The organism is Flavobacterium frigidarium DSM 17623 (assembly GCF_000425505.1).
In the GTDB taxonomy this organism is placed as follows: Bacteria; Bacteroidota; Bacteroidia; order Flavobacteriales; family Flavobacteriaceae; genus Flavobacterium; species Flavobacterium frigidarium.
This window is the reverse complement of the sequence record NZ_AUDO01000004.1, coordinates 1-230686: the sequence shown is the minus strand read 5'-3', so window position 1 is coordinate 230686 and position 230686 is coordinate 1. Positions and strand designations below refer to the sequence as shown.

At 33.9% G+C, this 230686-nt stretch carries 188 protein-coding genes, 1 tRNA gene and 2 pseudogenes (1 of these 191 cut by a window edge); 90 read left to right on the top strand and 101 right to left on the bottom strand.

All coding sequences use genetic code 11. The features are described from left to right. A protein-coding gene (locus tag H603_RS0103305) for an SbcC/MukB-like Walker B domain-containing protein (RefSeq protein WP_026707239.1) crosses the window boundary here: on the top strand, nucleotides 1-779 show its final stretch. It extends 2239 nt beyond the left edge of the window; 779 of the gene's 3018 nt are visible here — the last part of the coding sequence; its start codon lies beyond the left edge, outside the window; its stop codon occupies nucleotides 777-779. A gap of 106 nt (nucleotides 780-885) precedes the next feature. Here H603_RS0103305 and H603_RS17050 read toward each other — a convergent pair whose 3' ends face one another. The 12 genes from H603_RS17050 to H603_RS0103240 form a co-directional block, all read right to left on the bottom strand. Next, nucleotides 886-1413 carry a hypothetical protein gene (locus H603_RS17050; protein ID WP_157510389.1) on the bottom strand — a complete coding sequence of 176 codons (528 nt, stop codon included), beginning with the start codon at nucleotides 1411-1413 and terminating at the stop codon, nucleotides 886-888. A gap of 22 nt (nucleotides 1414-1435) precedes the next feature. Then, entirely contained in the window at nucleotides 1436-2497 is a 1062-nt protein-coding gene (locus H603_RS0103295; protein WP_084157708.1) for an AI-2E family transporter, read from the bottom strand. 212 nt (nucleotides 2498-2709) lie between these two features. After that, complete coding sequence (locus H603_RS16385) at nucleotides 2710-3639, bottom strand: mechanosensitive ion channel family protein (RefSeq protein ID WP_084157707.1); 930 nt, start codon at nucleotides 3637-3639, stop codon at nucleotides 2710-2712. Between the two features lie 295 nt (nucleotides 3640-3934). After that, nucleotides 3935-4846, bottom strand: coding sequence for a mechanosensitive ion channel family protein (locus H603_RS0103285; RefSeq protein ID WP_026707237.1), 912 nt, complete (start codon nucleotides 4844-4846; stop codon nucleotides 3935-3937). A 241-nt stretch (nucleotides 4847-5087) separates the two neighbouring features. Next, a complete protein-coding gene (locus H603_RS0103280) occupies nucleotides 5088-5489 on the bottom strand; it encodes a DoxX family protein (protein WP_026707236.1) in 402 nt (133 codons plus the stop codon). 404 nt (nucleotides 5490-5893) lie between these two features. Then, nucleotides 5894-7321, bottom strand: a complete 1428-nt coding sequence (locus H603_RS0103275; RefSeq protein WP_026707235.1) for an L-serine ammonia-lyase — start codon at nucleotides 7319-7321, stop codon at nucleotides 5894-5896. A 176-nt stretch (nucleotides 7322-7497) separates the two neighbouring features. Continuing rightward, nucleotides 7498-9801 (bottom strand): translocation and assembly module lipoprotein TamL, encoded by a 2304-nt coding sequence (gene tamL, locus H603_RS0103270; RefSeq protein ID WP_026707234.1) that lies wholly within the window; start codon nucleotides 9799-9801, stop codon nucleotides 7498-7500. A gap of 9 nt (nucleotides 9802-9810) precedes the next feature. Further along, entirely contained in the window at nucleotides 9811-14796 is a 4986-nt protein-coding gene (locus tag H603_RS16380) for a translocation/assembly module TamB domain-containing protein (RefSeq protein ID WP_035675269.1), read from the bottom strand. A gap of 273 nt (nucleotides 14797-15069) precedes the next feature. Then, the gene (locus H603_RS0103260; RefSeq protein ID WP_026707233.1) at nucleotides 15070-15507 is read right to left on the bottom strand and encodes an acyl-CoA thioesterase; all 438 of its coding nucleotides are present in this window, start codon (nucleotides 15505-15507) and stop codon (nucleotides 15070-15072) included. A gap of 153 nt (nucleotides 15508-15660) precedes the next feature. Further along, nucleotides 15661-17262 carry a hypothetical protein gene (locus H603_RS16375; RefSeq protein ID WP_245576079.1) on the bottom strand — a complete coding sequence of 534 codons (1602 nt, stop codon included), beginning with the start codon at nucleotides 17260-17262 and terminating at the stop codon, nucleotides 15661-15663. Nucleotides 17263-17870: 608 nt separating this feature from the next. Beyond that, nucleotides 17871-18608 (bottom strand): hypothetical protein, encoded by a 738-nt coding sequence (locus H603_RS0103245; protein ID WP_026707232.1) that lies wholly within the window; start codon nucleotides 18606-18608, stop codon nucleotides 17871-17873. Nucleotides 18609-18818: 210 nt separating this feature from the next. Then, complete coding sequence (locus tag H603_RS0103240; protein ID WP_026707231.1) at nucleotides 18819-19742, bottom strand: hydrogen peroxide-inducible genes activator; 924 nt, start codon at nucleotides 19740-19742, stop codon at nucleotides 18819-18821. Between the two features lie 95 nt (nucleotides 19743-19837). Between H603_RS0103240 and H603_RS0103235 the strand changes: the two genes are divergently transcribed. From H603_RS0103235 to H603_RS0103220, 4 genes are all read left to right on the top strand, one after another. Then, on the top strand, nucleotides 19838-21361 hold the full coding sequence (locus H603_RS0103235; protein WP_026707230.1) for a catalase: 1524 nt from the start codon (nucleotides 19838-19840) through the stop codon (nucleotides 21359-21361). Between the two features lie 58 nt (nucleotides 21362-21419). After that, nucleotides 21420-21938: an ankyrin repeat domain-containing protein gene (locus H603_RS0103230; RefSeq protein ID WP_026707229.1), complete on the top strand. Its 519-nt coding sequence runs from the start codon at nucleotides 21420-21422 to the stop codon at nucleotides 21936-21938. Between the two features lie 84 nt (nucleotides 21939-22022). Continuing rightward, nucleotides 22023-22868, top strand: coding sequence for a zinc metalloprotease (locus H603_RS0103225; RefSeq protein ID WP_316930248.1), 846 nt, complete (start codon nucleotides 22023-22025; stop codon nucleotides 22866-22868). A 104-nt stretch (nucleotides 22869-22972) separates the two neighbouring features. Beyond that, complete coding sequence (locus H603_RS0103220) at nucleotides 22973-24460, top strand: aminotransferase class V-fold PLP-dependent enzyme (protein ID WP_026707227.1); 1488 nt, start codon at nucleotides 22973-22975, stop codon at nucleotides 24458-24460. Between the two features lie 67 nt (nucleotides 24461-24527). Here H603_RS0103220 and H603_RS0103215 read toward each other — a convergent pair whose 3' ends face one another. Then, nucleotides 24528-26096, bottom strand: coding sequence for a protein adenylyltransferase SelO (locus tag H603_RS0103215; RefSeq protein ID WP_157510387.1), 1569 nt, complete (start codon nucleotides 26094-26096; stop codon nucleotides 24528-24530). A 55-nt stretch (nucleotides 26097-26151) separates the two neighbouring features. Next, a complete protein-coding gene (locus tag H603_RS0103210; RefSeq protein WP_026707225.1) occupies nucleotides 26152-27021 on the bottom strand; it encodes a lysophospholipid acyltransferase family protein in 870 nt (289 codons plus the stop codon). Between the two features lie 115 nt (nucleotides 27022-27136). Between H603_RS0103210 and H603_RS0103205 the strand changes: the two genes are divergently transcribed. The 4 genes from H603_RS0103205 to H603_RS0103190 all read left to right on the top strand — a co-directional run bounded on the left by H603_RS0103205 (nucleotide 27137) and on the right by H603_RS0103190 (nucleotide 30350). Further along, nucleotides 27137-27775: a rhomboid family intramembrane serine protease gene (locus H603_RS0103205; RefSeq protein ID WP_026707224.1), complete on the top strand. Its 639-nt coding sequence runs from the start codon at nucleotides 27137-27139 to the stop codon at nucleotides 27773-27775. Nucleotides 27776-27833: 58 nt separating this feature from the next. Then, entirely contained in the window at nucleotides 27834-28523 is a 690-nt protein-coding gene (locus tag H603_RS0103200; protein WP_026707223.1) for an SIMPL domain-containing protein, read from the top strand. Between the two features lie 538 nt (nucleotides 28524-29061). Beyond that, nucleotides 29062-29739 carry a guanitoxin biosynthesis heme-dependent pre-guanitoxin N-hydroxylase GntA gene (gene gntA, locus H603_RS0103195; RefSeq protein ID WP_026707222.1) on the top strand — a complete coding sequence of 226 codons (678 nt, stop codon included), beginning with the start codon at nucleotides 29062-29064 and terminating at the stop codon, nucleotides 29737-29739. Between the two features lie 2 nt (nucleotides 29740-29741). After that, nucleotides 29742-30350, top strand: coding sequence for a DUF1989 domain-containing protein (locus H603_RS0103190; protein WP_035675266.1), 609 nt, complete (start codon nucleotides 29742-29744; stop codon nucleotides 30348-30350). A 104-nt stretch (nucleotides 30351-30454) separates the two neighbouring features. Here H603_RS0103190 and H603_RS0103185 read toward each other — a convergent pair whose 3' ends face one another. From H603_RS0103185 to H603_RS0103155, 7 genes are all read right to left on the bottom strand, one after another. Beyond that, nucleotides 30455-31873, bottom strand: a complete 1419-nt coding sequence (locus tag H603_RS0103185) for an efflux transporter outer membrane subunit (protein WP_026707220.1) — start codon at nucleotides 31871-31873, stop codon at nucleotides 30455-30457. A gap of 128 nt (nucleotides 31874-32001) precedes the next feature. Further along, nucleotides 32002-35160, bottom strand: a complete 3159-nt coding sequence (locus H603_RS0103180; protein WP_026707219.1) for an efflux RND transporter permease subunit — start codon at nucleotides 35158-35160, stop codon at nucleotides 32002-32004. A gap of 11 nt (nucleotides 35161-35171) precedes the next feature. Beyond that, on the bottom strand, nucleotides 35172-36317 hold the full coding sequence (locus tag H603_RS16370) for an efflux RND transporter periplasmic adaptor subunit (protein ID WP_035675263.1): 1146 nt from the start codon (nucleotides 36315-36317) through the stop codon (nucleotides 35172-35174). A 265-nt stretch (nucleotides 36318-36582) separates the two neighbouring features. Further along, a complete protein-coding gene (locus H603_RS0103170) occupies nucleotides 36583-37176 on the bottom strand; it encodes a TetR/AcrR family transcriptional regulator (RefSeq protein ID WP_026707218.1) in 594 nt (197 codons plus the stop codon). Between the two features lie 322 nt (nucleotides 37177-37498). After that, on the bottom strand, nucleotides 37499-38041 hold the full coding sequence (locus tag H603_RS0103165; protein WP_026707217.1) for a hypothetical protein: 543 nt from the start codon (nucleotides 38039-38041) through the stop codon (nucleotides 37499-37501). Between the two features lie 123 nt (nucleotides 38042-38164). Then, nucleotides 38165-39685, bottom strand: a complete 1521-nt coding sequence (locus H603_RS0103160; RefSeq protein WP_026707216.1) for a DEAD/DEAH box helicase — start codon at nucleotides 39683-39685, stop codon at nucleotides 38165-38167. Between the two features lie 444 nt (nucleotides 39686-40129). Then, nucleotides 40130-41113, bottom strand: coding sequence for a bile acid:sodium symporter family protein (locus tag H603_RS0103155; RefSeq protein ID WP_026707215.1), 984 nt, complete (start codon nucleotides 41111-41113; stop codon nucleotides 40130-40132). Between the two features lie 312 nt (nucleotides 41114-41425). Here H603_RS0103155 and H603_RS0103150 point away from each other — a divergent pair, with 312 nt between their 5' ends. Beyond that, a complete protein-coding gene (locus tag H603_RS0103150) occupies nucleotides 41426-41899 on the top strand; it encodes a hypothetical protein (protein ID WP_026707214.1) in 474 nt (157 codons plus the stop codon). A gap of 287 nt (nucleotides 41900-42186) precedes the next feature. Then, entirely contained in the window at nucleotides 42187-44136 is a 1950-nt protein-coding gene (locus H603_RS0103145; RefSeq protein WP_051219126.1) for a metallophosphoesterase family protein, read from the top strand. Between the two features lie 63 nt (nucleotides 44137-44199). Here H603_RS0103145 and H603_RS0103140 read toward each other — a convergent pair whose 3' ends face one another. Next, nucleotides 44200-45264, bottom strand: a complete 1065-nt coding sequence (locus H603_RS0103140; protein ID WP_026707212.1) for a phosphatidylinositol-specific phospholipase C1-like protein — start codon at nucleotides 45262-45264, stop codon at nucleotides 44200-44202. A gap of 239 nt (nucleotides 45265-45503) precedes the next feature. Here H603_RS0103140 and H603_RS0103135 point away from each other — a divergent pair, with 239 nt between their 5' ends. From H603_RS0103135 to H603_RS0103110, 6 genes are all read left to right on the top strand, one after another. Next, complete coding sequence (locus H603_RS0103135; RefSeq protein WP_026707211.1) at nucleotides 45504-46034, top strand: RNA polymerase sigma-70 factor; 531 nt, start codon at nucleotides 45504-45506, stop codon at nucleotides 46032-46034. A gap of 78 nt (nucleotides 46035-46112) precedes the next feature. Then, nucleotides 46113-47036 (top strand): FecR family protein, encoded by a 924-nt coding sequence (locus H603_RS0103130; RefSeq protein ID WP_026707210.1) that lies wholly within the window; start codon nucleotides 46113-46115, stop codon nucleotides 47034-47036. A 68-nt stretch (nucleotides 47037-47104) separates the two neighbouring features. Then, complete coding sequence (locus H603_RS0103125; protein WP_026707209.1) at nucleotides 47105-50377, top strand: SusC/RagA family TonB-linked outer membrane protein; 3273 nt, start codon at nucleotides 47105-47107, stop codon at nucleotides 50375-50377. A gap of 3 nt (nucleotides 50378-50380) precedes the next feature. Then, nucleotides 50381-52153, top strand: a complete 1773-nt coding sequence (locus H603_RS0103120; RefSeq protein WP_026707208.1) for a RagB/SusD family nutrient uptake outer membrane protein — start codon at nucleotides 50381-50383, stop codon at nucleotides 52151-52153. Between the two features lie 210 nt (nucleotides 52154-52363). Next, entirely contained in the window at nucleotides 52364-53053 is a 690-nt protein-coding gene (locus tag H603_RS0103115; RefSeq protein ID WP_026707207.1) for a hypothetical protein, read from the top strand. Nucleotides 53054-53075: 22 nt separating this feature from the next. Further along, nucleotides 53076-53474, top strand: a complete 399-nt coding sequence (locus H603_RS0103110) for a hypothetical protein (RefSeq protein ID WP_026707206.1) — start codon at nucleotides 53076-53078, stop codon at nucleotides 53472-53474. 140 nt (nucleotides 53475-53614) lie between these two features. Here H603_RS0103110 and H603_RS0103105 read toward each other — a convergent pair whose 3' ends face one another. Further along, entirely contained in the window at nucleotides 53615-54010 is a 396-nt protein-coding gene (locus tag H603_RS0103105; RefSeq protein ID WP_026707205.1) for a hypothetical protein, read from the bottom strand. Between the two features lie 149 nt (nucleotides 54011-54159). On the opposite strand from H603_RS0103105, the gene H603_RS0103100 reads away from it, so the two are divergent. Then, complete coding sequence (locus H603_RS0103100; RefSeq protein ID WP_026707204.1) at nucleotides 54160-55152, top strand: hypothetical protein; 993 nt, start codon at nucleotides 54160-54162, stop codon at nucleotides 55150-55152. Between the two features lie 13 nt (nucleotides 55153-55165). On the opposite strand, the gene H603_RS0103095 is transcribed toward H603_RS0103100, so the two are convergent. The 8 genes from H603_RS0103095 to H603_RS0103060 all read right to left on the bottom strand — a co-directional run bounded on the left by H603_RS0103095 (nucleotide 55166) and on the right by H603_RS0103060 (nucleotide 65606). Then, the gene (locus H603_RS0103095) at nucleotides 55166-55801 is read right to left on the bottom strand and encodes a response regulator transcription factor (protein WP_026707203.1); all 636 of its coding nucleotides are present in this window, start codon (nucleotides 55799-55801) and stop codon (nucleotides 55166-55168) included. 5 nt (nucleotides 55802-55806) lie between these two features. After that, nucleotides 55807-57768, bottom strand: a complete 1962-nt coding sequence (locus H603_RS0103090; protein ID WP_245576078.1) for a tetratricopeptide repeat-containing sensor histidine kinase — start codon at nucleotides 57766-57768, stop codon at nucleotides 55807-55809. A gap of 36 nt (nucleotides 57769-57804) precedes the next feature. Next, nucleotides 57805-60054 (bottom strand): hypothetical protein, encoded by a 2250-nt coding sequence (locus tag H603_RS0103085; RefSeq protein ID WP_157510386.1) that lies wholly within the window; start codon nucleotides 60052-60054, stop codon nucleotides 57805-57807. Continuing rightward, nucleotides 60051-60710, bottom strand: a complete 660-nt coding sequence (locus H603_RS0103080) for a DUF1266 domain-containing protein (RefSeq protein ID WP_026707200.1) — start codon at nucleotides 60708-60710, stop codon at nucleotides 60051-60053. The genes H603_RS0103085 and H603_RS0103080 overlap by 4 nt, the downstream gene beginning before the upstream one ends. 3 nt (nucleotides 60711-60713) lie before the next feature. Next, complete coding sequence (locus H603_RS0103075) at nucleotides 60714-63197, bottom strand: hypothetical protein (protein WP_026707199.1); 2484 nt, start codon at nucleotides 63195-63197, stop codon at nucleotides 60714-60716. Between the two features lie 61 nt (nucleotides 63198-63258). Further along, nucleotides 63259-64386, bottom strand: coding sequence for an adenylosuccinate synthetase (locus H603_RS0103070; RefSeq protein ID WP_026707198.1), 1128 nt, complete (start codon nucleotides 64384-64386; stop codon nucleotides 63259-63261). Then, the gene (locus tag H603_RS0103065; protein WP_026707197.1) at nucleotides 64387-65253 is read right to left on the bottom strand and encodes a hypothetical protein; all 867 of its coding nucleotides are present in this window, start codon (nucleotides 65251-65253) and stop codon (nucleotides 64387-64389) included. Between the two features lie 2 nt (nucleotides 65254-65255). Continuing rightward, complete coding sequence (locus H603_RS0103060; protein ID WP_026707196.1) at nucleotides 65256-65606, bottom strand: hypothetical protein; 351 nt, start codon at nucleotides 65604-65606, stop codon at nucleotides 65256-65258. 194 nt (nucleotides 65607-65800) lie between these two features. Here H603_RS0103060 and H603_RS0103055 point away from each other — a divergent pair, with 194 nt between their 5' ends. From H603_RS0103055 to H603_RS0103040, 4 genes are all read left to right on the top strand, one after another. After that, a complete protein-coding gene (locus H603_RS0103055) occupies nucleotides 65801-66706 on the top strand; it encodes a DUF6892 domain-containing protein (protein WP_026707195.1) in 906 nt (301 codons plus the stop codon). 91 nt (nucleotides 66707-66797) lie between these two features. Beyond that, a complete protein-coding gene (locus H603_RS0103050; RefSeq protein ID WP_026707194.1) occupies nucleotides 66798-67439 on the top strand; it encodes a hypothetical protein in 642 nt (213 codons plus the stop codon). Nucleotides 67440-67532: 93 nt separating this feature from the next. Beyond that, nucleotides 67533-68789 carry a hypothetical protein gene (locus H603_RS0103045; RefSeq protein ID WP_026707193.1) on the top strand — a complete coding sequence of 419 codons (1257 nt, stop codon included), beginning with the start codon at nucleotides 67533-67535 and terminating at the stop codon, nucleotides 68787-68789. Nucleotides 68790-68819: 30 nt separating this feature from the next. Beyond that, entirely contained in the window at nucleotides 68820-69254 is a 435-nt protein-coding gene (locus tag H603_RS0103040) for a hypothetical protein (RefSeq protein ID WP_026707192.1), read from the top strand. Between the two features lie 83 nt (nucleotides 69255-69337). Here H603_RS0103040 and H603_RS0103035 read toward each other — a convergent pair whose 3' ends face one another. The 5 genes from H603_RS0103035 to H603_RS0103015 all read right to left on the bottom strand — a co-directional run bounded on the left by H603_RS0103035 (nucleotide 69338) and on the right by H603_RS0103015 (nucleotide 78971). Further along, a complete protein-coding gene (locus H603_RS0103035; RefSeq protein ID WP_026707191.1) occupies nucleotides 69338-71713 on the bottom strand; it encodes a leucine-rich repeat domain-containing protein in 2376 nt (791 codons plus the stop codon). 107 nt (nucleotides 71714-71820) lie between these two features. Further along, complete coding sequence (locus H603_RS0103030; RefSeq protein ID WP_026707190.1) at nucleotides 71821-72447, bottom strand: DUF1444 family protein; 627 nt, start codon at nucleotides 72445-72447, stop codon at nucleotides 71821-71823. Nucleotides 72448-72629: 182 nt separating this feature from the next. Then, nucleotides 72630-73361 (bottom strand): SIMPL domain-containing protein, encoded by a 732-nt coding sequence (locus tag H603_RS0103025; RefSeq protein WP_026707189.1) that lies wholly within the window; start codon nucleotides 73359-73361, stop codon nucleotides 72630-72632. 73 nt (nucleotides 73362-73434) lie between these two features. Further along, the gene (locus tag H603_RS0103020) at nucleotides 73435-73848 is read right to left on the bottom strand and encodes a hypothetical protein (protein WP_026707188.1); all 414 of its coding nucleotides are present in this window, start codon (nucleotides 73846-73848) and stop codon (nucleotides 73435-73437) included. A 122-nt stretch (nucleotides 73849-73970) separates the two neighbouring features. Next, nucleotides 73971-78971, bottom strand: a complete 5001-nt coding sequence (locus H603_RS0103015) for a DUF4132 domain-containing protein (protein WP_026707187.1) — start codon at nucleotides 78969-78971, stop codon at nucleotides 73971-73973. A 508-nt stretch (nucleotides 78972-79479) separates the two neighbouring features. Here H603_RS0103015 and H603_RS0103010 point away from each other — a divergent pair. The 26 genes from H603_RS0103010 (at nucleotide 79480) to H603_RS0102875 (ending at nucleotide 105803) form a co-directional block, all read left to right on the top strand. Beyond that, nucleotides 79480-80163, top strand: a complete 684-nt coding sequence (locus H603_RS0103010) for a BON domain-containing protein (protein ID WP_026707186.1) — start codon at nucleotides 79480-79482, stop codon at nucleotides 80161-80163. Nucleotides 80164-80480: 317 nt separating this feature from the next. Then, complete coding sequence (locus tag H603_RS0103000; protein ID WP_026707185.1) at nucleotides 80481-81527, top strand: glycoside hydrolase family 130 protein; 1047 nt, start codon at nucleotides 80481-80483, stop codon at nucleotides 81525-81527. Further along, a complete protein-coding gene (locus H603_RS16365; RefSeq protein WP_051219125.1) occupies nucleotides 81517-83880 on the top strand; it encodes a glycosyltransferase in 2364 nt (787 codons plus the stop codon). Before H603_RS0103000 ends, H603_RS16365 begins: the two co-directional genes overlap by 11 nt. A gap of 69 nt (nucleotides 83881-83949) precedes the next feature. Then, nucleotides 83950-84279 (top strand): hypothetical protein, encoded by a 330-nt coding sequence (locus H603_RS0102990; RefSeq protein ID WP_026707184.1) that lies wholly within the window; start codon nucleotides 83950-83952, stop codon nucleotides 84277-84279. Between the two features lie 304 nt (nucleotides 84280-84583). Beyond that, a complete protein-coding gene (locus tag H603_RS0102985; RefSeq protein WP_026707183.1) occupies nucleotides 84584-85342 on the top strand; it encodes an MlaE family ABC transporter permease in 759 nt (252 codons plus the stop codon). A gap of 4 nt (nucleotides 85343-85346) precedes the next feature. Continuing rightward, nucleotides 85347-86087: an ABC transporter ATP-binding protein gene (locus H603_RS0102980; RefSeq protein ID WP_051219124.1), complete on the top strand. Its 741-nt coding sequence runs from the start codon at nucleotides 85347-85349 to the stop codon at nucleotides 86085-86087. 39 nt (nucleotides 86088-86126) lie between these two features. Then, nucleotides 86127-87074: an MlaD family protein gene (locus H603_RS17045; protein ID WP_051219123.1), complete on the top strand. Its 948-nt coding sequence runs from the start codon at nucleotides 86127-86129 to the stop codon at nucleotides 87072-87074. A gap of 348 nt (nucleotides 87075-87422) precedes the next feature. After that, nucleotides 87423-87899: a Dps family protein gene (locus H603_RS0102970; protein ID WP_026707181.1), complete on the top strand. Its 477-nt coding sequence runs from the start codon at nucleotides 87423-87425 to the stop codon at nucleotides 87897-87899. 3 nt (nucleotides 87900-87902) lie between these two features. Further along, the gene (locus H603_RS0102965) at nucleotides 87903-88121 is read left to right on the top strand and encodes an SHOCT domain-containing protein (protein ID WP_316930247.1); all 219 of its coding nucleotides are present in this window, start codon (nucleotides 87903-87905) and stop codon (nucleotides 88119-88121) included. A gap of 20 nt (nucleotides 88122-88141) precedes the next feature. Beyond that, nucleotides 88142-88360: a YgaP family membrane protein gene (locus H603_RS0102960; RefSeq protein WP_394359119.1), complete on the top strand. Its 219-nt coding sequence runs from the start codon at nucleotides 88142-88144 to the stop codon at nucleotides 88358-88360. 159 nt (nucleotides 88361-88519) lie between these two features. Next, entirely contained in the window at nucleotides 88520-88897 is a 378-nt protein-coding gene (locus H603_RS0102955; protein ID WP_026707178.1) for a hypothetical protein, read from the top strand. A 63-nt stretch (nucleotides 88898-88960) separates the two neighbouring features. Next, nucleotides 88961-89272 carry a hypothetical protein gene (locus H603_RS0102950; protein ID WP_035675255.1) on the top strand — a complete coding sequence of 104 codons (312 nt, stop codon included), beginning with the start codon at nucleotides 88961-88963 and terminating at the stop codon, nucleotides 89270-89272. 134 nt (nucleotides 89273-89406) lie between these two features. After that, nucleotides 89407-91911 carry a cation-translocating P-type ATPase gene (locus H603_RS0102945; RefSeq protein WP_026707176.1) on the top strand — a complete coding sequence of 835 codons (2505 nt, stop codon included), beginning with the start codon at nucleotides 89407-89409 and terminating at the stop codon, nucleotides 91909-91911. 544 nt (nucleotides 91912-92455) lie between these two features. Continuing rightward, complete coding sequence (locus H603_RS0102940; protein ID WP_026707175.1) at nucleotides 92456-92842, top strand: hypothetical protein; 387 nt, start codon at nucleotides 92456-92458, stop codon at nucleotides 92840-92842. A gap of 468 nt (nucleotides 92843-93310) precedes the next feature. Then, complete coding sequence (locus H603_RS0102935) at nucleotides 93311-94909, top strand: oleate hydratase (RefSeq protein WP_026707174.1); 1599 nt, start codon at nucleotides 93311-93313, stop codon at nucleotides 94907-94909. Between the two features lie 67 nt (nucleotides 94910-94976). Further along, complete coding sequence (locus tag H603_RS0102930; protein WP_026707173.1) at nucleotides 94977-96677, top strand: alpha-keto acid decarboxylase family protein; 1701 nt, start codon at nucleotides 94977-94979, stop codon at nucleotides 96675-96677. A 72-nt stretch (nucleotides 96678-96749) separates the two neighbouring features. Next, nucleotides 96750-98057: an MFS transporter gene (locus H603_RS16355; protein WP_084157706.1), complete on the top strand. Its 1308-nt coding sequence runs from the start codon at nucleotides 96750-96752 to the stop codon at nucleotides 98055-98057. Between the two features lie 149 nt (nucleotides 98058-98206). Beyond that, nucleotides 98207-99025, top strand: a complete 819-nt coding sequence (locus H603_RS0102920) for a DUF1269 domain-containing protein (protein WP_026707172.1) — start codon at nucleotides 98207-98209, stop codon at nucleotides 99023-99025. Between the two features lie 24 nt (nucleotides 99026-99049). Next, nucleotides 99050-99754, top strand: a complete 705-nt coding sequence (locus H603_RS0102915; RefSeq protein WP_026707171.1) for a 2,3-bisphosphoglycerate-dependent phosphoglycerate mutase — start codon at nucleotides 99050-99052, stop codon at nucleotides 99752-99754. An 11-nt stretch (nucleotides 99755-99765) separates the two neighbouring features. Then, entirely contained in the window at nucleotides 99766-100266 is a 501-nt protein-coding gene (locus H603_RS0102910) for a hypothetical protein (protein ID WP_026707170.1), read from the top strand. A 70-nt stretch (nucleotides 100267-100336) separates the two neighbouring features. Then, a complete protein-coding gene (locus H603_RS0102905) occupies nucleotides 100337-101929 on the top strand; it encodes an oleate hydratase (RefSeq protein WP_026707169.1) in 1593 nt (530 codons plus the stop codon). Nucleotides 101930-102205: 276 nt separating this feature from the next. After that, entirely contained in the window at nucleotides 102206-102664 is a 459-nt protein-coding gene (locus H603_RS0102900; protein WP_026707168.1) for a redoxin domain-containing protein, read from the top strand. A gap of 11 nt (nucleotides 102665-102675) precedes the next feature. Continuing rightward, nucleotides 102676-103191, top strand: a complete 516-nt coding sequence (locus tag H603_RS0102895; RefSeq protein WP_026707167.1) for a DsbA family protein — start codon at nucleotides 102676-102678, stop codon at nucleotides 103189-103191. 100 nt (nucleotides 103192-103291) lie between these two features. Beyond that, the gene (locus H603_RS0102890; protein WP_026707166.1) at nucleotides 103292-103768 is read left to right on the top strand and encodes a Dps family protein; all 477 of its coding nucleotides are present in this window, start codon (nucleotides 103292-103294) and stop codon (nucleotides 103766-103768) included. A 218-nt stretch (nucleotides 103769-103986) separates the two neighbouring features. Further along, nucleotides 103987-104637, top strand: a complete 651-nt coding sequence (locus H603_RS0102885) for a BON domain-containing protein (protein ID WP_026707165.1) — start codon at nucleotides 103987-103989, stop codon at nucleotides 104635-104637. A gap of 269 nt (nucleotides 104638-104906) precedes the next feature. Continuing rightward, nucleotides 104907-105803, top strand: a complete 897-nt coding sequence (locus H603_RS0102875; protein ID WP_026707164.1) for a 3-hydroxyacyl-CoA dehydrogenase — start codon at nucleotides 104907-104909, stop codon at nucleotides 105801-105803. An 87-nt stretch (nucleotides 105804-105890) separates the two neighbouring features. On the opposite strand, the gene H603_RS0102870 is transcribed toward H603_RS0102875, so the two are convergent. The 13 genes from H603_RS0102870 to H603_RS17035 all read right to left on the bottom strand — a co-directional run bounded on the left by H603_RS0102870 (nucleotide 105891) and on the right by H603_RS17035 (nucleotide 120812). Then, nucleotides 105891-106250 (bottom strand): hypothetical protein, encoded by a 360-nt coding sequence (locus H603_RS0102870; protein WP_026707163.1) that lies wholly within the window; start codon nucleotides 106248-106250, stop codon nucleotides 105891-105893. A gap of 83 nt (nucleotides 106251-106333) precedes the next feature. Next, on the bottom strand, nucleotides 106334-107089 hold the full coding sequence (locus tag H603_RS0102865) for a sigma-70 RNA polymerase sigma factor region 4 domain-containing protein (protein ID WP_026707162.1): 756 nt from the start codon (nucleotides 107087-107089) through the stop codon (nucleotides 106334-106336). Nucleotides 107090-107604: 515 nt separating this feature from the next. Beyond that, nucleotides 107605-108675 carry a response regulator gene (locus H603_RS0102860; protein WP_026707161.1) on the bottom strand — a complete coding sequence of 357 codons (1071 nt, stop codon included), beginning with the start codon at nucleotides 108673-108675 and terminating at the stop codon, nucleotides 107605-107607. Beyond that, nucleotides 108668-111931, bottom strand: a complete 3264-nt coding sequence (locus H603_RS17040) for a PAS domain S-box protein (protein WP_051219122.1) — start codon at nucleotides 111929-111931, stop codon at nucleotides 108668-108670. Before H603_RS17040 ends, H603_RS0102860 begins: the two co-directional genes overlap by 8 nt. Further along, complete coding sequence (locus H603_RS0102850; protein WP_169628282.1) at nucleotides 111924-112796, bottom strand: mechanosensitive ion channel family protein; 873 nt, start codon at nucleotides 112794-112796, stop codon at nucleotides 111924-111926. Before H603_RS0102850 ends, H603_RS17040 begins: the two co-directional genes overlap by 8 nt. A 528-nt stretch (nucleotides 112797-113324) precedes the next feature. Continuing rightward, nucleotides 113325-113813, bottom strand: coding sequence for a hypothetical protein (locus H603_RS0102845; protein ID WP_026707159.1), 489 nt, complete (start codon nucleotides 113811-113813; stop codon nucleotides 113325-113327). Nucleotides 113814-113884: 71 nt separating this feature from the next. Continuing rightward, complete coding sequence (locus H603_RS0102840; RefSeq protein WP_026707158.1) at nucleotides 113885-114631, bottom strand: succinate dehydrogenase/fumarate reductase iron-sulfur subunit; 747 nt, start codon at nucleotides 114629-114631, stop codon at nucleotides 113885-113887. Nucleotides 114632-114648: 17 nt separating this feature from the next. Further along, nucleotides 114649-116562 carry a fumarate reductase/succinate dehydrogenase flavoprotein subunit gene (locus H603_RS0102835; protein WP_026707157.1) on the bottom strand — a complete coding sequence of 638 codons (1914 nt, stop codon included), beginning with the start codon at nucleotides 116560-116562 and terminating at the stop codon, nucleotides 114649-114651. Nucleotides 116563-116564: 2 nt separating this feature from the next. Next, nucleotides 116565-117224: a succinate dehydrogenase cytochrome b subunit gene (locus H603_RS0102830; RefSeq protein WP_026707156.1), complete on the bottom strand. Its 660-nt coding sequence runs from the start codon at nucleotides 117222-117224 to the stop codon at nucleotides 116565-116567. A 40-nt stretch (nucleotides 117225-117264) separates the two neighbouring features. After that, nucleotides 117265-118695 (bottom strand): anion permease, encoded by a 1431-nt coding sequence (locus tag H603_RS0102825; RefSeq protein WP_026707155.1) that lies wholly within the window; start codon nucleotides 118693-118695, stop codon nucleotides 117265-117267. Nucleotides 118696-118709: 14 nt separating this feature from the next. After that, nucleotides 118710-119879 carry a porin gene (locus tag H603_RS0102820; protein ID WP_051219120.1) on the bottom strand — a complete coding sequence of 390 codons (1170 nt, stop codon included), beginning with the start codon at nucleotides 119877-119879 and terminating at the stop codon, nucleotides 118710-118712. 33 nt (nucleotides 119880-119912) lie between these two features. After that, a complete protein-coding gene (locus H603_RS0102815; RefSeq protein WP_051219118.1) occupies nucleotides 119913-120224 on the bottom strand; it encodes a hypothetical protein in 312 nt (103 codons plus the stop codon). Nucleotides 120225-120383: 159 nt separating this feature from the next. Next, nucleotides 120384-120812 carry a hypothetical protein gene (locus tag H603_RS17035; protein WP_157510385.1) on the bottom strand — a complete coding sequence of 143 codons (429 nt, stop codon included), beginning with the start codon at nucleotides 120810-120812 and terminating at the stop codon, nucleotides 120384-120386. 284 nt (nucleotides 120813-121096) lie between these two features. Between H603_RS17035 and H603_RS0102805 the strand changes: the two genes are divergently transcribed. Further along, nucleotides 121097-122284, top strand: coding sequence for a PAS domain-containing sensor histidine kinase (locus H603_RS0102805; protein ID WP_026707152.1), 1188 nt, complete (start codon nucleotides 121097-121099; stop codon nucleotides 122282-122284). Further along, a complete protein-coding gene (locus H603_RS0102800; RefSeq protein ID WP_026707151.1) occupies nucleotides 122281-123333 on the top strand; it encodes a response regulator in 1053 nt (350 codons plus the stop codon). The genes H603_RS0102805 and H603_RS0102800 overlap by 4 nt, the downstream gene beginning before the upstream one ends. Nucleotides 123334-123506: 173 nt before the next feature. Here the strand turns inward: H603_RS0102800 and H603_RS17515 are convergent, their stop codons facing one another. The 4 genes from H603_RS17515 to H603_RS0102770 all read right to left on the bottom strand — a co-directional run bounded on the left by H603_RS17515 (nucleotide 123507) and on the right by H603_RS0102770 (nucleotide 126183). Further along, the gene (locus H603_RS17515) at nucleotides 123507-123842 is read right to left on the bottom strand and encodes an Arm DNA-binding domain-containing protein (protein ID WP_026707150.1); all 336 of its coding nucleotides are present in this window, start codon (nucleotides 123840-123842) and stop codon (nucleotides 123507-123509) included. Nucleotides 123843-124653: 811 nt separating this feature from the next. Beyond that, nucleotides 124654-124845, bottom strand: a complete 192-nt coding sequence (locus H603_RS0102785) for a hypothetical protein (protein ID WP_026707149.1) — start codon at nucleotides 124843-124845, stop codon at nucleotides 124654-124656. 371 nt (nucleotides 124846-125216) lie between these two features. Further along, the gene (locus tag H603_RS0102775) at nucleotides 125217-125555 is read right to left on the bottom strand and encodes a hypothetical protein (protein WP_026707147.1); all 339 of its coding nucleotides are present in this window, start codon (nucleotides 125553-125555) and stop codon (nucleotides 125217-125219) included. A gap of 1 nt (nucleotide 125556) precedes the next feature. Further along, nucleotides 125557-126183, bottom strand: coding sequence for an SOS response-associated peptidase (locus H603_RS0102770; RefSeq protein WP_026707146.1), 627 nt, complete (start codon nucleotides 126181-126183; stop codon nucleotides 125557-125559). A 382-nt stretch (nucleotides 126184-126565) separates the two neighbouring features. On the opposite strand from H603_RS0102770, the gene H603_RS17415 reads away from it, so the two are divergent. Then, nucleotides 126566-126712 (top strand): hypothetical protein, encoded by a 147-nt coding sequence (locus H603_RS17415; RefSeq protein ID WP_157510384.1) that lies wholly within the window; start codon nucleotides 126566-126568, stop codon nucleotides 126710-126712. An 848-nt stretch (nucleotides 126713-127560) separates the two neighbouring features. Here the strand turns inward: H603_RS17415 and H603_RS0102760 are convergent. The 19 genes from H603_RS0102760 to H603_RS0102675 form a co-directional block, all read right to left on the bottom strand. Beyond that, nucleotides 127561-128451 (bottom strand): SDR family oxidoreductase, encoded by an 891-nt coding sequence (locus tag H603_RS0102760; protein ID WP_026707145.1) that lies wholly within the window; start codon nucleotides 128449-128451, stop codon nucleotides 127561-127563. A gap of 81 nt (nucleotides 128452-128532) precedes the next feature. Further along, on the bottom strand, nucleotides 128533-128949 hold the full coding sequence (locus H603_RS0102755) for a response regulator (RefSeq protein WP_026707144.1): 417 nt from the start codon (nucleotides 128947-128949) through the stop codon (nucleotides 128533-128535). Beyond that, nucleotides 128946-131786, bottom strand: coding sequence for a PAS domain S-box protein (locus tag H603_RS17030; protein WP_051219115.1), 2841 nt, complete (start codon nucleotides 131784-131786; stop codon nucleotides 128946-128948). The genes H603_RS0102755 and H603_RS17030 overlap by 4 nt, the downstream gene beginning before the upstream one ends. Nucleotides 131787-132055: 269 nt before the next feature. Continuing rightward, nucleotides 132056-132817, bottom strand: coding sequence for a LytR/AlgR family response regulator transcription factor (locus H603_RS0102745; RefSeq protein ID WP_026707143.1), 762 nt, complete (start codon nucleotides 132815-132817; stop codon nucleotides 132056-132058). Nucleotides 132818-133683: 866 nt separating this feature from the next. After that, nucleotides 133684-136281 (bottom strand): fimbria/pilus outer membrane usher protein, encoded by a 2598-nt coding sequence (locus H603_RS0102740; RefSeq protein WP_157510383.1) that lies wholly within the window; start codon nucleotides 136279-136281, stop codon nucleotides 133684-133686. Nucleotides 136282-136431: 150 nt separating this feature from the next. Continuing rightward, the gene (locus H603_RS0102735; protein ID WP_157510382.1) at nucleotides 136432-137193 is read right to left on the bottom strand and encodes a fimbrial biogenesis chaperone; all 762 of its coding nucleotides are present in this window, start codon (nucleotides 137191-137193) and stop codon (nucleotides 136432-136434) included. A gap of 157 nt (nucleotides 137194-137350) precedes the next feature. Further along, a complete protein-coding gene (locus H603_RS16330) occupies nucleotides 137351-137767 on the bottom strand; it encodes a DUF4402 domain-containing protein (RefSeq protein WP_169628281.1) in 417 nt (138 codons plus the stop codon). A 159-nt stretch (nucleotides 137768-137926) separates the two neighbouring features. Next, on the bottom strand, nucleotides 137927-138442 hold the full coding sequence (locus tag H603_RS0102725; RefSeq protein WP_026707140.1) for a DUF4402 domain-containing protein: 516 nt from the start codon (nucleotides 138440-138442) through the stop codon (nucleotides 137927-137929). Nucleotides 138443-139535: 1093 nt separating this feature from the next. Further along, nucleotides 139536-139922, bottom strand: coding sequence for a sensor histidine kinase (locus H603_RS16325; protein ID WP_026707139.1), 387 nt, complete (start codon nucleotides 139920-139922; stop codon nucleotides 139536-139538). A 20-nt stretch (nucleotides 139923-139942) separates the two neighbouring features. After that, nucleotides 139943-140065, bottom strand: coding sequence for a hypothetical protein (locus H603_RS17705; protein ID WP_262487948.1), 123 nt, complete (start codon nucleotides 140063-140065; stop codon nucleotides 139943-139945). Between the two features lie 31 nt (nucleotides 140066-140096). Beyond that, nucleotides 140097-140282 (bottom strand): helix-turn-helix domain-containing protein, encoded by a 186-nt coding sequence (locus tag H603_RS17770; RefSeq protein ID WP_035675253.1) that lies wholly within the window; start codon nucleotides 140280-140282, stop codon nucleotides 140097-140099. 223 nt (nucleotides 140283-140505) lie between these two features. Then, entirely contained in the window at nucleotides 140506-140958 is a 453-nt protein-coding gene (locus H603_RS0102715) for a DUF1569 domain-containing protein (RefSeq protein ID WP_026707138.1), read from the bottom strand. A gap of 399 nt (nucleotides 140959-141357) precedes the next feature. After that, nucleotides 141358-141804, bottom strand: coding sequence for a hypothetical protein (locus H603_RS0102710; RefSeq protein ID WP_026707137.1), 447 nt, complete (start codon nucleotides 141802-141804; stop codon nucleotides 141358-141360). Nucleotides 141805-141970: 166 nt separating this feature from the next. Continuing rightward, a complete protein-coding gene (locus tag H603_RS0102705; protein ID WP_051219110.1) occupies nucleotides 141971-142807 on the bottom strand; it encodes a carboxypeptidase-like regulatory domain-containing protein in 837 nt (278 codons plus the stop codon). Between the two features lie 170 nt (nucleotides 142808-142977). Then, complete coding sequence (locus H603_RS0102700) at nucleotides 142978-144252, bottom strand: hypothetical protein (RefSeq protein WP_026707135.1); 1275 nt, start codon at nucleotides 144250-144252, stop codon at nucleotides 142978-142980. A gap of 1 nt (nucleotide 144253) precedes the next feature. Beyond that, on the bottom strand, nucleotides 144254-144655 hold the full coding sequence (locus H603_RS0102695; RefSeq protein ID WP_026707134.1) for a hypothetical protein: 402 nt from the start codon (nucleotides 144653-144655) through the stop codon (nucleotides 144254-144256). A 178-nt stretch (nucleotides 144656-144833) separates the two neighbouring features. Continuing rightward, nucleotides 144834-145835 (bottom strand): IS30 family transposase, encoded by a 1002-nt coding sequence (locus H603_RS16315; RefSeq protein WP_051219108.1) that lies wholly within the window; start codon nucleotides 145833-145835, stop codon nucleotides 144834-144836. A 193-nt stretch (nucleotides 145836-146028) separates the two neighbouring features. Next, nucleotides 146029-147027, bottom strand: coding sequence for a DUF4062 domain-containing protein (locus H603_RS0102685; RefSeq protein WP_026707133.1), 999 nt, complete (start codon nucleotides 147025-147027; stop codon nucleotides 146029-146031). Nucleotides 147028-149132: 2105 nt separating this feature from the next. Next, entirely contained in the window at nucleotides 149133-149369 is a 237-nt protein-coding gene (locus H603_RS0102675) for a helix-turn-helix domain-containing protein (RefSeq protein ID WP_026707132.1), read from the bottom strand. A gap of 914 nt (nucleotides 149370-150283) precedes the next feature. Between H603_RS0102675 and H603_RS0102670 the strand changes: the two genes are divergently transcribed. Genes H603_RS0102670 through H603_RS0102660 form a run of 3 tightly spaced genes read left to right on the top strand, consistent with a single transcriptional unit; the run spans nucleotide 150284 to nucleotide 157292 of the window. Then, a complete protein-coding gene (locus H603_RS0102670; protein WP_084157705.1) occupies nucleotides 150284-153277 on the top strand; it encodes a SusC/RagA family TonB-linked outer membrane protein in 2994 nt (997 codons plus the stop codon). Nucleotides 153278-153295: 18 nt separating this feature from the next. After that, nucleotides 153296-154705 carry a RagB/SusD family nutrient uptake outer membrane protein gene (locus H603_RS0102665; RefSeq protein WP_026707130.1) on the top strand — a complete coding sequence of 470 codons (1410 nt, stop codon included), beginning with the start codon at nucleotides 153296-153298 and terminating at the stop codon, nucleotides 154703-154705. A 4-nt stretch (nucleotides 154706-154709) separates the two neighbouring features. Beyond that, on the top strand, nucleotides 154710-157292 hold the full coding sequence (locus tag H603_RS0102660; protein WP_026707129.1) for a S9 family peptidase: 2583 nt from the start codon (nucleotides 154710-154712) through the stop codon (nucleotides 157290-157292). A gap of 43 nt (nucleotides 157293-157335) precedes the next feature. Here the strand turns inward: H603_RS0102660 and H603_RS0102655 are convergent, their stop codons facing one another. The 5 genes from H603_RS0102655 to H603_RS0102640 form a co-directional block, all read right to left on the bottom strand. Next, nucleotides 157336-157614 carry a DUF6520 family protein gene (locus H603_RS0102655; protein WP_026707128.1) on the bottom strand — a complete coding sequence of 93 codons (279 nt, stop codon included), beginning with the start codon at nucleotides 157612-157614 and terminating at the stop codon, nucleotides 157336-157338. A gap of 88 nt (nucleotides 157615-157702) precedes the next feature. Continuing rightward, entirely contained in the window at nucleotides 157703-158089 is a 387-nt protein-coding gene (locus tag H603_RS17025; protein WP_051219106.1) for a hypothetical protein, read from the bottom strand. Between the two features lie 267 nt (nucleotides 158090-158356). Then, complete coding sequence (locus H603_RS17020) at nucleotides 158357-159187, bottom strand: MauE/DoxX family redox-associated membrane protein (RefSeq protein ID WP_051219104.1); 831 nt, start codon at nucleotides 159185-159187, stop codon at nucleotides 158357-158359. A gap of 87 nt (nucleotides 159188-159274) precedes the next feature. Further along, complete coding sequence (locus tag H603_RS0102645; RefSeq protein WP_026707127.1) at nucleotides 159275-160195, bottom strand: helix-turn-helix domain-containing protein; 921 nt, start codon at nucleotides 160193-160195, stop codon at nucleotides 159275-159277. A 37-nt stretch (nucleotides 160196-160232) separates the two neighbouring features. Further along, a complete protein-coding gene (locus H603_RS0102640; RefSeq protein WP_026707126.1) occupies nucleotides 160233-160616 on the bottom strand; it encodes a DUF7793 family protein in 384 nt (127 codons plus the stop codon). Between the two features lie 221 nt (nucleotides 160617-160837). On the opposite strand from H603_RS0102640, the gene H603_RS17590 reads away from it, so the two are divergent. The 11 genes from H603_RS17590 (at nucleotide 160838) to H603_RS0102580 (ending at nucleotide 176365) form a co-directional block, all read left to right on the top strand. Next, nucleotides 160838-161185, top strand: a complete 348-nt coding sequence (locus tag H603_RS17590; RefSeq protein WP_026707125.1) for a hypothetical protein — start codon at nucleotides 160838-160840, stop codon at nucleotides 161183-161185. 602 nt (nucleotides 161186-161787) lie between these two features. After that, a complete protein-coding gene (locus H603_RS0102630; RefSeq protein WP_026707124.1) occupies nucleotides 161788-162633 on the top strand; it encodes an RteC domain-containing protein in 846 nt (281 codons plus the stop codon). A gap of 589 nt (nucleotides 162634-163222) precedes the next feature. Then, on the top strand, nucleotides 163223-163561 hold the full coding sequence (locus tag H603_RS0102625) for a helix-turn-helix domain-containing protein (protein WP_026707123.1): 339 nt from the start codon (nucleotides 163223-163225) through the stop codon (nucleotides 163559-163561). 56 nt (nucleotides 163562-163617) lie between these two features. Beyond that, nucleotides 163618-163830 carry a hypothetical protein gene (locus H603_RS0102620; RefSeq protein ID WP_026707122.1) on the top strand — a complete coding sequence of 71 codons (213 nt, stop codon included), beginning with the start codon at nucleotides 163618-163620 and terminating at the stop codon, nucleotides 163828-163830. 76 nt (nucleotides 163831-163906) lie between these two features. After that, a complete protein-coding gene (locus H603_RS16305; RefSeq protein ID WP_035675246.1) occupies nucleotides 163907-164944 on the top strand; it encodes a DUF4099 domain-containing protein in 1038 nt (345 codons plus the stop codon). 21 nt (nucleotides 164945-164965) lie between these two features. Next, nucleotides 164966-167047: a type IA DNA topoisomerase gene (locus H603_RS0102610; RefSeq protein WP_026707121.1), complete on the top strand. Its 2082-nt coding sequence runs from the start codon at nucleotides 164966-164968 to the stop codon at nucleotides 167045-167047. A 636-nt stretch (nucleotides 167048-167683) separates the two neighbouring features. Next, complete coding sequence (locus H603_RS0102600; RefSeq protein ID WP_026707120.1) at nucleotides 167684-168238, top strand: RNA polymerase sigma-70 factor; 555 nt, start codon at nucleotides 167684-167686, stop codon at nucleotides 168236-168238. A 112-nt stretch (nucleotides 168239-168350) separates the two neighbouring features. Continuing rightward, entirely contained in the window at nucleotides 168351-169271 is a 921-nt protein-coding gene (locus H603_RS0102595; protein ID WP_026707119.1) for a FecR family protein, read from the top strand. Nucleotides 169272-169399: 128 nt separating this feature from the next. Then, a complete protein-coding gene (locus tag H603_RS0102590) occupies nucleotides 169400-172792 on the top strand; it encodes a TonB-dependent receptor (RefSeq protein WP_026707118.1) in 3393 nt (1130 codons plus the stop codon). 24 nt (nucleotides 172793-172816) lie between these two features. Then, nucleotides 172817-174352 (top strand): RagB/SusD family nutrient uptake outer membrane protein, encoded by a 1536-nt coding sequence (locus tag H603_RS0102585; protein ID WP_026707117.1) that lies wholly within the window; start codon nucleotides 172817-172819, stop codon nucleotides 174350-174352. Between the two features lie 186 nt (nucleotides 174353-174538). Beyond that, a complete protein-coding gene (locus tag H603_RS0102580; RefSeq protein ID WP_026707116.1) occupies nucleotides 174539-176365 on the top strand; it encodes an alkaline phosphatase in 1827 nt (608 codons plus the stop codon). A gap of 562 nt (nucleotides 176366-176927) precedes the next feature. On the opposite strand, the gene H603_RS0102570 is transcribed toward H603_RS0102580, so the two are convergent. From H603_RS0102570 to H603_RS0102545, 6 genes are all read right to left on the bottom strand, one after another. Then, nucleotides 176928-178565, bottom strand: coding sequence for a PepSY-associated TM helix domain-containing protein (locus H603_RS0102570; protein ID WP_026707114.1), 1638 nt, complete (start codon nucleotides 178563-178565; stop codon nucleotides 176928-176930). Nucleotides 178566-178576: 11 nt separating this feature from the next. Beyond that, nucleotides 178577-178867 (bottom strand): hypothetical protein, encoded by a 291-nt coding sequence (locus tag H603_RS0102565; protein ID WP_026707113.1) that lies wholly within the window; start codon nucleotides 178865-178867, stop codon nucleotides 178577-178579. A 7-nt stretch (nucleotides 178868-178874) separates the two neighbouring features. After that, entirely contained in the window at nucleotides 178875-179207 is a 333-nt protein-coding gene (locus tag H603_RS0102560) for a hypothetical protein (protein WP_026707112.1), read from the bottom strand. 133 nt (nucleotides 179208-179340) lie between these two features. Continuing rightward, complete coding sequence (locus tag H603_RS16300) at nucleotides 179341-180039, bottom strand: hypothetical protein (RefSeq protein ID WP_051219102.1); 699 nt, start codon at nucleotides 180037-180039, stop codon at nucleotides 179341-179343. Nucleotides 180040-180249: 210 nt separating this feature from the next. Beyond that, a complete protein-coding gene (locus tag H603_RS0102550; protein WP_026707111.1) occupies nucleotides 180250-181485 on the bottom strand; it encodes a DUF4374 domain-containing protein in 1236 nt (411 codons plus the stop codon). 24 nt (nucleotides 181486-181509) lie between these two features. Beyond that, entirely contained in the window at nucleotides 181510-183906 is a 2397-nt protein-coding gene (locus H603_RS0102545; protein ID WP_026707110.1) for a TonB-dependent receptor, read from the bottom strand. Nucleotides 183907-184011: 105 nt separating this feature from the next. Between H603_RS0102545 and H603_RS16295 the strand changes: the two genes are divergently transcribed. Beyond that, complete coding sequence (locus H603_RS16295; protein ID WP_051219100.1) at nucleotides 184012-184998, top strand: helix-turn-helix domain-containing protein; 987 nt, start codon at nucleotides 184012-184014, stop codon at nucleotides 184996-184998. Nucleotides 184999-185516: 518 nt separating this feature from the next. Here the strand turns inward: H603_RS16295 and H603_RS0102530 are convergent. The 5 genes from H603_RS0102530 to mobA form a co-directional block, all read right to left on the bottom strand. Further along, a complete protein-coding gene (locus H603_RS0102530) occupies nucleotides 185517-186773 on the bottom strand; it encodes a type II toxin-antitoxin system HipA family toxin (protein ID WP_026707109.1) in 1257 nt (418 codons plus the stop codon). A gap of 49 nt (nucleotides 186774-186822) precedes the next feature. Beyond that, a complete protein-coding gene (locus tag H603_RS0102525; RefSeq protein WP_026707108.1) occupies nucleotides 186823-187113 on the bottom strand; it encodes a helix-turn-helix domain-containing protein in 291 nt (96 codons plus the stop codon). Between the two features lie 94 nt (nucleotides 187114-187207). Continuing rightward, nucleotides 187208-189208 (bottom strand): conjugal transfer protein MobC, encoded by a 2001-nt coding sequence (gene mobC, locus H603_RS0102515; RefSeq protein ID WP_026707107.1) that lies wholly within the window; start codon nucleotides 189206-189208, stop codon nucleotides 187208-187210. Between the two features lie 104 nt (nucleotides 189209-189312). Then, nucleotides 189313-190629: a conjugal transfer protein MobB gene (gene mobB / locus H603_RS0102510; RefSeq protein WP_026707106.1), complete on the bottom strand. Its 1317-nt coding sequence runs from the start codon at nucleotides 190627-190629 to the stop codon at nucleotides 189313-189315. Then, nucleotides 190626-191066 carry a conjugal transfer protein MobA gene (gene mobA, locus H603_RS0102505; RefSeq protein WP_026707105.1) on the bottom strand — a complete coding sequence of 147 codons (441 nt, stop codon included), beginning with the start codon at nucleotides 191064-191066 and terminating at the stop codon, nucleotides 190626-190628. The genes mobB and mobA overlap by 4 nt, the downstream gene beginning before the upstream one ends. Nucleotides 191067-191782: 716 nt before the next feature. Here mobA and H603_RS0102500 point away from each other — a divergent pair. Genes H603_RS0102500 through H603_RS0102490 form a run of 3 tightly spaced genes read left to right on the top strand, consistent with a single transcriptional unit; the run spans nucleotide 191783 to nucleotide 193622 of the window. Next, nucleotides 191783-192550, top strand: coding sequence for a ParA family protein (locus tag H603_RS0102500; protein ID WP_026707104.1), 768 nt, complete (start codon nucleotides 191783-191785; stop codon nucleotides 192548-192550). Between the two features lie 12 nt (nucleotides 192551-192562). Then, nucleotides 192563-192967, top strand: coding sequence for a DUF3408 domain-containing protein (locus H603_RS0102495; protein WP_026707103.1), 405 nt, complete (start codon nucleotides 192563-192565; stop codon nucleotides 192965-192967). Nucleotides 192968-192989: 22 nt separating this feature from the next. Next, a complete protein-coding gene (locus H603_RS0102490; protein ID WP_026707102.1) occupies nucleotides 192990-193622 on the top strand; it encodes a hypothetical protein in 633 nt (210 codons plus the stop codon). Between the two features lie 30 nt (nucleotides 193623-193652). Here the strand turns inward: H603_RS0102490 and H603_RS0102485 are convergent, their stop codons facing one another. The 6 genes from H603_RS0102485 to H603_RS0102460 form a co-directional block, all read right to left on the bottom strand. After that, nucleotides 193653-194444 carry a hypothetical protein gene (locus H603_RS0102485; protein WP_245576077.1) on the bottom strand — a complete coding sequence of 264 codons (792 nt, stop codon included), beginning with the start codon at nucleotides 194442-194444 and terminating at the stop codon, nucleotides 193653-193655. Between the two features lie 237 nt (nucleotides 194445-194681). Beyond that, a complete protein-coding gene (locus tag H603_RS0102480) occupies nucleotides 194682-194903 on the bottom strand; it encodes a KTSC domain-containing protein (RefSeq protein ID WP_026707100.1) in 222 nt (73 codons plus the stop codon). After that, a complete protein-coding gene (locus tag H603_RS0102475) occupies nucleotides 194900-196681 on the bottom strand; it encodes an ATP-binding protein (protein ID WP_026707099.1) in 1782 nt (593 codons plus the stop codon). Before H603_RS0102475 ends, H603_RS0102480 begins: the two co-directional genes overlap by 4 nt. Next, nucleotides 196668-197954: an SIR2 family protein gene (locus tag H603_RS0102470; RefSeq protein WP_026707098.1), complete on the bottom strand. Its 1287-nt coding sequence runs from the start codon at nucleotides 197952-197954 to the stop codon at nucleotides 196668-196670. Before H603_RS0102470 ends, H603_RS0102475 begins: the two co-directional genes overlap by 14 nt. Nucleotides 197955-198009: 55 nt before the next feature. Next, nucleotides 198010-198819 carry a nucleotidyl transferase AbiEii/AbiGii toxin family protein gene (locus H603_RS0102465; protein WP_026707097.1) on the bottom strand — a complete coding sequence of 270 codons (810 nt, stop codon included), beginning with the start codon at nucleotides 198817-198819 and terminating at the stop codon, nucleotides 198010-198012. Beyond that, a complete protein-coding gene (locus H603_RS0102460; protein ID WP_026707096.1) occupies nucleotides 198816-199622 on the bottom strand; it encodes a type IV toxin-antitoxin system AbiEi family antitoxin domain-containing protein in 807 nt (268 codons plus the stop codon). The genes H603_RS0102465 and H603_RS0102460 overlap by 4 nt, the downstream gene beginning before the upstream one ends. Before the next feature lie 353 nt (nucleotides 199623-199975). Here H603_RS0102460 and H603_RS0102450 point away from each other — a divergent pair, with 353 nt between their 5' ends. The 19 genes and pseudogenes from H603_RS0102450 to H603_RS0102365 all read left to right on the top strand — a co-directional run bounded on the left by H603_RS0102450 (nucleotide 199976) and on the right by H603_RS0102365 (nucleotide 219593). After that, nucleotides 199976-200278: a DUF4134 domain-containing protein gene (locus H603_RS0102450; RefSeq protein ID WP_026707094.1), complete on the top strand. Its 303-nt coding sequence runs from the start codon at nucleotides 199976-199978 to the stop codon at nucleotides 200276-200278. A 10-nt stretch (nucleotides 200279-200288) separates the two neighbouring features. Further along, complete coding sequence (locus H603_RS0102445) at nucleotides 200289-200621, top strand: DUF4133 domain-containing protein (RefSeq protein WP_026707093.1); 333 nt, start codon at nucleotides 200289-200291, stop codon at nucleotides 200619-200621. After that, nucleotides 200618-203122 carry a TraG family conjugative transposon ATPase gene (locus H603_RS0102440; protein WP_026707092.1) on the top strand — a complete coding sequence of 835 codons (2505 nt, stop codon included), beginning with the start codon at nucleotides 200618-200620 and terminating at the stop codon, nucleotides 203120-203122. Before H603_RS0102445 ends, H603_RS0102440 begins: the two co-directional genes overlap by 4 nt. 24 nt (nucleotides 203123-203146) lie before the next feature. Further along, nucleotides 203147-203779 carry a DUF4141 domain-containing protein gene (locus H603_RS0102435; RefSeq protein WP_026707091.1) on the top strand — a complete coding sequence of 211 codons (633 nt, stop codon included), beginning with the start codon at nucleotides 203147-203149 and terminating at the stop codon, nucleotides 203777-203779. A 2-nt stretch (nucleotides 203780-203781) separates the two neighbouring features. Continuing rightward, nucleotides 203782-204779, top strand: a pseudogene (gene traJ / locus H603_RS16290) (conjugative transposon protein TraJ). A gap of 15 nt (nucleotides 204780-204794) precedes the next feature. Next, nucleotides 204795-205418, top strand: coding sequence for a conjugative transposon protein TraK (gene traK / locus H603_RS0102425; protein ID WP_026707090.1), 624 nt, complete (start codon nucleotides 204795-204797; stop codon nucleotides 205416-205418). Between the two features lie 226 nt (nucleotides 205419-205644). After that, the gene (gene traM / locus H603_RS0102420) at nucleotides 205645-206904 is read left to right on the top strand and encodes a conjugative transposon protein TraM (RefSeq protein ID WP_026707089.1); all 1260 of its coding nucleotides are present in this window, start codon (nucleotides 205645-205647) and stop codon (nucleotides 206902-206904) included. A 52-nt stretch (nucleotides 206905-206956) separates the two neighbouring features. Beyond that, the gene (traN, locus tag H603_RS16285) at nucleotides 206957-207865 is read left to right on the top strand and encodes a conjugative transposon protein TraN (protein ID WP_245576076.1); all 909 of its coding nucleotides are present in this window, start codon (nucleotides 206957-206959) and stop codon (nucleotides 207863-207865) included. A gap of 179 nt (nucleotides 207866-208044) precedes the next feature. Further along, nucleotides 208045-208329, top strand: coding sequence for a molybdenum ABC transporter permease (locus tag H603_RS0102410; protein ID WP_026707088.1), 285 nt, complete (start codon nucleotides 208045-208047; stop codon nucleotides 208327-208329). Between the two features lie 92 nt (nucleotides 208330-208421). Next, the gene (locus tag H603_RS0102405; protein WP_026707087.1) at nucleotides 208422-209762 is read left to right on the top strand and encodes a sigma-54-dependent transcriptional regulator; all 1341 of its coding nucleotides are present in this window, start codon (nucleotides 208422-208424) and stop codon (nucleotides 209760-209762) included. Between the two features lie 162 nt (nucleotides 209763-209924). Next, on the top strand, nucleotides 209925-210209 hold the full coding sequence (locus H603_RS0102400) for a DUF7674 family protein (protein ID WP_026707086.1): 285 nt from the start codon (nucleotides 209925-209927) through the stop codon (nucleotides 210207-210209). A gap of 97 nt (nucleotides 210210-210306) precedes the next feature. Further along, nucleotides 210307-210384: a K(+)-transporting ATPase subunit F gene (gene kdpF, locus H603_RS17230; protein ID WP_157510391.1), complete on the top strand. Its 78-nt coding sequence runs from the start codon at nucleotides 210307-210309 to the stop codon at nucleotides 210382-210384. Between the two features lie 120 nt (nucleotides 210385-210504). Continuing rightward, complete coding sequence (gene kdpA / locus H603_RS0102395) at nucleotides 210505-212193, top strand: potassium-transporting ATPase subunit KdpA (protein ID WP_026707085.1); 1689 nt, start codon at nucleotides 210505-210507, stop codon at nucleotides 212191-212193. A 13-nt stretch (nucleotides 212194-212206) separates the two neighbouring features. Then, a complete protein-coding gene (kdpB, locus tag H603_RS0102390; protein WP_026707084.1) occupies nucleotides 212207-214216 on the top strand; it encodes a potassium-transporting ATPase subunit KdpB in 2010 nt (669 codons plus the stop codon). A gap of 13 nt (nucleotides 214217-214229) precedes the next feature. Beyond that, on the top strand, nucleotides 214230-214790 hold the full coding sequence (locus tag H603_RS0102385; protein WP_026707083.1) for a K(+)-transporting ATPase subunit C: 561 nt from the start codon (nucleotides 214230-214232) through the stop codon (nucleotides 214788-214790). Nucleotides 214791-214855: 65 nt separating this feature from the next. Further along, on the top strand, nucleotides 214856-215938 hold the full coding sequence (locus tag H603_RS0102380; RefSeq protein ID WP_026707082.1) for a porin: 1083 nt from the start codon (nucleotides 214856-214858) through the stop codon (nucleotides 215936-215938). Between the two features lie 113 nt (nucleotides 215939-216051). Beyond that, entirely contained in the window at nucleotides 216052-216615 is a 564-nt protein-coding gene (locus H603_RS17015; RefSeq protein WP_026707081.1) for a potassium-transporting ATPase subunit C, read from the top strand. A 135-nt stretch (nucleotides 216616-216750) separates the two neighbouring features. Continuing rightward, nucleotides 216751-217878, top strand: coding sequence for a histidine kinase (locus H603_RS0102370; protein ID WP_026707080.1), 1128 nt, complete (start codon nucleotides 216751-216753; stop codon nucleotides 217876-217878). Further along, a complete protein-coding gene (locus tag H603_RS0102365; RefSeq protein WP_026707079.1) occupies nucleotides 217878-219593 on the top strand; it encodes a HAMP domain-containing sensor histidine kinase in 1716 nt (571 codons plus the stop codon). The genes H603_RS0102370 and H603_RS0102365 overlap by 1 nt, the downstream gene beginning before the upstream one ends. Nucleotides 219594-219947: 354 nt before the next feature. On the opposite strand, the gene H603_RS0102360 is transcribed toward H603_RS0102365, so the two are convergent. Together H603_RS0102360 and H603_RS0102355 are read right to left on the bottom strand one after the other, a co-directional pair. Further along, nucleotides 219948-221015: a DUF932 domain-containing protein gene (locus H603_RS0102360; protein WP_026707078.1), complete on the bottom strand. Its 1068-nt coding sequence runs from the start codon at nucleotides 221013-221015 to the stop codon at nucleotides 219948-219950. Nucleotides 221016-221059: 44 nt separating this feature from the next. Beyond that, nucleotides 221060-221452, bottom strand: coding sequence for a single-stranded DNA-binding protein (locus tag H603_RS0102355; protein ID WP_026707077.1), 393 nt, complete (start codon nucleotides 221450-221452; stop codon nucleotides 221060-221062). A gap of 1171 nt (nucleotides 221453-222623) precedes the next feature. Between H603_RS0102355 and H603_RS0102345 the strand changes: the two genes are divergently transcribed. After that, nucleotides 222624-222938, top strand: coding sequence for a hypothetical protein (locus H603_RS0102345; protein WP_245576075.1), 315 nt, complete (start codon nucleotides 222624-222626; stop codon nucleotides 222936-222938). Nucleotides 222939-223020: 82 nt separating this feature from the next. Here H603_RS0102345 and H603_RS0102340 read toward each other — a convergent pair whose 3' ends face one another. The 5 genes and pseudogenes from H603_RS0102340 to H603_RS0102320 all read right to left on the bottom strand — a co-directional run bounded on the left by H603_RS0102340 (nucleotide 223021) and on the right by H603_RS0102320 (nucleotide 226763). Further along, nucleotides 223021-224325: a site-specific integrase gene (locus tag H603_RS0102340; RefSeq protein ID WP_026707074.1), complete on the bottom strand. Its 1305-nt coding sequence runs from the start codon at nucleotides 224323-224325 to the stop codon at nucleotides 223021-223023. 292 nt (nucleotides 224326-224617) lie between these two features. After that, a tRNA-Tyr gene (locus H603_RS0102335) sits at nucleotides 224618-224699 on the bottom strand. 416 nt (nucleotides 224700-225115) lie between these two features. Next, nucleotides 225116-225502: pseudogene (locus H603_RS0102330) on the bottom strand (TlpA family protein disulfide reductase); the annotation flags it as partial. 18 nt (nucleotides 225503-225520) lie between these two features. Continuing rightward, nucleotides 225521-226273 (bottom strand): DUF4369 domain-containing protein, encoded by a 753-nt coding sequence (locus H603_RS0102325; protein WP_026707072.1) that lies wholly within the window; start codon nucleotides 226271-226273, stop codon nucleotides 225521-225523. 253 nt (nucleotides 226274-226526) lie between these two features. After that, a complete protein-coding gene (locus H603_RS0102320; RefSeq protein ID WP_026707071.1) occupies nucleotides 226527-226763 on the bottom strand; it encodes a hypothetical protein in 237 nt (78 codons plus the stop codon). A gap of 813 nt (nucleotides 226764-227576) precedes the next feature. Here H603_RS0102320 and H603_RS0102315 point away from each other — a divergent pair. Further along, on the top strand, nucleotides 227577-230686 hold a 3110-nt coding region (locus H603_RS0102315; protein ID WP_026707070.1), incomplete at its 3' end, for an Ig-like domain-containing protein.

Sequence of the window (230686 nt, the reverse complement as noted above, 5' to 3'; positions counted from 1 at the left end):
CGCAATTGCGTGCCAATCTCCAAGGACTGACTGAGCATGAGATTAAATTAAAATCTAACAAAGACGCTATTGAAAAAGCTTTAAATGAAGAGCAAAAGTTAGATGATACATCTGAAACTTTGGATGAATTGTTAGTTGAGCTAAACAAAATTTCAGTCGAAATTGAAGCAACTAAAAAACACATCTGGGAGCAAGACAATAAAATCACTTTGAATAATTTGAATAAGGAGAAGTTGAAAGAGAGTCAAGTAATGTTAGATGCTTTACAAAAAGAGTCTGCATTGTGGGAGCAAATGAATGCATTAATTGGTGATGCAAATGGTAAGAAGTTCTCAAATTTTGTTCAAGATTTGACTTTGAAACAATTGTTAGAATATGGAAATCAAAGGTTAATAGGATTCTCAGATCGTTATTTATTAGATAGCTCAAGCGATTATGACGGCTTGCGTGTTATTGACACGTACATGGGGAATACAAAGCGTTCGGTAAGTTCGTTGTCAGGAGGAGAGACGTTTAAATTGAGTTTAGCTTTAGCTTTTGGACTATCGGACTTAGCAGCTCGAAATGTCTCTATTGAGTCGTTGTTTATTGACGAAGGATTCGGTTCATTAGACCCTGAATCTCTCGACCAAGCGATTAGTATATTAGAAAATATGCAACATGAAAGCAACAAGTCAATTGGGATTATCTCCCATGTTGGTGAGTTAAAAGATAGAATTGGTTCAAAAATTAAATTAGTAAGAACCGCTGCAGGATATAGTACTATCGAAATAGAATAGAGAAATCAATTTAATACTTTATTAAATTAATTATTTAGGTAATCATTAGTAATGACTTGGTTCTTAAATTTCCCGAATGTAATTATACTGTAAAAAATTTTTGCTCTTAAAAGCAAGGCGTTTTTCCATAAGGATCTGCTTCGTGGTCAATAGTAAAACTGAACTCTTTACTAGAAGTTGCGTTTTTATAACTTACATAATCCCAAACTCCGCCATGAGTGAGTGTGTACACACCATTTATTTTACCGTTAATCATTTCCTTATACGTTGACACAGTTGTAGGGTAGGAACCGTTTTGGCTGCTGTCTTCGTCTTGAAAATCCAAGTCTATAGCATTTTTTTGACCTTGATATTTAAGCCTAGTAGCTTTTCCGTCTTCGGTGAATTCGATCCAAATTCTCTTGTCTTTATTATTATCGAAAGTGTAGCAGATATAGTGGTGGTTGGCTTTAATACTATCTTTTATATTCACAACAGTGGTACTATCAGTATTTTTGATTACTTCTTTTTCTATAGGACTTGTACTGACTGTAGGATTTTCTCCATTTACATTTTCATCTTTCTTTACAGTACGCTGGTTACAAGAAAATAAAATAGTGCTGCTTAAAAATAAAATTAGGGCTTTGCTTTTCATGTTATTTTGGATTAAAAAGGCGTTAATTTTGCGAACTAGAATTTGAAGCTCTCTCATTAATATAAAGTTCTTGAACTAGCACAATAACGATCACAGTAACGGGTGTTGCTAAAACCAGTCCCCAACCACCTGTGAGCGCTCCCATTAAGAGTTGCGCAATTATTATTAAAGCAGGCGGCATATTGATTAATTTTTGTTGTACTAAAGTCGTTATAAAATTACTTTCAACAAATTGAATCAACATGTATAATCCTGCTACAAGTAAAGCAGTTTGCGGACTTTGCAGTAAAGCCACTAAAACAGCTGGGATTAAAGCGATGATTGGACCAAAGTTAGGTATGAAGCTAATTAGTCCAGCAAGTAAGGCTAAAACCAACCACAATGGCATCCCTATGGCAGCTAAACCAATTGCTGTAAGAATGAAAACGACAAACATAGAGAAGAGTTTTCCCTTTAACCAATTGCGCAATTGCTTATTTAATTTTCCCATAATCTGTCTCGCTTTGTCCTGTCCTCTTTTAGGTACGAGTTGGATCATTCCCTCGGTGTACGTTTGCGGAGCTATGGTGAAAAATATTGCTATAAAAAGTATCACATACAAATCACCAAAAACGCCAAAAGTAGATTGGAAAAACTGACCTGCAAAACCCTGCACTTTTTCAGTAGAGTCAGGTGAAGACATGTTATCGATTACCTTACTTCCCACAGTGCTACTGTTCATTCTATCTTTTACATTTTCAATTGTCTTGGGCAAAGTGTCTATCAAGTCCCCGATTTGTGTTTGCACTTTGGCCCCGATTAAATAGAATAAACCTGCGGCGATTAATAGCGTTCCGAAAATCGAAATTAAGACAGCAATGTTTTCTTTCCAGCCGGTCTTTCTTTCAATAAAACTACTAACTCCTCTAAAGAAAATTGCAATCAATGTTCCCGCTAAAATCAATAAAAAAACGTTGAAAGTGGTTTTTAAAACCAGTAGTGTAATTAATGTAAAGCTTACGATTCCAGCAGTAATCCAAACTTTCTTTTGAAAGTTGGCTGTGTTTTCTTGATCGGTTTTTGGGGAGTTGTTTTCTTCTATCATGGGGAATGGTTGTAATTCAAAAATGGTTTTAACTTATATACTTATCTAAGCTTTAGTTCTATTTAATAACATCTCTTGAAGGGAATCATGAATTCATCTCCTGTTAAATAAACAGACGTAAGAAAACAGCTTTAAATTTTAGTTTTATCTAAAATAAGTAATTTTTTAGAGTTCGAAATATAAAATTATGTTAATCCGTGTCAAGGCTTCTGTTATTGAGGTACAAAAGTGTTTTCCTGACTTAACGTAATTCTTGTTTTAGGTAAGCTGTGTGGATAATTAGCTTGTATAAAACTGATCATTTTTTCTCTAATGTAAACGCGCAAATCCCATGAAGTAGGGGAGTTCTTTGCACTTACTAAGATTCTAATTTCGATTGTAGTTTCCTTTGAGTCGGTTACTTGGAGTACGTTTACATTTTTATCCCAAAGCGGAGTCTGATTTAATTGTCTTGTGAGTTCTGTACGCAATTCTTCAAAATCAATAGTATAATCGGTATATAAAAATACGGTTCCAATAATATCAGCATTTGTCCTCGTCCAGTTTTGAAATGGTTTTTCAAGGAAATAAGTAGACGGTAGTACTAATCGTCTTTTATCCCATATTCTGACTACTACATAAGTCAAATTAATTTCTTCAATCCAGCCCCATTCATTTTCTACTAATACCGCATCATCAATTCGGAAGGGTTGCGTAATGGCAATTTGAATTCCCGCTAATAAGGCACCTACCACCTTTTGAGCAGACAAACCAATAATTATTCCTGCCACTCCCGCTGATGCAAATATTCCTATTCCTATTTGTCTTATGCCATCAAAGGATAACAAAATACTAGCAACAGTAATTAATACAATTACAAAAATGACCACTTTCTCAAGAAGGTTGATTTGCGTATGTAATTTTCTAGAGCGTAAGTTGTCTTCAACCGTAATATCGTGCCTTTTCAATATATTCTGTTTCATACGACGCAGCACGATAATCAATAAACAAGACAAACTAGCGATTATAAAGTTATGCTGTTGTGAAGCGAGAAAAGAGGTGTCAATATCAAGTGTATTTGAGATTGCAGTTAGGATTGGTCCTAATGCAGCAGAAAGTGCAATAAAACAGATACTTATTATGAGGTAGCAATTTCTTTTCATGATGGTTATCTGTTATTGATTATTTAGAGTAATTATCTTATTTACGTGAATTGACATATTAGTTTCCTTAGGGAGATCCTAATATTGCTCGTAAAAACGAAAATACAAAAAATAGATAGGGGCTCAAAAGTTAGTCTTAAAAAATAGGATTTTGTTAAGAAATGAGCATTCTAAAAACTCAATTACATTTATACGTTATCTTAATTATTAATAATAAAAAAGCCTAAACAATCAATTCTTAAATGGATTGTTTAGGCTAGTCTTTGAGACAACTCACATGAAGTCGTTTTATCTTTTATTCAGCAGGATTAGCAGTTGCCATATGAATAGGTGTTTCAGTAAGTGTTGTTCCTCCTTTAATCCCGAAATCTAATGTTCTAATTGGGAACGGAATCATGATATCGTTAGCGTCATACGCTTTTTTAATATTTAAAATTGCTTGGCTTCTCACTTTATTGTAGATAGCTTGCTCTGGAGTATTTACCCACATTCTGACAGATAAATTAATTGAACTATCTCCAAATTCCATAAAGAATACGCTTACTTCGTCTTCTTGCGAGAGATCTTCAATATCTTTTACTGCATTAAAAGTAATTTCGCGTACTTTTTCAAGATCATCACCATAAGAAACTCCTACGCTTAGATCAAATCTACGTTTTTGAAGAATTGTATAGTTTTCGATTGGATTTTGGAACACTTCTTTGTTTGGTATAATAACCGTTTTACCTTGAAATGTCTCGATGACAGTATCACGTAAATTAATCATTTTTACTTTACCCATGTAATCTTTGATTTGGACAATATCGCCCACTTTTAAAGGTTTCCTAAAAGAAATGAAAATCCCCGACATGAAGTTTGCTGCAATATCTTGAAATGCAAACGCCAAGGCCAATCCTAAAATACCTGCACCGGCTAATATTGAAGTAACTGCCTTATCTAAATTCAAAATACTCAAAACAGTAAAGAGAATAATACCGATAAAAGCAAAATAAACGACAGAGCTAAAAAGGTTGTTTAAAGTAACGTTACTTGATATTTTTGAGACTAATTTTAATGTAATTCTTCTCACAAATTTGGCAATGTAAAGTCCAATAACTAGCACTATCGCTGCAATCACAATATTAGGAAGTAACTTAATTATCATTTCCCCCCAATTTACCAACTTCTCGTTCAATAGATCAGTCATTTTATCTATGTCAAAATTCATCTTTTACTTTTAGTTTACTATTAATTTTGTTCGAAAACACTAATATAAGGAATCAAATGCCTATAAGCAAGTTTTTGAGGCCTATGAGGCTATCCTCTATTTATTTAAAATGTAGCTGAGTATAGTTTTCAAAATGCTAACTGGTTTAAGTACAGAAGCTGAGACTTAGCTTTTCTTAATGCTATTGATTCAATATATTTTCGATAAATTTTTTTAAAAAAATCATGTATTATGTTGAATCTTAGTTGCTTTTACCCATTAAAGTATCTACAGCATAACTATTGTCTTTTACATAATTGACCAAGTAAGCAACGAATGCAAGGTGTACTAACTGAGAAGTAATAGCGTCCCAATTCTCAATTAATGTGCAACCAAATATCAGTGAAATCAACAACGCAGAAAGCACAATTGCAGCGGTTCTTGTAAAAAGACCAAGTACAATCATTAAACCGAAGGTGAACTCTACAATGGGAATTGCATACGTGAAAGGAACTGTCAAAAATTCTGGCAGTATAGAGTTGGCAAACATTTTCACCATTCCGTTACTAAACGCTTCAAGTTTGGGTAAGCGAACCAGTCCATGTCCGAACATGCTTAAACCTATTCCTAGTCTTACAATTAAATACGTGGTTTTACTCTGCATTTTTATAGTTTTAGTTTTTAATTACATTTAAATAGTGCTAATTTATAAATAAATAGAACTTTTATATACCAACGAAGTTATGAAAAATATGATTGGCATATAGCAAATTAGCATAGAAAGTGGGACAGTTGATTTTGAAACATTTTACATTGACTAAAGCTTACACAAAATCTAAAAAAAAATACTGCTGGTCTTAATTTATGGAAATTCGCGTGAAGGATTGAAGTGGAAATCCTTTTATGGAGTGCAACGAAAAAAAAGATTGTAACGAAGAGCCTGACGAAGCTGAAATGCAATGAAAGCTGCGGCACGCCCAAAAAACGAAACGTACTTAAAATAAAAAACCTACTACAAAACTGTTTCAAGCAGCCAATAGTAGGTTAGAATTTATAAGAAATAGTAGTTTAACAATCGGCCATATTAACAGCAATTGCTAATCCTCCTTCTGAAGTTTCTTTGTATTTATTATTCATGTCTTTGGCAGTTTCCCACATGGTACTTACCACTTTATCTAAAGGTACTTTTGCATTTTTAGCATCTGTAGAAAGGGCTAATTCTGCTGCGTTGATTGCCTTTATTGCACCCATGGTATTGCGTTCAATACAAGGAATTTGGACCAAACCACCTATAGGATCGCAAGTAAGACCTAAGTGGTGTTCCATGGCGATTTCTGCAGCCATCAAAACTTGAGCAGGACTACCACCCATTAACTCACATAGTGCAGCCGCTGCCATTGCTGACGATACTCCAATTTCGGCTTGGCAACCGCCCATTGCTGCAGATATAGTCGAACCTTTTTTAAAGATGCTTCCTATTTCGCCGGCAACAAGTAAAAATTGTTTGATTTCTTTAGGGCCTGCTTGATGATTCTCAATTACCAAGTAATACATTAAAACAGATGGAATAACACCTGCGCTACCGTTTGTAGGAGCAGTAACAATTCTACCTAAGGCGGCATTTACCTCATTTACTGACAAGGCAAAGCAACTAACCCATTTTAAGATTTGGCGAAATTTTACCTCAGTTTTACGAATTTCTTCTAACCACGATTGCGGGTCTGAATAATTAGATAAGCCTATTAACCCTTGGTGCATGTCAAAAGCACGTCTACGTACGTTTAATCCTCCAGGTAAAATCCCTTCAGAGTGACAACCAATATACATGCATTCTAGCATGGTGTTCCAAATGCGCATTAATTCATGATCAATAACTTCTTCGGTGCGCATTGATTTCTCATTTTCGTACACAATTTCTGAGATGCTTTTTTCTTCGCTAATGCAAAAGTTAAGTAGCTCAGCAGCGTTGTTTACTAGGTAGGGAAATGCATGTTTGATTTTGATTTTTTCCTTTGCGTTAGTACGCTCTTCTTTGACCACAAAACCACCACCAATAGAATAGTAGGTTGCAGTGTATTCATCGCCCACAGCATTGTAAGCTGTAAACATCATACCGTTTGAATGAAACGCTAAGAAGTCTTTATTGAAAACGATATCGTCATGAATATGAAAGGAAATTGCATATTCATTTGCAAGAAGTAAAGTGTTTGTTTTTTCGATAGTTTTGATAATACCATCGATGTTTTCTACGGGAATATATTCAGGATCTTGTCCGCTTAATCCTAGCATCACGGCTAGATCAGTTGCGTGACCTCTGCCTGTTAGTGATAAAGAACCATAAAGATCCACTTTTACTCTAGTAGTGCTTTCAAGAATTTGTTCTTCTCGAAGCTCTTCTAGAAAGCGTTCTCCTGCGCGCCAAGGACCTAAAGTATGTGAACTTGAAGGACCAACACCAATTTTAAGCATGTCAAAAACCGAAATGCATTCTTCCATAGTTAGCTTGTTTTTTTGGACAAATATAATTGAATTTAGCAACGAACGCAGTCTAAAATTTATAAATGTGAAATTTTAATTCGAGAATCCTCACTTTCAATGATTATTTCACAATGCGAACTAGGGGTGCATTTTCTTTATTACATAAAAATAATGGGGAATTTATTTCAAATTAATTAAAATGGATAGCCAATTGCTAAGTTAAAAACCAAATTATCACTTCGCCATCCGCTGTTACCTAAACTAATTTTATCTAGAACCCAGCGCTCTCCATCAGCTAGATAGGGTTTGCGAATAGGGAAGGCAAGGTCTGTTCTTAAAACTAGGAATGAAAAATCAAATCGCAAGCCGGCACCTACACCCACAGCCAGTTCATTCATGAAATCTTTTGAGAATTTCGCACCAGGTTTTTCTGGATCTTCTTTTAGTAACCAAATATTACCAGCGTCTAAGAAAACTGCCCCTTTTACTAAGCCGTATATTTTTGCACGATATTCTGTGCTGAATTCGAATTTAATATCTCCAGACTGGTCTGGTAAAAAAGTATTATTATTTGTAGATCCATCATAAGTACCAGGACCTAGGGATCTCGCTCTAAAAGCACGAATACTATTTGTACCTCCATTAAAGAACTGCTTGATAAAAGGCATTTCGTCTGAGTTACCATAAGCGAAACCAGCCCCTACAATCACTCTACTCGCGAGTTGGGAATCAGGTCCTAATTTTAAATAATGTCTGAACTCATTTTCTATTTTGATAAATTGGCTAAAAGGGACATCAAAAACTTTAATAGTATCTCCTTTTTTAATATTAGCACCCGATAGTAAACCGGTAATGTTCCCTGATAAATCAATACTTCCTTTATAGTAAAAAGTATTCTTTTTTCTTTTCTCCATTGTATTGGTGTATGTGTAAGAGTAGGTAGGACCAAAAATTAATTGCTTCTCGATTACACGACCTAATGAAGCAGTTGAGTCTATTTGCGCTTGATATAAAGGGGTTACATTTCGCGGGCTCGCATAGGTGATTTCCGTTAAATTGAACAAGTGTTCTTTGCGTTCGTTTTCTTTCCACAAGTATCCAAAAGATCCTTTTAAGGTTTGTAAAGAGTATAGTTTGGTTCTATTTTGGAATTCATATCCTAAGGTTGCTTTAGTTTTTGGAACAAAGCCACTTGAAGATTCAAATTTGAACGGAGAAATTATTCTAGGCCATATCAAGTTTGCTTCGGTACCAAAGCGATAAACGTTAAAGCCATTATTTTGTCCGGATACTTGTACTTCAACACCTCCAAAAGCCGATATTGTTAATTGCTCAGCACCTTTCCATAAGTTACGATTACTCCAGTTTAAGTTTAACTCTGTTCCGGTATAATTTGCTGAGTTGGTTTTAGCTAATAATTCCGCTCTAATAGATTTTTTAGGTAACGGAGTCAAATAGTAATATGCATCTAAATAATTTCCAACAGTGTCTGAAACTTTAAATTGATTTTTCACAAATTTGAATGTACCCAAATTCACTAAGCGATTTAGCGATAAATTGTGGTTAGTTCTATTGTATAAATCATCTTTTTTAAAGTATAAGGTGCGGTCAAAAATCCTTGGTTTGAATAAATCTTCTTTATCAATAATGGTGAAGTCATTGTATTCTAATTTTTCTTCATCAACTACAGCAGCACTATCTTTTGATAATTTAAAATTAGGATACACAACTATTTTATTAATTTTGTATTGGTTTTTGGCAAGATCTGGTGTTTCGTTTTTAATTTTTACAATCAAATCTACTTTATGATCCGCTACCGTGCTATCTACTTGAACTAGCAAATAATCTTCGTTAAAGTAATAGAACCCCTTTTCTTTAAGACGCGTGTCAATTCTGCCACGCTCTAATTTTATATTGTCTAAACTGTATCCCGCCTCTTTTTTTAGCACCGAACCTCTTCTCACCTTATTCACTGCTGTTCCTAATAATGTAGAATCTGCAGGAAATTTTACGTCTCTAATGGTATACAATCTTTTAGGATCTAACGTATATTCAGCAGTTGCTTTTTTACCACTTCTAGTAGAATCTGCTACAGAAGTTGTATTGAAATAACCATTATTCTCAGCATAATTTTGAAGTACTTTTTTATTATATTCTAGGTCTACTTCACTATACAGTACCGGTGGTTCACCCACTTTATTTCGAAGCCAATATCTAAAACCTTTATCTTTTGTAGGCTCTCCCGCCAAATTATAAAAGAATAATTTAGGACGCATCCCTAAAAAAGAAGCATTTGGTTTAGGACGTAATAATGGTTCTAATGCAGCTTCTAATGCTTTGCGTTCTTTCTTGGGTGTTGATTCACTTACCACATCTACAGATCCGCCAGTGTATAAAAGATCGCCTTCAGGCAAGTTACGTGTACCAGAACAACCTGCAATTAACACTGCGGTAAATAGGCAATAGCTTAAATTATGTCTACTCTTTATCATCTTCATTATAACGTATTATTTCTTAGCTTCTTTTTCGTTTGTTTTTTTCGAATGAAACAGCTCTCTAAATTTATTGTAGTCAATTGTTAATACAAATGACACTCCCGTTTCTACCACTTGACCTTGTAAAGCTACTTGGTATTTGTTGATACGGTATGCTTTTAATTTGTATCGACCATCTTTAGATAATTGGTATTCGATACTCACATCACCAGCAATATTGTTAGTTTCCTCATTAGTTTGCTGCGGTCCTTCTAATCCAAAACTACTACCCACAGTTACCTTCAAACGGTCATTTAAAAGTTTCTTAGAAACACCTACACTTAAATCAGTTTTATTTTCTAATTGACCTGTAGTATAATCTTCAGTAGAGTTTAGATCGAAATTTAATTCGACTCCATTGATCAAGTCACCTGCTAAATTATTCAACTGTTGTGACAAAATTTTACTAGCACTTTCTCTTGCTAAAGACGAAACTGAAGTTCCGCCTGCTTCACTAGAGAATGGGTTTTCACCAATAAAACGATTCAATAATAAAAGCGCAAAAACTTGCTTGTTCAATTCATCAGGCTGCTGGCGTAGCTGTGATAATTTGGCTTGGGTTGTGTTAATGATTTCTGTTGAAACACTATTGTTTCCATCAGGTAAAACGATATCAAATGTAATAGTTGGTTTCATTAACTCACCGTTCATTATCAGTTCAGTTTCAAACGGAATTTTCTGCTTATATGTGTTTCTAATATCAGATGAAGTGCTTCCTAATTGGTCGTCAACTAAGTCAATAGGAGCAGCCTCATTTTTATAAACAGCAGTAATATTAATATCAGCAGATGTTGGTTCGCCTGTCCATAAAATATAACTTCCTTCTTTAATTTCGAATTTTCTCTTGATTAAATTGAAGTTCATTTCATAAGCACCTTCATTCAGTTCATAACGTCCCGTAAGTGAAGTTTTACCTGAAGGATCAATTCCTCCAGTTAACTCGGCTTCTCCTTTTAATTTCAAGAAATCACCATTTGCTTTGTCAATGATAATTGATAGTTCAGCATCTTTATCTACCACAATATTTACAGAAGCGTTCATCCCTGTAATTTCTGTTTTACTTAATGACTCGTCAACAGCGATTTTGGTAATTAGTGGTGGATTATCTTGATCAATAAATTCTACAATTCCTTCACGATCTGCAATGGATGGGTCAGATTGTGGTAATACAATAGCAAACTTAGTATCGGCATTTACTTTTATAGTACCATCAATTGTAGGGTTATTTAAATCTCCTTTTATTCTAAGATCGTTATTTAAATACATTTCACCATAATACAAATCATTGTCCTGTGGTTTAGAGTTTACAGCTTTAAAATTCTCAGCAACTAATGTTAAGTCAAATCCAGGATTAGTCAAATCATCGGTAGTGATTGTTCCATCTATAATCATGTCATTGTCCTGCTCATCTTTAATTGTAAATTGATCAAATCTAATTCCTTGAGCATTAAAAGCAATATTATCATTCAACTCTTTAAACGTTGCGTTTAGAGGTGTTACATTAAAACCAACATCGTTGCATTTTAAATTCCCTATTATTTGCGGCTGTGATGCTTTTCCAGTAATCTTTAATTTACCGTCTATAAAACCAGTACTTTCTTGCAAGTTTCCAAGAGTAAATCCTTGAACACTTTTTAAATTTAGTTTAGCTACATCTAGATTCATATTAAGTTCTGAATCCACCGCTCCGTATGTTCCATTTAAATCAAGTTGGTTTCCTTGTCCTGTAATTCCAACTTTAGCAGTGTAAGTATTTGCGATGTTATTATCAACGTGGATTTCGATTGTTCCTACGGTGTCTTTCTTAAAAGCAAAATCTGCAATGTTCAAGTCAGAAGTAAAGTTAGGATCGCCTTTTAAATTTTTAATGTTTGCGTCACCATTGATATTTCCGCTAATTTGCAAATCGCTCTTTTCAACAATACTACTGATAGTTTCAATTTTGAAATCTTTGAAATTAACATTTAAGGGAGCGTTTGCTTTTTCAGATTCAGATTGCACTAAAATGCTGCTTCCTGATTTACTTAGTTCGAATTTGTTAGCATAAATTCCATTTGTTCCAAAACGAAGTAGATTTTCTGCAGCAACTTGCCAAGGCTCATAATTTAAAACTAGATTTTCAGGATTTAAATGCACTTCACTGCTACCATCACCAGATTTTAAAGTTCCAGAAATCGCATAACGTTCTACATCTTTTAAATCTTTTAATTGTAAGTTATATGCGGCAACATTATCTTTTAATTGTCCTGTAATTGCAGTATACGGTAATTGAAATTGATCGTTTTGAATATCATCAACAATAAAAGAATAATCTAGAGCTTTCTCTTCTGTTTTCACAGCAAGTACAGCATTAGTGATTGTGTTTTTGCCGTAAACTAATTTAGGTATTTGTCCATTTATTACGATAGTGTCGTTAACGGTATTGTATCTACCTGATAACAAAATTGGTTCCATACTTTTAATTTCTGGAAGTACTTGTGAAATAATAGGACTGTTTTGAATTTTCATTTTGAAATCAAAATTCTGTGGTTCGCTCACCGCTTTTTTCTTAGCAGGATCGGTATCATAATATGTCGCTAATGAATTTTGTAAAGCAGTAGCAATTTTAGATAATTTGTATTTTCCTCTGATTGCTGCGTTTAGGAACGGCGATTTTACAACAATAGCAGTAGTATCTGGTTTAGCAATAGCAATTAAACTAATAGAGTCTGAGACGATTTGCTGTTTTGCATCGGCAATAGTCAAATTCACAATGTTAATCTTCCCATTTAAGTAATCTAAATCAGCGGATTTAATATCTGCATCTATTGCTCCTCTTATTTTTAAAGGACCGGCATGAAGGTTTAATTTTTCTAAATCGGCGATGTCAACATTTAGTTGTGCTTTTACAGCTGGATATTTATCTTTAAAATTTCCACTACTAATTAAATCAAAAGTCAGATTTGGATTTTCCATATCGGCTGCAATATCAAAAAGCCCATTATTGATTGCTCCTTTTAAAGCTAAATTTTGGTATTTGTATTTGTTGTAGTCTAAACTCAACAACGTTCCTTGCACAGTAGCTTTGGCTGTTTTTGGGTCTAATCCGGTTCCTTTAGCATTTGCTTTTAAACTTAATTTCCCAATGGTTTTATCACGCATTAGTTTTCCCAGATCGAAATTTGCAAAACTCACTTGCGCATCATAACGTTCTTTATTTTTAACTCTTTGGTCAAATAAAGCATTTACTTTTGCAGCACCGTACGAACTTCCTAGAGCCAAATTAGTATTAAAATTTGCGATTGTTCCTTTAAAAGTTCCTTTAAGATTCAATAGAGATGGCAATTGTATAGTTGCTGGAATTGTACCTTTAGGAGTGAACGAAGCAATGTCTTTAGAAGTAGTTTTAACTTCTTTAATATTTAAATCAAAGTAGGCTTTGTCTACATCTGGTAATCCAGAGATTGTTCCGCTGGCTGCGATTGTAGTGGCACCAATTCCGCTTACTTCTAATTTTGGAATTGCTAGTTGTTTTAGTTTACCGCTAACCTGACTGTTAATTTTTAAAATAGCATTAGGATTGCCTTTAAATGGAACTGAATTTGCCATTCCAGGCACAAAGATCAATACATCTTGAAAGCCCAATCTACTGTTGTTTAAATTAGCTTTTACACTTAGCTCACCAAGGTTGTCGCTAATACTTTCAATAGAAGGATAGCCAACTTCGATATTATCCTTAAGTTCTGTTTTTGCAGTTTTTAAATTTAGGTTTTTTAAATACGAGTTTTTTCTGCCGTAGAAAAAGTCTGTTGTAAAAGATTGAATTGCTAAACCGCTCTTCTCTTTCACGCGCAATGCATTTAATTTCCCATCAATACTCAATGGACTATAGTGTAAGTTTTCTAAATCTAAATTTAACGATTGAATATTGAGATGCTGGTAATCGATTCCTTTTGTAACAACAGGAGCATTGTCATTTTCGAATATGAAATCTATATTTTTAAGCGTAGTTTGCTTAATTTTTAATTCTAATTTGCTTTTTTCTTCTACAACCGCTGAAGAATTTTTAGTTAATGGTTCAGCATTTGTTTTTCCAAACGCTAGTTTCCCTTTTGCGTTTTCAAATGCGATATCGTCAATAATAAACAGCTGATTGCTGATATCGATTTTGTTGAATTTGATAAGTAGCTTTTTGAAATCTAAATTGGTCGCTAATTTGCTTTTTTCATCTTTATAAATCACAGCAATTTTAGCCAAATCAACTTCTCCTAATTGTAAGTTGAAAGGAGCGTCAGTTGCAGCGACTGCAGCATCTTCAGCAACTTCTTCAATTTTTTCGACTAAACCTTGAGCCAAATTTAATTTTAAACCACTAATCTTGATTTTTGGAACTTCAAAATTCATTGCGTCTAAATCGAAAGTCTTTACACGTGTTTCAAAGTGATTTAGAGTTACGGCCAAGTCATTTTTAGTATAGGCGTCGTTGTATTTAATTTTAATATCATCAAGATTAATGTATCTCAATGAAAACTGCATTGGAGTAGCAGTAGTGTCTACGGGAGTGGGTTCTGCTGAAGCAAAGGCTTTAATGATGTAATCAAAATTGAAAACACCTTTATCATCACGACTTACATTTGCAGTTATTCCCTTTAAATCGATGCTGTTTATTGTGACTTGATTGTCTAGTAAGTCAAACATATTAATATCTACAGCCAGTTCTTTTCCGGCTAATAAAGTGTCTTTTTTCTGTCCCTCAAAGTAAACACCTTCTAAGATCACCTTCTTTGGAAAACCAATATCTAATTTATCAATAGAAACCTTAGTTTTAACTTTCTCTTGAATAAATGCAACCGCTTTTTTCTTTGCAAAATTTTGAACGGAAGGAAGTTGTATTGCAACAGTGATTAAGATGATTAATGCAAATAAGATCCCTACAATCCATAAGAATATTCGTAAACTAATCTTTAAATATTTTTTCAAGTGCTTCTTTTTTAAGTCAAACGGCTGTTACCAAACGGCTTCATTTTAAAGAAAATAAACCAATCGCAAAGATGAAAAATTTAATCTGATATATATTACAACCTAAAGATTTAATATTATAAAATTATAAGGAATACTCAGGGTTTTGAATGTTGCAATTAGCCATTTTTTATACTTGCTGTAATCGCATTGAATGTTCTTTAAAAATAAAAAGCGGATCATTTTCGAGTTTGAAAATGATCCACTTTTAATAAAATATTGAGAAGGCTACAATTATAGCGCTTTGAAATCTTCCGTTTTAGGAAAGCTTGTCAAGGCTTGAACTGCAATTTCTGGAGTTGGATTTGCAATTTTTCTAAGTTTGGTATCCATCCACGCACCATCAACAGTAATAGTTGCGCATAACTGATCGTCCGCTGTTTTAAATTCATGTACAATTGACCATCTTGAAGCATCTGCTCTCATTTGAGATACTTTTGTATGCATGAAGATCACATCTGATAATTTGATTTCTTTTCTAAAAACACATTCTTCTCTAAATAATATAGGTCCAAAGTGATTCATTTGTAATACTTTCATTGTCAACCCTAATTCTTCTAAGATTTCGATTCTATGTTGCGCCCCAAAATCATAATAAGCACTGTGGCGTACATGAAAATTTGGGTCTAAATCTGACCATCTAAAAGATAATTGTTTTTTATATGCTGTCATGTTCTTTGTTTTTATGCTACTGAAATCCTCAGTAATACTATCAAAATTAAAGAATTTTATTCGAAAAAGCACTCAGCTTACTAACAAATGAAAATAAATAGTAGTCAGGTTTTTCTAATTCAAACAGCGACAAAACTTTAGATTCAAATCTGTTTATATTGTGGTTGCTTCCATTTTCATTTTTAATATTTCCTCACTCTCATTTGCAAGTTTCTCATTTTCCAACGGTGTAATTTGTTTGTTATGACATTTCGTTTGAAACTCATTGTAGTTTTCCCAGAAAGGAGCTGCAGTGGTTTCTGTACCAAACATTGTGTCCAAGCAAATGTTGTTGTCCTTGTACTTATTGTATAAAACAGCTATGATCTTAAAGAAAAAAGCATCTAGCATTGTGATTGCTTCAAATTCAGTTTGTAATGTATTGTAATCAAGATCTTTAGAATCTAATATGTGCAAAGTCACTAAAACTTCTGCTTTTTCATCTGCTGTGATGGTACTTTTATGACCTAATTTTAACGAATTAAATACTAAGTTATTCCAAGCCGCGCTGTCGTGACCCCATTTTACATCAGGAAGATTTAATGAATGCTCGCAAATTAAGATTATTGCAAACAACACGTCATTTAAATATTCTGCTGGGAACTCATCTAGGCTTCTGAATTCAAAACCACTTTGGTACATTTTCTCTTGATTGAAATCTAAGCCAACTTCAGGAAGCAATTCATATTCCATTTCGCTTTCAATACGGTCTCTCCACCAGATATTGTCTTCTTGAGAAAATTGCAATAGCTTTCTAAAATCATCTACCTTGTAAGTTAAGATTTTCCCTTTTGGCATTGCTTTATTATATGTTCCTACACCTATGTAACGTGACATTGCACTGCGCATAGAACCCATTGTAAAACTTTTGTCAAGATCGTGTTTCTCACAAATAATCCCCATAATATCAGGGTTTCCTAGAGTAGCAATAAAAAATGGCTCAAACCATTGTAATAAGTAAATTGCATTTGCGTGCGTTTTTTCAAAAGCATCATAATCTGCAATACGGCTATCCTCAGTAAGAGTAGGTAAGGTTATATGAAAGTGATACGTACCATTGTTAAACAATACCAAGTTTTCTTGATTGGTCATAAACATATTTAATCCTGAATTGTAATCAGGAAAACGTAACTTTTCAGTCAATACGTTAGAGTCATTCAATCGATCAAGAAATATTTTTTTAGTAGCTTTTAGTTCTTTACAAGAATCCACTACTGTTCTATTTTCGAAATATTTAGTTACAAACTCAATTGAATCTCCGTCAAAGTGAACAGACCCCATGGTCTTTTCTCTTTGAGTAATCATACTTTGAATGTTGTAAGGTTGTTTCTCTAAAAATGTTTCCATTATTGATTTTCCTAAAAACTCTGGGTTGTCAATGGTCAACGGAGTAGCAAATGCTGCTTCATCTTCGCTTAAAGCAACGCTAGGTAGAGAAATCGTTTTGTGCTGAAAATTCACATCTAGTTTTTCTAACGAGTGACTGTTCATCATGCGACTTACAGCGTAGTTCTCATTAGCAATAAATGCCTTTTCTAACAACGGACTCAAACTATCCTCTTTGTAGTTTTTTCTATAATCAATACTATATTTTTCACAACCTATTTTCTCCTGTATAAATGCACCACTAACGATTAAAGATTCTTCAAATTGTAAGTAGGTTTCATTTTCTAAACCAATACCCCAATAATATTTTGTTTTGTGATTTTCTTTCATTTATACGATGGCTTTCTTTAAGTTATAAATACTATTTTTTTAATTTGTATGGAGACTTTTCGTGTCAAACACCTTGGTAAATACCTGTTTTTATATATCAGGCAGCTTAGGGGAGTAAGCAACAAATAAGTTTTTACTTTTAAATTACAGGAATTTAATTTCAGTCTTAGAAATTTAGTTTTTGATCGACTGAAATACTGTTTAAAGGAGCGCTGAGTTCAATTTTAAAATTTTGCTTGTAATCGCTTTGTAATTCCTTTTTAAACAATGTTTTAAGAAGACGAAGAGACAAAAGTAGATTTTGCTTCTTCTTATATTTTTCCAGAGTGCAAAAGTACTCCATTTTTTTCGAAAAAACAACATCAAAACACGATGCAAATATGTTAAAATTTTAGACACTTTTAAATGCTGCGATTTCTACGTTTTTTTGAGCTAATTTTAAGCTAATTTAGTTTGTAATTACTTCTAAAAGAGTGTTGTAGTTTGTGAGAAGTACTGGAGGTCTTTTTTCGAAAATGAAAGTAGATATAAAGAAAAACCGACCTAAAATTAGAACCTTTTTTTATTATAGGAAAGGAGCTTAATTTAGGTCGGTAATTGTAACGAAATTAATCGTGATAATAGAATACTGATGAAGAGTATAATTCGTCATTCCACCAGTCTTTTTTAACCTTAGCAAAATACTTATAATTTACTTTACCAGCTTGAGATTGTAAAGGGTAAATCACGCGTCCTTCTTCTCTGTAGGCTTTTTTAGTTGCTGTTTCAGGAACCACAGGAACAATGTGTCCAGACAAACCTCTTATTTTTCTTTTGGCACAAATAATTCCAATCGCGCCTTCCTGATTTACTTTCTCTTGTAGTTCATTTACATCCATTGTTCTTTTCCACCCAAAGGCTGCTCCCCATTGTAAGAACCAATCGTGAATAGCACTTGAATATATGGTTTTAACGGTGTCGTTATAGATTGGTTCGACATCTTCTCCAGCTTGCAGTCTCACAATGGCCTCGTCTGTCCACCATACGGTAGGTAAATATACATTTGTGAAGTGGCAGTAGTCAAAGGAATACACATTGCAATAAGTGTCTTCAACGGTTCGCTTGTATCTTAGGTTTTCTTTCACGTTCAACTTTTCAATTAGCTGAGCGATTGTTTGTTTTTTTGTAGCTACGGTAGATTCATCTCTAAAAGGAATACTCGAGTCAAGCATTGGCTTGTATTTCATTCTAGTTAAATCTAATCCTGATGCTGCATCAGCTGCAAAAACAGCTGCTTTCATACTTCCTTCTATGATGGTATTTTCGGCTACTTCTTCTGTAGCATATACGGTACTGTCATTTTTCATTTTGATCATTTTTTAAAAAAGCAGCTAGAGTTCTTAAATAATAACTCCTACTGTAGTATGTGACTTTATTAAACACATTGTTATTTTACAGTCGCTTTTTTAGACATAAAAATAAATGTAGTAATAATATTTTTGAAACAGCACAACGCAGACCGTTTAAATTCAAGATATTTTATCGAAGTAGTATTTTCGAACAAAAATCAATGCAATTTAACGCCAATTAATTTTCATGAAATTCTTCTTCTTTATGAAGTCATTCGGAATTTTTTCTAATATTTCAGAACGCAGCGCTTCAATCAAAGTATCTTTCGAAAAAGAATGATGCACAACTAAACTAACTTCTCGAATGGGTTTTGGGTCAGTAAAATTGATACTGCATCCTTGATCGCTTTCACTAATGGCCATCTCAGGAACAAGTGTAAAACCACCATAATTATCAACCATACGTTTTAAAGCTTCGATAGAACCGCTCTGAAATTTTATACTTTTATTATTGTCTGTATTGTTGCAAATATTCAAAACTTGATTTCTAAAACAGTGGCCGTTTTCAAGCAACCACACATCTTCTAAATGCTCAACATCTTGAGCAGAAATTGCTTTTTTAGTACTCAAAGCATCTGTCTTTTGACCGTAAAAAACAAAGGGTTCGTTATAGAGATTGATTTCCCTAATATAGGGCTCACTAATGGGAGTGACTAGAATACCAATATCAATTTCTTTCTTTTGTAAAGCGGCAATAATCGCTTCAGATTGCATTTCTTCAATTCGCAAAATGGATTTGGGATATTTTTGAGAAAACGAACCAGATATCAACGGAATTAAGTAAGGCGAGATCGTAGGTAGAACACCTACTTTAAACTCTCCCTCTAAATTACTTAACTCTGTATTGACCATATTTTTCAAGTCACTTACTTCACGCAAAATAATTTTAGATTTTCTGACAAACATTTCTCCCAAATCAGTGGGGATAAAAGGCGAACTGCTTTTGTCAAAAATGGCAAAACCTATTTCGTCTTCTAGCTTTTTAACTTGTATGGTGATAGTGGGTTGCGTTACAAAACATTTCTCTGCGGCGGTCACAAAGTGCCTGTAAGTGTCTAGTGCAACCACATATTCTAGCTGTTGTAAAGTCATACATATTGATTTTATTAATACAAATATAAATATTATTAATTTGATTAATAAGACAATCCACTAGATATTTGTGCTATAATAAAAACACAAATTACATGAAATTACTTTTATCAGCGTTGGCTTTATCGATTGGATTAGCCGCAAGTGCACAAATGAACCCGCACAAGGCCATGGCTAGCAACAACGGTGCTCCTGTGGGTGACAATCAAAATTCTAAAACAGTAGGAGAGTATGGTTCAGTATTATTAGAGGACAGCTATCTAATCGAAAAATTAGCTTCATTTGACAGAGAACGTACGCCAGAGCGTGTGGTGCATCCTAGAGGTGCTGGAGCTTCGGGTTACTTTGAAGCTACAAAAGATATGTCGGCCTACACTAAGGCAGTTCTTTTTGCAAAAGCAGGAAAGAAAACAGATTTGGCTGTTCGGTTTTCTACAGTGATACACGGGAATGGTTCGCCAGAAACTTTAAGAGATCCACGTGGATTTGCTGTAAAATTTTATACGGAACAAGGAAATTATGATATTGTAGGTAACAATTTGCCTGTTTTCTTTATTAGAGACGCTATGAAATTTCCAGACATGGTGCACTCATTAAAGCCTTCTCCAGAAACCAACAAACAAGATCCTAACAGATTTTTTGACTTTTTCTCGAATGTTCCTGAGTCAACAAACATGATTACAAGGTTGTACACTGATTTAGGTATTCCTCAAGGTTATCAATACATGGATGGAAGCAGTGTTCATGGTTATAAATGGATCAATGCAGCTGGAAAAGTAACTTATGTGAAGTACTCATGGGTGACCAAGCAAGGAGTGAAAAATCTAACTATTGAAGAGGCTGCAAAGCAACAAGGTATGGACTGGCAACATGCGACAGTAAGTTTAAGAAAAGACATTGCCGATAAAAATTACCCGCAGTGGGATTTATATGTCCAAATGATCGCTCCTGAGGATTTACAGTCATTTGATTTTTGGCCCCTAGATGCAACTAAAGATTGGCCAGCTGATAAAATCGAGAAAATCAAAATTGGAACGATGACTTTGAATCAAAATCCTGTGAATTACTTTGAACAAGTTGAAAGTATTGCATTTTCACCAGCTGATTTAATTCCAGGTGTCGAAGCTTCAGAAGACAAGTTATTACAAGGGAGATTATTTTCTTACTTCGATACACAGCGTTACAGACTTGGTGGTAATTTCCAACAATTAAAAATCAACCAGCCACTTGAGCCTGTTGTTAATTACAATTCGAATGGATACGGTAGTTTTGCAAACAAAAAATTTGAAAACCCTGATGTAAATTACCAACCAAGTAATAAAGCTTCCTTTGCAGATAATAGCGAATTCAAACAGTCAGAGACGACTTTATCGAATGTGACAATTACACAAAAGAAAATTTCGAAAACAAATGATTTCGCACAAGCGGGAGACTTTTATAGAGCACTAACTAAGAAAGAGCAAGACAATTTAATTAAAAATTTGTGTGGAGATTTAGGGCAGGTGACTGATAAAGAAATCCAAAAGAAGATGATTACCTTTTTCTACAGAGCTGATTCAAATTATGGAATGCGAGTGGCTGAAAAATTAGGGTTTTCACAAAAAGATTTCAGAAATTAATTTATATTTATAAAAGATAGGGGAGGTAGTACTATTTCCCCTTATTTACATTAAAAACATGAAAGAAAAATACTGGTTGCTTTTATTTATAATGACAGCAACTGCACAAGCGCAATCAATATTTGAAAATGCTAGAACCGGAAATATAACAGCAATCGAAAAACAATACAAGATGAATCAAGAAGAGATAAATGCCGTAGACAGCAAAGGATTTACACCTTTAATTTTAGCAGCTTATAACAACGAGGTCGCTACAGTACAAATGTTAATTAACAAAGGTGCCTTGATAGATGCACAAGATAAGTCAGGAAACACAGCGCTCATGGGAGTTGCTTTTAAAGGAAATTTAGAGATTGTAAAAATTTTAATCGAAAACAAAGCCAACGTGAATTTGACGAATTTGAATAATGCTACTGCATTAATTTATGCAAGCACTTTTGGTCAAACAGAGATTGTCAAATTTCTTTTAGAAAATGGTGCTGATAAAACAATTAGAGACAATCGAGGAAATACCGCTTTGAACCACGCCGCAATGCAAGGTAATGAAGATGTAGTTACTGTGCTTTCTGAAGAGTAGTATTAGTTATATGTACCATTTTGCAACTTTGATTGGCCTGAAATGCACTATTTATCTACTTGATTTAAACTAAAAGAGGATTTTTTGCGTATTTATAATTTAAATACCACTTTAATAAATACCAAAGAACAAATGAAATTGAGAATGATAAAAGGGAATAAAATTGTAAGCGGCTTACTCTTATTGTTAGTATTGGGAACTGCTTGTTCAAAATCAGATGATAACAGCGAAGAGGCAGCAGCCTTAGTTACAGTAAATAATAAGAGAGCAACAGGGAGTTCGTCACGAGATTTATTGTCTGATGTAAAGTATAAAAGTATGGTCATCGAATTAGTTTATGTAACTGGATTCGAACCTTCAGCTGTTGCGATAAATAACCTTGTGGCATTTATAGAAGCACGTACTTTTAAACCAGGCGGTATTACCGTGCTTAAAAAAGAGATTCCGTCGCCTGCAAAGAGTATGTATTCTACTGCTGATATAGCTGCAATTGAAGATGCCAATAGAACCAAATACAACAACGACACCGAAATAGCTGTTTGGGCTTACTTTTCTGATGGAGCTTCTGCTGAGAATGAAGGGAATAGTGTGGTTCTAGGAACTGCGTATCGAAATACTTCTTTTGTTATTTTCGAAAACACCATTAGAAGGAATACCAGCAGTAATCCACTTTCAAACACGAGATCACTGCTAGAAGCCACGGTGATGGAACACGAGTTTGGGCACATTCTAGGTTTAACAAATTTAGGAGCAACATTGCAAAGTGATCATGAAGACCCTGCTAATGCTAAGCATTGCGTGGTTAATGATTGTTTGATGTACTTTTCATCAGAGATGCAGGTTGGTATAGGTGCAATGGCTGCCGCTGGTCGTGTCCCACAATTAGATGCACAATGTATCGCAGATTTAAGAGCAAACGGAGGTAGATAAAAATTGAGAAAGGCGGAATGGAAGATAATTAAGTAGCGGTTTTGATTGTTCTCGAATAAAAAAATCCTTTAATTTCTGTATATTTGGAGCAAAACAAGAATTAGATGGTTGCTACAGAAAAATCGACAGTGCTAGAACGTTATTTTCAACAATATAGAGAGAACATTATAGGAATAGATCAAGAATTTGTTTCACCTTATGGGACAAAGAAAATTATCTATACTGATTGGACTGCTAGCGGAAGATTGTACCGTCCTATAGAGGAGAAATTGATGAATGAATTTGGCCCTTTTGTTGCCAATACACATACAGAAACAACCATTTCAGGGACTGCGATGACAAAGGCGTATCATAAAGCGCGTCATATTATCAAGCACCATGTTAATGCAAGCGAAGATGATATTTTAATCACTGACGGAACAGGTATGACTGGGGTAGTAAATAAATTCCAACGTATTTTAGGGCTTCGTGTTCCTGAGAATTTGAAAAATTTTATCACAATTCCAGCAGAGAAGAAACCAATTGTTTTTATTTCGCATATGGAGCACCATTCTAATCAAACTACTTGGTTAGAAACTATCGCTGATGTTGTGGTAATTCCTTCAAATGACGAAGGGCTTTTTTGTATGGAAAATTTCAAAAAAGTTCTAGATCAATATAAAGACAGGACTTTAAAAATCGCCACCTTGACTGCGGGTTCTAATGTAACGGGTATTCGTACGCCATATCATGAAGTTGCAAAAGTGATGCATGCTAATAACGGACTCTGTTTTGTGGATTTTGCTTGTTCAGGGCCTTACGTGGCTATTGATATGCATCCTACAACTGATCCAGAAAGTTATTTAGATGCTATTTTCTTTTCTCCTCATAAATTTTTAGGTGGTCCTGGAACACCAGGAGTACTTGTTTTTAATAAAAAATTATATCAAAATTTAGTTCCAGATAATCCAGGTGGAGGTACTGTTTCTTGGACCAACCCATGGGGGAAGCATAAATTTATCGATAATATCGAAGACAGAGAAGATGGTGGAACTCCAGGATTCTTGCAAGTGATAAAAACAGCACTTGCCATTCAGTTGAAAGAAAAAATGGGAGTTGACAACATGCTTGAAAGAGAACATGAATTAGTTGATTATGTGTTTGATTCTCTTGGTTTAGTTCCTAATATAAAGATTCTTGCTGCTCAGCAGAAGGATCGTTTAGGAGTAATTTCATTTTATATAGACGATCTTCATTTTAATATGGGTGTCAAGATTTTAAATGACCGTTTTGGGATACAAACACGCGGAGGCTGCAGTTGCGCCGGAACATATGGACATTTTTTACTGCACGTAGATCAAGAAACATCGGATAAATTAATTGACGAAATTTCTCTTGGTGATTTAATAAGAAAACCAGGTTGGATTAGAATGTCAATTCACCCAACAACGACAAATGTCGAAATTGAATTTGTATGTGAGAGCATTAAAGGATTAGCAGCAAATCACCAACAATGGGCACTAGATTATAATTACAATAAACTTACAAACGAGTTCATTCATAAAAATGCTACAACAGTTGAAGATACTTTAGTTGATCAATGGTTTAGCTAAAAATAAAAATCCCTATCACTCTATCTATATAGTGATAGGGATTTTTTATAGTGATTTATTTCCTCAGTTACGAACTACAAGATAGCATTGAACTACCTATTTTTTGTCTCGCCCAGTCCGGTCGTTTAGCGAACCATTTTTCTGAAGAATGTTGGTCATCATAAGGGTTCTTGAGTAACTCATGAAGTTCATAAAGTAAACTGTAATCTCCTTTTTCGGCTGAATCAATTGCTAATTGAGCCATGTAATTACGCAGCACATATTTAGGATTTACTTTATTCATTTTATTTGCTCTCTCTATATCAGATACATTATGTTCTCTAACTTTTAAAAGATATTGTGTAAACCAATAAAGCCAAATTTCTTTTGTCTCAGTGCTGATTTTTTCCAAATTATAAAATGATTCGCTGACTTTTTCGAAAGCCATTTCCTCACTATCATTTTGTTCAATCTTTCCTAAATTTCTAAAGAAAATGGTCATATCTGTCTCGTGCAATAGTAAATTTTGCGAAAGCAAACCGATCAAATCTTCATTATTATTTTGAGTGGAAGTCAAGCCAAGTTTTTCATTCATCATGGTATTGTAATCTACTTCGTATTTATCTTGATACGACTGTAATATTGCTTCAAGAGGAGCAGCTTCATCTATAAGAGGATACAATGCATTGGCGAGTTGGTACAAATTCCAGAGCGCAATTTGAGGTTGGTTCCCAAAACGATATCTTCTGTTTTCACGATCTGTGGTGTTTGGTGTCCAGTCAGGATTGTAATCTTCTAGCCAGCCGTACGGGCCATAATCAATTGTCAGTCCTAGAATAGACATATTATCAGTATTCATCACACCGTGCACAAAGCCTACGCGCTGCCAGTGTACAATCATTTGGCGAGTTGCATTTGCGACCGTTTCAAACAATGCTACATAGCGCGATTTATCGTCTCCTTTAATTTGAGGATAATAATTTTCGATAGTAAAATCGGCTAATTTTTTTAAATTAGGAATGTCATTTTGTGAGGCAAACAATTCAAAATTTCCAAATCTAATAAACGATGGAGCGACTCTACACACGACTGCGCCTTTTTCATATTCGGCGTGACCGTCATACATCACATCTCTCAAAACTTGGTCTCCGGTAAGCATTAGTGATAACGATCGGGTTGTGGGAACATTTAGGTGAAACATGGCTTCACTACATAAATGTTCTCTTATAGATGATCGCAAAACCGCCATACCATCAGCTCTACGAGAGTAAGGAGTAGGTCCAGCGCCTTTAAGTTGTAAGGTATAATTGGTGTTATTTGTGGTAATTTCAGTTAAAACAATTGCTCTACCATCACCAAGTTGTCCAGCCCAATTACCAAATTGGTGACCGGAGTAGCTCATGGCATAAGGACGCGTTCCTTCAATAAGTTCTTTTCCAGAAAATACATTTGTAAATTCAGGACTAGCTGCTTCTGTTTCTGAAATGCCAATTAACGCAGCTGTCTCTTCCGAAAAATGTATTAATTGAGGATTAGAAGGTACCGTAGGGCGCACATAAGAAAAGGCCGTGTTAGTAACTTGACGCGTTCCAACCGTCTCATCGGGATCAGCGGGAAGTTGATTGCTATATTTATTATTTATCTCTAATTTCATAATAACAAAATTAAAGAATATATCTGGTAAGGCTAGTTAATATAAAGTAAAAGTGTGTTTATCGACTGTGTTTCCACCTTTTATGTGTCCAAAAATAATATTCTGGAGCTTCATGAATTTGTTTCTCTACTTCTTTAATAAACATATTTGTGATCTCAAAATTTGGAATAGACTTCGGATCGTCTGTTAAAGGTATAAGTGTTGCTTGATAGTAACCACGTTTTACTTTTTCGACCTTTGCAAAAAGTACGGTTAAATCATATTTTTTTGCCAAGACTTCGGCTCCAGTATGCACCGGCACATCGATTCCCATAAAATTTCCCCAATGAATTATTCGATCATTTTTAGGAGATTGGTCACTAGCCATACCATACATTGATAAAATTCCCTTGCGTTGATTATTTGCAATCAGCGGAATGGTTTCTCTAGTAACGACTAATTTCGTATTGTATTTAGATCGTATGTCTATTACTAATTTATCAAAATATTTGTTGGCTAACTTCTTGTAAACTCCCACACCTTGAAAAGATAATTTTTTATTTAAGGCGAGTAACCACTCCCAACTTGCATAATGCGAAGCAAGCAGCATAATGCTTTTTCCCTTTTGTTCGTACTCAGTGACCAATTCAGGATTTGTAATAACAAAACGTTTGTTAATTTCTTCCTCAGAGATGGTCATTGTCTTTGCCATTTCTAAAAACATATCACAAAAGTGCTGATAGAATTTCTTTTCGATTACCCTTCTTTCCGCTTCACTTAAATGGGGTAAAGCCAATGCAAGATTATTTCTCACCGTTTTTTTACGGTAGCCAATGATGTGATAGATCAAAAAATAAATAACATCTGACAGTGCATAAAAAATAGGAAAAGGAAGTATAGAAACTAACCACAGAAAAGGATAAGCGATAATATAAACTAGAAATTGCATGCAATAATTTTTGCTACAAAGGTAAGCCAAAAATGAATAGCGTTAAAAAATTAAAAAGTTACAAACCCGTCCCTTTTAGAATGTTTATATTTACTGAAAAATATAAAATAAATTTATGAATACCATCTTGATTATTATAATCGCCGCAAATGCCTTAATGAGTTTTAAAGGATTTAACGATATTAGTTTTTTTCGAAAATATGAATTTCACATGGGAAGTGTTCGCGCAGGCGAGCAAATACGATTATTTTCGTCGGGATTTTTACATGCAGATATTGGTCATTTAGCATTCAATATGTTGACACTTTACTTTTTTGCTCCTGTTGTAATTGCTTATTTAGGAAGCACTTCGTTTATCATTATATATTTTGCCAGTCTGCTCTTTGGTAGTTTACTAACTATTCTATTCCATAAAAACGATTACAATTATAGAGCTGTCGGTGCCTCAGGAGCGGTTACTGGAGTTCTGTACTCGGCTATTTTACTGCGCCCAGATATGATGTTAGGATTGTTCTTTATCGTTCCTATCCCAGCTTATTTATTCGGGATTTTGTACCTTTTATATTCTATTTACGGCATGCGCGCCAAGAATGATAGTATAGGACATACAGCACATTTTGGTGGAGCCATTGGAGGCTACTTAGTCACACTTGCAACCAGACCATCGCTGATTGTAGAACACACTTTCATGGTGGCTTTATTAACTATTCCTATAGTAATATTGTTTGTAATGGCTCGAATGGGGAAACTGTAATGGCACGGCTTTTGAAATAACAGGATAACAAAACAAGTACAAACAAAAATAGCATATTATGAAAAAAGCATTAATGATTTTAGCAATGGTTTTTATGGCTCAGTCATACGGACAAGAAATAAAACAAGTTCCACAAATTAGTGTCAATGGTCAAGCCAAAGTTAAAGTTGTGCCAGATCAAGCAACAATTACTGCTACTGTAGAAACTAAAGGGAGTAACGCAAAAGATGTGAAAAGGGAAAATGACAAGCAAATTGATGCTGTTCTAAAAGTGATTAAAAAAAATAATATTGCAACTGCAGATTATAGAACGCAACGTGTTGCTTTAAATCCTCAGTATGATTATGATAAGAAAAAAACTAGTTACAACGCGACTCAAACAATCGAAATCATAGTGAGAGACTTAAATCAATATGATGAATTAATGGAAGGGTTAGTATCTGAAGGTGTCAATAGAATCGACAATGTGGTTTTTCAATCTTCAAGTTTAGCTAAGCATGAAGCTGAAGCAAGAAAATTAGCAATGAAAGATGCTCAAATGAAAGCACTAGATTACGTTGCTGTTTTAGGGCAAAAGGTAGGTCGCGCAATGACAATTTCTGATAACTCTCAAAACTATTCTCCTCAGCCCGTCTTTGCTCGAATGAAAACGATGGAGATGAGTGACAGCAATTCAAGTAGAGAAACTTTAGCAGCTGGTGAAATCGAAATTTCAGCAAATGTAAGTGTTAGTTTTATCTTGGAATAAGACATAAGAACACTATCAATAATAATTTAAAAATCTGCTTATTCTCAAAATAGAGAATAAGTAGATTTTTTTTTGATGCAAAATGTAATCACATAATTTATAGTTTGTGGCGCTTTATGTTACATAATTCTCAATATTTCTTTATTTATTTTAATAATATAAAACCTAATCATAATCTTGTAACAGCCACGCTATATAGAATGTATAATTTTAACAAATAGAAAAGAAACAGATTTTAGACTGCGATAGTAACGTTTTTTAAACCTACCAATCAATTTGAAATCTCTTTTTTGATGAGTTGAAATAATTGACCTGATACTAGTGGAAACGAAGAACACGGGTAGGCAGGTTGTTGAAGCAGCTGTAACGGCGCATGTACTTTCCATCCGTTCGTGCATGCATTAGAGCCTACGTCTTTAAATTTTTAAAGATCAGTTGCCCAACGATGATACTAGTATCGGTCAATTTTTATTTATAATTCAAAATAGTATAGTTAAGGAAAAATATATAAAATAGGTTACTATTAAAAGATACTGAAATGGATACAGCAATCGTTGATACTATCGAGTTGGGGACAATAGAGAAAGAGTTTAAGGATTTTATTATTAATAAAAATCATCCTTGTATAATGGCAAATACGGTTTTTAGAATGGATAAATACCATTTAAAAGTCTATGATGATATTACTTCTGATGAGGTAATTGAGCCTATATTAAATGATGTGGCAGAATACTTAGAAAGCTATGACTTTGAATCGAATATATTCGAATCTCTAATCATTAGTTTTAAAGAAAATAATTTCAATACAGAAGCTGAATTTGAGAAAGCATTGTGGAATTTTTTACAGAAATTGCACAATCATGACGATTCAGTATGGGATCCTAATGTAAGTAAAGATCCAAATGATTCCAACTTCAGTTTCAGTATAAAAGGAAAAGCATTTTACATTGTAGGGATGCATCCTGAGAGTTCTAGATTGGCGAGAAGGGCGCCTTATTGTACAGTAGTTTTTAACTTGCACTGGCAGTTTGAAAAATTACGGGAAATGGGAACCTACCAATCTGTGAAAAAAAGAATTAGATGGAGAGATAAAGCTCTGCAAGGAAGCATCAATCCAGTTTTACAAGATTTTGCTGAGGATAGCGAGACCAAACAATACAGTGGTAGGGAAGTAGAGCCAACATGGAAATGTCCGTTTCACAATAAAAATAATTAACGATGAGCACAGAAATAGAATTAAATGAATACAATCTTATTCCACCACAAACCGGAGCTGCTTTTATCTTAAAAAAAGGAGAATTTTTAACGGTGGTAGATCCCCTAGGAAGTCAGGTTAGCGATATGGTTTTATTCAATCTTGAAGATAAAAAAGAAAAATTATCCTCTGGAAAAACCTTAGATTTTGAAGAAAGTATCTTAATCACTGAAGGAAATTTTTTATGGAGTAATCGCTCCCATAAAATGATGGAAATCGTCGAAGACACAAATGGTCGAAATGATTTTTTATTAGCGCCTTGCAGTCCTGAGACCTTTCAGATTATGTATAATAATCATGAGGAACATCCAAGTTGCTTGAATAATTTAAAGGTAAATTTGAGTGAATTTGATATTGAATTAGATGATATACCTACAGCATTCAACATTTTTATGAACGTACAGTTTGATGAAAAAGGTAAAATTAGTGTTCTACCACCCACATCTATTGCTGGTGATCATGTTAAATTTAAAGCAGAGATGGATTTAATAGTTTGCTTAACCGCGTGTTCTGCTGAAGATAGTAATGGTGGTACTTTTAAACCAATTCACTATGTGGTGACTCAAGTTTAAATAAAGATTTGCGGTGTAAATTTCGATAATAATATTAGTATTAGACATAAAAAAAGCCAGTATGTTATTGTTTAACATACTGGCTTTTTTGTTTTGAACTTTTTTTATTGCCATCCACCACCTAAGGCTTTGTACAGTTCAGTATTGTTGCTAAGTTGTTCTCTCTTCAAGTTTGCAAGTTCAAGCTCCGCTTGTAAAACGTTCGCCTGAGCTGTTAGCACCTCTAAGTAATCAGCCATACCATTTTTAAATAAGAGGTTGGCGTTAAAAGTTGCTTTATTTAAAATTGTTACTCGTTGTTGTAGAAAGTCTATCTGCTCTTGCAATTTATCTAGTTTGACTAATGCATCGGCGACCTCGCTAACCGCTATCAAGACCGCTTGTCTAAATTGGATCACTGCTTTATCACGTTCAATAATAGCGATATTATAATTTGTTCTCAATTTTTTATTGTTCAACAGTGGTTGTGTAAGCCCTCCAAGTGCAGTCCCGAATAATGAAGCTGGCATATTGAACCAATTTGAAGATTCGAAAGAGTTCAAACCTCCTTGAGCAGTAATTTTTAAAGTAGGATACAAATTAGCTTTACTAACACCTACTCTGCCGTTGGCGATTTGTAGCGCTAACTCTGCGCTATGAACATCAGGACGTCGTCGTACTAATGACGACGGAATACCAACCGCCAAGCTATCTTTGATCTGGATGTTATTTATTAAAGCAGTTCGAACTTTCGAATTAGGAAAATCCCCCGTTAATACACTCAACGCATTTTCTTGGATGGCAATATTTTGCTCTAATTTAGGAACTAGTTGTTGGGCGTTCAATTGCAATGCTTCTGACTGTTGAATTGCTAGCGAGCTTACTAATCCTGAGTTATACTGTAATTTTATAATTGTCGTAGTGCTGTCGTTAAGCTGTACATTTTTTTTGGCTATAGCCAACTGAGAATCTAACATCAGTAAATTATAATACCCTTTAGATACGTCTGCGACAAGAGTAGTTTTTACCGCTTTGCTAACTTCTGCTGATTGCAAATAACTCACAAAGGCCTCTTTATTTTGATTTTTTATTTTACCCCAAATATCTGCTTCCCAAGAGAGAGATAATGATGTAGAATAGTCATCTAAATGTTGTTGCCCTAAAGCTTGCCCTAAATTTTTACCTGTAAAACTATTATCAGAAGGATTTGTTGTACTTGCAGAAATGGCCAAATCCAAGCGAGGCACATTATTCCATTTTGATTGCGTGTATTTTTTCTGAGCGATTTCGATGTTTTTAATGGCTATTTGTAAGTCATTATTTCGAGTAATTGCACTATCGATAAGCGTTTGCAAAGCATCATCTGTATAGAAGTTTTTCCAGCTAATGTCTGCAATGCTGGAACTATCTGTAGTCACATCTGTTCCTCTATAACTTACGGGAAGTGCATTTGTAGGCAAGACGGTATCTTTACTTACGTTGCAGGATATAATAGTACTAACTGATAAGACAGCTAGTACTATTTTTAATTGATTTGTTTTCATTTGAATTCTAATTAACAGTCTGGACAAGATTCTTCTTTTTCTTCTAACTCTTTCGAAATTTTGTGTGATATGTATGCCATTGCAAATACTACGGCGACAATAATTGATGTGATATAATGGTTCATTTGTTATTCGTTATTATTTGTTATACTTGGGTCCCCAGTGAATCTCTCTTGTAAATTTTGAAATACAATAAATAAAACTGGAATTATTAAAACCCCTAAAATTACTCCTGAAATCATTCCTCCTGCAGCACCTATACTGATCGAATGATTCCCTTGTGCTGACGGACCTGTAGCTCCCATCATTGGGATTAAACCTACTACAAATGCTAGTGATGTCATGATAATAGGTCGTAGACGAAGTTGCGCCGCCTCGATTGTTGCTGCAACTAGTGGCTGTCCTGCTTTTCTACGTTGCAAGGCAAACTCTACAATCAAAATCGCATTTTTGGCTAACAATCCAATAAGCATGATTAGTGCGACTTGAACATAAATGTTGTTTTCGATTCCTGTAAGACCAATCGCAGCAAATACTCCAAATATTCCCACTGGGATTGATAAGATTACCGCTAATGGTAGGATGTAACTCTCATACTGAGCTGCTAGCAAGAAATAAATGAAAATCAAACACAGTAAGAAAATTGTTGCCGACTGTCCTCCTGATGAAATCTCCTCACGAGTTTGACCAGAAAATTCATGTTTGTATCCCGTAGGCAATTGTTTTGCTGAAACTTCTTCGATTGCCTGAATTGCATCACCGGTACTAAATCCGGCATTTGGAATGGCATTAATCGAAATCGAATTAAACAAATTGTATCGTGAAGCAGTTTCTGATCCGTAGATTCTAGTCAATTTAACTAGAGAATTTATTGGAACCATGTCACCGTTTTTATTTTTTACAAATACTCGGTCAATTGCCGAAGGATCTGCTCTGTCATCAACATCTGCTTGAACAACTACACGGTAATATTTACCAAAACGATTAAAATCTGAGGCTTGAGCACTACCAAAATAAGCTTGCATGGTACTCAAAATATCACTTACTTTAACACCAAGTTGATCTGCTTTTTCATCATCAATGTCTAATTGTAATTGCGGGTAATCAGCTTTAAAACTAGTAAAAGCAACTGCAATTTCAGGACGCTTCATTAACTCCCCGATGAAGTTTTGAGAGATTCCACTAAATTTATCTAGTTTGCCTCCCGTTTTATCTTGTAAAACAATATCTAATGCTTCTACATTACTAAACCCTGGAACGGTAGGGAAACTAAATACAAAGAAACTTCCACCTGAAATAGCACCCAACTTACCGCGAACTTCATTCATGATTGCATCAATGTCTTTGGTTTGACCACGCTCTTCATTTGGTTTTAACAATAAAAAGATAATTGCCGATGATGGACTGGTTGAGTTCGTCAACAAGTTAAAACCAGATATAGCCGTTACAAATCGCGAACTCTCAATTCCTCTCAAAGTACTTTCGGCATCACCCATGATTTGTTGGGTACCGTGTAGCGATGTTCCTGATGGTGTGTTCACAGCAATTGCAATAAAACCCTGATCTTCTGTAGGGATAAATCCAGCAGGTGTAGTCTTGACCATTACCACTGTAGCAAAAGTAATTAATGCCAACCCGCTTAAACTAACCCATTTATTTCGAATTAAAAAGCGCAAACTCCCTACATAACGATCAGTTAATTTGTTGAAACTAGTATTGAATCCAGTAAAGAATTTTTCTTTGAAACTCGCTTTCTTAACTACCTCGTGATTCTCATCATGATTGTGGTTGTCTTTTAAAAATAGAGCAGCTAGCGCCGGACTTAAAGTCAATGCATTTACAGCAGAAATTACAATTGCAATTGCCATAGTAAAGGCAAATTGACGGTAGAATACTCCGGTGGAACCTTCCATGAAACCCACTGGTAAAAATACCGCAGCCATAACCAATGTAATCGAAATAATAGCACCTGTAATTTCGTGCATCGCCTCATGAGTGGCAGCTTTTGGAGACAGTTTTTTGTGTTCCATTTTGGCGTGCACCGCTTCAACGACAACAATTGCATCATCGACGACAATACCAATTGCTAAAATCAAGGCAAAAAGCGTCAGCAAGTTTATTGAGAACCCAAACAACTGCATAAAAAAGAAAGTTCCTAATATTGCTACTGGTACTGCTATCGCGGGAATCAGTGTAGATCTAAAATCTTGTAGAAATAGAAAAACAACAATAAAGACTAGAATAAATGCTTCAATTAACGTATGCTTTACTTGCTCAATAGATTGATCTAAAGCCACTTTTGTACTGTAAAAAATATTGTGTTTAATTCCTGCAGGAAAATCTTTTGACGCTTTTTCCATTAGCTCGTTAATCGCAATTTGGATTTCGTTAGAGTTTGATCCAGCTAATTGAATTACTCCAATTACTGCTCCTTTTTTACCATTTAGACGCGTTAAACTAGTATACGAATAAGCGCCAAGTTCGACTCTAGCCACATCTTTCAAACGCAAAATTGATCCATCTCCATTTGCTCTAACGGCGATATTTTGATAATCTACAGGCTTTGTTAGTTTTCCTTTGTATTTAATTACGTATTCGAAAACCTCTGTACTTCTTTCTCCAAATTTACCTGGTGCAGCCTCCAAACTTTTGTCTTTAATGGCAGCCATTACTTCAGCAGGCGTTACATTATGCGAAGCCATTTGAGAGGGATTAAGCCATACACGCATGGAATAATCTTTTACACCACCAAAAATATTAGCAGAACCTACTCCGGGAATACGCTTGATTTCTGGGATAATGTTTATTTGCGCATAATTAGAAACAAATGTTTGATCGTACTTCGATTCGTCTTCAGTGTATAGACCAATCGCCATAACAAAACTATTTTGTTGCTTAGCTGTGATAACTCCTTGTTGTACAACTTCACTTGGCAATTGACTGGTTGCTTGAGCAACTCTATTTTGAACGTTTACTGCAGCTTGGTCAGCGTCTGTTCCTAATTTAAAGAATACAGTAATAGCAAGCGTTCCGTCATTACTTGCTGTCGAACTCATGTATGTCATGTTTTCAACACCATTAATCGACTCTTCTAATGAGGGCGCTACTGATCTAAGAACAGTTTCGGCATTTGCCCCAGGGTAAACCGCTGTAACAAGTACAGATGGTGGTGCAATATCAGGGAATTGCTGCAATGGCAATTTTGATAATCCTAGTACTCCAAGAATCACTAATAAAATAGAGATTACAGTGGCTAGTACTGGTCTTTGTATAAATATTTTGAACATTTCTCTGGCAATTATTTTTTAGAATCTATTTGTGCAACTTCTTTTGCTGGTGTTGTAACGGGTTGAATTAATTGACCTTCTTGCAATTTGTCAATTCCGCTTAACACAATCTTATCTCCTGCTTTCAAACCTTCACTAATTAAATAATTAGCACCACTTTTGCCTGAAATAGTTACAGGCGTTTTAGTCACTTCATTTTTAGCATTCACAGTAAAAGCAAATACTTTATCCTGCATTTCAATTGTTGCAGATTGCGGAATCAAAATTGCATCATCATGCTGGATTTGCAATCTTACTTTACCCGTGTTTCCTGAACGTAAAATCCCGTTTGCATTTGGAAAAGTAGCTCTAACGGTTATTGCTGCAGTGTTTTTGTCGAATTGCCCATCAATCATATCGACCACTCCTTTTTTCTCATAAATACTGTTGTCTGCAAGAACAAGTTCTACTGCAGCTAGATTTTTTAGTTTTTCAGATAAGGTATTTCCAGCGTAAGTTTTTTTGAAATTGATGAAATCGCTTTCACTTAAAGAGAAATAACCATATACCTCATGTACATCAGAAAGTGTGGTTAAGGCTTCAACATCTGAAGAAGAAATTAGACTTCCCTGCTTTTTGTATAATCTCCCAATATATCCGCTTACGGGAGCGGTAATGGTAGTGTAACCAAGATTTATACGAGCAGAGGCAACCATTGCTTTATTTTGCTCAATATTAGCCATCGCAACTTTTTGCATGGCTTTGGCTGTTTTTAACTGATAATCAGAAACCACCTTGTTTTTAACTAGAGGATTTAGCTTGTCTACTTCAATATCAGAATTGATTAAAGCGGCTTCGGCAGCATGGAGATTAGCCAAAGCATTGTTTAACTGTTCTCTATACGGTCTATCATTGATTTTAAATAAGGCTTGACCTTTACGTACATAAGCTCCTTCATCTACAAGAACTTGATCAAGATTTCCGTTGACTTGTGATCGCACTTCAACGTCTACAGTACCTTGAATTGCGGCTGGATAGGCTACAGATGTTGCTGTTGATTCACTTTTTAAAGTTAGAACGGGTAGGGAAGGCGCAGCAGCGACTGGAATTTCTGCTTTGTTATTACAACTGCTAATTAATACAGCCAATAAAAGACTTTTTATAAGGGTAGTTCTCATTTCAGGTTTTATCTATTTTATTTTTATTATCGAAATCAATGTTTAATTGATCGCTCTTTATTTACATTATTAAATTATCTAACACTGTTAAGTATAAGACCGACAGCTGTTACTAGGTAAGGTTATTCTATATTGCTACATAATCATATTAATTTATTTAACGGTGTTAAGTAGAAAGCATCAGATTATTAAAATGATACCTATTAAATAAGAAATTATACCTTAGTTAATTTATCTAACAGTGTTAAGTCGTTTCTAAATTTTTTTATTTAATGGATTTGATAATGCCTCCAATAGCATCTTTTAGTATTTGATTATTTATAGATTCTGATACATCGCTTCTATTAATAATATTTATTGCAATCAATCCGTGAATCACAGAGAAAAAGGTAAAATACTTTTGCTTAATCACTTCTTCCGTTGGATTTTTATCTTTCATTATTTCAGATATAACCGCAATAAAAGAGTGATAAGGAGAATCTGTTACTGAACATTTTTGAGAGCAGCAATTCATCTGTACACCGTACATCACTTGGTACATTTCTGTATCAGTAAATGCAAAATTCCAATAAGCCATCCACATCGCTTCTAATTGATCATCTGCTGAATCGTGTTCGGCTTTTGCCAACTCTAATTTTTTAGATAATTTTATAAAACCTTTTGTGGTTAACTCTTGTAGAATAGATTCTTTATTAGAGAAATATTCATAAATGATTGGTGCTGTATATTCAATTCGATCTGCAATTTTACGCATGCTCAGTCCTTGCCAACCTTCCTCTTTGACAATATCATGCGCAGCCTCGAGAATGTTATTTCTCGTTTCTTCTTTGTGTCTTAAAATTCGATCTTTACTTGCCATACAATAGCCTATTAAATCATTTAACAGTGTTAGGCAAAAGTAGTGCATTTATTCTGTCTCCACTATTTGCATCATCATTTTTTCCTATTATGAAATAAATTTTATTGATTTTTATTGCTTATTCGCAGTTCAAAGTGCAAGAAATTGATATTTAGAAATATCATATTTCAATTTAGAAATCTGTAAGTCAGTTTTTTAAAATGAGTAAAAACAGTAAATGGGAAAAAATAATTTCCAGCTATTATCATTAAACTATTTCCTGGGAACAAAAAAAAATGCCCATCCTACTAAAAGGATGGGCATTAATTAAACGGTTTTAATACTATCTATAAATATCTCGGCCACTATTTGTTCTCCAATTCTGCTCTAAATAATCAGCATCTTCATCATTTCTAGGATGAACTCCTAAAACTACCTGACCTTCATTAATTCCAGATTCGTATACTTTTGCACGTTCTTCAGGAATACCTGATCCCACAAGTGCACCAATCAATCCTCCAGTGATTCCACCAGCTCCCGCACCAGCTAATCCGGCTGCAAGCGGTCCTGCAATGATTAATCCTAGTCCTGGAATAACTACACTTGTTCCTATTGCTGCGATTACTCCAACAATTGCACCTATAGTTCCACCGATAGCAGATCCAGTTCCAGCAGTTTCAGCTGCTTTTGTCCCTAATTCAGAGTGGTCGTCAGCATCTGAGTAATGTTTTTTACGAGTCTCATCTGACATCAGTAAGTTAATTTCCTCACGAGTATACCCGCGGTCGTGTAATGCGTTGTATGCATTTTCAGTGCTTGTTCTATCTGCAAACATTCCTGTCATCATAGGACGTTTGTCCATATTGTGATTGTCTCTACTTTCCATAATTTTTTTTTTTAATTGTTTGATAATTTGTTTGTTAATGTAAATTTCCAAAAAAAATGTTTCGCAAAGACTATAGAATTTTTTGTAAATATTACAGAATTTTAATCAACTAAAATCAAAACCTTAAGCTGTTTGGTCGTGGGCATGTATTTTAACGTAAACTTTTTTTATTAAACCTTCTAAACGTTTTTGATAATCCTCCATCAACCAAGTTTTATAGCTGGAACTAGCACTTTCTAAACACTTTACATATTGCTTCACGCGCCACTGAACTTCCGGTGTTAGCATTGCAGCAAGTTCAAGTGCGTGACTTAAGGTTTCAGCATTGTCTAAACACATCTTTGCCTGTTGTCTTATAGATTCTTGAATAACTGATTTATGCTTTTTATCCATATCCAGTGCTTCTTGAAAATGACTATCTATGTCAAAAGCCATTTCTAAAGTTTTTGGAAAGTGACTTCTTAGTTCTGAGGTAAGAGCAGGAGACTGAGAAGATGCATTCCCAGCGATTTGATAATGCAATTGCTTAGCAAAGTCATCTGGATGATCAAAAATGTATTTCCAGTCCAGAGGTGCTTCCCACGCTCCAAAACGCTGAATATTATTTCCTAAATCGGTAATTCCGAAAGTTTTTTTAGATGCTAATCTTCTTGCACCGCGCCCTACCATTTGGTGGTATAAGGTAATCGAAGTAGTCGCTCTATTTAAAATGACGTGTTTCACTGTGGGTTCGTCAAATCCTGTTGTCAAGATAGAAACTGAAGTCAAAACAGCATTTTTGGTTTTCTTAAACCACTGTAGTATTTCTTTTCGCTCTTCCTCTGAAGTTTTGTTATCTAAATGTCTCACTGGAATTCCAGCTCCTCTAAAATTCTCCTCTACTAGTTTTGAGACTGCAATCCCGTTATTGAAAATCAAAGTTTTTTTACCGTTTGCATTGTCTTGATAAGCTTGTAATAAAAGTTCTTGCATGGGTGCAGAACCATACAATTCGTTAGAAGAGCTAACAGTGAAGTCACCATGAATTCCGGTTTTAAGTGAGTTTAATTCTATTTCGTATTGATGAGACTTTGGCTTAGCCAAAAAACCATTTTCGATAAGATTAGCAATACTTTCTCCAGTGATTAGTCCGTCATAATAGCGATTCATAGGTTTAGAAATATCAGAACTAAAAGGTGTTGCCGTAGCTCCTATAATAAAAGCGTGCTTGAATTTCTTAGTTAGTTTCCTAAACGAATTGTGGTGTGCTTCGTCTATAATTACCAATCCTACATTCTTAGTGTTTATTTTTTTTGATTTAATTCTGTTTCTTAAAGTCTCCACCATAGCTACATAACAAGTAGCATTACTTTTAAAGTTTTTTGTTTTACTTCCAATAATTTTATTTTGAACAGTAAGTTTTTTAAGCGTCGTAGATGTTTGTTTACATAATTCGTTACGATGCGTTAAAATCATCACTTGCTTGTCGTATTGTGAAAGATATTTTCTAGCAATTTCTGAAAATATCATTGTTTTTCCACCACCTGTTGGTAACTGATACAATAATTTTTGGTCGGGATTACTTTCTATATTAGTAAAGATAGTAGCGATATCTTTCTGTTGGTAATCATAAAACAGAGTCGCATTTTGAGTAGCACTTTTCATGGTTGTATCTTTTTTTAAGTGCGTTTTCAATAAATCTATGGTAGTAGAGATATATCTGGAGTAGAAATTAAATCATCTTAATGTGAACCTGATTTCGCTTCATTTCTGCGCTCTTCTATTGTCTTTTTTTCTTTGATTTCGAAAAATAAAAGTAAGCTTCGCAACCAGTATAAATTTTATACAATTCGAGGACTTTATTACAGAATTTTATTAAAGATGAATCTAGTTTACTAGTTATTCTCCAGGCGGAATTAGATTCTTCAGAATGACTTTATTTGTTCTTATAAAATTTTTTGGAGCAGATATGTGATAGACTTAAAAGATGCTATTACTATAAGTATTTTGGTTAACTCATTTTAAACTTTCTATCACCTCTTTCAAAGTTAGCTTCTAAGGGTGATAAAAAAAAAGGGAAGAATATATTTCGATAAATATCATGAGAAATCAATTCTCAATCGAAGAAGTAGAATCTCTTTTTGCTTTTTTTTCTGCTATAATACTAATAACAAAAATTTGAATTCCATGAAAAAGCATTAATGGAAGTAGCACAATTCCCATGGTTGCGGCGTTATGCCAAAGTATTTTCGAAAATATGGTTCCATGAACTAATGATTTTTTAGTTCCGCAAAATTGTGCTGTAATCGTATCCTCTACGTTAAAACCTAACTTCTTACTGATAAAACCCGTTACAAAATAAACTGTAGCAAACAACAATAGCACACAACAAGCAATTGCAAATATCGAACTAAGCTGCAACATGCTAAACAGGTTTTCGTCGAAAGACGTGGCAAAACTTTTATAGATAATCAGTAAAATAACCGACTTGTCGAAGGTGGTTAAAAAAGTACTGTATTTAATAGCATATTTGCCTAAATAACGATGAAGTAGTAGCCCAATGATTATTGGTAATAAGATTTCGGTTATTAGCTTGATATAGACTGCGGTTAAATTAAAATCGCCATTTTGGTTTCTTAAAAACAAACCCATCCACAAGGGCGTGATTAAGATTCCAATTAAACCAGAAATTGTTGCGTTGAAAATAGCTGCTGGAATATTTCCTTTAGCGATAGAAACCATGACAACACTTGATGAAACAGTAGACGGCAAAGCACTAAGAAAAAAAACGGCTAACCAAATATCTTTTACTTGATTACTTTGTATAAATGGTAGAAATAGCAAAACAATCAATGGAAAAAGTAAGAAGGTAGACGATTGTATGAGTAGGTGGAGTTTCCAATTTTTGAGTCCGCTCTTGACTTTCTCCGGACTTAACTTTAATCCGTAGAAAAAGAATATTAAAGAAATACCAAAACTAGATATTGTATCTAAGTCTATAACACTATTTACTCGGCCTAACTGAGGAAATAAATAAGCTATAAAAACGGTCGTAATTATTGCTAGTATGAATTTATCAATCTTTAATTTCATGGTAATCTATTGTAAAATTCAAAGATAATAAGTTACCATTAAAATCGAGTGCGCTTTAACGCTTTAGATACGCAGATACATATTGATTTTATTTGAGGGATCAGTTTGTGAAATTCAACCACATGAATATCATGTAATTAAATAAGCTGTAACTATAAACTATCTGGAGTTTGGTTGCCTATATTTGGGTATACAAACAAACTAGAGATGCTTTAAAATTTAAGATCAATCGAAATAGGAGATTATTTTTTCGAAAAAAATCAAAATTTTAAGCGGTAAGAAAAACAAACAAACAATTAAAAGTGAGGAATTATGAAAGATGTAAACCAATTAAACAGAGAGGTCGTTGATCAGTATTTAAAGGAGAAAGAGCAACAGGATAGAGACAGCAATTTAAAAAGCAAACTTTTTTCCGAGGATGTGGATCACCAAGAATTACCTGATAACAATGACTTTATGGCTGATGATCAGGTAGATAAAGTAATTGAAGAGGATTCTCTAAATAGTAATTATGTGCAGCCAAAAGAAGAGATTGTACAAGATCTAGAAGCTGATAAAAAAGTAGATCCAGATAATATTAATGTTATGGACGAAAGTTATGGAGAAGAGTATATTCATGATGTCAGTATGGTGAGTACTGATCCAGAAAATGACGAGCTAGAAGACAATAGATTAGAAGATTCTGAAGAGTCAATTGAAAAAACTCTGGAGGAAGACGATGATTTTTTAGCAAATGACTTAGATGATGGAGCTGATGATGACGACTTAGATCGTTACAACAACTAGAGAAATCAGGAGCTAATACTATTATTGATTAGTTACTTACTACTATTTATAAATACAAATAAAGAGATCATTTAAGTGGTCTCTTTTTTTGTTTGATAAATTACTAATCTTAATCATGTTTAAAAAACGATATGAATTTTAGAGCAAAGAACAAAGGAAGCAAGTTTGAAATTAAAATTTATGATAATATGCTAACCTTAGCTTAAAGTACAATTGATACAAAACTGCTACTATTGTGCTTGATGAAATAACCTATTGCCATTACTCCAAATTTTATAACTGTACACATGCAATTTAAAATATTAAAAGCAGTAACTAAGGATTTTAGTTACAGGTGCTTTCTAATCGCACTTATAATTTATTCGAACCAAGTGACAGCACAATCTATCCAAGATCCAATTCAAATAGCCTTCTTGGCAGATATCCATTTACAAGATATTTATGGCTCGCTTTCGGATTCTAATTTTAAAGGTGTTTTAAATCCTAAAAACAATAAGAATGTTTTAATCCGTACAATGGAATCGCAGTTGCAATCGACGCGTATTTACAACGAAAATTATTTTGCATTCTTAGCTGCGCTAGACGATATTGCTTCAAGAAATATAAAAATAGTAGCGTTACCCGGTGATTATACAGATGATGGACAGCCTTTACATGTGCGCGGTTTAGCAAAAATTCTGAAACAATATCAAGACAAACACGGAATATCATTTTTCATAACTACTGGAAATCATGATCCTTCAGGTCCCTTTGCTCAAGAGTCTGGCAAAAGTGATTTTATGGGGCAAAATGGGAAAAGTCAAGCGATCTATAGCCAAGTCGGTTTACATAAGGTAAACCTAGAAATAGAAGACCCGCTAGTACTTTCATCAGATGTAATGAAATTAGGTTACGAGGGAATTATGAATGAACTGAAGGCCTTTGGTTTTTATCCTAACAAAAAAAACAAATTTTGGGCAACGCCATTTTCGAATTATACTACTGAAAATTATGACTTTTCGAAAGCAGAAAATGCGGCTTCGTTACACAATCGGCAATACGAAATTGCAAAAGGCTACACAATCCCTGATGTAAGTTATTTGGTTGAGCCTGTCGAGGGTCTGTGGTTATTGGCAATTGATGGTAATGTGTATACTCCAAAGTCTGATGATGGTAAAAACACAACTTCATCTGCAAGTTATGGAGAAGCGAGCACGGGCTACAATAATGTTTTGTCTCACAAAGCACATTTATTAAAGTGGATCAAATCAGTATCGGAACAAGCAAAAAAACAAGGGAAGACTCTGATTGCATTCAGTCATTTTCCTATGATTGATTTTAATGACGATGCTACAACTGATCTCAAGGAATTATTAGGTAAAAATAAATGGCAACTCAATCGCGTACCTGAAGAGGCGGTTGCAGAACAGTTTGCTGATGCAGGTTTGAAAATGCATTTTGGGGGACATATGCATATCAATGACACGGGAGTACGTAGGAGTGCCAACGGAAATCAATTGGTAAATGTACAAACGCCTTCGCTAGCGGCTTACATCCCTGCGTATAAACTGTTGACTATTTCGTCTGATAGTATTGCTACTGTCGAGACGGTGACAATAGACGAAGTGCCTCGCTTTAACGAGCTTTTTGATTTATATGAAAAAGAATACCAATTTCTAAAAAATACAGGATCAAAAACATTGTGGAATCACGATATATTAAAAACAAAAAATTACCATGAATTCACCGATTTCCATTTAAAAGAATTGGTTCGGTTACGCTTTATGGCAGACTGGCCCAAATCGTTTGCCGATTTTCTTTCGACTACAAATGGAGCTGACTTAGTGATGCTTTCGCAAAAAAAATCCAGTAATGATCTAGAAGAAATTATTGCAAATAAAAATTCAGAAACAGCAGAGTGGCAGAAGGCAGAAGAGAAAATTGATACCCTTTTGCAATCTCAAAATTTAAATATTGAAGATTTTAAAAAGTGGAAAGGTAGTGACTTATTTACAGATTTTTATCGAATACGAAATGCAGATAAATTAGCAATAGCAGAAATAGGCTTGGAAAAAATGAAACAATATAAACTATTAATTGAATTGTATCTAACGGCTAGAAACGAAAACAGTGTAAATCCTCAGCGCCGTCAACTGTATTTGTTTTTCAAGATTTTTAATAAATTTATGAATGGAGCACCAGCAGATCATTTTTCAGTTAATTTAAAATCAGGTGCTATCGATGATTTGAATAAGTAGGAATACAAATAAAAAAGAGAGACAATTATCTGTTGATAGCTTGTCTCTCTTTTTTATAAATTTTTACTTCCCGTTGACTGGATTTTTTCGAACATAAGTACCATCGTCAAAATTTATCTTGTAGGTAGAATCAAAAAGTTGACTTGGCGTGTAGTAATCTGTAGTAATTATCTGCGCTCCAGATTTCTTAGCTTCTTCAAATCGACTGTAATCATTAGCACGGGCCTCTTTTGTATCTGCATCTGCGCGGGTTCGTATCAAGTATCCTTTTTCGACCAAATCTTTTATAGTCGCATCTTTAGGATCGTTTCTAAATAAGGTAGCTGCTTCTGGAGTTCCTGGTTCGGCATTGATAAAGAGAACAGCACTTTTAAGAGAGGGATGGTGAGCCGCATACATTGCTTTTTTGGTTCCATTGTTATCCATGATAAACAAGAATTTTCCTTGGGCATTTTTTAATGATGGCCAATTGTGGTGTAAAACAGCTTCTTCTAATGTGTTGTACGAGCCACGTACATTATCAGGCGTGATGACTTTATCAGGACCTAAAGTATTTATAATTACGTGATCTAGTTGATCAAATAAAGCGGTGGTAAATTCTTCAGGCATGTTGTTAAAAAAATTAGGACCACCATCTTTTGGTTCTAAAGTGATAAAAACAGGAGTATGATTTGGATTGTCATTGGACCATTTTTTCAATTCTTGTAAACACAGCTCTAATGTTAAACAAGAGGTTCTAAAATCAATGTCAGGCATGTGCAACACTTTGAATCCTGGTTTATTCATGACTCCTAGAGGATCATAAGCTATTTTAGAATGTATTAGTTCTAAACCTTTGGGATGCGCATATTTTCCTCCTATAGTATCCGCATAGACATCAATTTCTAAATTTCGTAAACCCTTATTTAATTGGTCTGTTATAGCGATGTGTTCGTATTGCAAACCTTGATAGGAGTTAGTCGTATCTCTTTTAGCAACCAAATTATAAAGGTCACTTTCGAGTGCTTGCCTGTAACTGTTGTGAGAGCCTATTACCTGTAATTGGTTGATTTTGGAGTTGCTCTTTTGAGCGTGTAGTGTGGCACCAAGTGAACAAGTGCTTAATAAAATTAGCGCTGCTTTTTTCATAATAAAAATGAATTTTAGTAGTGGTACGGCGGACAGTAATAAGTGGATGCCGAAAGTACCTATTTTGATAATGATCTGTGTTAAATCAAGAAAAAGAAATAGATAAGCAATCATTAGCAATTTTGCTAGAGTAATAGTGGTGTAGCAACCATTTCTTAATTTATTGTTAACACTCAGGCAAAAGTGGTTGACCATACATTTCATTCATTTGTGTGAAACAAAAACAGCCATTTAATTTTATGAAAAATCCTGAAAATTTTGAGAAAATCTATTTGTTATATTGGGAAAAACTTACGGCTTTTTCTTTTAATATGACGCAAGACATGGATGTCGCTCAAAACATAGTTCAAGACGTTTTTATAGATTTATGGGAGAGGCGAGACAGACTCGAAATTACGTCAATAGAATCGTACCTATATAGAGCAGCGAAGAATCAAGTTTTTAAATATTATCAAAATAACCGATTTGACAAAACCATTATTGAAGAAAAATTTGAAGATTACATCGTTGACAATTTAACTACAATTGATCCCGAGGTGATGGAGAAAATCTACGCCATGATTGAAAACCTCCCAGAAAAAAGAAAAGAGATTTTGCTTATGCATAAAATGCAAGACATGACCATTGATCAAATTGCGATAGAGTTGTCTTTGTCGAAACAAACAGTGAAAAACCAAATTTCTTCTGCTTTAAAACACCTTCGTTTTGCGCTAAAAGATGTGTCGTGGATGGCGTCATTGCTAGTAGTATCGTATGAATTTTTAAGATAACTTTCCCTTAATGGTTTGATAATATTCTCGAATAGTACGATTTTAAGTTTTCAGTACTTATAGGTAACACTACCCGTTATGATGAGAAAATTGAAACACAGTTTAGAATATTTTACAAATAAGAGTCTGAACAAAAAGACCAGTCCGGCTGAGGAAGATGTTTTAGATTCTTTTGCTAAAGCAGAATATGAAGCAGCATTTTGGCATGAAGATAAAATGGGTAGCAGTATAATAGTAAGACAAACTATTTATGAAAACATTTTACATAAAACCGAACATAAAAGTAGTTGGAAATCGTACGCAATTTATGCGGCCGCAGCAAGTATTGCGGTACTCTTAGGAATAGGTTTCTATAATAGTACAACCACAATTTCTGAAGAACAAAAACTGTTTACGACATCAAACAGCTCTCAATCAATTCAACTTAGCGACGGATCAATTATTCATTTATCTGCGCATTCTACATTACAATATCCTGAAAATTTTACAGCCTTAGAACGAAACGTTTCTTTATTAAAAGGTAATGCCTTTTTTGAAGTAGCAAAAGATAGCGTGCATCCATTTATTATTTCCTCAGGTAAAATTAAAACAAAGGTCATTGGGACTTCTTTTCATATTCAGCTGTCCAAAAATAGGGCTATCGTTATGGTAAGAACAGGTAAAGTTGAGGTGAGCACAAACAAACAATCTGTTCAATTGACTCCAAATCAAGAAGCTGTTTTTTCGAATGATGCTTTAAGCAAAAAGACAATGGATGCCATTTTTGCTACTAATTGGTACGCTGAAGATGTCACTGTAAACCAAATGAAATTGAGTAAGGTTATTGAATTAATCGAATACAAATACGGAGTTACTTTTCAATACATCAAAGGAGTTAACGGCGAAGGTCCTTTGACTGTTTTTATTGCTAAAGATGCAAGCCTAGATAGCGTACTACAACAAATCAATTATATAACAAATTTAAAATTCAGTGTTTATGGCGAAACAGTAAAAGTGGAATAAAAAAAAGCAGTTGCTACGAACAACTGCGATTAATAATTAAGTATCGAAATCAACCAATAACTTAAATCATGTATTTTAAAACTAACTATTTAAAAATAAAAAGTATCGTCTTTTTATTTCTGGCCTTACTGTCGTTTGGGAACGGAGTGGCAAAAGCACATCCTAAAGATCCAAATGTAAAAAATAAAGTGGAAAAAGCAACATTAGTCGCTATATTTTCAAAATTAAGTAAAAACACTGCTTATAAATTTAGTTACGGAGCCGAAGTGATTGCTGATGATACTATGTACCAAATTGAAAATACTGAGAAGCCAATTCTAGCTATTATAAAAGAACTTTCTCAGAAAGCAAATTTCAATTATTCGATAAATGGCAAATTAATATTGGTACACAAGGAAAAAGCAATTAAAGTACAAAATGCCGATAAAATAACGGCAAAAGGTAAAGTTGTAGATGAAAATGGAATGCCTGTTCCCGGAGCAACAGTATTAGAAACAAATACTGCGAATACTGCCATAACAGATTTTGACGGAAATTTTCAAATCATAGTTAACGAAGGTAGAACACTGCAAATATCGTATATGGGCTATCAAACAAAAACAGTTAATGCATCAAAAAGCTTTATAACTGTTAGGTTAGAACCTGATACTGCTGAGCTGAATGAAGTATTAGTGGTAGGTTATGGTAAACAGTCAAAAAAGGATGTTACTGGAGCAGTCACGCAGCTTGACGCTTCTAGTTTTAGGGAAGGGGTTGCAATATCAGCAGATAATTTAATTCAAGGTAAAGTAGCTGGAGTGCGTGTCGTAAATACTAGTGGCGAGCCGGGTGCTGGGGTAAATGTTACGATAAGAGGAGTAGGATCGATACGAAGTGGTAGCACACCATTATTTGTAGTCGATGGAATTCCTTTATCAAATGATGATGTGAGTCCGTCAGGGAGTAATGTCGGTTTTGGAGCTTCGGCAGCTAAAAATCCTTTGAATTTCTTGAATACAAGTGATATTGAATCGATTACCGTACTAAAAGATGCATCTGCAGCAGCAATTTATGGAGCTAGAGGTTCTAATGGAGTAGTGCTGGTTACTACAAAAAAGGGAATGAAAGGGCAAGGTACATTGAATTTTGATTCGTATTTAGCCGTTTCAACCGTAGCAAAAAAATTGGATATCTTGAATGCAGAAGAATACAGAAATTCCATTAGTGACCCAGCTTTTGATCACGGAGGCAGCACTGATTGGCAAGATGTAATATATAGAACGGCAATTACAAAGAACAATGCTTTGTCGTTTGCAAAACAAACAGATTCGGGAAATTACTATGCGTCATTAGCGCAAATGGATCAAGAAGGAATTGTTAATAATAGTAATTTCAAGCGTCTTTCGGCGAGGATAAATGCTTCAGAATCTTTTTTAGATAATAAAAGACTGAAAGTAAAAATGAATCTTACGGCAAGTGAGACTAAGGATGACGGTGTACCTACTAGTGATGATGGTGGATCAAATGGGCAGTTGATTATTCATACTTTAATGGCAAATCCTACAAGATCAGTTTATGATGAAAATGGGGATTTTACTAACTTCAATATGAATGCACATTACAATCCGGCTTATCTATTGAGTATTTATGAAGATGAAACGCGTAATTTAAGAGTCTTGGGGAATTTAGAAACTTCTTTTAGAATCGTCAACGGATTAGAATACAAACTGAATTTAGGTATCGATCGATCACGTGCAAAAAGAAGTACAACAATTTATCCCAATTTAACCGATCTAAACCCGAACGGTAGGTATGTACAGAACAATCTAGATTCTAAAAACTCTCTGATTGAGCATTACTTAACTTATAATTTAGCACTAGATAAACAAAAATTTGAAGTTTTAGGAGGATTTTCGTATCAAAAATTTGAACGCTCAGGAACTAGTTTTAGCATTGATGGTATTGCAGCTCAGGGTACTGGAGTAAAACCAGCAATTAATCCTGGATTTGCAGGGATTCAATCAGGAGTATCAGGTTATGCACAAGAAAACGAGTTGCAGTCTTATTTTGGACGTGTGAATTACACTTTAAATGAAAAGTACCTTTTGACGGCGTCAATGCGTGCCGATGGTTCTACTCGTTTTGGTACAAATAATAAGTACGGATACTTTCCCTCTTTTGCACTAGGATGGAACATTGCAAAAGAAAAATTTTTAGTAGATGTCGCTGCTATTGATAATTTAAAATTACGAAGCAGTTGGGGACAAACAGGTAATCAAGAAGTAGAGAATAAAATTACACAAGCGAGTTATTCCTTGTCAGGTGCTGATGGATACTATTTATATAATGATTTAAATTTAGTAAACGGAATTACTGTAAACAGAACACCCAATCCAGATTTAAAATGGGAGGTCGTTACTCAATATAATGTTGGTCTTGACTTTAATTTATTGAAAGACAAAATTTATGGAACGGTAGATTATTTCAATAAAACTACGACTGATGCTATTTTAAATATTCCTTCTCAAACCTTGAGTCCAACTACAACGATATGGACTAATATTGATGGGAAAATTGTTAACAAAGGTCTCGAAGTTTCGTTAGGATCGAAAGTGATTAATACGGATAACTTCTCTTGGAACATTGATGCAAATGGTGCCACCTTGAAAAATAAAATTGAAGATCTACCAGTTTCTGAAATCTTAACAGGTTCAGTATCTGGACCGGGACAATCTGGAGTGGTTGCTAATATTTATAAAAGTGGTTATGCAGCTGGTTCCTTTTATATGTTAGATCATATTGGCTTTGATGACCAAGGCGCTAATATCTTTAAGGATACAAATGGAGATGGTAAAATTGATAATTCGGACAGAGTGATTATAGAAGGTGCACTTCCAACTTTCTATTACGGATTCAATAGTGATTTAAAATATAAAAATTTTAGTTTGTCATTGTCAATTATTGGACAAAGCGGAGGTTACCTTTTAAATAATACGGGCTTAAATGCATTGAATATTAATAACTTGGCTTCAGATAGAAATGTAGCCACAGACTATTATGAGTCAGGAGCAAATGCATCAAATGCTCCTATATTATCAACTCTTTTCTTAGAGAAATCAGATTTTATCCGCTTAAACACAGCAAGAATAGGATACACCTTCAATTTAAAAAATCTAAACTGGTTGAACGGTTTGACTTTATACGCAACGGGTCAAAACTTATTCACAATTACAAATTATTCAGGATACGATCCATTAGTTAATAGTCCGAAATCAAGCGGTGGAAATCAATCGATAGGTATTGATTACACTAGTTATCCTACTTCGAGAACTTACAGTTTTGGAGCAATTTTAAAATTATAAACGATGAATACACATAGAAAAATTTATAGAAACATTTTTACAATTTGCGCTATGGCCTTGCTATTTAGTAATTGTACAAATTTAGATGAACAAGTATTAGATGAGGTCCTTGGGGAGAGCACTTCTAATCCGGCAGGCGCACTTGCTGCAGCATACGATCGATTAGGAGATGGAACTTTTGTAGATCATTCAGGAGTATTTGCAATGCAGGAATATACTACTGATGTGGCATTATTGCCTACTCGCGGAAGTGACTGGGGTGATGGAGGTAAATGGCGTGCTATGCATGAATTTACTTGGGCTTCTGATAATGCTGTAATTTCTGGAAACTGGAATATGCTAACCAATGGAATCACCCGTTCTTTAACTGCTATTCAATCTATCGAAGAAAGCAATATCCCTGAAAAGAAGTTATTTTTGGCGGAAGCCAAAGGACTGCTAGCCTTTTACACCTACACCACTTTGGATTTATTTGGACAAGCACCATCTAGAGATCCTTTAAATCCTAAAGCAGATTTAGTTGTATTGAAAGCTGAAACAGCGATAGATGATCTCATTTTAGATGTTGAAGCCGTATTGCCAGACTTGGCTGATTTTGGAACACAAGCTACGCACCACGGAAGATTTACGAAACAAGCGGCTTATGGTTTGTTGACAACAATGTATTTAAATCGTGCTACATTGAAAGACCGTTACAATGCGAGTTCTAATTTTAATTTTGCTGAAGCGGCTGTTAGTGGTACCGGTACTGACATGGATCGTGTAATTTACTATTCATCGTTGTTGATTAATTCAGGGAAATTTAGTTTAGAAAGTAATTACTTTAAAAACTTTTCTATCGATAATGCAAATGGTAGTGAGTTGATATTTGCTGTAAGTCAAAAGATAGATTACATTAGAAATGGTTCAAATAGTTTTGCTTATGTATGTGTAGAACGCAATCAAAGAGCTTCGCCAGCAAATAGAGGAACGAATGCTGCTTGCACAACACCAGAATTTTATGCAAGTTGGAACGGTAACCATGAAGACCCAAGATTTCAACGCAGCTATCAATATGGTGATGGAACTTGGTTCAAAAATGACGGTACCACAGCTAGTGTTCCCGCTACTGATATTGTTGCAAATAGTAATGGACTGCCATGGTTCCACTTTAATGCTGGAATAAATGTTGGACCACAATACGGTCCAAAGCTAATTTCTTCGGGTAAGTTTGAAATGACTACAGACAATCGCATAAAGGTTTCGCCATTGTACATGGAAAAAAGCACAACAACTCGTATGGATTTTACACCAGAACTTAATTTTGATAATCCTTCACAAGCTGTATTTGCACAAAACCAAATCAATAGAGGGGCACGTATTTTTAAATTCGAATTTGATCCTGAAGAAGGCAATGGATCCAGCAATGTAGATATACCTTTATTTCGTTTAGGGGGAATTTATACAATGCGTGCCGAAGCGTACTTTAGAAAAGGAATGAATGCGCAAGCACTTGCTGATGTAAACATGCTGCGCACTAGCCGAAAGAGAGAATCTTTATTCGGTAATCAGCCAGGTGCAGCTATCACTGCAATCGACAAAGAAATATTGTATAAAGAATTAGGTTTCGAAATGTATTGGGAAATGTACCGTCGTCCTCAAATGATCCGCTTTGGAAAGTTTGATTTGGCTTACACAGCAAAACCGCTTTCACAACCATTTAGAAGATATTTCCCTATTCCGCAATCTACGATTGATGTGACTAAAGAGTTTACTCAGAATCAGGGATACAATTAAGTTAGTTTTGTTTATTTTTTTTTGAAAGCCTGTTCCTTTTTTGGGAGCAGGTTTTCTTTTTAAATTCTTTTTTCTCTTTCTTCAACTATTTTTTAACATGGATAGAAATAGCTTTTAGCTAATGATTAGATTTAAATATCACGGAATACGGTTAGTAAAAATTTATGGTATTGCTCCAAATTTGTAATGAATATTAAAATAGATACAAATATGGATTTCATAACAATGTTGCAGTTACCGGTATTAGATACTAATGAGGTTTTAAAGATAGCTCAAGAAATAGCAGATATAGAGAGAAAAGAAGAAAGACCGCGCATGCCTAAGGTAAGTATTAGGACGCATTGCGACAGCGCTTCTGGATTTTTTGTGAATTATGATAGCCAGAAACAAGTAGTTTTATTGTGTGACATTTATGACCGTGATGCCCAATTTCAGTACATTCAAGTGCATTCTATTTCATCAATTTCATTGAGTAATATAAATAAATACGGTTATTTATTATCTGATGGAACGATTCCTTTTGTACCTGATGCTAGTGAAATCCCAACTATGCTACAAATCAAGAAAGACATTCATACACTAGAGCTTGAAGTCAAAGAATTACTGGAAAAAGAAATTGCTATTGCATATAATAATGATGAAACTCCCGAGGATTTAGAGAAATTCTATGCTTCAAAAGTAATCTCATTATTAAAAGAAACACTTTGGAAAATAGCGGCAGATAATTTAGGTAAAGAGGCTTTTACAAAATCAATTTCAACTATTAATTTTAATTTAGGTCAGGAAAACAAATCAAGTCTAGAAAAAGAGGTGATTTCAATTACTATCGATACTTCAAAGGGACTGAAGAGTTATCCTAAAGCAGCAGCATTACAAAGTTTAATCGAAAAAGGATTGTAAATTACATTTTAAAAATAAAGAAATGAAAGAACTAAGTGTTATTCAAAAAATAGAGTTGAGAATCAAAAAGGACGAAAATTCAGAGCAATTATTTAACCTAGCGAGCTGCGATTATAGTTTTTCTACGTATTTTACTGATGAGGTAGAAAAAAATAAGTTGGAAGTGAATTTATCATGTGCTATAAGCGGTGGTATCGATAATTTCTTTTTAGAATGGTTGTCAAATCAAGCAGGAGAGTGGTCTGGTTCTTTGAAAATTTTTTATCAAGATCAAGAGAAACCAGAGATGAGTTTTGTATTTGAGAACTCTCTGATTCATAATTTTAGTCAATCTTTTTATGTGAATAATGAACACGCGCAAGATGGATACTTTAGTGGTTCATTGAGAGGTGTCGTTTTAAACGGAATCAAAATGAATTAAATCATTTGATAATGATTTTTATAATTTGCCTTTAGGATTTATTTTCTAAAGGCTTTTTTATGCATAAATTTAATTATAGGAAATAAAAAAAGAGGAAAAACCAGTATTGACTTTTCCTCTTTTCGAATAAAAACTAAAAACTATAAATTATTTTCTAAGTACTCACGAATTGTCGAATCGATGAAATAGCCACTGTGGTGACCACCCCAACAGGCAGTAAGAGAGAAAACGCCATTCTCTAATTTCAGTTCTTTCTTAGCTTCGGCACCTTCGTTAGGGATGCAGTATACTTCTATAGAATTTACACTTTCTGCCATAGCTTCTTTTCCCATATCGTCTTTGCAAACTAATTTGATTCCATCTGTAAGACGTTGCAAACATACGCTTGGTACAAATTTAATGAAGTCCATTTCAAATGTATCCCAGTTGATATTTATAGGCAATTCCTTCCCCACAAGTTCGTTGATTTCCTTTTGGTAATCCCCTAAATATTGCTCTTCTATTGACTTTGCTGCTCTTTTTTCCTGTAATCCCATGTTAAATTTTTTTATGAATGAATGATATCTCAAAGATATTTGAATCGTACTTTTCATTTGCACCACTTTTAAGTGAATGTTAAAAGTCACTGAATTCAGTGAGGCGCTTTCTTTCTCTTAGGTTTACATTTATATTAAAAAACAGAATTATGAAATTTGTCATTATAGCAGCCGTTACGCTACTTATTATTGCTTTTATTGTATCAGGGTGTTCTAGGTTAGCGGGTGGACTTTCTAAGAAGAAAGCGGCAAGTAACCTGGAGACTTACCTTGAAAGAGAATATGGTGGCGAACTCACATTTAGTGATTTGAATCGGTTTTTTAATGCTGCCACGATGAATCCTAACATTTTTACGGTGCTTATTTACAATAAAAACATACCAGAAATCGAATTTTATACCCACATTAATGTCAAAACTATTTTGGAAGATGATAGTTTGCCCATGTATGGCAGCGAGAAAAAAACGATACCTGATTTGTACAATGAAGCATTAAATCGTTATACGATTAGGCAAGCAATCATTACTGATTTTAAGAATGATATTCCCGAAATTATTTTTTCTACAGATATAATAACCTTGGATTTTAAAACAAATTTAGTTGCAGCTGAGCTACCTAAGATATTGGAAAATTTTGTCGCTAAAATGAATCAATCTTTCGAAGAATTATTTAGTGGTTACGAATGGAGTTTATTAATTAAAACCGATAAACATACTGAAGGCTTTATCGAAATTCCATTAGATATTGATGATGACAAATGGCATTTGAAACCATTTATGTTGTCTGAAAAAGTTAATAATTTTAATATATTAAAAGCTAAGGTCGAGGAGACTCTTCAGGCCAAACTTAATGCCTCGTATACTAATTATAAAATTTCTGATTATAAAAAAATTTACCTCGACAAATCCTCTTTGTCAAAAGGAGCTTGGGTTCATTATCTTAATGATAAAAGAGTGGTAAATGTTGAAAATGGTCCATGGAAAAATCCCCAAAAAGCAATTTATATCAGCTATTTTGACTTAGATTCACTTTTTATTTATCGAGGCGTGATGTTAACTGAGGAAAGTGATAAAGCTTCGTTTGAAGAAGAAGCAACACAAATTGCCAAAGCGCTTAAAGACGAAGGTATCATTATCAATTAATCTAGAATTTTCTCTAGTCAAACAATCCCGATTCGATCGCATATTTTACTGCTCCAGTAGTTGTTTTTGAACCTGTTTTTAATAAAATGTTTTTACGATGTGTTTCCACAGTATTCACTGAGATAAATAATTTTTCTGAAATTTCTTTAGAGGTTAACTCTTCTCCCAATAAAGCGAGTACTTCTTTCTCACGAGGGGAGAGTTCGATATTGCTGTATTTTTTCCTTTCGAAAACACTCTCCATATACCGTTGCTTGATTACTTCGGAGAAGTATTGTTCGTTTCCTAAAACTGTTCGTACCGCTTTTTGCAGTTCTTCCTTGCTAGTAAATTTGGGAACAAATCCATCAGCACCTTTTTGGATCACTTTATGTACCGTTCTATGGTTGTCAAGCATACTTAACATGATTATTTTTACGTGGCTGTGTTTTTTCTTGATTTCTGTCAGTAGTTCAATACCATCCATTTTTGGCATGCTAATGTCACTAATAATCAAACCTATTTCAAATTGTTTCAGTAAGCGAACCACTTGATTTCCTTCGGTGGCTAGGTGTACGTCACCAATCTCTTCCATATCGCTCAATATGGTGTTGATGCCTTCAAGAAACATTAAATGATCGTCTGCTATGATGATGTTTATTTTACTCAAAATTTTTAATTTAATGGAATATCAACTGTAATTGATGTTCCGTGTCCTGGGCTACTATCAATATCTAAGGTTCCTTTTACTTTTTGCAAACGATCTTTAATATTGCGTAGGCCTATTCCGTTAGTTTTACTTTTATGAAATCCTTTACCGTTATCACTGATAAAAATGTTCAGGTGATCAGTATGTTTGGTTAATTGTACGTCGACCTGGCTCGCCTCAGCATGTTTTAAAATATTATTGATTAGCTCTTGCACGATGCGATAAGCATCTGCTAACAAATCCTCAGCTAGTTGATCAATATCTTCCTCAGGGAAAAAGTAAGTCTGGATTTTAATATCTGCCTTCTGTGTGATTTGGCTAATAAAATCATTTAGGAAACTGACAAATCCTATTTTCGAAAAGGGTAGTGGATGAAGTTGGTGTGACAAACTACGCACATCAGTACAGGCATTATTGATAGCATTTGCAATTCTCTTAGACTGTGCTTTGTCATCGTGATGCTCTGTATAATGTTCGAAAGCAATTCGAATTCCAGCTAAATCACTACCAATTCCGTCATGAATTTCTCGCGCTAATCTGGAGCGTTCTTCTTCTTGACCTTCTTGATATCGCTGAATAACAGATAATTTATGATTTCGAATCATATCTGTAATTTTGTGTTTAGCATTTTCTTCTTGCTGCAAAGCAAACTCTTTTTGCACGCGCAAACGTTGTACATATAATACTCTAACAATAATTAGCATTAGCAAAACTAATATAAACCCAATGATAAAAACATTTCTAATCAAGCGTTGTCTAGTCACTTTTACTTCCGCTTGTTGCAATTCGGCTTCGCTTAATTTTTGTTCTTTTTCGAGCAATTGAATACGTGCTTCTTTTAATTGCGTTTCGTATCCTTCTTGAATATTGGCGACATATTTCTCTCTGTCAAGAGAGTTTTGATCAGCGACTGTGGTAACCCCTTTTTGGTAGAATTCTAAAGCCTTTTTATAATCGCCATCCTCTTGATACAGCTGTGCTAGGTTTTTATAAATTTCGGCACTGTATCTTACTAGTGAACGCTTTTCCCCAATGGCTAATGCACGCTGAAAATATTTTATGGCTGATTTAGTATTACCCAATTTCTTTTCACACAATCCCAAATCATTTAATACAATTACCATGTCTGAAGTAAACTGGATTTTTTCTAGCAGAATTAAGGTTTTTTTCATTGCAGTGACAGCCTCTTCACAGCGACCTTCTTCAACAAGCATTTGAGCCAAATTTATATTGATGTAAGCAATGACAGCCTTATTGCCTTCTTTCTCTCGATACCCTAAAACGGTTTGATAATGTTTTCTTGCCTTTGCATATTCACCTTTCTCTTTCATGATGTTAGCAAAATTAAATAAGGTGGTAAGCACACCATCATCATCACCAATTGCTCTATAGAGATTTGCTGCCCGATCTAAGTTTTTAGCTGCTTTGTCATAGTCTTTTTGAAGTAAATATAGTGTAGCAATATTTTGATACGCATTAGCTTCTTGAACTTTATTATCTGTTTTTTCAGAGTATTTCAAGCACTGCATAAAATTATCAATCGCTTTAGGATATTCTCCCAAACTCTTGTAAGCAGAAGCCATAATATTGTAGCAAGCAGCCATGCCTTTTTCAATCTTTAGCTTGCGTAATATTGTAATCGTTTCATTAGTGTATTTGATGGTACTCTTGTAATCTCCCGTGATATTACTCAAATTTCCCAAAGCATATAGTGCCCGGACTTCTTGCAGCTCGATACCTAAATCCCGACTTTCTTTCAACCATTCTTTAGCCGCTTTTGTGGCAACTTGTGGATTAGAATTAATATTTTTTTGATAGGCAGCAGACAGTGAATCAATACGAGCTGTATTGTTAAACGTTTGCGATATAGCTGTATTAATTAATCCCGTGAAGAGGAAAAATAGCAGTAAAATAAGATGTTTTGTCAATAGCTTCATTTAAAAATATACGTAAACTTAACAACTTTATACGAAACTAGTGTTCCTTATTCTAGTTTTGATTTCTGAAAGAGCTTCAATTTCGCCATTTTCAAACTCAATATCTAATTTAGTAATGCGTTCTAATAAATTATGTTGCAGGTACAAATCATCCTTAAAATGGGTGTTCGCAACTGTTACTTGATCCAGTAAAGCCACCTCTGATGGTTCTTCTTTACTTAAAAACATAGCGTTGTACTTAATATATGCCTCAGAATTATTTAAATCCTTAGAGATAAATTTTAATCTTCGTAACATCATGTGGTTTTCATCTTTTGGGAAATGCACAAAAGAGTAATCAGGATAATTTTGCAGCATATTTTGATACGCTATTAAACTGTCGATATATCTTTTATCATCGTATAAAAGTTCCGCATAATCAAAATCAAGTTGCCAGTCGCTAGCCTCTGGAGCTTCTCTTTTAATAGTCTCGCAAATTTCAATTGATGGAGCTGCAATAAAACTTTCTTTCGAACAAGCCAAAGCTAATTTTAAATAATACCCTTTATTCGAAGCCATCTCAGCAGCTTGTATTAAAGAAGCTGCTCCTGCACTATGGTTTCGCAACATCCAATGAATTAATCCATTGTTCCTAAAATCTAAAAAAGTGCTTGGCTCAGCAATTAAATCTTCTTCAGTTGCGCTATTTAAATCTTCAGGTTTAGGGATGTATTCATAAAAGCAAAGCCATTGCAAAACAGGCTTGAGTTCCTCCGGCAAATGTCCTTGTTCGTGATTGTATATTGCATATTTATAACATTCTTGATAATCGCCCATTTCTAGGAGTGCTTCGACGCATAAATTTATGGTGCTGCAATAATCAGAATCCCCTTCTTGATAATAATTAATTTCTTCCTGCATGTCTTCAAAAAATGCTGTATAATCGAGATTGACTTTATGGATTATCATTCTTAAATTGTAAATCCATGGTGCATAAGAATGTGCAGGCAGTGGAAAATCAGATAGAGATTCATTAATGACTTCGAGAGCTTCATCAAAGCGTTGCAATTTAACTAAAGCACGCGCTCTAAAAAACATGGTTTTAAGAGTAGGGGATTGCCTTCTATGAAATTGTGCCACGATATCTAATATTCCTTGCCAACTTTCAATTCGACTGTTTACTTCTAACAAATAAAATAAATACTCGCTCATTCTCAAGCCATTCCTAAAAGCTTCATGATAAGTCGCTCCACATTCGCTATATTTTGCTTTTCGAAAAAGAGACTTGGCTTTTAAAACTAATAATAATGGGTTTTTAGGATTTAATGCTAAGCCTTGGTCCACGCAAGTTTGAAGTACTTGGTCATTTTGAGTATGATAATTGGCAGCATTTCCTAATAGTAAATAGTGATGCTGAGCCAACTGCCAACCTGAATTAGCCAATTCTTGCATGTACTCTTTGTACTGATCAAAATTGCTGTACTGCTCCTCAGGAAATTGCGGTTTTGATGGCGCTTTTAAAATTTGAGATACGATATCGTACATCATAAAAGACGCAGCATAATCAGCAATTAATAAACGAGTGCGATTTGCTAGCTTCAATGATTTCCATTCGGTTTTCCAAAGGTTTTTGTTTTCTACTGAACGAGCTTCCCAGAGTGAAATTTGGATTCGAGCATGATCTTTACTGGCAAGGTCCAATCGATCGTCCACCTGTAACTCTTTTAAAACAGATAGATTATGCGTAGCAGAAGCCAAGTCCAATAGTTGATGCCTGTCAACTTCTTCATTTGAATTAGATAGCTTTTCTAACTGAGCAGCTTCTACCTCCCAAAGTAAAAACCTTGCTTCTGTTAAGGCAGGATAACACTCTAAAATATATTTAAAAATAACAATAGCTTCATCATATCGTTTGTCTTCTTGTAATTTCAAAGCATAATAAACGTGCAAATTTTCATTGTATGGAAATTTCATTAAAGCATTTTCGTACACTTCATTCTCGCATTCTTTGTAATAACTACACACATATTCATAATCTGAGGCTTGCACTTCTCTACAGTTTTCTAACGCGACTAGATAGGAATGTAAAACGGGCATATTTAGTTCCTCAAAAGCGCCAACATATAGCATATAAATTCTATAATAGCGCGCATAATCTGCTGTGTTCTCATCGCCTAAGACATCAATATTATCTTGAATTGTGGAGATGAGTGTTTGCAACTGCATGTATTGATTGGCTTTATATATTTCTTCAGCACGCTCAATAAGTTTTAGGACTTCTTTTTTTGATAAACTCATTTTTTCCATTCTTTAAACCAGTCGGCTTGTTGTATATTTAGTCTTTGGTAGCACTCCCACAATGTTCCACTGCCTGGAAATGTACTATTATCTTGTTCTGTCGTACCTAGTATGTATTCGTCTCCCAAACAGACGTTGCGGTGAAATTCTCCCCAACTAGAAAAGCTAGTTTTTACAGTATCATTGGCTTCTTCTAAACGTAGTAACATTTCGTCTGTTTCAATAAATCCTAGAACATGACCCAATCGCATTTGCATGATATAAACAGCCATTTCGTAGCCAATTAATTTCTGCGTTTTTAAAATAAAACGGTATTTCCAGACTAATTTGTAAATGTTTTTAGATCGTGGATTTTGCTCTGCGTTGTATTTTGCATCGAAAGTGGTTGTTGTATCATTGCGCAGTTCTGAAGCTAGTTTTTCAAAAGATTGCGAAACCATTTGGCCGCTTTCATAACGTTGCAAACTGTTTCGCAAATGCAGACCTGATTTTATGCCAAATAATTTTAATAATCGCTTGGCTTGTTTGACTTGCATGTCATCATTTAAGTCAAATCCTGACCAAGTGGTTAAGTCTGCATGCTTGTGATTCTTTTTCAAAATCAGCGCCGATAAATTCAATTGATCTTGTATTTTAGCTGTTATTTCTTGTGTCATTTTTTACGATTTTAAATCTTCTACCACTTGTGATAAAACGGTTGCTACATTCTCAGGATAGACACCTGATTTTATCATTGCTTTTAATCCCATGGCATAAGAGCCTGCCATTTTTGTTCCTTTTACTAAGTGTACAAATAGACTTTTACTTAACGTTCCATAATTTTCTAATGTGGTTCCTGGAGCTAAGTTTACATCTAGCAAAGTCATATAAAGCGCTTGCGTAAATCGGGTCTCTATGCCAGTATCATCTTGTTTTAAAAACGATTTAAATGCAACGATATCTCTATTAAAAACCTCTAATATTTTGGTGTCACAAATACCCTCAGCACTATAGTTCTCTAAATTTTGTAATAGGATATCCACATACTCCGGATTGATAGATGCAGTTTCGATTGCAACAGTAGTAGTTATATGATGCTTTATAAAAACGTTAGTTTCTTCTTTTAACACGTCTTTAAAATGATGCTGATACAATTTGTCAATAATTGGTAGCAACCGTGTTTGATGTACAAAACTGCTTGTGTCATTTTGACTGTATTTTTTAAGAAATTGAAGGGTGTTAGTATTTAAGTTTTCAGCATTTAGTGCACCCAAAAAGTCTGATAGAAACAACTCGATTAGCGCAGCTATTTCTCCTGCTATTTGATTTTCGGCTTCTCTATGTTTGCATTTTTTATGAAAACTTGTGATGTGATTTATTGCGCGATCAATAAAAAAACTAACATTCTCATCGTGAGCATTAAAATATTGTGCAGCGCGTACACCCTGGGTACTGAAAGCGTCGGCGATCCAAATGGCTTCTTTTTTCGAACTGTAATAAAAGTCGCCTAGGTAGTTGAACCAAGCTTGAATAATATTTAAATTCAACGGACGGTTTTCGTTTATATAATGACTTTTAGCAAAATCATTACAGCTCTTTTTCACACAATTATCAATGTTTTTTAATCCCCAGATTTCGTTTACACGGGTAAAATTTCCAGGGTCAAAACATAAAATGCTTAATGATTTTACAATTAAAGGTAAATTTTGCTTCGTAATTTCATCAGAAGTATCTCTTGCAGAATGCGCCATTTCTAGTAAATATAGTTGCAAGAATTCTTGTTGCTCGGCGTTGTATAAATTCAATAATTCTTCTTGGGCATCATGAAAAGTGCGAACAAGAAACTGATTTAGAGGACTGATTATTCCGAGTTTAATGAAATCTTGAAGCCAGCTCTTAAAAATCTCAGAAGTTTGAAAAACGTCGTTGATTAAAAAAGCTCCTGTAACTTGAAAAGCTTCGTTTTGAAAACGCATTGTAGGCAATCTGTCAGTTTGATTCTCTAGCAGTAAGTTACCAAATAAAGTATTGTAAACCTCTATTTGATGTCTTTGTCCAGCTTTAGGATGGCATTTATTAAACCAGAAAGGAATGCATTGCAAAGGCAAAGCCTCGGCAGTATTCTCACTTAAAATTTTTATTCCATGATTTTTAAAAGCTTCTGTGTTAAAATTACTTCCGCCGTCAATGAGCAGCCAATCCAAAAATTTCAAGTAGCAATAGTCTAATTGATTTTGAGGTATGTTCTTATCACGATTATTAAACAACAATACATCTCCAGCGTCCCAAACTTTGTTCCCGATGAAATGGACCAAAGGATAAAAATTATCAGAGGTTTTGATATTAAGTAATTCTACACTCTTAGCTTCCGTGAAAATTAGTCTTTCCTTTAAAGCATTGATTGCATATAAACAAGATTCAGTATTATTTTGGTAAAACAATGCTAACTCGTTACTAAACCAAGGACCCATTAAGTCATAAGCCGTCAGAGAACCAATGCGACCTACTGGGAGAATTTGATGGAGACTAGTAATGAAATGGTGCCAATCATTTTCGAAAAAATAAAGAATGAAATTGTCATCAATTTGGAATGGATGTGTGGAGATGGTTTGATCTTGATTTACCACTGTGTATGAATTTAAGATGTCATATTTAATACAATTCTGAATCAAGAAATCTGAATTTAGAACATCTCTAATGTCAAATATTCGCTCTAGTAAAAAACGCGCTACAGTAAGAGAAGCTTGCGATTTACTTTGAACTAAAATTTTTAAAATCTGGAAAATTTGTGCTTTTATTACTTCAGAGGTCGTGCTAGATTGAAAGTAAGTCAGATTGAAATATAGAAAGTCTAATAGTTTAAGGACACTTTTTTCATTAGGATAAAATCCGTTTTCAATAAGGGGCAACCACGACGCAACAAGTTCTATTCCTGCTGCTTCATCTTTGTAAAGTTCAGGGTGAAAATAAATTTGTTGAGAGACTTTACTTGAAAAATCAGCTTGGACCTCTTTTAGATTACTGTTGCTTAGCGATTTTTTATAAACATTATTTTCGGTAACGTTAATCAATTCTAAAATTTGAATTACTGCTTTTAATTCAGCATCACTAAAAGATGCTTTTTCTAATTTTGGGACTATATTTTTTATAAAAATGGCAGACATTTGCTGGGTGGTGTTCAAATTGTGGTTTAATTTATTTTTTGCTATCAACTCTCGGTTAGCGCTACAATTCTTTTATACATTCCCGTTTAGGACCATAGCTTCCATATGTTTTTTCGAACTTGAAATCTATTTTTCGAATGAAATTTTGATAGTCAAAACTAGGGAGTTGGTCAAGACAGCTTATCAGTAAATGTTTGTTTATAGCAAAATTTTGGTGGTGAATCGCATCGCAACTCAGAGCAAAATTTATAAGTTCAGGATCTAAAGCTTGGGTTCTAAATACTCCTTGAAATTCATTAGTAACATTAGCCTCCTCTTCATTATTTTGGAGGGTAACCTTTGCTGTATTTGACATTGGGCCATTTCCATGACGGGTTTGATAACAACGCGTTATGTAATGTATTTCGATAGTAATACTATCACTTAAATGTGCTTTTATCAATGCAAGAGCATTCTTTGAAGTAGTATTACTCCAAGTAGTATGCGGATGAAAACCATGTTGTGTATCGAGTAGAATTCCTTGACTTCCTTCAAAAATGAAGTGACTAAAACTACTAGCTAAATTGGATAGAGACGTTATGCTATAAAGTGGTCGAATGTGGAGACAACTCTCAATAAAATCATGATCGGCGTACTCTTTTAATTCCTCTTTATAATACTCTTGAACATCTTCGGGCTGGCTTTTTAATTTAGTTTCATAGTACTTTTTAATACTAGTCAAACGCTGTTTTATGACCCATTCAAATTGCAAATCACTCGCATAGAAGTATACTTCTTCTTTATTTCTAGCGATGGTAGTTCCAAAACCCAATCCGCAAGAACCGTGATTTTGTTGCTTTTCTAAGGCTCGATTAAAAGCAATATCATACATGGTCGTAATCATTGCCAAAGGGTGAAAATATAATTTGGGTTGGTATGCTTTTAAAAATGTTCCTTCATTTTCAATTGCAGGAGGGAATAGGGTAGTGTGCTCAGAATAATAAGTAGGCACAGCAAGCAAAGTCCCCGATCCAAAATTACTAAAAGTATGTGTTAACTCTTTTGTGCTCACAGTATGCCCCACTTGATGTCCGCCAGAAAAGCGCACAACCAGACTGTTTTTAGGATCTTGCGATGCTAGAAAATCAGTAGTCAAACCTTTTCCAGCATCACCAAAACCTAAATCGATAACCAAACTACATTTTGCCATTTATAACATGTTTTCTACCTCTGTATCTGTTCCAGCAGTAGGAGTATTTTTATTTGTATAAGCAGCTGGTTTGTGATTTTGAATCACCACTTGAGCAATGCGCTTAGCTACCGTTTTATAATCAGGAATTTCGATATAGTTCTCCCCTAAAAGTTCTTTCCAATTCCCTTTTCTAATGTCTCTTTTAGCCCAATCATCATGTTCTAAATGCATGTGAAAAACATTGTATTTTTCTTGTGCTTCTTTGATAATTGCTTCGGTTGTGATCGTTTCTGCTGTATTAGTGCAAGTGTATCTTGTGATAATTTCTGCAGGAATAGTAGGGAATACAGGTTCGTCACCTATGGTAAATAAAAAGCCTTTTTGCTTTCTTTTTTCCCAGCAGTCAATCGAAGTATGACGTGCCGCAAAAAGATGTGCTAGATTATATCCTTCTTGGTTGTTTCCGCCACCGCCGCCTTCTAAGTACACTCGGGTTAACCAGCGGTCTAATAATTCTGCCGAAGATTCAAATTGTCCAACTTGCAATGGAGCGCTGTCATAAATAAAATCACCAATCCCTAAAAAAAGTACTTGCGGATCCTCAATTCCCGCCTCCATTAACGAACTAATAAGATCAGGTAACGCTTCTTTTACAATGTGTTCAGGTACAAATCCCATACTTCCAGTGACATCTAGAGCGACAATAATCGAAACAGTTTCAGGATGCTCTTCAGAATCTCTCGACTCTCTAACAAGTGCTTTTGCAGGATCCATTTCAGGATCTATTTGCCTGGAAGTGAATATCTCTTCTCTCGACTTGTTTCCGTAATCTTTTGATTTTCGTAGTCGTGCATACGCGTCGGTACTAAATTTTCCTCCTCCCATAATTATATTTCGTTTATCGTTCCACCAAATAAATGCGTGTAGCGCTTTTTAGCTAGTTCTAATTTTATTTCTAAGTTTCTTATTTTAACAGACATTTCTAAGTCTTTAGATACATAATCTTTAGCGTCAAAATCAGAAGCCAAAACCAAACTATTCGCATCAGTCGGACTCATATCTAACATATTTTCTTGCTCACGAACTAATCTTTTTAATGATAGTGCTAGGTCCTCTGTTTCCCGCTTGTACATTAATTGTGCATCTTCTGCAATAGCACTTGCGCGGTCGTCTCTTATCTTTTCGTTGTTGCGTTTTAACGATTCTAGAAACGCAGCATTTGTAACTTTATCTTCCATAATATCGGTTTTCAACAAAGTTAGAGGCATTAAATGTTCTTCTTATCCCTGAAAATAGTGATATTTTCCTTTTCGAAAAATTAAAAAACTATAGTGCAATGGCAAAGAAGATTCTTTTTCGAAAAAAAATCACCGAATTCAGTCAGTGCCATTCTTCTTGAAGATATTAAATTTGATACTCTAAAAATACATTCATGACTACCATACTTTTTTCTAGTAAAGGACTCCAAATCAACGCGACTGATATCACATTTCCGATAACGATAAACACCTTAGAAACTTGTCTCGATGCTAATTACAGGACCTTCAAAAAAAAGGGTAATACTATCTTTACTTGGGACAGGCTTGGGATTTTGGCTTATTCTAAAAATGGAAAGCAAATAGAATCCTTTACACTACAATTTCATCTAGTGCATTATGATTTTATCCCACAAAATATTTTTACGGGCATATTTCAGTTTAATAATCAAGATGGTATCGAATATTACCTCTCGCACAAATCACAACGAGTAAAATTGTATGATAGCGATGACAGCGGTGCTTTAATTTCGAATGAAATTAGTGCTTCATTTTTAACAGATGATCATACTGTTACTGCTGTCGAAATTAGCGCTTACATCCCCTATGTAAGATGGGAAGGCATCCCTGAAGATAAGTACAAAATTAAACCCTTAGAGGAAGAGCCCATTGTGTTCACCGACTTAGGGTTTAAAATGTCAATTATCGAAGAGTTGATGTATAACAAAGAGTTGTTGCAGCCCAAATTTGACATTTATGAGTTTGCCAAATGGTATAGAAACCGAGAAATTGATATTGACGAGGAGGGATATGGACCAATTAAGGAAGTGGTAACGTACTTCAAAGAGCTACCTATTCCCAAGCGCTTTGCTCCTGAGGTTACTGAAATTTATCAAGATGGTGGAAATGATATTTACATGAATTTAAGTCCGTTTGCAGGTGGTGGTGAAGAGGATTGGGATATAGAAAGTGCTATCGACGCCAGGCAATTTCCTAATTTGAAAAAAGCAACTTTGTGCCATGCTAAAGAGACAGTTTATGATGAACTTATAGCAATGGGAATTGATGCTGAATGGTTGTAGAAAGCAGTAGTTTCAGATATCATTAATTTCAGGGATGGATGCGAGGGACTTAGGTTATAATTTTGTCTTATAAAACAAAAACAGCAAAACAATGGGATTATCAATTATAACTGGAATTTTGGTCGATTTTATAGAAAACGAGCCACAAGGTTACCAAGCTTACGAAGTGATTTTTGAGAATATAAACGCCATATTGGTCAAAAATAATGTAGCACCCTACCAAGAACCAAAGGTGATGGAGACAAGTCCGTTGCAATTTGGAGGTTTTCCATATAGTTTTTTGCATCACTTAAGAAGATTTGCAGCACATACTTGGGAGAATGAAGATAACGAAAACTGGAAGCCAACAGTTTTCTCCGTGGAAGATGAGCCTAGTGCAGATGCTATCTTAGAAGACCATTATTCCTATATGTCTAGTCATCTTTTGACACATTCAGATGTTGAAGGATTTTATATTCCTGTAGCATTACCAGAGGTTCTTTTTGACAATGATGAGTTTCCTGTTCCTGGAGCGATGATTGGTTCGTCTTATGATCTTTTAAGTGAATTAAAAAGTCTTACCACTCACTTAGGTATTGAAATAGATGAGGATAACAAGCTTACTAATGTAGATGAGTTAAATACAATTATTTCTAATGAAGGAGATTTTTGGATTGAAATTTTAGTGTGTGTAACTCTGATAGATGCTGCAAAATTTAGCATTGAAAATAAAACAGCAATCCTCTTTAATTAAATGTGATTAACCTCAGTACTTTCCAAAAACAGTAATAGAATACCAGCATAAAACAATTTTCACTTCAAGCACTATTGAAATAAAATAACAGTAATGAAATTAGCAAATACGGATATAGAAAACATCAAACTAGAATGGAATACGGTAGGAAGTAAATATGCTTCTGATGTAAATAAAATGGTGGAATTTGGAGATACTAATGGTTGGGAAAACTGGAAAGGTCCAGAACCTAAAGATGATAGAGACCATTTATCAGATGCTGTTTTTGAGCTCTTGAAAGAAGCCAATTTGAATAATACGGTGTCTCAATTTAGAGAAGATTTTCCACCAGCTCACGGACCAATGGTCAACTTTATGAAAACCAAAGGGCAAAGTATAGAACAACTACATTTTATCGAGGAGCAAAAGATTCTTTTTGTGGTAGGAACTGCTTACACAAAACGGCAAGCTTATATTCTCAAAGGAAAGATGGTTATCGAACTCGATGCGGCTATAAATGCTATTGGGAAATCCAAAAAAAATAATGTTTTTGCCATTGCATCAAATAATGCTATTGTAACAACGCAAGGTTGGGAAGGTACTATTATAGCACAATTTAATCTTGATATAACAAAGGATTTCGGGATTACAGAACTGATTCCGTTTAATGATGGAGAGAAAGTTTTGCTAATCACTTCTGAGGGGATATTTATTATTTCCACGGAATCTGAAAAAATGATTCATCCATTACCTGATTTGGAGGATGAGGAATGGGAGTCTAACATAGACATGGAAAATGCCACACTTTCAAATGATAACAACTATATTGTTGTGGGAGATCAGTGTTGTGAACACCGAATTTTAGACCACAATGGAGTTGAAATCGCTGATGTAGAATTGCAGTCTTCTTATCCTCATTTTTGTCTTTTTTCGAAAGATGATCAGCAATTGATTAGTAATTCTTGCCATTTTTATAATGGTGTTACCCTAGGTATAGCAACCTCTGATTTAGAAAATGGTACTGTTAACACTAATGTCGATTATGATCCTTATACTTTGATTGATGATGGCATGCGCGTGTATTGTGGTGTAGCCACCTCACAATATTACATTTTGGGAGATGCTTATGGGTATATTAAAGCAATTGATACAATGGGAAAATGTATTTGGAAACAATTTTTGGGATCAACAATTTCAGGTATGACAGTCTCTGATGACGAAGATGTTTTATGGGTAGGTTCCTCGTCAGGAATGCTTCACAAATTAATCCTAAATAAAGGACTTAGAGACAAGCATACCATAGGAACTGCAAAGCATTATGAAGAATTCCGTTTGGTTATTTGGAAAGAGGAACCAATTATGAAATGGTAAAATTTAAAAGAAACAATAAAGATAAAAGATATGAATGAAGATTTGATTGTCGAAAATATTGACCTCGCCGCAAATTTGTTTGCAAAAAACTACAGTACCTTTATAAAAGAAAAACCAAGAAAAGTCACTATCGAAGATGAAGTGTTTGCATTATATAGTTTTGAAAAGATGATTGCGTTAACAACGATTAATGGTATGCAAGTTAGTGAGGTTCGTGCTTTAAAGGCTTATGCGAATACATTAAAAGATATTTTAGGCCCTACTATTTATGACCAAAAAGGTAAGAGTTGGTCTATGTTAATGTTATCTGCAAGCATAACAATTGGAAGTAATACCGAAGGCGATTTGTTATTTATCGACAGACATGACGGTAAAACATTGTACATTTTTCGCCATGACGATGGTAGTTTGTTTAAAACCAAAATGACTTTGTATAAATTAATTAAAGCTTATTCGGCAGTGTAAAGTTTGATTACTTATTGCATATCATATTAAATGCCCAATTATAATTTTATAATTGGGCTTTTAAAGTTTTAAATAATAATCAGTTAATCATGATCTTCTGTGCTGAATTCTTTTTTCAATTTAGTGTAACCTGGCGTTATTAAGTTATTGTATTTTTCTGGATTCATATTATGTCCATTAAAACCAGAGATGTAATATTTTAGTTCTTTCAGTTTTAGTTTCTGAAAGTATTCGGGAACAGCATTTTCAAACTTACAATTATCAATAGAAAGACGCTTAAGGTTTGGTAAATCGGCAATCCAAGTTGGTAAATCGACAAAGTGATTTCCTTCAATAGATAAGGTTTCTAACGTAGTTATATGCTTTAGGAATTCGGGTAAGACTTCAAATTTATGATTGATTAAAAACTCAGTAAGTTGTAATTCTGAAATACTTTTAGGAATGCTATTTACCTCATCAGCAATACCCATAAAGCTTAGTTTTTTTAAAGCTTTAAACTGATTCAATTTTGCATACCCTGCCATACCAAATTGATAACTTAGCGCGATATAAAGCGATTCTAAAACAGGCGCTTCTAAAGTTTCAAGCGTTTTAAAAGAGGTATAACTCAAATCTAGATCTTTTAAATAAGTCAGCGTAACCTTAGGAAAGGTCGCTGTAACTTTATAGTGCGCCATATTTAAGGTTTCTAAATTTGGCATATTAGCGATGATATCCTCTAGATTTTCGGCTTTATAAAAATCTAACTTTAAATACTTTAATTGAGGCGCAGCTTTAGATGTTATAGGCACAGGGCTAGCTTCATTATTATCTAAATGTAAATACACTAAATTGGTACAATAGTGAAGTACATTTTGAAAATGACCGGTATTAGTATAGGCTTTTAGTGTGGTCAATACATCTGGTTTTGGCAAGTATTGTATTAAGTCTTCTTCTGTGTTTTTACATTCGTTAATACCTGAAAAATGAAGAGATTTCGTAATTAAATAGCGAAATAAAACTTGAGGATTTGCAATAGCTACATTCCCAAAATAAGCCTGTTCAGTTTCTAATAATTTTTCTGAGGCAACGTATTCTTTAATGTCAAATAAATGCAATTCTTTAATTTTAGAAGGTAAATTTTCAGCCTCTATAACTAAACTTCTACAACTAATAAAGCACAAATAGTCTAAGTGTTGCAGGGCTTTAAAACCTTCCGGAATGCTTTCTATGCTGGCGCCGTATACTTTTAAATAGCGTAACTGCGTACAGTTTTCAATATTTTGAAATAAGGTTTCCATAAAGCTTCCTTGATGAATATCGATAGCTTTAAGTGTTGTTAATTGCCCAAACCCGAGCTTTACAGCAGAAAAATCTGTGATATATTGGATTTTTAGTTTCTCTAAATGTGAGAAACGTTGCGGATGCGATAACACGTAATTTAAAATTTCGACATCATTAATTAATAATTCAAAATTTAGAATTGGCGCATTTCCTGGTACAATTTCTAAACCATCATCTAAAGTGATGTATTCACAACGTTTTGTAAATATTTGATGGTCTTCAATCGTTTTAATCAATGGAATGGCTTTAAATTTAAGAACAAAAAGCTTTTCTAACTGGTTGAATCCACTCGGAATTTCAGTAAGATTGGGACATTTAAACAAATTAAATTTTTCAAGATTTACTAGTGTAGAAATACTAGCAGGAAGTTTTGTTAAGTGTTCTAGTCTTATAAAATCTAATTCTCTTAAACTCAAAGGAAGTTTTAGTTGAGAAATATCTTTTAAATTGACTTTGTAGAAGCCTACTTCTTCTAGTTTTGTGAGTTTTTCTAATTGAAGCGACTCTTGGAATTCTGTTTCTATGTCGCTTAATGCTAGTTCTTTTATATTTTTTAAAGACCAAAATGATTCTGGAAATAAAGTAAGTTTAGGTAACTCTAAACTAATTTTTTCTAAAAGTTTTAAATTTCCAATATTGCTAGGTAAATACGGGTAATTACCTTCAATTTCTAAAGTCGTCAAAGAGGCAATATCGCAAATCTCACTAGGCAAACCTTTTGTAAATACGTTGTCTATTTTCAATGTAGTTATACCGTTTAAAAGCGAAATAAGTTCTGGATGCTTTTCCAGTTTTTTTGCGACAGTTTCGTCATTAATAGAAAGAGATGAAAACCCTAGTGAGCTATACATTTTTCCTAAGGGAAATGAAGGGTCTATAACACCATAATGAAGTAGCGTATTCAATATTTTAACTGAATCCTCGCCATTTTCAGGAAGTTTATTTCGCGTTGCAAATGCTGCATTAGTTTCTAAGCTACCATGTTCTTTAAGAATTTCAGTAACTTCTTGAATTATTGCGTCATTGCGAGTTACTTTCCCTACTAGGAAAAGTTCGTATAAAAAGGCCTGAGGAAACTCCTTTTCAGATTTTAAGTTTCCATAAAAGCTGTCTAGATTTTCTTTGTTGAATTCCATTATTAGTTTTGAAATGAGCGAATTGGGCTCTTTTTATTTTGAATTAAAGAGCTATTCTACCGTATTAAATTACAGTTTAAAACCTTAAGTCATTAGAGTAAAATATATTATTCTCCTAATGCGCCATGCCCTACAATTACACCGTCTTTGACAAGAAATAAAATGTTTGCTATAGGAGCATTGCCGTAACTGTCATCGTTCCACGTATGTTTGTGTAAAAATATGAAGGTGTTTAAAAGTTCCTCATCGGCGTCTTTTGAAATTACCATCATACACGAGCGTCTTGGTATTGACACTAATAATTCATCTGCCTCTAACATTTGGTGTGCTTTCATCATGTGTTTTTTAGAAAGTATTCGTTCACTCGAAAAGTCATTTCCACTAGAGGTTAGCGCTTTGTTTTGCAAAGCTCCAGAAAATTCAAACTCTGTTGCATAGTTTTCTAAATTTTCAAAAGCTTCTTTTGCAATTTGGTCAGCATCCATCGTTTTTAAGTGATCCTGAGTAAGGAAGATAAAATTATCCGGAGTATCTATACCGTAACCTATCACGACTTCTAAATCATTGTTTTCTGTAGCACCAATAAGTTCAGAATTTAATGCGCCTGCTTTAAGACCCACCCAACTTGCAGGTTTTAAAATAGGAAAGATTTTTTTATCACTTGCTTCTGTTTGTGCTACAATTTGTGCTATTTCTTCTGTGGTCTTTTCTTTTCCGTAGATTGTTTTGCTCATAATTAGTTATTTTCTTTACTACAAATTTAGAGAGGCGGGACAGTTTTATTTTAACCGTATTCCGGTATTTATAATTTTAGTACTTAGTATAATTGTGTGTTACGCTAAAGCAAAAGCAAAAAAAAAGGACACTCAATTGAATGTCGTTTTTTGTAAAGATAGGCTAGCAGAATACTAGATCGTTAATCTACTTTGTAAACCAATTTCATAGTGATTGATGCTGTTTTGTCTCTAGAGCTAGTATTAAAAGTCCCTCCCCAAGAATAATCCTCTCCTGAATTTTGACCCGTTATTTGGAAGATTCCCATCTTAGCTGATTCTAGATTACTTAAATCTCCACCAGAATATTTACTAATGTTTTCGGCGCGTAATCTTGCGTCTTCAGTGGCTTTAGAAATCATTTCGATTTTGAGGTCGGCTAATTTTGTGTAGTAGTATCTTGGTGCTTGGGAATAAAATTCGACCCCTTGATTCAGTAATTCAGTTATTTCTCTAGACACTTTTTCGATTTTATCAACCTCTTTAGATTTGATTTCGATGGACTGTGAAAGTTCGTAACCTACAAATTCTTCACCTGCATATTCACCACTTGCATTGTATAGTTGTTTGGTTTTTTGGTTTGTAGCAACAGCGCTATAAATGATCTCGCCAGTTTTAATTCCTTTCTTTGTTAGGTAATCATTAATTGTTGCTTTTTTTTGTTCCAAGGAAAGGTAGGCTTGCCTTAAGTCAGTATTGACAGACCCAAAACGACCTTCCCATACAATCAGGTCTGATGAAAAATCAGTTGTTCCTAAACCCGTTACTTCAATTTCACCGTCTTTTTTATTTCTATCTGTAAATGCTTTTCCTAGGAAGAAAGAAGAGATAATAATTGCCAGTCCGAAAATGATGGCATTGCTGTAGTTTTTCATAATGTGTACTTTATTTTTTTATTTTTTTAGTTGTCTTCTTTAAGTTGCAATGTAGTTAATTAAATTATTTTAGTTACCAATACGTACCTACAAGAAATGTCATTCTTATAAAAGCTATGACACTTTGTGAATGCAATTCTAATGGTGTTTCTAAAGCGGTAATTTCGTTATCGTCCACAAATACAAGAAAGAGTCCGTCTTGAAAAGCGAGTAAGACATTGTCAATTGCTTTTTGTAGGTCAGCCAACTCAGTATTAGCCAATTCCCCAAATTCGATTTTACCACTTTGGGCTTTTTCTTGAATTTCTGCCGGACTTAAAAAGCCAATCACGTTAACCTCTGTTCGTTTTGCATTGAAAGCTTCTACTTGATTTTTTACACAAGCGATTAATAATTCTTCTAAGTTTTGAGGATTTTTCTCTAATGTAAACGGGACTTCTTTTACTTTCTTCTTCCCCAGTCTTTTTAGTTGTAACCTTAGTTCCATTTGTACGGATTTTTTTTGCGTTAGGGATTGTAGTGGAAAGCCCACAGCGCGGTAGCGCGAGGACTTGTAACAGAAAGCCCGCCCTCACGCCTTTGTGAGGGAACGCCCTAATCCTTTAATTGCTAGCTATTAATTTGTGCCAAAATTGTTGGGTCTTGTATTTTATTGTCTTCGGCTAATAATTTCATTTTCGAAATAATCTCAGCTGATTTCGGGTCATCATCTACAAACGGTAAAAACAAGCGCCCACGATGCTGGCTGTGCACCGGAATAATCGATAATGAGAGTCCGTTTTTACTCACTTGACCGCTTCCAAGATGAATACTATATTCGCCTAAAGTACCTTTTATAAAAATGTGACGCTCTTTGACGGTAATGTTATCAAGCTTGAATAATTTAGCCGAAGCTTCTGCTAGAGCGCCTCGCATTTCCATGGTGCTGTGGCTCGCCTCAGGATCGACGCCACCCACATGCGCTACGCTCACGACAAGGTCTACATCACGCATGATTTCGCTAAAAACCACAGCAGGGATATCTGTAAGCGGAATCCTTTTGTAACTGTCGATAGAGTGAAAACAGACTTCCTCGAGAGTAGGCGCTTCGGCGTCAGCGGGTGAATACCAATCGGCCATAGCATACATTGTGGCTATAAAACCACGTTTGTGATAGACTTTTTGCAGGCCTTCTTCATTGCTTACTGTCCAGCCACGACCTCTTAAAAGCGCGACAGTTTTATTAGGTTGGATTTGGTGTCCTTGGTAACGCTCAGATCGATTGCTATTTTCACGTTCGTCATTTGTGAGTAAATACAACTCTCTAAAAACTTGTTTAAAAGGTTGCGTTATGCGTGCTGCAAACAAATGTTTCTGGTATAAATCCCATTCTATAGCTTGGTATAAATGCGCGGCGTGAGCAATGAGTAACAAATCTTTCTCGTCTAATAAATGCGTTTTACCAGTGGCATCAGTCAAAGTACCGTCTTTATAAAACCCTGAAATTTCTTTTTCAGGAACGCATAAAACTAATTTAGTCAGCATCACTTTTACGATAGGATGCTGCATCATATTATGAATTTCAATTGCGGTAAATTGGTCCTCGTTCACCATTGCATTTTCTAGTGAAATACGCGTTCTACTGTATTGTCTAGAGAGATACATTCTGTGATCTTTTAATGCTAGAACTTGCTTGTCCTTGCTAAGTTTAGCAGGAATATTTTTTAATGATTTACCTGCTTTAGTGACTATTATATCTGTTTTACCAAGTTCATTAATAACCAATTCGATTACTGTATCATCGATGGCAAGCACGGCATTATCCATGATTGCTTGCGTAGCTTTTGCTTCCATTGCCCAGCTGAAACGCACGCGATCTTGATAACCTGCATTTCGAGACAAATTATCTAGCTCGATTTCGACTGCAATAGCTTCGCTTTCCTGACGTTGTTGTCCAAATTGCTTGCTCTCCTTTAAGAAATCTTGTAAAAGGTTGTAGCGTTTTAGTAAATCTTTTTCAGGAATTGTTTTACTCAATGGAATTAACCCTAAAGCACGCACGTAATCTTTATCTCGTTTGTCTTTTATTTTCTTTAAAGCTTCAGTGATTTTAACTTCGCCCAGCATCACGCTAGAATACAATTTTACTTGACGGTGGCCGTTTCCATCAGAAATATATTTGGCTGCATCGTGAAGCAATTTCCAGTTGCTTTTACCCACAGTGGCGTAGGCTTTATTGAACCAGTCGATGTCTATGGCACCAATGGCGAAATCACTTTTAGGGATGTTTGAATACCGAGAAATAATAGTTTCTTTTTCGCTATTCATGTACTCTGAAGCATGCGCTTGAAACCACCACACAGCAGACTCTAAATTTTTAATACCTAAATATTCGCCTACAAAAGTGGTCCATTGCGTAGCATAGCAAGCAAGTTCAATTAAGCGTTGTTTTGTTACTTTTGACTGCTCGGCAAGAGCTGCGAACTCAGCATAACTTTCGGTGTCTTTTAACGTTGTCTTTTTTAGAATTCTGCTGAAAACAGTTTTTTTGCTGTCACCATAATAACTGTAGCCCCGTTCGAAGTTTTCTTTTCCTAATCGTTCTAGGATTCTGAAAACATAATTTACGCCTTCCACGGTTTGAATTGATCTCATAAATGGCGTAGCGGGAGTCGCTAAATCGCCACGTTCTAATTCAGATTCTAGTAAATTAGTCTTTAGATTGGTAAAAACCTGTTTAGGAACGCAGTTTCTTTCGATGTGTTTGTAGTTCATTCGATAATTAAAACCGCCATCAATAATAGTCATTAACTCAGAAGAATTTATGGCTTGAAATAGCAAATCATCATCGTTTATTAAATTCTTTTTGTATAGTTTTAAAGTAAGATCAATAGCTGGAAAAGGCACAATACCCGGTCTTTTTTCTTGCTCAGTTATAATCTTAATATCAGTAGTGGCATCAGGATAGGCAATGTCTTGAGCGATTAAATACATGTGAAGTCCCCAGTATCTTTGCAAATCTTCCGCCTCAAGATATTGAACATTGTTGTGGCTTAAACTAGGTGCAAGAGGCAAAATAATATTCGCATAGTTATAGGTTTTAGTATCGTAGCGGTAATTATCCGATTGAAATTTCATTAACCTGAACTTTTGAGGAAAAGTAGCAATCATGTCTTCGAGGATATCTAGTTTAAAATTAACTATAGTTTTAGTATCTGCAAAAGCTTTGAATAAACTACTTAAAATAGTTCGATAGGTACTTGATTTAGTATGATATAAAGTTTTGTTGTCTAGATTCAAACCACTTAAATCAGGATAATATTCTCTAGCAAAGGACTCTAGCTCTTTGTACTCCCCAAACGGATTCCCTCGATTATTTATATGCCGAATTGCTGCATACATTTCGAAATCATTTAAGTTACTTTTTTGGTACCATTCGATCCATAAATTTGCCAGCGGGATGTTGTGTAATTTCTCCTCAGCGGTAGCATCTTCTTTTAATACTTTAATATCATGAATACCTTTATTGATGTAGGTAGTTTGAATTTCGCCATCATATATTTCAGCTTGATATTCATGATTTCGATTCTCAGTAACGATTGCAATTAGGTTGTTTATTTGTGTTATAATTTTGTTACCATCAATAAAATCTTTAAACTTAAATTTGGATGTTTCTAACATGGAAACGCCCAATCTATCGAAGAAGCTTGTTTTGTTTTCGAATTTAATTTTGGGTAGGTATAGTGGCGTTAAATTGTCATAACTGATAGCACCAAATCCATTAGTGAAATTAAATTCCTCTGTATTATCTGCAAATTTGTCTAAGTAAACTTGTTCGTTTTTAGTAATTTTTGGACGTTCATTATACTGACGAATATGACCTTCAATAAAGTCAGGCTGTCTGTTTGCATCGTGCAACATTGTGAGCATTTCCAAGCCTGCTATGCGTTGGTCAATATTTTTTGAAGTGACTAAATTTGTCACACTATTTCGAACACTATCTACTGGTAAGCCAATAATTAAGTACATTAAAGAACTACGTAAATCTTTATTTTTTCGTTTTAATAAATCTTCGGCAATAGTTAAATCGGTGTCGTAAAGATGCATTTTTGTAAACAAATTGAGGCCTGTTGCCATCACTAGTTCGTTTCGGTTGTAGATGGCTTTTCGTGCCAATGCTCTTTTCCAAGAATATTGATCGAAATTTAAACGCTCTTTATCTTGAGGTTTTTGTTTGTAGTTATAAACTGAGTAGCTGTAATGCTTGGGGAATACTTTTCGAATGTAACTCTCCCTGAATTCTGTTTGTAAATCCTCCAAATTATCGGCCATTAACTCTAGTTGTTGTTCTGTGGCACCGTTTATTAGAAACTGATAAAAATAGCTTGATGAAGGTGTAAAGGACCACCATGAGAAAATTGTACTCTCAAAAGTTTTCCCTTTTTCATCGGCTGTTTTTGCAACTTCAAATAAGCGCTGGAATGTTTCATTTTCTAAGGTAGTAGGAGGTAGGTTGACCGTGACCCAATGATCTATTGCGAAATCCTCGCCAATATGCTCTATAAAGTAGGGAACCAAAGCATCATTTGTTCGTTCTGTAATGTAGATAAAGTAAAGCGCTAAAATCTTCTTATTTCTGTCCTTTGATGTGATGATAAGGTCGAGTGCTTTTCTATTTGCAGTATCAACATCTAAGATTGCTATGGCCCATAAGCCAACTAACACCTCTAAGTTGTCTTTACTGTTAATATAAGAGTCTACTTCTTTTAAATTCAGAATTAAAGATTGTGCGATTTCTAAAACACGGTTGATTACTGACTTTTTAGGAGTTTCCCATCGAAGACCAAACCAAGTACTTACCGCTCTAGTAACGCTACTAAAACGTGCTAAATCATTTTTGAGAATCACATTAATCATGTATTTGAAAGCACTCAAACCAGCTTCGTCTAATGATTCTAAAATTGTTTGTCGTAGCCCTTCTTGACGTTGTGCGGCAAGCAATAGTTTGGCTACCATTTCCCAATGTTGCACATCTTCAGAAAGTAATAGCGCTTTTATGATATTAGGGCTCACGCCACCAATTTCATCTTCCCCTTGAATAATATCATTTAATAGTTCGTCAAATAATCCATCTGCATTGTGCAAAACGGTAGCGAGAAAATAGCTGTTTAAACCTGGGAAATAGGTACTATATTGAAATTGTTCTTCAAGGGTTAGTTCGCCATAACCTGTTCTGCTAAAACGTAAAAATTGCGTGAAATAATTTAATTTATTTCTTAGAATATCCTTCGAAGGTTTTGATCGAAAAGCTTTTCTGTCGTAATCTTTTTGATACGGGAGTGTATTCATAAAATCCCACATAGCTGCTAAGTATGGTGCTTGGATAACACCATATAATTGCATACCTAAACGCATTCCTTCGGGAGTTTCCCAAGGGTTTACAGTAATGGGGTCGTCAAAAACTTCGATAAAATCAGTACTATTGTAATAGACTCTTTTATCTTTTTCTATACTGCCTAGAATCTTTGCTAGAATTCGATACGGTTCAGAGAAGGCCCTAAAGGCAAAGCGATCTACTTCTGGTTTTTTATTTTGGTGGACGTATTTTTGAGCATCTTCAATTGGAATCATGGAATATAAGTCTTTTAAACTGTTTTCAAAATCAACTATTTATAACTATTTAAAAATAGTTATAACGATTTGCAAGATAAAATAAACAGAACTTTTAATACTCACGGTATTTGGGGATTTTTAGCAGTTTTTATGATTCTGTATTTTACGATGCTATGTTAAATGATTGGTAGCAATAGAAATGACTACAATTTTTGGGCAACGCCATTTTCGAATTATTTTATTGAAAAGAATCTTTAATTCATTGTGTCATAAAGGAACTGCTGAGTGTATTACCTTGAATATACTTAGTTTTTCGTCACATTATTAATCAATTTCTATACTTCTAATGAAAGCAAATACTATGAGTTTCACGGACTGATATTCAAAAAAGTGTTTCACATCACTTTTAGATAGTCGTACAATCATTTCCATTCGAAAAAAACTACCTCAACTTTGTCAAATAATTTATTAAAAGTGACCTGCACTAAGCTAGTGATAAAAGCAATTAAATTAAAGCACTACAGATATGAAAACAAATGAAGAGTTACAAAGAGATGTTCAGAATGCCATTCAATTTGAACCCCTTATGCATGCTGCAGAAATAGGAGTGATGGTAAAAGATGGTATTGTAACCTTAACAGGAAATGTCGATCGCTATTATAAGAAGATAGAAGTAGAAAATGCAACCAAAAACGTGGCAGGTGTAAAAGCTGTAGTTGAAAATATTACAGTTATCAATAATGATTTTGTCAAAGATGACAATGAGATTGCTGTTGAGGTTGTATATGCCTTAGATAGTAACTGGTCAGTGCCTAAAGAAAAAGTAAAGGTTAAAGTAGAAAGAGGCTGGGTTACTCTTGATGGAGAATTATCCTGTAACTACGAAAGAGATGCAGCCAAAAGTGCTGTAAATTATCTTATGGGAGTTAAAGGTGTTACTTGCAATATCAAAATTAAATCTCAAGTTCCTGATGGTATTGAGAAAAAACACGTTGAAAACGCATTGGCACGCCATTGGTCTATCAATGCCAAAGACATTACTGTTACGGTTTTAGGTGCTATGGTCACCTTAACAGGTGATGTGACTTCGCTATACCAAAAGGAAGAGGCTGGGCGTATTGCTTGGAATACACCAGGAGTATTGTCAGTGAATAATAGATTAGTAGTAGAATATGAGTATGCATTTGTTGATCAAAGCAAAATAATCTAGAACGTACATAGCTATATGATCAGTAACAAATAGAATAATATGAATACTGAGCTAGCCTTACTAACGTGGCCAGACTTGCCAACCACTACACACATGGGTACATTCTCGAAAATTAAGCTAAAACTATTATGAAAATAATTATTGTACTAACATCTCACAAATTTCTAGGGACAATTGATGCGCAAACCATCTCTCGAGTTGAGGAATTCGCTGCACCTTTTTTTGTTTTTTAGCTGCAGAAGCAACAATAAACATTGCCTCTGCAGAGGTTGTATTTCAGATAAAGAGACAAAAATTAATTTAAGACACGATAGACAATGATACAAGTAAAGAAAGAAGGTGTGGTATTAAGTAAAACGATACTTCCGTTTGAAAACGAAGGTGTACTAAATCCTGCTGTCATAAAAGAAGGCAATTTTGTTCATATGTTCTATCGTGCTGTGGCTGAAGGGAATCATTCGACCATTGGTTATTGCAAATTCGATGGTCCTTTGACATTGTCTGAAAGAGATAGAAAACCTCTTTTAATTACTGAGTTTGATTATGAGTGCCAAGGTATGGAAGATCCTAGAATTGTAAAAATTGAAGACCTCTATTATTTAACCTATACCGGTTTTGATGGAATCAATGCTCTAGGATGTCTTGCTATTTCTAAGGATTTGATTCATTTTGAAAAAAAAGGGGTGATAGTACCACAAATCAGTTTCGAAGAGTTTGATAGATTGGCCGAAGAAGAAACAGCTATAAACCCAAAATATTTTCGATACAATGAACACACTAATAGTTTAGAAAAAGACAATAATAAATATCTAGTTTGGGATAAGAACGTGATTTTTTTTCCGCGAAAAATAAATGGAAATTTTTATTTTTTGCATCGCATTCGACCTGAAGTTCAGATTGTTGTAGGGGTCAAAGATTTAAAAGATCTGACAGAGGTGTTTTATCAAGATTATCTGAGACATTTTAATGATTATGTAGTGCTCAGTTCTAAATTTGATCATGAAATCAGTTATGTTGGTGGAGGTTGTCCACCCATAGAAACGGCGCAAGGATGGTTGTTAATTTACCATGGTGTGAAAGATGGTGCTGAAGGTTTCATTTATGCAGGATGTGCTGCCTTATTAGATCTCGAAAATCCACAAAAAGAGATTGCTAGACTTCCTTATCCACTTTTTAAGCCAGAATTAGATTGGGAATTAAACGGCGAAGTTAATAATGTTTGTTTTCCAACAGGTACCGCACTTTTTGAGGATACTTTATATATCTATTATGGCGCTGCAGATGAAAGAATTGCCTGTGCCTCTGTTTCCTTTTCAGGATTGCTAAATGAATTAATACTTTATAAAAAAGAAGATGATAAATAACGTAAGATTAAAGCATAATGATGCATTTGTAGTTGTAAACGAACCTCTAATTAACTCGATAGCGACTACTAAACAAATAGTTAAAACCAACAGTAGATCTGAAGTATTATTTATAACTTCTTATCCACCACGCGAGTGCGGCATTGCTACCTATTCACAAGATTTAATTTTTGCATTAAATAACAAATTCGAAAACACATTTGATATAAAAATAGCAGCATTAGAAACAAAGAAAAATAAATACAGCTATGGAAAAAAAGTGGTAGCTGTTTTAGAAACAGATAATGAAAATTCCTATCGTGAACTTGCAGCGCAAATCAACAACAACACATCGCTAGAGTTAGTTCTTATTCAGCATGAATTTGGACTATTTAGAACAAATGAAGCTGATTTTATTGATTTTTTAAAGTCTATAAATAAGAGTATTATCATTGTTTTTCATACGGTTTTACCTAATCCTGATGCGGCATTGAGAGAGAATGTTGCACAAATTAATGCAAGTGTTGACTCATTTATAGTAATGACAAAAAACTCAGCAAAATTACTGCATCAGGATTATGGAATTTCAATGGATAAAATTACTGTTATTCCTCACGGCATCCACTTAGTGAAGTACATAGATAAGGAAATTTTAAAAGAAAAATACAATTTATTAGGCAGGAAGGTAATCTCTACATTTGGTTTATTAAGCTCAGGTAAATCTATCGAAACAACACTAGATGCAATGCCTGCTATCATTGCAAAAAGTCCAAATGTTTTGTTTTTGATTATAGGTAAAACACATCCCTCTGTGGTTTTGGAAGAGGGAGAAAAATACCGTGAGGGTTTAGAACATAAAATTGAAACCTTAGGGCTGCAGCAGCATGTGAAATTTATTAATTCTTTTCTGCCACTTGATGAACTGTTAGATTATTTACAACTTACAGATATTTATCTATTCACGTCAAATGATCCTAATCAGGCGGTTAGTGGTACGTTTTCGTATGCAATAAGTTGTGGTTGTCCTGTAATTTCAACGCCAATACCACATGCAAATGAGTTAATCAAAAACAAAGGAGGATTGACAATCAATTTTGGTGACTCAAATCAATTAGTTAAAAAAGTAACCTTATTGCTCGATAATCCAAAGTTGCGTAAGGAAATTTCAAGTAATGGTATTCATAAAATGGCGCCAACAGCTTGGGAAAATTCTGCAATTGCACATGCTACTTTATTTAAAAAATTTATTGATAAAAAAATTAGACTGCAATATATTACTCCTAAGATCAATTTAAACCATTTGAAAGAACTGACTACATCATTTGCTATGATTCAATTCTCAGTAATTAACAAACCCGATTTTAAAAGTGGGTATACGCTTGATGATAATGCGAGAGCTTTAGTAGCTATGTGCCAGCATTTTGAATTAACAAATGATCTTGAAGACTTAACTTATATCAACCGATATTATGAGTTTATTCATTTTTGCCAACAAAAAGACGGTACTTTTTTAAATTATGTAGCTACAGATAAAAAATTTACAGAACAAAATAGTGAAAATCTTGAAGATTCAAATGGTCGGGCAATATGGGCGTTGGGATTTTTGCTTTCGATGCACGAAATACTGCCAAAATCATTAATCATAAATGCAAAGCATACCATGCAAGCTGCCTTGATAGGTGCCGTATCCATGCATTCCACAAGAGCTATGGCTTTTACGATAAAAGGAATTTATTACAGTAATAAAAAAGTAATGAGTTTTGAATATAAAGCATTGATAAAATTATTAGCTAATCGCTTGATGCAAATGTACAAGCACGAATTAAAACCAAATTGGCATTGGTTTGAAAGCTATATGACGTATGGCAATAGTATTTTACCAGAAGCAATGCTCTGTGCTTACCTTGCTACTGGAGAAATAGTTTATAAAGAGATAGCAAAAACATCATTTGATTTTTTATTAACTAAAATTATGTCAGATGATAGCATTACAGTTATTTCAAATAAAGGGTGGTTACACCATAATGCTCCAGTGAAAGAGAAAATACTTGGCGGCGAGCAACCCATCGATGTGGCTTATACCATCCTGGCTCTAGCAAAATTCTACGAAACTTTTAGATGTGATCGCTATCAGCAAGCTATGGAAATGGCATTTAGTTGGTTTTTAGGTAATAATCACCTGCACAAAATTATCTACAATCCGTGTACAGGAGGTTGTTATGATGGACTAGAAGATAGTTATGTCAATCTTAATCAAGGAGCAGAGTCAACAGTAAGTTATTTAATGGCAAGATTAACCATGGAAAAATTAAAAAGGGAGATGCATGATAAGAGCATGACGATTAAAAATCGAAGTGTAATGTTAACCAATTAAAAAATGGGTAACTCCTAATGAGAATTTTAAAGAATCAGGTACCAGTAATTTATCAATACAATTAGTAATATGAAACCAACAAGAAATATTTTCAAATCACCAGAATCACAGCAAAGTAATTTAGATCGAATGCACTATGCACCAAGCGATGATATCTTTAATAAACTTACAGAGAAACAAGATATTGATCCAGAAAATATTTTGAAAAAAAAGTTCATTATTAAGCCTCGAAACAACAAATGGAACGAAAAGGATTTTATTGAAGATGTTTCCGGTTCTGACTTAGATATTCCAGGTTCTGAACTTGACGATGCAATGGAACAAATTGGTAGTGAAGACGAAGAAAATAATGGGTATAGTTTGGGTGGCGATGCGCACAATGATTTGGACGAAGATTAAGTAAATCAATAGCGTTTGGTTTTTAAAGATAAAAAAACTTAACAATTATGGTTGTAATTAAATTCAACAATCTATCAGCAGTAGGAAGCACTCCTTATCGAGAATACACAAATGTATCATTTGGTTTTATAATTTACTAGACTCGCATTAAGGCTGCAAATAAAATGAAATACGACATGAAATAAGCTGTATTACAATTCATATGAATATAATATTAATTGTTCCAGGAGATTAAAATTCACCTAAAAATTTCAAATCAGTCAGGTCCTAACCAAATAATATTTATCTATTTAAAAAAATAATCATGGTAGCTTTTATAAAAGAGCAGTTCACTCAAGCTGGAAAATTTTCTTTTTTTATTGCAAGATTTTTTAGAGAACTAGTTACTCCTGTTTTTCAGTTTAATGAATTTGTAAGACAATGCTATACCATTGGGTACAAATCCATACCCCTTGTTAGTATTACAGGTTTTATTATGGGCTTAGTACTGACCATACAGTCAAGACCAACAATGACAAAATTTGGTGCAGAATCTTGGTTGCCCAGTATGGTTTCACTTTCACTAATAAGAGAAATTGCACCAGTGATTACAGCTTTAATTTGTGCAGGGAAGATTGCTTCTGCCATTGGTGCCGAAATTGGATCTATGAAAGTTACTTCACAACTCGATGCTATGGAAGTTTCTGCAATAAATCCTTTTAAATATCTAGTGGTTACTAGAATTTTAGCCACCTCTTTAATGGTTCCTTTACTTGTTATTATTGCTGATTTAGTGGGGATTTATGGTGGGTATATTGGGTATAACGTGCACAGCAGTATTAGCTTAATGCGCTATTTCTCAGATGTTGTTGAGCATCTTGATTTTATAGACCTTTTACCAGCGACCATAAAAACTTTCTTTTTTGGATTTTTCATTGGTGTTATAGGTTGTTACAAAGGATTTAATGCTTCAGGCGGAACCGCAAGTGTAGGCCAAGCAGCTAATTCGGCAGTAGTCACCGCTTCACTGTCAATTTTTATTTTGGATATGCTTGCAGTTCAAATAACCGATTTATTTTTCTAAAACTATGCAAGAACAACCCATCATAAATATCAAAAAACTCACTAAATCCTTTGGTAAAAACAACGTATTAAGAGGCATTGACTTAACTGTGAACAAAGGAAATAATTTAGTCATTCTTGGTCGTTCAGGTTCTGGTAAATCAGTAACGATCAAATGTGTAGTAGGATTGCTAAAAGTTGATAAGGGAATAATAGACGTCTTTGGAACCGATGTAACAAAATTAAACTACAAGGAACTCAATAAAATACGGTTGAGAATTGGGTTTTTGTTTCAAAATGGTGCCTTATATGATTCGATGTCTGTAAGAGACAATTTAGCTTTTACGTTAAAACATCATACTAAGGATTTACCAAAAGAGGAGGTTGAAAAACAGATCATCGAAGCATTAGAAAATGTTGGTCTTGAAGAAGCTATAGATAAAATGCCTTCTCAATTATCGGGAGGTATGATTAAACGTATCGGTCTGGCAAGAACTTTAATCATCAAACCAGAAATTATTCTCTATGATGAACCTACGGCAGGACTGGATACCATAACTGGTAAAGAAATTAGTGAATTGATCTTATCGGTTCAAGAAAAATACAAAACTACTTCGATAGTTATAACACATGACATTATTTGTGCAAAAATGACCGCTAATAGAATCATAATTATAAAAGATGGATTGATACATGTCCAAGGAAGTTTTGAAGAACTTAAAAACAGTTCTGATGAATGGGTGCGCTCTTTTTTTGAATATGAATAAATTACAAATAGCATAAATACAGTTTTTAAAATAAATCTAATGGAAAATAAAATTATAAAAGCGTGGAAACTTGGGATGTTTGTAGCGCTATCGCTTACGGTGTTCTTGGTTGCTATTTATTTCATTGGCAAAAGCCAAAATCTTTTTGGAACAACCTTCCATTTGGAAGCAAAATTTAAGAATGTAAGCGGTCTCCAAATAGGTAATAATGTACAACTTTCAGGAATCAACATTGGAACGGTGAAAGAAATTGAATTCGTTTCTGATTCTATTGTAATGGTTAATATGGTGATTCGTTCTGAAATTCAACAGTATATCAAGACAGATGCCTCTGCAACCATTGGTTCTGATGGATTGATGGGCGATAAAGTATTGATGATTGCTGCAGGAAGTGCATCACAAGAAATTGTAAAAGATCATTCTCTAATAAAATCTACTGAAGCCGTAGGAATGGAGGACTTGATGAACGGACTCAAAAAGAGTATTGATAATGCCGAGATTATTACCAAAGAGTTATCAGAATTCAGTTATAAAATCAATAACGGCAGAGGTGCTTTATCAAAGGTGCTAACCGATGAAGAGTTTTCTAAAAGCATAGATCGAACATTACAAAATCTCGAAACCGGAACTGACGAATTTGTAGTTTTTACTAAAAAAATGAACGATAAAAATGGTTCTTTATCTAAAGTTATGACTGACCCCGTTTATGCTAGAAGTCTAAAGAAAACCTTATCAAAGTTTGAAAAAAGTGCTGCCGATATAAATGTTTTTACAGCCAAGTTAAAGAATGATAAAGGGATCGTGTCCAAATTACTTTCGGATGAAAAAATGGCTAATGATCTAGATTCAATTGTAACAAACACGAGAACAGCAACAGAAAAACTGAATGAGTTAGAAGAAGCTGCAAAACATAATTTTCTCCTAAGAGGTTTTTTTAGGAAAAAAGAAAAAGCCAAAGATAAAATGGAAGCCAATAAAAATCACTAATGGTATTATATAAATTATAGAAATAGCCTTTTTAATGTAATTATTACGAACGCAATTATCTTGATAATATAATACTGATCTTAGGCATCGGCTTACTAATCATGGAGACAGCTTCATTGAAAGGTTTATACCTTTTAATAATTTGCTCATCACTCAAATCAAGCCTTTTTTTTACAAAGAGGGACGGAGGAAATAATAAGAATATAAACTCATATTTTTAATTGAATTTTTGCACCAAATTAAAGTGATGAATATCACTTTTTTAACCACGCTGCGTCATTTCATGAGTAGTCTTTAAGGCGCATCTTTGTTCAGGAATTCAAAATGAAGAGCTTTAAATACAGTATTATGAAAAACAGTATTGAAATCACAGCCCAAAATAGAAAAGGTGTTGCAGGAGATCTAGGAAAGATCTTGGCAGATGAATATGTATTATATACCAAAACTAGACACGCACAGTGGAATATTGAAGGCCCTAACTTTCTTGACAAGCACAAATTCTTTGAAGCTCAGTTTGGCGAACTAAATGGCATGATTGATAACATTGGTGAACGCATACGCACTTTAGGGCATTATGTAGATGCGATGCTCAAAGCATTTCTCAGCGTGACACAGTTTACTGCACAAAAGCGAGAAAAGAATGACAGTCAAGGTTACTTAAAAGAATTATTAATGGACCATGAAACATTGATCATGTCCTTAAGAGTTAATATTCCTGTTTTTGCTAACGAGTACCATGACTTAGATAACAGCGATTTTATTACAGGACTTGTAGAAACACATGAAAAAATGGCTTGGTTTTTACGCTCACATTTAAATAATTAAATTATGATGGAATATAACAATTACAGTTACGTAGGAATGCACTTGATATGGTGGTTTGTTTGGATGGTATTATTATTTTGGATTTTTGCTAGTCCATTTAACATCCCTGGACAAAGAGCCAGAAAAGATACACCACTTGATGTATTAAAGAAACGTTTAGCATCAGGAGAAATTGGTAGAGAAAAGTATCAGGAAATCAAAAAAACACTTGAACTTAAATAATCACAAAACCAAACGGTATTATGATGAAAAAAAATATGGGAACAGTTGACAAAACAGTAAGAGTACTAATTGCAGTAGTTTTTATAGGCTTATACTTCGCCAATGTAATTACAGGAACAGTGGGTATCGCTCTTTTAATGTTTGCTGGAGTTTTTATCCTTACTGGTTTTATAAGTTTTTGTCCGTTGTATTATCCGTTTGGATTCTTTTCGAATAAAAGAATGGAAGACAGAACGTAAACAAAAACTTCTGATAACGAGCTAGTAATTACTATGACTTTATTACATAGCATGATAACCGTTGCTACTTCTCCCGAATTCCCAAAAGGACTAGAAATGATTTAGTCAGACGAACACGTAAGCCCTTATCTACTTTATAACCACTAAACAAAAGCAAAAATGGAAACACAAAAAAACTTAGGCATTTGGATGGATCATTCAACTGCCAATTTTATCGATTTAAATTCAGAGAAAAACAGCAAATCTATTGATTCAAAATTCACTACTGATACAAAAGAAGAAGTGCTATCAAGAAGTGAGTTTACCATGCACAATAAAGAGGAGCAAATGACAGAAGCCTTCTACAAGAAAATTTCAGAAAAGATTTTGAAATACAATCACGTACTTTTATTTGGTCCAACCAATGCAAAAACAGAACTGCAGAATTACTTAGACAAAGATTTACATTTTAAAGACATACAGATTGATGTGGAAGCGGCAGATAAAATGACCGACAACCAACTCGATGCATTTGTTAGAAATCATTTTGATAAATAAAAGCATAAAATTATTTTAAAGCGGGCATATAGAGGCCACATTACTACTCTAACAACGATAATTATGGAAAAAACAAATATGGATAGCTTGGTTACAGTACTAGCCGAGGTAGAAAAACTCGGCTTTCAATCGCAATTTGAAATCAATGGAAAAAATCTAGTTTCTTTAAAAACAGATAAACATTTTCTATCGACCGAAGTGAAAATAGCACATTATTACCGTTTTGAAGGCGAATCCAATCCTGATGACAATTCAATAATGTACGCAATTGAGTGCAGTGATGGTGAAAGAGGAACGCTAATTAATGGTTACGGCCCTAGCGCTAGTCTTGAAACCGCGGATTTTATCACTACAGTGGAAAACATCGAAAAATAATCTGCAGTACCAACTACCTTTAAAAAATTAGAAAAAATAAGTATTTAATAGCTGCTTTTTTTGCGTAACTTCACTACTAAATAGATCATTAGTGATACGGTATAATAACACCTCTTGATAATACATAGATTTTTATGTCCCAAAATAATTTTAAAATTAAAGGTCTAACCGGTGCCGAAGTACGTGCTGCAAGGGAAAAACATGGAGAGAATAAAATTAGCTATAAAAAAACCAATCAATTCTTAAAGGGGCTAATTCAAATTGTCACTGAGCCTATGACAATTTTATTATTTGTGGCTTCTACTATCTATTTCGTGAGTGGAAAAACTTCAGATGGAATTTTTCTAGCTGGGGCTATTATTTTAATCGCCGTAATATCATCGTATCAAAATGCCAGAAGCCGCAATGCTTTAGATAAATTAAAAGATTTCACAAAGCCCAAATGCAAAGTCATTAGAGATGGCGCTAACATAGAAATTAAAACCGAAAATTTAGTAGTAGGGGATAGCTTATTGGTCGAAGAAGGGAATGCAATTGCAGCGGATGGAACCATTGTACATTCAAATGATTTTACGGTAAATGAATCTATTCTTACGGGGGAATCTATGGCTGTTGCCAAAGACAAGTCGACAAAAGACAACACTATTTTTCAAGGAACCACCGTTGCTAGCGGATTGGCTATTGCAACCATTACAGCCATTGGAAGCGAAACCAACTTAGGAAAAATAGGCAAAAGTCTCGAAGAAATTAAAGAGGAAAAAACACCACTAGAATTACAGATTAATAATTTTGTCAAGAAAATGACTATGGCGGGAGCTTTGGTCTTTTTTATTGTTTGGGCAATAAATTATTTCAACTCCTACCTTCTGCTTGATAGTTTACTCAAAGCATTAACGCTTGCCATGAGCGTGTTACCCGAAGAAATTCCTATTGCTTTTACCACCTTTATGGCACTTGGCGCATGGCGTATGATGGAAAACGGTATTATCGTTAAGCAAATGAAAACGGTCGAAACCCTAGGAAGTGCAACCGTAATTTGTGTGGATAAAACAGGAACGATTACCGAGAACAAAATGAGTTTAGCCAAAATATTCACGCTGAAATCTCAAAAAATAAACGATATCGGAAACGATTTGTCATCCGATGAAAAGCAGTTAATTACAATCTCCATGTGGGCGAGTGAGCCTGTTCCATTTGATCCTATGGAAATCGCGTTGCATGAAGTCTACACATTAGAAATTGAAAAAGATCAACGTTCTCAATTTAAAATGGTGCATGAATATCCACTGTCAGGCAAACCGCCTATGATGACCCACATTTTTGAAAATAAAGCGGGAGAACGTATCATTGCCGCCAAAGGTGGTGCTGAAGCTATAACGGCAATTTCACAGCTTACTGGTGAAGAAAAAGCAGCAGTTCAAGACGCCATACAAGAATTATCAACAGAAGGCTATCGTATTTTGGCTGTCGGAAAGGCGTTGTTTGAAGGAGATAATTTTCCAGAAAAGCAACAAGATTTTTCATTTGAATTCATAGGATTATTGGCCTTTTATGATCCACCAAAAAAGAATATTAAATCGGTTTTACAAGCTTTTTACAAAGCAGGAATAAAAGTAAAAATAATCACAGGAGACAATGCCGAAACAACGGGTTCTATAGCCCAACAAATTGGATTTGTTGGATACGAAAAAAGTATTTCTGGAGATGCATTGATGCAGTTATCCGACGAAGAACTTCAAAAACAAGTGGGAGAAATCAATTTATTCACCCGAATGTATCCCCAAGCAAAACTAAAAATCATCAATGCCTTAAAAGCAAATCAAGAAATTGTGGCCATGACGGGCGATGGTGTCAACGATGGCCCCGCACTCAAAGCGGCGCACATAGGCATCGCCATGGGTAAAAAAGGAACCGAAATTGCCAAGCAAGCGGCTTCTCTAATTTTAATAAATGATGATTTAGCCAAAATGGTCGATGCGGTTGCTGCGGGTCGAAAAATATATGCCAACCTAAAAAAGGCCATACAGTTTATCATTTCTATTCACATTCCCATCATTTTCACCGTATTTATACCGTTGGCTTTGGGCTGGATTTATCCTAATATTTTTTCACCAATACATATTATATTTTTAGAATTAATTATGGGACCCACTTGTTCTATCGTGTACGAAAATGAACCGATAGAAAAGAATGCAATGTCATTAAAACCAAGGCCTTTTACAAATACTTTCTTCAGTTGGAAAGAGCTCTCCACCAGTATCATGCAAGGAATAATGATCACAATAGGTACATTATTTATCTATCAGTTTTCGGTGTATCAAGGTTTTAATGAGCAAGTAACACGAACTATGGTTTTCTTGGTTTTGGTGACTGCCAATATCTTTCTAACCTTAATCAATCGTTCATTTTACTATTCCATTTTTACTACGTTGCAGTACAAAAATAATTTAGTATTCATCATTACCGGAATTACGATTGTCATTACAGGATTATTGCTAACCGTACAGCCACTAATTGATTTTTTCTTATTTACAAAACTAAATTTGCAGCAAGTAGGGCTCGCTATCGGTATAGGAATCGTTTCGGTGCTTTGGTACGAATTAGTTAAAATTTGGAAGCGGAATTTTAAAGCGATTTAGATGACTTATTAGTTATAATTGGCATAATTACTTTGGGGCGGGAAAAAGAAAGGGTGTTCAGCTACTTATAAAATTTGATAGAACGCAACCCATTGCATGCCCAAATATAAGTGAAGCCAAAATACAAAGTGGTGTACTCAAGTATTTTTATTCTAATTACGTAGTACTGTTTAGCTAAATAACTAAGTGCGTTTGTCTAGTTCTTAGGGATGCGGCAATGAGATTAAAGCTTGTAGTTATCTTTAATCATTTAACGATATTTTTTAATAAGTAGTTGATAAAAGTGATATAGTTTTATGTGTTTAGGCCTTATTTTTATTAGGTGTAGGACAGTGTTTTTTTCGTTTTAGTTGACAAAAAGTTAGTGTAGCTATTCACCAATCAAACGGAATTATAAAAAGACTTTTACGGTAAAAAACTATTAAATACTGCCAAATTGAGAATGTTGTGCATTAGCTGACCTAGGTCATTTACAATAACCTTGATATGAAATACTTTTGATAAATATTTACTGCACACAGTATTAACATTAAAAGCCTAAATCATGAAAAAAGAAGTTTTATACAACTCCAATATGCATTTTGAACACGAACAATGGAAAGGGGAACTTGCCTTTTGGAAGGGCGAACTACTATTCTTCAATAATAAACTGAGCGAACTCGTAACGCGCTGGACAGACAAGGACGTATTGGCTCAATTAGAGCACTATCAAAACGAATTTGTGTTGCACGGTGGTATTATCGAAGATCTACAAGAACTTATTGAAAAACACGAAGAGCGTATCGCTGGACAAAGCATGATTGGTGAGGATGCTTTAGATATTCGATCAACTAAACAGCATTTAGAATTTAGAGATAAAATAGAAACGCAAAGACATATTTATGCTGAACTAAAGAAAGAATTTTTTAGATTTCTTGAGAAGTACATGTAATTTTAAGGATCACTATTTTATTTTCCTAAATAGAATGATAAAAACAAAGGTTGACTACTAATTTTAATTTGGTAGCCAACCTTTTTTTTGTGAAAAAAACGTAAGACTTATAAGGTTAGGAATAGATAAACTGTAAAAATTGTTTGGGCGTGACCACAAGGGTCGGGCTTTCCGCTACAATTCCTCGCTGCACTCCCAATAAAAATTGGGAGTTTGCTGTGGGATTTTCACTTCAATCCCTCACGCACGGCCATTGTTAACCCTCAAAATTAAATTGATTTCGTCTTTTTTAACCTAGCTGATCTAGGTCAGTGCAACAGTCTTTCTAACCACCTAATTTTGAATTTTGAAATTTTGCTGATGGTACTATTCGATAATTATAAACGGAATTTTAAAAGATGGTGTAGTAATAACTCACTGTAGGAAGCAATAATGACAAAATAACAAAACGAATAATATATTTTGATTATGAAAAGTAATAAAGATAAAAAAGCCTATTTCATAGGTGGCGGAATAGGATCATTAGCAGCAGCAGTATTTTTAATTCGTGATGGTGGAGTAGCCGGTGAAAATATTACGATCTATGAAAGTTTACCCGTTTTAGGCGGAAGTCTAGACGCAGGCGGAAACCCAGAACAAGGGTATACATTGCGTGGATCGCGCATGCTGACTTTAAATATTTATGAATGCACTTGGGATTTATTCAAATCGATTCCGTCGCTTGCAGATCCTAATACTTCTGTTTATGAAGAAACAGTTGCATTTAATGAACGCGTAAAGTCAAATGCAAAAGCTCGTTTAATTGACAAAAACCGCGCAATAGTTGATGCCTCTAAACTTGGTTTCTCCATGGAAAATCGTGCAGAATTGTTGAAACTAAGTGAAGCTAGCGAAGAAACATTGGGCAATAGCTGTATTTCTGATTGGTTTTCACCTTCGTTTTTTGAGACTAATTTTTGGTTTATGTGGCGTACTAGTTTTGCTTTTTCACCTTGGCATAGCGCAGTAGAGTTCAAACGTTATTTGCACCGATTCATGCAAGAATTTCCTAATGTAGAGACAATGACAGGCGTAAAACGTACCGTTTATAACCAATATGACTCTATGATTCTTCCGTTGGTTGTTTGGTTGAAGTCGCGTGGAGTGAATTTTATGAAGAATTGCACGGTAATAGATTTAGAAACTGCTTACGAATTGGATTCAAAAACCGAAACCGAAAAAGTGGTCGTTAAAAACCTTATTTATGAAAATGATGGAACGAGTACCTCAGTTGGTATTGATGCCGATGACCTGGTATTCCTTCAAAATGGATCTATGACAGATGCTTCTAGTTATGGATCTATGACAACAGCTCCTCAATTCTATACAAAAGAAGACAGTCAAGGCTGGGTAATTTGGGAAAAATTAGCTAAGAAATATCCTGGATTTGGTAAACCAGAAGTGTTTAACTCCAATATAGCAGAATCGTTCTGGGAATCTTTTACCGTTACATTAAAGGACACTGTTTTCTTTGATCAAATGGAAAAGTTTTCTGGTAACAAAGCAGGAACAGGAAGTCAGGTTACACTGAAAGATTCTAATTGGTTCATGAGTTTTTCATTAAACAAGCAACCTCACTATAAAGAGCAACCAGAGAATGTGCAGGTGTTTTTTACTTATGGTTTACATCCTGACCGCGTTGGGAATTTTGTAGGGAAACCCATGACAGATTGTTCGGGAGAAGAGATTCTTCGTGAACTATGCGGGCACTTAAAATTTGATTACGATGTGGTGTTTGCTAATGCCATTTGCATTCCGTGTAGAATGCCGTACATCACCAGTATGTTCATGCCGCGCTTATCTACTGACAGACCGCTTCCAGTACCTAAAAACTCAAAAAACCTCGCGTTTGTTAGTCAATTTGTTGAGATTCCAGATGATGTGGTTTTCACTGTGGAATACTCGATAAGAGCTGCCCAAATGGCGGTTTATGAACTACTAGAAATTGATCTTGAAATTCCGCCAATTACAAAATTTGATAAAAGTATAAAGGTTGAAATAGAAACCTTAGTAAAAGCATTTCATTAAAAAAAACTCTGAAAAACAAATACTTATTAGAGCAAAAGTGAAGACTCTAATATAAAATAATAGAAACATGAAAAAAGAAAAAGAATACACGGTCGGAACTTATTTAGCCAAACGTTTACAAGACATCGGTTTGAAACACCATTTTGCTGTCGCAGGTGACTACAATCTTGTGTTGCTTGATCAGCTTTTAGCAAACAAAGAAATGGATCAAGTGTATTGCACTAACGAATTAAATTGTGGCTTTAGTGCTGAAGGATACGCACGTGCAAACGGAGCTGCTGCTGCAGTAGTAACTTTTAGTGTTGGAGCACTATCTGCTTTCGATGCCATTGGAGGGGCTTATGCTGAGAACCTTCCAGTGATTCTGATAGTGGGAGCACCAAACAGCAATGATTATGGAACAGACCATTTATTACACCATACACTAGGAACACATGATTTTAGCTATCAACTCGAAATGGCCAAACACATCACATGTGCTGCAGTATCAATAACATCAGCAGTTGCTGCACCAGCGCTAATAGATCACGCTATTCGTACCGCTTTACGCGAAAAGAAGCCTGCATATATTGAGATTGCTTGTAATGTAGCTGGACTTCCCTGTGCTGCACCTGGACCTGCAAGTGCTGTTCTTAGTGAAATTCCAAGTGATAAAGAAACATTAGACAGAGCAGTAGAAGCAGCTGCAGCATTTTTGGCTAGTAAAGAAAAACCTGTACTATTGATTGGTAGCAAGTTACGAGCAGCTGGTGCAGAAAAAGAAGCGATACAACTTGCAGAAGCACTTGGGTGTTCTGTAGCGGTGATGGCTGCAGCAAAGAGCTTTTTCCCAGAGGAGCATCCACAGTTTGTAGGTGTATATTGGGGAGAAGTTAGCGCTCCGGGTGCACAAGAAATTGTAGACTGGTCAGACAGCATTATATGTCTAGCGCCACTCTTTAATGATTATTCTACCGTTGGTTGGACTGCAATGCCAGAAGGTCCTAACGTAATGATTGCGGACCAGAAGAATGTTCGTATGTTGGGACACGATTTTTCAGACCTTCACTTACGTGACTTTCTTTCGGCGCTAGCTAGTAAGGTAGAAAAAAAGCCAGCTACAATGGTTGAGTTTGAACGTATCAAATACAAGAGAGAACCAACAAAAGAGGCGGCTCCCGATACAAAACTAATGCGAAGCGAATTGTTCAGACAAGTTCAAAAAATAATCACACCGGAAACAACCGTTTTTGCTGAGACTGGCGACTCTTGGTTTGGTGGTGTAGCGCTTCATCTGCCTGATGGTGCTCGTTTTGAGGTAGAAATGCAGTGGGGACATATTGGATGGTCCATACCTTCAGTTTTTGGGTATGCTGTTTCAGCATCAAATCAACGACGCATTATTTCATTAACTGGAGATGGTTCTTTTCAACTAACAGCGCAAGAAGTAGCACAAATGATTCGTCGTAAACTACCTGTTATTATTTTTCTAATTAACAATCGAGGGTATACCATTGAAGTCGAAATTCATGATGGTCCTTATAATAATATAAAAAACTGGGACTATGCAGGTCTTATCAAAGTTTTTAATGCTGAGGACGGAAAAGGGCTTGGTTTTAAAGCGCAAACAGCAGGGGAACTAGCGGATGCTATTAAGAAGGCACTTACTAATCAAGAGGGGCCAACATTAATCGAATGTGTGATTGATCGTGACGATTGTACAGCGGAACTTATATCATGGGGACATCTAGTTGCTAAGGCAAATGGTCGTCCGCCAAGTGTGCGTTAGAAAAGAATCCTCAATGACTAATAAGTCATTTAAGGATATTTAAAATTCATTAAATAATTAAAAAATAACAGTATGACGACAAATGAGTCTAACTCCACTATTAGTAACAAGCAAACGGCAACATCCCCCCCATTAAAGTTAAAGAAGGTTTACCTTCTAGCTTGGTTTCTTTGCGCGCTTTTCTATTTTTATCAATATGCTGTGCGATCTGCACCGGGAGTCATGCAATCAGAATTGACAGCAGCTTGGGGCGAAAATGAAATAGGGTCAATTATTTCTGCATATTATATAGCCTACGCGATAATGGCACTAGTAGCGGGAGTTTTATTAGATCGTTACGGAGCTCATCGTACTATTCCAGCTGGTATTGTAGTAGTTGGTGTTGGTTGTTTAATATTTGCGCAGGGTAGTGAAATCGCTGGAATGATAGGATTTGTACTTCAGGCTATCGGGGCGATATTTGGATTTATAGGAGCATCTTATGTAGCTGCGAGATATCTTCCAGCAAGAATGCTCGCCATATTTATAGGCTTGACACAATGTCTGGGTATGGCTGGTGCAGCGTTTGGTTCTAAACCTGTTCACATGGCAATAGATCCTACTGGAAGTTTTCAAGTACCTTGGCAAACAGTGTGGATCACGTTTGGTGTTATTGGGTTTGTGCTGGCGATTGCGACATGGTTCGTGATGCCCAAGGACTCTGGTGATAGCGCAACGCATCATGGCTCACTTTCTATAAAAAGCTTAGTTTCACCTTTCAAAATTGTTTTTGGTAATCCCCAGAGTTGGTACGCTGGAATTATCGGAGGGCTTCTTTTTGTTCCAACCACTATTGGAGCTCTTGTTTGGGCAACTTCATTTCTACATTCCGGCGAGAATTTACCCATGTCGGATGCAGCTTCAATTGCCTCAATCGTCCCTATAGGATGGGTAATAGGATGTCCTTTACTCGGTTATATTTCGGATAAAATGGGTAAAAGGAAACCTGTTTTAATTGGGGGAGCTATTGTTATGCTGGTTGCCGGAATAACAGCTGTATATATGCCTGCAGAAAGCACCATCTGGATGCGATATGCCGTAGCACTAATTTTAGGTATTGCTTCAGGAGCAGCTATGATTCCTTTTTCTATGATTAAAGAAGCAAATCCACCTGAGGTAAAAGGGACAGCAGCAGGTTCTATGAATTTTATCGTTTTTGGAACAACTGGATTATTGTCACCTTTTGTCTCTTTTTTAATGGGACCTACACCAGACAGCTCGCTAACTTTAACTCAGTTTCAGGAAGCGCTTCTTCCTCTTATAGGAGCTATTGTAGTAGCAATTATTCTAAGCTTCTTCATTAACGAGACCGGTCTTAAAAAAGATAAAATTAAAGTATAGAAAAGCACAAAGTTATAGACTTATATACATGTTAATCTTTCAACTTGCCGTTTTAAATAACATGAGAAGCGTGTAAGGCCATGAAAGAATGCATAGTAAAAATAATTTATACAATAAAAATAAAGAGTTAGAATTCCCAATCAAACATCATGGCAAATATCATAGTGATTCCGTTTACAAAAGAAGAACATGCAATAGCAGCTTTACACAAAATCAAAGAGTTAGATGGGTATGGCGATATTACCCTTTATGAACATTTAATGATTCGTAAAATAGAGCACAATCAGTACCAAATTATATTTTACAAGGAGCAAGGGGAAGGCTGGCGCACTGTAACAGGAATGGCTCTTGGTGGCTTGTTAGGAATGCTTGCTGGACCTATAGGTCTTGTCGTCGGATTGTATACGGGCACTGTTGTAGGTGCCGCATGGGATGTTAATCGTCATGATTTTGGAGAAGATCTCATCCAGAAAGTGAGTAACAAAATGAATATAGGAACGATAGCAATTATTGCCATGGTTGGCGAAGACAGTTCGCTATTTATTGATGATGTCGTAAAACCTTTTGCGTCAGAAATTATTAGAAGTGAAGCTGGGATTGATTTTGACGATTATATAGATGAACATATAGAAGACATCGAGAATAAAATTGAAGAAGAACGTGAGCAACTGAGAAAAGCGACTACAAAAGAAAAAGACAAAATTAAAGCTAAGATTACCGATTTAAAATTAGAAAGAGAGTCGAAAATAGCAGCTTTTGAAGGTAAAAGGAAATCGGCTTTAAAAGAAGTAAAAGACGTAACAAAAGATAGAATTAAGAAATTAGAATCGCGTCTTAAAGACTATGAACATGCCGTTGAAGATGTATTTGCTAAAGCAAAAATAAACTCAATAAAAAAGAGACTACAAAAACAACAAGAAAAATTAGCTCACTTACTTAACGTTTTAGACGAAGAAATAAGGGATTAATAAACATTTCATAAGTAAACTTATATGGGAAAACTGATATTGGTAAGGCACGGAAAAAGTTTGTGGAATATAGCCAACGTATTTACTGGCTGGACCAATGTCGACCTTGCTCCCGAAGGTATAGTGGAAGCAAATATAGCGGGCGAAATCATCAAAGAGCACCGTATTGCTATTGATATTTGTTATTCTTCTTATCTTAAAAGAGCCATCCGTACAGGACTAATTATCTTGGAACATGCTAATATGATGCACATCGATTTCATAAAAAGTTGGAAACTAAACGAACGAAATTACGGTGCTTGGCAAGGCCAAAATAAAGAGGAGATAAAAGCTGCAGTGGGAGAGGAACTCTTTTTAAAAGTGCGAAGAGGTTTTAGCACTCCACCTCCCAGTTTGTTACTTACTGATAAAAGACACCCCAAATTTGACCATTTGTATGATAATATTAATAGCAACGATTTGCCAGCAAGTGAATCACTAGAACAAACAGAAGTGCGCGTAGTACAATACTTTTTTGAGGTCATTATACCAGATCTGGTCAAAGGAAAAACTGTTTTGGTTGCTGCACATGGAAATTCGATTAGAGCACTAATGGCACATATTGAAAATATTGCTTCTGCTGATATAGCAAAGGTTACGGTGCAAACAGGTATGGTAAATATTTATGAATTTGATACTAACATGATTTTAAAAAAGCAATATAAATTAGAACAAATAATAACCATTTAAAACAACCCATTATGAAAACAAAATTTTTATACTTAACCATGATTACAGTGATGGCAGGAACTATTTTAACGAGTTGTGGAAAGACAACAAAAGAAGATGCATCAGCTGTAAAAGAGGATGTTACAGAACTAAACCAAGATTTATTAGAAGGAGCAAAAGATACTAGTGTTGAGACCAAAGAGGCCGTGCATGCAGATTGGAAAAAGTTTGAAGCTTCGGCTAAAATAGCCATTGAAAATACAAATTCTCAAATTAATGCACTTAGAGATAAAATAGCTAAAGCAGATAAAGCAGAAAAAGTGAGATTGACAGCAAAAGCAGATGAGCTAGAAAAAAAGAACGCAGAGCTAAAAGAAAAATTAGTTAAAAGAGGGAAAGAAATTACTGAAGATGTTAAGGAAATGAACGATTCAGCTAAAGAAGAAGAAAATAAATTTGAAAGAGAGTTCAATCATGATATGGATGAGATGGGCACTGCTATAAAAGACCTTTTTAAAGACAATGTAAAATAAGCTGAAAAAATACTGCATAGCAGCGTAATTGAATTTTAATATCAAAATAGATTATTTACAAAATAAACTCATGAAAATTAAAAAAAACAAAACACCTCAAAACTCTAAAGTATATTTAATTGGGAGCGGTATCTCGTCACTAGCAAGCGTAGTTTACCTAATTAAAGATGCCAAAGTTCTTGGGTCGAACATACATATTCTTGAAAAAGATACTATCGCTGGTGGCGCACTAGATGGTGCAGGAAACATAGATGATGGATTTGTAGTACGCGGGGGACGCATGCATGAATCACATTATACCTGTTACTGGGACTTATTATCGAATATTCCCTCATTAGAAGATCCGCTTGTGACGGTGACCGAGGAATCCAACGAATTCAATAAACGGTTTGTTTCTAACGGACAAGCACGACTTTTAAAAGAAGGAAAAATATTGGATGTCTCCTCTTATGGACTTTCATTAATGGAACAAGCGGAGTTGTTGAGGTTGCTATTTGCATCTGAAAAATCATTAGGAAAGAAAAGAATTGAAGATTGGTTTGACCAGGAATTTTTTGAAACCAATTTTTGGTACATCTGGTCTACGATGTTTGCTTTTCAAAAATGGAGCAGCCTTGCCGAAATGCGACGTTACATGCGACGCTTTATTCACATGCTTGATGGATTGAATAAATTGGGTGGCGTAATGCGTACCAAGTACAATCAATACGATTCAGTTGTGGTACCGCTAAAGCGTTATTTAGAAAAAGAAGGTGTTCAATTTACGATGGATTCTGAGGTGGTAGATGTAGATTTTGATATCTCTTCTGATAAAAAAACAGCTACAGTACTGCATCTAAAAAATAAAAATGAAATTGTACTTAGTAAGAATGATTATGTTTTTATAACCAATGGTTCCATTACAGATAGTACAGATAATGGTGCTTGGGATAGACCAGCACAATTAAAAGGGCTGGAAGAATCTGGTTCTTGGAAACTATGGAAAAAAATTGCCGAAAAAGATAGCGAGTTCGGAAATCCAAGTCCGTTTTGTGATGCTATCGATTTACAAAAGTGGTACTCTTTTACCGCTACATTAAAAGACAGTACATTTCATGATTATATGGAAAATTTTTCTGGAAATACAGATGGGACTGGAGGGTTGGTCACAGCAACCGATTCTAATTGGTTGATGTCGATTGTTATTGCGCGCCAACCTCATTTCCCAAATCAGCCAGAAGATGTTAAGATTTTTTGGGGATATGGTTTGTATCCTGATCGAAAAGGGAACTACATTAATAAAACGATGGCTGAATGTACTGGAGCAGAAATCCTAGAAGAACTATGGTTTCATTTGAAGATTGAAGATCTTATGAAACCAATTACAGCTGCTGGAAAAGTGAATTGTATTCCTACCGCGATGCCATTTATCGATAGTTTGTTTATGCCAAGAAAGATGGGCGATCGACCAAGAGTGTTACCAAAAGGAACCACAAATTTTGCTTTTTTAGGACAATTTGCTGAGGTTCCTAAAGATGTAGTTTTTACGGTCGAATATTCGGTTAGAACAGCTCAAACTGCAGTTTATGGCTTATTCAAAACGGATAAAAAAGTGTTACCCATATATGATTCTATTCATAGCGCAGAAGCTCTTATAAAAGCAGCAAAAGCCATCTGTAGATAAAGCGAGAGTACGTTGCTACCCTGTTATATAATGAAGAAAGGGCGCTGCATCAGATTAATTTAATAACTTCAATTTTGAGTTAAAAACAGCTTTGCCAATATATTGGTTGGCTGTTTTTTTTTAGACTTCACAATTAGTTATAAATACATGGCAATGAAGTAACATATGCTTAAAACTCCGTAATCTTAAAAGGGCTCACAATGATTATATTTGAATATAATTTTAACGGAGCGAATGAAAATTTGATTCCAATGTTTAATTTAAACAGTACATACTATGTTACAAAAAAACGATACCGCACCCAATTTCACCTTATACGCAACACCGGACAAAGAAATATCACTAGCAGATATGAAAGGAAAAAATGTAATTCTTGCCTTTTATCCCGCAGATTGGAGTCCTGTTTGTAGCGATCAAATGGCTTTATATAATGAAACTCTCAAATACTTTGAAAAACATGACGCTGAAATATTTGGTATATCAGTAGATAGTAAATGGTGTCATCAGGCTTTTACAGAATCTCGTAATCTACACTTTAATTTATTAGCCGACTTTGAACCAAAAGGGGCCATTTCAAAAGCTTACGGAGCTTATGATGAGAAAGAAGGGCAATCTAAAAGAGCTTTATTTGTAATTAATAAAGAAGGAGTTATAGAATGGAGTTTTGTCTCTCCAAATGAAGAAAACCCTGGTGCCGATGGTATACTAGAAGCATTAGAAAATATGAACAAATAAAATACAATTAAATGAGTTTACATCCAGAAGTTAATAAAAAAGATCATATAAAAGGGGATTCAAGCGCTAATTTAGAAATCGTAGAATTTGGGGATTTCCAGTGCGGACATTGTGGGGCAGCACATCCAGTTGTAGAAAAAATAATCAAACAATTTGGTAACCAGGTTACCTTTGTTTTTAGAAATTTTCCATTGTCAGAAATGCATGAAAATGCTCGTGGAGCTGCAAAGGCGGCAGAAGCAGCTGCCATCCAAGGAAAATATTGGGAGATGCACAACAGCATTTTCGAAAACCAAGAAAATTTACAATCCAATGATTTTATTGCGCATGCGGAGAAATTAGGACTAGATATTGATAAATTTAAAAATGATATGGAACTAACGAGTATCGCCGAGAAAATTGATACTGATTTTGAAAGCGGTATTCGAAGCGGAGTAAATGGGACGCCTTCTTTTTTCGTTAACGGAAATAAATTTGATGGAGATGCTGCTAATTTGTTAGCAGTAATTGAGGGTAGTGTAGCATAAAAGTCCTCTCAAAAAAATAGTTTTAATACTGACGTAAGTCATTTTAATAGCTCTTATGCTTTAATAACTTTGAGTAATTAAAAATTTAAAACCAAAAAAAATGAAAACTCCAAACATCGGAATTTCAGTAGAGAATAGACAAGCAATCGCAGACCAATTATCAAAGATATTGGCAGATGAATTTATTCTTTATTCAAAAACACTTAATTTTCATTGGAACATTGAAGGGCCTGATTTTCACGCAGTGCACTTATATTTAGAAACATTGTACCAAGAGCAACAAGGCACTGTTGATACTGTTGCCGAAAAAATACGTGCTTTGGGTCATTATGCACCGGCCACTTTAAAAAAATATTTGAAACTAACACACCTTACTGAAGAAATCAAAGGTAAGAATGACAGTCAAAGTATTTTTGCTGAATTGTTAGAAGATCATGAAAGTATTATTGTTTTCATTAGAGAAGAAATAAAACCTATTGCCAACAAAATGAAGGCAGATGGAATTAGTGATTATATAACAGGATTAATGGAGCAACATGAAAAGACAGCTTGGATGTTGCGTTCTCATCTAAAATAAGATTGCTAATTTAATGGCAATGCAAATGCAATTTATCAACCCAAATAGGAATTATTCTGTTTGGGTTTTTTCTTTTTGAAGAAAATAAATTTTTCAGTAATTTTTATGCTCTTTTAATTTTTGACGAAATAAATATGTGCTGATATAGATCATTGTCAATGCTTTATAGCCATCATACATTTGTTTCATAATCATTCTTAATTTAAATAACAGAAATTATGACAACAGATCTTAGTATAAAAGAAAATGTTTTGGAGGAATTACAATGGCAACCCAATATTGACGAAACTCAAATTGGTGTAATTGTAAGAGATGGAATTGTAACGTTATCAGGAATCGTAGACAGTTATGTAAAAAAACAAGAAGCAGAAATGGCAGCCAGGAGTGTAGTAGGAGTAAAAGGAGTAGCTGAAGATATTGAGGTTAAATATGGCACCACCTCTGTTAAGTCAGATACTGAAATAGCTACCGCAGCAGTCAATGCTTTGAAATGGAATGTATCAGTTCCAGAGAATAAAATACAATTACAAGTAGACAATGGCTGGGTGTATTTAAATGGTGAAGTAGATTGGGATTTTGAGAAAAATGCGGCTAAAAAAGCTATAGAAAACCTAACGGGTGTTCGTTATGTTATGAACAACATAGTCCTTAAAAACACAGTGAACCCGATTGATATTAAGGAAAAAATAAAAAAAGCATTTGAACGTTCGGCTGATATTGATGCTGGAAATATTACTGTAAAAGCTGATGGGCATACCATTAAATTGACGGGTAAAGTGCGTTCTATGAAAGAAAAAGATAAAGCTAAAACAACAGCTTATTACGCCCCAGGAGTGTGGAGAGTAGAGAATGAGTTGGAAGTGGAATAGCAAATTTATTTTAGTAGTAACGAGGATTTACTCATGATAATTTCCGTTAGAAAAAGGCTCTAAAACTATCAAAGTTTAGAGCCTTTTTCATAGCTGACTCAGATCAGTTAATGTTTCTCTTGAAAATACTAATTTTGGAGTAATCTTGCTTATTATGAGAAAAATAGTAGCATGTATTGCAATAAATGAGGATGCAGTGCACCCAATCCTAAAAACAATAACAAGCGAAATTTGGGATAAAGAAGAGTAACAATTTAAATAATTATAAAATGAACTATAAAAATATTACCGTAGCAGGAAGTGGCGTTTTAGGATATCAAATTGCATTTCAAACAGCATTTCATGGTTTTAATGTAACTGTTTATGATATAAATGATTCTGTGTTAGACCAAGCAAAAGCGAAATTTAAAGATTTAGGTGCTTCCTACAAAAAAGATTTGAATGCAACTCAAGAACAGTTAGATAGAACCTTTAAAAATTTGAGTTATAATTCTGATTTAGGGTTAGCTGTTGCCAATGCCGACTTAGTCATTGAAGCAGTTCCAGAAAATCCAGCGATAAAAATAGATTTTTATCATAAGTTGGCTAAAGTTGCTCTCGAAAAAACAATTTTTGTAACCAACTCTTCAACGCTTTTACCAAGTGATTTTGCAGATGCTACAGGAAGGCCATCCAAGTTTTTAGCGTTGCATTTTGCCAATACGATTTGGATTCACAACACGGCCGAAGTTATGGGACATGCTGGGACAGATCCTGAAGTTTTTAAAGATGTAGTAAGCTTTGCTAAAGCTATAGGGATGCTTGCTTTGCCGGTACTGAAAGAGCAACCTGGATACATTCTAAACTCTTTATTAGTGCCTTTATTAAGTGCTGCGACTAATTTGCTAGTGAATGAAGTTGCCGATGTGGAAACGATAGATAAAACATGGATAAAAGCAACTGGTGCGCCTGTAGGACCTTTTGGAATTCTAGATGTTGTAGGTATTACCACTGCTTATAACATAAACGTAATAGCAGCTGAAAAAACACATGATGAGTTAAAAATAAAAACGGTGAAATACTTGAAAGAGCATTTTATTGATAAAAATAAACTAGGTGTTGCTACTGGTGAGGGTTTTTATAAATACCCGAATCCAGCTTATGAAAATCCGGATTTCTTAAAATAGGTTATACAAAATTAAAGCCCTTAGATATTTGAAGTAAAAGCAAAATAGGATAAACAGACTCCCTACTTTTTATCCTATTTTAATTAGTTAAGAACGCTTTTTTAGGTATCCCTTTAAAATATCTATTTGAAAAGCGCCCACAGAAGATAAATTAGAATCGGCGTTCATCAAGACCAACCCATAACCTAAATCAGACAGTTTACAGTCTTGAATTATTTCATTATTGATGCTGCTATAAATAGGCATGAAATGTTTTTCGACTTCAATTCCTGAAACATTTGCTACTTTGATAGCTGTTGTAAATGCATTTGCAATTTGATCTGGAGATAATCCTTTATCTAATAAATCAGTAGCTAAATGTTTCATGTTTTCAGCATTACAAAAATGCATGAAATTTTGAATATTCTCATTTACTTTGTATTTTCTCTTGTATAGTAATACTTGCATGGCTTGAAGTTTCTAAATTATTAAGGAATTATTTTTTACTTATTGCTGTGATATTTGTTTAGTGATTAGGGTAATTAACCTTATTAACTAAATGAATCTTTTAACAAAACTTGTTTAGTGTCAGTTAAAAGTTGGGAAACCTCTTCAAGTGTGTTGTTTCTTATTTTTGCAATTTCTTCTAGTTCTAGTTGTTCAATAGCGAATATTTCAAATACATTGCGCATGGAATTAGGTAAATTGTACAGCACCATTTGAATGTGATTTTGAATTTCTTGAGCACTTAGATCTTTGTCAATTTTTTCGATAAATGCTTTTTGATTGTCCTCTATAAATACATGATTTAAAGTATAGTCGTTATGGTTGTAAGACATATCATCTAGCTCTTCAATCATTAAAAGATCGCCACCACCATCTGTGCTAAAATTTTCTTGCATTGCATCCCATTCGGGTTTAGAATAGTCATCAATGTTTTTAAAGAATATTTCATCAAATTCTTCTTCTATGGTAAGATCATCTAGAAGTTCATTTGTCTTTTTAAACAACCAGAGATAAAAGTTCTTTTGCTGTTTTACCTCATCAATATGATCGTAGATTTCGATAAAAAGTTGGTCAATAATATCGTCTGCTTTGATTTTATTTTTCGAAAAATGTCCTTTTTTAATTACAGTATCAAGTTGGCCATTGATATACTTTTTTATTTCAGGCATTATATTTAATACTAGTGCATTGAAAGATGATTTATTGTCTTCTTTTTTTAGCTTGATCAGATCAAGAAAAGTATTGCTTACAAAATGACGGAATTCCTGTTTGTTATGATAATAAGAAATATTTGTTTGCATAAGAGATCTTTTTAAGAAGTTTACTGTAAAGATATGTTGTTGCTGTTTTTCCTAAAATGATACAGGTCAGTCTTTTAGAATAGATCAGGTTATTCACTTAAGTTTTAAAAACCGATTTTATTTATCATAAAATAATTTAAAGAAATAGGGAAGTAAAAGTAAAGTTTAAAAAAATTACCAACTGATGCAGGTCATTTATCACATTGTAATTAGTAGCTATTTTTGTGGGAGAGAGAATGAAAAGTATTGCTTGAAATGTTAATTTTCACTATGGTAATGAAAGTCTCTAAAGTATTAGAAGTTGTTTGTAATTGTTTATCTTTTTAAATTAACCATTGGTTGTTATAAATTTAAAAATACAGTTGTAAAGTAGGACTGATACTTTCAAAGGAGCTAAAGCATTTGTACTGTCTTAGCTCCTTTTTAAATGCAACTGTGTTGTCCCTAACTAGGATTATAGTATGAAAGTGTTATTTTGTAATTCTAAATTAATTTTTTAAGTACTAGATAAAATTTTAATGATTATCAGCAACTTGTTTTAGTCTGTTTTTATCTAATAAAACAAATCTTTTGTTAGTTTCAACAGCTATTAATCCTTCGTTTTTAAATTCAGTTAGCATTCTAATAGCAGTCTCTGTGGCAGTACCTATGAGTCCGGCAAAATCATCTCGAGGAATACTTATTCCAATATGATTTTCATCTTTCATCATTCCCTTTTTGTCTAATTCCAAAAGCACTTTAGCAGTACGTTGTCGTACAGTCGCAAAAGCCATGTCGACCAATTGTTCTTGAAGTTCGATAATATTATTAGAGATCATCCCAAAAAACGTATTAGATACTTCTTTATTAACGTAGAGTAATTGCGTGAATTCATCTTTTGGAATCGCTAGAATTTCTGCATCTTCTAAGACGCTAGCCGTTTCCGCATAAGTTCCTGCACTAGCAAGAAGGGACAGTTGTCCTATAAAATCGCCAGGGCCATATAAGGCAATAACAAATTCCTTTCCTGACTCCGTTGTTCTATAAGTTTTTACATTTCCGCTTTGAATAAAGTACAATTGATGGGCAGCGTTACCTTCGGTAAAAATTTGTTCTTTCTTTTTGTATCTTTTTATATTTCGATTCTTTGATAAATCTTCAAGATTTAAATATTGAGAAGCTTCGGTAAGGAATTCGCTAACGCCATCTATATTTTTTGCATATTCCTTTTTCAAAAATGCCTTTTTCTTAAGTCTGCATTCAATCGCACCTAATAAATCTTCCACTTCAAATGGTTTTATTAGATAATCGTCTACGCCTAAATTCATCCCTTTCCGGATTTCTGTTTTTCCAGATTTAGCGGTGAGAAAGATAAATGGGATATTAGCTGTTACGATATCTTTGCTTAAAGCATCATATACACCGTAGCCATCTATTTGGGGCATCATAATATCACAAATAATAATATCTGGACTATTTTCCAACGCTTTTTGAATACCAATTTTACCGTTTTCAGCAGTAATAACTGTATAATTTTCAAGTTCAAGAATTTCAGCAGTGTTTTCTCTCACGTCTTGATTGTCTTCGATTATCAGTACTTTATTCATTTGTTTTTTTATGTAATGGGAATGTTATATAAAAAGTGGAGCCTTCTTTTAACTGGCTTGTAAAACGGATAGAACCACCCATCAATTCTGTATACTGTTTTACAATGTGTAGACCTAAACCTGTTCCTTGAATATTTGATGCATTATTAGCGCGATAAAAACGCTGGAACATGTTCTTTTGATCTTCGGTTGGAATACCAATTCCATGATCGCTTATCTCTATGGCAACTTGCTGGTCGTTACTTTTTATTTGTATAGTTATTTCCTGATTCTCTTCAGAATATTTGATGGCATTCGACAGTAAATTATATATGATGTGCTTAAATAATTTTAGGTCTAAAAATGCTTCAATTTGTAAATGATCATATTTTAGTGTTATAAATTGACCATTCTTTTTTATATCCTCCAATTCTTCAATTAAAGACTTTGAAAAAGCAACCATATCAAATATTACGGGTTGTACAATCACTTTTCCTTCTTGCAGTTTACTCAGCGATAGAAAATCATTAAGAATTACCACCAAGTTCTTTACATTCGACCTAATTTTCGATACATAATTTATCCTTTTCTCTTCTTTACCAACACCATTTTGCTTTTCGATTAAAATAGCAGATGAGAGTATTGCACTCAATGGAGTCCTAAACTCATGGGAAGCCATAGAAATAAAACGTGATTTTAACTCGCTTAATTCTTGTTCTTTTTTTAAGGTAGTGAACATATCAAATTCTGCTTTCTTTTGTAAAGTGATATTATTATACACTAATAAGACTTGCTTGATTTTGTTCTCCTTGTTAGCTAAAGGGGTGGTATTTACTAAATAGTAATTGTCTCTAAACTCAACTTCAAAAGAAAGGTGTTCGCCTTCAAGCGTCTTTATTATTTTACCTTTAATCAATGTTTTTAAATAATCAGAAACACCAGTAATATCGTCAAGTAATGTTTCGTTTTTAGCTAAATTTTCAAAACCTAATGCAACTAACTCTTCTCCTCCTATAAATACAACTCGCAAATTGAAATCGACAACAGATATAAATCCACCTGGAAAATTATGAGAAACATCATCAAGTAATTGCTTACTTATTAAGGCTCTGTTTTCAGCCTCTTTGGTTTCATGTATTTGATCTTTAAGATTTAAATTGGAGGTCGTCAATTTTTCTACCATTACATTAAGCGCATTCGTACGTTCACTTACTTTATCTTCTAGTTGTTCAGCGTAGGCAGCTAATTTTTCTGTACTTTGTCTTAAGGCATTACTAATGCTGTGCTGCTCAATAGCTACACTAGCTATTCTGGTAATATCTTGAATAATATCTTTCTCAATAGCCAATGGCTCCCGAATGCTATTAGAATAAATAGCAAAGATTCCCAAAACTTCTTGGTCTGTAGAATAAATAGGGAAACACCAGCAGGATTTTATGCCGCTATCTCGCGCTAAGGCAGTATATCCTTCCCACAATGGACTAATTGAAATATCGGCAACAATAACTTCTCTTTTTTCATTGACAGCGGTACCACAAGAACAGGTATTTTGACTGATGCTAATTCCTTCCAATCCTTCGCTAAAAGATTTTGGAATACTAGGCGATGCTAAATTATATAGTGTCTTCGTTTCTTTGTTTGATAATAAAATGGCAACCATACAGTTGGGAATGGCTGTTTCTATAGTTTCAGTTATTTTATTACCTATAAGATCAAGTGGTTGATACTGAATAATCATGTCCATTACATCCTTATTTGCACTTTTGAAAAGATCATCCTTTTTACGAAGGGTGACATCGTTCAAGACGCCAATAAAATGAGTCATTACTTTTTGATCATTAAAAACAGGAGTTAAGGAAATTTCGTTCCAAAACAGAGAGCCATCTTTTCGGTAATTACGTAATACTACATTGCAAGCTTCCCCTTTTTTTACTGCATTAGACATGATTCCAATTTCTTCTTGATCATGGTCAGTTCCTTGCAAAAACCGGCAGTTATGTCCTATAATATCACTCTCATTATAGCCTGTCATAGTAAAAAAAGAATCGTTAGAATAAACTATAGGCGAGTCGGGTAGTAGTGAATCAACAATAATAATTCCGTTTGATGCAGCGGATAATGCTCTAGTTCTAATAGATAAAGTATTGTCTAACTGTTTTTTGGATGTAATGTCTCGAACAATAGCCAATAGTCGGTTATCGTCAAAACGGACGATTCGTGCTTCATAGAAGCGAAATGTTTTTTGATCCTTTAGAGAAAACTCTATAAGTTGCGGTTTTTTATTGTCTGAGACATCGTTTAATGATACTTTAAGGGCTTGATACGTTTCTTTAGGCAATATTTCTTTTATATTCTTACCAATAAAATTTTCTTTTAATTTTAGTAATTTTCTAGTCTCTGGAGCAAATAAGTCCAAATATTCCCCTTGATTATTTAAAATAAACATCATATCAGGTAACACTTCTAGAATAACTTTGTTACGATCTTCACTATCCTTCAGTTCTTTCTCGGTTTCTTTCTGCTGGGTAATATCTTGTGTAGTCCCAAACAGTTCAGAAGGTTTTCCTTTTTCATCATATGTTATCACCCCCTTGCTAATAACGTATCTTATGCTATTATCAAGCCTTACTATTCTCTTTTCATATTGATAGTCTGTTTGATTTTCGATAGCAAGAGCAATTGTTTTTAATTCATTTTCGCGATCATCTGGATGAATAAAATTACTTACAGAAGCTTTATTAAGCCGATCATCATTGGGTAAAAGGCCGTAAATTCTATAGAATTCGTTTGACCAGCTTCTTTCATTTGTTTTCAAGTTCCAGTGCCAGTTTCCTACTTGTGCAATTTGTTGTGCTTCTGCCATTCTGCTTTCACTATCGACTAACGCTTGTTGTGTCGCCTTGCGTATTGTGGTATCAATCACAAAAACAATGACTACTTGATTACTGTCTATAGTTGTTGGGCTTAAACTTATTTCTAAAGGGAACTGTGAACCATCTTTTTTTAATCCCCATAAATCCAAATTGTGCCCCATACGTCTCGCTTTAGGTTTTACGGCGTAATGTGCTCTATGTGATTGATGGTTGTTTCTAAATTGGATGGGTATAAGACTATCTACTTCTTGATGTATTAATTCCTGTGGTGCGTAACCAAACATATTTTCACCAGCAGGATTTGCTTTAATGATGAATCCTTGCTCATCGACTACCAATATACCTTCGACAGAAGATTGAAAAATACTCTTAAAAAGGAGGTTGTCTTCTAAATTATTAGTCATTTTTACTTTTTTTAAATTGGTCCAATTGTCTTAATTTTGGTAAGCATTCAGGATAATTTTCTTGTATAAATTCTATAAGTTGTTCTCTTATTTGGCAGCGTAAATTCCAAACCTCGGAAGCATTTTTAGCACTAAAAGTTGCGCGTAATTCCATTGCTCGATCATCGCTTTTAGTAACTAAAAGTTCTGCTGTTTTTTTATCCCAGAGTGTATTGTCGTTTAAAAGCACTAGTAGTTTTGTTCGTAGCGTAGCAACAGGAAAAGTATAGTCTACACTGATAAAAACACTACCAATTAATTCTCTAGAACTAAAAGTCCAGTTTACAAATGAGTTATCACTAAAGAAGTTAAGAGGTACAACGAGTCGCCTCCAATCCCAAGTTTTGATAACAACATACGTCAGCGTGATATCCTCTACAGTGCCATATTCCCCTTGTATTACTACCTCATCATCAATTTTTATAGGTTGTGTAAAGGCGATTTGAAAGCCCGTAATAAGATTGGCAATTGATTTTTGAGCAGCAACTCCAGCGATGATACCAATTACACCCGCAGATGTTAATATGGTTGTACCTAACTTTCTTGCTGCAGGGATATTCCATAAAACGACTGCAATGGCAATAGTAATAATAATGATGATTGAAAAGCTCTTCATAAACCGCAATTGCGTCAAGACCCTTCTTTCTTTAGCTTGATGGAAGCCGTCTATAGTAAATTTTTTTTGGACAATCTCTTCTACTGCATTTAACAAGGCAATTAACATCCATGAGAAGTTGATGATAATAAGACTTTCTACAACTGTTAGCCAGTAAGAATCTAATGCAATAACACTAAAAGAACCGTAGATAAGTAGGAATGGTAACAAAAATCGGGCAGGTTTTTTTAAATGCTTAAGTAGCTGTGTTTTTAAAACGGTTGGACTTTTTCGGTTAGAATAGCTAAGCAACCAAAATAAAAACCACCTGAGCAATAATCCCAATACTATACAGCCTAAAATTACTATGCTGTAAGTAATAATAGGATCAAAAGGGAGTGACGTTATTATTTTGTTGACATTCATATGGTCTAACAAAATTAAAGTAATGTTTGACCTTAAAAAATGATATTGGTCACCTTATTTATCTATTTCATAAAACCTCCAAAATTAACTGAGAATGGAGGTTTTTAATGGTTAGTGGAGAAAATGGATAGGTACTTGGAATAGGAATTCTTCTAGTGATTTACCCTTCTAAACAACTTTACTTCCCATATGTATCTAAAGTGCTTTAAATTTAAGATTATATTTTTATTGCATTTTAATACTAGTATGGAGTCCCAAAGACAAAGGTAAATAGCACGTATAATATGAAATAGCTTTAGCCATATAGACCTTTACGACTAATGATTTAACTTTTTAATTACCAGCTTCCATGGGTAAGTTCAACTCATTTATTCTGATATTTACCCTTTTCCATTTTGATTTATTTAGAGCAGTGGTATCAACAGCAGTTGTCCAATCGATAAGTGGTACTATTTTCAGGCGTTCTATAATACGTTCTCTATAGCCAAAAGCAAACCTACTGGCTTTCAGCTGGAACTCAATTGTTTGGTTTCCGTTTTCAATGTTTTTATAAATAACAGTTTGTGTTTTCCAGTCTCCTTCCCAAGTAAAAAAAGCCTTTCCTAAAGTGATGCCTCCTATAATTAAAAAAGTGATTACTATTGATTTGATAGTTCGTAATTTCCCAAACAAGTGCCCTATAATAATTACAAATGATGATGCCGCTGTAAATAACACTATAAAGTGTAAAATGGAGCTATTAATATATAGAGATGTATATCGGTTAAGTACTACTAACGCTGCGGTTAAAATAAATAGAATATAAATTAGGATGTGCTTCATTTTGTTTTATTTATTTGATTTTACTTAATACAAGTGATTTGGTGGCACTACCGACAGTGTGCGAATGTTTTTTATTTACGCAGTAACAATGCTTTATTATATTCATAATTCATTCGACCAATATTGAGAACTGAAATATCCTGAGGGCATTCTACTTCGCAAGCTTCTGTATTGGAGCAATTCCCAAAACCCATGGCGTCCATTTGGCTAACCATGCTAAGTACTCGATCTGCTGCTTCCAGTTTTCCTTGAGGAAGCTGAACGAGATGATTTATTTTTGCCGAAGTAAATAAAGCTGCACTAGAGTTTTTGCATGTGGCCACACAAGCGCCACAACCTATACAAGCAGCAGAGTCAAAAGCCGCTTCACTTGCTTCATAACTCACGGGTATACTATTAGCCTCTGGCGTTTGTCCAATTGCCGCCGAAATATAGCCTCCCGCTTCGATAATCGAGTCAAAAGATTTTCTATTTACTTTTAAATCTCTTAGAATGGGGAAAGCTGACGCACGGAATGGCTCCAAATAAATGGTGTCTCCATCCTTAAAACTTCGCATATGGAGCTGGCACGTTGTAGTGTGTGTCAAGGGACCATGTGCTCTACCATTTATCATGATACCGCATTGACCACAAATACCTTCGCGACAATCGTGATCAAATTCGATTACGCGCTCTCCACGTTGTATTAATGATTCATTTAGCATATCAAGCATTTCCAAAAAAGACATGTGTTCAGATACTTCACTTACCTCATATTCAATCATTTCTCCTTTTGAAGCAGCGTTCAACTGTCTCCATATTTTTAAGTGTAATTTCATGCTTTTTCTCTTTTCTTTTATTTATAACTTCTTACGCTTAGTTTGACAGCTTCAAACACCAAAGGTTCTTTGTGTAATTCCGGTGCTATATTTTTTCCTTTAAACTCCCATGCAGACACATAACAGAAGTTATCATCGTTACGCAATGCTTCACCTTCAGCCGTTTGAAATTCCTCTCTAAAGTGTGCCCCGCAAGATTCTTCTCTTTGTAATGCGTCGTAACACATCAATTCGGCAAGGGCTAAATAATCAGCTACTCGACCAGCCTTTTCGAGTTCACTATTTAAGGTGTCGTCTCCAGTGATTTTTAAATCTTTTTCGAATGAAATTCTTAATTGAGCAATATCGATAATGGCTTGTTCAAGGTTTTCTTTATTTCTGGATAAACCGCATTTGTCATATAATAACTTGCCTATTGTTTTATGGAAATAATCAGCAGAAAGGTGTCCATCAGTATTTAAAAATTGGGTCAACTGTTTTCTAACGGCATTTTCTGCTTCTATAAATGCGGGATCTTCAATCGTTGCTTTGGCATTTTTTAATTCGCCTGCCAAATAATCCGGAATGGTATAAGGGGCTATAAAATAGCCATCTACGCAAGACTGAAGTAAAGAGTTGGCACCAAGTCGATTGGCACCATGATCAGAGAAATTAGCTTCGCCCAGTGCAAATAAACCAGGTATTGTGGTCATTAAATTATAATCTACCCATAAACCGCCCATTGTAAAATGTGCCGCTGGCGAAATAAGCATTGGTTCTTTATAAGCATCGATGCCATTTATTTTCAAATACATAGTAAATAGATTGCTGTATTTGGCTTCGATAGCTTCTTTGCCTTGTTCTGCAATGGCTTTAGAAAAGTCAAGGCAAACGGCATTCTTCATTGGGCCAATTCCACAACCGGCATCAATTCGTTCTTTAGCCGCACGCGAGGCAATATCACGAGGTGCCAAATTACCAAAAGTAGGGTAGCGGCGTTCGAGATAATAATCCCGTTCTTCTTCTGGAATATCGTTTGGTCTTCGATCATCTCCCGCTTTTTTGGGAACCCAAATACGTCCATCATTTCGCAATGATTCCGACATTAAGGTTAATTTTGATTGTGTTGCTCCCACTTGAGGAAGACAGGTAGGATGAAACTGAATCCAGCTTACTCCAGCCATATAAGCTCCCTTTTTATGGGCACGCCAAATCGCAGAACTGTTGCATCCCATGGCAAGAGTAGAAAGGTAATATACTTTTCCATACCCGCCTGTTGCCAGCACGACAGCATCTGCTACGTGACGTTCTAAAGCACCCGTTTCAAGATTGCGAGCAATGATGCCTTTTGCTTTACCATCAATCACCACCAATTCTAACATTTCATGGCGCGTATGAGACTTTATTTTTCCTTTTCCTACTTGCCTCATGAACGCTTGGTAGGCACCCAACATTAGTTGTTGCCCCGTTTGCCCGCGAGCATAAAACGTTCGTGATACTTGAACACCTCCAAAAGAGCGGTTGTTGAGGTAGCCGCTATATTCTCTTGCAAAAGGAACTCCTTGTGCCACTGCTTGATCGATCAAATTTGCGGAACATTCTGCTAACCGATAGACATTTGCTTCGCGAGAGCGAAAATCGCCTCCTTTGATGGTATCATAAAACATGCGAAATACACTGTCTCCATCGTTTTTATAGTTTTTTGCAGCATTAACACCACCTTGAGCCGCCACTGAATGTGCACGTCTAGGCGAATCTTGAAAGCAAAAGGATTGTATGTTATACCCTTGCTCTGCCAAGGAGGCTGCACATGATGCCCCGGCAAGACCGGTGCCTACAACAATTACATTTAGTTTTTTACGGTGAGCAGGGTTTACAAGTTGCGCTTTTGCTTTGTAATTGCTCCATTTCTCATTGATTGCTCCCTCTGGTATTTTTGAATTCATCATGATATTTATTTTATAAAATGGATGTATAGCGGAATGGCCATAAAACCCAAAGTGATCAATAGTGTGTACATCCAACCAAAAACTTTCACGGCTTTTACGTATTTAGGATGATAAAGACCCAATGTACGTGAGGCACTAAAAAAGCCATGCAGTAAATGAAAGCCTAAAGCTAAAAATGAAACTTCATAGACCAGCACATACCAAAGTTGGTCATAGGTTGTAATAACAATAGTGTATAGATCTTTGTTGCCTGCAGCATCTAGTGGTAGATCTGTAAACATGTAAACATACCAGAAATCTTTAAAATGAATCACTAAGAAAATCAAAATGATAGTGCCTAATATTCCCATATTTCGACTGCTCCATGGACTTGACACTTTGCGTTTATCATAATAATAACTACTTGCATTTGCTTTTTTACTTTTTCGAGTAATTAGAAGTGCATATACAGCATGACTTATTAAGGAGAGGTACAAAACCCATGAGATTATTTTAATTAAGATATTTCCAGATAAGAGATGGGAGTACCAATTAAATTGTTCCTGAGCACGAGCTGCAGGTAACAATAGCTGCAGGTTTCCCAAAAGATGTATGACTAAAAAGAAGCACAAGAATAATCCCGTGGCAGCCATGATTAGTTTGTATTGAAGTGTGGTTGTTTTCATATTCTGTTTTTATAAATAGTGCTATCGGGAACTAATTTTCTTACCATAAACCAATTACTTTCCACCAAACGCCTCCGATTAAGAACCAAACCAATAGAAACAATACACTCATAAAAAAGCCTTGTTTCCACCAATCCTTTAAATCTACATAAGTGCTTCCAAAAAAGATAGGGGCAGGTCCATGCGCATAGTGTGTAATAGAGCCCATCAAAGTGGCACAAGCACCCAAAAATATTGCTAACATAGTTCCTGGAACTCCTACTGCAATACCTACTGCTAAAAACACAGAGTACATGGCAGCTACTTGTGCGGTGGCACTTGCAAACATATAGTGACAGTAAGAATACACGATTATTATAAGAGGGAAAGCCAATTGCCAACTTAGGCCAGAAAGCTCATTACCCACCAAATTACCAAACCACCCTACAAACCCCAATGAATTAAGATACGAGCCCATCATTACTAATGATGAAAACCACACGATAGTATCCCATGCACCTTTTTCTGATTTTACATCTTCCCACGTAAGAACGCTACTTAATAGCAAAATACAAAGTCCGATCAATGCTCCCGTAGTGGCATCAATAGAAAAAAGATTACCAAAGATCCAGAGTATCAGCAGGATAATAAAAGTAGCGACCATAAGCCATTCTTTGGTAGATATTGATCCCATTTCTAAAAGTTGCTTTGCTGCAATGGCAGGCGCTTCTTTCGTTTCTTTCAGTTCTGGCGGAAATACTTTATATAAAAATATAGGGACTAAAATAAAACAGATTAGCCCTGGTACGGCAGCAGCAATAGCCCAACTTCCCCAGGTAATTATAATTCCTTGATCAGCAGCAAACTTTTGTGCCATAGGATTACTCGCTGTAGCTGTTAAAAACATTACCGATGTAATCATATTGGCATTGTAACTACTTAAGGTTAAAAATGCACCAATTTTGCGATGCGTTTCTGGTTTTTCTGGTATCGAACCCATATTTACTGCAATAGATTTCATAATCGGAAAAATAACTCCACCAGCTCTTGCCGTGTTACTAGGTATGGCTGGAGCCAATATCAAGTCGGCAGTATTAAGACCGTAAGCTAATCCTAGCGGGCTTTTACCAAAGATCTTTATAAAGTTATAGGCAATTCGAGTTCCTAATCCCGTTTTTATAAAACCTCTAGCAATAAAAAAAGCCAAACCGATAAGCCAAATAGTCGAGTTACCAAAACCGCTGAGGGCATTTACGATTGAAGCTTTAGGATCGCCAGGAGCTAAGACCTGCGTTGTTGCACATAATGTCATTCCTATAACGGCCATTGTTCCCATTGATGCTGCTTTTGATATAATTCCAGCAATGGTTGCTACAAAAATGGCAAGTAAATGCCAAGCATTTGGTTGAACTCCTTCAGGAGCAGGAATGAACCAGATGGTCAGCCCAATAATCGTTGTTATCAGTAAGGACTTAAAATTAATCTCTTTCATGTTTTAGTTATCTATTAAAATCGTATTTGCAATTGAACGTAGGCTAGATTATGACTATTTGTTGTTGTTAATGGTACTTCTTTTTTATACCAATCTATTGATACTCCCATTTGTAATGCTGCATAATAATCGTCAGCAAATATTAAACTAAGATTAGGAATGATTGTTTGACGGGCATTGCTGTTCAATTTGTAATTGTCGTCTAAATATTCGTAGCGAGAAGAGAATTCTATCGCACGAATTCGCTTACTCTGTAAGTCATATTTGAGGGTAGGGAGAAAGTAAAACCCGTGCATATTGTAGTCTGATAAGGCTGATTTTATTATTACCGTGTCATCTGCAGTTGCAGCATTATACTCTAGGAAATTAGACCCTATTTTTGCTTCAGCCATAAGCAAAAGCTGAAATTTATTGGACAAGGGTAATCTAGCTGTTAAATCGACACCATAAGCATATCCTGTACCGCTGGTAGCGATGCTTCCTGTGGCGACATTTGCGCCTAGGGTGAAATTTTTGACTATATCAGTTTCTAATCTTAGGTACCCATTTTTGCCATTATTATCGTCACTCTTCTGGGTTTTATTATTACCATTATACACGCCCATAAAATAACGCAAATCACCTTTCTTGGTCAGATCTCCAAAGACGGACATCCCTATCTGAAAACTTTGCCATCCATTTTTACCGAAAGAGTAGTATTGATTTGAAAAATCTAGAGTTCGAATAACATCTACTGAGAGGGCATCTTCTACACCAAAAGCGGGACGAAATTGTCCTACCTGCACATGAAAATAGTTGCTTTGACTGTATTTGATATAGGCATTCTCTAAGACTTTATTGGTAGGGTTCCCACTGAAATCTGCTAGGTTCACTAATATATTTGCTGAAAAGTGATCATTAATATTGGCCTTAACCAGTATTCTGGCTCTTTTAACTGTAAAGGTGTTTGTAATAGCCGTTTCATCACTTGATATATAATTTTTACCGTCAATATCAGTATTATCAGTTAGTGAATATACATAGCGTGTTTGCATTACACCTCCAAAACTTAATGCTCTTTTATAGGTAGAGTAATTAGAAATGCTGTCTGTAGATGAGGTTCTATCTCGCTGTTGTGCCAATAAAAAATTAAAGTTGACTAATACCACAAGAAAGACAAAGGACAGTTTGTTTTTTAAATTCATATAATTTATTTTAAAGATGGTGAACGATTGCTACTACTTTTGAATGTCGGTCACCGCACGCATGAAGTCGGCAGTTGAAGTGTCAGATGCGGTTCCATAACCATCGACTATAGTTCCTTTTTCGTTAGTATCAGTTTCAATGGCATACATGATAGAATTATCATCTTGACTTGAATTCCCTTCAAATCGATAAAAATGAATGATTTTTATTTGATCAGGCATAAAATGTTGATCGGTTTTAAGCGAACTCAGAGTCTTTCCATTTACCTCAAATTGCGATGTAAATCCTAAATTATCGACATATGCTGCTATCGTTACTAAGCTATCCATGTTTACTTCGTTCATAATAATTTTGCTTTAGTAGTGGGTGTTCGGTTCTTATTTTTCTTTCTACAAGTGACAAAATTGGGCAAAGAACAGCGCATTCGAAATGACGTAGATCAGTCTTTGAAATTTTGCTTTCGATCATTGGTAAAATTTTAATTAAACCGATAAGACATAGGTTTAACGATTAAAGCAGCCTTGTTCAAATTGCCAATTTCTATTAATTACATGCTGCAACACTTTATTGCGTTCTATAACATTATTTGATTTCTTGATATAGATGTTGGCTCCTGCCTTTAGTATGTCTTCATCAAAAGAGGAAGCCTTGGAATCATACACTATTATAGAGAGATCTTTACTTTTTAAGTATTTTCTAATAGTTGCGATTTCTTTGGTACACTTTCGCACATTTTTATTTAAGTAAAAAAATAAAATAGGGGTATCCATATTAGGCATCTCCTTCAAATTTTGCAGACATGATTCTATATTTCGATATAAAGAAATGGGAGTTCTTGACCCCATATGTGTTAATGCTGTTTGAAAAACGGTTAATATTTCAGCATCTTCTTTGAGAAGAAGTCGGTGTACTGGGAGCGTTTTATGCGACATCATAGACTGTATTATTTGATAATGGCAAAGGAGCAATAAAAGCGCATCATTAGTCGTGATTAAAAACATGTAGCTTTATGATGTAAATCACTTTTTATAAATCAAAAGGATGTATCACCGAATTAAAAACCTTATTAAATTGAAAGAAAATACCCAAGTTATTTCTTTTTATATTAAAATAGAGGGTACATGCGAGTTATGCTGTTATTAAAGTCACCTAATTCCTTTACTGAGTTTAAATAGTCGTTCTTTATCCAGATCATCATAATTTGATCGATAATTAGATGAACAACGCCGCTCTTTTATATGCTCTTGTGCAAAATGCTTTGGATGGGATCATCACTATTGACGAAAACGGAATTGTAGAATCTATTAATCCCGCTGGTTGTATTCTATTTGAGTACCTAGAAGAAGAAGTTATAGGTCAAAATATAGCTATGCTGATGCCTTCAAACGATAAGGGAAAACATGATGGCTACCTAGGAGATTATAAAAACACAAGAAAGCCAAGTATAATAGGCACTGGTAGAGAACTGATAGGATTACGCAAAGGAGGGCAAGAATTTCCAATGAAACTGGGAGTCAGTGAGGTTCAATATTCAGGGAAAACAATGTATGCAGGATTTATACATGATCTCACCCAACAGAAAATTGATGAAGAACGATTTAAAAATTATGCCGCAGAGTTGGAGACATTAGTTGAAGTTAGGACCAAGTCGCTTAATGATACGATTTTTGCTTTAGAAAAAGCTAAAGAAAAAGTCAGCATTTCATTAGAAAAAGAAAAGGAACTTAGTAAATTAAAAAATAGATTTTTGTCGATGGCTTCACATGAATTTAGAACGCCACTAAGTACGGTGCAACTATCTGCTTCATTGATTGAAAAGTATGCAGAACCGTTTAAGAGCGGTCCCATAAGTAAACATGTGAGCAAAATTAAAAATTCGGTGATGAATTTGACTGCTATTCTTAATGATTTTCTTTATGTTGAAAAATTAGAAGTAGGTAAGATGATAGTTAGTATTACTAGTTTTGATTTGACTATGTTTTCTAAAGAATTAACCGAGGAGATGCAGTTATTGGCAAAAGCCAATCAAAAAATTAATTATAAGCATTTAGGTAACGAAACCATGGTGTCCTTAGATATCAATTTATTAAAAAATTGTGCGATTAATTTAATTACTAATTCCATCAAATATTCTGGTGATACATGTTGCATTAATTTAGTAACAGAAATTACAGATTCACACTGTACTTTATCTGTTCACGACAATGGCATAGGTATTCCGTTAGAGGAACAAAAATATTTATTTCAGGCCTTCTTTAGAGCACACAATACAGCTAGCATTCCCGGCACAGGCTTAGGCTTAAATATCGTTAATCGCTACGTTTCTTTGATGAATGGTACAGTTGAATTTAAAAGTAATACGCAGGATGGAACACTATTTACATTAAAATTTCCTTTATCATGAGCAAAGTATTAATTATAGAAGATCACAATGACATTAGAGAGAACGTTGTAGAAATACTTACTTTGAGCGGGTACACCGTTTTTCAAGCCAATAATGGTAAAGTAGGAGTAGAGTCTGCAATTTCTAACATGCCAGACATAATTTTATGTGATATTATGATGCCTGAGCTTGACGGCTACGGCGTTTTATATTTGCTTAATAAAAATCCAGCAACAAGCACAATTCCGTTTATATTTATTACAGCAAAGTCAGAGCGACCAGATTTAAGAAAAGCGATGGAAATGGGAGCAGACGATTACCTGACCAAACCATTTGATGATATTGAACTGTTGCAAGCAATAGAGAGCCGACTGAATAAAAAAAAAGTAGAACAAGAATTTTATAAAGATACTATTGGTACGAATGTAACGGGAAGTTCTAGTAAAGAGGGAATAGCTGAACTTAAAAAAATAATAGATACGCATGCTCGCAGACCTTTTAAAAAAAATCAAGTTATTCACTACGAAGGTGATCGTGCTGTTGGAATTTACCTTGTTATTTCAGGTAAGATTAAAACGGTAAAAATGGCTGAAGATGGTCGGGAGCTGATGACGGGTATTTATCAATGCAATGATTTTTTGGGAATTAATACCATTCTCTGTCATGCGACTTTTACAGATACAGCAACGGCAATTGAAGATAGCGAATTGTGTTTTTTTCCAAAAGAACAATTTGAAGAACTGATAAAATTGTATCCAGATGTAGCCGAGAAATTTATTAAAATTTTATCGAATGAAATTCGTTCAAAGGACACCCATTTATTATTGATAGCGTACCAATCTGTTCGAAAAAGAGTAGCAGAATCACTGCTTAAAATTTTCATCTTTGAAGATGAGGTTCAAGGTAACAGCATTAAAATAACGCGAGATGATCTTGCGGCCATGTCTGGTACAGCTCCAGAAACGGTCAGCAGAACTTTAACAGAATTTAGAAACGAAGGTTTGATCGAAAAAAAAGGAAGCTACATTGTAATTTTAGATTACAATAAAATTAGCAGAATGAAGAATTAAAATGGCTGCTAGCAGCTGAAAAGAAATCAGAAAATTCAACATCTTCAGCATTAAATTTAAGTCGAATAAAAGGTATTACATGATTGATGGTGATAGTGAAACGATCGAGAGTTCCTTTTGCGTATCCTTTACCCAGCAAAGCCGTCATTTCCTCATTATGTTTTTGGAACTCTTCAAGTACTTTGGCTCTCGTAGCATTTTCCCAGAATGTAATCCATAACTTTCTGAGCAGTAATTTGCTTCCCGTTGTACATGCTCTCGGTTTTGTACTCATTGATTTTCATTGCAAGAGACTCTAAGAACATATCAATAGATTTTGCATCTTCCTTAGTTCCTATTGCTCTTTCTAATTTTTGATCCCAACGTGAGATATCCCATTTACGTTTCGTAGATGTTTCTTTAGGTATCCCATCTACTGTAATTCTAAGATAAATGGTTCTAATTTTACTTTCATTGCGGGGAGGGGCAAAAAGATAACAAGCCCAAAACTGCTTTCTAACATAATTCAACTTTTAGGATTAATAAATGTAGAATTATAACGTCAAAAAATCAAGTCGTTAAGCACGTTAACCCCTGTGTGTATAAGGGTTTAACTCATATTCTGTGGCACATTTTCGAAAAACACAAATGTGCCACGATTCTGCCATAGAAACTTTGAGCGATTTTATAAATTTTGACAAAGTGGAGAAAATGAAAAAAGCCTGCAAATCGTTGGATTTGCAGGCTTAAAAATTTGTGGGGAGAGTAGGATTCGAACCTATTCGGCTGAACCCTTATCTATGCTACATTTCTCCAAATTTAAAACTTAATGTGCCACGATTTTGCCATAAAAAAAATTTAATCAATTTGATAGTTAAATGGTCATGTTATGAGGCGATTGACTTGATTTTAATGAACGTATTAATTCATGTATATCGAAATGCAAAGGTAGCGTAATTTCAAAAGGAATTGTACAAGCTAATAAAAAAATATTACATAGGCATTCTCAGTTATTAGGATTAACAAGAGAACTCATCAATGAGGTGAGAAATACAATTAAAATTATATGTGAGATTTCTTCTAATATTTAAGGATGCATGGAAATACAGATTGGTGGGATACTAAAACATAAATTACCCAAATAATAAAGTTTTAATTTAAATTATTCTGTTTAAGGGAGATAAATAAGAGTACATACCTTATTCCATATTTAACTTTTTTTATAAAACGAACAATCTTTCTGAGTCCGTCTATTATAGCGTGGTTATTTTTACTTTTTCTTAAAAATACTATTGGTATATCGTTATATTAGGGCGGGACATGAATGAAACAAAAAAAATACTAAGATTTAGTAGTGCTTTTTAAGTTTCCGTTAAAATCATACTTGTCACAAGCGTCAGATACTGCTTGTTGAAAAGCTTCATATTCTTCAAACGAAATCTCTTCATTTAAAAAAAGTTCAATTGCATCGTGAAGTTTTTCTTTAGCTTCTTCTATTTCGGGAATTTTGTCAAAATACTTAGAGTTATCCATAGTGCTGTTTTTGCACAAAATTAGAGGATATAAATAAATTTTAATCCTTTTTGAATGTTACAAATTAGAACATAATTTAAGTTAGACCATAGATTAAATATATGATTAAAAATATTTATCACCTATTTAATAAAATCCCTGATTATGATTTTATTTAGATGCTCTCTCCTGATTTTGGTGAAAATATATTTATTATGGAAATATAATATCTTCATTTTTTTTATACTTGGATATTTCCAACTAAGCTCAGTTTTGATATTTGAAATATTACTTATTGAATTGTACTCATCGCCTAAATTATTAGATCCAGTAACCACTACTATATATAACAATTGGAAACAATCAAAGCCAAAAACTAAGTTTAAAAGCATTTACAGATTAATATAATTCACTTTCACAGATTCAATATAATTACCGATTATACCAGTAAGCATGGGCAGTATTTTTGTCTTTTTTTTATTGAATATGAATAACGTTTCATCCTCTTCTATTTTATCATCTATCTGATCAACTGATGCTCTTACAGATTCAAGTATGTACTCGAATAGGCTTCTTTGGGATCTAACTATATGATCGTCAATCGCCTCTTGAGGTTCTATCTGTTCAAAAGGATATTGATATTGTGTAAGTTCCACTCTGTAGTGCAAAATACCTTCAAAGTATTTTACAAAATCTTCATCAGTTACTCCATTGTAATATTCATTTTTCATATTAATCTATTTTAAAGCCAACAATATTATCTTGGTATGGATATGCAAAATCCTTTATTTTATTATTTGTATCAAGCCAAGCTTTTTCATCTTCGCGATTAATAATTAGCGGCATCCTTTTTTTATGATTGTGAATGTATTCCATTAGCTCATTTGCTTGAGTGGTAATCATGGTATAGGTCTTCATCACGTCTCCATTAGCCGGGTTGGTCCAAAAACTATACAATCCAGCGAAAGCGAAAACCTCCTGTTCTTGAGAATAGATCTGATATCGCTCTTTTGATTTCCCTTTTTCATCTAGCCATCGCCACTCATAGAAAGAAGTTGCAATAATTAAACAACGATTGTTTGTCACATTCTTAAAGGAAGGTTTTTCTTCTACTGTTTCTATTCTGGCATTCAAAGTGTTCTTTCTAAATTCAATATCTTTTGACCAACTAGGAATAAGTCCCCATGAGTGATCAGTGGTAATTACATCAGGAGATGAGTTTGTTATAATTGGAATGTTGGGATGTGAAAAACCATTTATAAAAGTGCCTTCATGGTATGAGTCATACTCTTTTATCTCAGTATTGAACCGCGTCCTTGCCGCCAACAAATTCGCTTTTTGATCAACATCGTAACACATACCACTTGGATTGAATAATTTTAATTATTGCAGTTCGATTGAAGGTTGCCCTAATCACAAAAATAAAAAATTAATAGATATATAGTAAATGTGTAATCAACTTTATTTGTAAAAACTAAATTATCATTTTGGTTTTAAGGTCTTGAATAATTATATTTTATATAAAAGGAATTTTATCAGGCTTAAAGTTTCAATGGAGAGCTATGAAAAACTTGTCGTCAGAAAATAAATGTAGAAAATAAATATTTATTTCATTTTAGGAGATAATGGTTGAATTATCTGTTAATATAAAATAGTCGTCAATGGCTTGAAAGCAATTAATAAAGATTTGCCTCAAATCACTATGATCATTTTGGGCCATGTATGATATGAATTGCTTTTTATGAAAAACTATTCAATTACTTCTTTTAGAATTCAAGATTTATATACTTTTGTTTTTAGTTTTTATTGCCCTAACGTAATCATAGATGGGAATATGGCAAAAATACAAGTTTTAATTTTTCCTAAAGAAGTGGAAGCTCAGCAGTAACTTATAATGTTGTTTTCAGTGCTATCAGTTAAGAAACTTATATATCAATTATAGGTAGTTCTAAATGTTTGATTAAGAATTAAAAATCAGTATCACAAAGATTATAATCATTACTTGTAATAATTGCAATGAATGCAGTTGATAAAAGTAGCAATTCGTAACCGGAAGGATAAGCCCATTGATATAGGGGGAAAGAGGGAATTTTGCAAACTGGATATATTCGGATAACTAATCACTGTAATCTTAATCGGGAACTAAAATATTTAGTATGAAATTATTTTAAGCTAAATAGGAACTGAAATAAAAATAATAATTTCTTTTATATACGTTTTTGCGCATTTTTTTGATTATTTAATGCAAAAGTATTGTAAGAGATATTTTAATTTCATTCTTGCAATTGGACCAAAGGATTTATTAAATACACATGGGTTTTATTTATGAATCTTCTAATAATATTGTACAATAAAAACAAACTTGTAACTCCTCTTTTAGAATGGATCCATGATAAAGAATGTCAGGTCAGTAAAGAGGAGCAGAGGAGAAAAACTTAATTTATATAGCATAATTGGTCATAGGAATTATATCGATAAAATTAATTGAAATTAGCATTAGTATAGAATATCGAGAATTAATAACAGAAACTACGTTTTCAAGATGGAGGAAACAGCTAAATGTTTAGAAAAAAAATATTTTAACGTTAGTATTACTTTAAAAATTTTATTCAGATCAGTAATTAATTTCTGGCCGAAAATTAATTAAGAATGCTTTATTTCCTATGTATTGATTATTGATATAAATGTTTAATTTTGTGGAGTTTACATTTTTTATACCCTTCTAAAAATGAATAACTAATAATCTAATAACACTTTGTTTTTAGCTATGAAGTTAGACCAGGTACTAGGTTGTTTACCAGTAATCCCATAAAAGTTATCAAAGGTTTCACTAGCATTTGGTATAGTGCCCCGTGCATGCTGTTTCCAGTGATCATATACACATTGCATGTATGCCATTTCAGCACCTGCTGCTTGCATCTTTTGCAAAAATAGCTCCGGTGAAAGAGGCTCATAGCGGAATGGTTTGCCGACAATAGTTGTCATAAGTGCTGCAATTTCTTCGAATGTTTTTGCATCGTAGCTTAAACGATACGTTTTACCATTGTGCAGTTCGGGAACTGCTAGAGTCACTGCTGCAACTTGTGCTACATCATCAACATCAACCCAGCTTAATCGAGCATTATCAACGTAGGCGTTGATCACTCCATTTTGCGTTCCTTGTTGACTTCCATAGGTTACTACGTTTTGCATAAAATCTTGGGGGCGTAAATGGGTATATGAAAATCCATGCCATTCAATATACCTTTCTACGAGCTGATGCCATACCCAATGTCCAATTGTAGCATCGTCTGGACCGCAAGCTCCTAAATGGACTACGTGCTGGAGCCCAGCTTTCTTAGCATTATCTAATAAAACCTTGCTTTGGCGTAACATATCTACTGTATATCCCGTCACCATAAATAGACGATCAATCCCTTTCAAAGCTGCTTCATGTGTACTTGCGTCATCAAAATCTAGAATAACAGTTTTAATTCCCTTTTTAGAAAAAGGAATTGCTTTTTCTGCTGTGCGAACTGCAGCGATGACTTCGATGGAAGTGTCTGATAAAAGACATCGTAGCGTTTTACCACCTACTTGACCAGTCGCACCTGTAATCAATATTTTAGGAAGTATTGTATCAGACATAATTTTATTTTTATTTGGCAATTATCTAAATGCAAATGTATAAGAAGTTATATGTTAACTATATGATATAGGATAAGAAATTTAAGTATTAACAAATGCAATGCGATCAAGAAATGTTTTGTTAATTGGTTTGACTTGAAAGCGTACTACATTTTCATCTTTGTTGGCCCGAGCAATGTCGAGATCATCAATAGTTGATGAGATGACAAAAATTTGACAATGTCTTTTAACGTTTGGTGGTAGATGATTATAGGCTTCTAAAAATTCAAATCCTGACATAAGCGGCATGTAAATGTCGACAAAAATTATTTGAGGTAGAGTAGAAATTTTGTCATGATTATCTTGAAGAAACTGCAAAGCATCTTGTGCATTTGAGTATTTCATTACTTCTTGTCCAAAATTATTTTTAACTATAATTCGCGAAGCAATATAGAGATCTATGATATTATCGTCTATGAGCATTACTCTTTCAAATTTTTGATTTAATTCGTCTTTCATTTTCTTAAATTTTTTATAACAATTGTAAATGTAGTTCCAGTTCCTACTTCGGATTTTATCTTGATACTGCCCTGTAGTAGGTCTAGAGTATCCTTAACTATATACAGTCCTATTCCAGATCCGTCTTTAATTCCTGAAAGGCGAAAAAACATTTCAAATATTTTAGAATGATAGGCCGGATTTATTCCAATTCCATTATCCTCTATAGTAATGTGTAATGCTTCTTGATCGCATTGGCCAATTATCTTAATATACTTACTGGACTGTACTTCTTTCTGAAATTTAATTGCATTTGAAATAAGGTTAACAAGAACGGTGGTAAAGCGCATTTTATCGGAGTAAAAAGGATTTTTTTCAAGTATATTTACTTCGAAATCGATGCAGTTTGCTTCTTTTGTGTTTTGAAGCGACTTTATTATGTCCATGGTAGTATCCTGCAATTGAATTTTTTCAATATCTAAACCGGTACGGTTATTTCTAGAATAGCTAAGTATTTTTTTTATAAACTCATCTAAACGATTCACACTATTTCGAATCATAATAATATGTTCAAGGGTATCGGCCTCTTTACTCTCTTCTTCAATAAAAGAAATCAGCCCTAGAATGGAGGTAAGAGGCGAACGTAAATCGTGTGACACACTATAGACAAAACGATCCAGCTCGGTATTTGTCTTGATAAGATCTCTATTGGTATTTAATAATTCGTTTGCACGCTCCTCTTTTTCCAAATTTTGATATGCAAGTTCTTTGTTGGCAATTATTAATTCATTTGCTCGGTGTTCTTTTTCAATATTTTGCAAAGCAAGTTCCTCATTTTGCCTTTCTAGTTGTATTTTTGCTGTTTTTATTTCAGTTACATCATTTGATATGCCAAATAAATTACTAGGTTTTCCATCTTTATCGAACTCAAATTTTGACTCTGAAGCGATATGTTTTATTGTACCATCTTTTATAATGATTCTGAAATCAAGTGCGATGTTATTGGATGTATTATGCCATTGATTCAATATTGTAATCATAACATGATTGATATCCTCAGGATGGATAAAGGATAGCATACTAGAATAGGAATGTTGATTATTTTCAGAAGGAAGTCCATATATTTGACATGTTTCATCAGAACATAAAAATGTGCCTGTTTTAAGATTGAGTTCCCAACTCCCAAAATGAGCAATTGATTGCGCTTCTTTTAACCTAGACTCACTTCTTAGAAGGTTATCCTCTGCCTTTTTACGCTCAGTGATTTCATTCGATAAAATAAATTGTGCGGAGGCTCCTTGGAACATTATTTCTTGACAAATAATTTCAACAACAATCTGAGTGCCATCTTTTTTACAATGATTCCAAATTCCTTTATCATAGATTGCTTCACTATTTTGGAAAGATTTATTTGCTTTTATGTAACGCTCTTTATCTTCCTCAGGTCGTATATCAAGAGCAGTCATAGAAAGGAATTCCTCTCGACTGTAACCATATTTCTGTAAAGCAATTGGATTTACATCTAAAAATTTGAAGGAATGTAAATCGATTACCCACATGGGCATAGGATTATTTTCAAAAAGGTATCTATATTTTTTTTCACTTTCTTTTAGTTCATATTGTATTTTATTGTGCTCCGTTATGTCACGGGCAAAGAGAATTGTATTTCCATCTTTCATTATTTTGGCTGACAGTTCCACATCGATCGTACTATTATCTTTTCTTTTAATCCTCCTTTCACTTCGCAGTGTGCTCCCTTGTCTTAAGGCTTCAGTTTTCAAAGGATTTTCCTCAAGATCTTCTTTTACAAAAAGATCTTCAATTAAAAGCGCTGTAAACTCTCTTTTATTGTAGCCCAATTTATCGCATGCGTACTTATTTACTTCAATAATTTTATGCAAAGGGTCTATGATGCATATTGCATCGCTAGCTTGCTCTATAAGGGAAGTGTATAGTATTAAGTTATCCTCAATTTTTTTTCTGGATATAACTTGTTCAGTCACGTCATTGACAAAGAAAAGAATACCATCAATATTGTTATCCGTATCTCTATGAGCTTGATAAATAAAATTCAAGTAGGTATCTACAAGTTGTCCACTTCCATCGGGGTCAAATTTTACTAACATTTCATTTGCTGAAAAGGTTTCGCCAGTTTTATAAACAATATCTAAAAATTCAAAAATTCCTTGTGATTCTAGTTCAGGTAAAACTTCTTTTAAGGTTTTGCCAATAATATTTTGTTTACCTATCAATTGTAAGTACAGCTCATTGGCTAATTCATGTACATAATTGGGTCCCTTTAAAACACCCATGCATGATGGAGCCTGTAAAAATAAATCATGAAAGCGCTGCTTTTCAATATCAAACGCTTTTTCTAATTCTTTTTTTTCAGATATATCCTTTCCAATATAGTAGCTCAATTTTGAAGCTTCATCCCACACTGCAGACCAAAGCAAGGTAACAATATTTCCATTCTTATGTATTAGTCTGTTCTCAAAAATAGTTAAATGCATGCCAGATTTAATGTCAATATCTGCTTGTATAGCATTTTCAACATCCTCGTGAAAAAGATACTTCACGTATTTTTGCCCTAATAATTCCTCGGATTTATATCCCACAATAATTTCTGAGGCTCTATTTATTCGTTTTATTATCCCATGTTCATCATAAGATAAAATCAAATCTAAAGAAAAATCCAAAATCTTAGTAAGATCATTTAGTGTCTGTTGCAAATTAATATTATCCCTATCATTATTTTCAGTCACCCGTTTGTGCGGTGTTATATCGCGTATATTCATGGTGTTATTTTCATCTTCATTGTTATTATTAATTACTGCCAATTTTTTTTTAGCAGTCAACTACCTACACTATTTAAGAATTTATTTTATGCATAATTAAAATCCTTTCTATAGCGTTTATTGTATTATTTATTACATTGTTTTTCCATTATTTAGTAAGGTATAATCATTTTAAAATCATTCATTTTATACTTGATCGTACTCTATATTTTGCAATTTACCATTTCGGTTGTAGTATACCCTTATATGTCGATAGTGTGGTACTTGAACTAAAAGTGTTAAGGTATTCAAGTTTTAGTAGTTACTTTTAATTTCTGATTCTGAAATTGTCATTCCTTAAGCTTTATAAACTTATTGAAATCATCTTGTCTCCTCTTAGCTACAGGCAGATGAATTCCATTTGGAAACTCACAGAAATAACCATCTTTTTTTGAGATTTTGACGATGTGCCTAAGGTTAATTATGTACGAATGATGGATTCTAAAAAAGTAGTTATTATCTAGGATTTTAATATATTCACCTAAATTTCTACTAGAAACTATTTTCCTACCATCTAAAAGCATGAAATAAGTATATTTTCCATCAGCCTTGCAATAAATAATTTCTGACATGTGGATGAGTTCAACTTTGTCTAATGATGATATGGCCAAGTATTCATTAGTTTGATTAAAGGTGTTTAAAATATTAATTTCATTTATTTTTTGATTCTGATACGATCTTTCCATCTCAATTATTTTGATCGATTTATAAACAGATAATATGATCGAATTAAAATCTATTGGTTTTAAGATAAAGTCAACTGCATTTTGTTTGAAAGCTTCTATTGCAGAATGTTTATTATCCGATATGAAAATCAGCTTTGGGATATTAAACTCTAATTGTTCAAGCAATTCAAAAAACAGGTTTTCTTTTGTCATAATATCTAAGAATATTACGTCTGGCTTTTTTAATTGAATGATGCTGATTCCATCAATAATGGATTTGGCTTCCCCGATTATTTTAATAATCAAAAAGTTTTCCTCTTCAAATTTTTTTAAGATTTTTAGAGTGTCTTTTCCTTCGGTTATGATTATTGCATTAATAGGAGTCATAGGCTGGTATATAGATTTTAGAGGGGCTTATTGAAAATTAATTAGATAGGAAAAATAGTTTAATCACTGTGAATCAGTGTAATATAATTTATGGTGTGGAGTAAAATTCAAGGGATTAAAGTACTAGTTTAAAATTCTAAATAATTCGTGGTTAGATCAATTAAAAACAAAAGTAACAAGCGTGGCTACTTTAGTAATAGTCGTAATTAAAAACGAATAACTGTATTCGTAAAGATTTTATTTAAGTATTTTTAAGAGAAATTACTAAATGATGCTAGTTGATTTTAACTAATCATTCGCCGAATGTGATCATCTTAATAGTTTAAACCAAAATGAAAGTGTTTATTTAGAAATGTCTAAAGGAGATTATTCCCAAATTTATTAGAGGGGGAAACATATTAAATTTTGACATACCTATTATTAAGTCTTTGGGTCAATTACTATGCCGAACATTAGAAATATATTTTAATTTTAAGACTAACTATTTAAAATATAGCAGTATACTTTGAAATTAGAATTTAAAATGTTAAATCCTCATCTGTTTTCGGTCATTATTTCAAAAGCATGTAACAGTGGTTTAACAAGCTTTCTGTTTCCAATTATTTTTGTTTGTAAGGGTTATTGTGACAGTCGGAGGGATCTTCAAGATGTTTGTAACTACCATTGCAAATCTGTATAGATATCTCATATTTTTTCATCATAAATAGTTTGACCGGACTCGAAATACAATGAATTTTGCCTAAACTTCGTAAGTAGAAGTATTGGTTGCAGTAAATTTGGCTGTATTTACTTCTTAAACTGTAGAAAACACTAAATTAGTAATTCAGATATTCATTGCAATATAGATCAATGTATTCTTTAAGTTTTTATTTATAGAGCACAAATTCTATATTGTCTACTATAGCTCCATTGGCTCCATTTTCAATCTTAAATATTGCGTTAGAGGACTGTGCCGCCATTTGTAAATTTTTTAATTGCAGAGCATCTAACTTTGCTGAATAATAACCCGATTTTAAACCCAAGAAACTAAAATATCCGTCAGATTCTGAGAGGAGAGTCGTAATAATATTATCGTGGACATCATATATATTGATTTTCAAGCCACCAACTCCAGTTACAGACCCCTTTTTATTTATATTAATATATCCAGCCACTTCCCCAACAACAATAATGGGTATTTCAATAATTTTTAATTGATTGGGGTTTAAGATGATGTTTAAAGATTTGTTAGTTACCCTCCAAGCGATATTAGAAATGCTAGTGGTATTAAGTTCAACATGATTCTTGATATAAGGTTCTAATTCTGTAATTATTGTTATTCCGTCTTTGGCATGATGTTGTATACCGTTGTTCAATTTAACTTGTAACCCTGATACTAATGGTTCACTGAAATCTCGCTTTGCATTGCCATTAATATCTAAAAAAGGAATAAATTTTATACTGGCTCTCCCTACACTTAAGTTATTATTGAAGGAAATAAAATCTGCTGCAGGCTCAAATATAATGCTTCCGCTAGCCGCTTGAGAAAATGTGGACTTACCTTGCATGACACTGGTGGTAAAAGCTGTATTTATCGATTTGAAATCATATCGAAAACCTATTTGCATATAAGTATCTTCAGTTTTAAAATTATGATCAATAGACACCTGAAGAAACCCTTTTTTAAACATTTTTTTTTTGAATTCTGCTTTTAATACTGTAATACCTTGAGTATTGTATTCATACCTCAACTGGGGGATAAGAACAACGCCTTTTGGAAGCTGTAAAGAGGTGGAGAGATTACTATAAATGAGTTGCTTTATGGAACCGGCAAAAAAAGAATTGGTAGTGAGATTAAAATTTAAGCCGTAGCCTGAACCTGATAATAGTAGTTCTACATTGGTATGTTTGCTATTCTGAAATAAATTTTGTTGAAAGGATAATCGAGAATTGCCCGAAAAATTTTGATTATGAAGCGGATATGATATCACTGCCTTACGCACTTCAGAATAATTGAAACGAACCAGCTGTTGGTTCAGAGTGTACTTTGTGTAATCTAGCTCCATCCGGAGTTTGTTTGAAGCAGTATAGTTCAACAATCCTTTGTACATAATATTGGGGTAGTACGATCCCGAAATGAACAATTGAGACAATGCACGTACGGAAGAATTGAAAAAGGCTATGGTTTTATTAGTATTTAAATATGATACGTATTCTATACCACCTCCTAAGGTAATATAATTCGAAAGTCCGTAGCTTACTTTTGCATTAGCAAAAGGACTATTTTTACCATCTTGTATAATTCCAGAACTCAATACATATTCCCACTCTTTTTTAGGAAGAAGTTGAAATGGAATTACAAAATTTTTACCTGAAATTTGTTCTTCACCCCAATGACCGTAATATCTGAGTGAAACTTCGGTGCTGCCATACATCAGGGGAACATTGAAAGAAAAAAAACCGTCAGCATCCGCTTTTACGTAATCGACCAACGCATTGTTTATGTACAATTCTACCATCCAATTAGGTTGGGTGTGGTCGCTTAAAATATACGTACCAAAAGATTTTCTGATTCGAGTGGGTGCATTGGTAATTTGACCACCAACTAAAGGATCCAAAATAGTAGCCGTTAAAGATGTTGCTATTCTACCAAGCGTAATCTGATTGATGTATTTATTGTTTTCATTGACATACTGCCATCTGTAATGCTGGTTTTTTAGTACAAAAGGCTGGTTGGTACTATAGTTAAGAGTGCTTGTCAATTCTCCTCCCGCTAGCATGCCTCCTAGATTTAAATGAAGTCTTTCTGAACGTAAACCGTTCTCCTGCTGAGTGGCATTCAAGGACCAATTGGCTGTTCCGAAATGAAAAAGGGGTCTGTCTCTAACTATTGTAGAATCAGCAGTAAAATCGTTCCTGATTTTTTTAAGGTTTTCTCGAAGCTGTTTAATACGTGCTTCCCTAACTATTGGCAGTTCAAATTTTGAGGACATCGATAGCGATAAGTTGCTAAAGTTAAAGCTATTATCAAGTTCAAAAATTGCATTAAAAAGAGACGCCTTAAGAAATAAATTGGTTTCCGTCCGAATTAAATCATTATCTTCTAATGAAATTATTTTATTATTATAGCTTACTTGTTTGGAGTTTACATCAATTTTGAAAATGTTCGTCTGCTTCAAAAAAAAACCTTCAATGACGCTGTAATTAGTATTAGTGAAGTTTTTAATCTTTAAAAAATCAAACAATTCGTTTATAGAAAGATACACTTCCTTACCACAAATTATTGATGATAACTCAGTACTACCAATGTGTTTGAATTGTAAGGTAAGTAAAACTTCATCGCAAGCGGGTTCTTGCGCTCTAGCCACGGGTGACATTAAAACTAATTTTATTATGAATATATATACTAGAGCAATGGATTTTCGGTTGAAAAACAAGATAAATAGAAGCCGATTTTCGATAGGAACATTTTTTGATGGATGCATTCAGCCATTATATTGTAGCATCAGATAATATGTGTTCACTGAAAGGTAACTAATGGAGGAAGCAGTAGGTTTCGAATAGAGTTATGGAAGTTAGCATGATAAAAAATCGCTATATCTGTGAGGACTATAAAGATCATATGTTTTTTAATATTATAAAACTAGACTTGCTTCAGCATATTTCACGGTTTTGTCTTGTGTTGAATAAATGACCTGAAGTTGTCCTTTGGTATAATCTATATTTGAAGTGGTAACAAGTTTAATTTTCGTTCTACGTAAATTTCCAGGAACGTAAACAGCAAAACCTTTGATAGTGGCTGCGTTGATGATGATTCCTGATGTAGAAATATGGTTTACCTGTATGTTACCGTAACTTGAGCTGTTGCCACTCCTATTAAAATTTAAAGAAAGGATCATTCCCTCTTGGGAGTTTTGTACTGCCAGATCCGATAGTGATACAGTTGCAGAGGTTTCTCCAATAGTAATAATATTAGCAAGCGATATTCCAAATACCGGCTTTACACTGATACTTAAATTTCCAGATTCGTCATTGGAATCTTTCTCACCTAAAACACTATTTTTGGCGACGCCTCGTATGTATAGATGGGAGCGGTATTCACCTTGTTGTATTTCATTAGTTCCAACCAACTGTATTTTTACCGTCTGTGATCCATTAGGAGGAAGAGTAACAGTACGTGGGTAAAATCTTAAATAGGGAGATGCAAAATGCTGGTTAGGTTCCGGTTCTTCAATAGAAATAAATTTACCGTTCTCATCCATTTTTATCTGCTTGAATGATAGCTTGTAAGTAGCGGTATCCTTCCCTACGTTTGAAAGATTGATTACTTCCATTCTTTTTTGGATACCTTCGAAGCTAACACGTTTTGGGAAAATCATCAAGTTGCCCTGTGACATTGCAGAAGAATTAAAATATAAAAATAGTAGTATAACAAGTGAAATTTTTTCTTTCATAGGGATTTATTCATTATTATGTTCTAGTAATAGTATTGATAGTCAGCATTTATAAAAAGTAAAAGGAAATGTGCAAAATGCTAACTGTTTGTTCGCAGTTCTAATTGTAGTTCACCATCACTTCAAGACCAGTGGAACTGTTATATGATCCTGGAGTTTGCGAGGCTTCGGCATTCAGTGTTGCACCAATAAAAATAGTTTCTGTACCAGTTGCCAAAGAACCAGCGGTAGAAGGACTGCTTGTTAAAGAATTTACAGTCATATATGAAGGACCAGTTCCAGATTCATAAAGTGTGAAAACGTCAGGTAAGGTTATAGAATAGGTGTAATATGGTTCACCCGATACTATAAACTGAGCTGCAGAAACAGTCCCGGTAAACGCTGGCAAAAATATTCCACCTGAAGAAGTTCTTAACCCAGAAGTTGATAGAACGACACTTCCTGAAGTAGATGAGACAGTTATAATACCAAAATTTAGGTCCGTGTTTTTTAAAATGGAAACGGGAGCCTGCGCCATAATCGTATAATAATAAGGTAAAAAAAATAGCAATAACAGTAAATTTTCAGTTTTGATGAGATTATCAATTTTCATTCATTTATCTTTTTCGATGCAAAGTACATGTACAAAATTATTTAGAAGGGTACTGCCAAAATCAGCAGTACCCTTTTAAAATTTCTAGTTATAGTTTACTGTCACATCAAAGCCTGTTGCGTTTTCATATAAACCGGCTACTTGATTTGCACCAATGTTTAATGTCGCACCTACAAGTATAATTTCAGAACCAGCAGTTAATGTACCAGTTGCATCTGGTGTACTATTAAAAGAATTTAAAGTCATTGTTTCAAGAGTAGTAGCTTTAGTAATAGTAAAGTCTGTAGTAGGTAGCGTAATTATAAACGTGTAACCAGCCTCACCACTTACTGTAAATTGAGCGGCAGTTACTGTACCTGGTGTTGCAGGTAATGTAGCTCCTAGGGTTTTAGTACGTCCACTATCAGGTGCTAAGATTACCGATCCAGCAGAAGACGACACAGCTACGTTACCAAAATTCATATCAGTATCTAGTGCAATAGATATTGGAGCAACAACTGTTGCATGAGTTGGTGCAGAAGCTGTTACTTGTGCAGAAGCCGTAGATGAAAAACCGACATAAAGAGCAATCATTGAAATAACAAGGGTAATTTTTTTCATATTGAAAATGATTTAAAGATTAATTATTGTACAAAATAAGAGCAACCATTTTTGCTTGCAAAGCAAGAAGTAATAAGTGCAACATAATTAGAATAACCGATTAGTTACTTAATTAAGAGGTAATTTGTACCACTTATTGAAAAGTTTTAAACACTAATGGTCGAAACATTCACGATATTGATGAAAATTAATCGTTATTTAATATTTAGCGATATCATAAGATTTGTTGAAGAATTTAAATAATTATACTTCTAAAAAAATTAAAAACTAACATCGTAAAATAATAGAATTCTTATTTCTTTCCATTTAGAGCTGTTACTATAATGATCTAATTTCTTAACTATATTTTTTTATACTTTGGTTTGCATACCCTAATTTTGAGTATTTTATTTGCTTCTTAAAGTATAAGTATTCAACCCATTAGAGATGGAATTAATAATCTGTCTTTTAAGCACTAAAAATGATTAAATTTTAATCTTCTCGAATTAGCAATCAGTAATCTTTTGTATCTCAGATTTTATTTGAAGGTAGTTGAGTTGCAGTGGCCCAGCTCTGATTTCCCTAATCTTAGTATTGCTCTAACACATATCGCCTTCTTCTTTTAAAACTTTATGATTTTCTGAAATTTATTGCTAGAAGGATTTTAATTGTATTTTGCAATCGAAATCATCAGCTATTGTACCATAAAATACAGAACTCAATGACTACGTTTTTTAATAAAGAACCAAAGCTTTTAGCTTTTTGAAAAGGCTAATTAATAGTTAAATATCAATGGAGAGGCTGTCGAAATCTAGCAAAATTGTTATAGATGATTTCCATAATTTTTTTTGCGAAATTACCATTTACCTGAATAGAGTTGATTTATTCAACAATGTTCATAATAGCATGTAACTATTCACGTCCGCTATATTTCATAGTTAACTAAAATCTGGAAAGCCCAAACAGGTGGCTACTCTATTTCTTCTGGCAGCATTAATTTAATAATATATTGTATTGTTATATAAAGATGTTTTAAATAGTCTTAAAAGATTAGAGAACTATCTTTTTGTTGCTTATACCAAGACAGTCAAACTAAAAGATTAAAAAGAGATAATTAAATCAAAAAAAATACAAAAGACGTTTTGTTTACTTCATTATAGTACGCAAGATATCCACCATGCCATTCTACAATATTATTAGATAAAGTTAATCCAATTCCTGCGCCTTCTTTTCGGGTGGTGAAAAAGGGCAAGAAAATCTTGTTTTCAATTTCGGGGTCAATTCCTTTACCGTTATTTGAAATAGTAATAAATGTTCTGTTTTCTTTGGCTTCCGCCGAAATAAATACCTTTTTTTGCTCCTTATCATTCAAAGCATAAATGCAGTTTGTCAACAAGTTGATAAAGACTTGTTCCATTTGTTGCGCATCAATATTTGGCCAATTATTTAGTAAAATGGTATTTAAAACTTCAATTTTATCTTTCTTAAATAAAGAAGGCATGACTTCTAAGCTGTTTGTAATTAGTTTTTGGAGTGGTATTTTTTCTTCTTAGGAGATGGTAACATCGCAAGCTTACGGTAACTTTCGACAAATTGTTGTAGATGATCGCTTGGGCGTAACATCTTAGCCACGTAGGTTTTCATATCTTTTAGTGGTGCTAATTGTTGGAGCACACTAATGAGCAAATGTTACACTGTAGGTGTCAGTAAATTCTATCAGCCATTTTTTAAGCTCATTATTTACAGTTAAACGAGATATATTTATATAAATAGCCATATAATTTTTAGACTTTTTTTCACATAACAAAGTCTGTATAATTATCCGTTCACTTAAAGTTAATCGCTTGTAGGTTTTATTCATAATTCAACAAAGATAAAATTTATCATTTGTTGCGCTAGATTATTGAATTCTCTAACTCTGAGTCAAAATATCGAACAACGCTCCCGCGCCTTGCATAGTTTGCGATTTACGAAGACTACTATTTTCGGTAAAAAAAACATGATAAAAAATAAATAATTCCAATAAATTCGCAAATTGTGCAAGACTTGTATTAGCGGATGGCTAATTGTTTACCTCACTTTTATTAAACCCCAAATTGTGTCAAATGATGGTCAAGATGTTTTGTTAACATATTGCTCCATTCATGTTTTGTCAAAATTCCAAATGAATGAGATTTCTTTCCGACAAAATGACTATCTCCAAGTTGTTGTGCCTTCACTATATATTCGATTAACCGCTTTTTTTCGGATTCAAAATCTCTACTATTTTTAATAATAAATTCGGGTGCTGTTTGTCCGTTCTTTTTATAAGGGTTTTCACTGACTACAACATTTTTTACAAACATTTTCAGCAATAGTTTTTTTAAAGCATTTGGTTTCGGATGAATGTCCTCGTAAATTTTTTCATAAGTTACGTTACAATGAGCCAACATTTTTGCAACGTCCATTTTTCCCCAATTAGGTTGTGATGTTGATGATAATCTTTCAATTCGTTGGATGAACTCGGCAGTATCATTTTGATTAAAGGCGTTTTTCACAGTCTTGTACTTTTAGAATTTCAGTATTACTATTGCGTTAGATTCTTGACTCTGCGCTACACTTGCCTATAACGGTTTGCAGCTACACGATGCACAAGGATTCGGAAATCCGAGTATTTTCCGCTAAACGAAAACGTGTTGCGAAACGATAATTCCACAAAAGCCTTGTGTATTGTGTAACTGCTGTTATGCCTTCGGTTTTTTTATTTACTCCAATTTTCACGTTTCAATTTTCGGTTTCGCTTCCGCACCGTTTAATTCGGAAACAGTTTTAAAAATTAATTATTATGCTTAATTTTATATGTAATTTACTCAAAAAAAAAGAAAAAAATGTTTTTGATGAAAGATTTGGATTTTTATTAAAACACAAAATTGTTTCAAGAAAAGAATATAATAGCGTTAAGGCTTATTTTTTTCGTGGTCAATCAACATATCCATAAGAGCTTGTTGGTTATTTGGTAAAACTTCTTTTATGAATTTTTCTCTTTCGTCTGGTTCTAAAGATATTATTACTTGAGAAACAACATTTAACAATTCAATATGTCTGTCGTTAATTGTTTTTTTATAAAACTCTTGCAATGGCTCTGTAGTTGTTTTTATTAAATGGTCTGACATTTCTTTAAATTTCTGATTATTCATCATCATTTTAGAAGCGTCTTCCATTACACGTTCGTTTCTCATTTCAACATATTTTTTAACTTCGTCTATTTTGAAAATATCCATAAAAGATTTCATCGATGCGTTTATTTCTTTTGTTTGGTCGATTTGTGATTTTTGCACAAAGAATACAATTACATATACAATAGTATATAAACCAATTATTCCAACTGTTAATTCATTACTCATATTATTTTCGGTGTTTCGGTTCGGCTAAAATGACGCACAACGTTATGCCACTTTGAGATGGCTGGAAGTTCGAAACCACTAATTTTTCGGCTTAACGGAAACTTGATGCGAAACGATAATTCCACTAAACTCCAGCTAGCTCAAAATGGTTGTTATCTGTCGTTTTTTATTTCTCTATCATTACATCAACATTTATAGACGGTTCACCTCCTGAATATTTTTTCCATTCTCCAAAATAATTTCTGTAATAAGTATCTTTTGAAAAAGCAAAAATATTTCCACCAAAAGAAAGTTTTCCTTTAAAGTCTTCTGCAATTCTTACTAAGACAAAAAAATCTTTATCTGTCCAAATATTTTTATCAGATACATCGATAGACAATTTCTTGTTTTTTATGTCATTTTCGCTAACATTCAATTTTAAAGTTTCATTAACTAAAGATTGAGAATCATCAGGGAAACCATTTTTTTCATTTTGTATGTCAAAAATAAATGTTGCAGTTTTTTCAAATTTGAAATCAACAATATTAATATTTATGTTCTTTATCTTTAGTTTCTTTTTGTTTTTAATTTTTACGGCGTGTTCTATAAAAACATCGTCTGGGTCATTTGAATCAATTCCAAAATATGCTTTTTTAGTATTTGAAGTTCCTAAATTCTTATAGACATATTTTTTGGGATTGATTATTACTGTTTCAAGATTAATAATTTTTTTCTTTAGGTAATAAGTATGATTTTGAGATTTGATGAATTCAGCAATTGAAACTTTAAAAGGTTCATATTCATTAGCTATCACTTTGAAAGTTTCGGTTTTATCAATGTTAGTTAAGTCAATAGTGTAATGTCCATTACTGTCTGTTACACCGCCAATTTCTTTGTTTTGAATTCCGATTCTTGCTTCAGAAATGGGATTGTTATTTTCATCCAAAATTTTTCCTGTAATTTTTTGAGCATGAAAACTAATTGTAATTAAAATAAATAGTAGTGTAAATTTAACTTTTTTCATTTAAACGGTTTTTTTGGGTAAAATGACAGATAACGTCTCGCTGCTTTGAGATGGCTGGAAGTTCGTAACCGCTTAGTTTTCGGCTTAACGAAAACTTGATGCGAAACGGTAATTCCACTAAACTCCAGCTATATCAAAACAGCTGTTGGCAGATAGTGCTTTATTGTTATTTATTCTTTTTTGTAAAAAGCTAGTATTGTATCAGTAACTTTTGCTTCACTTATTCCAGGTTCTTTTTTAATTTGTCTTGAGATTTTTATTTCATATATGTCTATAAAATTTATTCTGTCAGAACCCTCTTTTATAAGTTTGTCAAAATATCCATTAAATTGCTCGCTATCGTTACTTACGAAGTTGTAATGTCCAGTATCACAGTTTAAAGCTCTGAATTTACCTATTTGTGTAAAATTATCGTTGTCGACTACATTTAGGTTTTCAATTATTTTCAACCTTGCATTTGCTTCTTTGTAGTTTATATTTTGATCTAACTCATTAAAGTTTAATGGGCTGAACCAATTAAGTTCTAGATTTAATTCTAGTTCATATATGTTTTTCAAGAATGCCTTATATGAACTCATAGTAAAGTCACTATGTTGTAGATATTCATTTTTCAACAATTCAGAGTCTTCGCTATTATTTAGTAAGAGAAAAACTCTTTGTGCAATTATTTCAGTATTTGAGGTTTGTTTGAATAAATCATATTCGGAAGCTTTAGGTCTTATTAACACACTATACGATGCTGCTATATTCCAATATACTTCAGTAGAGACAAAAGGGTTTAATTTTTCTTTTTTAGCTTTAGTAAGCTTTGATTCTCCTCTATTTTTCCCAAGGTGAATATCTAATGCGACATCTTTGTATAATTTGTCAAATTTTGTCAATGTTTTACCTAATATCTCAGTATTAACAGTTCCGAAACCAATTCCTCGACCTTGATGTAAATGTATATTTAAGGTTTCTGATTTTTTTGCTATTGAAATTTCTTTAATAGTTTCCTTAATTGGAATACTGTCTTTTTCTTTTTCTAATTCAAAATAATCCTTAATCTTATCAATCTCTACAGCGTCATCTTCATTTAAGAAGAAATCACTTGAAGGTTTATATTCATTTGGTAAATAATTATTTGAAAGTATAAAGTTGTTGAGAGTTGTAGAATTGGACTCATCTTGAAAGTGCAATAATCCATCAATTGAATTTAAAATTAAATCTTGGTGTGAAATTATTCCGTTAATAAACTTTTTTAACCAAAATCTGGAACTTTTATAATAAAAGTATCTGTCAATTTCTCCGTCATCAGAACAATCAACCCATTCTTTTATAATGGGATTGTTTTCCTCGTCAGAAAATATAATTGTAGTTGAAAATTCTGCAAACAAGAGATTACCAACAAACTTGTTTGTTGGTAATCCCAATTTTTCGGTATGAATTCCTGAAAGATTTATCATCTTATTTTACTACTTTTTCAACGATTTCAAATTTACTATTTAAAATTATATTATCATATTCAAAATGGTCAAAATGACCTCTGAAGTTTGATTTATTAGAAATACCATCACTTTTTTCTAAATTACCAAGTGCTATATGAGTTCCTAATTTTTTAAATAAATTCTCTTTATCTTTTGTTAATTCAAGCAGTCGTTTTTTTGCTAAAATTTGGTTATCGTAAAAGGATAATGCAAAACCTGCACAAGTTGTTTGTTGCCTTTTAGGATCTTTGTAAACAGGTTCAAAATTTCTTTTATCATTGATGTCTGAAAAAACCCAGCGAAACGAAATTCTATCTTGTTCGACAAATGACTCTAACTCGCAAGGCAGAGCACTAATTTCTTTTAAATATTTTAATTTCATCTGTTAGGTTAAGTTGTTGTATTCTCTCAGTTTTTTTAGGCGGATTCAAGTTTCTAGCGCAATTTCATTGGGTTTTATTTTTGCCTTATTTTTCTAATTCAGAAAGCAATTTTGATTGTGTTTAGGCTTTCTAAATTCAAAAAATAAAGCTACGATTTATTTTGAATTTACCTACGTATTAAATAAAATTTTGATTCATATATAATCTGCTAATTGTATTCAAAGGCGATTCATATTCAAGTGTTTGTCGTGGCCTTTCATTGATTTGATTTTGGACTACTTTGAGTTGTTTTTTAGTCACTAAATTAAAGTCTGTTCCTTTAGGAAAATAGTTTCTAATTAGTCCATTTGTATTTTCATTTGTAGGTCTTTCCCAAGGACTATATGGATGAGCAAAATACACTTTAACTTTGCTGTTTTTAGTAAATGTTTTGTGTTGTGCCATTTCGGTTCCATTGTCATAAGTAAGAGAAAGTTTCAAGTTAGTAGGAAGCTTTCTAAATTCTCTTTCAAAAGCCTTTCTAACAGCGGTTGAGTCTTTCTTTTTTAGGTGAACAATTATTAGAAAGCGAGTGGTTCTTTCTACAAGTGTTCCAATGGCACTTTCTCTGTTTTTTCCTAGCACTAAGTCACCTTCCCAGTGTCCTGGTATTTCTCGAGTAAGTACTTCAGAAGGTCTTTCATCAATACGAATTGGGTCTTTTATAGTCGTTCTTTTATCAACACCTCTACGTGTGTTTCCACGATATTTTCTCTTCTGCCTAAGTTGTGATATTAGTAGTTTTTCTACCTCTTTTTTTGGTTGAATATAGATGTGATAATAGATACTTTCGTGTGAAATTTGCATTGTTGAATCTAATGGGTAAAATTGTTTTAGAGCGTCCGAAATTTGCTTAGGAGACCAGTGTAATTCTAAGCGTGAATGTACAAAATTTTTAAGCTTTGGATTACTGTTAATTTTAGATTTCCCTAATCTTTTGTCCATAAGATTATGAACGTAATTCACTTCTGCTTTTATGTTATTATAAGGCTCATTTTTAACTCTTTTCAGTTCCCTAGTAATGGTGCTAGGATGAACGGATAGAGCAGTGGCAATTTGCTTGTTATTTCTGCCTAAAGCAATGAGTTTTTCAATCTCAATTCTATGATCACGATTGAGTCTTTTGTAAGCTGTTTTCATACTACAATTTTATACATTTTTTGTTATAAAATTGCGTTAGATTCTTGACTCTGCTTTAGCATTTCTGCCAACGTTTTGCTGCTTTGAGATGGCTGGAAGTTCGTAACCGCTCAATTTTCGGCTTAACGAAAACTTGATGCGAAACGATAATTCCACTAAATTCCAGCTATATCAAAACAGCGGTTGGCAGTAGTTATTTTTTTTTAGTTCGTAAATTTAACATCAAACTTTGACCTTTTTCTGTTGTACTCCATATTAAGTTTATTTGTCCATTTTTATCAGTAATAGCATCTAATTCAATTAGCTTTAAAGCTGAAAATTGAATTTTTATAGTTTGAAAATCTTGATCTCTTATGTAACTTATTCCAGAATCTACAAAATTATGTATTGTCTCGTATATAGCTTGTGAAAGTTTTTCTTTTACTTTTGAGTCATTAGGTTTCTTTAAAAGATAAGGTGATATTAGTGCAAAAATTTCACCCCAAGTTAATTTTTTAGACCAATTTGATTCAACATCTTGATGATTTTGATTATTCCAATATGTATGTTTTCCTGAAACTTCAATCAAATCTTCAATTTCTGCAAGATTCTCTATTTCGAGTTTGTTTTCATTTATTGTTATTTGTGATTTTAACTCTTGATTTTCTTTTCTTATTTCGTTTAACTCAACATAGACTTCAGGGTTTGATGTCGCATTTGCTCTTATCCATCCAACTGCGGGATATGTCTTAATTGTTTTAGGTAAATTTAAAGCTACTAAACCAGGCAATTCCTCTGCATTTTTCCAAAACTTAATTAATCTATTTGTTGCTACTTTATCTTTAAAATCTTGAAGCTTTTGTCTTAAAGCTGAATCTTTTTCAGACTTTCCTAAAGGAATTTCATCAGGACTTGAATGAATAAAAGCAATCACTTTTATGTTTTTTGAGATAGCATAATCATATTCCATTTCTGTATAACTTATGCCTTCTGCAGAAATTGAGCCATATCTTCCTCCTATGATTAATATGTAGTAATCGCAGTCATCAATTACTTTTTTAATAAATTCGAATTGTTCTTCATCAATCGCAGGAAAAATTTCCATTCCTGCTGGTATGCAATCTAACTCCATTATTGTTTGTATAACTTTTGCTCTTTCATCTTTTAAATCGGCATAAGTAGAACTTATAAAAACTTGATATCTTTTATTCATTATTTTTTTCTTTCTGCGGTATAATTACTGCCAACTCGTATATAGGCGAAACAAACCTTCTCAAAGACACCTATAATCGGGTAGATATGTGAAGGTTTGTTTCGCTTTATTTATAATTCAAATATATAAATTTAAACTTACAAAATATCAGAACAATTTTTATATTTTTTGCATCTGTGTGTTACCAATATAAGCATCTGATATTTTCTGTATATATTAGATAAGTGGATTCCGATTTAAATTCTTTTGGTGAAATTGCTAAAACTTCACTTTTAAATGTAATAACCACCATTTAAAATATTTTCTGTAATTCTTTATAGTTCTCAGTATAGTATATAAAAAAGTGTGTGTAAGCATCTTTTAATTTCCTTTTTTTTATATATAACAGTTATCTTATATTGTTTTAATTGTTTTTATTTGAACGACGAATTTATTTTGCTAAAATTACATATATATTAGCAGTTGATTTTGAGTTGTTTATAATTTTTTTTTAAAGCATTAATAACTTTCTTTTATTTCTTTTTAAATTAAATATTATAAAATTTAAAATGCAGTAGTAATAAAGAGTACATAATTCATAAATATTTATTTCAAAGGTTGTTTAGTACAATGTTTAGGTCCTATAAAAATTACTATTCTTATGCCCCACTTCGTTTGCAATAATTGAAGATGAAAACTTCCTGTTTAATGAAAACGTTCTGCAAAGCAATAACTGCACTAACTTAAAGTTTTATAAATAAGATTGTTAGCTCTTTTTATTTTATGTTCAGTTATTCGCAATTTCTTATTGGCGCTAATAATTTAGTTTGAAAGTCAAGGATTTCGTCAATACGGGTTAATTAACTTTTATATCTCCATTATTTTTCCTTTGTGGGAAATTTCAAAGTATTTATTCGAGAAATAAAAAAGTAGAATTCAAATCTTTTTTTTCTATTATCATTAAATTAAATACCAAAATATTATTGAGTATTTCTAAATGCAATTCTAGACAAAGGTAAATCTTCTCTTAAAACTTTTTTTACAATTTGGGAACTCTCAATTTCATCTTCTGCTGTGATTTACTTTGGAGTTTCAAAATTTTTGCCAATCGCAATTGTTTGTTCAGATGCTTTTGAAGGAAGGGTTTAAGATATATTTAAAGCATTTATTAATCTGAAGCTTGTTGTTTCGTTTATTGGAGTAAAAAATGCTTTTTTAATATATTTCTTAAATAAAACTAATCTTGGAGCAGCCATAGGTTTATTGCAAATCGATTAACTAAAAGAAGAAACGTTTTATTGGAACGTTCTAATATTTCTTTTCCGAATTCTTTCCGAATTTCTTTTGTATAATTTAGTCCTTCTGTGAATCTAAAGTTTTCTCAAGATTACAACCATTTTTGGAAAAATTTTAAACTTGTTTCTGTCAAGTCGGATAAATTTACAGTGGGACAAGTTTTTTTTATCCATAACATTTGGTTTCTCTAAGTCGGCATAAAATTATAAATATAACCATTTGTTCAAACTTTAAGGGAGATTTTGAAAGGTATAATATCTATAATACTAAGAATTATTAGTGTTAATATTTTCATTCCAATTTTCACATCTAATAATAAAATTGGTGCGCCGTCTTTTTTAATTACATAATCTATTTTCTCACTATTTTAGTATGACTATTACAAAAGTTTTCAGGATACTTCCATTGCATTAAAGATATTATAACCTAGTATTTAAATAATAATCATTAAAAAAAGATTTTCTTCGCTTCCTCTGTATTTATTGGGTCTTTTAAAGGATCAATTCGTTCAGGTAGTTGTTGTAATTTTAATTTTAAATCTTCCACATATTTTTATAATTACAAATTTTTAATATCCACTCTTTGTTTTATATTAAGGTAAGTTGTAGCCAACTAAATTATAATATCAATAGGTAACACTTTATCAAATGTTTAGAAATTTTTAAGTTTTACATGTAATTTAAAAAGTTACAATTTTTAAATAGTAATAGCTATTTTCAGTGGTCTTTTAATTCGCGATGAAGGAAATCAAATACTATTGCCAGAGTTGAATACAAATTAAATAAAAAAAGGTCCTTGGATATCCTTAAATTATAAAATATTAAACAAAATTATTTATATTGAATATACTCTAATAACTCTCTAGGATGTTTGCCTAATCCTTTCGCTAAATCTAAAAGTGTAGTAAAAGACAAATTTCTTTTACCATTTTCTATATCGCTTATTGTAGCTTTGATAAGTTTATCACTATTTAATGCTACGTTATCTTGGCTTAAATTTAATTCTTTACGCAGATTTTTAATATGTAGACCAAATTTTTTTAACTGTTCTTCCTTGAATTTATCCATATTGTAGCTTTTAAACAAAAAGCGTTATATTTATTTTAAAAAATGTTATAAGAACTTATAACAAATAAATATTTTTTGTTATATTTGTCTAATATTTAAATTTTTACCAAGTAATATTTGCTATGAATATTTAATTAAATAAATTTGCGATTCTTCATTTAAAAAATTTGAAGCATTCGCTTTGAATCTCGTTATCGAAAACTGGCGTTTAAATAACCACGAGATGATAAGTAAGATGCTCACGTCCCATGGCGTGGGCTCACTTATTCGTGGTAAGGTACCGCCAGTACCCCGATAACGATAAGCTGAGTTCCATGCCATTTTTTATGCCTATTATTTAGGCAAAACTCGCTTCATTTCTTAGCACTGCCTCTTCTTTTTCAGCCTCGCAATATCATTAACTGTTGAATTAGTTTGTTTGGAAACGCACTGCCTGAGTCGGGCTGCAACTGGCAATGGCAGTGTACTTTCCTTTATAATTAAAAAAATTTCGCAATTATTGAAATAAAAAAAGGGGACGTAAAAAATTTCACTTGTAATAATCATATTAATCGAAAGGCAAGAATTAACTAACTAAAACAAGAAATACTGTTTAACTAAAAAAAAATCCATTTTATCTATAAAATGCATTTATATTTTTGAATTTATACTTCTGGTGCTTACTTCTAAAAGTCTTTCTAAAAGTAATAACAAATCACGCATCATTAATTTAATATTTGGATCATAAAGTACAACAACAACTATTAAACAAAGTACATAGGTAAATTAATTCCTCTGAAGTAATAAAAAATAGAGATTTATGCATAAGAATTATCGTAATTAATCAAATAAAAAAGGCCCTCTAACTCTTCTTGGTGGACGAATAGAGGACCAAAGCAAACTAAACCGAAGTCTCATTTAACCAATTCAAAAGTATGAAAAAAAAATCATTTTTGGAGTTTTGGACAATAACGCAACTGTCCAAACTGTACTGCATCCTCTTCCTGTGCTTCATAACAGGACTGAATGCTCAAACACGATCTATAAAAGGTAAAATCACCGTTGATACTATTATAGTTCCCGGCGTAACCATAAAGGTTAAAAACAAGCCAATAACAGCATTTTCAGATGAAAATGGAAATTATTCAATACTAGCAGCGGAGAATGATGTTTTGGTTTTTTCCTATTTAGGCTATAAAACGATTCAAATTGAAGTTGCAGATCAAGCAACTATCAATGTAAAATTGACTGAAGACGCAACTACTTTAAAAGAAATCGTTATAAATGCCGGTTATTATTCTATTAAAGAAAAAGAGCAAACCGGTAGCATTGCAAGGATGACTGCAAAAGACATCGACAAGCAACCTGTCACAAATGTACTAGCTGCAATGCAAGGAAGATTGGCAGGTGTCAATATCATTCAAGATGGGGGAACTCCAGGTGGTGGTTTCCAAATTAAAATTAGAGGTCGCAACAGTATTCGTCTTGATGGGAATGAACCATTATACATTATTGATGGAGTTCCCTATTCAAACGAGTCCATAGGAAGTGCGAACACATCAACGGCATTACCAAGCCAAGCCAGCCCGCTCAACAGTATTAACCCCAATGATATAGAAAGCATCGAAGTATTAAAAGATGCCGATGCGACTGCAATTTACGGTTCAAGGGGAGCAAATGGTGTGGTCTTAATTACCCGAAAAAAAGGAAAATCAGGTAAAACAAACATTTCAGTAACTGCCTCAACAGCCGTTGGTTCAGCGACTAAATTTGTAAATTTGATGAATACGCAGCAGTATCTGTCGATGCGTAAACAAGCATTTATCAATGATGGAATTCCAATATCGGATACCGATTATGATGTAAATGGAGCTTGGGATCAAACTCGATATACCAATTGGCAAAAGGAATTATTAGGCGGTTCCGCAACAATTAATGACTTTAGAACCAGTATTTCTGGTGGTAGTGAAACAACACAATTCTTGATCAGTGGGAACTACAGAACCGAGGGAACAGTCCTTCCGGGAGATTTCAGGTACATTAAAGGAGGGATTCTTACCTCAATAAACCACACTTCTTTGGATAAGAAATTCAAAATCTCTTTTTCGGGAAATTACACGGCACAAGATAATCTACAAGCAGCGACAGATTTGACATTAACAGCGCGTTATTTGGCACCAAACGCTCCCGCACTCTACGATTCAAATGGAAATCTGAATTGGGAAAATGATACCTTCGAAAATCCTTTGGCACCCCTAAAAAGCACCTACCGCGCTAACACCAATGACTTAGTAGTCAACAGTGTGTTGTCTTATGAACTAATTCCAGGTTTAGAAATAAAATCAAATTTTGGTTTTACCGATTTAAAAACCAAGGAAGTTAGAACGATACCATCCACCATTTACAATCCCGTTTACGAAGTTGGGAGTGACAATTCCTTAATGTACTTAAACCTTACCAGCAGACAATCATGGATTATAGAGCCACAATTAAGAGGTTTCAAAACTTTTGGAAACCACAAATTTGATGTACTACTGGGGATGACAAGTCAACAGCAACGTACAGAACGCCTATTTCAATCGGGTATTGGTTTTGCAAACAACAATCTGATTAACAACTTAGCCTCTGCAATTACAAAAAACATAACCAATAGCGATACCTTTTTATACCGTTATCAAGCTTTTTTTAGTCGCATCAATTACAGTTACAACGAAAAATACTTTTTAAACTTTACAGGTCGTCGGGATGGTTCCAGCCGATTTGGACCAGGCAAACAATATGCTAATTTTGGAGCTATTGGTGTGGCATGGATTTTTAGCAAAGAAAAATTCAATCCAGCAAATAGTAAAATGAATTTTGGAAAACTCCGTTTTAGTTATGGAACTACGGGCAATGATCAAATTGGAGATTATCAGTTTCATGATACCTACGGTACAACTGGTGCTAATTATCAGGGCATAATTGGGTTACAACCTACACGACTTTATAATGCCGATTTTGGATGGGAAACCAATCGTAAACTAGAATTAGCTTTAGAAACTGGTTTTTTTAAAGACAGAATTTTTAGCACGCTAGCATTTTATAGGAATCGTTCGTCAGATCAATTGGTGGGTATTCCTATGCCAGCTACAACAGGTTTCTTGTCATTATATGCAAATCTTGATGCTACCGTTGAAAATTCAGGTTTTGAATTTTCCGTAAGAACCCTAAATATTGATTCAAACTCTTTTAAATGGTCAACGAACTTCAATGTGGCCGTTGCAAAAAATAAACTACTTTCTTTCCCGAATCTTTCAGGTTCCACTTTTGCAAATCGGTATGTGATTGGACAATCCATTGATATTGTAAAATTATACCAAAGCAAAGGGGTTAATCCACAAACAGGATTATACGATTTTGAAGATTTAAATGGGGATGGAAGCATAACAGCAGGCGACAAGCAAATTAGCAAGGACTTATCTCCTAAATATTTTGGAGGCATCCAAAACCAATTAGACTATAGAAATTGGCAATTGGATTTTTTATTGCAGTTCGTAAAAAGAGACAATTACGATTACATTTCAAATGTTCCGGGAGGAAGTCAAGTAAACCAAAGCAACACTAGTAGTGACGCTAGGCAGCAAATTGGGAATCAAAGCAGTTCGCAACTGCACACTACGGGACTAAATGGTGCAGCGGTAAGCACTTATTATAGGTACATAGAAAGTGATGCCGTAATTACAGACGGCTCTTTCATCAGACTAAAAAATATTTCACTTTCCTATGATATTCCGTTACAAGCGACCACTAATGTAACATGCAAACTTTTTATTCAAGGTCAAAACCTACTGACATTTACATCCTACAAAGCAGGTGATCCCGAGTTTAAGTTCTCAGGATTCCTCCCTCCTCTAAAAGTGATCAGTGGCGGAATGACATTAAACTTTTAATCCTCAAAAAATAGTAATATGAAAAATTTACAATTTATATCGGTACTAACAAAGCCATTTCAGGTGTATCGCATTCTTTTGGTTTTGACACTGATACTGTCTTCAAGTTCCTGTAGTGATTTTGTAGAGGTTCCATTACCGAATTCTCAGCTTACAGGAACTACAGTTTTTGAAAGTGAATTGACAGCAAATGCAGCAATGGCACAAATCTATGCACAACTTCGTGACGGCGGCATCCTATCTGGATTACCTACTGGTACATCTGTTAGAATGGGCTTATACGCTGATGAATTACAAGATTATACCAACTCTACAATTTCCCTACCTATTTACAACAATGCGCTTACGGCTGACAATGCTACTGTGGCGTCACTTTGGACTTCAAGCTATAGTCAAATATATAATGCAAATTCGGTTATTCAAGGTGTTGAAAATTCGACAGGGTTACCTATTGCGGTTAAAAATAGAGTTTCGGGTGAAGCACTATTTGTTCGTGCTCTAGTGCATTTTTATTTGTTGCAAATTTATGGTAGCATCCCCTATATTACAGGAACCAATTATGAAATTAATAGAAAAGTTACTCGCAGTTCTGCTGATGAAGTATATACAGAAATCGCGAAGGATTTGGAAAGTGCCAGTACTAGATTGCCTGAAAACTATAGTTCTTCGGATCGTGTCAAACCCAATAAAATGGTGGCCAAAGCTATGTTGGCCAGAGTATATTTATACAGGAATAAAAATACAGAAGCAGCAAATGAAGCAACTACTGTTATTAATAGTCCGCTTTATGCTTGGGAAACGGATTTAAACAAAATTTTTCTAAGAAATAGTAAAACTACTATTTGGCAATTAGCATCAGCAACTGCGGTACGAAACAGTAATGAAGGTACAACTTTTATTTTCATATCAGGACCACCACCAGTTTGTGCGCTTCGTACCGATTTTATGAATGCATTTGAAACAGGCGACCAACGCAAAGTGAATTGGACAAAGTCAGTTACTACCGGATTAAATACTTGGTACCATCCTAATAAATACAAACTACGTACTGCAACAACAAGTTCGCAGGAATATTCTATTGTGTTGCGCTTAGCAGAACAATATTTGATTAGAGCCGAGGCAAGAGCCAAACAAGGCGATATAGCGGGTGCAAAAGAAGATTTAAATAAGATAAGGACGACCGCTGGTTTATCAATAATTACATCATCTATCACTTCTGAAATTTTGTCTGAAATTCAAAAACAACGAAGATTTGAGTTTTTTACGGAACATGGGCATCGCTTTTTTGATTTAAAGCGCAGTGGAAGAGTCGATGGAATACTATCTGTTTCAAAACCAGGCTGGAACAGTTCAGATATTTTGTGGCCTATTCCAGAGCTAGAATTGAACGCAAATCCAAATTTACAACCACAAAACACAGGATATTAAAGTTATGAAGCTATTAAAAAACAATAATACTATCGCTTTCAGTTATTCTTGTAAAAAAACAATTTTAACATTTTGGATAGTATTATCCTGCTCTATTTACGGGCAGGATAAATCCAAAAAGAATATTGCTGCAGCAGAGTATGAAAGATGGGGCAAATTAGAAAATAGAGCTATTTCCCAGAAAGGAAACTGGATATCATTTGATATGCAGTACAGCAATGGTTCAGATACACTCTTTGTAAAACATACGCAGAAAAATATTGGATTTAGTTTTCCACTGGGAACACAAGGCAAATTTGGCGGTGAAATTGCATTTGGTGCCTTTCAAGGTGATAAAGTAAAAGTAACCAACTTAGAAAGTAGTGAAAGTTCTGTTATAGCGAATAGTGCTGCTTTTGAATTTGCAAATAGTGGGAAAATTATTGTGAGCTATTCCAATGATGGAGAATTAATGGTAAGAACCATAAAAAACAAAGAAATCATCCGTGTTCCAAATGTAACAGAATACCAATTAGACCAGCTTAATAATATCCTGACTTATCTCATTAACAATAATGGGGAAAGTAGTTTTGGAACAATAAATCTTGGGACAAACCAAAAAACAGAATATCACACAACGCAAAACAAATTATCTGGTCTGACATTAGCAGAATATGGAAAAGGTGTTTTTTGGCTCGAAGAGGGCATCAACGGGAAATATACAAAACTGAACTTCTACAAAACCCAAGATAAAAGTATTCAAACCTTTGAACCAAAATCATTCTTAAATTTTCCAGAAAAGCACGAAATTGTTACCACAAAGTCTTTCAAAATTTCAAGTGATGGTAAAAGGGTGTTTTTTGGAATCGCAAAAGTCAAAGAAGGGGCAACACCAAAAAAAGACGAAGTCGAGGTTTGGGATACAGAAGATTTATGGATTTATCCAAAAGCAAGTAGGGAAAATCTTGAGGGGTACTCCACTTTATCGGTTTGGTTTATTGAAGAAAAGCGCTGGAATAAGATTACAAGTAAAGAACTTCCTTTTGTACAGCTTAACGGCAGTAAATCAGTTGCATTACTTTACAATCCAACTGCATATGCACCTCATTTTAAGCGCTATGGTGAGGTCGACTATTTCTTGTACAATCTGGCTGATGGCACCAAAAAGCTATTTTTAGAAAAGCAACCTGGCGAAAATTACTTATTGTCTTTTTCTCCAAATGGAGCGTACATTTGCTATTTTAAAGATAAAAATTGGTGGCTGTATAATATAAAAACACAATCTACAGTGTCAATTGTGCCACATACAGGTTCCGAATGGGTTTCAAATGATTTAAAGTATATAACAAGACCACATGTTTTTGGAATGAAAGGCTGGAGTAATAAGGGAGAATACCTTTTGTTACAAGACGAATTCGATGTCTATCAATTTCACATCAAAACAAATAAACTAGAACGCATTACAAACGGTCGAGAAAGTGGTACTTATTTCACTGTAGATGGTGCGAACATCAAGCAAATAGGAAATGATAATTACAATGGTTGGGCTCTTACTGAAATTAATGCGACTAATAATTTAATCGTTTCATCAAGAAATGCGACTACCAAAGCACAACAATTCAAATTAGTTTCTACATCCAGCACTTTAATTCCAGTAGCAAACAATGATACAAAATCAGATGAATTACGTAGAGCTAATAATGAAGTCTATGTATATAGAGAACAATCACATAATGAGTCTCCAAGAATTGTATCATTTAAAAACGGTGTAAATAAGGTTCTATTTGAAAGTAATACCCATGATAAAAACTTTAGTCAAGGAAAGGTAGATCTAATTTCATTTTCAAATTCAAAAAGAGATAAACTCCAGGGTTTATTATATTATCCAGTAAATTATGAAGCAGGTAAAAAGTATCCGATGATTATCAATGTGTATTCGCAAATCACTAACGCACTACACGAATATTGTATTCCAACATTATACAACGATACCGGTTTTAATGTAAAACATTTTGTGCAACAGAATTATTTTGTACTAATGCCTGATATGAAATATTATGAAGGAGAAACCGGAAATAGTGCACTGGATTGTGTTGTTGCTGCAACCAATGCAGTTGTAAAAACAGGAATGATCGATACTAAGCATGTTGGCTTAATAGGGCATTCTTTCGGAGGTTATGAAACAAATTACATTATTACAAAATCGAATATTTTTGCAGCTGCAGTATCGGGTGCAGCAATTTCAGATATGGTAAGTTGGTATTTTAGTAACTCAAAAAGTCTCAATATCCCAGAATTATGGCGAAGTGAATCGCAACAATGGAGAATAGGAAAATCTATTTTTGAAGACAAAGAGTTGTACCTAAAAAATTCACCAATACTTTATGCAAATAATGTTACTACACCTTTACTATCTTGGGTGGGTAAAATGGAGACTAATTTACCCTACGAACAGAGTTTACTTTTTTATAATGCATTGAGGAGAGCCAAGAAAAAGAATATTTTATTGGTATATCCAAAAGATCAGCATGTAATTGTAATAAATGAGAATAAAATGGACCTTACAAAACGAATTACAGATTGGTTTGACCAATATTTAAAGGAATAAATTAATTAAGTGCAGTTTGAAAAAACTGCACTTATTCGTTAATCTACGGATTAACAGTTCTAAAAAGCGGCGTAGAACAAGTCGTTTCACTATCTTTATCGAATACTTGTGAAGAACCACTCATACAGAAAGCATTTCCAGTAACATCGCAATCTACGTTTACTAGTCTACAACTGGAAGGGAGTGGTGAATGGATGTAACCATCAATAATTGCCGTAGCCGTTTGGCTTTCTTTAGCCTTACTAGTGGTTACAGCAGCAGCACTAGCCAATGAGAATGCTACCATTGGAAGCACCATCAATTTTAAAAAATCTGTTTTCATAATAAAAATTTAATAATTATTATTTTGATCTACTCTTTTCTACAGGTTTTCGATCTTACCCCTGATACTGGCCAGTATATCTTTAATTTTATTTTTTTAGTTGCGTTAAAATTGGGGCTCCAAAAGTATATTTTACAATTTGATGTCCTACGATTGCATACAAGGCCTTTTCGGTTATCAATAAATCACTCATTTTCATTTTATATTCGTGGTAGATGTAGAAACTGAATAAATAAATTTTATTCGTAATATCATAAACATCAATTACAGAAACATAGTTCCAATTTTTTTTACTTTCATAACGACCACGAAGCCCTGATTGATTAAACAAAAGTTCATCAAAGGCAGCACTTCTTAAATTAACAGTATAAGGCGGAGCTGTAAGTTTACTATCCCCTGATTTTTTGACTCTGACTACTTTTAATTTAGCTTTGGTAGTAGTATCAATATTCGAAACGCGATGGACAAGTTGCAAAGCTGTATCGGCTACAATAAATTGATTCCGATAGAAATAAATGTAAACGATTTTCTTTAAACCCTCACTATAAGTCAGGGTTCCTTCCGTATCAAAAATACCGTCTATTTGTTTTTGTAATTAGTGCTTTTGCTTTCTAATTTTTAAAGAATCATCTAAAGCTATGGTGCCCAATATATTTTCGTAAGTACCTAATTGTTGCCCTCTAAATACACAAAGAGTAGAATCAATTGGTTGTAATGTAGTAAAGTAAGGTTTTTTGGTAACTCAAATGGTAGCTTTCCAATCAGAAACTAAACCTCGATAAATGATAGGAATAGAGCCATCATAAAGAAAAAAATGAGCATCCTCAATTTTTGTTTTAACTGCTCTAAAAGGTAAAGGATCAGGAATAAGTTGAATAGAATATTGTTTTTTATGTCGTAATGTGCTGTCAAACTCAATGATAGTTAAAGGAGAAATGCTACTTCCTAAATAGATCTTTCCTTTAGAGTGGCCGGCAAAGTAAAATCCATAATTATTTAAGTTTTTTCTTAAAGTCCTTGATGCAACGTTAGGAGTAAATCGACGAATAAATGGATTTTGCTTATGCATAGTATCCTCTGACGATAGAAATAAAAAAACAACGAAAACCACACTTGATACTACTATTACTAAAAGTGTGATAATCCCTTTTTTGTGGAATTGACAAAGCATAAGTCCACAACTACCTATGACGATGAAAAAAAGGTTGAAAATCAAGTGTTCAGTCCATCCTAACTTTTCTAAAATTCCACCACAAGAGCATGGAATAAACGAACTAAAATTCAAAATCAAAATAATATATGTAGTAAAAACAGTCATTAAGCCCACTGATAAATAGAGGGCCTTTATTCGACTTACTCTCAGAGATAAAGCAAGTACTAGTCCCAATTCCGCAAAAATTACAAGAAAAGAGATAGAAGCAGCATAAGCACTTAAAAGTGGAGACTGGCCTAATTGATTTTGAAAGTTTTCAAAATCAATTAGTTTACTGATTGCAGCATACGTAAACAAACTGATATACAGGAAGCAGACCATCTCTAAAAATACATTTTGTAATTTAATATTCAGTTTCATAGTACTTTTTATTTAAAGCAAAATTCTGAATTATAAAATGACTATAGTTGTCTTTTTGGGAGTAAGAGATGACTGAAACGGATAACTTTAATCCTCAACTGACGAAATAAAACCAACTTCATTTCGCTTTAATTCGTTGGGAGAAAAACCAAATTGTTTTTTAAATGATTTTGAAAAATTTGGATAATTATTAAAACCATTCATGACAGAGATATTTTTTAACGGTATTCCAGTATGTTCAATCATAAAGAAAGCTCTTTTGAGACGCTCTTGATTATAAAACTGATAAATACTAGTCTTAAAAAAATGGCGAAAACCATCTTTTAATTTATGTTCATTAGTACCAAATTTAGAAGAAAGCACCCTTAAGGAAGGAAGGGGTTCTTCAAGGTGTGCTAAAATATAATCATAAAGTTTTTGAATCAATAATGCATCTGCCTTTCGAGTTTTATTATGTTTCTCGTTTTCATTCCCATACAGTAAAGGGCTATAAAGATCTTGACGCGCAGGAGCAATCAGATTTATTATAATTTCCGAACGATTAAATAACCGTACAATGCTACTGGCAACCGAAATAGGTAAATGTTCTTTAGGTGTAAAATCTAATATAATGGTTGTAGGCAAAGTACTATTTGCATCAACTACTTCTTGAAATTGTTCAAAAGAGGCTGTAGTAATAATATCCGTCAAAGATAGGTTTATCAGGTCAGATTCGGAATGACCCAAAAAGGTAGTAACTTCCGATGTAAAGCTCTTGATTATAAAAGAGAAATCTAAAACAAATGTGCTTAGAGCTGTAAATTGAAATGTCTTATGTGTATTAACGTAACCAGTTTGAAAAACCGACTCTTTCATTTCTTCTGCTACCATATTAATTAAAACAACTAGCGTTTGCAGTTCTTCATCATTGGAACTTAAAGGAATACGCATGTTGAAATTACCACGTGCCATCTCAAATAACATTTGATGAATTGTAACAATACGCTCCTCGTTATATAATTTATTCATAAGATTCAACTTTTAATTTTTTATCTTACACTAAACGCTAAACAAACCCTTTTAGATAAATTAAAGCGTCATCTTCTTTAGTGAAAATTTGAGTGGGTACAGAAGGCTTACTAATCTCTACATAAAAAGTACTAATAATTAAGGAAACTTTTTCATGTACAATTAGTGCTACTGCTTGCGTCAAAATAGAGCCCGACTGTGCTAAATGATCTCTTCCAGCTTTCTCAGTAGCTACAACACCTCTAATGTCACATAAAATTGGATAAGTAAATTCGTTTTGAAAATGAATTCTATCGGTTACAACGCTCTGGGCCACCCTTAAATCAATAATAGTATTAGGTTTATATTCAAAAAAGAGAATGCCCCCAGAGATCCAAAATCTGGCAAAATCATTCTCATAAAAATCATGTGCTGCAATCATGTTTTATGGATTTAAATTTTCTAATTTAACAAAAGTATAAACATCTATTAATAAGACACTTGCCAATTTGGGATTATTTGTTGCAATTTGGATGTTTTAGTTGTCAATTCGGGACTATGACTTGTTATATTGGGAGTTTTGAGGCTTTAGATGAAATAACTTTCAATTTTTATAATGAATTTTAGATATCTTATTTTTAATACAACTTAAACAATTTGAAAATGGCAAATATCAAGCACAATAATTATATTGACACAGTCCATGAGGTTTTATCAGGACCAAAAAAAGAAGGAGTACTACATCTATATGCAGAAGACAAAAAATTGACAGGTAGGACAATACAAATTAAAGGAAAGGAAATGTTTCATTTTGGAACAACCGGTTACTTGGGACTCGAACAAGATATTCGGATGAAAGAGGCCGCAATAGCAGCCATAAACAATTATTGTACACAGTTCCCAATTTCAAAGTCATATATTTCACATCCGCTGTACAGTGAACTAGAGCCAAAAATTGAATTAGTGTATGATATACCTCCTATAATTACAATGAACAGTACATTAGCATAAAAAACTGTTTTTCCAAAATTGTTAAGATATGGAGATTCCGTTATAATGGATGATCAAGTTCATAGGAGTGTACAAAAAGACTGTCAGTTTTAATGATAAGGGAAATTTTAGTGGAAATGATGCGACATAGCAATTTGGAAATGTCAGAAGATAAAATCAAACAATTAAATACCAAATGAATTAAAGCCTGATATTTGGCTGATGGAGTATATTCCATGTTTGGGGATTATGCATCTACCATAGAACTAATAGGTTTGGATTATAAATAGGTAAAAGAATACCAGCTGTATAGGCAACTGTTCTTTCAAACCATAAAGAGAGCTAATCATTTGCAACATCAAAAAATAGATTTTTGAGTGTCACCCTGATTTGAAAAAATGAAAAGAGGGGCTAGGATATTAGCAAAAGTATTCTATGTTCAGGCAAGAGATAATTACGTGATGGAACTTATGAATACTTTGTAAAATGATTACAAATCAATTGCCAAATGAAGAAAGATATTGACAACTAATATTTAAATAGATGTTTGAAAAAGCGATTGAATCATTTAATGCTGTCTGTAATGAAATATACAAATAAATTAATTATCAATTATTATGATTATGGAGTCTACTTACAAGGATGCTCTTTATAGAGTACTGAAAAAAGAACAAGAAATTAGTTTGGAATCAGTTCATGTTATTAATGAATCCTATCGGATGATAATTTTTCTTCAGGATTTACTTTCTGATATGAAAAAACGTATGTTGAATCATCAATTTATAAATGAAAATGAAGAAATTGAGTTTTTCAGAATCATAAAACCGCAAGTACTAGGTAAATTAATCTATTACAACAAGGTGTACAGAATAGAAACCTCTTGTCCGGTGAGTACAGGAAAGATGTACAATAAGTATTTTTCCCATGAATTACAACAGCTAAAGCAGGAATATAAGCACAATATCTGTAATTCTGATTTTTACCGGTATTATCGCTCTGGACGAACAGATAAAGATCACGAGTTTTTTAAATTAGGAAAAATAAATTTTAATATGGGACTTAACAGTTTTATCTTTGAGATTGATACCCAATTTTCTACATATTATGATTACAAAGTTTCCCGTATAATAGCGGATGAACTGCTTTATAACTATTTAATTATAAAAATAAATCCTGTAGATAAGTTAGGTATCGAATTAAAGAGTGCCGAATCTACCAAAGATTTTTTTTGGACTGAATCCAAAAATGCACTGATAGAATTAATTTACGCCCTTTACGCATCAGGAGCAATTTCTAATGGAAAAGTCGGAATCCGTAAAATTACTTTAGTTTTTCAACTGTTATTTCGTGTCCAATTGGGAGATATCCATCATGCATTTCATAGGATGAAAGACCGCGCAGGTAATCGCACTTTATTTTTAGACCAGCTAAAATCTTCTTTAGATCATTACATGGATAAAGATTTATAAAAAATATCAAAAGATACTTCTGCTTGTCCAGTAGTTTTACTATTGGCTTAAAGTCAATTAGTTCATATAGTGGTGAAATTATCAAATTATATTTAATGCTCCCAATCAAATTTACCGAATTTAAACAACCACTTAGGAACTGTGCTGTAACTATGATTATTGTATCCTTGAGTTACCTCAGAAACTGGTACATATCTTTCCTCCTTTTATTTTATATAATTTAAAAGACATGGTGCATTTCTTTGGTATATGTTGTGGTAACGGTTCAGTTAATCTCCTGTAATAAAGATAAATTTTATGCATCCTTATTTCAAGACTGGACATTCAAAGTATTACATAAACAGTGTTTCTCTACGCTGCTTTTTTTTGCCCATAATTACCAATTGGTAAAACCGTATTCCATTTTTCATTAAGTCCTGAATGTCCTGTGAATTTTGACTATTAGCTCATGTAGCTTGCTATAGTGTTATTAATTGAATTACTAAAAAAATGTTTTTCAATTGGTTGTTCTTGGCAGAATTTTACTTAAATCATTTACAAATTTGCACTAGATCAGTAAGTAAGTGTACAATTTTTAAAGTAAACCGATATGAATATTGATAGAATGGAATTTTTAAGTTGGATGGAACGAATCATGGATCGATTTGATTTAATGAATGATCAAATCAATGATGTTCAAAAAAGCAGAAACAAAATTGATGGAGAAGAGTTGCTGGACAACCAAGACCTTCTACAAATGTTAAAAATTAGTAATCGGTCTTTACAGCGCTATAGATCCTCGGGAAAACTTCCTTACTACTCAATTAGTGGTAAGATCTACTATAAATTATCAGATGTGCATCAATTTATACGAGATAGCTTTAATGCTCCCTTTGAAAGGTGCAAGGACAATTTAAGACATGGTATTCCTATAGATGCCAAGGCGTAACCCTCTATTTTATATCTAGTTACTTTCGAATAAATTAATTTTTAAATGGAAAAGTTATGAAAAGAGATGTAAATAATAATTTGAACAAAAAAGGTAGTTTTTCGAAAACAGAAAAAACTGAACTTGCCAAAACCGAATCTAGAGAAAAGACAAAAACACGCTCAGCTAAACTTGCAGCGGATGTTTCCGAAATTGGAGTGAAAGATTTTAAACGTGTAGATAAACAAGGTGATTTATTCTCCGATTTTTTTTCTGATTTTAAGAAGTAATTCTGAATACTAAATCCATCTAAGTAGCCTATTAAGCAGTTAAAATTATATTACCAACTATTAAAAAACAAGAATTATGGAAGCAACACAGAACGCAACAGATGCGGGAGAAAACCGTTACAAACTAGAGCAAATCGATTGGAAGTCAATGTCTAATCTTGGTTTGTCTAAAGAACGACTTGAAAAAATGAATGTCCTTGAACCTTTACTAAAAGGCTACAAAACAAATGAATTAGTTCCTGTTACTCTTGATTTAGGGACATCAATTACTAAAATGGATGCTAGGCTATCGCTACAAGCAAAAGAAGATGGCCATGTAGTATTGGCAATCCACGGAATTCGAAAAGAACCTCAGCTGCATTTTAAATTCTTTGGTCATGAATTTACAAAGGAAGACAAAGATAATTTGCTTAAAAATGGAAATATGGGGCGAGTGGTTGATTTGACAAATCCCAAAACAGGAGAAACAATTCCATCAATTATAAGCATAGACAAATTGACTAATGAGCTCATTGCGCTACGTACAACCCTCGTAAAAATTCCAGAAGAAATAAAAGGCATTAAGCTTGATGATCAACAAAAACATACATTGTCAGAAGGAAAACCTTTGTATTTAGAAGGTATGATTTCAAAAAAGGGAGAACCATTTAATGCTTCGGTACAGTTTAATGCAGATAAGCGATATGTTGAGTTTTTGTTCGATAGAGGAACTAGTAACAAGCAAATAGAAAAGCAAGATATTGAAGCTCCAAAAGCTTTTCGAGGGAAAGAATTGGATACTGCGCAATTTGAAAAATTTAAGGAAGGACAAACGGTTTATGTCAGTGGATTGGTTGATAAGAAAGGCAAAGAATACCAAGGATACATCACATTTGATAAAGATACAGGAAAAACAGGTTTTTCTTTTGACAATCCCAATAAAGTAAAAGAGAAAGCACAACCAAAAGAGGAGAGTAAAACCCAAGTTGCTGTCAATTCTGATGGTAAAACCAACGAGGCGACTAAAAATAGTAAAGAGCCTCATAAAAGCAAACAAAGTAGCCCTGAAACGGAAAAGCAGCAAGAACAACAAGAGAAACCCAAAGAGGCCAAATCAAAAGGGCGAAAAATGTAATTATGCTAAAGACTTGTTCAGATGAAAGTAGTAATTGCAGAAAAACCAAGTGTTGCTCGGGAGATTGCTCTCTTGTTAGGAGCTACAGAAAAGAAAGAAGGTTACTTGATGGGAAATGGATATCAGGTAACCTGGGCGTTCGGGCATTTAGTGGCTTTAGCTATGCCGGAAGATTATGGAATTAGTGGGTTTCAAAGAGAAGCTTTGCCTATACTGCCTAATCCATTCTTATTGACAGTACGTAAAGTAAAAAAAGACAAGACTTATACTCGTGATCTTAGGGCATTGAAACAACTCAAAACAATTGATCAACTATTTAAAAACTGCGATAGTATAATTGTGGCTACCGATGCAGGACGAGAGGGAGAGCTTATTTTTCGATACATCTATGAATATTTAAACTGCTCTAAACCTTTCGAACGATTATGGATTAGTTCGTTAACCGAAAAGGCAATTCTTAATGGATTTGAAAATCTAAAATCAGGAAAAGACTTTGATAGTTTGCATGATGCGGGAGTAGGAAGGAGTCGTGCAGATTGGTTAGTAGGAATCAATGCATCGCAAGCACTAACTGTTACGAGTGGAAGTAGTATTTTTTCGCTGGGTCGGGTTCAAACTCCAACATTAGCATTAATTTGCAAACGTTTTTTAGAAAATCAGTCATTCAAAATTGAAGACTATTGGCAAATTGAATTGGAGCATAACAAAGAGTACGTTGATTTTAAAAGTCTTTCTACACTTAAATGGGATGAAGTTAAAAAGGCTGAGTATGTATTGAAAACAGTATTTAAGCATGGAAAGGCTTCAGTAATAGACACAGAAACCAAAACCATAAGTGAGCAGTCACCATTATTATTTGATCTTACTGCATTACAGAAAGAGGCTAACACAAGGTTAAGTCTAACAGCCGAAGAAACGCTCAATATCGCTCAAAGTCTTTATGAAAAGAAATTCATTAGTTACCCACGTACTGGGAGTAAATATATTCCTGAGGACATGTGGGAAGAAATTCCTAAGTTGATAAGGATAACAGAAGAGGTGGAGAAATTCAAAGCTATAGTTAGTAAAATGAAATTGAACCGGTTGAATAAACGGATCGTCAACGATTTAAAAGTGACCGATCATCATGGTATATTGATCACCGATAAAATACCATCGGCTTTATCAGCCAGAGAGAAGGCAATTTATGAAATGATTGTCTATCGATTGTTAGAGTCAGTTTCTCCTGTTTGTACTAAAGAAATAACAAACATTGTGCTACAGGTTGCACACTATGATTTTGGATTAAAAGGAATCAAAATTCTAGATGCTGGTTGGAGAGTTATCAAAGGTGATTTTAGCGATGAAGATAAGGATCCAATTCAAGAGTTACCAACTCTAAAAATTGGTGATGAAGTAAAGATTAAGACAGCAAAAATAGTAGCAAAGAAAACCAAACCACCAGGTATTTATACGGAAGCAAGCTTATTATCTGCAATGGAGAACGCAGGGAATCAGATTGAAAATGAGCAGGAACGCAAAATAATACAAGGTGTAGGAATTGGTACTCCTGCCACTAGAGCAGCCATTATTGAAACACTTTTTAACAGGGAATATGTTAAACGCGATAAAAAATTACTACTGCCGACAGCAAAAGGATTAAAGGTCTATGAATTGGTAAAAGACAAAAATATTGCTAATGTGATGTTGACTGCAAACTGGGAACTAGCTTTGCAAAAGATAGAGAATAATGAATCTAATTTAGCAACCTTCCAAAAAGAAATAGAAACTTATACAAAGTCTTTAACTCATGAAATACTTGATTTAGCAATAGAAGTAGAGCGACAACCGGAGCTTATTAGTCCAAAATGTAAGGTCCAAAAATTGATTCTTCGAGACAAGTTGGTTAAATGCAAGGACGAAAACTGTAATTGGGTTCAGTTCAGAAATATATGCGGCATACAACTCAATCTTGTAGATTTGGAAGCATTGATAACTAAAGGAAAGACCAGTCTCTTAAAAGGAATGACAAGTAAATCAGGTAAGAAATTCGATGCTTTTATCGCTATGGATGAAGGAGGAGAGACCTCTTTTATATTTCCCCAAAAGAAGAAAGGAAAATAAACTGGTTGACAGATCTTTGGTTACTTTTTAGTAAAACTTACTTATAGAGAAAAATATGAATCTAAGAGATTTGAGTACCAACTCAAATTAATAAAAGGAAGGCTATAAGTAGGATAGGGCTGGAATGCAGTGGAGCGTAGGCACGCAGCGTAAAGTAATGAAGCTTTATCCTGCTTATATAAGCCTGACCGAACGCAAGGAATGAACATGTGGAGCTGAGGAACGGAACAGCCTAAAAATAACAGTTGCTTATTTTCAAGCTGCTGTTTTTTTTATGGGCTGTGAAGTGCCTGCGAAGGGTAGGGATGCCGAAAAACAGTTTTTCGCTTACACCTTAATCATTAAGGCATACCGACGGCAGCAGCCCACTGGAGCAAAGAGAATGACTGGAGTGAGACTGATAGGTTTAGTAAAACTCCTCAAATGTTAAGAAAAAGTTTAATAAACCTTCAATTTTGTTAATGTAAACGTAACCTTGAGAACCTACCCATGCGGTTACTTTTGAAGACATATATTAAAACCATAAATTGTATTATATGTTATTTTTAAAATTACGAATACATGACAACTTATTTACCAAGTTAAGTCTTTCTGAAAATGTTTTTTATATAACAGATAATAAAAAAGCTAACGGTCATGTATAAAAAATATATGGATGAAGAGCTTGTTGATTTATTAAAACAAGGTAAAGACAAAGCGTTTGACGAATTGTATTTTCGGTATCGAGATTTACTTGTTCGATTCGTCTGTGTCAGGATGAAATCTATCCCCATTGCTGAAGAAATTGTTCAGGAAGTTTTTACTACAATTTGGGAACGACGCAAAGTCTTAGTTATTCAAAAGAAATTTTCTGCTTATGTCTATACCTCTGTGCGCTATGTCACTTTAGATTATATAAAAGCGCACACTATAACCGATCAATATATAAAAGAAGTTTTAGACAGTAATACATTAACTGTTAACAGTAACAACACTATGGAATCAATCTTTCATGATGAACTGCAGCAAGCTGTTGATAAGGCCACCTCATTACTACCTAAAAAAGCTAAAGAAGTTTTTGTCATGAGTAGGTTTAAACAATATACCAATAAAGAAATTGCTGAAGAACTTAATATTTCGATGGAAACAGTCAAATACCACATTTCGTACTCGCTTAAGTTTATGCGTTCCTATTTAGGAGAGTTTAACTAAAAGGCTATTTCTCATTTAGTGAATATCTATTTGATAACACAAGCGTAACCTTACAAACCTACCAGAAACTACAATTTCGGGGACATACTATTAAAGCAATAAACAAACTATAATGCCAGAAGAATTACATCAAGATATAAAATTTTTTTTAGAAGGAAAGTCAACTTTAAAAGGACAGGTACTTTGGGATAGTTGGTATGAAAATCCTGAACCAATAGTAGAAAATCAAAAGATTATTGTCTCTAGTGATCTTAAGATAAAAAAAGAAATCGCAGCAATCAAAAAGAGTAATAATTCATTTTTTATATCAAAAGAAAGTTGGACTGTGGCCGCTTCGTTTTTAGTATTGCTGGGGCTCTTTTCTTTTTTTATATTTTCCACTTCATTATTCAGTAATAGAGAATACACTACTAATAGAGGGGAACGCACCAAGATAACGTTGAGTGATGGTTCCGAAATATGGTTAAATGCAGCCAGTACTTTAAAATATCCAACCGAGTTTAAAGGCGATACCCGCGAAGTTTATCTATCTGGAGAAGCTTTTTTTGATGTAGCCAAAGACAAAGTTCATCCATTTATAATTCACACAGATAAAATGGACACAAAAGTGATAGGAACTAGTTTTAATGTACAAGCTTATCCTGACCAATTAAAACAAGAAGTAGTTGTAGTAACTGGAAAAGTAAATGTTAAATCAACTTTTACTAATGAGAATGTGTATGTGACTCCAGGTCAAAAAGTAGTTTTAAATGGGCATAACAACAAACTTCAAGCTTATAATGGTGTCGCAAAAAATACAGTATCGCTTTGGCGAAAAAATATTTTGGTTTTTGATGAAACGCCTTTGTCGGAAGTAATCGCTACACTAAATCGCAATTATAATGTGGTTATAAAAGTTGAAAATAAAAATTTGAATAATCTAAAGATAAATGCCTATTTCAAAGCGCTTCCAGCAGATCAAGTTATTGATTTAGTGTGCAATATTATCAATGCTACTTATAAATTGGATGCAGGTGTTTACACTATAAAGTAACTTTTACTCGAAAAAGAGAACCTCTTGCTTGTGCATTTAGCACAGCTAAAATAGAATACTAAGAAATGCTACGTAGAATAATTATATAAAATCATGAACAACCTAACTAAAATTTAAAACTTAAGATTATGAATGAAAAACAAATGCGGTATGCCAAAAATCATCAAGGTATTAAAAAATCCGTATTGGCAAAATTAATCCTCTTTGTCGGTTTATTTTTTATCGGAATAACAACAAAAGCGGCAACTATTGATGGTAATAACAGAGTGACATTAAAAGTAGAGAATGAAAGTATAAAAAATATTTTCCAGAGAATTGAAAATCAAGTTGATGTACATTTTATGTATGAAACGAACCAAATTAATACGAACCAAAAAATCTCTTTACAATTAAATGATGTTACTTTAGAACAAGCACTCAATAAAATTTGTTCAAATCTATTTCTTCGCTACGAAATTGTCAATAGTAATAACATTATCATTAAAAAAAGTTCAAAGGTAGGCGCAATAGATCTAGAAAAAATTATTATTACCGGAGTTGTTTACGGTGATGATGACGGAATGCCTTTACCTGGGGTAGGTATCAAAGTTAAAGGCGCTAATGTTAGCACTGTGACTGATTTTGATGGATCTTTTAGTCTTACGGTCAATGCTGATGAAGCTACACTACTGTTTTCTTATATTGGATACATTACGCAAGAAGTTCCCGTAAATGAATTAAATAAAGTTCTAAGTGTACGATTAGTGGCTGATATGAAGCAACTTAATGAAGTTGTAGTTATGGGATATGGTAGTGTGAAAAAGTCTCAAGTTGTTGGCGCTGTTTCTAGTGTGTCCATGAAAGAATCGTCAAGTAGAACTTACAATTCAACAGCCGAATTATTACAAGGAACTGTTGCTGGGGTTACGGTAATTAATAATGGGGGAGACCCGATGGCTCCGCCTACAATAAATATTAGAGGTGTAGGTTCAATAAATGCGGAATCTCCTTTAGTCGTTTTAGACGGAATTATTTATAGTGGTTCCTTTAATGATATTAATCCAAATGATATTGCATCAATAAGTGTGTTAAAAGATGCGGCTTCTGCAGCAATATACGGAGCTCGTGCTTCGGGAGGTGTGATTTTAGTTACTTCAAAGAAAGGAAGTAGTGATCGCGTGCGTGTTAACGTGAATTATCAAGCGGGTTATCAAAATGTAGCTAAAAAATTAGAAGCTTTAAATGCGGCGGAGTATGCTGATGCTATGAATACAGCAACGGATAATGCTGGTTTGCCTCGAGTTGCCGCTTTTGATCCAAATCAAGAACCGTCTGCTAGAACTACAAATACAGTATGGATGGATGAAATATTTCGAAAAGGAAATATTAATGACTTAACGCTTTCTGTTGATGGAGGTAGCGAAAAATCCAACTTCTTTATTTCTGGAGGATACCGTAAAAATGAAGGGATTTTACTAAATACATTTTCTGAAAGATATACAGCTAGAGCCAACTCGTCTTTTAAAATTACACCTAACTTCACGATTGGTGAAAATATTACTTACTCATTGAGGAACGGGCAAACAGCAAATACAAATGACGGTTATGTGGGTGCCATACTATCGGCTATATTTTATCCACCTAATGCTACTGTTTACAAGCAGGATGGATCTGGTCAATTTGGTGGTGTGCCAAATAAATATATAGGTTCTTATGGTGATGTTATCAATCCTGTCGCTTATTTAAAAAGATTAGACAATAGCAATCCTATTAGCACAATTCTAATTAACCCTTATGCTCAATGGGAAATAGTTAAGGGTCTTACTTTTAAATCTAATTGGGGTATTACTCGAATTGAAGACAACAGTAAACAATTTCTATCTAAAGTTACTGAGCCTGGGAAAATTTTCGATTTTAACCAACTGATTCAGTCTTCGACGACTTTAACCGATATATTAGGTGAACAAACTTTGACATTTGATAAAAAAATAGGAAAGCATAGTTTTACGGTGTTGGGAGGATATACTTATCAAGATACCAAGCAAGAATACTTCCAAATATCGGCAACTGGTTTTGATAACGAAGATCCATCGCAACGCTATTTAGTGAATGGTAAAGATTTTAGACAATTGGGTGCAAATGGAAATCACCAATTATTGATTTCTTACGTTGGGAGATTAAATTATTCGTATGCTGATAAGTATTTATTCTCTGGAATTGTACGCCGAGATGGAACTTCAAAATTAACTTCTGCTAATCGTTGGGAAGTATATCCATCACTGTCAGCTGGTTGGTTAATTTCTAATGAGGGGTTTATGGCAAATAGTAAGAATATTGTTTCTAATTTAAAGTTACGTGCTAGTTGGGGGCAAATAGGAAACTTAGGAAGCTTACAACCGTATGAATTCAGTGTTCCGTTAACGCAAACGACATCTTTACTTGGTGACACACCTATAATAAACTATGGGTACGCCGAAAGGAAATTGTCCAATCCAGATTTAATTTGGGAGAGTTCTGAGCAAACTAATTTAGGGCTTGATTTTGGTTTATTAAAAAATAAATTGAGTGGTACTATTGATGTTTTTGTGAAAACAAATAAAGACATGTTGGTTAATAATCAGTTACCAGGGCTTGCTGGTGCAAATGAAGGGCAGACTGTAAATGCAGGAAAAGTTGAAAATAAAGGAGTAGAGTTAAGTTTGAATTACAGAGAATCAATTGGGGATTTTAAAATGGACTTTACAATTAACGCATCTACATTAAAAAATCGAGTAGTTTCAATTAAAGACGATTTGACTTATTTTGAACCTCAAGGTAGAGCACGTGTGCGTAGTTTACCAATTGCAAATGTTTATGAGGTAGGTAGTGCATTAAATTCGTTCTACGGATTTTCAACTGACGGATTATTTCAATCTGTAGATGAAGTGAACAATTATGTAAACAGTACAGGTGTCAAATACCAACCCAATGCTGTAGCTGGAGATATTAAGTTTAAAGATATTAATGGTGATGGTCTTATTAATAATAGCGACAGAATCGTTTTAGGAAATCCTTTTCCTAAAACAACGTACAGCTTTAATGCAAATTTAAATTACAAAGGGTTTGATATGAATATTTTCTTGCAAGGTGTAGCTGGAAATAGCGTTTTCAATGCTGTGAAACATACAGGACTTAATGCTTCATTTCCTGGGTATAACTTGTTAGCTGAGTCAAAAAATGCATGGTCACCTACAAACACAAATACATCAATTCCTATTCTATCATCAAAAGACAATAATAATAATTTTGGTCGAATTTCAGATTTTTATATTGAAGATGGCTCTTTCTTACGATTAAGAAATGTATCACTAGGATATACTTTTGACAACCAATTATTTAATGATAAAGTAAAATTAAGAGTGTATGTCTCTGCGCAAAATTTGTTTACCATTACAAAATATTCAGGTATGGATCCTGAAGTAGGATTAAACAATTTCGGAATGGATTTAGGTCGTTATCCATTATCTAGAATTTATATGTCAGGTATCAATTTATCTTTTTAAAGAAAATAATAAAATAGAAGTAAAATGAAAAAAATTAGTTTTTTATTTATCGGTTTAGGACTTTTTTTTGCAACATTAAGCTGCGAAAATGAATTGGATCAAATACCGCAAGGAGCACCATCTACAGGGAATTTTTGGAAAACAGCTGCTGATGCAAAAGCAGGAGTAAATTCAATTTATGCTCTATATAATGATGATAATATGTATGGTAGAGGATTTTTTTGGCTCAATAATGCCAGTGATGATATTGGAACTAAACCAAGGCAAAATGCAGAGCGTATTAAGAATTTTATTGTAGACGGGTCTGAATCTGATACTAAAGATATCTGGAAAGTTCATTACGAAATAATGAAGCGTTGTAATGATGTGATTCGCAATATTCCAAACATTACGATTGACGAACCTACAAAAAACAGAATGTTAGGCGAAGCCTATTTTAACCATGCTGTAATGCACTTAGAATTGGCTTATCGTTATGGTGACGAGCGTGCGGGAATACCTATTCAAGATCGTGAAGATCCTACTAATATTTTTATTCCGCGTGCCAAAAATGTAGCAGAGAATTATGCTTACATCACAGCTGATTTAATCAAAGCTGCAGATTTACTTCCTTATTTTAATGAGTTAAGTGCGGATAATTATGGACGTGCGCATAAAACTGCTGCTTGGGGGTATATAGTGCGTACTTCACTTTATGCTAAAGATTATGATAATGCGATTAAATATGCCGATTTAATAATGAAAAGTGGCAAGCATGCTTTGTTAACTAATTTTGAGGATGTTTTCAAAATTTCTAATAACTGGTCTTCTGAATATATTTGGTCTGCAACTTCAAGTGCCGCTAATACTACTTTAGGCTCTATCTTTCCGGGAGTTTGTCTTGAAGACAAAGGATGGGGTGCTTATAATGGATGGGGGAATTTTTATCCTACTAAAGAACTATTGGACACTTACGTTGCTAATGATAAGAGACTTTCGGCAACTATTTTGAAAAAAGGAGATAAATTCACGTACTTCGGTACCGAAGTTACTTTCAATGAAGGTTCTTACCAAGTGAGTTCTAGTAATCGTACGGGAATGCAATTCAAGAAGTATATGGATCCATTTAGTTTTCCTAAAACTACTTCAGGTAGTGTTGATACACGCTATGTAAATGCCAATGGAGACAAACCATCGACGGCATTAAATGTTCCGTTATTACGTTATGCAGATGTAATATTGATGATGGCTGAAGCGAAATTAATGAAAGGTCAAAATGCCGACACCGAAATAAATATGATTCGCAATCGTGCCGGTTTAGCCAGTATTTCTGGAGCAACAATGACCGACTTAAAAAGAGAAAGACGTTGTGAACTAGCAGGAGAATGGACAGACAGACATTTTGACCTTGTGCGTTGGGGAGATGCACAAGCAACATATGCAAAACCGCTTCACGATTATAATGGAGTAGTGATTTACCCAGCTCGTAATTTTAATCCAGCAATACACAGCGTATGGCCAATACCACCAGATGAAATTGCTGTAAGCAAGGGCACGCTTACGCAAAATCAAGGTTGGTAATCACTAATTTCAGTTTTGTTTTTGTTGTAAGTCTTTACCCTGCGGGTTTGTTGTAATCTCGCAGGTGTAAAGCATAAAACAATAGTATTTTTAAACTTTAAAACCAGTCTTTTTTAAGTAAATAGACTGGTTTTTTATTCAAAACCTGTGCTATTTAATCTCTGTAGCTACATAAATATTACTCTAATGAAAAAAATAATTATCCTTCTTTGCTTTCCTATTTTCTTATTTGCGCAAGTGCACCAGTACACTTCTTCTAATATCCATTCACATAATGATTACGCAAACGCCCTTCCGTTTATTGCCGCTTATACCAACGAAGTAGGTGTGATTGAAGCAGATGTGTTTTTATCAAATAATGATTTATTTGTTGCACACACCTTAGCAGATATTACACTAAATAGCACGCTAAAAAAGCAATATTTAGAACCACTTGTCTCTAAAATAAAAGCGTTAAAAGGTAAAGTATACCCAAATGACAAACCATTAATTTTAATGATTGATGTAAAGTCGGATGCGGTGCCTAGCTTACAAATGATTGTACAACAATTAGAGATATATCCTGAAATAACGGATAATAAATCATTAAAAATCATAATTTCGGGCAACAGACCAGATCCGTCTTTATGGAAAAATTATCCATCTTATATTTCTTTTGATGGTAGGATAAACGAAATATACACTACCGAGCAATTAGCACGTATTGAAATGATCAGCGAGGATTTAAAAAATCATACTGTATGGAACGGTAAGGGCGTTCTAGCAGCATCAGATTCCGAAAAAATTGAGGCTATTATTAATAGTGTACACGAGCAACACAAGAAGATTAGATTCTGGTCTACCCAAGACAATGTCAACACTTGGATCGCTTTAATGAATTTAGATGTAGACTATATTGCGACAGATAATACCACTAAATTAGTGCAGTTCATAACTGATTTAAAAGCGAATAGTTATAAAAACACCGATTTTTACGAAACCTACATACCTAAAAAAGACTTGGCTTTCGCCAAAGTAAAAAAGCCTAAAAACATTATACTATTAATAGGTGACGGAATGGGTTTAACCCAAATTTATGCTGGTTATACAGCAAACAAAGGGCAATTGAATATTTTGAACATGCCAGTACAAGGATTTTCAATAACAAATGCCTCCGATAGTTATATCACAGATTCTGCCGCAGCAGCAACAGCTATGGCAACTGGACATAAAACAAACAATCGTTTTATTGGTGTTGATGAAAATGGAAAACCTTTAGTATCTATCATACAAAAATTAGTTAAAAACAATTTTCAAACGGCCCTAATTTCTTCGGGAAATATAACTGACGCAACTCCAGCTGCATTTTATGCAAAACAAACCGATAGAAGTTTTAATGAAGCCATTGCTTTAGATTTTTTAACGTATCCAACGGATATTTTAATAGGAGGAGGGACAAAAGAATTTATAAATAGAAAAGATGGCAATAATTTAGCAAAGCAATTACAAGAAAAAGGATATACCTTTTCGGATAAATTTAGTATGATTGACAGTATTAGCAACACTAAATTTGTAATAGCTGATAATGGAGCAGTGGTATCTAAAAAAGACGGAAGATGTGATTTTTTATCCAAGGCTTTTACAAAAACAATTGAGACTTTTTCCAAATCTAAAAAACCATTTTTTATAATGGAAGAAGGAGCACAAATTGATTACGGAGGACATAAAAATGAACTGGATTATGTAGTTCGCGAACTTCTGGATTTTGATCAATTAGTGGGCCTAGCCATGAAATATGTTGACAATAACAATGAAACTTTACTTATCGTAACTGCTGATCATGAAACAGGCGGTTTGTCTCTAATAGATGGAAATATTGAAAAAGGTTCCGTGCATGGCAACTTTAGTACAAATGATCATACCGCAGTGCTGGTTCCTGTTTTCGCTTACGGGCCAGCTGCCGAAACTTTTATCGGTACCTATCAAAACACTGCTATTTTTGATAAAATACAATCCCTTCTGCTCCAAAATTAAAATAAATTTTCGCCTTTTTATTCACAGCTATTTTACTTTTATAAAGTAGAATAGCTATTTTTTATTGATTTACAATTGCTTAACTATTTAGTAAAGGGTTGTGACCCAACTTTAAATGCGTTTTTGAGACACAATAGAAATATGAAACCCAATCATATTTTATGAAAAATCATGTTTTAAAATTAGTTCCAATTATGTTTCTCACTTCGGTATTTTTGGTCTCATGTCCCACACGTACGATGGAAGAAAACACAATGAGTATTATGCAAGAAACGAATGTAAGTGTGAAAAATAGTAAGATATTAACTGCTAGAGTCGCCTCCATTCCGTGGAATTTTTTTCTTGCTCGGGAGTGAGTTTTAAATTTCCTTTCCCAGGAAAACTTCCTTCTCCAAATCCCTCGAACTCTTTACGCTATTTATAAAGCTGTGGTGCTGTGACTCCCAACTCTTTGGCGAGTTCTGATAAATTTATTCTATCCTAACTCAATTGTACAGCTTAATATTTAAAATAAATATTAATAATAAGCCAAATGTGATCATACATTTTCAAAAATGAATCCCTATTTTACAAATTCTATTTTAGGCTTCAATTTAAAAACGATGGCTAGAGCAGTCAAAGAAAGAACAACCCAAAAAACATCCATTACGAAAATTTGAATATATCCTTTCTGCCAAGTTACCCAAGGCCAATTCCCAGTCATAATACCATTTGAAATAGGTACCAGAAAACCAAGAATACTTCCTGAAATCAATGAAACTTTATTCGTGAAATAATTATCTCCTTTGATAATAAATAATGTACTTAATACAAGCCAACCACAGAAAAACACACTATAAATTAATGTTTTTTTATCTATTTCGTAGCCATTCAGACATTTAACAATAATAAAAGTCACTGCTGTAATTGGATACATACTTAAGCAAATTGCCATATAAATACGAACTAACCAAATATTAAATCTTCTTTTATACTCGGGTATATTCTTTTTATCACGAGCAACCAACCATATTAAGACGCCCGATATAATTACAAAACAAGTAACAAGACCAAGTATAAAATAAATGATTTTTAAACCATAACCTCCATAATCACCGTAATGTAGTCTTTGTAAAATACTAGAGCTACCATCAATATAGGAAGTGGAAGCAGCATACGGATCTTTTTGGTCTACAACTTTGTTATCTAAAGCTCTGTAAGTTATATAGCCTTCACCAGCGAGAAACTTATCATTGTATTTTGGTTGACCTGTAACCTTAATATGCATGTTTACATCTCCAAAATTAAAAATTTGAACCCGTGTTAATTTTAGATTTGGCCATTTTTTTGTTACTTGATTTACAAATGCGGTATAAGAAACTGTTTTAGTTAGTGGATCTTTTTTAAAATCATATTCGGTATTATTTTTTGCGTAAACTACTTTTTCAAAAGCTTCCGAATCATCATTAAACAATACAGATTTGACAGGAGGCAACATTATAGAGTAGGCTATTATTAAATAACAACCAGTAACTGCAAACATGAACTGAAACGGAAGTCCAATCATTCCTAATGAAACGTGAGCATCTGTCCAGACTGTTTTCCATTTTTCTTTAGGTCTAAAAACATAAAAGCTCGAAATTATTTTTTTCCAGTGCACGATTACACCTGTTAAAATAGCAAACAGGAAGAAAAACGAAACAAATCCAGCGAATATATAACCGGAAACTCCGTAAAAATTTAGCTGAGCAAAGAAGTGTAATCGATAGAAAAACTCACCTAAGTTATACGATCTTTCTTGACTCTGAAATTCATTACTCACCAAATCTGTTTTAATGAAAACTCTTTTGGGTCTTTTCCCTTTAGACTTACCTGATTTCCCCCCTTTTTTTTCAGCTCCTTCATTCTTGACTTTATTATCCGAAGTATCTTTCGATTCTGATAATGACACAAAAGCATGTTGACCCGAATTATAAAAAATGCTAACATCTTTACTTTTTAATTCATATTCTTTTTCAATATTTTTTAAGATACTGTCAAAACTAGCTTGACCAAAGTAATCTCCTTTAATCGAAGTTTCATTATTTTCCCAAGCCTGAATTTCCTCTTTGAAAAAAGAGATCGATCCTGTAAAAAAAATTACATACAATGCAGCACTTATAATAATGCCACTAATAGTATGCGTATGAAACATAACATTATATATTCTGTTATTAGACATAAAATCTTAAATTAAATAGTGAAAGGTTGTTTATAATAAATTAGCCCAATAAAAACAAGGCTTAGAATGAGGTAAATTCCCCAAACTTTCCAACCATTATTTGCTAAAAAAGCCAAGATTAAGAGCACACACCAAAGTATAAACCCAGCATAACGAAGTGTCATTATCGCATTAGGCTTATCCCACCACAAAGCCAAAAACAAATGGAATGATTGAGTTAGTATAAAACCACCAATGAAACCAGCGGTTATTTTTGAAAAGCGTTGTACTGGCGTTGATAATTCTTTTTTATTTGCTGGCATAGTAATTCTAAGAAATTAAAAATTCGACTCCAAAACATACTATAGCAATAATTAATAGTGCGGAGATATTAAAAAAACGAAGTGGAGAGATTAACACAACTAAACTTCCCATAGTCATTATGTTAACCAAAGAAGAAAAAATACCAGATCCAAAGCCTACAGAAAGTATATTTATTAGTAAACTAAATAGTAATAAACTTAGACCAATAGTATTTCCTTTTTTTGGGTTTTTAGCTATCCATTTTTGAAAACTATATTGCAGTATTAATTTTGCACGCTTACTGGTGCTGTATAACATATAAAAGCCCATTAAGGCAAAAAAGATTGATAATGATACCATTGTATTTATTTTTACAAATCAGATTTACTACTTTCTTATATTAGAAAAGCTTTAAAGGACTTAATCTCATAAAATAAAAAGAGAAAACTGTTGGCAGCGATAGTTTTTATAAAATTACAGCCAACAGTTTATATTATTTAAAAATTACAGTAGTTGTAATAATACGTTCTCTTTTTGTATATTCTTGATTAGTACTATTTTCTTTCACACTGGTTTCAAAAAGATACAAACCTGTCCACTCAGGTGTAAAACTAATCACACCTTCTGCGTTCGTTTTTAATCCTTTTCCCCACCCACTAGGTGCAACTACAGTAACGTAAGTATCAGCTAATAATACACCATTGTTTACAATAGCTATCGAAAGTTCTTTTTTAGAACTAGAATTAGTTTTGAACATCAGTAATTGATCAGAAATTTTATCTTGATTTGAAACAGTATCAGGATTGCCAACTTTAACTATTGCTGAAGCATTAAATTGATATTGTATGTTACCCGCTAAACTCTCAACTGTATGATGAACAGCCACATAATAATTTCCATTTTGAGTTGGCAAAAAGGAAGCTGTAAAATGATCATTCTCTTGATTAGTAGACAGTTTTTCTTTAGTTCCATCAGGCTGTATCAACCATAATGTAAAATCTTTAGTATCGGACCACCAGTCTTTAATAAGCTCTTTTTTTGGATCACTGGGTTCTTTGTAATAGATAAGAATTTTTTGAGATTGCCCAATTTTACCTGTCCCATTAGTTTCAACAAACAAAGCATGAGCAACAGTTGTTGAAGTACTTATTAATAGTATCAGTAAAATGAATACGGTTTTAAAATTTTTCATAATTATTATAAATTATTCTTATTGAGTTTTTGTAAAATAAGATTTTGAACTGTATTTCTAAATATTTTGATGTGGATTCAATCAACTTGAAAATAAAGAGTTGAAACTAGAAAAATATCATCAATTTTAATAAAGTCTCTGTTTTAAAATGTTTGAGCTAATAATATTAACCGCAAGCAACGAAATTTACCTGCGGTTAATAAATCAAGTTTAATATTTTAATTTAGCGATAGCAGTAATGTTACCTCCCTCAACTTTTTTACCTTTATTAGCTACAGCTGTAGTACCATCAATGGTGTAAATCCAGTTACCCTCAGGTGTATTTAGACCGATAATAGCAGATTTACCGTCTTCTGTAACGATATTGTAACGACTTGTCGCGGATGTTAAAACCTCAGGTGCATTAGTTACCCAAGTAAAAGTTTTATTGTAAACATCAGCAACAGCCAATTTTACTGTTCCTTTTTTTGTACCTGGTGTACCGTACATTAATAATAAAAATTTACCTTTAGAGATGTAATTGGTAGAGGAAATTTTATATCCTCCTGATTTTTCTTCAATATTAAAGAAATAAGATTGATCGAACTCAGTAGTTCCTTTTTTGATTCTAATTACAGCTGAAGGTTTTGTAGATTTTAATTCCGAATTACTCGTTGCAATTGCTCCTGAAAAACCATAAGCATCACCATTTTCGTCTTGAAATAATCCATTCGTGAAATAAGATCCAAGGTAACTTGTTCGGTTATCTTTGATTACTTTTTCTAATTTCAATTCAGGGTAATTGTATACAGCGACCCAAGTACTATCAGGATATACCGTTCCAAAATTATCAACTCCGTCACCTTTTATACTCATATAGGGCATATACACTTTATCGCCAACTTGGGTCGCCCAAGTGTAAAATGCTCTTTCACCATTTCCAGCTAAGATTTTAGTGTCTTGTTGTGCTTCGCCAACGATAAGTGATTTTTCAGCATCGATTCTAAACATTGAAGCAATAGAAGCGTTTCCACTTCTGGGTACTTTTATTGTCAAAATGTCTTTGTTTACTGCAGTAAAAACCTGTACTGTTTCTGCTTGAAAATCTGACTTTTTGACTAAATTTCCTTCGGAACTTAAATTATATGTTGTTACAGCACCTGGGTTACCTTGCCCGTAAAGTAAACTAAAAAAGTTATTCTGAGCTGTAATATAATAACGATATGTTCCGTCCTGCTCTAAACCGTTCCCTGTAGTAGTTATAGATCCAGTAGTAATATCATCTGTAGTTAATAGATAATCTGCAATACCGGTTGCGCCAGTTGTTGCTGTAATGATATATTTAGTTTTTCCTGTGTTTGTTCCTCCGTCTGGGGCTGTAGTTGGTGAATTCGTATCACTGCTACAAGAAAATAATGTAAGAGCAAGTACTGTTGCTAAAATGGCTAATGTGTTTCTTTTTTTCATGTTATTACTTATTATGTATTAAAATTATTTATTTGATTTAGTAAAAAAATAGCGGAACTTGATATAGAATGCCCTACTGGGTTTTTGAAGTGAAAAGTTATCATAAAGCTTATTATCAAATATATTTTTGCATTCAACAGCTAAATTATACTTGCCGTTTGCAAAAGTGTAAACAGCATTTAAATCAGAATTGAATTGTGTTGGTATATCTAACTTACTATCCTTACTTCCTTGACTGGGCCAAGACAAATAATGTTTGTTTACATATAAAAAATTATAGCCAAGGGATAAATTGTTTCCTTTTTTAAACATGTCATAGAAATAAACGGTTGCATCAGCATTTCCAAAAAGAAAGGGCATGTTCGGAATTCTATCTTTGTAAAAAGAAGAAACATAATTTTGGTTTGGTTCATACTTAGTCATGTTTCGTAAGTTTTGGTAAGTCATATTTACACCCGCAGTAAATCTATTGGTATATGAGTATCTAATTTCACCATCAATTCCATAATTAGTGACTCGACCTTGATTTACATTTTTTTGCATAGTTTGATTTAAATTCAATGTTGGTCGAATAAAATCTGTGGCATCTCTGTATAAAAGATTCATATCGAACGATAGCGAATTAACCGTTTTAAAACTAGTTTGATAACTTAACCCTAAATTGAAATTGTTACTTGATTCAGGTTTTAAATCAACATTACCTTCTAGATTATTATTCACATTACCAAAAATTTCCTCAGGACTAGGAAGACGGTAACTTTTCTCAAATGAACCTTTAATTTGTAAATTTTGCTTGAGGTAGTAGCTGCTTGCAGCACCATAACCTAGAGAAGTGCGATTATCAACATATTCTTGATAAGCAATATCACCAGTATTTCCTGTAGGGTTGTAACTTCTAGAATAGGTCGTATTTAGATAGTAATATTTCGTAAAAACAGAAGTACTCCATTTTCCATTATAATTGAACTTGTAACCGGCACCAAGAATATCTTTTTGTGTTTTTTTAGGTTGCTTATATTTTGTTGATTCTGGAACTAATTCATCACTTTCTTTACGATCAAATGTTGTAAAAGTATTATTCAGCATAAACGAATGTCTTTCGCCTACATGATACAGTGCATTTGCAGTTGCGACTCCATTATTATTTTTGAATATACGCAAGGTGCGACTGCGCTCTCCTCCATCACCATCATACTGCTTATAATCTCCAAACCAATTATAGCGTCTATTTAAAGTATCAATATTTTGTTCTTGTCCGAAATTATAATTTGCAGTCAAATTAAAATCTAAACCTTTCGTAAAAAAATCCTTTACTTGATATTTTAAAGTTGGCATCAAAATATTCCCTTTACGATACATTTTTCCAAAAACACTGACCATTCGTGCTCCAGTTTGAATATCTGCTTGATTTTCTCCTGCTGTAAAACCAATAAGTAATTTTTCCGCATATTTTTTTCCAGTTAATCCAACATTAAGAATTACGGTTTCATTACGGTATCTATCATGAAACCTTCTAACTCGTTGATTAGGAAAATACGCTCCAGTATTCAAATCAGCAGCATCAACATTGACCCAATAATTATTATCTGAATAATTTTGAAATGCATTAATTTCTGCAGTTAACCCACTTTTCGCCGTATAACCTGCATTAACAGTTGTTTTGTGTGTATTGAAAGAACCGAAAGAATACGAAGCGTCCAGATATGTTCTTGGCTTTCCATTGGTCACAATATTTACTGCCCCTCCTAACGCATCACCACCAAGCCAAATTGGTACAACACCCTTATATACTTCAATTCGATCTGCAAGATTAATTGGAATATTATTAAGTTGGAAAGAAGATCCAAAATTATCCATTGGCACACCATCAATAAAATACTTCACCTGATTGCCTCGAAAACCATTTATAGAAAGTTCCGATTGAGATCCGACACCACCTGTTTCTCGTACTCTGACACCAGAAACCCTATCTAATGCCTGAGAAAGATCGAGTGTTGAATTGTGTAATTTCTTTGCATCGATAGCAGTTACGCTATAGGCTTGCTTATTTATTTTTTCCGTTGCGCTACGCCCTAATACTGTAACGCTTTCTAATTCATTTGTTTCAGTTTCCATTCGAATAGAAACATTGATATCCTTATCACCAAAAACTATAAATTGTTTTTTTACAGTAGTAAAACTAACAGCAGTAATTTTTAAAGTATAATTACCCTGTTTTACATTTTTTATACTAAAATTACCATTTTCATCGGCTGCTGTCTTCAAATCAACTTCTTCAATCGTAATGCTTGCAAAAGGTATCGTTTGAGTAGAACTTGCAGTTACCTGTCCTCTTACGGTAACAGTGCTATTTTCTTGAGAAAAACAAGCAATTCTGGAAAGAGATAAAAAAATAAAAAATAAAATTTTGTAGTTGAACATAGCTTAATTAGACTAATTATAAATAAATTTGCTGCAAAACTATTTATATTTAGTCTAAATAAATTGTCTAAAACGGATTATTATTTGGTAAAAACGGATTAACTTATGAAAATAAAATCACATCTATTATCACAGCACACTTCACTATTTGAAATTCAAATGGACCTAAACTACAGTGAAAAAACTCGCTCAAAAGAAGGGGCAATAAATATTAAAACCGCAGATTTAGAAGCGATAATAAATTATTATTTAATGAGTAATGCTATTGTAATTTTAGATACACAAATGTATTTTACAAGGCCAGAAATTTTTAATTTTGAGATGAATAGAGAATCGGTTGTGATGAACTTTATATTCTGTAACAATGTGGAAGGATGTATTGAAAATTTAGGTACTGAAAAATCTTCTCAAGCAAACACACATAATTTATTCTACACAACTAATTTAAAAGGTGTTTTTAAAGTACCTGCATTAGAGAAAGTTAATTACTTTTCAATCATTATCTCTAAAGATTATTATCTTAAAATAATCAGTCAAGATTATACAATACACGATAAATTTTCTAAAAACCTATTACAGAAAAAACCTTCATACCTGAGCACTGAGTACTTACCGCTCACTCCAGCAATTCAATGGATAATTTCAGAAATGAAAAATTGTAAAAGGAAAGATGGTTTAAAAAAGATTTTTATTGAAAGTAAAACAAGAGAACTCTTACTGCATCAAATTGAAGCTCTAGGAGATGATAAGAAATTAGGTTATAAAATTTCTAATGATGACTTAATAAAATTGGAAAAAGTAAAACAAATAATTGATAATGATTTCATAAAAGCTCCAAAATTAACTGACCTCTCAAGGATGACATCTTTGAATGAGTTTAAACTTAAGAAGGGATTTAAAGAACATTTCGGTTACACTGTAAAAAATTACATTATAAAATTACGTATGGAATTTGCAAAATCACTTTTGAAAGATAAAAATATCACAATTAGCGAAGTGGCAACAAAGTGCGGTTATAAAGATCTTTCTAATTTCTCAAAAGCTTTTAAAGCTTTTTATACATTTTCACCGCAACAAAGCAAAGAAAAATAGTAATCAGCAAGATCCAAATTTTAGTTATATTGATCAATTTTAATTAATCATCTGAGTGAATTTAATAAACTACCCAAATATCTTTTCTTAATAAAAATAGAATGAATAGGAGTGATACTTGTTTTTGGGGGACAAAACAAAAATTGAAACTCAATTAAGTTTTTTTCAAATAAACAAATTAGGTATATCATTATTTGCAGGTATAAAAAACTGCTATTACAACTTATAATATTCCTATTTCAAAAACCAAAAATCGTATTAAGATTTCCTTATAGGAGGTTTTAGTGAAGGCGTGTTACCTGGTATGTCTTTATTATCTCGTTGACGTTTATCAGGTTGTCCAGTAGATTTTGCTATTCTTTTTGGTCCAGTTTTAAGTGCCATGTTTCTGTTTATTAAATCGTTGTTAATCAAATTTATAAAAAAAAAATACTTAAGTTTTACTTTCAACTTAGTAATATTGAAAATATTTTTTTCAAAGAAATAATCTTAGCTTCAAAACAAAGATCTTACATGAATTATAGCTTAAGATTAAAAGCTTTTTCCATCATTTCCAACTCTGCTCTAGAAATTCCTATTTCGGTGGCTATTGTTTTCCAGTTGCTTGTAACTTGTATGACTTCTTGAATAATGTTTTCCATTTGTAAAGTATTCAATCTGAAATACTCCCCAACACTTTTTGCCAATTCAAAATCCAGCGCATTGTTGTCCATATCAATATTAAGAGCCAAGCCATCTTTGTCTATAGAGGGGTTAAGGTCGTAAGCCAGGGAGAGGATCCAGCCTTCTTTGGTTAAAATAAAACCATGGTTACGCAAATGGTCATCGGTGTTTGAAATGGCTATATTAAAAACGATTCTGCGCCATAGTTGGTGTAAATTTTCTTCTACGTTTGCACCTTGATTACTGATGAATTCGGCAATATCTAAATAACTTGCGGGATTGTCTCTTATAGTATCTTCATTGTTGCCTGTCATAGTCATAGCCGAGGCAAAATGAATTCTTTTACCGTTCTCCCTGTCAAAGCGTTTGGTAAAGAAAGTATTGTGCTTGCCCATGATTTTTTCTATTCGACAGGGCGCCATGTTGATTCCGACACTGATAGCCAATTTGTAGGCTAAATATTCCCAAGCTGCTTTGTCTACAGTATCTGTTTTGGAGGGGAACTTAGCAATCCAAAGACTTTTATCGTTGTCTAAAATATTGGCTTTGGGTCTAGCGCCTCCTAATGAGGATCCAGGTGCCATAAGAACCGATAGCCATTTGTTGACCTCTTCATTATCTTTGTCATTTTCGAAATTAGCTGCTGCATTTTGGAGTTCTCGAATAGAGGACCAGGGCGGGGTAGAAGTGTTTTTATTGTTATCTAAGAAATCTCCATTGGGGTCGGTTTTAAAGCGTAATGCTCCCATACGACTTTCATCATATACACCTAATAGAAAATCAATATCATAGAGTGTTTTTGGTTTTTCATTCCTTTCTCTAGCAAGCTGCGCTTCTCGACGTTTCATTAAAGTACGTCCCCAAGTATCAGGCATGCTGTCTAAAAAAATGCCGAAGTTTTCTTTTTGGTTCGGGTATTGTGGACCACCATATAATTGAATGTCTGGATCTAAAAGAAATTTTTGTTCTGTTTTGAGCCAGTTTCTGTCGTATTCAAAACTAAATGCTTTTTTACCTTTGGCTTGTTGTGCAGATAAGACACCTATTAATTTAGGTTCCTGCATTTCTTGCCAATGGGCATAAACGTAGATGTCGGTTTTACTTTGTGACATGTTTTGTGTTTTGAGTAAGAGATCAGTTTAATTTATTTCTAGCAAGGGATTACTTTAATAGGTCAAGGTCTTGAAGTTTTCTTCCTAGTTCGTCGTCAGCAGCTATTTTTAAAAAATCGTCTTGCAAACCTAGTACTCTCAGTACATTAAAATAGGCACCTATTGCCACTCTAGAGTTTCCTTTTTCTATTTGGTATAAAGTGGTTCTAGCGATATCGGCTCTTTCAGCAATTTGTATTGCAGTGAGTTTTCTTCTTTTTCGAGCCAATTTAATATTCTCACCCATTTGCTCTAAAAGGAGTTGGTGCTTTGGGAATAGTACTTGCTTTCTTGCGTTCATTTTTTTAAATGTTCATTAATATGAACAAAAGTAGCAAATATGTACATAATAACAAACATATAAAAAGTATTTCTTCTATTTAGGGTCATTTATTTTAACCCTCTTGCACCAAATGTTGCAAATCAGGATCGTTTTTAATGCGTTCCAATTCACTTTCTATAATTAGAACAATATCACGCTTAATCTGTTTGTAATTAGCCTCAATTTCGACTTTCATATTATCTTGTCCGTTTTCATCAACGAAAGGTAAAATAACGGGAATCTTTTTATAAGCCTTCGTTTCTGCCGCTACTTTTTCATTGTCAACCACAATTTCAGAATGGAAAATTTTCTGTTCGATGCGTTCGTCAAAGTTATCTGAAACAGCTCCAACAAACACACCTTGCGTAAGCGTAGAGATTTTTGATGCTGGTATCAAACTGTCTAGCTGTGTAGATATTGAGGTTGATTTGTCATTTCGATTGATAGTTAAACTCTGGCGTTTCTGTAATACTTTGCCAAACCGTTCTGATAAGCTTTTGGCCGTTTCTCCTACAACCTGACCACTAAAGATGTTGCCCACCGTATTTTGGATAACCTTACTTTCCTTATCACCATAATCACGAGTCAATTGCGAATAATCTTGAAATCCCAAACAGACCGCTACTTTATTACTTCTAGCAGTGGCAATCAAATTATCTAGTCCTCTAAAATAGATCGTAGGCAACTCATCAATTATCACCGAACTTTTTAATTTTCCTTTCTTATTGATTAGTTTTATGATCCTGGAATTGTACAAACCCAAGGCAGCAGAATAAATATTTTGCCGATCGGGATTGTTTCCCACACAAAGAATTTTAGGTTCATCTGGATTATTGATGTCCAATGAAAAGTCATCTCCAGTCATCACCCAATAGAGTTGAGGGGAAATCATGCGAGACAGCGGAATTTTTGCGGAAGCGATTTGTCCTTGCAATTGATCTTGTGCGCCACCTTGCCAAGCATCCATAAACGGTGATAAATAATTTTCGAGATCAGGGTAGGAAGTAAGGATGGTAAACACATCAACATATTTCTTGTTGAGCAATTCAATGGCATGTGGAAACGTACAATACTTTCCATTGTCATAAATCTTTAGAAACCAGATTATAGCGGCTAGTAATATAATAGGAGATTCCACAAAGAAATCCCCTTGTTTTTGTATCCAACTGCGGTTAAGATTCAACATAATGGTGCAAGCAGATTCATAAGCATCTGAGATGTCAGTCATAAAATCTGGATTGATGGGATTGCAACGATGGCTTCTACTAGGATCGTCAAAGTTGATGATATAGAATTTTGGTTTAACTTGATACTTGTCCGAATGTTTTAGTAAATGATTATACGCAATGGTAGAAAGATCATCGAATTTGAAATCATAGATGTACATCGAAAATCCTTTTTCTATGTGCTGCTTGATATAGTTGTTTATAATGGCATAACTTTTACCAGATCCTGGTGTTCCTAAAACGATGGAGGCTCGAAATGGATTTACCACATTAATCCAACCTTCATTCCATTTGCCTTTGTAATAAAATTTGGTTGGCAGATTAACGGAATATTCATTTTGCATCAATTTGGTTTCTTGCATGAAGCTTTCATTCTCATTATTAAAAACATCGCTCATAAGATTGGTCCTTAGTATTCGAGTGATCCAAACGCCAGCCATCATTAGGGAAATGTAGCCCGCTGAAGTAGTCATAATATATAACGAAATAGCTAAATCAGCGGACAACTTCAGCAATGTTGTGTTGAGAAAGAAAAGTATAAATCCAACGATTACCGCACTAGCTATTTTTGACCAACTAATTTTTTCGTTTTTGACTCCTTTTGTTCCCAAACAACTTAAAGCTAACAATATCAAAGCAAAAATCTTGGTGTATATAGTATGAGAGAATAGGCTTGCAGTTCGTTGGAAATTACCCAGTATCTTGTTAATGACTTGCAACGTCCAGCCCTTTTCTAAGAAAAAACTATAACAGAACCAGTAAAAGTGCATGAGTATTAGAAGGATACTTACAGCACGCATGAAAGCCATTATTTTGGCGAGTCCTCTTAAATCGTCTTCTCCTTGCATAATTAAAAAGTTAAAAATGTAACGAGCGAAAGTAGATCGAACGTAAAAGAATCTAAGTCAATTGACTTCTATTGGCATCAGTTGGCGTTGAATGTCTCGCTAAACTATTTCTTGCCTCGTTGATTGTTACGTTTTGTCTTTTTCTTTATTTGATTAGCAAATACTTGTTCTTCATAATCTTCACCTTGAGTAACTGGTAGTAAACTTCCAAGGCTTTCTATAAGTCCGAAATCAGTAGTAGCATGTGTTGAATGATTTCCATTAAGGAAATCAAAAAGTGCATGTGGTTTTTCTGTTTCTGGTTTGGATTCATTTTTACGACCTGTGGATGAAATTGTTTTGTTATGCTGTATCTCATTTTGAACTTTCTGATTCCCTTCATTTTTCCATAAATCATTAAAAACGTTGGCAGATAAATTTTTACTCAACTGGGATCCATTCCAAACAGTGCGTGATTCATGGTCAATAAAAGTCATTCCGTAGATACGACCTTGATCATTTCTTCGAACAATGGTATTAACTCCTTGATCGACTAGTTGTTTCTTAAAATCGGTTTCATTATTCGTGGTGTGCATGGCAACCTCTATCGAATTTTTTAGGATGTCTTTAGCAGGTGCTGTTTTCATTTTTACTTTCGATTGTTCGAAATGCTTTTGCAAACTATCCATACCAGCCTGTTTTCCAAAAAGAGAGGATTTAAACGGATTCGTTACTTTTTCTCCTTTTTCATTCAGTGCGAAATAAACAAGTCCTTGCTTAGACTGACCGTGTAATTCACCCTTTATTTGCTCAGCGGTAATATTAAAAAGAGAAAGTAGTGCATTATAGGCTCCTAAACTTTGATACTGATAATACTTTGGCAGATGTCGAATTACCGATGCTATTTGACTTTTCACATTGGCTTCCTTAAAATCAACTGGTTTAAAAATTACTTCCTTCGGATTTTGATTCTTTTCAGTTGCAGGAAGCAATTGATACTTTTGTTCCAATGCACGGCAGGCATTCATAGAACGTAATTTTTCATAGGAATCAGACAACTTTTTTCCGTAACGATCCACGCAGGTCGAAACGATATGAATGTGGGTTCGTTCAATATCGGTATGCTTAAAAACAACATAAGGCTGGTCTCCATAGCCCATAAGTTCCATGTAGTCTTGTGCGATTTTTTTAAAGTCTTCATCACTTACACTATCTTTTGGGTTTGGGTTAAGAGAGATATGCAAAACAGGTTTTTCTGTTCGCATGTTTGCCATTAAATACGGTTCGAACGAAGGGTATAATTGGTTAACAGTAAACTCTCCATTGACTGTTTCTCTTATTCTATGAGTCGATAAAACTGATCCATTTTCTTGATTTACTTTTAATTGGTTATAAGAAAGTGCGCCAATTATATTTGCTCCATGCCCAATTTTTGCTATCATTTTTCTTCTATTTTCAAATGTTTTAATTCAAACTCTGCTGTTAATTGCGTTATGGCACGACATAATTGAGCCAATTCGATCGTTTGTTTTTCCAATTTAAAGAGATAGGCTGCGGCTTTCTTTTCAGAAAAATTGCGATACAATATCTTGACAATTTGATTGTAATTAACGCCAACAGCACGAAATTGACCGTACAAAGTGGTTAAGCGCATGTAATAATCCATTGCTGCTAGATCTACTTTTACCGTTTTTATTTGCTTTTCGAATAAGAGAGAAGTGATAAATAGGGCTTTATTATCCGCTCCCGAAGCTTCAAAAAGAGAAAGGAATTTAGCATTTTCCTGGTCTGTTAATCGAAAAACATAACGGTGGATGCTAGGATCCTTTTTAGGATTTCTACCGCCTTTGTGTTGCTTTTTGTTTTGTTGATTCTCCATCATCATTCCAATTTTAATTTTTAGAAAACCCCGACTTCGGAGGGAGTTTTTAGCCCCGCGGCGGCGGCAAGTTGTTTTGAGGCACGGAATTCATTTCGAGTGCCTCAAAACACAACTTGCTCTGTTCTGGTGAACAGATAATCCGTCCGCCTGTCGGCGGAACAGATTTAATAAAGCAGGGAAAAACGGCTTTAAGCCGTTCCAGTTCTTATTCAAATATAGATTTGGACCTTTCATATTCTAATTTATTTACTTCTATAACAAAGTAAATCATTGAATTTTAGAATGGTGTAGTAGTAAGTATTGCCAAACATTGCCTTTGAACGCCAATGAGTTCATCGTTCTGAGATGGTTTGGAGTTACCAGCTTTCTTTGTTTCAAAGTTGTAAAAGGATATTTATAAGTAACTCTATATCCAATTTCAAACACAAGTACCAAGGTTTAGGAGTAAGCAAGTATTTAGTAAAATAGTAAAGTATAAAACGATACAGTTGTACAACTATAAAAATGTAAAAGCATAAAAGCAGTAAAACAAATGAGCGTACATATTACCAATAAACAAGAAATAGTTGTTGGAAATTGTATGAATCTACAATTGTAGATAAGCACATACTTAAAGCAAATAAATAGGGCAAAAACTTGTAAAGAAATACAAGAAGGCATGCAGCCGTACAGCAAAGCAATTTAGCAAATAGATAACTTTAAAATTATAAGTAATGGAAACAATAAAAAAAACTTTAAAAATTAGTTTCTCTACCCAAAAGGGTGGAGTAGGGAAATCTACAATGACAACCTTGTTAGCTAGTGTGCTTCACTATCGATTGGGATTTAATGTGTTGGTTTTGGATTGTGATTTTCCGCAGCATAGTCTCGGCAATATGAGAGATAGAGATCTTAAAACGGTGATGCAAAATGAGTATCATAAGAGAGCAGCTATGAAGCAGTTTCAGACGATTGATAAAAAAGCATTTCCTGTCATTCGTTGTAAGGCCGAGAATGCGCTAGAAAAAGCGTCAGAATATATAGATCAATCCAATAGTGATTGGAATATTATTTTGTTTGATCTTCCAGGAACAGCCAACACCAAGGGCGTTTTGACCACATTAAAAGCAATGGACTTCATCTTTTCTCCTATTACTGCCGACCGTTTGGTAGTAGAAAGTACTTTAGGCTTTGCCAAAGCATTTCTACAACTTCCAGAAACAGATGGAGGGAACAAGAACTTAAAATTTTGGTTGTTTTGGAATCAAGTGGATAGGAGGGAAAAGACTAGTTTGTATAAGGCCTATCAAAGTGTAATAGAAGAATTAGGGCTTTCTATTATGGAGTCAAGAATAATGGATAGTAAACGTTTTCGCAAGGAAACGGATGACACTAGTAATTATATTTTTAGATCTAGCCTGCTTCCTGCTGAGCCTAATTTGATGAAGTTAACTAAGCTTGATCTTTTTGTAAATGAATTTCTGAAAATCATAAACCCTTAAATCTTTTCTTGTATGGAATCTGATAAAAAGCATAAAGGGTTTCAAAAACCAGTTGTAGATGAGGATTACCTCATGAATATTATGAGTGGGGACGAAGCGGTTAACTACGATAAAAACACAAGCCAAAGTGTCGAAGCTAAAGAAAATAAACCTAAAGATAAAATTCGTGTAACCGCCCCAAAGAAACGGAATTATGAAGAAGTATTTCTCACTAACAGATATCCGTCTGGTCGTAGTGGTAAAGTTGTGTACATAAGACCTGAATACCACGAACGACTCCTTCGGATTGTTCAATTGACAAGGGAAGAGAAAACAACATTGTATTCTTACATCGATAACATTTTAGAACAGCATTTTAATGATTTTGGAATCGAAATTCAGGAGTTTTTTAATGAGAGAAACAAGCCTATTTTTTAAACAATGTATAATACTAAATAGCATGGAATCTGTAATTGTAATTTGTTTGCTCATCGTCATTTTCCTTTTGGCAAAGGATAAAATTGTCATTAAAAAATATCATAAGCAACAGCCAAGGCAACAGAAAGTTAATTCTAGTCTCCCGGATATTATGGGACAGCCTAAGCCTCAAAGAAGCCTTTCTGTGCCAAAGAATTCCTATGACAGTCAAGTGCAAAAAGAAGATCATTATAATGATAATTTTGATATTGAAATCGACGAAGTTAAAGTCGAATTACAAATTCCACAAGAAGAGCTAGAGGAAGTTTTTGGAAATGTACCTGATTTTGAGAATGAGGAAGAAGAATGGAATAGTTATGGAATATCCGATGGCGATAATGGTTTTGCCCAAGGGGTTACCTTTGAAGAACTAAGCACTGTAAAAACGTTTTTAAAAAAAGAGAAAATGAGACCCTCTCAAAAGGAAACAGCAACAGTCTTTCTTCAGAAAATACAAGGAACCGAATTATTCGACCTATTGGAAAATTCCATCGAAGATGCTTCTCAAAAAATAGCCAAGCTGCTAGACGGTACACTTTCTACAGAGACGGATTTTAGTTCTTCTTTTTTGCATAAAAATGATTTGGAAGATTTTGATATTGAGGAGTTTGTTTAGGCTCCCCAATATCTGTCCTCATTAAATAAATTAGATAGTATTTATTTGCTTTTCTATTAGTTTGTATTTGTCTCTTACAGTTTCTCCAGAGTAATAATCTAATAAATCCTTTTTTGTTAAGGTTCCATCTATAAGAAATTTTCTTAGATACTCTTGATTAAACTGCATTAATAGAATTGATTTCTCAAGCTGTTTTAAAATAGCTTTGTTATTCTCAATGTTATTTATAACTAATGATTTGATAGTTATAACTTCATTGATGTCTTTTATAATTCGATTTACTAAAATTGCTAATAAATCTTTTTCTAATTCAATCGGTTTTGCATTTAATGCAATATCCCTAGCAAGCATATATGCAATTGTTAAATTAGAATAATCACCTTTTTGAGAGTTTATAATAGCAATAAATCCTATTTCTGGAATATAGCCTACATTTTCAAAATTTTTCAAAATCGAATTTTCAATTAACGAAATATCAAAAACAATCAAACTCACTTTAGCATCTCTATTGGCTTGTGCCTCTATTAATTGACTCCATGCTGTATCTGATTTTCTAGTAAAAATATCTTTGGTTTCAATATTTCCAAAACGAACGCTTTTATCAAACTTACATTCAATAGCAATTTTTAAATCTGGGTTACCATTAATTTCACAAATAATATCTCCAGTTTTGTTTTTCGGTATACTTCCAGCAGTATTGCCTGTTAAAAAAGCTTTGTCTTTTATTTTTCTTTCTTGAAAATAATTATTCAAAAATTCTGCAATTTCATCTTCGGCTAAAATTCCTTTGATAGCTGACTTGTAGAAAAGTTCTTTTTTCATTTCAAAAATCATTTTCAAACTTTCTAATTCAGTTCCTAACTCGTTGTTCGTTTTAGCTAGAAAAGAAGAAATACGGTCTTCCATTAGTGCCAAGATACCAATGTATACCGCTCGAAGTAACTTTTCGTTTCTTTCGGTGGCTGGAAGATTATCAAAATAGTTGAATACTATTTGATTTTCAATTTCAAAGTTTGAAATTTCTACTCTTTTGAGTTGTTGGTTAAGATTTATCATTTTCTATCCAATTCTTTCATAGGCATACACATTCTTGTAGTTTCTATGTAAATAAGAACCCAAAGATGGAGCATCTCTTAAATTTTCATATTCATGTATTGGAACTCCTTTATAAACATAGATACTTCCGTTTATAAATTGTACATATACATCTTGATTTGCTTCATCATATCCGATACTTTGAATATTAGAAGAACTAACGGCAAACATTTCTGGTAAACTCATATTTTATAATTTTTATTACGCCAAGATTTTAATAATTTTTCATATTCGATTTCTGAATTATCAATATTTTCTAACCATTTTATTGAAGCTTTTGGATCAGAACTTTTAGGTGCATTTGCAATTTTAAAAAACTTAACTCTTGATGGTATTTTAACAGCTTCACCAGATATCAGAGCTTCACCAGTTCGTAAACTTGGCAATAAATCAATCATACTCTGTAATTCATCTTGTACTGCAGATTTTATATGCCCTCTATCTTTGGAATTATTCATCCTTAAGGCAATCATAGTTCCGCATTGACTAAGTACTGTTTCATCTAATTCCGAAGGTCTTTGTGTTACTAATAACAATCCGACACCATATTTTCTACCTTCTTTTGCAATCATTTGCACCGTTCTTGATGATATGGAGTTTTCGCCTGCTTTTAAATAACTATGTGCTTCTTCTAATACTATTAATAATGGTTGTTGTTTTCCTCCAACTTTGGTATTAACTCCCCAAAAGAGGCCGTCATAAATAATTTTTAATAAGGTTCCTGAAATAGATGACATTATTTCACTTGGAATTCCAGATAAATCTAAAATTGTAATAGGCAATTCATTTCCTAACCAGTCAAAAAATAAACTATCTAAATCTTTATTTATTTTTCCGTTTATATCAGGTGTAAACTCTCCAGGAGCGAATAAGAAACCATAACTGTTATCTTTTATTTTGTTTCTCACACTATCGAGGAAACTAAGTATTCCTTTCCTACTATTATTGATAAATGGTGGACTTGAACCTAAACCTGGAGGTGGATATTCATTTGATTTTAGTGTTTCACTATCTCCTTCAGATAATAATGTTGATATAGTAATTCTATCTTTTTCAAAATTCAATCTTTCAAAATTATCCAATTCAAACCATAGTTTTTTGATACTAAAAGGAATAGGTGAGTCTGCTGTTATTGATTCTTCACTTACATCTAGATTATTCTCTTTTGCACTTAAAATTTTAGCATCAACTACCTTTTCTCTAATATATTCTAGTTGAGAATCATTTAGATTTCCTGAAAAAATAGACATTAATTCATTAAAAGGTAAGGCCCAAAAAGGTATATAGAGTTTATTCTTTTCAACTTTAGGGGTTGTTTCTATGACTCTCGAATATTTAAAAAGTGCATCATTGTACTCACCATGAGGGTCAATAACTAAAACTCTTGAACTTGGAAAATTTCTCTTTGCAATCGCTTCCAGTAATACTGACACTGAATTAGATTTACCACTACCTGTAGATCCAACAATTGCACAATGTCTAGAGATGAGTCTATCTAAATCTATTTTTGCATCTAAACTTTCAGACACGCTAATATTTCCTACAGTAATAGAATTTGATTCTTCATAACCACCATATATTACATCTAAATCTTTAATTGTGACTAAATGTACTTTGTCGCCTGTTGTAGGATATTGAGTAACTCCTCGCTCAAATTTTTTCCCAACCTGCTCACCAGCTAAAACAATATTTATCCATCTTGTGTTTTTGAAATGATCATAGTCTCTATATACTATTTCTTTGAGGTTCTCAGGTATAGCAGCCGATCCAATTTGCGTTACAATTCCATATAGATTGGCGTAACCAAGAGGTATTCTAACAAAGGAACCAATTTGACCGATTCTATAAACAACCCCATCAATAATTGGCATATTTGATTTGATATTATCAAATAATTTTACTGAAATATTATTTCCACTAATGCTATCAATTTCACCAATTTCAGTTATCTTATTTTTTGACATCTTTCCCTATTTTTTTTATTTCATTATCGCTAATCATTGAGTTAAGAAATAAAGATAATTTGCCAAAATCAGGTAGAATAAACTCTCCTTTTCCTGACCATATTTCATCACCTTTCTTCTCTGACTTTAATTCTTCGTCTAAATTTGTATAACCATCTTCATCAAAAAATAGATTAAGATTAATTGTGTCATCTTTTGAAGGTTCAGATTTCAATGCCCAATCGCCTAATTTACCACCGATTACAGATTTTCTTGAAGCATAAATTGATATTTTTGTGTTTTCAAATCCAATTTTAGCAACTTTGCTATCCAGTTTTATTGGATCATATTTATCATAAATTAGACCTATAACGTGTGAATTAGTATTTGTTTTTAATGCAGAAATTAATCTTGAATTTATATGTTCATCTCCCCAAGAATATCCACAAGTAATTAGTATTGTGTCTTCTTGTTTTAAAAAACTTGACAGCCTATCTAATAAACCTTCATAAGGTTGTTTTTTAGAGTCTTTATATTTTAGGCTAGAAGGATAAATTAGTATGTCGTCGTCGTCTGGATTGACCCGTAATATTTTTTCTGTATCTTTATCAAAATGCCATCCTAATGATCCGTGAATTTTCCATAGTTTGGTTTGTTTTGGTAAAAAATGTAAATCTTCTACAGATTCAGGATTAAAAAAAGGTCTTAAGCTACCGCAAAATCCGTCATAATAAGGCACTTCTTTATTCTCTAATCCGAGTTCAAAAAGAAAATCATAATTGGTTGTGAATATTTCTATAGGATATTTTCTTTCTGCTTGAGCAATCCAATTTGCAAAATCGGTATGAACAAGTTCATTTACTATCTCTTTTGTTACGATGTTATCTTTATCAACCTTATGCACACTTACCATTTCTCTTACATTCTTCTTTATTTCAAGAATTAGACTATCAAAATCTTCTTTTTTAAGAGAATTTAAAATTCCTCCTCCTATAAAAGTTGATTTTTGTTCTAAATTTGATAAAATAGTTTCAATATTAAAGTTTACGCCTCCTAATTCTTCCTTTATTTCTTCTAAAGCTGTTTGGTATATTTTTTTTGTTTCTCCAACGTTAGCCACAATATCATTAGTCATTTTAGTAATTGCAGGAACTGTCAAAGCTTTCAAATTACCTTCCTTTTTGGCTAGAGAACTTCCAGCACCAAATAAAAAACCTATTCTTTTTTTATCTGAAATTAAAATTTGCTGTATACCTCTAATGTATTCTGTTGGATCGTGATTTAATTCTGACATAATGTTGTTTTTAATATGTTCTATTTTATTTCTTAAAACTCGAAAAATTTGAAAATTAGGTATATTTTTCTTTTCCTATTTCTTCTATTTTCTCCAATAAGTTTGTTTTTACAAATTCATAAGCTTCCATAATACTATAGGATAGACCCGGTCTTAATAGCCCTTCCATATCGCCTAAGAAATCTTGATCTACAGTTTTCTTTTCCATATTTTCAAGAAATTCTTTTTGCGTTATACTATTTCCTTCTTCTTTCATATAAAAATTCCATGCTTCGATAATTATTTTCGGGGAAACATTACTTTGTGTTATTGCATACCACATATCAAACAAATCCCTTCCTTTTCTTCTTTGGTAAAGTGCACGCATTTTTGTTCCCAATAACTCGCTTAAGTGATAAGATGGTATCGATACTTCTCCAGTGTACCATTCAGATTGCATAGTATACGTTACTTCTTGAATACCAAAAATGGTGTGATGTTCTCTACAGTTAACTTCTACTTTTAGCCTTAATGGTATTCCGTCTTCTGAATCAAAACGGTACACTAATGTGTTATTATGTTGTTTCTGTTTGCGTATAGGTTTGTCTCCCAAAAAAGACAATACCTCACGAAGTTTATCCATAATTGGACCAAAAGGCTCTGCAGTAATTTGTACTAAATCGATGTCTTCAGAATATCTTGCTGCGGGTGACAGATATAATTTGTGTAGCGCAGTTCCTCCTCTAAAAGCTAATTTTCCTTTTAAATATTCATCGCTATATATGGCCATTAACGCTCGTTCAATTACCAAATCTTGTTCTACCTGAAAATCCTCTTGCCAGGGCGCTTTTTTACGCCATGCGGTTATATATGCTTTTGGAATCATAAATCTGTTTCTATTTCTATATTTTGTACAACCTTCCAGTCATTACCTGTTATCATCTCCGTTTTTTCCTTTTGTGGCCGTAATAATACGGGAAAATATTTTACTGTTTTTAGATATTCTTTAATTGGATCGCTTAAATCTCTCCTATCTAAAATCTCTTCAAGCAAAAAACCTAAACGTTGTATCGCAGTTATAGGTGAATAACGTTTTGAGATATAAAGCAATTTAGTAGCGTCAATGCTTTCACAAAGTTCTTCCAGTACTGTTGCAACCCTATTAAGACCTCCCGCTTGATCAAAATAACACACCAAATCCAAAGCAGTCAACTCGGGAGAAGAAACGTTTATATAACCTGTATCAACTTTCTTTTGGATTATATCCTCTTTTGACCATTCCTTTTTAATGTAAAAGTTTATTTTTAAGTTGTCATTATTAATATTTCTTAAACTAGGTTTCATAGTTATTACAGAAAATGATTGAGGCTGTTGGTGTGCAGCCCCATAATAAGATGCTGCATTTAGTAATCCAATATAATAATCTTTTTCCAAAAATTTCATTAATTCAGAAATGAATAAGGAAGGGGGGAGAATCCCTTTACTCCTGTACTCTGGTGTAATTACTACGTAAAATTCATTTCTTATTAATGCAATTTCTTTTTTCTTTTTAAGTCGTTGTAGAGCCTTTTTAATCGCTTGATCAGACTGATCAAATTGGTTTCTTACTTCTTGCAATGAAAAGGCATACCTTCCATTGGAACGTAATTCATTAATAAAGTCTTCTAAATAAGCGTAATTAGTTTTCATTTTAAGTTTTTGTCTGCAATAAGGTACGAAGTGTGTACCTTATTGCAGATGTAAACTTAATTAATATTTTTATTAAAGGCTATATAAAAATTATGTTTCTGTATTCTTTTTTATAGTCATAATTAATAATTGCTAAAATAATCCCTAATGATATCGCATATTGCAATTTACAATATAACATTATTGATTGCTGAAATTTAGTGGTTTTTACTATAACATAGTAAGTTGTCAAGTCTTCTTCTGCCAAACAACACCACTTAACGACAACATATAAAACTGCAACTGTTTCCAAATGATATTTGTCCATAAATCCTGCAAAGCGTAGGAATAAAGAATGATAAAATATTCAAATCATGGGAAATCAAGTTAAAAAAGTAGTGTTGGTAGTGGCTATACTATCAACGATTAGTGCAGTTGCACAAGGAAACGGAACAGCAGGAATCACGGAAGCGACGCAAATGGTCACCTCTTATTTTGATCCTGCTACCCAACTTATTTATGCTATTGGAGCAGTTGTGGGGCTCATTGGTGGGGTGAAGGTGTATAACAAGTTTAGTAGCGGTGATCCAGACACGAGCAAGACGGCGGCGAGTTGGTTTGGAGCTTGTATCTTTTTGATTGTAGCGGCAACTGTTTTACGTTCGTTCTTCCTTTAGTATTTGCGGTATGAATACGTATAACATTAATAAAGGCATCGGAAGAACGGTGGAGTTCAAAGGACTGAAAGCGCAGTACTTATTCATTTTTGCAGGTGGTTTGCTCGGGATGCTTATCCTGATAATGATCTTGTACATGGCTGGAGTCAATTCTTATCTGTGTCTGTTTATAGGAATCGGTGGGGGATCGCTAATAGTATGGCAAACTTTTTCATTGAACAAAAAGTACGGCGAACATGGTTTGATGAAAGTGGGAGCGAACAAAAGACATCCACGATATATCATCTGTCGTAAGCCTGTGTATCGCTATTTTCAGTTGAATTCCAAAATGTATAAGCTATGAGAAATAAATCTAAAGCGACAACACTGGAAAGTAAGTTTCCGTTGCTGGCAGTAGAAAATAATTGTATTATTTCCAAGGATGCTGATATCACCGCTTGCTTTCGAGTACAACTACCAGAGCTTTTTACAGTAGCCTCTGCGGAATATGAAGCCATTCATTCCGCTTGGCATAAGGCTATAAAAACCTTGCCTGATTATACGGTGGTGCACAAACAGGATTGGTACATTAAGGAAAAATATGCTCCTGATATTGCCAAAGAAGATTTGAGTTTTTTGGCAAAGTCCTACCAGCAACATTTTAATGAGCGTCCGTTTCTCAATCATTATTGCTATCTGTTCTTAACTAAAACGTCCAAAGAGCGTATGCGAATGCAGAGTAATTTTTCTTCGCTTTGCAAAGGAGTGCTCATCCCAAAAGAGCTGAGAGATAAGGAAATCCTTTCTCGCTTTATGGAATCGGTGGCGCAATTTGAGCGAATTGTGAACGATTCCGATTTTATAAAATTAGAACGATTAAGCGAGGATGATATCATAGGAACAGCTAGTAAACAGGGATTATTGGAACAATACCTAAGCCTTTCAAGAGAGGAGGGAACACCAATGCAGGATATTGCTTTGGGCGGAGAAGAAGTTCGCATAGGAAACAAAAGGCTTTGTCTGCATACGTTGTCCGATACCGATGATTTGCCTAGTTCAGTAGCAGCAGAAACCCGTTATGAGAAATTGTCCACCGATAGAAGTGATTGTTTGTTGTCTTTTGCTGCGCCAGTTGGATTGTTGTTAAGCTGCAATCACATCTACAACCAGTATCTTTTCTTGGATAACAGTGAAGACAACCTGCGCAAGTTCGAAAAATCAGCAAGAAACATGCATTCCTTAGCTCGTTATAGCCGAGCCAATCAAATCAATAAGGAGTGGATCGAACGCTATTTGAATGAAGCACATTCTTTTGGACATGCTTCCATTCGAGCGCACTTCAATGTAATGGCATGGTCAGATAATCCTGTTGAATTAAAACAACTAAAGAACGACACCGGCAGTGCTTTGGCATTGATGGAATGTAAACCAAGGCACAACACTACAGATGTTGCGACGCTCTATTGGGCAGGAATGCCAGGCAATGCAGGAGATTTTCCGAGTGAAGAAAGCTTTTACACTTTTATAGAACCTGCGCTTTGTTTTTTCACTGAAGAAACCAATTATAAAAGTTCGTCTTCGCCTTTCGGAATCAAGATGGCTGACCGATTGACTGGAAAACCTATTCATTTGGATATTTCTGATTTGCCCATGAAGCGCGGTATTATTACGAATAGAAATAAGTTCATATTGGGGCCATCAGGCTCAGGGAAGTCCTTCTTTACCAATCATATGGTGAGGCAATATTATGAACAAGGCGCGCATGTGCTGTTAGTGGATACTGGTAATTCGTATCAAGGATTGTGTGAATTAATCAAAGGGAAAACCAAAGGAGAAGATGGCGTTTATTTCACCTATACCGAAGACAACCCGATAGCCTTTAATCCTTTCTACACCGATGATGGTGTATTCGATATTGAAAAAAGAGAAAGTGTTAAGACTTTAATTTTAACCTTATGGAAAAGGGATGATGAACCACCAACACGGTCCGAAGAAGTGGCACTTTCAAATGCAGTGAGTGGTTACATTGAACGAATCAAGCAGACTGATGAATTTCCCTCCTTCAATGGGTTTTATGAATTTGTACAAGGAGATTATAGACAAGTATTAGAAGATAAAAAGGTACGAGAAAAAGACTTTGATATTGCCAACTTCTTAAATGTGTTAGAACCTTACTACAAAGGAGGTGAGTACGATTATCTATTGAATTCCGAAAAGCAACTGGATTTACTTTCTAAACGATTTATTGTTTTCGAAATCGATGCTATTAAGGATCATAAAATCCTTTTTCCAATTGTGACCATCATCATTATGGAGGTTTTTATCAATAAGATGCGTCGTTTGAAAGGAGTACGAAAACTAATCCTGATTGAAGAAGCTTGGAAAGCTATTGCAAAAGAAGGGATGGCAGAGTACATCAAATACCTTTTTAAAACGGTCCGAAAGTTTTTTGGAGAAGCCATTGTTGTAACACAAGAAGTTGATGATATCATCCAATCTCCCATTGTGAAAGAAAGTATTATTAATAATTCGGATTGTAAAATACTGCTGGATCAAAGGAAGTACATGAACAAATTTGATGATATCCAGGCCATGCTTGGTTTGACTGAAAAAGAAAAAGCGCAAGTACTTTCCATCAACATGAACAATGATTCCAAGCGACTTTACAAAGAAGTTTGGATTGGACTAGGAGGAACGCATTCGGCAGTATATGCTACAGAAGTTAGTTTCGAGGAATATTTAGCCTATACCACTGAAGAAACAGAAAAGTTGGAAGTCATGCAACTTGCTGAACAATTAGATGGAAATGTAGAAAAGGCTATCAAAAGGATTGCCCTTGAGAAAAGGGAAAAAGAAAACAATTAGTAAACATTTTAAAAACGAATAGAAATGAAAAATTTAAAAATTATGGTATGCATGGTGATTGTATTCGCTTTCATGCCGAATGCTAAAGCACAATGGGTGGTAACTGATCCAACAAATTTGGCATCAGGTATTCTTAATAGCGCCAATGAAATTATACAGACTTCATCTACGGTATCCAATGTTATTAAAAATTTCAAGGAAGTAGAAAAGGTATACAAACAGGGCAAAGAATATTATGATAAATTACAGGCTGTAAATAGTTTGGTAAAAGATGCTCGAAAAGTGCAACAGACTGTTTTACTTGTTGGTGATGTTTCTGAAATGTATGTAAACAATTTCGGGAAAATGTTGAACGATCCCAATTTCAATGAGCAGGAATTAACAGCTATTGCGAATGGGTATTCCATCCTGCTAACCGAAAGCACAGAACTATTGAAAGAGCTAAAACAAATTGTAAACTCTTCCAGTTTGTCGCTCAATGATAAAGAACGAATGGACATTATTGAACAGGTGTATGTAAAAGTAAAAGAGTACCACAATTTGGTTCGCTACTTCACGAATAAAAATATTTCGGTTAGTTACCTGCGAGCCAAAAAAGCCAATAATAGTCAAAGAGTATTGGATCTTTACGGAACCGCTAACCAGAAATACTGGTAATCATGGAATTCAGTAACCTTCATGAAGTACTACGTTCGCTCTATGATGAGATGATGCCTTTATCAGCAGATATGGCAGCGGTTGCTAAGGGTTTGGCTGGACTGGGTGCATTGTTTTATGTTGCATTAAAAGTCTGGCAAGCGCTAAGTAGTGCCGAACCGATAGACGTCTTCCCCTTACTAAGGCCTTTTGCTTTAGGTATCTGTATTACATTTTTCCCAACGATTGTTTTAGGAACTCTTAACGGTGTATTGAGTCCAGTGGTGCAAGGAACGCATAGCATATTAAAAAGTCAAGTTTTAGATTTGAATGCTTTACAACAGCAAAAAGACCTACTAGAGAGAGAAGCGATGCTTCGTAATCCTGAAACAGCCTATTTAGCATCGGATGAAGAATTTGATAAAAAGTTAGATGAACTCGGATGGACACCTTCCGACTTGGTCACCATGTCAAGCATGTACGCGGAAAGGCAGATCTACAGTCTAAAGAAAATGTTTCGAGATGGATTTCGTGAATTTGTAGAAGTTATTTTTCAAGCGGCTGCATTAGTCATAGATACGATACGAACCTTCTTCTTAATAGTGCTTTCAATATTGTGGGCCCTATAGCATTTGCGATTTCAGTCTGGGATGGATTTCAGTCTACTTTAACGCAATGGCTGACTCGGTACATTAGTGTGTATCTCTGGTTACCCGTTTCAGATCTTTTTAGTGCGATGTTGTCCAAGATCCAATCCTTAATACTCCAAAAGGATATCGACAGTTTAACTGATCCCAATTTTATTCCCGATTCATCGAGTACTGTTTATATCATATTTATGATTATTGGCATCATAGGGTATTTTACCATACCTACGGTGACTGGATGGATTATTCAGGCTGGTGGTGCAGGGAATTTTGTTCGTAATATAAATCAAACAACCACAAAAACTGGGAATACTGTGGGAGCTGGTACAAGCTCTGTTGCTAGATATATTGGTGGAAAATTAATGAAAAAATAATTAAATTAAAGTAAAATGGAATTTAAAACTTTAAGAAACATCGAAAACAGTTTTAGTCAAATTAGGCTTTATGCTCTTGTATTTGCAGTACTGTGTGTGGGTATATCGGGTTATGCTGTTTGGGAATCGTACCGTTTCGCTGAATTACAACGTCAGAAAGTCTATGTATTAGACAATGGCAAATCGCTGATGTTGGCTCTTGCTCAGGATGCTTCTATCAGTAGGCCCGTAGAGGCGCGTGAGCATGTACGTCGATTTCACGAGCTTTTCTTTACACTAGCTCCGGATAAAAATGCCATTGAGAACAATATGAAAAGAGCATTTAATCTTGCTGATAAAAGTGCTTTTGATTATTACAAAGACTTAGCAGAAAAAGGATATTACAATAGGATCATTTCGGGAAATGTCCAACAGCGACTTGAAGTGGATAGTGTGGTATGTGATTTTGAAACCTATCCTTATGCTGTGAAAACGTACTCTAAGCAGTTCATCATTCGATCCAGTAATGTAACAAAAAGGAATCTTGTCACTTCTTGCTACCTAGTGAATTCCGTTCGTTCAGATAACAATCCACAAGGATTCAATATGGAGAAGTTTACGGTTTTGGAAAATAAAGACCTAGAAATTATAGAACGCTAAAAATTGTAACGATGAAACAGATTCGAACAAATATTGATCTATGGATCAATGAAGTTGAGGTGAAATGGAGGATGCTTCCATTACAAGTCCAGTATACATACATCATGGTTTGTTTTACCGCCTATCTAATAATCAGCATAGTTGGTATTCTTATCAGTTTGTTTTAATTCCTGTAGTGAGCAATCGCTAGAGGGATCATTAGTCCTAATTATAAAAAAGAAAAGACATGAAAGAAAATGAAAACAAGAAAAATGCGGTCTATGTTACAGATGGCAGTATAAATACAGCTTCTGATGGACTGGAAGTGAGTAGGGAGGGTAAAGCCGAAAAAATTAAAAAGGCAATAATCTTATCATTGATGGCGATCGTATTTTTGGGCTGCTTGTATTTGATCTTTAAACCAGTAGAAAATGTAAAAAATATTGAGATTATGGCGCTTAATGATTCTGTTCCTCAAGCGACAACTATTGATTTAGAGAATGACAAACAAAAAGCCTATGAACAGGAATTAGTAGAACAGAAAAATCTAGAAAAACAAAATGCCTTGACATCGCTATCTGATTACTGGAATGAAGGGAGTACAGCAGAATCGTTGCAAGATGTTCCTGAAAATGAAGCGAATACTAACGCTTCATTAAGTAGTTATCGTAATGCACAAAGCACATTGGGAAGTTTTTACAATAATGATAATTCTGAAACACAGGAATTACGCAAACAATTGGAGGAACTAAAAAAAGAACTGGCAAAAAAGGAAGAACCACCAACTAGTATTGTTGAGAATCAATTGGAGTTAATGGAGAAATCGTATCAGATGGCGGCTAAATATTTACCTATCAATTCAGCTTCGAATGAAAACAAGGCAACTGTTACTTCTTCACCACCTAAAGAAGTCTTTGTTTCCATAATTCCAGAAAGGCACAATGTCGTTTCTAACCTTAAGCAAAGCGTTGAGGAGCACCTCGAAGTAGCGGTTAGCAATAGTACATTCACCAGTACTGATCAGCAACAGCAAACAAAGAATAGTATTCGTGCAGTTGTTCAAGAAACACAACTCGTCTCCGAAGAAACCAGTGTTAGCCTCCGTTTATTGGAACCCGCAAGAATACAGAACAAAACGATCCCAATCGGCACTGTAGTAACTGCAAATTCGAAGTTTCAGCAAGGTAGGCTACAACTAAAAATTAGCTCCATTGAGTTGGAGGGAAATATTCTCCCGATTGAGCTCACTATTTATGGTTTGGACGGGCAACAAGGATTGGCAGTGCCATATTCTCCAGAACGTACCGCTATGACCGACATGGCAGCCAATATGGGACAAACTTCTGGTAGTAGTATAATGTTGTCAACTTCTGCAGGACAACAGATCGCAGGGGATCTAAGCCGAGGATTAGTCCAAGGTGTTTCAAATTATTTCTCAAAAAAAATTAAGACTCCAAAAGTTACCCTAAAAGCAGGACTGCAAGTACTGTTAGTCTCAAAAAAATAATTGTTCAAAAAATAAATGGTATAAAATGAAAACAGCTGTAAAAAATACTTTGATGATACTAATTTTAATGTTAGGATACACATCAATTACGCACGGGCAGGAGGCCTTGTGCACGAATGCAAAGAAAAACCTATCTATAATAGAACCATACAGTATAGAAGTAACATTCGATAAAACTTCACATCTATTATTTCCTTCTGTTATACGTTACGTAGATTTAGGTAGTACTAACTTGGTTGCGAGTAAGGCTGATGATGCTGGTAATGTTTTACGAGTTAAGGCTTCTGTTCGCGATTTTGAAGAAGAAACCAATTTTTCAGTAATTACAGAAGACGGAACTTTCTATAGTTTTAATGTCTCCTACAATTCATGTCCTAGGGTTACTAATTACAGTTTAACTAAAACCCTCAAAAGTGATCGTGAATGGAATTCGAAACCAATTTTGTTTAAAGAACTTGGAACGAATTCGCCCAACATGGTCGACGAATTAATGGAGGAGATTTATAAGCAAGACAAGCACTTTATAAAACAAATTGGCACCAGAAAATTTGGAATAGAATTTCTATTGAAAGGTATTCATATTAATGATGACAAATTTTATTTTTATACACAAATTAGGAATTCAAGCTTCGTTTCATTTCCAATTGATTTCATCAATTTTAAAGTGATAGATAAAAAGAAAGCGAAACGCACGGTTGTACAAGAAGTAATTAAACATCCAATACGAGTTTATAAATCTATCGATGAGGTACAAGGAAAAACGGTTTCCAGAAATGTTTTTGTTTTGGATCAATTTACGATCGCTGATGACAAAGTACTTCGCATAGAACTCCATGAAAAAAATGGTAGCCGATTACAGATATTAGAAATTAAGAACTCAGATTTACTTAAATCTAAACTAATCCAGCAGGAGGATGTTAGGAAAGATAAAGAGAGATACATCGAAAGAGATGTCAAATAAAAAAACTGTAGAGGATCAAAACGGTTTGATGAAGTGATTGTTTTACTATTTATAGTTTAACAATCACTTTCATTTTAGTTGATTAAAAATTTAATTTAACTACTTAAAAATGAGTCGTTTATTTTTTAAATATTAGTTTTTTTGTACATTTATATTGTTGAATTTTTAAATATTTGCATATGAATCCTGCATTGTTTTTAAGTATAGTTTCTCTCTTTATAGGTTTAAGCCTTCGGTACTGGATCAACAGACGAAAGTTTTACAGAAGAGGACCAATGGGAGTGGAAGGGTTTTTGAGTTATGAAAAAGCAGTAGTAATAACATTCTTTGAAAGAGTCACCAAATGGATTTCTATTGGATTTATTATTTTTGGACTGCTTATGTTATGGAGTTATTCAAAAAATAATAAGGATAGAAAAGAGCAAACTGAAAAAAAAGGTAAAATCATAAATTCAGTACGATAAATTGTTTTGATCCAGACACTCTATTGCTTCACTATTATTTTTTATTGTAATTAAATAATAACTAGTTTTACATAAATAAAATTGCACATCTTTTGAAAAATATTTTAATAATTGATGACGAAGAAAAACTTCGTGGTTTACTCGCAAGGATAATAAAATCAGAGGGATTTGAAGTAGTTGAAGCTCCGGATTTGAAGTTGGGATTCAAAAAATTAGAGCAGAATGATATTGATGTTGTGCTATGTGATGTCAAACTTCCTGACGGTAATGGAGTAGATTTTCTTCAAAAGATAAAAACTAATTTCCCATTAACAGAAGTGATTTTGCTAACCGCTTATGGAAACATATCTGACGGCGTTCAAGCAATGAAAAATGGCGCTTTTGATTATATTGTCAAAGGGGATGACAATGATAAAATCATTCCGCTTTTATACAAGGCTTTAGAAAAAGTCCAACTTCAGAAGAAAGTGAAGCAGTTGGAAAAGCGCATTATGAATAAATATTCTTTTGACGCTATCATAGGAAAGTCTAAAGCATTGTTACAAGTTATTGAATTGGCAAAAAAAGTCGCCATAACTGATTCCACCGTTTTATTAACTGGAGAGACAGGAACGGGTAAAGAAGTTTTTGCTCAAGCCATTCATGAAAATAGTACTCGCGTAGGAAAATCATTTGTGGCTCTGAACTGCAGTACTTTTAGTAAAGAATTATTAGAAAGCGAACTCTTTGGTCACCGTCAAGGTGCTTTTACAGGAGCTGTAAAAGACAAAAAGGGTTTTATTGAAGAAGCAAATGGTGGTACTTTATTCTTGGACGAGATAGGAGAAATGCCTCTTGATTTGCAAGCAAAATTACTAAGAGTATTAGAAACCAATGAATATATCACCGTTGGTGATAGTACCCCTAAAAAATCCAATTTTAGATTAATTGCAGCTACTAATCGGAATTTAAAAACCGAAAGTGAGGCTCATCGTTTCCGTTCTGATTTATATTATAGGTTGAATATTTTCGAAATAAATTTGCCGCCTTTGCGTGCGCGTGTCAAGGACATAGGTGCTCTTACTAGTTTTTTTGTTGAAAAATTTTCAGTTGCAACAAATAAGAAGGCACTAGAAATTGAGGACGATTTTTTGGAGTACTTAGAAAAATACTCTTGGTCAGGAAATGTGCGTGAGCTTAAAAACGTAATTGAAAGAGCAGTGATTTTAGCTTCTTCGAATTCTTTAACTGCAGCCGATTTACCCTATGAAATTGTAAATTATAAAGAGAATAGTGGTGATAATATACTATCCGCTTTTGCTATCAATAGCATGGAAAAACTACACATCCAAAAAGTTTTAAATTACACAAATGGCAATAAAGCAGAAGCTGCAAGGTTGTTAGAAATTGGAATTGCTACTTTGTATCGAAAGGTAGAAGAGTATAGAATTTAATAAAACCTATCATTTTAATAAAAAGCCTATCATTTTGATAGGCTTTTTTTGTGCTCTAAAATTACGTTTGTGTGTTAATATGTTGATATGTAGTTGATTAATTAGTTTGTTCCTTTTTTGGAATGTCTTTTGGCATTGCACTAGAAAATAAATAACATTCAAATGAAAAATCAAATTACTAATGTATTCAAAAATGCAGAACGATTTGCTGAGATTACTAAAAAAGCACTAATCGCTGGCAATGTACTAAGGGCCAAAAAATGCCTCAATATAGCTGAAAAACTATTTGTTACAGGTAGCACAGAAACAAGAGGTATTATTGCCAATGTGTATCTCTATTCTATTGCTTCCTTCTTAAAAGTGAAGCATTGCACCATTTCAAATTTATTTCCCGAAGTATTGAAAACAGAATATGCAAAACAAATTCACCAACCAAAATACAATTAAATTATTATGACTGAAACAATTTTATTGCTCGGACTATCCATTTTATTATTTGGCATTTGTTTTTTAATCATTGACTTTTTTGAAAAAATCTAAAATTATGATCGCACTTTTTATTGTCGCAATAGCCGTTTTTGGCTATATGGTTTACGTATTACTTAAGCCAGAAAAATTCTAAAATGATCAAGGTAAAAAATAGGCAAGTGCTGATAATTGTATCATAGTGGATTTTCGCAATTATAGTTTTAGTTCTTACCTCTTTAAAAACCAAAATTTATTTAACCCTTAATACATAAAAATGAATACAGAAATATTTGGAATTATAGCGATGTTTTTGCTCACATTAGCACTCGCTATTCCATTAGGAAAATATATTTCCAAGGTTTACGGACTCGAGAAAACGTGGCTGGATTTTATATTCAATCCGGTTGAAAAAGTGCTTTTCAAATTGAGTGGTGTTAATCCCGAGCAAGAAATGAACTGGAAACAGCACATGAAAGCTTTACTAACGATTAATGTAGTATGGTTTTTTATAGGAATGATCATCATGATGACCATGGGAAGTTTACCCATGAATCCAGATGGAAATCCAAGTATGTCCGCCGATTTAGCTTTCAACACCGTGATTTCTTTTGTAGTGAATTGTAACCTGCAGCATTATTCAGGTGAAACAGGACTTAGTTATCTAGGACAGTTCTATCTAATGTTTTTACAGTTTGTAAGTGCCGCGACGGGAATGGCCGCTGCAGTAGTAGTTTTTAGAGCATTTCGAGATAAAACCACTACTGAATTAGGTAATTTTTATACGTATTTCATGAAATCATGTACACGTATCTTACTTCCGATTTCATTTGTAGTGGCAATTTTACTAGCTTTTCAAGGAACTCCAATGACTTTTGAGGGAAAAGATACTGTAACTACTTTACAAGGCAGTTCACAAGATGTTTCTCGTGGTCCTGCTGCTGCTTTTGTAGCGATAAAACATGTAGGTACGAATGGAGGCGGATTTTTTGGAACCAATTCTGCACATCCTTTTGAAAATCCAACGTACTTCTCCAATATGGTCGAAATGATTGCTCAAATGTTGATTCCATTCGCAATGATATTCGCTTTCGGATATTTCATTAAAAGGAAGAAATTCTCGTGGATGATTTTTGGCGTGATGACTGTTGGATTTTTGGCATTAACGATTCCCAATGTTATCGCAGAGATGCAAGGAAATCCTATGATTCAAAAAATGGGAATTGATACCTCTCTGGGTGCTATGGAAGGAAAAGAATCAAGAATTGGTGCAGCAGCAACAGGATACTGGAGTATTGCAACTACAGTAATTTCAACAGGTTCGGTAAATTCAATGCACGACAGCACGATGCCTCTTTCAGGTATGAATGAATTACTAGCAATGATGATCAATAGCTTTTATGGTGGAGTGGGAGTCGGAATTTTGAACTTCTTTATTTTCATCATTTTGGCGGTTTTTATTAGTGGATTAATGGTTGGAAGGACACCTGAATTTTTCGGGAAGAAGGTCGAAGCTAGAGAAATGAAGATAGCGATGATTATTGCTTTGATTCACCCATTCTTAATATTAGTGGGTACTGCAATAACGGCTGCTATGCCTCAATATGGCACAGCAACATTAAATAATCCTGGATTTCATGGACTTAGTGAAATGTTATATGAATTCACATCTGCGTCCGCAAATAACGGAAGTGGGTTTGAAGGTTTAGGAGACAATACTTTTTGGTGGAATGTTTCTACAGGAATTGTACTGCTTCTTGCACGTTTTCTGCCAATCATAGGGCCTGTAGCCATTGCTGGACTCTTAGCACAAAAGAAATACATACCTGAAAACGATGGAACCCTCAAGACAGATACGGCTACATTTGGGTTAGTGACCTTAACTGTTATTGTAATTATAGCCGCCTTAGCTTTCTTTCCTGTATTAGCATTAGGGCCAATCGCTGAATATTTTACTATCTACTAAAAAGAATTTAAAAATGAATAAAGATCAATCATTGTTTCAAAAGGAGATTGTGCAACAAGCATTAGTGCAGTCTTTTGTGAAATTGAATCCGAAGTTACTATTTAAAAATCCTGTAATGTTTACGGTAGAAATCGGGACAATCGTTATGCTATTTGTCTCTATTTGGACATTAACGGGTGAAACATCGCAAGGTAGTTTTGGGTATAATTTTGTTGTATTCCTAGTGCTTTTATTTACACTGTTGTTTGCCAATTTTGCAGAAGCAATTGCCGAAGCACGAGGAAAAGCTCAAGCTGACAGTTTACGAAAAACAAGAGAAGAAACACCAGCGACCTTACAAAGTGGAGAAAAGATTTCTTCATCGCAACTGAAAAAAGGAGATTTGTTTGTTTGTGAAGCGGGTGATACCATTCCAACGGATGGGGAAATCATAGAAGGTCTCGCAACAATAGATGAAAGTGCTATAACAGGCGAATCGGCACCAGTCATCCGCGAGTCAGGCGGAGATAAAAGTTCAGTTACTGGTGGTACGAAAGTATTGTCAGACCGCATCGTTGTGGAAGTGACCAATGAGCCAGGGGAGAGTTTCTTAGACAAAATGATTGCTTTGGTAGAAGGTGCCTCACGACAAAAAACTCCAAACGAAATTGCCTTAACGATATTGCTTGCAGGATTTACGTTAGTATTTATAATCGTTTGTATAACGCTAAAACCATTTGCTGATTATTCGAATGTAAATATTACGATAGCTTCATTTATCGCATTATTTGTTTGCCTGATACCAACCACCATTGGAGGGTTATTATCTGCGATTGGAATAGCAGGTATGGACAGAGCCTTAAGAGCCAATGTAATTACCAAAAGCGGTAGAGCGGTGGAGACTGCAGGAGATATTGATGTATTGTTACTGGATAAAACAGGAACAATCACCATTGGTAACAGGAAAGCAACTCAGTTCTATGCTGCTCCAGGTATTTCACAAGATCAATTGGTTAAAGCAGCCGTTTTAAGTTCCATGTCGGATGATACTCCTGAAGGAAAATCAATTGTAGAATTAGCACAAATAGATCCTTTAACGCTGCAAGTGAATAATGCACAATTTATCAAGTTTACAGCGGAGACGAGAAGTTCAGGAATCAATTTTGACGGAACTCGAATCAGAAAGGGTGCAACTGATGCTATAAAAAGTATAGTCATAAATGCTGGAAATCCTTTTCCAACCGAGCTTTTAGATCAAGTAAAAATAATTGCTGAAAACGGAGGTACCCCTTTAGTAGTTTCTGAAAATGAAGTGGCACTTGGAGTGATTGAATTGCAAGATATTATCAAAACGGGAATGTTTGAACGATTTGAACGCCTTCGTAAAATGGGTATAAAAACGGTCATGGTGACGGGAGATAATCCTTTGACTGCAAAATTCATAGCCGAAAAAGCAGGGGTTGATGACTTTATTGCCGAAGCCAAACCAGAAGATAAGATGAACTACATCATACAGGAACAATTAGCAGGAAGATTAGTTGCCATGATGGGAGATGGTACAAATGATGCACCGGCTTTAGCTCAGGCAGATGTTGGTGTTGCTATGAACAGTGGAACGCAAGCAGCAAAGGAAGCAGGAAATATGGTTGATTTAGACAATGACCCAACCAAGTTAATTGAGATTGTCGAAATTGGGAAACAGTTATTAATGACCCGCGGTACGCTTACTACTTTTAGTATTGCTAATGATGTTGCCAAATATTTTGCCATCATTCCAGCATTATTCATTACTGCAATTCCAGCGCTTCAAGGATTAAATATTATGCATTTACACAGTCCTGAAAGTGCCATACTTTCGGCAGTAATTTTCAATGCCATCATTATTCCGTTCTTGATTCCGTTAGCGTTAAAAGGAGTGAGCTACAAACCAATAGGCGCAAGTGCTTTGTTGAGAAGAAATCTGTTACTTTTTGGTGTAGGAGGAATTATTGTACCGTTCATAGGTATCAAATTGATTGACATTGTTGTTGCATTATTCATTTAAAAAAATAGAAATTATGAAAAATAATTTAATAATCGGAATCAGAATGACTGTTGTCCTGCTTGTACTTTTTATGGTAATTTATCCCTTATCGGTTTGGGCAGTTGCTCAATTAGCACCCAATAATGGTAAAGGTGAAGTGGTAGTATACAAACAAAACATAGGATACTCCAACATTGGTCAAAATTTTACGGCTGACAAATACTTTTGGGGAAGACCATCTGCTGTAGATTATAACGCCGCTGGCTCAGGAGCTAGTAATAAAGGAGCTTCTAACGAAGAATATTTAGCTGTAGTTCAAGGTCGTATTGATACTTTTTTATTAAAGAATCCTACGGTGAAAAAATTAGATATTCCAATTGATTTAGTGACCGCTAGTGCAAGCGGATTAGATCCTAACATATCTGTTGCAAGTGCTAAAGTGCAGATTACAAGAGTTCAAAAAACGAGGAAAATTAGTAGCGAAAAATTAAATTCTTTAATAGATGCAAATATAGAGCATCCCTTTTTAGGCATTTTTGGACCTACAAAAGTGAATGTTTTAAAACTAAATATTGCGCTTGATCAACTGAATTAAAATATAGAAAAATCAGGGAGATGAAACGCTATCTCCCTTTTTTTTAATCAAATAAATAAATTGTAATGAATACTAAAATAGTTACTGTCACCTTATCACTTGTTTTATCGAGTGCTGCTTTTGCGCAAGAAGAGAAAAAAAATCCGCTGACATTTTCGGGATATGTTGAAACCTACTTTCAATACGATGTCAATAATCCTGAAACGAATACACGTCCAGCCTTTATTTACAGTCACAATCGAAACAATGAGGTCAATTTAAATCTGGGTTTACTAAAAGCCACTTATGATACCGAATTAGTTCGCGCTAATTTGGCTTTAGGAGCTGGTTCTTTTATGAACGCAAATTATTCCGCTGAGCCTGGAGTTTTAAAAAATGTTTATGAAGCAAACGTAGGATTCAAAGTTATAAAAAGTCAAAATTTATGGATTACCGCTGGGATTTTACCTTCACATATCGGTTTTGAAAGTGCTGTTGGCTTAGACTGCATTACCTTAACTAGAAGTATAATGGCTGAGAATTCTCCCTATTTTGAGGCTGGAGCCAAAATCACTTATGTTTCTCCAAGTGGCCAATGGGAATTCTCCGGATTGTATTTAAATGGTTGGCAAAGAATTCAGCGCGTGGATGGAAATACTACTCCTGCTTATGGGCATCAACTAATTTACAAGCCAACAAACAAAATAACCTTGAACAGCAGTTCTTTTATTGGAAACGATAAACCAGATGATGTACGTCAAAGGCGTTATTTTCATGATTTTTACGGACAATTTGAGCTAACAAGTAAAGTGAAATTGATGGCAGGATTCGATTTAGGTTGGGAAGAGAGTAGCTCTCAAGGCGATCAATACAACAAATGGTATGGAGCTTCAGCAATGACACAAATTGCGGTAACTTATAAATTAAATTTGGCAGTAAGAGCAGAATATTATCAAGATAAAAAAGGAGTAATTATCGTAACAGGAACTCCAGATGGGTTTGAAACCTATGGTGCATCCGTAAATTCAGATTATAGAATAGGTTCAAATTTAGTTTGGAGAGTAGAAGTGAAGAATTACTCTAGCAAAGACGCTATTTATGTTAAACGAGGGGGAGGAGCTGCTAATGAAAGTTTGGTTCTGTCAACATCCTTAGCGGTAAAATTTTAAAACTTGATAATAGCCTTTACTTAATAAAAATGTGTCTACAATCCATTGCAAGAGACTTAAAAAAAGAGTCTAAAGGGTAATGAGACTGTAATATTGTCTTAACCTTAATAATTATGATGAAAACAATAATTTTAAAACGAAGTAATATATTTTTGAGTATTCTATTTTTTGGATTAGCAAGTTTAGTCCTATTTGTGGGATGCCAGAAAAGCAATTCAGATCAATTAATACCAGAGCCTAGCTCTATTTATAGACTTGAAGTTACTACTCCCACAATAGACAAGCAATATAGTGATGATGTATATTTTTGGAGTACAACTTTGGATGAAGAGTTTGACGAAGTAGCGCCATTAGATAGCAGTAAACTAACAAAGCCTTGCGAATTGTTTTATCCCACTGCAGTAACAGAAAAACTCGTTTCTGAAAAAAAAATAAGGGTGCACAGAAAAGGAAAATCACAATCTATCCTGAACGAATCTAAGTTTATGAGTCCAAACATTACTATAGATTGTGCCAAAAAGCAAGTGTCACGAATCGCAAAAGCTAGAAAGATTTCGACAAAAATTATAGATTCTATCATTGTAGACCATACCGAAAAAAGATTAATAACATGTCTAGGGCCTAAAACTATTAACATTGTGATGCTGAATTCCGAGTTAGACAGGATAACAAAATAAAAGCAGTAGGTCTATTTCTAAATCATTAAGTAATCTAAATCTTTGTTAAAGGGAAGTGTACAATCGAGAAAAGGCCATTCATTACTGAAATATAAAAAGGGTAGACGGCAAATCATTTGAAGCATCAAAGCGAATATGGAACAAGAAAGGGAAAATAATGCACAACATTTTTTGGATTTGATTCAAAAATCCAGGAAAGGAAAGTTTAAAATCTATATTGGTATGAGTGCTGGAGTAGGCAAAACATATCGAATGCTACAAGAAGCTCATACTTTATTAAAAAAAGGGATTGATGTTAAAATAGGTTATATAGAGACACATGCTAGAAAAGAAACTCAGGAATTAATAACTGGTTTGCCTATAATACCAAGGCGAACAATTTTCTATAAAGGTAAAGAACTAGAGGAACTAGATGTTCAAGCTATAATTAATCTGAGGCCAGAGGTCGTAATTGTAGATGAACTAGCACACTCTAATATTCAGGGTAGTAAAAATGAAAAACGGTGGCAGGATGTTTTGGAAGTTTTAGAAGCTGGTATTAACGTTATTTCTGCTGTAAATATTCAACATATAGAGAGTTTAAATACGGTGGTAAAGGAAATTACGGGCGTGGAAGTACAAGAGCGCGTACCTGATAATGTTATAAGTATGGCAGATGAAGTAGTCAATATTGATCTAACCGCAGAGGAATTGATAAACAGATTGAAGGAAGGTAAAATTTATGCAGAAGACAAAATACAAATGGCTTTGACTAATTTTTTTAAATCAGATCAGATTCTTCAATTACGTGAATTAGCACTAAAAGAAGTAGCTAGTCAAGTGGTTCGAAAAGTAGAGCATGAAAAGCCTAAAAACACCAATTTTAGACAAGATAAATTATTGGCTTGTATTAGCAGTAATGACAAAACGGCCAAAATTGTGATTAGAAAAACGGCGCGTTTAGCAAGTTATTACAACAGCAAGTGGATGGTTTTGTATGTGCAGACACCGAAAGAGAGTAGTGTTAGAATTCCGCTTGCTAAACAGCGCTATCTCATCAATAATTTAAAATTAGCAACTCAATTAGGCGCCGAAGTAATAAAAAAAGAAAACGGTAAAATTACCGATGCTATTCTCGAAGTAGTAGAGCAAAAACAGATTACAACGGTTTGCATCGGAAAACCACATTTCAATTTATTTAAAGTAATTTTGTCTTCAAGTATATTTAATAAATTATTAAATAAGTTGGCTTCATCAAATGTTGACCTTATAATTTTATCCTAATGAGAATTAAAACTAAATTAAACTTAAGTGTAGGCTTATTATTTTCATTAATAATTTTACTTTCAGTTGTTAGTGTCTATTATATCAATTCGATAAAACAAGATACTCAAAATATCCTTAAAGCCAATTATGATTCTTTAGAGTATTCTAGGAATATGTTAATGGCAATGGAGGACATTGGCGAGAATAATATGGATGCTACTGTGGTTTTTGGTCAAAATTTAGAGTTACAGCTTCTGAATATTACGGAGAAAAACGAAGCGAATATGACCAATAAGCTTAAAATAGCTTTTCAGTCATTAAAAGAAGGCAATGGATCAGTTGGAGCTAAAGCCGAGATGCGTGATGTGATTTTACAGATCATGAAACTCAATACCGATGCAATAAAACTAAAAAGTGATATCGCTCAGAAGACCGCTGAAACAGCAAATTTTTATATCATGATACTGGGAACTTTATGTTTCCTGATAGCCTTTAATCTATTAGTAAATTTACCCAATAATATTGCTAATCCTATTAAGGAGTTAACAACGAGTATTCAAGAAATTGCCAACAAGAACTACTCTGAAAGGGTACATTTTTTACAACACAATGAATTTGGAGACTTGGCTCGTTCCTTCAATGTCATGGCCGAAAAGTTACAGGAATACAACAACAGTAATTTGTATAGTTTATCTTTCGAAAAGAAAAGATTAGAAACATTAATTAATAAAATGCATGATCCTATTATAGGATTAGACACGAGCAATAGTATCTTATTCGTTAATGATGAAGCTCTGACTATATTTGGTTTAAAGCAAAGTGATGTTGTAGGCAAAAATGTAGCCGCTTTGGCTGTAAATAATGATTTAATACGATTGCTAATCACCTTAGAAACTAATGAAAAGATATTGCCAATAAAAATATTTGCAGATGATAGAGAAAGCTATTTCGAAAAAGAAGTGGTCGATATTACGATTACGCCAACGGGTGAGGAGAAAGAGATCGCTATTGGAAATGTAATTATCCTGAGAAACGTTACTTTTTTCAAAGAATTAGATTTTGCTAAAACCAACTTTATAGCGACAGTATCACATGAACTAAAAACGCCAATATCCTCTATAAAATTTAGTCTGCAACTGCTAGAAAAAGAAGCCACTGGAGTGATTAATAAGGAACAAAAGCAACTCTTAGACAGTATAAAAGAGGATAGCCAAAGGCTACTTAAATTAACGGGAGAGCTACTTGATATTTCACAATTAGAAACTGGTAAGATAAATTTGAAAATTGAGAAAACAAGTCCTTATTTAATAGTACATCATGCGGTGGAGGCAGTAAAAATGCAAGCAGAAAATAAACAAATTGAAATTGTTATTGATGAGGAAGAAAATCTACCATTTATAACAGCAGATAGTGAAAAAACGGCTTGGGTCTTAATTAATTTTTTAACCAATGCCATTACTTATTCTAATATAGAGAGTGAAATTGTCGTGCAAATAAGTCAATCGGATAGTCAAGTTGTATTTCAAGTTATCGATACGGGAAAAGGAATTGATTCTCGATACAAGTATAAAGTGTTTGATAAGTATTTTCAAATTCCAGGAAGCAGTAAATCTGGAACAGGTTTGGGATTAGCAATAAGTAAAGAATTCATTGAAGCCCAAGGTGGTAAAATAACAGTAGAAAGTGAACTAGGTTTAGGGAGTACATTTAGTATAATGATGAATGTAGATTAGTTATATTAAATCGAATACTATAAGTTGAACTGAAGTAAATAATCAAAGTCAAAAAGATTGTCCTAATACTTTAGGCTTAAATAAAAGTTCAACTAAAATAGATAGGATAATGGATATCCTATAATTTAACGCGAACCTTTTCAGGAAAAATAGAAGGAAGCGTTGCGTACTGATTACTTTTTTCTGAAGTGGTTCAACTAGTTTCTTCAAAAAGACTTTCCCGACCATTTATAAGGGAAGGTCTTTTTGAAGTTCAAGATTTCAAGATATGTATTCCGTAGAACAAAAAAACGATACTAATAAAAATAGACGGCCACTATCAAAGTGGGCCGTCTATGGTTTTAAAAGAAAACACTAATTAAAACAGTTTGTACCCATATTTTGAAAATTAGTACAGATTTCAAAAGCTTTTTGAGATTTTAATTGTGCAGTACCACCCAAAATAATGGATTGCAATTTGGCTTCGCTATCCTTATAGCTACGTACATTTTGGTAGTAGCCTGTTACAGCGTTGTACGCTCCAAACAAAGTTCCTTTTGTCGTGTTCATTTGTTGTGTTTCGCTTGTCATAGCATAGGCAAAAGCATCTTCAACGGTATTCTTAAAAACTGTGGATATTTCGTCCTCATTTCCAGCTTTAAGATGTTGTAAGGTTTCTTTGTTGGGGCAAAGTGCGAATTGGATCATTTTTTTAACCTCATGATCGTGCACTTTTACTTTTGCCCAATTATTAAAAATGTCTTCTAACTGATTGCTAAATTGGTTTGCTAATCCCATTACTTTGTGCGCATTCTCCAAACGTTGTTTAGCTCCTGAAGTATGGCGTATGCGTACCACATTACTCATATTGCGCAGCGAAGCGTTTAGGGTATTTTGGCAAACAATCCTAACGGGTGTAAACGCTGCCGTAATGCTTCCGCTACCATCGTGTGAAGTAGTGAGGAAAATATATTTTTCTGTAACATCATCACCATTGCCCACACGAATATAGTCTGGTAATTTAGCCGTAATAAAAATACGTTCTCCATTTCCTAAAGCGCCTGCAGTCTCGTACAAAATCCCATCAGTACCACCTACAATGGAATCGAAGAAACTAAATGCTTCACGATTTTGTACGATGTGATAGTCTTTACCGACTACACCCAAAACGGTATTGTTATCCGTGCGGATTGTAGCAAAATAATTGGGTACGTTGACCTCATTGTTTATTATCGCTAAATTGTCAGTAGGATCAATTATGTTTGACGCCTTGGTATAAAGCGGACTTTTTGTAACTTCATAATCAAGTCCTGCGTGGTTAATTGCTTGCGCGCTTGTTGGATAGTCTGTTACTATTTGACCCAAACCGTGCCAAGCTTTTTCTTGTACGCTAAAAAAGGAATAACGTCCTGTTCTTTCGTTGAAATTTAAATTGTGTGCCATGATATTAAAATTTAAGAGTTAAAAAAATGATTAAGTATTTAGTGTTAAAATGGTAGGTCATCTACAGGCTCCTCTAGGATGATCTTTGTGTTTTCTTGTTTTACGACGGCCTGTGCCTGTTCTATTTTTTTACTACCTCCATGTAATTTAATAGTCGAGGCATGAAAATTTAAACTAGCTCTTAGTTCTCCGTTAGTAGCAGTCCAGGCTCTTGTACTCACTCTTCCTGTTAGCTCTACTAAAGCCCCTTTAAGGAGTATTTTGGCAACATTTGGACTTATCCAGTAGGAGCAATCAAAATAGCTAGTTTGCTCTATGCGTTCGCCTTGCTTATTTCGGTAACTATCATTAATAGCTACTGAAAAATTTACCACTTTTCTCTCCTGCGGTGTTGTGTATACTTCCGCATCCCTTGTTAATCTTCCGATGATGTTCATGATTTTTACTTTTTAGATTTATTGTTTAAATTAATTTATTCGGTAATGAGAGGAGGTGCTGTTTTGTTTCACTCTAATTCCATTATAAATAGTATAAAATTTCATTGTTGACATTTTTTTTATTCGTCCAAAGAACCGGAGTATGCTATGTTTCGTTTCGAGAGCATAAAAGGTTAGTGTTTAGCAAAAACAAGGTTTTATCAAATAAATACAACCCGAATGGGTGGAGATTTTTTGATAAACCCGTAGGGCTTGACCTTTTTTTTGCGTAAAAAACACTAGTATACCTTTGCTCTTGAAGTGGAACAAAAGCATACTGGTTTTTGAATAGTAATAGACTGGAAGCAGGGTTGTAAAGAAGATTATTTGGGATTACAAAGAAAAAAGCGACTCTTCAAATAAGTACTGTATAATGTTATCCATCCACTATTTCTCCAAAATAATAAAATGGCTATGGAAGCCATGTAAAAGGATCTTGAAAATTATACGTAGTTAGTGGCTTTAATTTTCAAGATTATTTTATCAATTATCCGACTAAGCTCTTTTATCCTGAAGCGTAGCGGAAGTATAAATGTGCTTTGAAGATTGGAGTTAAGTTGAAATTGAGCGAAGTATAGATTTGACTGTTCTAAAAGTTGATTTTTGAAAAAAGGTGATTAAAGTTGTACTATAAATTAATGTGAACTGCCACTAGAGGACAAATAATACCATTGCTAATCAGGTATATAAAGAACTCAATTTATCTCTATACTTTAGGGTAAAAGAAGTACTACCAAGTTATTTGCGAAATTTTATTTTGGATCATTCAGTAGTTTTCTATTTGTAAGAATATGTAAGTGAAGTGAATAGCTAGTTAAAACTAAAAGGAAGAGAGAGTTGTATTGTTTAAACTTTTAATAAGAGGAAATTATGAATGACATGGTAACGAAAGAAGATTTGAGGCAGTTTGGTTTGGAGCTATTATGCAATATCGGTACTTTAATGACACAGACTAGGGAAGTTCAGAATGAAATAGTAGACCAAGAATGGATAAAAAGCAAGCAAGTCAGGCTATTAATGAATATGTCTCCGGGATCTATTCAAAATTTAAGAGTGACCCAAAAAGTACGATATAAAAAAATACTCGGCTCGTACTACTATAATAAAGTGGATCTCCTTAAACTTTTTACAGATGAAAGATGCAAATAAAAGTAGTAAGGATAGTTTGATGAATACTTTTTTGATTTATATGGAAGATCCTCGATTAAACGTTTGGCATTTCGCGCTATTACTTGCTATACTTAGTTTGGGTTATAAGCAGGGACAAATGCAAAATATTAAAGTGAGTCGAAGTAAAATCATGGCACTATCGCATATTAATACGATACCAACCTATCATAAGTATTTTAAAGAATTACAGAATTTAGGATACATCGAATATTTTCCTTCCTACCATCCCGGTGTTAAAAGTGAAGTCTATCTGAAAGACAAAAAGGTTGCTCCATGATGGTAGCAACCTTTTTGCGTTTTGAAATAATATGTTCCAATTGTCTTCAAGTTCTAGATAATAAACAGTATTTGCTGTGATTTCAAGATAAGTGATACTTCTGTTTGATTTTTTTTATCTCCTTTTCTAATCTGGTAAGGATGGCTAGATCTGACTCACACATTACTGGATCCGTTTTATTTATCCGTTTATTAAGCAATGCCATTTCCCGTCCAACTGTTACTTGCTCGGTAATAGCGTAGGCTTCTGTCTGCTTCACAGAGGAATGTCCAAGCATTTCCTTCACAACATTGATCGGTACATTGGTTTGTAACGTAACAGTTCTTCCGAAGGTCCTGCGAGCCATGTGTGTATTGAGAGTAAAAGGAAAAGCACACAGTAAAGCAATCTCCTTCAAATATTCATTCATTTTTTGGTTTGAGGCTACAGGCAAGACAGTGCCACGTTGTATACAAAGAGGATGATCTTTATATTTATCGATTATTTTAAGTGCTTGCGGTAGGAGAGGAACATTAGTTGCAGAGCCTGTTTTTTGTCTTTCAGACATGATCCACGATTGTTTATCGACACCCACTTTAATATCAGTCTTTTTTAATTGATATACGTCGATATAAGCTAATCCCGTGTAGCATTGAAAGACGAACACGTCTCTAACTACATTGAGTCTATCAGTACTAAAGTAATGTCGTTCTAACTCATATAATTCCTGAGTTGAAAGAGGCTTTTTTATAATTTTTGATTTTTTAGCTTTAAAGTTCTTAAAAGGATCTTTCAGGATAACTTCATTATCAATAGCACGAAGTACTATTTTTTTAAAGTTAGCGATATATTTTAAGGTTGTATTATTGCTGCAATTGCGAACAGAACGTAAGTAAAATTGAAAGTCTTTTATAAATTCGAGATTCAAATCAGAAAAATCAAGATCTTCAGCATTAAATTTAAGTCGAATAAAAGCTCGTAAATGATTAATAGTTATAGTAAAACGGTCGAGAGTTCCTTTTGCGTATCCTTTACCCAGCAAAGCCGTCATTTCATCATTATGCTTTTGGAACTCTTCAAGTACTTTGACTCTCGCGGCATTTTTCCCTAAGATGTAATCCATAACTTTCTGAGCAGTAATAACTTTTCCGTTATACATGTTCTCTGTTTTGTACTCATTAATTTTCAACGTAAGAGACTCTAAGAACATATTAATAGATTTCGCATCTTCTTTAGTTCCGATTGCTCTTTCTAGTTTTTGATCCCAACGTGAGATATCCCATTTACGTTTCGTAGATGTTTCTTTAGGTATCCCATCTACTGTAATTCTAAGATAAATGGTTCTAATTTTACTTTCATTGCGGGGGATTTTCAAAAAGAAAACCAGCCCAAAACTGCTTTCTAACATAATTCAACTTTTAAGGTTAATAAATGTAGAATTATAACGTCAAAAAATCAAGTCGTTAAGCACGTTAACCCCTGTGTGTATAAGGGTTTAACTCATATTCTGTGGCACATTTTCGAAAAACACAAATGTGCCACGATTCTGCCATAGAAACTTTGAGCGCTTTTATAAATTTTGACAAAGTGCAGAAAATGAAAAAAGCCTGCAAATCGTTGGATTTGCAGGCTTAACACTTTTTTTGAGGACTTTTGAAAAGATTGAAAAACTTTCATTTTTTAATCTTAATCCCTTTTAGTGGGGAGAGTAGGATTCGAACCTACGAAGACGTAGTCAGCAGATTTACAGTCTGCCCTCGTTGGCCGCTTGAGTATCTCCCCGAGGCCTTTGATAACAACGTTTGTTGTTGTTGTTAGCGGTGGCAAATATAGGAACACTTTTCGTTTCTACAAACATTTTTGACACTTAATTTTGCATTATTTTTCATAATATTTTTAATGTATTGGAAGTGAATAATATAAAAATATTATTTTTTAATTTTATATTTCAATAAACTATAATTAGTACCATTTTAGGAATAATTTAGAGGTACGTTATATGCGAAGTGTGATGTAACGCGTCTTTTTTCTATGTACTTTTTACTGTTTAGATAACATTTGGTCATTAATTGATTAAAACATGTATGACGTGAAACTTGATTACACATTTTAATTAGAGTAGAATACTATATAAATAAAAAAACCTCCACTAGGGAGGTTTTAAATATGTTATATGATAATTACCTTTAAGGTCAATCTTATTTGCTCAACAGCTCTAAGACTTTTGCTTTTAATTCTGCGCCTCTAAGATCTCTAGCAACAACTTTTCCAGATGCATCTAATATAAACGTTGCTGGAATCGCTTCTACTTTGTATTGTGCTGCTATAGGTTCGTCCCAAAATTTTAGGTTTGAAACATGAGTCCAAGTAAGCTTGTCTTTTGCTATAGCTTCTTTCCATTTAGCAGCGTCTTTGTCTAGTGAAACTCCTATAATGTTTAATCCCTTACTATGCAACTCATTGTACATAGCGACAACATTAGGGTTTTCTTGTCTACATGGACCACACCAAGACGCCCAAAAATCAACAATAGTTACTTTTCCCATGCTCTCCTTTAAAGAAACAATTTTTCCTTGCGGATTAGGAGCTGAGAAATCAGACCTTCATTTAGCGTCACCAACAGCAGGTGCAGCAGCTCCAGTTGTAGGCGATTTCATTTGGTCTAATTTTGTTTTAATTTCTTTTCCAGGTTTAGTGTTCTTTAAAGACTCATCAAAACTGTTGTAAATTGATTCTGTCTTTTTAATATCTGCAGATGGATCATTAGCCATTCCTTGTAAAATTAATGCACTAATCAATGATTTAGGGTGCGTTTCAGCATATTTAATATACTTTGCTTTAGATGAAACAGCTACTTCTTCTTGAAGTTTAGAGAATTGTTGCATTAAGTTATTAATGACAACAGTATCTTTATTTTGCTGAGCCGTATTCATAGCTTGCATATTGTTTGTTTGAAAATCCATTAATTTCTTTTGAACTACTTTGATTTCCTCGTTAAATTTAACGTATTCGTCATTGTTATATGTTCCTGAAACTTTCGATTTTTGGATACTGTCTTTATCGATGACAACTGAGATGTCACCATTTTCTAAAATGAATGGTACTTTACCTTGAACACCTTCAACTTGTAATGTATGGAAAATAGGTTCTGTTGCTTTACCTTCAATTTCAAATTTTTCGTTTTCAACTTTAACTGTGTCAACAGCTATCATTCCCATACCATTAGCGTCTTGTGTTTCAACAATAATGGTTTTACCATTTTCAATCCCTTGTGCAGTTCCAGAGATAGTGTACTTATCTTTATTGCATGAAGTGAATACTACTGCAGCAGTAAGGAATAAAATTAATTTTTTCATTATAAATTAGTTAATTGAGTTAAGCTGCAAAAGTATTTAATTTTATCAAAGTTTAAATAATTTTATCAGCTAATTTTTTGTTATATTTTAGTATTATTATATTATAAAACTTTCATTTTGTAAACGATATGGAGAATTATAAAAAGATTGTGACAAATGCTTCTCAGCATCACGATAATAATTATTCAAACATAATTATTAAATTCAGACTAAATTAGGGTGAATAGCATTTAAATTTGTAAAATGTAATTCTTTAAACTATTTTCAATATTTCTGCTTGAGTGAGGTCTATATCGCTTTTAGCTTGTTCGATTTCATTGCAAGTAATTTTAATGTCAAGTACAATCAGCCTAAGATCTTTATTCAAAGCAGAACAAGAGGGATTCTTTTCTAATTCAATACTAATTTGGTTTTTTTGAACTTCAAGCACTTGGAGTACTTCCTTTGCCCGTTTGAGCTGCATCTTGTGTAATAGCAGTTTTTCTTTCACGATATAATGTAGTTTTGGTTTTTTGGAACTGCTAATATATTAAAACCAACGATATTACATACTATAATTAGTACAAAATATCGATTTTTATAAGATTAAAATGTTAAAATATTAAATAACAATGTTAATTTAAAACCAAAATTAGCTTTTAATCGTAAATTACATCAAACACCTACTCGTTTTATTTTCAGTTTATTGAGGTTTTGTTGCCGGTTGGTTTAAGCAATTCTTAGATATAGCACAAAAGTTTTTATTTAAATAATCTTGATCTATATCAATTTTCAATAATTATTTATATCTTTATATTATTAAGTATAATGAAAAAACCTACAATTATTATATTAAATATCAACTACTAAATACAACGATATGATTTTTTTTGCCCCAACTCAAAGAAAAGGTTCTATTAACATTCTGTGTAAAGAATGTTCAAGTGCTAACCTGAAAGGTTTGGCATCCTATTTACCACTCTTAAATTTTGTCAATTTTGATTTTCTACTTTATAAATCAATTATATACGATCCTTTAATCTAATAAGGTACATATTTTTTAATGTAGTCTAAATTCTTAATTGCTACTTTTTTTAATTTATACATAATGCATCTAACGATTTAAAATCGATTGGGTGAGGATCTTTACATACTAATCTGAAATTTACTATCCCTCATAGCTTTTAAAATTATTAGAAATATTATTAATTCAACATTTATTTAATAATCAATAAACGAGCTCTTTAAATGAGCGTTTGATAGAATACGCATACAAATACCACAAATACCACAATCATTTATTTTCTAATTTAAACTGTTTTTTATGAGTAACTCTACTTTAAAAAATGTCAGTATTAATATAGTAAAGTCATTGGGTTTTGCCTTTGTATTATTGCTACTATTATCTGGCCCACAAGTTTTCGGCTCCACAAACAAAAAAAATTACGACAAGTACAGATTAAACCCTGGAATACCTGTACCAAATACTAAGGTACCACTAGTTAATAATACTGTATTTGATCAGTTGCAAGCGACTGTTCTAAATGATGTGGGCAGTTTGACACCACTTTGCTTGGGTCAAGTAGAAGATATTGGAAATTTAGTCGACAGTAATTTTAATAATTTTTCTAATATCAGTATTACTGGAATAGGTTGCAATGCCATTTTAAGTGTAAAAGATGCTAATGATACGTATGTTGCTGGAACATATGCTGGATTTAGAATAGGAACTGAAGGTTTGCTTCGGGTATCTTTAGGCGCTAGTGTACAAATTAGAACATATGATAATGGTACTTTGAGGGAAACATACAACGCGGTTAATTCGCTTGTAAGTATTAATTCAAATCTTTTAAATGCAGACGGAACAGCTACAATAGGATTTATAACAAGTTCGCCTTTTGACGAAATTAGAATTGAGTACACATCACTACTTTTAGATGTTCTTAGTAATTACCGTGTGTACAATGCTATAATTCAACAATTTTCTGCTCCAAGTAGTACTGATTTCGAATGCAATACAAAAACAGACTGGTCTAACCCAGATTTCCCAGTGGCAATAAGTGCTGCCAATACGGGATTCTTGACTGGAATATGTGTTGGTTGTTCAATCAGTAATATTGATAATGTAATTTCGGAGAGTACTTCAGATTTTGCGTCGCTATCCATGGTTGCAGGAATTGGTAACAAGGGAGCAGTTGCTGTCAAAGACGTTATCACTAATTATACTGCAGGAACATTTGCCGGTTTTAAAGTTAGCTCTGCAGGACTTTTACAAGCTTCGATAGGTGCTACAGTCGATATTGTTACTTACCTAGATGGAGTTGAGCAGGAAACTTATCCGGCAATTACGTCTAGTATAGGTATAAACTCTAGTTTAATTGATGGAAATGGTAATGCTATTCTCGGCTTTGTCACGACAAAAGAATTTGACGAAATTAAGATTGAATATACCTCTCTTCTAAATGTTTTGTTCAGTTCCCAGATATATGGGGCGGTAGTGGAAAAATTTTGTGATGGAGATGATTTAGCTTGCAATACAGAAACTAGTTTAATAAATCCTGACTTCCCTGTAGTTATCAGTAATGAAAATACTGGCGTAGGAGGTGTTTTAAATATAGGTAGTTCTGTAAACAATGCTGAAAATTTAATATCTGAGAGTGAAACAGATTTTGCTACTTTAAATTTGGCTGCTGGAGTTTTAAATTCGAATGTTGCTATTGCTGTCCAAAATGTACTGGGAAGTTATCCTGTAGGAACTTATGCAGGATTTAACATAGCAACAAGCTCATTACTCAATGTAGGTTTATTAGGTGGTTTCTCTATAAAAACATATAACAATGGCAATGAGGCGGAGACATTCTCAGGACAATCTATTCTTGCTACAGTGGGTAGTTCATTACTGACAGGAAGTAATCGTTATTCCATAGGAGTTGTTGCTACAGAAGAATTTGATGAGATACGTTTGATTGCTGGTAATCCTATTGCAGGAGTAAATCTTGGAACTATTAATGTTTATAATGCTTTTGTTAAAAGAGTTTGTACGCAACCTATTGAATGTGATGCCACGTATTATTTAAATGATGGTGTTAACGGCTTTCCAGTTATAGTGAATAGTGAAAATACAGGAATAGGGGGTATTGCATGTGTAGGATGCTCTGTTAATGATACTCAAAATGTGATTTCGAGTGACATTAATGACTACGCAACTATTAATACTACAGTTAACGCATTAGGAAGACCTTCAATTGCTGTTAAGGATATATTGAATACTTTTCCTATTGGTAGTGTTGCAGGATTTGCGATTCAAGATACGAATGGACTAGTGGCTTTAGACCTACTTAGTTCTTTACAAATCAGCACCTATTTATATGGGGTTTTACAAGAAAGTGCCACTGACGGAGATTTACTCAATTTAACAGTGATCGCTGATATTTTTGGTTCTTCTGCAGGACGTTATAATGTAGGTTTTAAAACTACGAAGCGTTTTGACGAAATTAAAATTAGTTCAGCTGCTGTAGCGAGTGTTCTAAATAGTATTCGTGTTTACGGAGCATTCATTGATACAAAAACTGCTAATGATGCCCTATTGGGATTTACATGTAATTCTGCTCCAATAGCAGTAGATGATTCAGCAACAGCGACCACAGAAGTTCTATACAGTTCAACTGCTACATTACAATCGAATGACACCGATGCAGATGGTGATACGTTAACTGTGACAGCTGGAACATTCACAACGGCAGAAGGCGGAGAGATCATAATTGCTGCAGATGGAAGTTACACCTATCAATCGGCAACTGGTTTTATTGGAACAGATTCTTATGTGTATACGGTCGGAGATGGACAAGCAACTGCTACAGGAACGGTTATGTTTACAGTGAATGCTCAATTAAATTCAGCTCCAGTTGCAGTGGATGATTCAGCAACAGCAACTTCAGAAGTATTGTACAATTCAACTGCTACATTACAAGCGAATGATACCGATGCAGATGGCGATACTTTGACTGTTACAGCGGGAACATTTGCCACAGTAGAAGGCGGAGAGATCATTATCGCTGCAGATGGAAGCTACACCTATCAATCGGCAACTGGTTTTGTAGGGACAGATTCTTATGTATACACTGTTGGAGACGGACAAGCAACTGCTACAGGAACTGTTACTTTTACAGTAAATGCTCCAGTAAATTCATCTCCAGTTGCAGTGGATGATTCTGCGACAGTGACTTCAGAAGTATTATACAGTTCAACTGCTACTTTACAATCGAACGACACCGATGCAGATGGTGATATTTTAACTGTGACAGCGGGAACATTTACCACAGCGGAAGGTGGAGAGATAATTATTGCTGCAGATGGTAATTATACTTACCAATCGGCAACTGGTTTTGTAGGCACAGATTCTTATGTATACACTGTTGGAGACGGACAAGCAAC

Excerpts from the sequence above, each read along its gene's own strand:
- H603_RS17050 (WP_157510389.1), bottom strand. The coding sequence starts at position 1,413 with ATGAAAAGCAAAGCCCTAATTTTATTTTTAAGCAGCACTATTTTATTT.
- H603_RS0103295 (WP_084157708.1), bottom strand. The coding sequence starts at position 2,497 with ATGATAGAAGAAAACAACTCCCCAAAAACCGATCAAGAAAACACAGCC.
- H603_RS16385 (WP_084157707.1), bottom strand. The coding sequence starts at position 3,639 with ATGAAAAGAAATTGCTACCTCATAATAAGTATCTGTTTTATTGCACTT.
- H603_RS0103285 (WP_026707237.1), bottom strand. The coding sequence starts at position 4,846 with ATGAATTTTGACATAGATAAAATGACTGATCTATTGAACGAGAAGTTG.
- H603_RS0103280 (WP_026707236.1), bottom strand. The coding sequence starts at position 5,489 with ATGCAGAGTAAAACCACGTATTTAATTGTAAGACTAGGAATAGGTTTA.
- H603_RS0103275 (WP_026707235.1), bottom strand. The coding sequence starts at position 7,321 with ATGGAAGAATGCATTTCGGTTTTTGACATGCTTAAAATTGGTGTTGGT.
- tamL (WP_026707234.1), bottom strand. The coding sequence starts at position 9,801 with ATGAAGATGATAAAGAGTAGACATAATTTAAGCTATTGCCTATTTACC.
- H603_RS0103260 (WP_026707233.1), bottom strand. The coding sequence starts at position 15,507 with ATGACAGCATATAAAAAACAATTATCTTTTAGATGGTCAGATTTAGAC.
- H603_RS16375 (WP_245576079.1), bottom strand. The coding sequence starts at position 17,262 with ATGAAAGAAAATCACAAAACAAAATATTATTGGGGTATTGGTTTAGAA.
- H603_RS0103245 (WP_026707232.1), bottom strand. The coding sequence starts at position 18,608 with ATGAAAAATGACAGTACCGTATATGCTACAGAAGAAGTAGCCGAAAAT.
- H603_RS0103240 (WP_026707231.1), bottom strand. The coding sequence starts at position 19,742 with ATGACTTTACAACAGCTAGAATATGTGGTTGCACTAGACACTTACAGG.
- H603_RS0103235 (WP_026707230.1), top strand. The coding sequence starts at position 19,838 with ATGAAATTACTTTTATCAGCGTTGGCTTTATCGATTGGATTAGCCGCA.
- H603_RS0103230 (WP_026707229.1), top strand. The coding sequence starts at position 21,420 with ATGAAAGAAAAATACTGGTTGCTTTTATTTATAATGACAGCAACTGCA.
- H603_RS0103220 (WP_026707227.1), top strand. The coding sequence starts at position 22,973 with ATGGTTGCTACAGAAAAATCGACAGTGCTAGAACGTTATTTTCAACAA.
- H603_RS0103210 (WP_026707225.1), bottom strand. The coding sequence starts at position 27,021 with ATGCAATTTCTAGTTTATATTATCGCTTATCCTTTTCTGTGGTTAGTT.
- H603_RS0103205 (WP_026707224.1), top strand. The coding sequence starts at position 27,137 with ATGAATACCATCTTGATTATTATAATCGCCGCAAATGCCTTAATGAGT.
- H603_RS0103200 (WP_026707223.1), top strand. The coding sequence starts at position 27,834 with ATGAAAAAAGCATTAATGATTTTAGCAATGGTTTTTATGGCTCAGTCA.
- gntA (WP_026707222.1), top strand. The coding sequence starts at position 29,062 with ATGGATACAGCAATCGTTGATACTATCGAGTTGGGGACAATAGAGAAA.
- H603_RS0103190 (WP_035675266.1), top strand. The coding sequence starts at position 29,742 with ATGAGCACAGAAATAGAATTAAATGAATACAATCTTATTCCACCACAA.
- H603_RS0103185 (WP_026707220.1), bottom strand. The coding sequence starts at position 31,873 with ATGAAAACAAATCAATTAAAAATAGTACTAGCTGTCTTATCAGTTAGT.
- H603_RS0103180 (WP_026707219.1), bottom strand. The coding sequence starts at position 35,160 with ATGTTCAAAATATTTATACAAAGACCAGTACTAGCCACTGTAATCTCT.
- H603_RS16370 (WP_035675263.1), bottom strand. The coding sequence starts at position 36,317 with ATGAGAACTACCCTTATAAAAAGTCTTTTATTGGCTGTATTAATTAGC.
- H603_RS0103170 (WP_026707218.1), bottom strand. The coding sequence starts at position 37,176 with ATGGCAAGTAAAGATCGAATTTTAAGACACAAAGAAGAAACGAGAAAT.
- H603_RS0103165 (WP_026707217.1), bottom strand. The coding sequence starts at position 38,041 with ATGGAAAGTAGAGACAATCACAATATGGACAAACGTCCTATGATGACA.
- H603_RS0103160 (WP_026707216.1), bottom strand. The coding sequence starts at position 39,685 with ATGAAAAGTGCTACTCAAAATGCGACTCTGTTTTATGATTACCAACAG.
- H603_RS0103155 (WP_026707215.1), bottom strand. The coding sequence starts at position 41,113 with ATGAAATTAAAGATTGATAAATTCATACTAGCAATAATTACGACCGTT.
- H603_RS0103150 (WP_026707214.1), top strand. The coding sequence starts at position 41,426 with ATGAAAGATGTAAACCAATTAAACAGAGAGGTCGTTGATCAGTATTTA.
- H603_RS0103145 (WP_051219126.1), top strand. The coding sequence starts at position 42,187 with ATGCAATTTAAAATATTAAAAGCAGTAACTAAGGATTTTAGTTACAGG.
- H603_RS0103140 (WP_026707212.1), bottom strand. The coding sequence starts at position 45,264 with ATGAAAAAAGCAGCGCTAATTTTATTAAGCACTTGTTCACTTGGTGCC.
- H603_RS0103135 (WP_026707211.1), top strand. The coding sequence starts at position 45,504 with ATGAAAAATCCTGAAAATTTTGAGAAAATCTATTTGTTATATTGGGAA.
- H603_RS0103130 (WP_026707210.1), top strand. The coding sequence starts at position 46,113 with ATGATGAGAAAATTGAAACACAGTTTAGAATATTTTACAAATAAGAGT.
- H603_RS0103125 (WP_026707209.1), top strand. The coding sequence starts at position 47,105 with ATGTATTTTAAAACTAACTATTTAAAAATAAAAAGTATCGTCTTTTTA.
- H603_RS0103120 (WP_026707208.1), top strand. The coding sequence starts at position 50,381 with ATGAATACACATAGAAAAATTTATAGAAACATTTTTACAATTTGCGCT.
- H603_RS0103115 (WP_026707207.1), top strand. The coding sequence starts at position 52,364 with ATGGATTTCATAACAATGTTGCAGTTACCGGTATTAGATACTAATGAG.
- H603_RS0103110 (WP_026707206.1), top strand. The coding sequence starts at position 53,076 with ATGAAAGAACTAAGTGTTATTCAAAAAATAGAGTTGAGAATCAAAAAG.
- H603_RS0103105 (WP_026707205.1), bottom strand. The coding sequence starts at position 54,010 with ATGGGATTACAGGAAAAAAGAGCAGCAAAGTCAATAGAAGAGCAATAT.
- H603_RS0103100 (WP_026707204.1), top strand. The coding sequence starts at position 54,160 with ATGAAATTTGTCATTATAGCAGCCGTTACGCTACTTATTATTGCTTTT.
- H603_RS0103085 (WP_157510386.1), bottom strand. The coding sequence starts at position 60,054 with ATGAGTTTATCAAAAAAAGAAGTCCTAAAACTTATTGAGCGTGCTGAA.
- H603_RS0103080 (WP_026707200.1), bottom strand. The coding sequence starts at position 60,710 with ATGACACAAGAAATAACAGCTAAAATACAAGATCAATTGAATTTATCG.
- H603_RS0103075 (WP_026707199.1), bottom strand. The coding sequence starts at position 63,197 with ATGTCTGCCATTTTTATAAAAAATATAGTCCCAAAATTAGAAAAAGCA.
- H603_RS0103070 (WP_026707198.1), bottom strand. The coding sequence starts at position 64,386 with ATGGCAAAATGTAGTTTGGTTATCGATTTAGGTTTTGGTGATGCTGGA.
- H603_RS0103065 (WP_026707197.1), bottom strand. The coding sequence starts at position 65,253 with ATGGGAGGAGGAAAATTTAGTACCGACGCGTATGCACGACTACGAAAA.
- H603_RS0103060 (WP_026707196.1), bottom strand. The coding sequence starts at position 65,606 with ATGGAAGATAAAGTTACAAATGCTGCGTTTCTAGAATCGTTAAAACGC.
- H603_RS0103055 (WP_026707195.1), top strand. The coding sequence starts at position 65,801 with ATGACTACCATACTTTTTTCTAGTAAAGGACTCCAAATCAACGCGACT.
- H603_RS0103050 (WP_026707194.1), top strand. The coding sequence starts at position 66,798 with ATGGGATTATCAATTATAACTGGAATTTTGGTCGATTTTATAGAAAAC.
- H603_RS0103045 (WP_026707193.1), top strand. The coding sequence starts at position 67,533 with ATGAAATTAGCAAATACGGATATAGAAAACATCAAACTAGAATGGAAT.
- H603_RS0103040 (WP_026707192.1), top strand. The coding sequence starts at position 68,820 with ATGAATGAAGATTTGATTGTCGAAAATATTGACCTCGCCGCAAATTTG.
- H603_RS0103035 (WP_026707191.1), bottom strand. The coding sequence starts at position 71,713 with ATGGAATTCAACAAAGAAAATCTAGACAGCTTTTATGGAAACTTAAAA.
- H603_RS0103030 (WP_026707190.1), bottom strand. The coding sequence starts at position 72,447 with ATGAGCAAAACAATCTACGGAAAAGAAAAGACCACAGAAGAAATAGCA.
- H603_RS0103025 (WP_026707189.1), bottom strand. The coding sequence starts at position 73,361 with ATGAAAAACTACAGCAATGCCATCATTTTCGGACTGGCAATTATTATC.
- H603_RS0103020 (WP_026707188.1), bottom strand. The coding sequence starts at position 73,848 with ATGGAACTAAGGTTACAACTAAAAAGACTGGGGAAGAAGAAAGTAAAA.
- H603_RS0103015 (WP_026707187.1), bottom strand. The coding sequence starts at position 78,971 with ATGATTCCAATTGAAGATGCTCAAAAATACGTCCACCAAAATAAAAAA.
- H603_RS0103010 (WP_026707186.1), top strand. The coding sequence starts at position 79,480 with ATGAAAACAAATGAAGAGTTACAAAGAGATGTTCAGAATGCCATTCAA.
- H603_RS0103000 (WP_026707185.1), top strand. The coding sequence starts at position 80,481 with ATGATACAAGTAAAGAAAGAAGGTGTGGTATTAAGTAAAACGATACTT.
- H603_RS16365 (WP_051219125.1), top strand. The coding sequence starts at position 81,517 with ATGATAAATAACGTAAGATTAAAGCATAATGATGCATTTGTAGTTGTA.
- H603_RS0102990 (WP_026707184.1), top strand. The coding sequence starts at position 83,950 with ATGAAACCAACAAGAAATATTTTCAAATCACCAGAATCACAGCAAAGT.
- H603_RS0102985 (WP_026707183.1), top strand. The coding sequence starts at position 84,584 with ATGGTAGCTTTTATAAAAGAGCAGTTCACTCAAGCTGGAAAATTTTCT.
- H603_RS0102980 (WP_051219124.1), top strand. The coding sequence starts at position 85,347 with ATGCAAGAACAACCCATCATAAATATCAAAAAACTCACTAAATCCTTT.
- H603_RS17045 (WP_051219123.1), top strand. The coding sequence starts at position 86,127 with ATGGAAAATAAAATTATAAAAGCGTGGAAACTTGGGATGTTTGTAGCG.
- H603_RS0102970 (WP_026707181.1), top strand. The coding sequence starts at position 87,423 with ATGAAAAACAGTATTGAAATCACAGCCCAAAATAGAAAAGGTGTTGCA.
- H603_RS0102965 (WP_316930247.1), top strand. The coding sequence starts at position 87,903 with ATGATGGAATATAACAATTACAGTTACGTAGGAATGCACTTGATATGG.
- H603_RS0102960 (WP_394359119.1), top strand. The coding sequence starts at position 88,142 with ATGATGAAAAAAAATATGGGAACAGTTGACAAAACAGTAAGAGTACTA.
- H603_RS0102955 (WP_026707178.1), top strand. The coding sequence starts at position 88,520 with ATGGAAACACAAAAAAACTTAGGCATTTGGATGGATCATTCAACTGCC.
- H603_RS0102950 (WP_035675255.1), top strand. The coding sequence starts at position 88,961 with ATGGAAAAAACAAATATGGATAGCTTGGTTACAGTACTAGCCGAGGTA.
- H603_RS0102945 (WP_026707176.1), top strand. The coding sequence starts at position 89,407 with ATGTCCCAAAATAATTTTAAAATTAAAGGTCTAACCGGTGCCGAAGTA.
- H603_RS0102940 (WP_026707175.1), top strand. The coding sequence starts at position 92,456 with ATGAAAAAAGAAGTTTTATACAACTCCAATATGCATTTTGAACACGAA.
- H603_RS0102935 (WP_026707174.1), top strand. The coding sequence starts at position 93,311 with ATGAAAAGTAATAAAGATAAAAAAGCCTATTTCATAGGTGGCGGAATA.
- H603_RS0102930 (WP_026707173.1), top strand. The coding sequence starts at position 94,977 with ATGAAAAAAGAAAAAGAATACACGGTCGGAACTTATTTAGCCAAACGT.
- H603_RS16355 (WP_084157706.1), top strand. The coding sequence starts at position 96,750 with ATGACGACAAATGAGTCTAACTCCACTATTAGTAACAAGCAAACGGCA.
- H603_RS0102920 (WP_026707172.1), top strand. The coding sequence starts at position 98,207 with ATGGCAAATATCATAGTGATTCCGTTTACAAAAGAAGAACATGCAATA.
- H603_RS0102915 (WP_026707171.1), top strand. The coding sequence starts at position 99,050 with ATGGGAAAACTGATATTGGTAAGGCACGGAAAAAGTTTGTGGAATATA.
- H603_RS0102910 (WP_026707170.1), top strand. The coding sequence starts at position 99,766 with ATGAAAACAAAATTTTTATACTTAACCATGATTACAGTGATGGCAGGA.
- H603_RS0102905 (WP_026707169.1), top strand. The coding sequence starts at position 100,337 with ATGAAAATTAAAAAAAACAAAACACCTCAAAACTCTAAAGTATATTTA.
- H603_RS0102900 (WP_026707168.1), top strand. The coding sequence starts at position 102,206 with ATGTTACAAAAAAACGATACCGCACCCAATTTCACCTTATACGCAACA.
- H603_RS0102895 (WP_026707167.1), top strand. The coding sequence starts at position 102,676 with ATGAGTTTACATCCAGAAGTTAATAAAAAAGATCATATAAAAGGGGAT.
- H603_RS0102890 (WP_026707166.1), top strand. The coding sequence starts at position 103,292 with ATGAAAACTCCAAACATCGGAATTTCAGTAGAGAATAGACAAGCAATC.
- H603_RS0102885 (WP_026707165.1), top strand. The coding sequence starts at position 103,987 with ATGACAACAGATCTTAGTATAAAAGAAAATGTTTTGGAGGAATTACAA.
- H603_RS0102875 (WP_026707164.1), top strand. The coding sequence starts at position 104,907 with ATGAACTATAAAAATATTACCGTAGCAGGAAGTGGCGTTTTAGGATAT.
- H603_RS0102870 (WP_026707163.1), bottom strand. The coding sequence starts at position 106,250 with ATGCAAGTATTACTATACAAGAGAAAATACAAAGTAAATGAGAATATT.
- H603_RS0102865 (WP_026707162.1), bottom strand. The coding sequence starts at position 107,089 with ATGCAAACAAATATTTCTTATTATCATAACAAACAGGAATTCCGTCAT.
- H603_RS0102860 (WP_026707161.1), bottom strand. The coding sequence starts at position 108,675 with ATGAATAAAGTACTGATAATCGAAGACAATCAAGACGTGAGAGAAAAC.
- H603_RS17040 (WP_051219122.1), bottom strand. The coding sequence starts at position 111,931 with ATGACTAATAATTTAGAAGACAACCTCCTTTTTAAGAGTATTTTTCAA.
- H603_RS0102845 (WP_026707159.1), bottom strand. The coding sequence starts at position 113,813 with ATGAAGCACATCCTAATTTATATTCTATTTATTTTAACCGCAGCGTTA.
- H603_RS0102840 (WP_026707158.1), bottom strand. The coding sequence starts at position 114,631 with ATGAAATTACACTTAAAAATATGGAGACAGTTGAACGCTGCTTCAAAA.
- H603_RS0102830 (WP_026707156.1), bottom strand. The coding sequence starts at position 117,224 with ATGAAAACAACCACACTTCAATACAAACTAATCATGGCTGCCACGGGA.
- H603_RS0102825 (WP_026707155.1), bottom strand. The coding sequence starts at position 118,695 with ATGAAAGAGATTAATTTTAAGTCCTTACTGATAACAACGATTATTGGG.
- H603_RS0102820 (WP_051219120.1), bottom strand. The coding sequence starts at position 119,879 with ATGAATTTAAAAAACAAACTGTCCTTTGTCTTTCTTGTGGTATTAGTC.
- H603_RS0102815 (WP_051219118.1), bottom strand. The coding sequence starts at position 120,224 with ATGAACGAAGTAAACATGGATAGCTTAGTAACGATAGCAGCATATGTC.
- H603_RS17035 (WP_157510385.1), bottom strand. The coding sequence starts at position 120,812 with ATGTCGCATAAAACGCTCCCAGTACACCGACTTCTTCTCAAAGAAGAT.
- H603_RS0102805 (WP_026707152.1), top strand. The coding sequence starts at position 121,097 with ATGAACAACGCCGCTCTTTTATATGCTCTTGTGCAAAATGCTTTGGAT.
- H603_RS0102800 (WP_026707151.1), top strand. The coding sequence starts at position 122,281 with ATGAGCAAAGTATTAATTATAGAAGATCACAATGACATTAGAGAGAAC.
- H603_RS0102785 (WP_026707149.1), bottom strand. The coding sequence starts at position 124,845 with ATGGATAACTCTAAGTATTTTGACAAAATTCCCGAAATAGAAGAAGCT.
- H603_RS0102775 (WP_026707147.1), bottom strand. The coding sequence starts at position 125,555 with ATGAAAAATGAATATTACAATGGAGTAACTGATGAAGATTTTGTAAAA.
- H603_RS0102770 (WP_026707146.1), bottom strand. The coding sequence starts at position 126,183 with ATGTGTTACGATGTTGATCAAAAAGCGAATTTGTTGGCGGCAAGGACG.
- H603_RS17415 (WP_157510384.1), top strand. The coding sequence starts at position 126,566 with ATGAAAAACTATTCAATTACTTCTTTTAGAATTCAAGATTTATATACT.
- H603_RS0102760 (WP_026707145.1), bottom strand. The coding sequence starts at position 128,451 with ATGTCTGATACAATACTTCCTAAAATATTGATTACAGGTGCGACTGGT.
- H603_RS0102755 (WP_026707144.1), bottom strand. The coding sequence starts at position 128,949 with ATGAAAGACGAATTAAATCAAAAATTTGAAAGAGTAATGCTCATAGAC.
- H603_RS0102745 (WP_026707143.1), bottom strand. The coding sequence starts at position 132,817 with ATGACTCCTATTAATGCAATAATCATAACCGAAGGAAAAGACACTCTA.
- H603_RS0102740 (WP_157510383.1), bottom strand. The coding sequence starts at position 136,281 with ATGCATCCATCAAAAAATGTTCCTATCGAAAATCGGCTTCTATTTATC.
- H603_RS0102735 (WP_157510382.1), bottom strand. The coding sequence starts at position 137,193 with ATGTCACAGGGCAACTTGATGATTTTCCCAAAACGTGTTAGCTTCGAA.
- H603_RS16330 (WP_169628281.1), bottom strand. The coding sequence starts at position 137,767 with ATGGCGCAGGCTCCCGTTTCCATTTTAAAAAACACGGACCTAAATTTT.
- H603_RS0102725 (WP_026707140.1), bottom strand. The coding sequence starts at position 138,442 with ATGAAAAAAATTACCCTTGTTATTTCAATGATTGCTCTTTATGTCGGT.
- H603_RS16325 (WP_026707139.1), bottom strand. The coding sequence starts at position 139,922 with ATGCCTTCTTTATTTAAGAAAGATAAAATTGAAGTTTTAAATACCATT.
- H603_RS17705 (WP_262487948.1), bottom strand. The coding sequence starts at position 140,065 with ATGAAAACCTACGTGGCTAAGATGTTACGCCCAAGCGATCATCTACAA.
- H603_RS17770 (WP_035675253.1), bottom strand. The coding sequence starts at position 140,282 with ATGAATAAAACCTACAAGCGATTAACTTTAAGTGAACGGATAATTATA.
- H603_RS0102710 (WP_026707137.1), bottom strand. The coding sequence starts at position 141,804 with ATGAGTAATGAATTAACAGTTGGAATAATTGGTTTATATACTATTGTA.
- H603_RS0102705 (WP_051219110.1), bottom strand. The coding sequence starts at position 142,807 with ATGAAAAAAGTTAAATTTACACTACTATTTATTTTAATTACAATTAGT.
- H603_RS0102700 (WP_026707135.1), bottom strand. The coding sequence starts at position 144,252 with ATGATAAATCTTTCAGGAATTCATACCGAAAAATTGGGATTACCAACA.
- H603_RS0102695 (WP_026707134.1), bottom strand. The coding sequence starts at position 144,655 with ATGAAATTAAAATATTTAAAAGAAATTAGTGCTCTGCCTTGCGAGTTA.
- H603_RS16315 (WP_051219108.1), bottom strand. The coding sequence starts at position 145,835 with ATGAAAACAGCTTACAAAAGACTCAATCGTGATCATAGAATTGAGATT.
- H603_RS0102685 (WP_026707133.1), bottom strand. The coding sequence starts at position 147,027 with ATGAATAAAAGATATCAAGTTTTTATAAGTTCTACTTATGCCGATTTA.
- H603_RS0102675 (WP_026707132.1), bottom strand. The coding sequence starts at position 149,369 with ATGGATAAATTCAAGGAAGAACAGTTAAAAAAATTTGGTCTACATATT.
- H603_RS0102670 (WP_084157705.1), top strand. The coding sequence starts at position 150,284 with ATGAAAAAAAAATCATTTTTGGAGTTTTGGACAATAACGCAACTGTCC.
- H603_RS0102665 (WP_026707130.1), top strand. The coding sequence starts at position 153,296 with ATGAAAAATTTACAATTTATATCGGTACTAACAAAGCCATTTCAGGTG.
- H603_RS0102660 (WP_026707129.1), top strand. The coding sequence starts at position 154,710 with ATGAAGCTATTAAAAAACAATAATACTATCGCTTTCAGTTATTCTTGT.
- H603_RS0102655 (WP_026707128.1), bottom strand. The coding sequence starts at position 157,614 with ATGAAAACAGATTTTTTAAAATTGATGGTGCTTCCAATGGTAGCATTC.
- H603_RS17020 (WP_051219104.1), bottom strand. The coding sequence starts at position 159,187 with ATGAAACTGAATATTAAATTACAAAATGTATTTTTAGAGATGGTCTGC.
- H603_RS0102645 (WP_026707127.1), bottom strand. The coding sequence starts at position 160,195 with ATGAATAAATTATATAACGAGGAGCGTATTGTTACAATTCATCAAATG.
- H603_RS0102640 (WP_026707126.1), bottom strand. The coding sequence starts at position 160,616 with ATGATTGCAGCACATGATTTTTATGAGAATGATTTTGCCAGATTTTGG.
- H603_RS17590 (WP_026707125.1), top strand. The coding sequence starts at position 160,838 with ATGGCAAATATCAAGCACAATAATTATATTGACACAGTCCATGAGGTT.
- H603_RS0102630 (WP_026707124.1), top strand. The coding sequence starts at position 161,788 with ATGGAGTCTACTTACAAGGATGCTCTTTATAGAGTACTGAAAAAAGAA.
- H603_RS0102625 (WP_026707123.1), top strand. The coding sequence starts at position 163,223 with ATGAATATTGATAGAATGGAATTTTTAAGTTGGATGGAACGAATCATG.
- H603_RS0102620 (WP_026707122.1), top strand. The coding sequence starts at position 163,618 with ATGAAAAGAGATGTAAATAATAATTTGAACAAAAAAGGTAGTTTTTCG.
- H603_RS16305 (WP_035675246.1), top strand. The coding sequence starts at position 163,907 with ATGGAAGCAACACAGAACGCAACAGATGCGGGAGAAAACCGTTACAAA.
- H603_RS0102610 (WP_026707121.1), top strand. The coding sequence starts at position 164,966 with ATGAAAGTAGTAATTGCAGAAAAACCAAGTGTTGCTCGGGAGATTGCT.
- H603_RS0102600 (WP_026707120.1), top strand. The coding sequence starts at position 167,684 with ATGTATAAAAAATATATGGATGAAGAGCTTGTTGATTTATTAAAACAA.
- H603_RS0102595 (WP_026707119.1), top strand. The coding sequence starts at position 168,351 with ATGCCAGAAGAATTACATCAAGATATAAAATTTTTTTTAGAAGGAAAG.
- H603_RS0102590 (WP_026707118.1), top strand. The coding sequence starts at position 169,400 with ATGAATGAAAAACAAATGCGGTATGCCAAAAATCATCAAGGTATTAAA.
- H603_RS0102585 (WP_026707117.1), top strand. The coding sequence starts at position 172,817 with ATGAAAAAAATTAGTTTTTTATTTATCGGTTTAGGACTTTTTTTTGCA.
- H603_RS0102580 (WP_026707116.1), top strand. The coding sequence starts at position 174,539 with ATGAAAAAAATAATTATCCTTCTTTGCTTTCCTATTTTCTTATTTGCG.
- H603_RS0102570 (WP_026707114.1), bottom strand. The coding sequence starts at position 178,565 with ATGTCTAATAACAGAATATATAATGTTATGTTTCATACGCATACTATT.
- H603_RS0102565 (WP_026707113.1), bottom strand. The coding sequence starts at position 178,867 with ATGCCAGCAAATAAAAAAGAATTATCAACGCCAGTACAACGCTTTTCA.
- H603_RS0102560 (WP_026707112.1), bottom strand. The coding sequence starts at position 179,207 with ATGGTATCATTATCAATCTTTTTTGCCTTAATGGGCTTTTATATGTTA.
- H603_RS16300 (WP_051219102.1), bottom strand. The coding sequence starts at position 180,039 with ATGAAAAATTTTAAAACCGTATTCATTTTACTGATACTATTAATAAGT.
- H603_RS0102550 (WP_026707111.1), bottom strand. The coding sequence starts at position 181,485 with ATGAAAAAAAGAAACACATTAGCCATTTTAGCAACAGTACTTGCTCTT.
- H603_RS0102545 (WP_026707110.1), bottom strand. The coding sequence starts at position 183,906 with ATGTTCAACTACAAAATTTTATTTTTTATTTTTTTATCTCTTTCCAGA.
- H603_RS16295 (WP_051219100.1), top strand. The coding sequence starts at position 184,012 with ATGAAAATAAAATCACATCTATTATCACAGCACACTTCACTATTTGAA.
- H603_RS0102530 (WP_026707109.1), bottom strand. The coding sequence starts at position 186,773 with ATGTCACAAAGTAAAACCGACATCTACGTTTATGCCCATTGGCAAGAA.
- H603_RS0102525 (WP_026707108.1), bottom strand. The coding sequence starts at position 187,113 with ATGAACGCAAGAAAGCAAGTACTATTCCCAAAGCACCAACTCCTTTTA.
- mobC (WP_026707107.1), bottom strand. The coding sequence starts at position 189,208 with ATGCAAGGAGAAGACGATTTAAGAGGACTCGCCAAAATAATGGCTTTC.
- mobB (WP_026707106.1), bottom strand. The coding sequence starts at position 190,629 with ATGATAGCAAAAATTGGGCATGGAGCAAATATAATTGGCGCACTTTCT.
- mobA (WP_026707105.1), bottom strand. The coding sequence starts at position 191,066 with ATGGAGAATCAACAAAACAAAAAGCAACACAAAGGCGGTAGAAATCCT.
- H603_RS0102500 (WP_026707104.1), top strand. The coding sequence starts at position 191,783 with ATGGAAACAATAAAAAAAACTTTAAAAATTAGTTTCTCTACCCAAAAG.
- H603_RS0102495 (WP_026707103.1), top strand. The coding sequence starts at position 192,563 with ATGGAATCTGATAAAAAGCATAAAGGGTTTCAAAAACCAGTTGTAGAT.
- H603_RS0102490 (WP_026707102.1), top strand. The coding sequence starts at position 192,990 with ATGGAATCTGTAATTGTAATTTGTTTGCTCATCGTCATTTTCCTTTTG.
- H603_RS0102485 (WP_245576077.1), bottom strand. The coding sequence starts at position 194,444 with ATGAAAAAAGAACTTTTCTACAAGTCAGCTATCAAAGGAATTTTAGCC.
- H603_RS0102480 (WP_026707100.1), bottom strand. The coding sequence starts at position 194,903 with ATGAGTTTACCAGAAATGTTTGCCGTTAGTTCTTCTAATATTCAAAGT.
- H603_RS0102475 (WP_026707099.1), bottom strand. The coding sequence starts at position 196,681 with ATGTCAAAAAATAAGATAACTGAAATTGGTGAAATTGATAGCATTAGT.
- H603_RS0102470 (WP_026707098.1), bottom strand. The coding sequence starts at position 197,954 with ATGTCAGAATTAAATCACGATCCAACAGAATACATTAGAGGTATACAG.
- H603_RS0102465 (WP_026707097.1), bottom strand. The coding sequence starts at position 198,819 with ATGATTCCAAAAGCATATATAACCGCATGGCGTAAAAAAGCGCCCTGG.
- H603_RS0102460 (WP_026707096.1), bottom strand. The coding sequence starts at position 199,622 with ATGAAAACTAATTACGCTTATTTAGAAGACTTTATTAATGAATTACGT.
- H603_RS0102450 (WP_026707094.1), top strand. The coding sequence starts at position 199,976 with ATGGGAAATCAAGTTAAAAAAGTAGTGTTGGTAGTGGCTATACTATCA.
- H603_RS0102445 (WP_026707093.1), top strand. The coding sequence starts at position 200,289 with ATGAATACGTATAACATTAATAAAGGCATCGGAAGAACGGTGGAGTTC.
- H603_RS0102440 (WP_026707092.1), top strand. The coding sequence starts at position 200,618 with ATGAGAAATAAATCTAAAGCGACAACACTGGAAAGTAAGTTTCCGTTG.
- H603_RS0102435 (WP_026707091.1), top strand. The coding sequence starts at position 203,147 with ATGAAAAATTTAAAAATTATGGTATGCATGGTGATTGTATTCGCTTTC.
- traK (WP_026707090.1), top strand. The coding sequence starts at position 204,795 with ATGGAATTTAAAACTTTAAGAAACATCGAAAACAGTTTTAGTCAAATT.
- traM (WP_026707089.1), top strand. The coding sequence starts at position 205,645 with ATGAAAGAAAATGAAAACAAGAAAAATGCGGTCTATGTTACAGATGGC.
- traN (WP_245576076.1), top strand. The coding sequence starts at position 206,957 with ATGATACTAATTTTAATGTTAGGATACACATCAATTACGCACGGGCAG.
- H603_RS0102410 (WP_026707088.1), top strand. The coding sequence starts at position 208,045 with ATGAATCCTGCATTGTTTTTAAGTATAGTTTCTCTCTTTATAGGTTTA.
- H603_RS0102400 (WP_026707086.1), top strand. The coding sequence starts at position 209,925 with ATGAAAAATCAAATTACTAATGTATTCAAAAATGCAGAACGATTTGCT.
- kdpF (WP_157510391.1), top strand. The coding sequence starts at position 210,307 with ATGATCGCACTTTTTATTGTCGCAATAGCCGTTTTTGGCTATATGGTT.
- kdpA (WP_026707085.1), top strand. The coding sequence starts at position 210,505 with ATGAATACAGAAATATTTGGAATTATAGCGATGTTTTTGCTCACATTA.
- kdpB (WP_026707084.1), top strand. The coding sequence starts at position 212,207 with ATGAATAAAGATCAATCATTGTTTCAAAAGGAGATTGTGCAACAAGCA.
- H603_RS0102385 (WP_026707083.1), top strand. The coding sequence starts at position 214,230 with ATGAAAAATAATTTAATAATCGGAATCAGAATGACTGTTGTCCTGCTT.
- H603_RS0102380 (WP_026707082.1), top strand. The coding sequence starts at position 214,856 with ATGAATACTAAAATAGTTACTGTCACCTTATCACTTGTTTTATCGAGT.
- H603_RS17015 (WP_026707081.1), top strand. The coding sequence starts at position 216,052 with ATGATGAAAACAATAATTTTAAAACGAAGTAATATATTTTTGAGTATT.
- H603_RS0102370 (WP_026707080.1), top strand. The coding sequence starts at position 216,751 with ATGGAACAAGAAAGGGAAAATAATGCACAACATTTTTTGGATTTGATT.
- H603_RS0102365 (WP_026707079.1), top strand. The coding sequence starts at position 217,878 with ATGAGAATTAAAACTAAATTAAACTTAAGTGTAGGCTTATTATTTTCA.
- H603_RS0102360 (WP_026707078.1), bottom strand. The coding sequence starts at position 221,015 with ATGGCACACAATTTAAATTTCAACGAAAGAACAGGACGTTATTCCTTT.
- H603_RS0102355 (WP_026707077.1), bottom strand. The coding sequence starts at position 221,452 with ATGAACATCATCGGAAGATTAACAAGGGATGCGGAAGTATACACAACA.
- H603_RS0102345 (WP_245576075.1), top strand. The coding sequence starts at position 222,624 with ATGAAAGATGCAAATAAAAGTAGTAAGGATAGTTTGATGAATACTTTT.
- H603_RS0102340 (WP_026707074.1), bottom strand. The coding sequence starts at position 224,325 with ATGTTAGAAAGCAGTTTTGGGCTGGTTTTCTTTTTGAAAATCCCCCGC.
- H603_RS0102325 (WP_026707072.1), bottom strand. The coding sequence starts at position 226,273 with ATGAAAAAATTAATTTTATTCCTTACTGCTGCAGTAGTATTCACTTCA.